General features: G+C 61.6%; 225 protein-coding genes and 1 tRNA gene (2 of these 226 only partly in view). 121 read left to right on the forward strand and 105 right to left on the reverse strand.

The window, feature by feature from the left end; translation table 11 throughout:
- Positions 1-598, forward strand: the 3' portion of a protein-coding gene (locus tag SynBMKMC1_RS13350) for an NAD(P)H-quinone oxidoreductase subunit H (protein WP_186472078.1). The gene continues 587 nt to the left of window position 1, outside the view; 598 of the gene's 1185 nt are visible here — the last part of the coding sequence; its start codon lies off the left edge, out of view; its stop codon occupies positions 596-598.
- Positions 588-1049, forward strand: a complete 462-nt coding sequence (locus tag SynBMKMC1_RS13355; protein WP_186472079.1) for a thioesterase family protein — start codon at positions 588-590, stop codon at positions 1047-1049. The genes SynBMKMC1_RS13350 and SynBMKMC1_RS13355 overlap by 11 nt, the downstream gene beginning before the upstream one ends.
- A 32-nt stretch (positions 1050-1081) precedes the next feature.
- Here the strand turns inward: SynBMKMC1_RS13355 and SynBMKMC1_RS13360 are convergent, their stop codons facing one another.
- Genes SynBMKMC1_RS13360 through menA form a run of 3 tightly spaced genes read right to left on the reverse strand, consistent with a single transcriptional unit; the run spans position 1082 to position 4312 of the window.
- Positions 1082-2320, reverse strand: a complete 1239-nt coding sequence (locus SynBMKMC1_RS13360) for an AMP-binding protein (RefSeq protein ID WP_186472080.1) — start codon at positions 2318-2320, stop codon at positions 1082-1084.
- On the reverse strand, positions 2317-3327 hold the full coding sequence (gene menC / locus SynBMKMC1_RS13365) for an o-succinylbenzoate synthase (protein WP_186472081.1): 1011 nt from the start codon (positions 3325-3327) through the stop codon (positions 2317-2319). The genes SynBMKMC1_RS13360 and menC overlap by 4 nt, the downstream gene beginning before the upstream one ends.
- 4 nt (positions 3328-3331) lie before the next feature.
- Positions 3332-4312, reverse strand: a complete 981-nt coding sequence (gene menA, locus SynBMKMC1_RS13370; protein ID WP_186472082.1) for a 2-carboxy-1,4-naphthoquinone phytyltransferase — start codon at positions 4310-4312, stop codon at positions 3332-3334.
- Between the two features lie 70 nt (positions 4313-4382).
- Here menA and SynBMKMC1_RS13375 point away from each other — a divergent pair, with 70 nt between their 5' ends.
- The gene (locus tag SynBMKMC1_RS13375; protein ID WP_186472083.1) at positions 4383-5822 is read left to right on the forward strand and encodes an isochorismate synthase MenF; all 1440 of its coding nucleotides are present in this window, start codon (positions 4383-4385) and stop codon (positions 5820-5822) included.
- Positions 5823-5826: 4 nt separating this feature from the next.
- Here the strand turns inward: SynBMKMC1_RS13375 and gshB are convergent, their stop codons facing one another.
- Entirely contained in the window at positions 5827-6753 is a 927-nt protein-coding gene (gshB, locus tag SynBMKMC1_RS13380; protein WP_186473479.1) for a glutathione synthase, read from the reverse strand.
- 23 nt (positions 6754-6776) lie between these two features.
- Positions 6777-7031, reverse strand: coding sequence for a glutaredoxin 3 (gene grxC, locus SynBMKMC1_RS13385; RefSeq protein ID WP_186472084.1), 255 nt, complete (start codon positions 7029-7031; stop codon positions 6777-6779).
- A gap of 52 nt (positions 7032-7083) precedes the next feature.
- Between grxC and SynBMKMC1_RS13390 the strand changes: the two genes are divergently transcribed.
- The 8 genes from SynBMKMC1_RS13390 to SynBMKMC1_RS13425 all read left to right on the forward strand — a co-directional run bounded on the left by SynBMKMC1_RS13390 (position 7084) and on the right by SynBMKMC1_RS13425 (position 12676).
- A complete protein-coding gene (locus tag SynBMKMC1_RS13390; RefSeq protein ID WP_186472085.1) occupies positions 7084-7878 on the forward strand; it encodes an FUSC family protein in 795 nt (264 codons plus the stop codon).
- Positions 7875-8906 carry an aromatic acid exporter family protein gene (locus SynBMKMC1_RS13395; RefSeq protein WP_186472086.1) on the forward strand — a complete coding sequence of 344 codons (1032 nt, stop codon included), beginning with the start codon at positions 7875-7877 and terminating at the stop codon, positions 8904-8906. Before SynBMKMC1_RS13390 ends, SynBMKMC1_RS13395 begins: the two co-directional genes overlap by 4 nt.
- A 33-nt stretch (positions 8907-8939) precedes the next feature.
- A protein-coding gene (gene prfB / locus SynBMKMC1_RS13400; RefSeq protein WP_186472087.1) for a peptide chain release factor 2 occupies positions 8940-10068 on the forward strand; the annotation gives its coding sequence in 2 pieces (ribosomal slippage) (positions 8940-9014 and positions 9016-10068; 1128 coding nt in all).
- Between the two features lie 2 nt (positions 10069-10070).
- A complete protein-coding gene (locus SynBMKMC1_RS13405; RefSeq protein ID WP_011934213.1) occupies positions 10071-10244 on the forward strand; it encodes a DUF3285 domain-containing protein in 174 nt (57 codons plus the stop codon).
- Positions 10241-10843, forward strand: a complete 603-nt coding sequence (ybeY, locus tag SynBMKMC1_RS13410; protein ID WP_011934214.1) for an rRNA maturation RNase YbeY — start codon at positions 10241-10243, stop codon at positions 10841-10843. The genes SynBMKMC1_RS13405 and ybeY overlap by 4 nt, the downstream gene beginning before the upstream one ends.
- A complete protein-coding gene (locus SynBMKMC1_RS13415; RefSeq protein WP_011934215.1) occupies positions 10821-11294 on the forward strand; it encodes a diacylglycerol kinase family protein in 474 nt (157 codons plus the stop codon). Before ybeY ends, SynBMKMC1_RS13415 begins: the two co-directional genes overlap by 23 nt.
- A 3-nt stretch (positions 11295-11297) precedes the next feature.
- On the forward strand, positions 11298-11906 hold the full coding sequence (locus SynBMKMC1_RS13420) for an aminodeoxychorismate/anthranilate synthase component II (RefSeq protein WP_186472088.1): 609 nt from the start codon (positions 11298-11300) through the stop codon (positions 11904-11906).
- Between the two features lie 26 nt (positions 11907-11932).
- Positions 11933-12676 carry an MBL fold metallo-hydrolase gene (locus SynBMKMC1_RS13425; protein ID WP_186472089.1) on the forward strand — a complete coding sequence of 248 codons (744 nt, stop codon included), beginning with the start codon at positions 11933-11935 and terminating at the stop codon, positions 12674-12676.
- Positions 12677-12689: 13 nt separating this feature from the next.
- Here SynBMKMC1_RS13425 and SynBMKMC1_RS13430 read toward each other — a convergent pair whose 3' ends face one another.
- On the reverse strand, positions 12690-13802 hold the full coding sequence (locus SynBMKMC1_RS13430) for a histidinol-phosphate transaminase (protein WP_186472090.1): 1113 nt from the start codon (positions 13800-13802) through the stop codon (positions 12690-12692).
- A 15-nt stretch (positions 13803-13817) separates the two neighbouring features.
- Positions 13818-15287 carry a peptide ligase PGM1-related protein gene (locus SynBMKMC1_RS13435; RefSeq protein ID WP_255486213.1) on the reverse strand — a complete coding sequence of 490 codons (1470 nt, stop codon included), beginning with the start codon at positions 15285-15287 and terminating at the stop codon, positions 13818-13820.
- 171 nt (positions 15288-15458) lie between these two features.
- Between SynBMKMC1_RS13435 and SynBMKMC1_RS13440 the strand changes: the two genes are divergently transcribed.
- On the forward strand, positions 15459-16835 hold the full coding sequence (locus SynBMKMC1_RS13440; protein WP_186472092.1) for a hypothetical protein: 1377 nt from the start codon (positions 15459-15461) through the stop codon (positions 16833-16835).
- A gap of 570 nt (positions 16836-17405) precedes the next feature.
- Entirely contained in the window at positions 17406-19085 is a 1680-nt protein-coding gene (locus SynBMKMC1_RS13445) for a protein adenylyltransferase SelO family protein (RefSeq protein ID WP_186472093.1), read from the forward strand.
- On the opposite strand, the gene SynBMKMC1_RS13450 is transcribed toward SynBMKMC1_RS13445, so the two are convergent.
- From SynBMKMC1_RS13450 to SynBMKMC1_RS13470, 5 genes are read right to left on the reverse strand one after another with little or no spacing between them, the layout of a single operon-like run.
- A complete protein-coding gene (locus tag SynBMKMC1_RS13450; RefSeq protein ID WP_186472094.1) occupies positions 19077-20075 on the reverse strand; it encodes an asparaginase in 999 nt (332 codons plus the stop codon). The genes SynBMKMC1_RS13445 and SynBMKMC1_RS13450 overlap by 9 nt on opposite strands.
- Positions 20075-21583 carry a hypothetical protein gene (locus SynBMKMC1_RS13455; protein WP_186472095.1) on the reverse strand — a complete coding sequence of 503 codons (1509 nt, stop codon included), beginning with the start codon at positions 21581-21583 and terminating at the stop codon, positions 20075-20077. The genes SynBMKMC1_RS13450 and SynBMKMC1_RS13455 overlap by 1 nt, the downstream gene beginning before the upstream one ends.
- Positions 21583-23376: an arginine--tRNA ligase gene (argS, locus tag SynBMKMC1_RS13460; protein ID WP_186472096.1), complete on the reverse strand. Its 1794-nt coding sequence runs from the start codon at positions 23374-23376 to the stop codon at positions 21583-21585. The genes SynBMKMC1_RS13455 and argS overlap by 1 nt, the downstream gene beginning before the upstream one ends.
- Before the next feature lie 30 nt (positions 23377-23406).
- Positions 23407-24282, reverse strand: coding sequence for a carboxylating nicotinate-nucleotide diphosphorylase (gene nadC / locus SynBMKMC1_RS13465; protein WP_186472097.1), 876 nt, complete (start codon positions 24280-24282; stop codon positions 23407-23409).
- Positions 24282-24833 (reverse strand): TerB family tellurite resistance protein, encoded by a 552-nt coding sequence (locus SynBMKMC1_RS13470; protein ID WP_255486214.1) that lies wholly within the window; start codon positions 24831-24833, stop codon positions 24282-24284. The genes nadC and SynBMKMC1_RS13470 overlap by 1 nt, the downstream gene beginning before the upstream one ends.
- A gap of 57 nt (positions 24834-24890) precedes the next feature.
- On the opposite strand from SynBMKMC1_RS13470, the gene SynBMKMC1_RS13475 reads away from it, so the two are divergent.
- Together SynBMKMC1_RS13475 and def are read left to right on the forward strand one after the other, a co-directional pair.
- The gene (locus SynBMKMC1_RS13475) at positions 24891-26480 is read left to right on the forward strand and encodes an NCS2 family permease (protein ID WP_186472098.1); all 1590 of its coding nucleotides are present in this window, start codon (positions 24891-24893) and stop codon (positions 26478-26480) included.
- A gap of 24 nt (positions 26481-26504) precedes the next feature.
- Complete coding sequence (gene def, locus SynBMKMC1_RS13480) at positions 26505-27038, forward strand: peptide deformylase (RefSeq protein WP_186472099.1); 534 nt, start codon at positions 26505-26507, stop codon at positions 27036-27038.
- A 4-nt stretch (positions 27039-27042) separates the two neighbouring features.
- Here def and mnmE read toward each other — a convergent pair whose 3' ends face one another.
- A complete protein-coding gene (gene mnmE / locus SynBMKMC1_RS13485; protein ID WP_186472100.1) occupies positions 27043-28425 on the reverse strand; it encodes a tRNA uridine-5-carboxymethylaminomethyl(34) synthesis GTPase MnmE in 1383 nt (460 codons plus the stop codon).
- 77 nt (positions 28426-28502) lie between these two features.
- Between mnmE and SynBMKMC1_RS13490 the strand changes: the two genes are divergently transcribed.
- Both SynBMKMC1_RS13490 and SynBMKMC1_RS13495 read left to right on the forward strand, forming a co-directional pair.
- Complete coding sequence (locus SynBMKMC1_RS13490; RefSeq protein ID WP_011934228.1) at positions 28503-28952, forward strand: DUF2062 domain-containing protein; 450 nt, start codon at positions 28503-28505, stop codon at positions 28950-28952.
- A complete protein-coding gene (locus tag SynBMKMC1_RS13495) occupies positions 28949-29407 on the forward strand; it encodes a hypothetical protein (RefSeq protein ID WP_186472101.1) in 459 nt (152 codons plus the stop codon). The genes SynBMKMC1_RS13490 and SynBMKMC1_RS13495 overlap by 4 nt, the downstream gene beginning before the upstream one ends.
- A gap of 9 nt (positions 29408-29416) precedes the next feature.
- Here SynBMKMC1_RS13495 and SynBMKMC1_RS13500 read toward each other — a convergent pair whose 3' ends face one another.
- The gene (locus SynBMKMC1_RS13500) at positions 29417-31750 is read right to left on the reverse strand and encodes a bifunctional (p)ppGpp synthetase/guanosine-3',5'-bis(diphosphate) 3'-pyrophosphohydrolase (protein ID WP_186472102.1); all 2334 of its coding nucleotides are present in this window, start codon (positions 31748-31750) and stop codon (positions 29417-29419) included.
- 58 nt (positions 31751-31808) lie between these two features.
- Between SynBMKMC1_RS13500 and SynBMKMC1_RS13505 the strand changes: the two genes are divergently transcribed.
- The 4 genes from SynBMKMC1_RS13505 (at position 31809) to SynBMKMC1_RS13520 (ending at position 37082) form a co-directional block, all read left to right on the forward strand.
- A complete protein-coding gene (locus SynBMKMC1_RS13505; protein WP_186472103.1) occupies positions 31809-33413 on the forward strand; it encodes an ABC transporter ATP-binding protein in 1605 nt (534 codons plus the stop codon).
- Between the two features lie 4 nt (positions 33414-33417).
- Positions 33418-34110, forward strand: coding sequence for a response regulator transcription factor (locus tag SynBMKMC1_RS13510; RefSeq protein WP_186472104.1), 693 nt, complete (start codon positions 33418-33420; stop codon positions 34108-34110).
- Positions 34111-34301: 191 nt separating this feature from the next.
- Positions 34302-35903: a cellulose binding domain-containing protein gene (locus tag SynBMKMC1_RS13515; RefSeq protein WP_186472105.1), complete on the forward strand. Its 1602-nt coding sequence runs from the start codon at positions 34302-34304 to the stop codon at positions 35901-35903.
- A 189-nt stretch (positions 35904-36092) separates the two neighbouring features.
- Positions 36093-37082 carry a transporter substrate-binding domain-containing protein gene (locus tag SynBMKMC1_RS13520; RefSeq protein ID WP_186472106.1) on the forward strand — a complete coding sequence of 330 codons (990 nt, stop codon included), beginning with the start codon at positions 36093-36095 and terminating at the stop codon, positions 37080-37082.
- Between the two features lie 38 nt (positions 37083-37120).
- Here the strand turns inward: SynBMKMC1_RS13520 and SynBMKMC1_RS13525 are convergent, their stop codons facing one another.
- From SynBMKMC1_RS13525 to SynBMKMC1_RS13535, 3 genes are read right to left on the reverse strand one after another with little or no spacing between them, the layout of a single operon-like run.
- Complete coding sequence (locus SynBMKMC1_RS13525; protein WP_011934235.1) at positions 37121-38122, reverse strand: RluA family pseudouridine synthase; 1002 nt, start codon at positions 38120-38122, stop codon at positions 37121-37123.
- Positions 38119-38985 (reverse strand): ribosome biogenesis GTPase YlqF, encoded by an 867-nt coding sequence (gene ylqF, locus SynBMKMC1_RS13530; protein WP_186472107.1) that lies wholly within the window; start codon positions 38983-38985, stop codon positions 38119-38121. Before ylqF ends, SynBMKMC1_RS13525 begins: the two co-directional genes overlap by 4 nt.
- Positions 38982-39365 (reverse strand): universal stress protein, encoded by a 384-nt coding sequence (locus tag SynBMKMC1_RS13535; RefSeq protein ID WP_011934237.1) that lies wholly within the window; start codon positions 39363-39365, stop codon positions 38982-38984. The genes ylqF and SynBMKMC1_RS13535 overlap by 4 nt, the downstream gene beginning before the upstream one ends.
- 100 nt (positions 39366-39465) lie before the next feature.
- On the opposite strand from SynBMKMC1_RS13535, the gene pgk reads away from it, so the two are divergent.
- Entirely contained in the window at positions 39466-40674 is a 1209-nt protein-coding gene (pgk, locus tag SynBMKMC1_RS13540) for a phosphoglycerate kinase (protein ID WP_186472108.1), read from the forward strand.
- 13 nt (positions 40675-40687) lie between these two features.
- Here pgk and SynBMKMC1_RS13545 read toward each other — a convergent pair whose 3' ends face one another.
- A complete protein-coding gene (locus SynBMKMC1_RS13545) occupies positions 40688-41137 on the reverse strand; it encodes a hypothetical protein (RefSeq protein WP_186472109.1) in 450 nt (149 codons plus the stop codon).
- 77 nt (positions 41138-41214) lie between these two features.
- On the opposite strand from SynBMKMC1_RS13545, the gene SynBMKMC1_RS13550 reads away from it, so the two are divergent.
- The gene (locus SynBMKMC1_RS13550) at positions 41215-42123 is read left to right on the forward strand and encodes an NAD(P)-dependent oxidoreductase (RefSeq protein WP_186472110.1); all 909 of its coding nucleotides are present in this window, start codon (positions 41215-41217) and stop codon (positions 42121-42123) included.
- A 2-nt stretch (positions 42124-42125) separates the two neighbouring features.
- On the opposite strand, the gene SynBMKMC1_RS13555 is transcribed toward SynBMKMC1_RS13550, so the two are convergent.
- The gene (locus SynBMKMC1_RS13555; RefSeq protein WP_255486215.1) at positions 42126-42869 is read right to left on the reverse strand and encodes a hypothetical protein; all 744 of its coding nucleotides are present in this window, start codon (positions 42867-42869) and stop codon (positions 42126-42128) included.
- A gap of 55 nt (positions 42870-42924) precedes the next feature.
- Here SynBMKMC1_RS13555 and SynBMKMC1_RS13560 point away from each other — a divergent pair, with 55 nt between their 5' ends.
- Positions 42925-44001, forward strand: coding sequence for a glycosyltransferase (locus SynBMKMC1_RS13560; protein WP_186472111.1), 1077 nt, complete (start codon positions 42925-42927; stop codon positions 43999-44001).
- 1 nt (position 44002) lies between these two features.
- Here the strand turns inward: SynBMKMC1_RS13560 and SynBMKMC1_RS13565 are convergent, their stop codons facing one another.
- Entirely contained in the window at positions 44003-45142 is a 1140-nt protein-coding gene (locus tag SynBMKMC1_RS13565) for a histidinol-phosphate transaminase (protein ID WP_255486216.1), read from the reverse strand.
- A gap of 68 nt (positions 45143-45210) precedes the next feature.
- Here SynBMKMC1_RS13565 and SynBMKMC1_RS13570 point away from each other — a divergent pair, with 68 nt between their 5' ends.
- Positions 45211-46035, forward strand: a complete 825-nt coding sequence (locus SynBMKMC1_RS13570; protein ID WP_186472112.1) for a pentapeptide repeat-containing protein — start codon at positions 45211-45213, stop codon at positions 46033-46035.
- 12 nt (positions 46036-46047) lie between these two features.
- Here SynBMKMC1_RS13570 and SynBMKMC1_RS13575 read toward each other — a convergent pair whose 3' ends face one another.
- The 6 genes from SynBMKMC1_RS13575 to SynBMKMC1_RS13600 all read right to left on the reverse strand — a co-directional run bounded on the left by SynBMKMC1_RS13575 (position 46048) and on the right by SynBMKMC1_RS13600 (position 52770).
- Positions 46048-48369 (reverse strand): type II secretion system protein GspD, encoded by a 2322-nt coding sequence (locus SynBMKMC1_RS13575; protein ID WP_186472113.1) that lies wholly within the window; start codon positions 48367-48369, stop codon positions 46048-46050.
- Between the two features lie 90 nt (positions 48370-48459).
- On the reverse strand, positions 48460-49206 hold the full coding sequence (locus tag SynBMKMC1_RS13580) for a hypothetical protein (protein WP_186472114.1): 747 nt from the start codon (positions 49204-49206) through the stop codon (positions 48460-48462).
- Entirely contained in the window at positions 49203-49895 is a 693-nt protein-coding gene (locus SynBMKMC1_RS13585) for a PilN domain-containing protein (protein WP_186472115.1), read from the reverse strand. Before SynBMKMC1_RS13585 ends, SynBMKMC1_RS13580 begins: the two co-directional genes overlap by 4 nt.
- Positions 49892-50806, reverse strand: coding sequence for a hypothetical protein (locus SynBMKMC1_RS13590; RefSeq protein ID WP_255486217.1), 915 nt, complete (start codon positions 50804-50806; stop codon positions 49892-49894). Before SynBMKMC1_RS13590 ends, SynBMKMC1_RS13585 begins: the two co-directional genes overlap by 4 nt.
- Positions 50807-50854: 48 nt before the next feature.
- Positions 50855-52033: a quinone-dependent dihydroorotate dehydrogenase gene (locus tag SynBMKMC1_RS13595; protein WP_186472117.1), complete on the reverse strand. Its 1179-nt coding sequence runs from the start codon at positions 52031-52033 to the stop codon at positions 50855-50857.
- 14 nt (positions 52034-52047) lie between these two features.
- Positions 52048-52770 (reverse strand): ribonuclease H, encoded by a 723-nt coding sequence (locus SynBMKMC1_RS13600; protein WP_186472118.1) that lies wholly within the window; start codon positions 52768-52770, stop codon positions 52048-52050.
- A gap of 60 nt (positions 52771-52830) precedes the next feature.
- Between SynBMKMC1_RS13600 and SynBMKMC1_RS13605 the strand changes: the two genes are divergently transcribed.
- Positions 52831-53535 (forward strand): DUF3747 domain-containing protein, encoded by a 705-nt coding sequence (locus SynBMKMC1_RS13605; RefSeq protein ID WP_041428978.1) that lies wholly within the window; start codon positions 52831-52833, stop codon positions 53533-53535.
- A gap of 257 nt (positions 53536-53792) precedes the next feature.
- On the opposite strand, the gene rplL is transcribed toward SynBMKMC1_RS13605, so the two are convergent.
- From rplL to gloA, 8 genes are all read right to left on the reverse strand, one after another.
- Entirely contained in the window at positions 53793-54185 is a 393-nt protein-coding gene (gene rplL / locus SynBMKMC1_RS13610; RefSeq protein WP_186472119.1) for a 50S ribosomal protein L7/L12, read from the reverse strand.
- Between the two features lie 47 nt (positions 54186-54232).
- Positions 54233-54760: a 50S ribosomal protein L10 gene (rplJ, locus tag SynBMKMC1_RS13615; RefSeq protein WP_011934259.1), complete on the reverse strand. Its 528-nt coding sequence runs from the start codon at positions 54758-54760 to the stop codon at positions 54233-54235.
- 240 nt (positions 54761-55000) lie between these two features.
- Positions 55001-55708 carry a 50S ribosomal protein L1 gene (rplA, locus tag SynBMKMC1_RS13620; RefSeq protein ID WP_186472120.1) on the reverse strand — a complete coding sequence of 236 codons (708 nt, stop codon included), beginning with the start codon at positions 55706-55708 and terminating at the stop codon, positions 55001-55003.
- 80 nt (positions 55709-55788) lie between these two features.
- Complete coding sequence (gene rplK, locus SynBMKMC1_RS13625) at positions 55789-56214, reverse strand: 50S ribosomal protein L11 (protein WP_011934261.1); 426 nt, start codon at positions 56212-56214, stop codon at positions 55789-55791.
- 110 nt (positions 56215-56324) lie between these two features.
- Positions 56325-56993, reverse strand: a complete 669-nt coding sequence (gene nusG, locus SynBMKMC1_RS13630; protein WP_011934262.1) for a transcription termination/antitermination protein NusG — start codon at positions 56991-56993, stop codon at positions 56325-56327.
- Between the two features lie 63 nt (positions 56994-57056).
- On the reverse strand, positions 57057-57305 hold the full coding sequence (gene secE, locus SynBMKMC1_RS13635) for a preprotein translocase subunit SecE (protein WP_011934263.1): 249 nt from the start codon (positions 57303-57305) through the stop codon (positions 57057-57059).
- Positions 57306-57398: 93 nt separating this feature from the next.
- The gene (locus tag SynBMKMC1_RS13640; RefSeq protein WP_186472121.1) at positions 57399-60170 is read right to left on the reverse strand and encodes an ATP-dependent Clp protease ATP-binding subunit; all 2772 of its coding nucleotides are present in this window, start codon (positions 60168-60170) and stop codon (positions 57399-57401) included.
- Between the two features lie 11 nt (positions 60171-60181).
- Positions 60182-60583, reverse strand: coding sequence for a lactoylglutathione lyase (gene gloA, locus SynBMKMC1_RS13645; protein ID WP_186472122.1), 402 nt, complete (start codon positions 60581-60583; stop codon positions 60182-60184).
- 146 nt (positions 60584-60729) lie between these two features.
- Here gloA and eno point away from each other — a divergent pair, with 146 nt between their 5' ends.
- Positions 60730-62022 carry a phosphopyruvate hydratase gene (gene eno / locus SynBMKMC1_RS13650; RefSeq protein ID WP_186472123.1) on the forward strand — a complete coding sequence of 431 codons (1293 nt, stop codon included), beginning with the start codon at positions 60730-60732 and terminating at the stop codon, positions 62020-62022.
- Between the two features lie 20 nt (positions 62023-62042).
- Here eno and SynBMKMC1_RS13655 read toward each other — a convergent pair whose 3' ends face one another.
- From SynBMKMC1_RS13655 to argJ, 4 genes are all read right to left on the reverse strand, one after another.
- Positions 62043-63704 carry an AarF/ABC1/UbiB kinase family protein gene (locus tag SynBMKMC1_RS13655; protein ID WP_186472124.1) on the reverse strand — a complete coding sequence of 554 codons (1662 nt, stop codon included), beginning with the start codon at positions 63702-63704 and terminating at the stop codon, positions 62043-62045.
- Positions 63705-63721: 17 nt separating this feature from the next.
- Complete coding sequence (locus SynBMKMC1_RS13660) at positions 63722-64036, reverse strand: hypothetical protein (RefSeq protein WP_186472125.1); 315 nt, start codon at positions 64034-64036, stop codon at positions 63722-63724.
- A gap of 57 nt (positions 64037-64093) precedes the next feature.
- Complete coding sequence (locus SynBMKMC1_RS13665; protein ID WP_186472126.1) at positions 64094-64690, reverse strand: hypothetical protein; 597 nt, start codon at positions 64688-64690, stop codon at positions 64094-64096.
- Positions 64691-64775: 85 nt separating this feature from the next.
- Entirely contained in the window at positions 64776-66068 is a 1293-nt protein-coding gene (gene argJ, locus SynBMKMC1_RS13670; protein ID WP_186472127.1) for a bifunctional glutamate N-acetyltransferase/amino-acid acetyltransferase ArgJ, read from the reverse strand.
- Between argJ and coaE the strand changes: the two genes are divergently transcribed.
- Positions 66067-66678 carry a dephospho-CoA kinase gene (gene coaE / locus SynBMKMC1_RS13675; RefSeq protein ID WP_186472128.1) on the forward strand — a complete coding sequence of 204 codons (612 nt, stop codon included), beginning with the start codon at positions 66067-66069 and terminating at the stop codon, positions 66676-66678. The genes argJ and coaE overlap by 2 nt on opposite strands.
- 7 nt (positions 66679-66685) lie before the next feature.
- Here the strand turns inward: coaE and gatB are convergent, their stop codons facing one another.
- Complete coding sequence (gatB, locus tag SynBMKMC1_RS13680) at positions 66686-68170, reverse strand: Asp-tRNA(Asn)/Glu-tRNA(Gln) amidotransferase subunit GatB (protein WP_186472129.1); 1485 nt, start codon at positions 68168-68170, stop codon at positions 66686-66688.
- Positions 68171-68238: 68 nt separating this feature from the next.
- Between gatB and SynBMKMC1_RS13685 the strand changes: the two genes are divergently transcribed.
- Positions 68239-69366, forward strand: a complete 1128-nt coding sequence (locus SynBMKMC1_RS13685) for an FAD-dependent oxidoreductase (protein ID WP_186472130.1) — start codon at positions 68239-68241, stop codon at positions 69364-69366.
- Here the strand turns inward: SynBMKMC1_RS13685 and SynBMKMC1_RS13690 are convergent.
- On the reverse strand, positions 69359-70705 hold the full coding sequence (locus tag SynBMKMC1_RS13690) for a glutamine synthetase (protein WP_186472131.1): 1347 nt from the start codon (positions 70703-70705) through the stop codon (positions 69359-69361). The genes SynBMKMC1_RS13685 and SynBMKMC1_RS13690 overlap by 8 nt on opposite strands.
- 70 nt (positions 70706-70775) lie before the next feature.
- The gene (gene ndk, locus SynBMKMC1_RS13695; RefSeq protein ID WP_186472132.1) at positions 70776-71234 is read right to left on the reverse strand and encodes a nucleoside-diphosphate kinase; all 459 of its coding nucleotides are present in this window, start codon (positions 71232-71234) and stop codon (positions 70776-70778) included.
- Positions 71235-71370: 136 nt separating this feature from the next.
- On the opposite strand from ndk, the gene speA reads away from it, so the two are divergent.
- Genes speA through SynBMKMC1_RS13710 form a run of 3 tightly spaced genes read left to right on the forward strand, consistent with a single transcriptional unit; the run spans position 71371 to position 74590 of the window.
- A complete protein-coding gene (gene speA / locus SynBMKMC1_RS13700; RefSeq protein ID WP_186472133.1) occupies positions 71371-73281 on the forward strand; it encodes a biosynthetic arginine decarboxylase in 1911 nt (636 codons plus the stop codon).
- A 3-nt stretch (positions 73282-73284) separates the two neighbouring features.
- Positions 73285-73947, forward strand: coding sequence for a Coq4 family protein (locus SynBMKMC1_RS13705; protein ID WP_186472134.1), 663 nt, complete (start codon positions 73285-73287; stop codon positions 73945-73947).
- Between the two features lie 7 nt (positions 73948-73954).
- Positions 73955-74590 (forward strand): cyclic nucleotide-binding domain-containing protein, encoded by a 636-nt coding sequence (locus tag SynBMKMC1_RS13710; protein ID WP_255486218.1) that lies wholly within the window; start codon positions 73955-73957, stop codon positions 74588-74590.
- Here SynBMKMC1_RS13710 and alaS read toward each other — a convergent pair.
- On the reverse strand, positions 74576-77254 hold the full coding sequence (alaS, locus tag SynBMKMC1_RS13715; protein WP_186472135.1) for an alanine--tRNA ligase: 2679 nt from the start codon (positions 77252-77254) through the stop codon (positions 74576-74578). The genes SynBMKMC1_RS13710 and alaS overlap by 15 nt on opposite strands.
- Positions 77255-77289: 35 nt before the next feature.
- Here alaS and SynBMKMC1_RS13720 point away from each other — a divergent pair, with 35 nt between their 5' ends.
- From SynBMKMC1_RS13720 to SynBMKMC1_RS13740, 5 genes are all read left to right on the forward strand, one after another.
- Complete coding sequence (locus SynBMKMC1_RS13720; protein ID WP_011934285.1) at positions 77290-77715, forward strand: hypothetical protein; 426 nt, start codon at positions 77290-77292, stop codon at positions 77713-77715.
- Positions 77712-80924 carry a DEAD/DEAH box helicase gene (locus SynBMKMC1_RS13725; protein WP_186472136.1) on the forward strand — a complete coding sequence of 1071 codons (3213 nt, stop codon included), beginning with the start codon at positions 77712-77714 and terminating at the stop codon, positions 80922-80924. Before SynBMKMC1_RS13720 ends, SynBMKMC1_RS13725 begins: the two co-directional genes overlap by 4 nt.
- Positions 80921-81823 carry an SWIM zinc finger family protein gene (locus tag SynBMKMC1_RS13730; protein WP_186472137.1) on the forward strand — a complete coding sequence of 301 codons (903 nt, stop codon included), beginning with the start codon at positions 80921-80923 and terminating at the stop codon, positions 81821-81823. Before SynBMKMC1_RS13725 ends, SynBMKMC1_RS13730 begins: the two co-directional genes overlap by 4 nt.
- Complete coding sequence (locus tag SynBMKMC1_RS13735; protein ID WP_186472138.1) at positions 81816-82295, forward strand: MEKHLA domain-containing protein; 480 nt, start codon at positions 81816-81818, stop codon at positions 82293-82295. Before SynBMKMC1_RS13730 ends, SynBMKMC1_RS13735 begins: the two co-directional genes overlap by 8 nt.
- Before the next feature lie 174 nt (positions 82296-82469).
- Positions 82470-82883: an Hsp20/alpha crystallin family protein gene (locus SynBMKMC1_RS13740; protein ID WP_186472139.1), complete on the forward strand. Its 414-nt coding sequence runs from the start codon at positions 82470-82472 to the stop codon at positions 82881-82883.
- Positions 82884-82972: 89 nt separating this feature from the next.
- Here the strand turns inward: SynBMKMC1_RS13740 and SynBMKMC1_RS13745 are convergent, their stop codons facing one another.
- On the reverse strand, positions 82973-84277 hold the full coding sequence (locus tag SynBMKMC1_RS13745; RefSeq protein ID WP_011934290.1) for an NRAMP family divalent metal transporter: 1305 nt from the start codon (positions 84275-84277) through the stop codon (positions 82973-82975).
- Positions 84278-84349: 72 nt separating this feature from the next.
- Here SynBMKMC1_RS13745 and SynBMKMC1_RS13750 point away from each other — a divergent pair, with 72 nt between their 5' ends.
- The 6 genes from SynBMKMC1_RS13750 (at position 84350) to SynBMKMC1_RS13775 (ending at position 90771) form a co-directional block, all read left to right on the forward strand.
- The gene (locus SynBMKMC1_RS13750) at positions 84350-86104 is read left to right on the forward strand and encodes a diflavin flavoprotein (protein WP_186472140.1); all 1755 of its coding nucleotides are present in this window, start codon (positions 84350-84352) and stop codon (positions 86102-86104) included.
- The gene (locus SynBMKMC1_RS13755; RefSeq protein ID WP_186472141.1) at positions 86104-87933 is read left to right on the forward strand and encodes a diflavin flavoprotein; all 1830 of its coding nucleotides are present in this window, start codon (positions 86104-86106) and stop codon (positions 87931-87933) included. Before SynBMKMC1_RS13750 ends, SynBMKMC1_RS13755 begins: the two co-directional genes overlap by 1 nt.
- 74 nt (positions 87934-88007) lie before the next feature.
- Positions 88008-88535 carry an NAD(P)H-dependent oxidoreductase gene (locus SynBMKMC1_RS13760; protein WP_186472142.1) on the forward strand — a complete coding sequence of 176 codons (528 nt, stop codon included), beginning with the start codon at positions 88008-88010 and terminating at the stop codon, positions 88533-88535.
- A gap of 23 nt (positions 88536-88558) precedes the next feature.
- Positions 88559-89308 carry a pirin-like bicupin family protein gene (locus tag SynBMKMC1_RS13765; protein ID WP_186472143.1) on the forward strand — a complete coding sequence of 250 codons (750 nt, stop codon included), beginning with the start codon at positions 88559-88561 and terminating at the stop codon, positions 89306-89308.
- Positions 89309-89325: 17 nt separating this feature from the next.
- On the forward strand, positions 89326-90327 hold the full coding sequence (locus SynBMKMC1_RS13770) for a DMT family transporter (RefSeq protein WP_186472144.1): 1002 nt from the start codon (positions 89326-89328) through the stop codon (positions 90325-90327).
- Positions 90328-90564: 237 nt separating this feature from the next.
- On the forward strand, positions 90565-90771 hold the full coding sequence (locus SynBMKMC1_RS13775) for a hypothetical protein (RefSeq protein ID WP_186473484.1): 207 nt from the start codon (positions 90565-90567) through the stop codon (positions 90769-90771).
- Positions 90772-90777: 6 nt separating this feature from the next.
- Here the strand turns inward: SynBMKMC1_RS13775 and SynBMKMC1_RS13780 are convergent, their stop codons facing one another.
- The 4 genes from SynBMKMC1_RS13780 to SynBMKMC1_RS13795 all read right to left on the reverse strand — a co-directional run bounded on the left by SynBMKMC1_RS13780 (position 90778) and on the right by SynBMKMC1_RS13795 (position 95860).
- On the reverse strand, positions 90778-91038 hold the full coding sequence (locus SynBMKMC1_RS13780) for a hypothetical protein (RefSeq protein WP_011934297.1): 261 nt from the start codon (positions 91036-91038) through the stop codon (positions 90778-90780).
- Between the two features lie 97 nt (positions 91039-91135).
- On the reverse strand, positions 91136-94072 hold the full coding sequence (gene gcvP / locus SynBMKMC1_RS13785; protein ID WP_186472145.1) for an aminomethyl-transferring glycine dehydrogenase: 2937 nt from the start codon (positions 94070-94072) through the stop codon (positions 91136-91138).
- 57 nt (positions 94073-94129) lie between these two features.
- Positions 94130-94519, reverse strand: a complete 390-nt coding sequence (gcvH, locus tag SynBMKMC1_RS13790; RefSeq protein WP_011934299.1) for a glycine cleavage system protein GcvH — start codon at positions 94517-94519, stop codon at positions 94130-94132.
- 21 nt (positions 94520-94540) lie between these two features.
- Positions 94541-95860, reverse strand: a complete 1320-nt coding sequence (locus SynBMKMC1_RS13795; RefSeq protein ID WP_186472146.1) for a methionine gamma-lyase family protein — start codon at positions 95858-95860, stop codon at positions 94541-94543.
- 120 nt (positions 95861-95980) lie between these two features.
- On the opposite strand from SynBMKMC1_RS13795, the gene SynBMKMC1_RS13800 reads away from it, so the two are divergent.
- The gene (locus SynBMKMC1_RS13800; RefSeq protein ID WP_186472147.1) at positions 95981-96892 is read left to right on the forward strand and encodes a fatty acid desaturase; all 912 of its coding nucleotides are present in this window, start codon (positions 95981-95983) and stop codon (positions 96890-96892) included.
- Here SynBMKMC1_RS13800 and SynBMKMC1_RS13805 read toward each other — a convergent pair.
- Positions 96880-97605: a hypothetical protein gene (locus SynBMKMC1_RS13805; protein WP_011934302.1), complete on the reverse strand. Its 726-nt coding sequence runs from the start codon at positions 97603-97605 to the stop codon at positions 96880-96882. The genes SynBMKMC1_RS13800 and SynBMKMC1_RS13805 overlap by 13 nt on opposite strands.
- A gap of 55 nt (positions 97606-97660) precedes the next feature.
- Between SynBMKMC1_RS13805 and SynBMKMC1_RS13810 the strand changes: the two genes are divergently transcribed.
- The 7 genes from SynBMKMC1_RS13810 to SynBMKMC1_RS13840 all read left to right on the forward strand — a co-directional run bounded on the left by SynBMKMC1_RS13810 (position 97661) and on the right by SynBMKMC1_RS13840 (position 104461).
- The gene (locus tag SynBMKMC1_RS13810) at positions 97661-98593 is read left to right on the forward strand and encodes a fatty acid desaturase (RefSeq protein WP_186472148.1); all 933 of its coding nucleotides are present in this window, start codon (positions 97661-97663) and stop codon (positions 98591-98593) included.
- A 41-nt stretch (positions 98594-98634) separates the two neighbouring features.
- Complete coding sequence (gene rplI, locus SynBMKMC1_RS13815) at positions 98635-99093, forward strand: 50S ribosomal protein L9 (RefSeq protein WP_011934304.1); 459 nt, start codon at positions 98635-98637, stop codon at positions 99091-99093.
- A 97-nt stretch (positions 99094-99190) separates the two neighbouring features.
- Positions 99191-100609 carry a replicative DNA helicase gene (gene dnaB, locus SynBMKMC1_RS13820; RefSeq protein ID WP_011934305.1) on the forward strand — a complete coding sequence of 473 codons (1419 nt, stop codon included), beginning with the start codon at positions 99191-99193 and terminating at the stop codon, positions 100607-100609.
- Between the two features lie 22 nt (positions 100610-100631).
- The gene (mnmG, locus tag SynBMKMC1_RS13825; protein WP_186472149.1) at positions 100632-102611 is read left to right on the forward strand and encodes a tRNA uridine-5-carboxymethylaminomethyl(34) synthesis enzyme MnmG; all 1980 of its coding nucleotides are present in this window, start codon (positions 100632-100634) and stop codon (positions 102609-102611) included.
- Positions 102612-102635: 24 nt separating this feature from the next.
- On the forward strand, positions 102636-103352 hold the full coding sequence (locus SynBMKMC1_RS13830; protein WP_186472150.1) for a hypothetical protein: 717 nt from the start codon (positions 102636-102638) through the stop codon (positions 103350-103352).
- Between the two features lie 32 nt (positions 103353-103384).
- A complete protein-coding gene (locus SynBMKMC1_RS13835) occupies positions 103385-103945 on the forward strand; it encodes a chorismate lyase (RefSeq protein WP_186472151.1) in 561 nt (186 codons plus the stop codon).
- An 87-nt stretch (positions 103946-104032) separates the two neighbouring features.
- Entirely contained in the window at positions 104033-104461 is a 429-nt protein-coding gene (locus SynBMKMC1_RS13840; RefSeq protein WP_186472152.1) for a hypothetical protein, read from the forward strand.
- Here SynBMKMC1_RS13840 and SynBMKMC1_RS13845 read toward each other — a convergent pair.
- The 3 genes from SynBMKMC1_RS13845 to SynBMKMC1_RS13855 all read right to left on the reverse strand — a co-directional run bounded on the left by SynBMKMC1_RS13845 (position 104448) and on the right by SynBMKMC1_RS13855 (position 106201).
- Positions 104448-104969: a DUF1269 domain-containing protein gene (locus tag SynBMKMC1_RS13845; RefSeq protein WP_011934310.1), complete on the reverse strand. Its 522-nt coding sequence runs from the start codon at positions 104967-104969 to the stop codon at positions 104448-104450. The genes SynBMKMC1_RS13840 and SynBMKMC1_RS13845 overlap by 14 nt on opposite strands.
- Positions 104970-105011: 42 nt before the next feature.
- Positions 105012-105542, reverse strand: a complete 531-nt coding sequence (locus SynBMKMC1_RS13850; RefSeq protein ID WP_186472153.1) for an RNA helicase — start codon at positions 105540-105542, stop codon at positions 105012-105014.
- A 110-nt stretch (positions 105543-105652) separates the two neighbouring features.
- Positions 105653-106201 carry a SprT family zinc-dependent metalloprotease gene (locus tag SynBMKMC1_RS13855; protein WP_186472154.1) on the reverse strand — a complete coding sequence of 183 codons (549 nt, stop codon included), beginning with the start codon at positions 106199-106201 and terminating at the stop codon, positions 105653-105655.
- A 91-nt stretch (positions 106202-106292) separates the two neighbouring features.
- Here SynBMKMC1_RS13855 and SynBMKMC1_RS13860 point away from each other — a divergent pair, with 91 nt between their 5' ends.
- Genes SynBMKMC1_RS13860 through SynBMKMC1_RS13875 form a run of 4 tightly spaced genes read left to right on the forward strand, consistent with a single transcriptional unit; the run spans position 106293 to position 110156 of the window.
- Positions 106293-106724 (forward strand): hypothetical protein, encoded by a 432-nt coding sequence (locus tag SynBMKMC1_RS13860; protein WP_011934313.1) that lies wholly within the window; start codon positions 106293-106295, stop codon positions 106722-106724.
- A gap of 16 nt (positions 106725-106740) precedes the next feature.
- Complete coding sequence (gene ligA / locus SynBMKMC1_RS13865) at positions 106741-108837, forward strand: NAD-dependent DNA ligase LigA (protein WP_186472155.1); 2097 nt, start codon at positions 106741-106743, stop codon at positions 108835-108837.
- Between the two features lie 18 nt (positions 108838-108855).
- The gene (locus tag SynBMKMC1_RS13870) at positions 108856-109971 is read left to right on the forward strand and encodes a DUF389 domain-containing protein (RefSeq protein ID WP_186472156.1); all 1116 of its coding nucleotides are present in this window, start codon (positions 108856-108858) and stop codon (positions 109969-109971) included.
- On the forward strand, positions 109968-110156 hold the full coding sequence (locus tag SynBMKMC1_RS13875; RefSeq protein ID WP_186472157.1) for a hypothetical protein: 189 nt from the start codon (positions 109968-109970) through the stop codon (positions 110154-110156). The genes SynBMKMC1_RS13870 and SynBMKMC1_RS13875 overlap by 4 nt, the downstream gene beginning before the upstream one ends.
- Here the strand turns inward: SynBMKMC1_RS13875 and SynBMKMC1_RS13880 are convergent.
- Complete coding sequence (locus SynBMKMC1_RS13880; RefSeq protein ID WP_186473485.1) at positions 110138-110773, reverse strand: TVP38/TMEM64 family protein; 636 nt, start codon at positions 110771-110773, stop codon at positions 110138-110140. The genes SynBMKMC1_RS13875 and SynBMKMC1_RS13880 overlap by 19 nt on opposite strands.
- Before the next feature lie 169 nt (positions 110774-110942).
- Between SynBMKMC1_RS13880 and SynBMKMC1_RS13885 the strand changes: the two genes are divergently transcribed.
- From SynBMKMC1_RS13885 to SynBMKMC1_RS13895, 3 genes are all read left to right on the forward strand, one after another.
- Entirely contained in the window at positions 110943-112184 is a 1242-nt protein-coding gene (locus tag SynBMKMC1_RS13885; protein ID WP_255486219.1) for an ABC transporter substrate-binding protein, read from the forward strand.
- Positions 112181-113533, forward strand: coding sequence for a mechanosensitive ion channel family protein (locus SynBMKMC1_RS13890; RefSeq protein ID WP_186472159.1), 1353 nt, complete (start codon positions 112181-112183; stop codon positions 113531-113533). Before SynBMKMC1_RS13885 ends, SynBMKMC1_RS13890 begins: the two co-directional genes overlap by 4 nt.
- Positions 113534-113938: 405 nt before the next feature.
- A complete protein-coding gene (locus tag SynBMKMC1_RS13895) occupies positions 113939-114676 on the forward strand; it encodes a mechanosensitive ion channel family protein (RefSeq protein WP_370593923.1) in 738 nt (245 codons plus the stop codon).
- Between the two features lie 15 nt (positions 114677-114691).
- On the opposite strand, the gene SynBMKMC1_RS13900 is transcribed toward SynBMKMC1_RS13895, so the two are convergent.
- The 4 genes from SynBMKMC1_RS13900 to SynBMKMC1_RS13915 are packed head-to-tail and all read right to left on the reverse strand — an operon-like array spanning position 114692 to position 120000.
- Positions 114692-115480: an ABC transporter permease gene (locus SynBMKMC1_RS13900; protein ID WP_186472161.1), complete on the reverse strand. Its 789-nt coding sequence runs from the start codon at positions 115478-115480 to the stop codon at positions 114692-114694.
- The gene (locus SynBMKMC1_RS13905; RefSeq protein ID WP_011934324.1) at positions 115480-116277 is read right to left on the reverse strand and encodes an ABC-2 family transporter protein; all 798 of its coding nucleotides are present in this window, start codon (positions 116275-116277) and stop codon (positions 115480-115482) included. The genes SynBMKMC1_RS13900 and SynBMKMC1_RS13905 overlap by 1 nt, the downstream gene beginning before the upstream one ends.
- Positions 116277-117251 carry an ATP-binding cassette domain-containing protein gene (locus SynBMKMC1_RS13910; protein ID WP_186472162.1) on the reverse strand — a complete coding sequence of 325 codons (975 nt, stop codon included), beginning with the start codon at positions 117249-117251 and terminating at the stop codon, positions 116277-116279. The genes SynBMKMC1_RS13905 and SynBMKMC1_RS13910 overlap by 1 nt, the downstream gene beginning before the upstream one ends.
- Before the next feature lie 4 nt (positions 117252-117255).
- Positions 117256-120000, reverse strand: a complete 2745-nt coding sequence (locus tag SynBMKMC1_RS13915) for a valine--tRNA ligase (RefSeq protein ID WP_186472163.1) — start codon at positions 119998-120000, stop codon at positions 117256-117258.
- A gap of 82 nt (positions 120001-120082) precedes the next feature.
- Here SynBMKMC1_RS13915 and SynBMKMC1_RS13920 point away from each other — a divergent pair, with 82 nt between their 5' ends.
- Both SynBMKMC1_RS13920 and SynBMKMC1_RS13925 read left to right on the forward strand, forming a co-directional pair.
- On the forward strand, positions 120083-121312 hold the full coding sequence (locus SynBMKMC1_RS13920; protein ID WP_255486220.1) for an ABC transporter substrate-binding protein: 1230 nt from the start codon (positions 120083-120085) through the stop codon (positions 121310-121312).
- The gene (locus tag SynBMKMC1_RS13925; RefSeq protein ID WP_186472164.1) at positions 121309-122583 is read left to right on the forward strand and encodes a mechanosensitive ion channel family protein; all 1275 of its coding nucleotides are present in this window, start codon (positions 121309-121311) and stop codon (positions 122581-122583) included. Before SynBMKMC1_RS13920 ends, SynBMKMC1_RS13925 begins: the two co-directional genes overlap by 4 nt.
- Here the strand turns inward: SynBMKMC1_RS13925 and SynBMKMC1_RS13930 are convergent.
- Entirely contained in the window at positions 122534-123103 is a 570-nt protein-coding gene (locus tag SynBMKMC1_RS13930) for a 2OG-Fe(II) oxygenase (RefSeq protein WP_186473487.1), read from the reverse strand. The two genes, SynBMKMC1_RS13925 and SynBMKMC1_RS13930, sit on opposite strands and share 50 nt — an antisense overlap.
- A gap of 61 nt (positions 123104-123164) precedes the next feature.
- Complete coding sequence (locus SynBMKMC1_RS13935; RefSeq protein WP_186472165.1) at positions 123165-123623, reverse strand: protein phosphatase; 459 nt, start codon at positions 123621-123623, stop codon at positions 123165-123167.
- Between the two features lie 67 nt (positions 123624-123690).
- Here SynBMKMC1_RS13935 and SynBMKMC1_RS13940 point away from each other — a divergent pair, with 67 nt between their 5' ends.
- Genes SynBMKMC1_RS13940 through SynBMKMC1_RS13950 form a run of 3 tightly spaced genes read left to right on the forward strand, consistent with a single transcriptional unit; the run spans position 123691 to position 125314 of the window.
- Positions 123691-123948: a hypothetical protein gene (locus SynBMKMC1_RS13940; protein ID WP_006042806.1), complete on the forward strand. Its 258-nt coding sequence runs from the start codon at positions 123691-123693 to the stop codon at positions 123946-123948.
- Positions 123949-123989: 41 nt separating this feature from the next.
- A complete protein-coding gene (locus SynBMKMC1_RS13945; RefSeq protein WP_186472166.1) occupies positions 123990-124910 on the forward strand; it encodes an oxidoreductase in 921 nt (306 codons plus the stop codon).
- A gap of 11 nt (positions 124911-124921) precedes the next feature.
- A complete protein-coding gene (locus tag SynBMKMC1_RS13950) occupies positions 124922-125314 on the forward strand; it encodes a transcriptional repressor (RefSeq protein ID WP_186472167.1) in 393 nt (130 codons plus the stop codon).
- Between the two features lie 234 nt (positions 125315-125548).
- Here the strand turns inward: SynBMKMC1_RS13950 and SynBMKMC1_RS13955 are convergent, their stop codons facing one another.
- Positions 125549-126385 carry a hypothetical protein gene (locus tag SynBMKMC1_RS13955; protein ID WP_186472168.1) on the reverse strand — a complete coding sequence of 279 codons (837 nt, stop codon included), beginning with the start codon at positions 126383-126385 and terminating at the stop codon, positions 125549-125551.
- Between the two features lie 524 nt (positions 126386-126909).
- Positions 126910-126981, reverse strand: a tRNA-Val gene (locus tag SynBMKMC1_RS13960).
- Positions 126982-127035: 54 nt separating this feature from the next.
- Between SynBMKMC1_RS13960 and SynBMKMC1_RS13965 the strand changes: the two genes are divergently transcribed.
- Entirely contained in the window at positions 127036-127548 is a 513-nt protein-coding gene (locus SynBMKMC1_RS13965) for a metal-binding protein (protein ID WP_186472169.1), read from the forward strand.
- A gap of 29 nt (positions 127549-127577) precedes the next feature.
- A complete protein-coding gene (gene mazG, locus SynBMKMC1_RS13970) occupies positions 127578-128423 on the forward strand; it encodes a nucleoside triphosphate pyrophosphohydrolase (protein ID WP_186472170.1) in 846 nt (281 codons plus the stop codon).
- 6 nt (positions 128424-128429) lie between these two features.
- Here the strand turns inward: mazG and SynBMKMC1_RS13975 are convergent, their stop codons facing one another.
- The 3 genes from SynBMKMC1_RS13975 to SynBMKMC1_RS13985 form a co-directional block, all read right to left on the reverse strand.
- Positions 128430-129170, reverse strand: a complete 741-nt coding sequence (locus tag SynBMKMC1_RS13975) for a dienelactone hydrolase family protein (protein WP_186472171.1) — start codon at positions 129168-129170, stop codon at positions 128430-128432.
- Positions 129171-129461: 291 nt separating this feature from the next.
- Positions 129462-129896 carry an alternative ribosome rescue aminoacyl-tRNA hydrolase ArfB gene (gene arfB / locus SynBMKMC1_RS13980; RefSeq protein WP_186472172.1) on the reverse strand — a complete coding sequence of 145 codons (435 nt, stop codon included), beginning with the start codon at positions 129894-129896 and terminating at the stop codon, positions 129462-129464.
- 16 nt (positions 129897-129912) lie between these two features.
- The gene (locus SynBMKMC1_RS13985; RefSeq protein WP_186472173.1) at positions 129913-130656 is read right to left on the reverse strand and encodes a hypothetical protein; all 744 of its coding nucleotides are present in this window, start codon (positions 130654-130656) and stop codon (positions 129913-129915) included.
- Positions 130657-130708: 52 nt separating this feature from the next.
- On the opposite strand from SynBMKMC1_RS13985, the gene speE reads away from it, so the two are divergent.
- Both speE and speB read left to right on the forward strand, forming a co-directional pair.
- Positions 130709-131572, forward strand: coding sequence for a polyamine aminopropyltransferase (gene speE, locus SynBMKMC1_RS13990; RefSeq protein ID WP_011934338.1), 864 nt, complete (start codon positions 130709-130711; stop codon positions 131570-131572).
- Complete coding sequence (speB, locus tag SynBMKMC1_RS13995; protein ID WP_186472174.1) at positions 131569-132453, forward strand: agmatinase; 885 nt, start codon at positions 131569-131571, stop codon at positions 132451-132453. Before speE ends, speB begins: the two co-directional genes overlap by 4 nt.
- Here speB and SynBMKMC1_RS14000 read toward each other — a convergent pair.
- A complete protein-coding gene (locus tag SynBMKMC1_RS14000) occupies positions 132447-132827 on the reverse strand; it encodes a cyclic nucleotide-binding domain-containing protein (RefSeq protein WP_186472175.1) in 381 nt (126 codons plus the stop codon). The two genes, speB and SynBMKMC1_RS14000, sit on opposite strands and share 7 nt — an antisense overlap.
- A 182-nt stretch (positions 132828-133009) precedes the next feature.
- Here SynBMKMC1_RS14000 and SynBMKMC1_RS14005 point away from each other — a divergent pair, with 182 nt between their 5' ends.
- From SynBMKMC1_RS14005 to SynBMKMC1_RS14040, 8 genes are all read left to right on the forward strand, one after another.
- Positions 133010-133147, forward strand: coding sequence for a hypothetical protein (locus SynBMKMC1_RS14005; protein ID WP_186472176.1), 138 nt, complete (start codon positions 133010-133012; stop codon positions 133145-133147).
- 192 nt (positions 133148-133339) lie between these two features.
- On the forward strand, positions 133340-134449 hold the full coding sequence (gene gcvT / locus SynBMKMC1_RS14010; RefSeq protein ID WP_186472177.1) for a glycine cleavage system aminomethyltransferase GcvT: 1110 nt from the start codon (positions 133340-133342) through the stop codon (positions 134447-134449).
- 48 nt (positions 134450-134497) lie between these two features.
- The gene (aspS, locus tag SynBMKMC1_RS14015; RefSeq protein WP_186472178.1) at positions 134498-136333 is read left to right on the forward strand and encodes an aspartate--tRNA ligase; all 1836 of its coding nucleotides are present in this window, start codon (positions 134498-134500) and stop codon (positions 136331-136333) included.
- 80 nt (positions 136334-136413) lie between these two features.
- Entirely contained in the window at positions 136414-137544 is a 1131-nt protein-coding gene (locus tag SynBMKMC1_RS14020; protein ID WP_186472179.1) for an RNA polymerase sigma factor, RpoD/SigA family, read from the forward strand.
- A 29-nt stretch (positions 137545-137573) separates the two neighbouring features.
- On the forward strand, positions 137574-138056 hold the full coding sequence (locus SynBMKMC1_RS14025) for a Dps family protein (RefSeq protein WP_186472180.1): 483 nt from the start codon (positions 137574-137576) through the stop codon (positions 138054-138056).
- Between the two features lie 61 nt (positions 138057-138117).
- On the forward strand, positions 138118-139749 hold the full coding sequence (locus tag SynBMKMC1_RS14030; protein ID WP_011934346.1) for a CTP synthase: 1632 nt from the start codon (positions 138118-138120) through the stop codon (positions 139747-139749).
- A complete protein-coding gene (locus SynBMKMC1_RS14035) occupies positions 139746-140372 on the forward strand; it encodes a 7-carboxy-7-deazaguanine synthase QueE (RefSeq protein WP_186472181.1) in 627 nt (208 codons plus the stop codon). Before SynBMKMC1_RS14030 ends, SynBMKMC1_RS14035 begins: the two co-directional genes overlap by 4 nt.
- A complete protein-coding gene (locus tag SynBMKMC1_RS14040) occupies positions 140369-140869 on the forward strand; it encodes a M23 family metallopeptidase (RefSeq protein WP_255486221.1) in 501 nt (166 codons plus the stop codon). The genes SynBMKMC1_RS14035 and SynBMKMC1_RS14040 overlap by 4 nt, the downstream gene beginning before the upstream one ends.
- A gap of 52 nt (positions 140870-140921) precedes the next feature.
- On the opposite strand, the gene SynBMKMC1_RS14045 is transcribed toward SynBMKMC1_RS14040, so the two are convergent.
- Complete coding sequence (locus SynBMKMC1_RS14045) at positions 140922-141401, reverse strand: ecotin family protein (protein ID WP_255486222.1); 480 nt, start codon at positions 141399-141401, stop codon at positions 140922-140924.
- Positions 141402-141497: 96 nt separating this feature from the next.
- Here SynBMKMC1_RS14045 and queC point away from each other — a divergent pair, with 96 nt between their 5' ends.
- From queC to SynBMKMC1_RS14065, 4 genes are read left to right on the forward strand one after another with little or no spacing between them, the layout of a single operon-like run.
- On the forward strand, positions 141498-142178 hold the full coding sequence (queC, locus tag SynBMKMC1_RS14050) for a 7-cyano-7-deazaguanine synthase QueC (protein ID WP_186472183.1): 681 nt from the start codon (positions 141498-141500) through the stop codon (positions 142176-142178).
- Complete coding sequence (locus SynBMKMC1_RS14055; protein WP_186472184.1) at positions 142175-143488, forward strand: anthranilate synthase component I family protein; 1314 nt, start codon at positions 142175-142177, stop codon at positions 143486-143488. Before queC ends, SynBMKMC1_RS14055 begins: the two co-directional genes overlap by 4 nt.
- Positions 143485-144348 carry an aminotransferase class IV gene (locus SynBMKMC1_RS14060; RefSeq protein ID WP_186472185.1) on the forward strand — a complete coding sequence of 288 codons (864 nt, stop codon included), beginning with the start codon at positions 143485-143487 and terminating at the stop codon, positions 144346-144348. Before SynBMKMC1_RS14055 ends, SynBMKMC1_RS14060 begins: the two co-directional genes overlap by 4 nt.
- 59 nt (positions 144349-144407) lie before the next feature.
- Positions 144408-146051 (forward strand): APC family permease, encoded by a 1644-nt coding sequence (locus SynBMKMC1_RS14065; protein WP_255486223.1) that lies wholly within the window; start codon positions 144408-144410, stop codon positions 146049-146051.
- Here SynBMKMC1_RS14065 and SynBMKMC1_RS14070 read toward each other — a convergent pair.
- Positions 146039-146860, reverse strand: a complete 822-nt coding sequence (locus SynBMKMC1_RS14070; RefSeq protein WP_186472187.1) for an HAD-IIB family hydrolase — start codon at positions 146858-146860, stop codon at positions 146039-146041. The two genes, SynBMKMC1_RS14065 and SynBMKMC1_RS14070, sit on opposite strands and share 13 nt — an antisense overlap.
- Positions 146857-148587: an alpha-amylase family glycosyl hydrolase gene (locus SynBMKMC1_RS14075; RefSeq protein ID WP_186472188.1), complete on the reverse strand. Its 1731-nt coding sequence runs from the start codon at positions 148585-148587 to the stop codon at positions 146857-146859. The genes SynBMKMC1_RS14070 and SynBMKMC1_RS14075 overlap by 4 nt, the downstream gene beginning before the upstream one ends.
- Positions 148588-148656: 69 nt before the next feature.
- Here SynBMKMC1_RS14075 and SynBMKMC1_RS14080 point away from each other — a divergent pair, with 69 nt between their 5' ends.
- Both SynBMKMC1_RS14080 and SynBMKMC1_RS14085 read left to right on the forward strand, forming a co-directional pair.
- Positions 148657-149952: a glycosyl transferase gene (locus SynBMKMC1_RS14080; RefSeq protein ID WP_186472189.1), complete on the forward strand. Its 1296-nt coding sequence runs from the start codon at positions 148657-148659 to the stop codon at positions 149950-149952.
- Between the two features lie 109 nt (positions 149953-150061).
- Positions 150062-150319 carry a DUF1830 domain-containing protein gene (locus tag SynBMKMC1_RS14085; protein WP_186472190.1) on the forward strand — a complete coding sequence of 86 codons (258 nt, stop codon included), beginning with the start codon at positions 150062-150064 and terminating at the stop codon, positions 150317-150319.
- A gap of 19 nt (positions 150320-150338) precedes the next feature.
- Here SynBMKMC1_RS14085 and urtE read toward each other — a convergent pair whose 3' ends face one another.
- From urtE to ureE, 8 genes are all read right to left on the reverse strand, one after another.
- Positions 150339-151049: an urea ABC transporter ATP-binding subunit UrtE gene (gene urtE / locus SynBMKMC1_RS14090; RefSeq protein ID WP_186472191.1), complete on the reverse strand. Its 711-nt coding sequence runs from the start codon at positions 151047-151049 to the stop codon at positions 150339-150341.
- Positions 151046-151801, reverse strand: a complete 756-nt coding sequence (urtD, locus tag SynBMKMC1_RS14095; protein WP_186472192.1) for an urea ABC transporter ATP-binding protein UrtD — start codon at positions 151799-151801, stop codon at positions 151046-151048. The genes urtE and urtD overlap by 4 nt, the downstream gene beginning before the upstream one ends.
- A complete protein-coding gene (gene urtC, locus SynBMKMC1_RS14100; RefSeq protein ID WP_186472193.1) occupies positions 151798-152925 on the reverse strand; it encodes an urea ABC transporter permease subunit UrtC in 1128 nt (375 codons plus the stop codon). The genes urtD and urtC overlap by 4 nt, the downstream gene beginning before the upstream one ends.
- Positions 152926-152929: 4 nt before the next feature.
- Complete coding sequence (locus tag SynBMKMC1_RS14105) at positions 152930-154084, reverse strand: branched-chain amino acid ABC transporter permease (RefSeq protein ID WP_186472194.1); 1155 nt, start codon at positions 154082-154084, stop codon at positions 152930-152932.
- A gap of 97 nt (positions 154085-154181) precedes the next feature.
- Positions 154182-155474, reverse strand: coding sequence for an urea ABC transporter substrate-binding protein (gene urtA / locus SynBMKMC1_RS14110; RefSeq protein ID WP_186472195.1), 1293 nt, complete (start codon positions 155472-155474; stop codon positions 154182-154184).
- 99 nt (positions 155475-155573) lie between these two features.
- Entirely contained in the window at positions 155574-156197 is a 624-nt protein-coding gene (gene ureG, locus SynBMKMC1_RS14115; RefSeq protein ID WP_186472196.1) for an urease accessory protein UreG, read from the reverse strand.
- Positions 156197-156868 carry an urease accessory protein UreF gene (locus SynBMKMC1_RS14120; RefSeq protein ID WP_186472197.1) on the reverse strand — a complete coding sequence of 224 codons (672 nt, stop codon included), beginning with the start codon at positions 156866-156868 and terminating at the stop codon, positions 156197-156199. The genes ureG and SynBMKMC1_RS14120 overlap by 1 nt, the downstream gene beginning before the upstream one ends.
- Entirely contained in the window at positions 156865-157386 is a 522-nt protein-coding gene (gene ureE / locus SynBMKMC1_RS14125) for an urease accessory protein UreE (RefSeq protein ID WP_186472198.1), read from the reverse strand. Before ureE ends, SynBMKMC1_RS14120 begins: the two co-directional genes overlap by 4 nt.
- A 112-nt stretch (positions 157387-157498) precedes the next feature.
- On the opposite strand from ureE, the gene SynBMKMC1_RS14130 reads away from it, so the two are divergent.
- The 4 genes from SynBMKMC1_RS14130 to ureC are packed head-to-tail and all read left to right on the forward strand — an operon-like array spanning position 157499 to position 160835.
- Positions 157499-158458, forward strand: a complete 960-nt coding sequence (locus tag SynBMKMC1_RS14130) for an urease accessory protein UreD (RefSeq protein WP_186472199.1) — start codon at positions 157499-157501, stop codon at positions 158456-158458.
- A gap of 18 nt (positions 158459-158476) precedes the next feature.
- A complete protein-coding gene (locus SynBMKMC1_RS14135; protein WP_186472200.1) occupies positions 158477-158779 on the forward strand; it encodes an urease subunit gamma in 303 nt (100 codons plus the stop codon).
- Positions 158780-158801: 22 nt separating this feature from the next.
- The gene (locus tag SynBMKMC1_RS14140) at positions 158802-159122 is read left to right on the forward strand and encodes an urease subunit beta (RefSeq protein WP_186472201.1); all 321 of its coding nucleotides are present in this window, start codon (positions 158802-158804) and stop codon (positions 159120-159122) included.
- Between the two features lie 3 nt (positions 159123-159125).
- Positions 159126-160835, forward strand: a complete 1710-nt coding sequence (gene ureC, locus SynBMKMC1_RS14145) for an urease subunit alpha (protein WP_186472202.1) — start codon at positions 159126-159128, stop codon at positions 160833-160835.
- A gap of 454 nt (positions 160836-161289) precedes the next feature.
- Here ureC and SynBMKMC1_RS14770 read toward each other — a convergent pair whose 3' ends face one another.
- The 8 genes from SynBMKMC1_RS14770 to SynBMKMC1_RS14775 all read right to left on the reverse strand — a co-directional run bounded on the left by SynBMKMC1_RS14770 (position 161290) and on the right by SynBMKMC1_RS14775 (position 168571).
- Entirely contained in the window at positions 161290-161415 is a 126-nt protein-coding gene (locus SynBMKMC1_RS14770; protein ID WP_255486224.1) for a hypothetical protein, read from the reverse strand.
- 77 nt (positions 161416-161492) lie between these two features.
- Positions 161493-162167 (reverse strand): DUF1028 domain-containing protein, encoded by a 675-nt coding sequence (locus SynBMKMC1_RS14150; RefSeq protein ID WP_186472203.1) that lies wholly within the window; start codon positions 162165-162167, stop codon positions 161493-161495.
- Positions 162164-163366, reverse strand: a complete 1203-nt coding sequence (locus SynBMKMC1_RS14155; protein ID WP_255486225.1) for a Zn-dependent hydrolase — start codon at positions 163364-163366, stop codon at positions 162164-162166. Before SynBMKMC1_RS14155 ends, SynBMKMC1_RS14150 begins: the two co-directional genes overlap by 4 nt.
- Before the next feature lie 182 nt (positions 163367-163548).
- Positions 163549-165573 (reverse strand): asparagine synthase (glutamine-hydrolyzing), encoded by a 2025-nt coding sequence (asnB, locus tag SynBMKMC1_RS14160; protein ID WP_186472204.1) that lies wholly within the window; start codon positions 165571-165573, stop codon positions 163549-163551.
- A 9-nt stretch (positions 165574-165582) separates the two neighbouring features.
- Positions 165583-166698: an aspartate carbamoyltransferase gene (locus SynBMKMC1_RS14165; protein WP_186472205.1), complete on the reverse strand. Its 1116-nt coding sequence runs from the start codon at positions 166696-166698 to the stop codon at positions 165583-165585.
- Between the two features lie 175 nt (positions 166699-166873).
- A complete protein-coding gene (locus SynBMKMC1_RS14170; protein ID WP_186472206.1) occupies positions 166874-167020 on the reverse strand; it encodes a hypothetical protein in 147 nt (48 codons plus the stop codon).
- 5 nt (positions 167021-167025) lie between these two features.
- Positions 167026-168456 (reverse strand): sodium:solute symporter family protein, encoded by a 1431-nt coding sequence (locus SynBMKMC1_RS14175; RefSeq protein WP_186472207.1) that lies wholly within the window; start codon positions 168454-168456, stop codon positions 167026-167028.
- Positions 168446-168571, reverse strand: a complete 126-nt coding sequence (locus SynBMKMC1_RS14775; protein WP_255486226.1) for a hypothetical protein — start codon at positions 168569-168571, stop codon at positions 168446-168448. Before SynBMKMC1_RS14775 ends, SynBMKMC1_RS14175 begins: the two co-directional genes overlap by 11 nt.
- A gap of 199 nt (positions 168572-168770) precedes the next feature.
- Here SynBMKMC1_RS14775 and SynBMKMC1_RS14180 point away from each other — a divergent pair, with 199 nt between their 5' ends.
- The 3 genes from SynBMKMC1_RS14180 to SynBMKMC1_RS14190 are packed head-to-tail and all read left to right on the forward strand — an operon-like array spanning position 168771 to position 172104.
- A complete protein-coding gene (locus SynBMKMC1_RS14180) occupies positions 168771-170243 on the forward strand; it encodes a circularly permuted type 2 ATP-grasp protein (RefSeq protein WP_186472208.1) in 1473 nt (490 codons plus the stop codon).
- A complete protein-coding gene (locus SynBMKMC1_RS14185) occupies positions 170237-171220 on the forward strand; it encodes an alpha-E domain-containing protein (RefSeq protein ID WP_186472209.1) in 984 nt (327 codons plus the stop codon). The genes SynBMKMC1_RS14180 and SynBMKMC1_RS14185 overlap by 7 nt, the downstream gene beginning before the upstream one ends.
- Positions 171205-172104 carry a transglutaminase family protein gene (locus tag SynBMKMC1_RS14190; protein WP_186472210.1) on the forward strand — a complete coding sequence of 300 codons (900 nt, stop codon included), beginning with the start codon at positions 171205-171207 and terminating at the stop codon, positions 172102-172104. Before SynBMKMC1_RS14185 ends, SynBMKMC1_RS14190 begins: the two co-directional genes overlap by 16 nt.
- On the opposite strand, the gene SynBMKMC1_RS14195 is transcribed toward SynBMKMC1_RS14190, so the two are convergent.
- The 3 genes from SynBMKMC1_RS14195 to SynBMKMC1_RS14205 form a co-directional block, all read right to left on the reverse strand.
- Complete coding sequence (locus SynBMKMC1_RS14195) at positions 172092-172583, reverse strand: redox protein (RefSeq protein WP_186472211.1); 492 nt, start codon at positions 172581-172583, stop codon at positions 172092-172094. The genes SynBMKMC1_RS14190 and SynBMKMC1_RS14195 overlap by 13 nt on opposite strands.
- Before the next feature lie 83 nt (positions 172584-172666).
- Positions 172667-173710 carry a GTP 3',8-cyclase MoaA gene (locus SynBMKMC1_RS14200; RefSeq protein WP_186472212.1) on the reverse strand — a complete coding sequence of 348 codons (1044 nt, stop codon included), beginning with the start codon at positions 173708-173710 and terminating at the stop codon, positions 172667-172669.
- On the reverse strand, positions 173707-174291 hold the full coding sequence (locus SynBMKMC1_RS14205; protein ID WP_186472213.1) for a molybdenum cofactor guanylyltransferase: 585 nt from the start codon (positions 174289-174291) through the stop codon (positions 173707-173709). The genes SynBMKMC1_RS14200 and SynBMKMC1_RS14205 overlap by 4 nt, the downstream gene beginning before the upstream one ends.
- Positions 174292-174545: 254 nt before the next feature.
- Between SynBMKMC1_RS14205 and SynBMKMC1_RS14210 the strand changes: the two genes are divergently transcribed.
- Positions 174546-176114 carry a NarK family nitrate/nitrite MFS transporter gene (locus tag SynBMKMC1_RS14210; protein WP_186472214.1) on the forward strand — a complete coding sequence of 523 codons (1569 nt, stop codon included), beginning with the start codon at positions 174546-174548 and terminating at the stop codon, positions 176112-176114.
- 80 nt (positions 176115-176194) lie between these two features.
- Positions 176195-178423, forward strand: coding sequence for a molybdopterin oxidoreductase family protein (locus tag SynBMKMC1_RS14215; RefSeq protein ID WP_186472215.1), 2229 nt, complete (start codon positions 176195-176197; stop codon positions 178421-178423).
- Here SynBMKMC1_RS14215 and SynBMKMC1_RS14220 read toward each other — a convergent pair.
- Entirely contained in the window at positions 178404-178871 is a 468-nt protein-coding gene (locus SynBMKMC1_RS14220) for a nitrate reductase associated protein (RefSeq protein WP_186472216.1), read from the reverse strand. The genes SynBMKMC1_RS14215 and SynBMKMC1_RS14220 overlap by 20 nt on opposite strands.
- Positions 178872-178978: 107 nt before the next feature.
- On the opposite strand from SynBMKMC1_RS14220, the gene SynBMKMC1_RS14225 reads away from it, so the two are divergent.
- From SynBMKMC1_RS14225 to SynBMKMC1_RS14240, 4 genes are read left to right on the forward strand one after another with little or no spacing between them, the layout of a single operon-like run.
- Positions 178979-179140, forward strand: coding sequence for a hypothetical protein (locus SynBMKMC1_RS14225; protein ID WP_186472217.1), 162 nt, complete (start codon positions 178979-178981; stop codon positions 179138-179140).
- Between the two features lie 26 nt (positions 179141-179166).
- On the forward strand, positions 179167-179391 hold the full coding sequence (locus SynBMKMC1_RS14230) for a hypothetical protein (protein ID WP_186472218.1): 225 nt from the start codon (positions 179167-179169) through the stop codon (positions 179389-179391).
- A gap of 21 nt (positions 179392-179412) precedes the next feature.
- Positions 179413-179889: a cyclic pyranopterin monophosphate synthase MoaC gene (moaC, locus tag SynBMKMC1_RS14235; RefSeq protein ID WP_011934369.1), complete on the forward strand. Its 477-nt coding sequence runs from the start codon at positions 179413-179415 to the stop codon at positions 179887-179889.
- Entirely contained in the window at positions 179870-181141 is a 1272-nt protein-coding gene (locus SynBMKMC1_RS14240) for a molybdopterin molybdotransferase MoeA (RefSeq protein ID WP_186472219.1), read from the forward strand. Before moaC ends, SynBMKMC1_RS14240 begins: the two co-directional genes overlap by 20 nt.
- Positions 181142-181154: 13 nt before the next feature.
- On the opposite strand, the gene SynBMKMC1_RS14245 is transcribed toward SynBMKMC1_RS14240, so the two are convergent.
- Together SynBMKMC1_RS14245 and SynBMKMC1_RS14250 are read right to left on the reverse strand one after the other, a co-directional pair.
- Entirely contained in the window at positions 181155-181607 is a 453-nt protein-coding gene (locus tag SynBMKMC1_RS14245) for a molybdenum cofactor biosynthesis protein MoaE (RefSeq protein ID WP_186472220.1), read from the reverse strand.
- 4 nt (positions 181608-181611) lie between these two features.
- On the reverse strand, positions 181612-181875 hold the full coding sequence (locus tag SynBMKMC1_RS14250) for a MoaD/ThiS family protein (protein ID WP_186472221.1): 264 nt from the start codon (positions 181873-181875) through the stop codon (positions 181612-181614).
- 63 nt (positions 181876-181938) lie between these two features.
- Here SynBMKMC1_RS14250 and moaB point away from each other — a divergent pair, with 63 nt between their 5' ends.
- Positions 181939-182451, forward strand: coding sequence for a molybdenum cofactor biosynthesis protein B (gene moaB, locus SynBMKMC1_RS14255; protein WP_186472222.1), 513 nt, complete (start codon positions 181939-181941; stop codon positions 182449-182451).
- A gap of 5 nt (positions 182452-182456) precedes the next feature.
- On the opposite strand, the gene cobA is transcribed toward moaB, so the two are convergent.
- Positions 182457-183245 (reverse strand): uroporphyrinogen-III C-methyltransferase, encoded by a 789-nt coding sequence (cobA, locus tag SynBMKMC1_RS14260; RefSeq protein WP_186472223.1) that lies wholly within the window; start codon positions 183243-183245, stop codon positions 182457-182459.
- Complete coding sequence (locus tag SynBMKMC1_RS14265) at positions 183242-183901, reverse strand: DNA mismatch repair protein MutS (RefSeq protein WP_186472224.1); 660 nt, start codon at positions 183899-183901, stop codon at positions 183242-183244. The genes cobA and SynBMKMC1_RS14265 overlap by 4 nt, the downstream gene beginning before the upstream one ends.
- A gap of 27 nt (positions 183902-183928) precedes the next feature.
- Between SynBMKMC1_RS14265 and SynBMKMC1_RS14270 the strand changes: the two genes are divergently transcribed.
- The 5 genes from SynBMKMC1_RS14270 (at position 183929) to SynBMKMC1_RS14290 (ending at position 187833) form a co-directional block, all read left to right on the forward strand.
- Entirely contained in the window at positions 183929-184174 is a 246-nt protein-coding gene (locus SynBMKMC1_RS14270; protein WP_255486228.1) for a hypothetical protein, read from the forward strand.
- 250 nt (positions 184175-184424) lie between these two features.
- Positions 184425-185966 (forward strand): ferredoxin--nitrite reductase, encoded by a 1542-nt coding sequence (locus SynBMKMC1_RS14275; protein WP_186472225.1) that lies wholly within the window; start codon positions 184425-184427, stop codon positions 185964-185966.
- 28 nt (positions 185967-185994) lie between these two features.
- A complete protein-coding gene (locus SynBMKMC1_RS14280; RefSeq protein WP_255486229.1) occupies positions 185995-186189 on the forward strand; it encodes a ferredoxin--nitrite reductase in 195 nt (64 codons plus the stop codon).
- A 30-nt stretch (positions 186190-186219) separates the two neighbouring features.
- Positions 186220-187101: a formate/nitrite transporter family protein gene (locus SynBMKMC1_RS14285; RefSeq protein ID WP_011934378.1), complete on the forward strand. Its 882-nt coding sequence runs from the start codon at positions 186220-186222 to the stop codon at positions 187099-187101.
- Between the two features lie 6 nt (positions 187102-187107).
- Complete coding sequence (locus SynBMKMC1_RS14290; protein WP_186472226.1) at positions 187108-187833, forward strand: HEAT repeat domain-containing protein; 726 nt, start codon at positions 187108-187110, stop codon at positions 187831-187833.
- A gap of 74 nt (positions 187834-187907) precedes the next feature.
- On the opposite strand, the gene cynS is transcribed toward SynBMKMC1_RS14290, so the two are convergent.
- On the reverse strand, positions 187908-188390 hold the full coding sequence (cynS, locus tag SynBMKMC1_RS14295) for a cyanase (protein ID WP_186472227.1): 483 nt from the start codon (positions 188388-188390) through the stop codon (positions 187908-187910).
- A gap of 150 nt (positions 188391-188540) precedes the next feature.
- Here cynS and SynBMKMC1_RS14300 point away from each other — a divergent pair, with 150 nt between their 5' ends.
- Positions 188541-188711 (forward strand): hypothetical protein, encoded by a 171-nt coding sequence (locus SynBMKMC1_RS14300; RefSeq protein WP_011934381.1) that lies wholly within the window; start codon positions 188541-188543, stop codon positions 188709-188711.
- A gap of 85 nt (positions 188712-188796) precedes the next feature.
- Complete coding sequence (locus tag SynBMKMC1_RS14305; RefSeq protein WP_186472228.1) at positions 188797-189858, forward strand: anthranilate phosphoribosyltransferase family protein; 1062 nt, start codon at positions 188797-188799, stop codon at positions 189856-189858.
- Here the strand turns inward: SynBMKMC1_RS14305 and SynBMKMC1_RS14310 are convergent.
- A complete protein-coding gene (locus SynBMKMC1_RS14310) occupies positions 189828-190286 on the reverse strand; it encodes a GNAT family N-acetyltransferase (RefSeq protein ID WP_186472229.1) in 459 nt (152 codons plus the stop codon). The genes SynBMKMC1_RS14305 and SynBMKMC1_RS14310 overlap by 31 nt on opposite strands.
- A 46-nt stretch (positions 190287-190332) precedes the next feature.
- On the opposite strand from SynBMKMC1_RS14310, the gene SynBMKMC1_RS14315 reads away from it, so the two are divergent.
- From SynBMKMC1_RS14315 to SynBMKMC1_RS14330, 4 genes are all read left to right on the forward strand, one after another.
- Positions 190333-191556: an MFS transporter gene (locus SynBMKMC1_RS14315; protein WP_186473490.1), complete on the forward strand. Its 1224-nt coding sequence runs from the start codon at positions 190333-190335 to the stop codon at positions 191554-191556.
- Positions 191557-191651: 95 nt separating this feature from the next.
- The gene (gene ppk1 / locus SynBMKMC1_RS14320) at positions 191652-193790 is read left to right on the forward strand and encodes a polyphosphate kinase 1 (protein ID WP_186472230.1); all 2139 of its coding nucleotides are present in this window, start codon (positions 191652-191654) and stop codon (positions 193788-193790) included.
- Positions 193791-193965: 175 nt separating this feature from the next.
- Positions 193966-194985 carry an RpoD/SigA family RNA polymerase sigma factor gene (locus SynBMKMC1_RS14325; RefSeq protein WP_186472231.1) on the forward strand — a complete coding sequence of 340 codons (1020 nt, stop codon included), beginning with the start codon at positions 193966-193968 and terminating at the stop codon, positions 194983-194985.
- A 4-nt stretch (positions 194986-194989) separates the two neighbouring features.
- Entirely contained in the window at positions 194990-195634 is a 645-nt protein-coding gene (locus tag SynBMKMC1_RS14330; protein WP_255486230.1) for a diacylglycerol/polyprenol kinase family protein, read from the forward strand.
- Here the strand turns inward: SynBMKMC1_RS14330 and SynBMKMC1_RS14335 are convergent.
- Together SynBMKMC1_RS14335 and SynBMKMC1_RS14340 are read right to left on the reverse strand one after the other, a co-directional pair.
- On the reverse strand, positions 195631-195951 hold the full coding sequence (locus SynBMKMC1_RS14335) for a hypothetical protein (RefSeq protein ID WP_186473492.1): 321 nt from the start codon (positions 195949-195951) through the stop codon (positions 195631-195633). The two genes, SynBMKMC1_RS14330 and SynBMKMC1_RS14335, sit on opposite strands and share 4 nt — an antisense overlap.
- Positions 195952-196071: 120 nt before the next feature.
- Positions 196072-197136, reverse strand: coding sequence for a 3-deoxy-7-phosphoheptulonate synthase (locus SynBMKMC1_RS14340; protein ID WP_186472232.1), 1065 nt, complete (start codon positions 197134-197136; stop codon positions 196072-196074).
- Positions 197137-197248: 112 nt separating this feature from the next.
- On the opposite strand from SynBMKMC1_RS14340, the gene acnB reads away from it, so the two are divergent.
- The 3 genes from acnB (at position 197249) to SynBMKMC1_RS14355 (ending at position 202988) form a co-directional block, all read left to right on the forward strand.
- Complete coding sequence (gene acnB, locus SynBMKMC1_RS14345) at positions 197249-199831, forward strand: bifunctional aconitate hydratase 2/2-methylisocitrate dehydratase (RefSeq protein ID WP_186473493.1); 2583 nt, start codon at positions 197249-197251, stop codon at positions 199829-199831.
- A gap of 17 nt (positions 199832-199848) precedes the next feature.
- Positions 199849-201339 carry a ClC family H(+)/Cl(-) exchange transporter gene (locus tag SynBMKMC1_RS14350; protein WP_186472233.1) on the forward strand — a complete coding sequence of 497 codons (1491 nt, stop codon included), beginning with the start codon at positions 199849-199851 and terminating at the stop codon, positions 201337-201339.
- Between the two features lie 83 nt (positions 201340-201422).
- The gene (locus SynBMKMC1_RS14355) at positions 201423-202988 is read left to right on the forward strand and encodes a radical SAM protein (RefSeq protein ID WP_255486231.1); all 1566 of its coding nucleotides are present in this window, start codon (positions 201423-201425) and stop codon (positions 202986-202988) included.
- Here SynBMKMC1_RS14355 and SynBMKMC1_RS14360 read toward each other — a convergent pair.
- Genes SynBMKMC1_RS14360 through SynBMKMC1_RS14370 form a run of 3 tightly spaced genes read right to left on the reverse strand, consistent with a single transcriptional unit; the run spans position 202936 to position 205414 of the window.
- Entirely contained in the window at positions 202936-204240 is a 1305-nt protein-coding gene (locus SynBMKMC1_RS14360) for an O-antigen ligase (protein WP_186472234.1), read from the reverse strand. The genes SynBMKMC1_RS14355 and SynBMKMC1_RS14360 overlap by 53 nt on opposite strands.
- On the reverse strand, positions 204237-205091 hold the full coding sequence (purU, locus tag SynBMKMC1_RS14365; protein ID WP_011934394.1) for a formyltetrahydrofolate deformylase: 855 nt from the start codon (positions 205089-205091) through the stop codon (positions 204237-204239). The genes SynBMKMC1_RS14360 and purU overlap by 4 nt, the downstream gene beginning before the upstream one ends.
- 50 nt (positions 205092-205141) lie before the next feature.
- Positions 205142-205414: a sulfiredoxin gene (locus tag SynBMKMC1_RS14370; protein ID WP_370593924.1), complete on the reverse strand. Its 273-nt coding sequence runs from the start codon at positions 205412-205414 to the stop codon at positions 205142-205144.
- A gap of 63 nt (positions 205415-205477) precedes the next feature.
- Between SynBMKMC1_RS14370 and psbQ the strand changes: the two genes are divergently transcribed.
- The 3 genes from psbQ (at position 205478) to pstS (ending at position 208119) form a co-directional block, all read left to right on the forward strand.
- The gene (psbQ, locus tag SynBMKMC1_RS14375; protein ID WP_186472235.1) at positions 205478-205936 is read left to right on the forward strand and encodes a photosystem II protein PsbQ; all 459 of its coding nucleotides are present in this window, start codon (positions 205478-205480) and stop codon (positions 205934-205936) included.
- A 29-nt stretch (positions 205937-205965) separates the two neighbouring features.
- Positions 205966-207039 (forward strand): FAD-binding oxidoreductase, encoded by a 1074-nt coding sequence (locus SynBMKMC1_RS14380; protein ID WP_255486409.1) that lies wholly within the window; start codon positions 205966-205968, stop codon positions 207037-207039.
- 75 nt (positions 207040-207114) lie between these two features.
- Positions 207115-208119 carry a phosphate ABC transporter substrate-binding protein PstS gene (pstS, locus tag SynBMKMC1_RS14385; RefSeq protein ID WP_186472236.1) on the forward strand — a complete coding sequence of 335 codons (1005 nt, stop codon included), beginning with the start codon at positions 207115-207117 and terminating at the stop codon, positions 208117-208119.
- Between the two features lie 78 nt (positions 208120-208197).
- On the opposite strand, the gene dnaK is transcribed toward pstS, so the two are convergent.
- Positions 208198-210114 carry a molecular chaperone DnaK gene (gene dnaK, locus SynBMKMC1_RS14390; RefSeq protein ID WP_011934399.1) on the reverse strand — a complete coding sequence of 639 codons (1917 nt, stop codon included), beginning with the start codon at positions 210112-210114 and terminating at the stop codon, positions 208198-208200.
- Positions 210115-210237: 123 nt separating this feature from the next.
- Here dnaK and SynBMKMC1_RS14395 point away from each other — a divergent pair, with 123 nt between their 5' ends.
- The 4 genes from SynBMKMC1_RS14395 to SynBMKMC1_RS14410 all read left to right on the forward strand — a co-directional run bounded on the left by SynBMKMC1_RS14395 (position 210238) and on the right by SynBMKMC1_RS14410 (position 212522).
- Positions 210238-211131, forward strand: a complete 894-nt coding sequence (locus SynBMKMC1_RS14395; RefSeq protein ID WP_186472237.1) for a shikimate dehydrogenase — start codon at positions 210238-210240, stop codon at positions 211129-211131.
- Between the two features lie 53 nt (positions 211132-211184).
- Complete coding sequence (locus SynBMKMC1_RS14400; protein WP_011934401.1) at positions 211185-211649, forward strand: Tic20 family protein; 465 nt, start codon at positions 211185-211187, stop codon at positions 211647-211649.
- 80 nt (positions 211650-211729) lie between these two features.
- Positions 211730-212101 (forward strand): 30S ribosomal protein S6, encoded by a 372-nt coding sequence (rpsF, locus tag SynBMKMC1_RS14405; RefSeq protein ID WP_186472238.1) that lies wholly within the window; start codon positions 211730-211732, stop codon positions 212099-212101.
- 43 nt (positions 212102-212144) lie between these two features.
- Positions 212145-212522, forward strand: a complete 378-nt coding sequence (locus SynBMKMC1_RS14410) for a hypothetical protein (protein WP_011934403.1) — start codon at positions 212145-212147, stop codon at positions 212520-212522.
- An 8-nt stretch (positions 212523-212530) separates the two neighbouring features.
- Here SynBMKMC1_RS14410 and SynBMKMC1_RS14415 read toward each other — a convergent pair whose 3' ends face one another.
- A complete protein-coding gene (locus SynBMKMC1_RS14415; protein ID WP_011934404.1) occupies positions 212531-213736 on the reverse strand; it encodes an argininosuccinate synthase in 1206 nt (401 codons plus the stop codon).
- Positions 213736-213960, reverse strand: a complete 225-nt coding sequence (locus SynBMKMC1_RS14420; protein ID WP_011934405.1) for a hypothetical protein — start codon at positions 213958-213960, stop codon at positions 213736-213738. Before SynBMKMC1_RS14420 ends, SynBMKMC1_RS14415 begins: the two co-directional genes overlap by 1 nt.
- Before the next feature lie 70 nt (positions 213961-214030).
- On the opposite strand from SynBMKMC1_RS14420, the gene SynBMKMC1_RS14425 reads away from it, so the two are divergent.
- The 4 genes from SynBMKMC1_RS14425 (at position 214031) to SynBMKMC1_RS14440 (ending at position 216846) form a co-directional block, all read left to right on the forward strand.
- Positions 214031-214282 carry a DUF3134 family protein gene (locus SynBMKMC1_RS14425; protein WP_011934406.1) on the forward strand — a complete coding sequence of 84 codons (252 nt, stop codon included), beginning with the start codon at positions 214031-214033 and terminating at the stop codon, positions 214280-214282.
- Between the two features lie 84 nt (positions 214283-214366).
- Positions 214367-215410: a phospho-N-acetylmuramoyl-pentapeptide-transferase gene (mraY, locus tag SynBMKMC1_RS14430; protein ID WP_370593959.1), complete on the forward strand. Its 1044-nt coding sequence runs from the start codon at positions 214367-214369 to the stop codon at positions 215408-215410.
- A 9-nt stretch (positions 215411-215419) separates the two neighbouring features.
- On the forward strand, positions 215420-215668 hold the full coding sequence (locus tag SynBMKMC1_RS14435; protein WP_011934408.1) for a hypothetical protein: 249 nt from the start codon (positions 215420-215422) through the stop codon (positions 215666-215668).
- Between the two features lie 11 nt (positions 215669-215679).
- On the forward strand, positions 215680-216846 hold the full coding sequence (locus SynBMKMC1_RS14440; RefSeq protein ID WP_186472239.1) for a calcium:proton antiporter: 1167 nt from the start codon (positions 215680-215682) through the stop codon (positions 216844-216846).
- A gap of 29 nt (positions 216847-216875) precedes the next feature.
- Here SynBMKMC1_RS14440 and SynBMKMC1_RS14445 read toward each other — a convergent pair whose 3' ends face one another.
- Positions 216876-217055: a hypothetical protein gene (locus tag SynBMKMC1_RS14445; protein WP_011934410.1), complete on the reverse strand. Its 180-nt coding sequence runs from the start codon at positions 217053-217055 to the stop codon at positions 216876-216878.
- Positions 217056-217099: 44 nt separating this feature from the next.
- Here SynBMKMC1_RS14445 and purT point away from each other — a divergent pair, with 44 nt between their 5' ends.
- Positions 217100-218269 (forward strand): formate-dependent phosphoribosylglycinamide formyltransferase, encoded by a 1170-nt coding sequence (gene purT / locus SynBMKMC1_RS14450; RefSeq protein ID WP_186472240.1) that lies wholly within the window; start codon positions 217100-217102, stop codon positions 218267-218269.
- Here the strand turns inward: purT and SynBMKMC1_RS14455 are convergent.
- From SynBMKMC1_RS14455 to uvrA, 3 genes are all read right to left on the reverse strand, one after another.
- Complete coding sequence (locus SynBMKMC1_RS14455; RefSeq protein ID WP_186472241.1) at positions 218254-220422, reverse strand: HAD family hydrolase; 2169 nt, start codon at positions 220420-220422, stop codon at positions 218254-218256. The genes purT and SynBMKMC1_RS14455 overlap by 16 nt on opposite strands.
- A gap of 227 nt (positions 220423-220649) precedes the next feature.
- Positions 220650-222170 (reverse strand): alpha/beta fold hydrolase, encoded by a 1521-nt coding sequence (locus tag SynBMKMC1_RS14460; protein WP_186472242.1) that lies wholly within the window; start codon positions 222168-222170, stop codon positions 220650-220652.
- A protein-coding gene (uvrA, locus tag SynBMKMC1_RS14465) for an excinuclease ABC subunit UvrA (RefSeq protein ID WP_186472243.1) crosses the window boundary here: on the reverse strand, positions 222170-223600 show its 3' portion. The gene runs 1551 nt beyond the window's last position; 1431 of the gene's 2982 nt are visible here — the last part of the coding sequence; the start codon falls outside the window, past its right edge; the stop codon is at positions 222170-222172. Before uvrA ends, SynBMKMC1_RS14460 begins: the two co-directional genes overlap by 1 nt.

A 223600-nucleotide genomic window follows, 5' to 3' on the forward strand; every position in this document is an offset into this window, starting at 1 on the left:
CAACCCGATCTTCCGCCGTCGCATCGAAGGCCTGGGCGTGATCGGGAAAGAGGAAGCCATCAACTGGAGCTTGTCTGGGCCGATGCTGCGTGCCTCAGGTGTGCCCTGGGATCTGCGCAAGGTGGATCACTACGAGTGCTACGACGACTTCGATTGGGATGTGGCCTGGGAGAAGGAAGGCGACTGCTTCGCGCGTTATCGGGTGCGCATTGAGGAGATGCGCCAGTCCCTGAAGATCCTGCGTCAAGCCTGCGACATGATCCCCGGTGGACCCACGGAAAACGTAGAAGCCCGGCGCATGGCCGAGGGCAAAGACAGCGAATTCGCAGGCTTCGATTACCAATACGTGGCCAAGAAAGTCGCCCCCACCTTCAAGATTCCGAACGGTGAGCTCTACACCCGCCTGGAATCAGGCAAAGGGGAGATCGGAATTTTCATTCAGGGAAACAACGACGTCACTCCCTGGCGTTTCAAAATCCGGGCCGCTGACAGCAACAATCTTCAGATCCTTCCCCACATCCTCAAGGGACACAAGGTGGCCGACATCATGGCGATCCTGGGATCGATCGACGTGATCATGGGATCCGTTGATCGCTGATTCCTCCAGCTGGCTCAAATTGACAAAAAAGGTGCGCTTCGGCGACACCGATGCTGCTGGTGTGATGCATTTCCATCAGCTGTTGCGCTGGTGCCATGAGGCCTGGGAGGAGAGCCTTGAGCGTTATGGCCTAGAAGCCCATGCTGTGTTTCCAGGCTGCCGCGGCCAGGAGCAATGGCCAGCGATTGCCCTACCGGTGGTGCACTGTCGTGCCGACTTTCTCAGGCCAGTGCATGGCGGCGATCAACTCAGGGTGCATCTCAGCCCGCAACGCCTGGATCCCAGCAGCTTTGAGGTGCACCACCGCTTTCTGCTGGGGCAACAGGATGTCGCCCATGGCTGGATCCGGCACGTGGCCATCAGCACGGAAACACGCCGCCGCTGTGCCTTGCCCGAGGCCATGGAACGTTGGCTGGAAGCCTCTCTGATCGGCCGGATCAGCGAGCTCTGAGGGCCCTTCCGAACAACAAGAACAACAGCTTGCTAGCGCTGCAACGCCAGCCAGTCGCGCCAACGCTGACGCTCCCACTTGCCGGCCGCAGTGGGCTCCAGATCCGGACAATGCAGCCAACGCCTCGGACGTTCCGCGGCAGGCCAGTCGCACACCAAAGCGATCAGAGACTCCAGCGGAGGCTCGCACCCGCCGCTGATCGACCAACGAAACAGGGCAACCAGCTGCTCGCCCCACTCCAGCTGCGGTTCCCCGAGCATCAAGACCGCGGCGAGCGGCAGGCCTTCATGCTCAGCCATCACCAGCAAGCGTTCCTCGAGCTGAGCGGGAAACACGGTGACCCCACCCGTGAGGATCGCGCCATCCAGGCGCCCCACCACATGCAGGTGTGGCTGACCGTCTGTTTCAACAAGCCGGGCCCGATCACCGCTCCACCACCAGCCCGCACGATCGGAGAGCGGATGCAAGCTGCCGGCAGAGTCGACCCTGGCCAGGGCCAAGCGATCACAACGCACAGCCAGGGCTCCATCCCCATTCACCTTGAGCTCAACGCCCTCAAGGGGCTGACCACAACCATCGCCGCCCTTGAGAAAATCCCGGGGCTGTTGGGCCGTGACCATCGCAGCGGTTTCGGTTGCGCCGTAACAGGGAGCCAGCTTCAAACCGATCGCGCGCGAAGCGGCAGCCAGATCCTCGGGCAAGCCTGCCCCGCCAACCCAGATCACATCCATGGCCTGCAGCCAACAACAACCGTCGGGGTGGGCCAGCAAACGGCGCAGCTGGGTGGGAACAAGCGACAGCAGCATCGGCCGCTGCCGCCAGCCAGAATTCTGCACACTCCACTCCAGCAGTCGAGCCGGATGTTTCATCAGCTCGGAGGCCAGCCAGCGATGGGCAGAGTTCCACTGGCGTGCCCGCCACCAGGGCATGAAGCCACTCACATGCTGAAACGGGAGCGGATTCCAGACCAAGGCCGTGGTGGGGTCGATGCTGATGCAGCGAAGCCACTGGGCAGTGGCCTGAGCCGAGCGCTCGAGATTGCCAACGGGATGCAGGCAGAGGGAGCGCCCGCCGGTGCTGCCTCCCGTGGACAACACCAGCCCAGGGCCTTCTGGCGACCGAGCAGCCCCCAGATGCAGGTCAGCCGGATCCGCCGAGGACTCACGGCCGAGCAGCCGCACCCACTGTCCCTGACCGAGAACCTCCTGCAGGCGGATGGCGGTGTCCTCAGGGTTCAGGGGATCGCACAGCACGGCGACAGCAGAGGTCATGGCATTGCCTCCGCCGCCTGAGCCCAGACCTGCTCAGGATCAGAGGCGAACAACGGTCCTGAAGGGGTCCACCCCGGTGCCAAGCCGGGGGCAACCGGTGTGGGGCCCTGCTGTTGCACCTGGGCCAGCAGAGCCAGCCAGCGCGCACCGATGCCGGTTTCAAACGCCGTACTCAGCATCAGCTTCGGACGTCCTCGCTGCAGATCCTGAAGCAAGGGTCTCGGATCACCCTCCAACAGCGGACGCCGAACCTGCCAACCCGGCCACTGCTCACGAAGCTCAGGGTTCTGGGCCAGAGATTCATCCAACGCCACGGGGACCCTCTCCCCTAACCGCAACAACCCCTCCAGATCATGGGCCGCCAGCGGTTGCTCCAGCCAGTCCAGACGCGGATCGCCCTCGACGGCATCGGCCCAGCGGTCAGCAGTGTCCCGGTCCCAGCCGCCATTGGCATCCAGACGCAGGCGAGCCTCGTTGGGGAGACGCTCGAGAAGCAGGCCGAAAAGCTGCCACTCCAAAGCCGGCTCAGCAGCAGCCACTTTCCACTTCAACGTGAGCGGCGCCACCCCGCACGAGTCGCCCGAAGCCTCTCCGCGCTGCGCGAGCAGGGCCTCAAGCGCTGCGGGCATGGCATGACCCGCCGGGAGCAGTTGGGCCGATTGCGGCGGAGGGCACCAACACGGACCATGGGCATCACCCACCACACCGTCGAGCTCGGCCAGGGCAGCTCCGATCGCAAAGGCCAGGGCGCCGGGAAGGGTCGGCAGCAGCGCCTCCAACTCCCCGCGGGAGCGGCACAGCTGCAGGCTCCAAGCGCTGAGCACGCGCTCACAGCAGCGTTGCTCGCCAGGCTCGAGCGGAGAGACCTCCCCCCATCCCGCCGAATCGGAACCAGGGGAAACGATCTTGAGTAACCAGCCTCGGCGCTTCTGCCAGCTCCCGCGAGAGGTCACCAGCGGCCGCGTGAGAGCGAAGGCATAGGGACGGAACACCAGCTGCAGGGTCATGCCCTCAGATCAGCTGCTGAACCACGGCCTCGAACCGGGGTCCGATCGCCAGGCCGAGACTGAGCCCCAACCCATTGAGCGCCTGGAAGCGCAGGGCCAAGAATTTGCTGCCAGAGATCCTCTCGGGATGCCGGTGGTGGTCGCGCAGCAAACGGATGAGCGCTGACGCGGCAGGCAGCCCCAGGCCTCCCAGCAAGGCGGTCAGCGGCCAGTGTCCATCAAGAATCGGCACCCATTCCAGAGCGAGGGTGCCCGCGATGAACCAGGGCACGAGCGCCGCAGCGCGGGCCGTTCCCATCCGCACCACGGGCGAGCGCTTGCCATGACGCGCATCCGTCTCCACCTGATGGAAGTGGGAGCAGAACAGCACCAGGGTGGTGGCAAGCGCAGGACCCGAACCGATCGCCAGGGCTGAGGCCCAGGGAACGCCGACCGTCACGGCGTCAGCCCGCGCCGGCGTGAGCACCATCAGCGCTGCTGCCGTGGCCAGTGGACCAAACGCCATCCAGCACAGGGGCTCGCCCAGGCCGAGATATCCCAAACGAAAGGGAGGTCCTTGATAGAGGTAACCCAGAAGGCAGCACAGCAACACCAGGGCCAGCACCCAGACGCTGCTGCGCGAGGCGATCACCGCCATCAGCAGCAACCCGGCCACCAGGGCGCCATGCGCCAGTCGGCGGACAGGGCGTCGTTGTCCCAGCAGCGCCACCACGGAATGGGGTTTGCCCTCAACATCCACCCCGGTGTCCGCATCGAACAGATCGTTGCTGAGGTTTTCCCAGAGCAGCAACAACACGGCTGCCACAAGAAAACCGATGGCCTGTCCCCAACGCACCGGAAGACCGGCGCCGATCCTCCAGCCCAGGGCCAGCAGCATCGGCATCACGGCCACGGAGTACATCGGCCACTTGATGGCCGCCTTCCAAAGACGCTGCCGTTCAGCGTCCGGGGAGTGAAGGGTTGCAACAGCCTGGCGATCTGGCATGGACTGGACCCCTGGAGTCCTCATCAAGACTCATACATTTGAGCAGCACCCTTTCCACACTGCCGCCCGGATGTCGGCCGCGTCCTTCCCAAGCTCGATGGCGATGCGCTTCGGCGATCGGCTCCAGCAGGCCCTCCAGGCCTGGGAGCAGCGCCAGGGTGAGGACTGTGTGATGAGTCTGGCCGTCCCCATCGGCGGCCTCGACCCCCTGCGGCACCTGCCAGGTCTGGAATCCTGCGACCCCTTCCGCTTTCTCTGGGACGGCGCACCGGGTCTGAGCCTGGCCGCATCCGGTCGCTGCCACCATCTGGATCTTGCCGGTCCGAAGCGATTCGAGCTGGCCCAGCGGTTCTGTGATGCCACCTTGGGCAGGGTCTTGGAAGGATCGCCGGATGCACCGGCCCAAGCCCGATCCCGCATCCTTCTGGCCTTCTCCTTTTTCGAACAGCCCAGCGAACAACAACCTCAGGGAGGCATTCCCTCCGTGCAGGCCGTGCTGCCCCGCTGGCAACTGAGTCGGCAGGGGCGCCAGGGCTGGCTGCGGATCCACGGGGTCGCCCACGAAGCCGAGGACGTTCGGCTGCTGACCGAAACGCTTTGGCTCAGGGCCGAGCAATTGCAGGCCCAGCCTCCGCAGCCAGAGCCATGGCCCGACACGGTGCACGGCAGTCTCCGCCCTGGCGACTGGGAATCGCGCTATGCGTCGGCCCTGGAACGGGGGTTGGAACTCGTGACTCACGGTGAACTGCACAAGCTCGTGCTGGCCGTGCAGCAATCCATCCAGCTGAGCGCACCCCTCAATCCCCTGCCGCTGCTGGATCGCTTGCGTCACCAGCAGGCCGGCAGCTGCCGCTTTCTCTGGCAGCGGGACGCGCAAGACTCCTTCTTTGGAGCCTCTCCGGAGCGGTTGCTCAGCCTGCGCAACGGACAGTTGCGCAGCGATGCTCTGGCCGGCACCGCCGGTCGGCACGACAGCGGGGAATCACTGCTGAAGTCCGAAAAAGACCGCAGAGAGCATGAGCTGGTGGTGCAGGCGATCACCGATCACCTCAAGAGCCTCGGGCTGACCCCCCGCAGACCAAGGCGCCCCCAACTCGCCCGGCACGGACGCTTGATGCATCTCCACACACCGATCACAGCGGCTGGGGAAGGGCAGTTACCGCTAGCCCTGGCAGGCGCCCTGCACCCCACACCGGCGGTGGCCGGTCTGCCCAGACGTCAGGCCATGGGCTGGCTGCGCAGCCTTGAACCCTTCGAGCGCGGAGGGTATGCCGCTCCCATCGGCTGGATCGACAGTGCCGGTGATGCCGAACTGCGGGTTGCCATCCGCTGCGGCCATGCCCACGGCTCTCAACTCGACCTCACCGCTGGAGCCGGACTGGTGAGGGGTTCGGTGGCGGAGCGAGAACTGCAGGAAGTTGCGCTCAAACTGACCGTGCTGGCTGACCAGCTGGACCTGCAATCTCAACAAGATTCGAGTCCGGCCGCTCCTCCCTTTTTGCACCTGTGACGAACTAGGAGCGCAGGTGTTGCAGCCGCTCGATCACCTGATCAGCGAGGGGCTGCCGCATCAGCCGTTCCACTTCTCGAATCCCGGTGGGACTGGTGACATTGATTTCACTGAGCATCCCACCGATCACATCGATGCCGACGAAGAACAACCCCTCAGCGCGCAAAGCAGGCGCCAGCGCCGTACAGATCTGGCGTTCCCGTTCGCTGAGTTCGGTGACCTCCGCTTGCCCCCCCACGGCCAGATTGCTGCGGAACTCCCCGGCAGCGGGACGACGATTGATCGCTCCCAACGGCTCCCCATCCACCAGAAGAATGCGTTTATCGCCTTCGGACACCGAGGCAAGAAAACGCTGCGCCATGACGGGGAGCCGTTCCTGCTCGGTGACCAATTCCAGCAGGGCTCCCAACCCCGGCGCTTGCGCTGACACGCGAATGACCCCAAGACCAGCCCTGCCGCCCAGAGGCTTGAGCACGATGTCACCCTGATCCTCGGCAAAGGCCTGCAGTTCTCCAACCCGACCTGAGACCAGGGTGGGGGCCATCCAGCGGCTGAACCGCAAGGCACCGAGCTTTTCATTCCAGCTGCGCAGAGAGGATGGCCTGTTCAGCACGCACACCCCCGCCCGTTCAGCCACATCCAACAAGTGGGTGGCATAGAGGTAAGCCTCATCCACGGGCGGATCCTTCCGCATCCAGATCACCTTGAAGGTGTTGAGAGGCAACCGCTCGCGCTCGCCGGCCCTCACCCAGGGATCGGGCTGGACCGGGGCTGCCATCGCCAGAGGCTCATCACCGAGAGCAATGAGATCGGCAGGCGTGCAGGCCCAAACCTCCAGGGAGGCGCGGAACGCCGCCTGCATCAGCGCCGCCGTGGAATCCTTGGCGGGGTTGATCCGCTCCAGCGGATCGAGCACGAACAGATGGCGCATAACCAGACCAGTCAATCCGTGGCTTAGGAGAGCAGGGCATCAAGTTTCCCGGCTCTTTCAAGAGCATGGAGTTCGTCGCATCCCCCGATGTGCTGATCCGCGATGAAGATCTGGGGAACACTGCGGCGGCCATTCCCCCGTGCAGCCATGGCATCGCGGGCCGGCTCATCACCATCCACGGAGTACTCGGTGTAGGTGACGCCCTTGCGATCCAACAGCTGCTTGGCGCGGATACAAAACGGGCAGGTGCGCCAGGTGTAGATCTCGACGCTCGGCATGGAGCACTCATCATGGACCCGAATCTTATGCAGGGCTGACCGCTTCGGAGCGATGGCGATCCACCCACCATCCGCCCGGCAGATCCGCAACGCCCTGCAGGTGGGGTTCGCGGGATTCCTCGCCACCGGTCTCTTCTTGCTTGCAGGGCCTGAAGCCACCCGAATCGATGCTTTTTATCTGGTGTACGGCGTGGCCCGCAGCCTCCTGCCCACCCCGGAAGCCTCGTTGAAGGCAGCACGGGCAAGGGTTGTGGGCACCCTGTTCGGCGGCCTCGTGGTGATGATGCTGATCAAAGCGTTGAGCAACTGGCTTGCCGTGGGCATCGGCTACGTGCTGGTGAAACTGCTGGGTCGGCGACTGGGGCTGGATCAAGCCACCTTGATGAATGCAGTGCTGATGGCAGTGCTTCTGGTGGCGATTCCCGATTACCGGGACCTGGGCGGCCTCTACGTGCTGTACCGCACCGGGTGGCATCTGCTTGGGTTGATGCTCGGGATGGCGGTTGAACGGCTGTTCTGGTTTACGCCCCTGTTGCAACGCCTTGAGCGCAGCGAATCGGAGCTAGTCGGCCAGCTGCACGATTTGCTGAATCAGGAGCCGGCGCAACGGGCTCCGGAATTGATCAGTGCCTATGCATCCCACTGCAGCCTGCGCAGCATCGTGCTGAAGAGTGATCAGGCCGCCATGCTCGGCACCCCCGAATCCCAGCAGCGGCAGGAATGGCTGGAACGGGCCGTGCGCCACGGCGTGGCCCGGCAGCGGGTCCCGCTGCAGCTGGCCTCGATTGATGCGGACGGCTGCCGAGACGCACTGCGCCAGCTCGCCTCGATTGGAGGGGTTGCATGACCACAACGCCGCAACTGGCGCTGGTGCTGCGCAACGGAGTGTTGCTGATGCTGTCCCTGGCAGCAGTGGACAGGCTCGGCCTTCCCGAAGGCTTGTTTTTAGCCCTCGCCATCCTCGTGGTTCTCGAGGCGGATCTCGGCGGTGGAGTGATCGCTGGCCGAGAGCGGGTGATCGGATCGTTGATGGGCTTGTTGGCCGTGGTGATCACCGCAGGGATCACCCTGATCCTGCCGCTGCCGGCCAGGGTGTTCAGCGGCCTGCTCCTGGTGCGCCTGTTTGGCTTCGCGGCGGGCTTGAGCAGTGGATTCATCGTGGGCGGCCACGTGGTGGCCGGCAGCTTGCTCCACCATCCCGACAACTGGTGGTACTACGCCTTCTGGCGCACCGCCATGACCATCCTCGGCGTTCTGATCGGCGTCTACATCTCACGGCATCTCTACAGCCAGCGGTCGGTGAGCCGTTGGCGAGAGCAATGCTGCAGCTGGACCGGGGATCTGGCCGATGCCCTCCGCCACCTCAACGACATCCCTGAGCGGGAGCGATTGTTCCTGGACCTTCGCGAGCGCCGCAATGCGCTGCGCCGCAGTCTCCCCCAGCTGATCGCCGAACAATCCGTGACCCGCAGCAGGCAGGACAGCGTGCGCTGGGCCCAGGAGGTGCTGCAGCACTGCAGCACCGTGATGAGCTGTTGCAGAGACCTCAGCGCCCTGCTTCAGCACCAACCCGTGCTCACACCGGCCCTGCGTGAATCCGTGCAGGGATTGCAGCGCCTGGGCAGCGAGCGCCTGACAACCCTGGGACAGACCATCGCCATGCAGACCAGTGCACACCACGACGCCTGGTCTCGACTGCGCCTTGCCCTCAACGATGCCGTGGAGGACCTGTTGCAGACGCCGGCCGGCACGGAGTCTGGATCCGACAACCCGGAGCACCAGCAGCGACGGTTGCTGGCCAGCCGCCTGCTGCTGCTCAGCGATGCCCTGGAGCGGATGCCTTGTCCACCACCGAATCGAGGCGTCGCTCACTGAGATAGGGTCTGAAAATCTTGCCTTAGAGCAGCTTTGCTCGATCTCACCGACTTCAAACGCGACCTCTCCGAGCTCACTGACCGCCTGGGCCATGCCCAGGACTGTCTTTGACGTTCCTGCACTGAACGCTCGGCAGCAGGACCTCGAACAACTCGCGGCGCAGCCTGACTTCTGGGACGACCAGCAGAACGCGCAGAAGCAGATGCGGCGCCTTGATGAGGTGAAGGCGATGCTGCAACAGCTCGACACCTGGCAGGGGGCGGTCTCCGATGCTCAGGCCACGCTTGAGCTTTACGACCTAGAGCCCGACGACGACATGCTGGGCGAGGCCCAGAGTGGCCTGACCCAGTTGCGCCGCGACCTGGATCGCTGGGAACTGGAACGGTTGCTCAGCGGTGAGTACGACAAAGAGGGAGCCGTGCTCTCCATTAATGCCGGTGCTGGCGGAACCGACGCTCAGGACTGGGCCCAGATGCTCCTGCGCATGTACACGCGCTGGGCTGAAGACCGTGGCATGAAAGTGACGGTGGACGAACTCAGCGAAGGAGAAGAAGCGGGAATCAAGAGCGCCACGATCGAAATTGAGGGGCGTTACGCCTACGGCTATTTGCGCAACGAAAAGGGGACCCATCGCCTGGTGCGCATCTCTCCGTTCAACGCGAATGACAAGCGCCAGACCAGCTTTGCCGGTGTGGAGGTGATGCCCAAGCTTGAGGACGATGTCGATATCGACATTCCCGACAAGGATCTGGAGGTCACAACCTCACGGTCTGGAGGTGCTGGCGGTCAGAACGTGAACAAGGTGGAAACCGCTGTGCGCATCCTGCATATCCCCACGGGCCTGGCCGTGCGTTGCACCCAGGAGCGCTCCCAACTTCAAAACAAAGAAAAAGCCATGGCCCTTCTCAAGGCCAAGCTGCTGGTGATCGCCCAGGAGCAACGTGCTGCTGAGATCGCCGATATCCGCGGCGACATCGTGGAAGCCGCCTGGGGCAACCAGATCAGAAATTACGTGTTTCACCCCTACCAGATGGTGAAGGATCTGCGCACCCAGGAGGAAACCAACGATGTGCAGGGCGTGATGGATGGCGACCTGGACCCCTTCATCCAAGCGTTGCTGCGCCAGGGTGTGGACAGTCCCGGACAGGAGGAAGACAACTGACCATGCCCGAGCAGGAAGGATCCACCACCCCACCCCCGAGTTTCGTCAAACAGGCGATGCGCAACATGGTGCGCAAAGGAAGCAAAAGCCTCTTCCACTTCGGACTCACCGCTGCCGGCTTCATCGGATTCATCCTGGTGGTGGCCTGGCTGGGACGGCCAACCCTGCCGCAATGAGTGCACGTCAGTGCGATCCGGTCGTTCTCGACCTGGCCTTCACGGGGGCTGACGACGCGCAAGTAAACAGCCTTGGGAGATCGGCCTCAACGCAGCGGCTGCAGAACCCTGAGCTCTGGCAGAGCGACCTCTGTCGTTGGCTCGAGACGCTGCGCGAGAACCGCGTCGATCCAACAGTGCCTGAACTGACGGCCTGTGAGGAGATCAGCCTCGGCCTGCAATTCACCGGAGATCAAGAGATCGCCGAGCTCAACGGCCGCTGGCGAGGTCTGCCCCAACCCACGGATGTGTTGTCTTTTGCAGCACTTGAATCGGAGATGCCGCTCCAGCAGACGACAACCCTGGAACTCGGGGACATCGTGGTGTCCGTGCCCACGGCCGCGCGCCAAGCGCTCGAGCAGGGGCACAGCCTGGAACGAGAGCTGCAATGGCTGGTCAGTCACGGGCTGTTGCATCTCCTGGGCTGGGATCACCCCGATGAACCAACGCTGAACGCGATGATCGCCTGTCAGGAGCGCCTGCTTGCCATGGCCGGTAATGTTCAATCCCACGGTGAGATCAACTGTGAAAGAGCAGATGAAATCACTGCTGAACCCTGAAGACGGAGCACCGTTGTCCGAGGAGATCAGCCAACGCAGCACCCACCAGGCCCATCGCGCTGCCCAACGAGGCGCCTGGCGCATTGCTGGCGACCTGCCGGCCAGCTTCCGCTACGCCGCCCAGGGACTGGCCTACGGATTTGTCAGTCAGAGGAATTTCCGGATCCATGTGGGCATCGGTTCGGTGGTCTTTGGCCTCGCGCTCTGGCTTCAACTGCCGGCCATTCAGCTGGCCGTCCTCGTGCTCACCGTGGCCGCTGTCTTGGTGCTTGAGCTGCTCAACACGGCGATCGAATCGGTGGTGGATCTGGCCATCGGTCGTCGCTTCCATCCTCTGGCGCGAATCGCCAAGGACTGCGCTGCGGCGGCGGTGTTGGTGGCGGCCATCAGCTCGCTGCTGATCGCCCTGTTGCTCCTGCTTCCTCCTCTGACCCTTCGCCTCAGTCTTTGAACGATGCTCCTCGTCATCGATAACTACGACAGCTTCACCTACAACCTGGTGCAGTATTTCGGTGAGTTGGCGGCCCAGCATCCTCTGGCCGCCGAACTGCGGGTGGAGCGCAACGACGCCCTCAGCGTTGCAGCGATCAGCGCACTCAAGCCCGATGCCATTCTTCTGTCCCCTGGGCCAGGAGATCCCGATCAGGCTGGCGTTTGCCTGGATGTGCTCAAGCAGCTGTCTCCGCAGATTCCAACCCTGGGGGTGTGCCTGGGCCATCAGGCCCTGGCTCAGGCCTACGGCGGCCGCATCGTCCGTGCGCCTGAACTGATGCATGGCAAAACATCCCCGGTGCAGCACCGTGGGGAAGGGGTGTTCGCAGGCTTGCCGCAACCACTCACGGCCACGCGCTACCACAGCCTGATCGCGGAACGCAGCAGCCTGCCGGCCTGCCTTGAGGTCACCGCCGAACTGGAGGACGGCACCGTGATGGGCCTGCGCCACCGCGACCACCACCATCTGCAAGGGGTTCAGTTCCACCCTGAAAGCGTGCTCACCGAAGCCGGCCACAACCTGTTGGCCAACTTCCTGCAGCAAGCGGAAAGTCGCGGGCAGCACTGCTAGCTTCCAAAGCCCTCCGGTACGCCCCCATGACCGATCTCCTGCACCAACGGAGTGCCGGCCGCATGGCCTCGGCACTGGCGGCGACGGCCCTGCTCAGCACACTCGCCATCCCTGCGGTCCGAGCCGCAGGGGTGACCATCACCAGCTACGGCCACAGTGCTCTGCTGATCAACGGAGGGGGACGCTCGGTACTGGTGAACCCGTTCAAGGCCGTTGGCTGTGCCAAAGGACTGCGCGAACCGCGCGTGAACGCCACCGTGACGCTCGCCAGCTCTGAGCTGCCTGATGAAGGGGCACGGATCGGGGGAGGGACGTATCTGGTGAAGCCCGGCTCCTATCGGGTTGGTGGGCTCAACCTTGAGGGATTTGCGGCGCCCCATGACCGTGTCGGGGGCCGACGGTTCGGCAACGCCACCATCTGGCGCTGGCAGCAGGGTGGCTTGAGCTTCGCCCATCTCGGTGGTAGCGCCGCTCCCCTGAGCGGGGAAGACAAGGTGCTTCTCGGCCGCCCCGATGTGCTGATCATCGGCGTGGGCGGCGGCGGCAAGGTGTACGACGGCAAGGAAGCCGCCGAGGTGGTGAGGCAGCTGAACCCACGGCGCGTGATTCCCGTGCAATACGTCAGCGGCGATGCACCCCAGGGTTGCGACCAAGGAGGCGTACAGCCCTTCCTCGATGCCATGGGGGGAACAGAAGTGCGACGCGTTGGCACAACGCTGTCCCTGCCTGGGACCTTGGGCGACAACACCGTGATCGATGTGATGCGCTGAGGCTGAGCCTGGATCAGGCGCAGATGCTGCTGTAAGCCCGCCAGAACCGCTGCATCTGCTCGAGGGTACCGATGCTCACCCGCAAGGCACCCTCGAGCTGGGGCTTGCCGGTCATCGAGCGCACCAGGATTCCCTGAGAGCGCAGAGCCTGCTCCACCGCATCAGCAGGCCGCTCTGGCCAAACCAACAGATAATTGCCCCCGTCGCAGTGAAAAACAACACGCGAACGCGTCAATTCCGACACGAGCCAGTCACGCGCGCGTAACACTTCCCGCACATAGTCGTCGGTGTAGGCCTGGTCCTCCAGGGCCGCAAACGCCGCCGCCACCGCCAGGCTGTTCACGTCATAGGGACCGGTGACGCGGCCAACTCTGTCCACCACGCCGGGGTGGCCAATGGCAAAGCCCAGTCGCAGCCCGGCCAGACCTGCTGTCTTGGCGAGAGACCGCAGCACCAGCACATTGGCCTGCGTCTGGAAATCGACGACGGGCAGCACGCTGTCTCCGGTGAACGCTTCATAGAGCTCATCCACCACCACCAGCGTGTCCGGGGCAGACGCTGCGAGGGCCAGCACCTGATCCGCAGCCAGGCGGGCGCCGGTGGGATTGTTGGGGTTGCAGAGCATCAGAATCCGCGGCTTGCGCGTCAGGGCCGAGCGCAGCGCATCCAGAGGAACCACGAACCCCGGCATGCCATGGGGAATCGCCTCGAGCGCCATCCCCTGCATGGCGGCGCAAGGGGCGTAGTACCCGAAGGTGGGACTCGTGGTGAGCAGGGTGTCCCCGGGAGCCCCATAGGCGTGAATCACGGCATGGATGGCCGCATCCACGCCGTTGAACACCCCCACCTGCTGCGGATCCAGGGGATGGGCAAGGCTCGCCTTCGACGCCTTCAGATTGGCGATCAACGCCTCGCGCAGTCCGTCGTATTCCGGATAAACGGCGATGAGTTCCTCAGGGAATGATCGGATCGCCTCCACCACCTTCGGGCTGGGGCCCAGCGTGTTCTCGTTGAAATCCAGGCGCAACAGACCGCGACGCCCTTCCAGGGGAGCGCTGTAGCCCTTGAGGCGTTCCACCTCGGGCCGGGAGTCAGGGGGCGGGAAGGGTGGAGTTGATCCGGTCATGGCCTCAGCAACGCGTCACATCTCCAGCAGCCGGGCCCGCGTGCGGGCATCCACCTCCCGGGCCTCCGCCAGGGTGGTGCCGATGCAGGTCATCCCCAGCTTGCCGTGTTCTGAAAGACAACCGAGAAGGTGAAACACGCTTCCGCTCTCCTTGAGGGCGTCGTAATGCAAACCGGCCTCAGCCACAGCATCGATCAGATCCATGGGCAGCAGACCCCGGAGTTGGGGGTGCATGAAGTTGTCTGTGGCCAGGTAGTGCAGCTCACTGCCCTGGGGAGACAGGAAGGCACCGGTGGTGGCATCCATGTGGCCATTGCTGAGAAAGCGCAGCACCTGATGGGGATGGGTGGTGCCGCCTTTGCGCAGGTTGATCTCAATGGCCTGGAGATCCCAGCGATCGCCGAACCGTCGGGCCAGTCCATCCACCGAGAAATGATCCAACGCCCCCAGCGCAGCCAGAGCCTCACCAACCGCCTGCCCCCAGCGCTGCAACTCGAGCCGGTAGGCCGGATCGGCCGGGAACTGACAACCGAGATACACCTGGCCGGACTCACCGCCGAGGTGCTGCTCATGGGTGGAGAGCACCTCCACGCGGCCGCCGGGATGGATCACCCCCTGCACGCTGGGGGAGGAGATCGCCTCACCACCCTCCAGCCATTCCTCCACCAGTGCCCCCTGATCCTGGAGCTGGCTGCGCCATCCAGCCGCAGGCATGGGCAGGGTCTCCAAAGCCAGCCTGAGGCGATCACGGCGTTCCTGGGGTGAACAGTCGTGAAGCTGCAGCGGCTCGAGCTCAAGCCGGGCATTCCCCTCACCACTGAAGCCCTGATTGAGCTTCACCACCGCCCGGCGCAACCCTGGCTTGCGCTCCAGCAGATCCAGGCAGGCGTCAAGCAGGCCGTCGAAGCTAAACACCAACTCCGATCCATCCGGATGGGGGAGCCCGCAGCGACGGAACAGGGTGCGACCACCAGCCTTATGGCCCCAGTTGGACAGCTGCGGATCGCACCCCATCAGGGGAAGCTGCAAGGCCTCGGATAAGCGGCATTCGAGATCACCAACGTTGTAACAGCTCAAGTAACTGCGCCCCGGCCGCAAGCTGTCGCGGATGCGCTTCAGCAGCCGCGGTCGCTCCAGCAACTTGGCAGCCAGAGGGCGGGGACTGGCGTCATCGGTGTCGAACAGCTGCAGGCGTTGACGGGCATGGGAGATCGGCACCCCTTGCAGCAACTCCAGGACAGAATCCACCACCAGATCAGGCAGCAGCTTGCTGGTGACAAACACCATGCGTGCCCGTGGCTGCCGCAAGCGGATCAGCTCGAACAACTGGCGTTCCTCATAATGATGCGCCCCCTCAACAAGCGCCATCTGCTCCTGGCTCATATTCAGAGATGGCATCACCAGCACATCCCAGGGGTCACTCCCTGGACTCACCTGAGCGATATCGGGTTGCAACTGGCGCTGTAGATCTTGGAACGAAAGCATCACAACCCGACGTTTGAATTCAGCGACACCTGAGCCAATTTGATCGATTCGGAGCCAGTCTGCAGGAGGCCGAGGCGAATGGCGGCAGGAGCATGAAAAGCTGCAAACCGTGTTTTTTCTAACAACAACTGATCGTCACGGGGTATAACGTTCGGCAGAAACATCAGCGTTATGAAGACAGCAAACCGCGCTGGCTGGAGAGCAAAGCCAGGCTTTCTTCAGCCCGGAGGCTCAAGCATCGAATCCATTCAGACGCTGATCGGAGATTTTTTGCATGATCGCGACTCTCCACACCTACTGAATGGAGTGAGTGATTCAATCGATGCCGAAGCCGTTCAGAAAGGCTGGGGCGATCAGGCGCCCTTTGAAAAAGTGATCAGAACTAATGAAGATCTTCGGTTTCTCCTCGAAAACAACGATCTTCTTCGCCATAGCCTCTGCATTCTCGAGCCAGCTGATCACGTCGGTCACAACAGCTGCGGTGAAACCGTCAGGGCTTCCCTCAACGTGGCGTGTCTCGCCCAAAGCATCGCCGATTGCGACTCGATTCTATTTCCACTCTGGGAAACCCCAGACCTCGACCGAACCCTTCTCCTGCAGACCCTGAGTCGCTGCATGGCCGTTGTTGTCGAAGGAGGCCATCCGACGGTGCGCGAAGCGGATTCATTCAAGACCTGCCAATGGAGCCTGCAGGACCTGCAACACCTTTGCGAAGAGCTCATTCTCTGCCGACAAAGCCGAACACCCCCGGTGATCTTCATCTGCCTGGGCCACCAACTGGCTGCGCAAGCCCATATCCATCTGATCCAACGCGCTACGCGAGACATTCACGCCCACTGCGAGAGAACTCTCAAGGACAACATTCATGCGCTACAGGGGCTTCTCGCCACATGCAAAACGATTGAATCCATTGGCGACGATCTCAACATTTTCAAAAATGGTAAGGATAAAATTGCCGACAACTGGAAGCACCCACAGTTCGCCGTAGGGGTAAACGAAATCCCAGAAGTCGGTCACTGCGAACTGATTCACTATGACCACAACAAGCAGCACCCAAGCCCTCACTTCAACGAGTTGCTCCTCACCCACGCCGTCTCAAGCGAGAACTACAATGGAATCATCGAGCACTCAATCAGCTATGAGAAAAACCTGAATATTGTCATGTTTCATACAGATGAGGTCAATGAAGAAGCCATCTTATTTGCCAACTGGTCTTACAATAAACTCAACCAGGCTCTCATCCCTTGCCGAAAGCTGATCGCAATTTCACCCTTAGCATGGCTACTCAAACTACCCAGCTCCGTTGAAATTCTTTGCTCAACAATGGCCCAGGGAAAACTATGCACCGAAGTTGCTGCTACATGCATCAGCTACCTGGATTTCGAAACCAAATCAATTCGACGCTCCTTTTCTTGCCAGTTTCACCCAGAACTTCTCGACGACTTGAGGGAATTCAGCAAAAGCGGGGTTCCAAACCATGCAGAACTCAAGATTGATGACGGCGTTCGCATGCTCATGCGCATTCTCTATGAAGCCATCAAAGAGTGATTAACTCGGGCATCCAAGAAGATCCCAGAAGCAAGCAGGATTCCGACGTTGCCCAGGCCAACAAAAAACCGACTCTAAAGAGCTTAAAACCTGACAACACGTTGATGCCTCAAACCAATGCGATTTCTCCAGCAGAGGCCGCGACTGCAAATGCCACTTGTCAATCGTCTTCTCCCAAGAACTCATATCCAGCCACTGTAATCAGCGGACTTTCCAGTCAAGTGGGTGGCATGACTTGAAACGCTCCGCGATACCCAACAAACTTTTTAAGGTTGAAGTATTCGCATTGAGAGTAAGTGCATGCGAGCCTAGGCAACCATCAAAGGTCCTACTACTGAATTCTCCAACAACATCATTACCAGCGCCTAAATCAGCACGACCACTACAACTCTCACCACCTGTCAAGGCAGCCATAAATCATTCCCCCTACCACCATCCATAGTGTCGTTGCTGAAAATACCGAAGGCGTCTCCCGAATCACTCAGAGCAGAGCCATTGACAACACCATTCCCCGCTCCTCATTGGAGTGCGTACAGGTATCCGTAGCATCAGCAAATCAATGCTCTCCTCATGCTCACAACCACCAACAGCTTTGAGGAGTTCAGGAGCCGCATCGACTATTCACTTCTTGAGCAACTGAACGCCGATCCCCAATCCACAACGGACGGACGCGATCACCGACCCCGGGAGGTGCACTCCGGCCACTACGTACCGGTGCAGCCGACCCCGCTCCCCGACCCCGCCTACGTCGCCCACAGTTCTGCCCTGTTCGATGAGCTTGGGCTGAATGAATCGCTGGTTCATGACGAGGCTTTTCGCAGGTTGTTTTCCGGAGACCACACAGCGGCCGCCGACCCCATGCGTCCCTGGGGCTGGGCCACTGGTTATGCCCTGTCGATCTACGGCACCGAGTACACCCAGCAGTGTCCATTCGGAACTGGCAACGGCTACGGCGACGGCCGGGCCATCTCGGTGTTTGAAGGCGTGTTCAACGACCAACGCTGGGAGATGCAACTCAAGGGCGGCGGACCGACGCCTTACTGCCGCGGTGCCGATGGCCGCGCCGTTCTGCGCTCGAGCGTGCGCGAATTCCTGGCTCAGGAGTTCATGCACGCCCTCGGTGTTCCCACCTCGCGCTCATTAACGCTGTACCTCTCCCAATCCGAGACGGTGGCGAGACCCTGGTACTCGGAGAACTCGCGCTCCTTCGATCCGGACGTGATAGTGAACAATGCCGCCGCGATCAGCACCCGCGTGGCCCCCTCCTTCCTGCGGGTTGGGCAGATCGAACTGTTCGCCCGCCGTGCCCGCAGCGAAGCCCACCCGGAAGCACGCCAGGAGCTGCAGATGATCGTGGAGCACCTGATCGAAAGAAATTACCGGCCGGAGATTGATCCGGGCCTGCCCTTCCACCAGCAGGTCATTGCCTTGGCACGCCTCTTTCGCGGACGGCTCACGTCGCTTGTCGCCCACTGGATGCGCGTGGGCTACTGCCAGGGCAACTTCAACAGCGACAACTGTGCCGCCGGCGGCTACACCCTCGACTACGGCCCCTTCGGATTCTGCGAACTGTTCGATCCCCGCTTCCAACCCTGGACCGGTGGCGGGACCCACTTCTGTTTCTTCAACCAGCCCGTGGCCGCAGAAACGAACTTCAAGATGCTCTGGTCGTCGCTGCGCACGCTGCTGGATGGCGACACCCAGGCCCAGGAGGAGCTGGACGCGCTGCACGACGGTTTTTCCAGGGCGATGCAAGCGGAGATGGAGGCGATGTGGAGCAACAAGCTGGGCCTGAGCGCCTACGACGAAGCCCTGGTGACGGAACTGTTGCAGCTGCTGGCATCAACCCGAGCGGACTACTGCCGGGCCTTCCGCATCCTGTCGACGCTTCCCAGGGACGTCTCCGAGCTGGATCCCAGCTTCTACCTGCCCCGTTCTGATGCGCTCACAGACCAATGGCAACGCTGGCTGCAGCGCTGGCGCAGCCGCCTGGAAGCCCAGGGTGACCTCCACCAGACGGCCGCGCTGATGCAGCGCGTCAATCCCGCCATCACCTGGCGCGAATGGTTGATCGCTCCGGCTTACCAGCAAGCAGAACGCGGAGACATGCGCCTCATCCATGAGCTGCAGGCGGTGTTCAAAGATCCCTACTCCCCACTCTCAGCAGACCTGGCAAGCCGCTACGACCAGCTGCGCCCCCGGGAACTCTTCAACGCTGGAGGGCTGTCGCACTACAGCTGCTCATCCTGAGAGGGTTTTGAGCCGGGCCGCCAAAGCATCGCGATCATCTCCTGCCATCAAGGCCAACAGCAACAGCACTCGCGCCTTCTGAGGACTGAGATCACCGGCGGGGAGCAAGCCAAGCTTGGCGTGGTCCTCGCAGCGGTGCACCGGCCCCGAACCGCAACGGTTCGCGCGCAGCATCAGGGGCGGTCGACCATCCCACTGCGCAAGGGCATCCCGCTCCACAACCGACAGCTGCCCAGCTCCAGTGCCTGTGAACACCAGACCCTGCACCCCAGCGGAGAGCAACGCTGGGATCAACGCCTGGGGAGGCTCCACACATCCATGCAGGATCACCACCTGGGGCCAGCCCCTCGGGAGGGACAGACCGGCAAAAAGTGCGGGCGCACTCCGTTCCACTTCAGGCAAATGAACACCGAGATCATCCACCCAGCCCAGGGGACCTCGACCCGAACTGTGAAAGGCCCCTACCCCCTGGGTGGCGCGTTTGCTGACCGCTCGGGCGCTGTGGATCTGGCCATCCATCACCACCAGCACGCCGCGGCCACGCGCCTCTGCACTGATGGCCACCTGAACAGCCTGGTAGAGGTTGAGAGGGCCATCGGCACTAAGAGCGGAGGCAGGCCGCATCGCTCCCACCAGCACCACCGGCCGGGGATCGTCGATCAGGAGCTGCAGCAGCCAGGCCGTTTCCTCCAGGGTGTTGGTGCCATGGGTGATCACCACCCCCGCCAGGCCAGGATCAGCCGCCAGGGACTGGCGGATCCGTTCCACCAGAGAGCGCCAGTGGCTGAAACCAAGGTCGGCGCTGTCCACATTGGCGATCTGCTCCACCTGGATCTCGGCGAGCGAAGCCAGCTCCGGCAGGGCGTCCAGCAGACCCTCGGCAGCAATCATTCCCGCGGCGTAGCGGTTGAGCTGCGTTGATTCAGGCGCTGTTCCGGCGATGGTGCCACCGGTGCCAAGCAGGAGGAGCCGAGGATGTTGCATGGCCATCAATCAGGGCGGGCTGGAAACGCGGGAGGGCGGCTCAGCTGGGCATCCGCGGGAGGCTCACCGTTGAGCAGCGGGGCATCCAGCAACGCACATTGGGCATAGGGAGAGCGCGGGAACCACTGGTCATTGCGCTGCACCGGCACACCGGCATCCGCACCGCTGCGGTAAGCAGCCAGGTCTGAAAAGAAAGCCTGCAGCACCAACCGTCTGGCGCCCACGGGTCTGAGCTGCGCCGACGGACCCAGCAGCAGCACGATCACCAAGACCGATCCGGCCAAGACAACGCTGCACTGGGTGACACGTCGCTCGCTGCGCTTGAGCGCTGCCGCGAGTTCTGGGATGAGGCGTTCGAGGGTGTGCGCCATGCACAGCAGCAGGAACGGCAGCAGCACCATGCCGGCGTACACATGGAACACAAACAGATTTTTCATCAGCACCACCCAGAGGACGGCGGTCCCCCCGGTACTCCAGAGCATCTGGCGACGGGAGGTCAGCGCCTGCTCAGGCAGGGCAGGGGGGATTGGGCCAGCAGCCGGGGAGAGCCGTCTGCGCCTTGCCACGAGTCGCGTCAGCACGAGCACCGCCGCGACCAGCAAGAGCGGCAGCATGAACTCCGTGCTGTAAGCGATCAGTTTGGGCAGCGCCCCCCCCAACCAGCGGGTGCGCTCCAGGGCTCGCTCGGAAAACCCATTCCCGCTGAGGCCAAGTCTGCGCAGAGCTGACTGCACCACCGTGGTGCTGGTCCAGCTCACAGCATTGAGGCGGGCTTCCCAAACGATGTTGTAAGCAGTTGCGACGCCAACGGTTGCGAAGGCGATCGGCACGCCCAGCCACAACCCCCTGCGCCGGCCGGCCAGACCCCGCTGCAACGGCAACACCAGGGAGGCGATCAGCACGACCGCAGACCGACCGCTCAGGGCGGCCAGGCACAGTGCCGCCCAGTACCAGCGCAGATCAGGCTGATCAGGAAGAACCTTGCGCACCACCACGAGCAGCAGCAGCCCGTAGGCCAGCAACGCAGGCTGGTCGAAGTGGAACATGTTGCGGTACTTCAGCACCACCGGGGCGGAGAGCGTGAACAGCAGGGAGGCCATCGCCACCGGCCGGGAGAAACGCAGGGCCCGAAGCCACCACCACAGCACCAGAGCTGTGGCGATAAACATCACATTCATCCACTGCCGAGCCGCATACAGCCAGGCCGCTCCATCGCCGGCCCAGGGCAACAGCAGCCAACGGCTCAAAACCGCGAAGACGATCGGGTAGCGATTGAAGTACTCGAGGTGCGTGGAACCATCAGAAGTCAGCCACTCACAGGAATAACCAACGCCGCCGTTGGCCAGGCTGCTGTGACGGGCAATTGCCAGGGAGTGCAGCGACACCCAGTTGAAATGGCCTTTCTGAAAGAAATCGACGATGGCAGGCTCTGACAGAACGAGCACGGCCGCGAGCACCATGGCGATGCCGATTGGCCAGTGCCGGGTCCGCAGAGCTTGCAGCCGTCGATGCATCACATGCGGTCCAGAGTGGGGATGCCCAGAAGGCCGAGGCCCGATTTGAGCGTGTCGGCGGTCAGCCGGCACAGCGCCAGGCGGGAGGGGAGGGCCTCCGCGTCAGCCTTGAGCACCGGCACCTGGTCGTAGAAGCGGTTGAACACCTGGCTGAGCTCAAACAGGTAGCTGCAGAGGCGGTTGGGCAAGAGCTCCTCCTCCACCTCGGCAATCACGGCATCGAACTTGAGCAGCTCGCGCACGAGGGCCCATTCCTGGGGTTCGCTGAATTGCAGCTGGCCCGTCAACACCTCCAGGTCACCCCCTTTGCGGGCGATGCCGGCGATGCGCACCACCGCATAGAGCAGGTAAGGGGCCGTGTTGCCCTGCAACGCCAACATCCGGTCGAAGGAGAACTGGTAGTTGGTGATCCGGTTCTGGCTGAGGTCGGCGTATTTCACCGCCGCCAAACCCACGGTGCCTGCCACATGCTGGATGAACTCCTCCGACTCACTGCGCTCTTCCTCCTTCAGACGCGAGCGCAGGTCGGCTTCGGCGCGCTCCACCGCTTCATCGAGCAGATCCCGCAACCGCACGGTGTCGCCGGCCCGGGTCTTGAGCTTCTTGCCGTCCTCCCCCTGCACAAGCCCGAAGGGCACATGCTCGAGGCGCGCACCCTCCGGGATCCAACCGGCCCGCTGCGCCACCTGGAACACGCCGGCGAAATGATTGGCCTGGCCGGCATCGGTCACATAGATCACCCGGCGTGCGTCATCCCCATCCGGCGCCGCTCCAAAGCGGTAGCGGATCGCCGCCAGGTCGGTGGTGGCGTAATTGAAGCCGCCATCGCTCTTCTGCACGATCACCGGCAGGGGCTTGCCGTCCTTGCCCTGAACGCCTTCGAGGAACACGCACTGGGCACCGTCGTCGGTGACCAGTAGCTCGGCGTCCTTCAAGCCATCGATCACCGCGGGCAGGAAAGGGTTGTAAAACGACTCACCTCGCTCATTGAGGCGAATGTCGAGCCGGTCGTAGATCTTCTGGAACTCACGCCGCGACTGGTCGCAGAGCAGTCCCCAGGCCTTGAGCGACACCGGATCGCCTCCCTGCAGTTTCACCACCTCCTCCCGAGAGGTGGTCTGGAAGGCCTCATCGTCGTCGAAGCGTTTCTTGGCCTCGCGGTAGAAGGCCACCAGATCGCCCAGATCCACTGCATCGGCGGTCTCAAGCGCTTCTGGTGCCACCTGCTTGAGATGAGTAATCAGCATGCCGAACTGGGTACCCCAGTCGCCCACATGGTTGAGGCGCAGCACAGGGTGGCCGCGGAACTCCAGCACCCGGGCCAGGGAGTCGCCGATGATCGTGGAGCGCAGATGCCCCACATGCATCTCCTTGGCAATGTTGGGGCTCGAAAAATCGACCACCACCGGAGCCGCCTGCTCCACTGCAGGCACACCGAGTCGCTGATCTCCCAGCCGTGCTGACACCTCAGCCGCCAGCCGCTCCGGGCGAATCGTGAGGTTGATGAAACCAGGACCGGCGATCTGGGGCTCCAGGCACAGGTCGGTGAAAGCAGGATCAGCCTGCAGTTGCGCAACAATCGCCGTGGCGATCTGGCGTGGCGCCTGCTTCAAGGGTTTGGCCAGGGCAAGCGCACCGTTGGCCTGGAAGTCACCGAATTCGGGTTTGCTCGCTGGCGCCAGCTGGGGGTCGAGCGGTTGCGAAGCCTGTCGGGCGGCCGCTGCCTGCTCCGGAAACGCCCGGTCCATGGCCGCACGCAGCTGAAGATCCAAACGATGGGCGATGCGCAGCATGGAAGAAGCGTTGGGCTTGGCGGGCCCTGATCATCCCGCGGCGCCGGCAAAGCGCATGCTCAGATCAAGCCAGCTGCTTCGCGTGACCGGAGCACTGGTGGAAATCAGATCAATGCCGGTGGCGGCATAGGCAGCAAGGGCATCCGGATGAATCCCTGAAGCCTCCAGCACCACAGGTGCGGCATGGTCACGGCCGCGCGCTTGATCCCGCAGTCTGGGCACCAGCACCGCCAGCTCCTGTGGGCTGAACTCATCGAGCAGCACACCATCAGCTCCTGCCTGCACCGCGGCCATCGCCTCCGCCTCGGTTTCCGCTTCAACGATCACCCGGGCCGGCCAAGGCGCAGAGGCTCTCACCGCAGTGATGGCCGCCTCCACGCCACCGGCCCAGGCCAGGTGGTTCTCCTTGAGCATGGCGGCATCATCCAAGCCAAGCCGGTGATTGATCCCGCCTCCGCAGCGGACGGCGTACTTCTCGAGCTGCCGCAGGCCAGGCGTTGTTTTGCGGGTATCCGCGAGCCGCACACCAGTTCCATCCAGCCCAGCCACCAGGGCTGCGGTGGCCGTGGCGATGCCCGACAGCCGCATGGCCAGGTTGAGGGCCGTGCGCTCAACAGCGACCAGCGCCGTGGCCGCACCCTCCACCTCCAGCACCCGCTGCCCTGAAGCAACCCGCTCTCCTTCAGCCACCAGCAGCCGGACCTGAGCCAACGGATCAAGCGCACGCACCAAGGGTTCCAGAAACACCCCACCACAGAACTGTCCGTCTGCTTTGGCGATCCAGTGAGCCGACCCATGGCAGCCCTGAAGTGCTGATGCTGTGAGATCGCCGCGGCCGAGATCCTCCTGCAACCAGGCCTCCAGCTGCCGTTGGAGCTGAGGTGTGATCGGCAAGGAAACCACCATCAGAGCCAACTGGTCCCGGAGGCTTCCAGTGCGGCCACGGAAGGCCAGGCGCCCCAGCCAAACAGAAGCTGATTGAGACGGTCGATGAGAGCGGGGGTCTCCTTCAGGGCCTGGCGAGCCGCCCATTCAGCCTCCTGAACCTGAGCATCAGGCAGGTCGAGCGCATCGAGAAGGCGCCGGTAGGCCACACGCTCAGCCGCATTGATGGCACTGTCATCCTCCTCACCCTGGCTGCTGCAAGCCATCTGGAAGGCCAGGGACACCAGGGCCATGCGCTCGTCACTGCCTTGAAGCTGCGCCACCCAGGCTTCGACGTCTGTCTCCTCCTCAGCCTGCAATGCGGCCAGCGCATCCTGCGGATCCTCCAGCGGCAGCAGGCGCGCCGAGAGCTTGCTGAGCAGCGCCCGCTCCTCCGCAGCCACATCACCATCCACACTCGCCACCCAGCACAGCACGTTCAGCTGAGCCCTCTGCGAAGGCTTGAGAGCAGCCAGTGGATCAATCACAGGAAACACCGAACGAAATCGTTTCCATTCTGAGCGCAGCGCCAAGGCAAGGCCTGATCACCTGCTGGTTCAAGCTAAGCCTTCACGCGCACAGGCCTGGTGATGGTTGGATTCCCGTCGCGCCTCTTCGGTGGCTGGCGTCCCGGCGACCTGGATGGCTTTCTCGCCCTGGGGCTCGACAACCTGATTCAGATCCTGCTGATCCTCGGGCTGTGCAGGACGGTGCTCGGTTATCCCGACAGCCTTCTGTTCGGAGTGATCCTGCCGGCAACAGGACTGAGCCTGTTGGTGGGAAATGTTGCCTACGCCAATCAGGCCCTGCAGCTGGCCCGCCGAGAGCAGCGGGACGATTGCACGGCCCTGCCTTACGGCATCAACACCATCAGCTTGCTGACCTACGTTTTTCTGGTGATGTTGCCCGTCAAGCTGGCTGCTCTCGGTGATGGTCTGAGCGAAGCCGAGGCAATCACGCGCTCCTGGAGGGCGGGAGTGATGGCCTGCCTCGGCTCGGGTTTGATCGAAGTCGCTGGGGCCCTCATGGTGAGCCGACTGCAGCGTTGGCTCCCACGGGCGGCTCTGCTCTCCACCCTCGCTGGCATCGCACTGGGCTTTCTCGTGTTGGCCTTCTTGCTGCGCACCTATTCCTTTCCATTGATTGGCCTGAGCAGCCTGGCGGTGATTCTCGTGGGCTATTTCGGCAGAGTGCGCTGGCCCTTACCCACGGGCTTGAGTGCCGTTCTGATCGGAGCCGTTCTGGCCTGGGGAAGCGGCATGATTCAGCTCGATCAAGAGGCGGTGAACAACGCCTTTGCCGAGGTGGGCCTTCATCTGCCCGCCCTTCAGCTCAGCACGCTCTGGCTGGGGCGTGCTGAGCTGATTCCCTGGCTTGGCATCATCCTGCCGATGGGCTTGTTCAATGTGATCGGCTCCCTTCAGAATCTCGAGAGTGCAGCAGCGGCAGGGGATCGCTATCCAACCAGGCCTGCCTTGCTGATCGACGGAACCGGAACCCTCGTCGCTGCCGTTTTGGGATCCTGTTTCCCCACCACGATCTACATCGGCCACCCCGCCTGGAAAGCCCTTGGTGCACGGTCGGGCTACTCGGTGCTGAATGGCCTGGTGATGGCCACAGGTTGCCTGCTGGGTCTGTTTGGCCTCATGGCGGAAGTGATCCCCATCGAAGCGGGTATGGCGATTGTTTTGTTTGTCGGTATCGCCGTCAGCGCACAGGCCTTCCAGGCCACCCCCGCACGGCACGCCCCTGCTGTGGTGTTGGGCTTGCTCCCTGGCCTGGCCGGCTGGGGAGCTCACCTTTTGAAAGCAGGATTACGCGCTGGTGGCGCAGGCACGGCTGCACTCCCGTTTGGTCCAGACCTTGTGAAGTCCCTGGAAGGGGCTGATGTCTGGGCGGATGGACTCTTCGCCCTGGAGCAGGGTCAGATCATCACGGCCATGCTCCTTGCCGCAATGCTCGTGGACGTGATCGAACAACGCTTTCTTGCAGCAGCAGCAACGGGCGCTCTTGCATCCCTTTTGGCCTGGTTCGGCGTGATCCATGCCTGGACATTCAGCATGTCCGACACCACGCTCAACCTCGGTTGGGGCACAGGACAACCCTGGGCCATCGGCTATGCAGCGGTCACCCTAGTGATGCTGATCGCCCATTGGCTCCCGCAACAGACTGAGACGTGACAACGCTTCGTCCCCAACGCTGCCATGACCATCCGCGCCGTGCTCCGGCTTGGCCACCCGGCCCTGCGCCAACGAGCCCGTGACATCGAAGACGAGGTGTTCGGAACCCAGCAGCTGCAAACGCTGATCGACGACCTCCTCGAAACGAAAGCAGCCCGTTCCGGCGCCGGGCTGGCGGCACCGCAGATCGATGAGCCCTGGAGGGTGGTGGTGGTGGGCATGGGAGCCAACCCCCGTTACCCCGAAGCACCACCAGTGCCGGAGCGGGTGCTGATCAACCCAGAGATCACACCCCTGAGCGAGGCAACCACCGCCGGCTGGGAAGGCTGCCTGAGTGTGCCCGGGCTGCGGGGGGAGGTGGAGCGCTGGCAGCGGATCCACCTGAGCTGGCGCGATCCGAACGGTGGCTGGCACCACGAAGAGCTGGAAGGTTTCCATGCCCGTGTGGTGCAACACGAATGCGACCACCTCGATGGCGTGCTGTTCCCCGATCGGTTACGCGATCCCACGGCCTTTGGCTTTGAAGCCGAACTGCAATCGGACGGACAGATCCCCTGAGCCGTCACTTGCCGATGCAGAAACGGGAGAAGATCCGATCGAGCACCGATTCGGTGAGCTCCTCCCCGGTGATTTCACCGAGGCTGTGGATCGCCTGACGCAGATCGATCGTCCAGAAGTCCCAGGGCAAGCCGTCGGCCGCCACCTGCGCACTGCGGGCCAGGGCATCGGCGGCCTGCTGCGCCAAATCACCCTGGCGCTGGTTGAGGGAGAGCAGCAGGGAGCCATCTGCGAGGGCGCCACAACGCTCCAACACGGCTTGCACCAGCTCAGCCTCCCCAGCTCCGGTGCTGGCACTGAGGCGAATGTCGGCAGCAGAGCCGCTGGTCCCCGCGCGCGCATCTGAGACCGCGAGATCCACTTTGTTGCCCACCAGCAGATGGGGCACAGCGGCGGGGATGCGCTGCCGAAGGGCTTCATCGTCAGGCGTCCAGCCCACGCTCAGATCAAAGAGAAGCAACACCAGATCGGCACTGGCCAGGGCGTCATGACTGCGGGCAATGCCGAGCTGCTCCACCGCATCGCTCGTCGCCCGGATCCCCGCGGTATCGAGAAGGGTGATCGGCACGCCCGCCAGCACGATCTCGCTCTCCAACAGATCACGAGTGGTCCCGGGCAAGTCGGTCACAATCGCCCGCTCACGCCGGCTGAGCCGATTGAGCAACGAACTCTTGCCCACATTGGGGCGTCCCACCAGAGCCACCCGCAGCCCCTGGCGCAGTGCGGCACCAACCTGTCCGTCCTTCACCAGCTGCTGCAGCTGGCAGCGCACCATCTGCAACTCCTCGAGCAGAGCCGCTCCATCCAGCGCTGGCAGGTCCTCCTCGAAATCCACCCGGGCCTCCAGCTCACTGAGCTGATCGAGCAGACGGTCACGCAGGGCGGTGATCCGTTTCTGAATTCCCCCATCCACGCCGGCCATCGCCAGCTCTGCAGCACGCTGACTGCGTGCCGCCACCAGATCACTGATGGCCTCCGCACGGGTGAGGTCCAGCCGACCATTGAGCACAGCCCGCTGGCTGAACTCACCAGGCAGCGCCCGGCGCACCCCGGGCTGATCCAGCACCCTGGCCAGCACCCGTTGCACGGCGATCACCCCGCCATGGCAGTGAATTTCCACCACGTCTTCCCCCGTGAAACTGCGCGGCGCCAGCATCAACAGCACCAGCACCTCATCAATCCGCTCGCCGCTCTCCGCCGCCAACACGTGGCCATAAAGCACGTGATGGCTCTCCCAGGACTGCTGGCCAGGGATGCGCGTGACGGACTGCACGGCAGCCTGCGCCTGGGGACCGGAGAGACGGATCACGGCGATGCCTCCCTGCCCAGGAGCCACCGCGGTGGCCACGGCAGCGATCGTCTGCGCGTCTCGATTGATCTCCTGCATCGAGCAGCTCACCAGCCCCTGCGCTCCTTCCTACGATCACACTCTCCTTCGCGGTGCAGGGGCCGCAGCCAACTCCCATGGGCCGGATGCTGATGGAGGCACGCCAACGCGTGCAAGATGCCCTGCAGTGGCTGTGGCAACAGGAGGGCACACCCGGCCAGCGCGCCCGCGGACTGGCTGCGGGGATCTTCTGCGGCTGCTTTCCGATCTTTGGCTTCCAGACTCTTCTGGGCATCGCCCTGGCCAGTGTGGTGCGCGGCAATCACCTTCTGGCCGCAGCGGGCACCTGGATCAGCAATCCTTTCACCTACGTGCCCCTTTACTGGTTCAACTTCAGAGTGGGATCGCTGGTGCTGGGTCCGGGGCGCCCCTGGCCAGGGTTCGACGCGGTGCGCCAAGAAGGCTTCAGCGATGTGGGCTGGAGCGTTCTCACCCGGCTGCTGCTGGGCTCGGCCATCACCGGTGCGGTCTGCGCCGCACTGGGGTGGTGGTTGAGCATTCGCTGGCTGCAGCGCGCAAAGCCATGACCGTGGACGCCGTGCTGCCTGCGGCCCTGATCGCCTCAACGCTGGCTCCCCAACCGCTCAGCCGACTTCCCGCCGATCTACAACCTCTGGTGCAAGCCTTGCAGAGCAAGGGATTCAGCCTGCGCATCGCCCTGCCTCCAGCACGGGGGGCTTACGGCCTGTTTGAGGCCAAAAGCAAAAGGCTGTGGATCTCACCCCTCACCATTCCCTTGGGCATTGTGCGCCAGACCCTGGTGCATGAGGCTGTGCATGCCGCCCAGAGTTGCCCCACCGGAAAGCTCACCCCGCTTGGCTGGTCAGCCCAATTGAACCCTGTGGTGGAAAGGGAAATCAGCGCCATCCTCTTGCGCAGCTACCACCACGGCAACCGTGTGCTGGAACGGGAAGCCTTCACGCTGCAGGGCCAGCGCGATGCCGTTCCAACACTGATCAAGGCACTCCACGCGCGTTGCTGAGACAACGACTCAGCTCTGACCCGTCCGGGCGATATCGAGAACATCCGCCATCGAACGGATTTGATCCATGGTGCGCTGCAGCAGATCTGCACTGGCCAGCTCCACGCGCAGGTCAATGCGGGCCGGTTGTCCGAACGCCGTTTTCACGCGGGCGTCACTGACGTTGATCGATCCATCCGAGAGGCGCATCAGGATGTCTTTGAGAATGCCCACCCGATCGATCACTTCGATGCGCAGCTGCACGGGAAAACGCTGACCGCTACCGGCGTTCGCCTGATTCCAGCGCACCGGCAAGCGCCGTTCGCTCGGGATCGACTCCACATTCGCGCACTCTTGCCTGTGAATGGTGATGCCATGGTTGCCGAGTGCCACCGTGCCCACAATGGCTTCGCCGGGAAGTGGGCTACAGCAACCGCCCAGGCGGTAATCCAGCCCCTCCATACCGAGAATCGGCACGGTGTCTCCTGGATCCTGCCGAGCTGGCGCTGATTCGGCCTGCGCCACCAGCTTGCGCGCCACATCTTCATTGCTGAGGGGCTTGACCGCCGCGTCGGATTGCAAACGGATTTCTTCCCGCAGCCGGTTGAGCACCTGATGAAGGGTGAGCGCACCGAAACCGAGAGCCGCAAGCAGATCATCGGTGCAATGCAGGTTGCAACGCTCAGACACCCGGGTCATCGCTTCGCTGTTGAGCAATGCGTCAAAACCGCTGCGCCCCAACTCGCGCTCGAGCAGTTCCTTGCCGCGTTGAATCGTTTCATCGCGATGGCTGCGTTTGTACCACTGACGGATGCGATTCCGTGCTGTTGGCGTGGCCACGAAATTGAGCCAATCGAGGCTGGGGTGAGCGGTTTTGCTCGTGAGGATGTTGATGAAGTCGCCGTTCTGCAGCGGTGTGGACAGCGGACAGAGACGATCATTGATCCTGACGCCGTGGCAATGATTACCAACCTCGGAGTGGATGCGATAGGCAAAGTCCACAGCCGTTGACCCCTTCCTCAAACCGACAACATCACCTTTGGGAGTGAACACGAACACCTCCTCATCGAAGAGATCTTCCTTAATCGACGCGAGATAATCGTTGTGATCATCAGAGCCGCCCTCCTGCTGCCAATCGACCAGCTGCCTGAGCCAGTTGAAGCGTTCGGTGTCGCCCCCCGCGGCGGGTGAACCTCCTTCCTTGTATTTCCAGTGGGCGGCAATCCCGAACTCCGACACCTGGTGCATCTCCAGGGTGCGGATCTGCACCTCGATCGGCCGATGCCGACCAATCACCGCCGTATGCAGCGATTGGTAGCCGTTGGGCTTGGGCAAGCCGATGTAGTCCTTGAACCGGCCGGGAATCGGCCGGAAGGTGTCGTGCACCACGGCCAGGGCCCGATAACAGGCTTCCACGCTTGGAGTGAGGATGCGCAGGGCCGCCACGTCGTAGATCTCGTGGAAGGCTTTCTGCTGACGTTGCATCTTGCTCCAGATGCCATAGAGATGTTTGGGGCGTCCATTCACCTCGCAGTTCTCAAGACCTGCCGCCGCCAGCCGATCACGGAGCAGCTGCACAGTGACCCCAAGACGCTCCTCCCGCTCGCTGCGTTTGGTGGCCACCTCCTGCTGCATCTCCCGGAAAGCCTCCGGCTCGAGCAGCTTGAACGAAAGGTCCTCCAGCTCCCACTTGAAGCGGCCGATCCCGAGGCGATTGGCGAGGGGTGCATAGATCTCGCGGGTTTCACGGGCGATGCGCTGACGCTTCTCCTCACGCAAGGCCCCGAGGGTGCGCATGTTGTGGAGTCGGTCCGCCAGTTTCACCAGCACAACGCGGATGTCGCTGGCCATGGCCAGAAACATCTTGCGCAGGTTCTCCGCCTGAGCTTCGGTGCGATTGGTGAAATGCAAGCCTCCAAGCTTGGTGACGCCCTCCACCAGCTCCCTCACTTCCGGGCCGAAATGACTTTCCAGTTGCTCTGGAGTCACATCAGTGTCTTCCACCACATCGTGGAGGAAGCCAGCCGCGATCACACTGGCGCTGGCGCCGATGTCGCGCAGCAGATCAGCCACCGCCACAGGGTGAACGATGTAGGGATCGCCACTGGCGCGGAACTGCCCTTCGTGAAGCTGGAACGCGAAATCAAAGGCCGCAGCCAGCAGGGCTTCGGAATCGGTGGGGCAGCTATGGCCGATTCCCGGGGGAACGTGATTGATGCATTCACGCAGCCAGTGCGGCAGCTCGATGCCGTAATCGTCGGGAGAGCGGATCTGACGGTCGCGTAACGCCACCAAACCGCAAGCGGGGTGAGCCGGTCGTGGGTCGATCGGCTGAACATCCGGTGCGGAGGTGGCGTTGAGCATCCGTCCTGGCAGATGAATCCATGGTATGTAGCCATCAGCCCCAGCGCCTCCTTCTGCCATGACCGACGCACCTGGGGCCGTTCTGGAACTCCAGCAACTGCGCCTGCGTTATCCGGGCAGTTCCGCCTGGACCCTCGACGGCTTGGATCTCCGCCTGGAAGCCGGCGAGCGTCTGGCGCTGGTGGGCCCTTCAGGCTGCGGTAAAAGCACCGTTGCCCGCGCAGCCCTCCAGCTGTTGCCCCAGGGAAGCCGCTGCGAAGGAGGTCTCTCGCTCAATGGCCGTGATCCGCGCCACCTGGCGATCCCTGATCTGCGTGCCCTTCGGGGAGACTCGGTTGGCCTGGTGTTCCAGGACCCGATGACCCGGCTCAACCCTCTGATGACAGTGGGGGGGCATCTGCTGGACACCCTGCGGGCCCACCGGCCGGACATGGATGCTCTATCGAGGCGGCAACGGGCGGAAGCGCTGCTGGAACAGGTGGGCATCGGTGCTGAACGTTTCAAGGCCTATCCCCATGAATTCAGCGGCGGCATGCGCCAGCGCCTCGCCATCGCCTTGGCCATCGTTCTGCGCCCACCCCTGGTGATCGCTGATGAACCCACCACCAGTTTGGATGTGGCGGTGGCCGGTCAGGTGATGGCTGCCCTGCGCGACCTCTGTGACGACCTCGGCAGCGCCCTGCTGTTGATCACCCACGACCTGGCCATGGCCCACCGCTGGTGTGAACGCATGGCGGTGCTGGACGGAGGCCAGGTGGCGGAAATCAATCGCAGCGATGTGGTGCTCACCTACCCAAGTTCGCGGGTGGGGCAGCGACTGCTGGCAGCGGCCCGAGCCCGGGAGGGGGGCACAACCCCGGCAGCCCCTGCAGCCACCACCGTGCTGGACGTGCAGGAGCTGCGCTGTTGGCACAACCTGGGGGGACCGCCCTGGGCCCCCAACTGGTTGAAGGCGGTTGATGGGGTCAGCTTTCAGCTGCAAGCGGGAGAAACCCTGGGCGTGGTGGGCGGATCAGGCTGCGGCAAAAGCACGCTCTGCCGCGCTCTGATGGGGTTGACACCCATTCGCGGCGGACGGGTCCAGCTGTTCGAACGCGACCTGTTGCAGTCCCGCGGACGGGAGGCGACAGCGATGCGTCGCTCGATCCAGATGGTGTTTCAGGACCCCCTGGCCTGCCTCAATCCCGCCATGACCGTGGCGGATGCCATCGCCGACCCTCTGCTGATTCATGGCTTGGCGTCCCGAGCCTCCGCGAGAGAACGAGCCCGAGAGCTTCTGGAACGGGTGGGTTTAGGACCAGCGGAACGTTTTCAGAACCGCCTGCCTCGCCAGCTGTCTGGGGGCCAGCAGCAACGGGTGGCCATTGCCAGGGCGCTCGCCCTGGACCCAAAGGTGCTGATCTGCGATGAGAGCGTCAGCATGCTGGATGCAGAAATCCAAGCCGACGTGCTGGCTCTGCTCCGTCAACTGCAGCAGGAGCTGGGACTGGCGATGATCTTTGTCACTCACGACCTCTCGGTGGCCAGCGGCTTCTGTCACCGCCTGATCGTTCTGGATCGCGGCCACATCGTCGAGAGCGGTCCAGGGGATCAGCTGCTGAGCACCCCCCAAGCGGACATCACAAAAATCCTGGTGGATGCCTGTCCGCGGCTGCCGGTCTGACGTCATGGCCGATAGCGCATCTGTAGCGAGTGATCTGGAGCGTGTGCGTTCGATCCGGGCATTGATCGCAGATCAGGATCTTTTGATCTGCCTGTACCCCCATCTATTCGCCGTGAAACAGATGGCACGCCTGGCTGGAATACACAGCCGGCGGCAACGGGTGTTTGTTGAGAGCAGATCCGACGCTCTGGGCCACCTCCACACCATGACCACGGTTCCTTGGCTTCTGGTGTCCGAGCGCTTGAGCGACAGCTCGGGACTGACGCTGCTCAGCGACTGTCGACGGCTCATCCCCAGCCATCGCAGTTTGCTGCTGCTGAACCGGCCCAGCGCTGAAACCCTGAAGATCGCCCGCCAGCTTGGTGTTGATGCTCTTCTGGATGAGCGCAGTGTGGAGAAGCGTTCAGGTGCACTGATTCAGGCTCTGGCTGCCCTTCAGGAGGGTTCGCGCTACGAAGATCCAAGGCTGCAAGCCGACAATGAAGCGCCGAATACCAGCAACAAGACTCTTTCAGGCCGGCAACTCGAGATTCTTGCTCTCGTTGCAGAAGGTCTTAGCAATCGGGTGATCGCGCAACAGCTGCAGATTTCAAGCAACACCGTGAGAGATCACCTGAGCGAGATCATGCTGCGACTGGACGTGAACAATCGCGCCAGCGCGGTGTCATCGGCCTTGCGGCGAGGGCTGTTGCCTTAAACCAAACGGCCGGTGTGCAAACCCCCCGTTTGGAGGATGGTGAATCACGGCCTTTCTGATCTGAATGGGTAAGCCGAAAGACCGTATTCAGTGCGCATCAACATTGCTTCTGGTCACACAAAGGTGGCGGCCGGTTGCATTTGCTGCATCTCTTCTCGCTGCACTGAAACGGTTGCCTCCCCGTTCAACCCATGACTCCCTCCAACACCCTGCAGATCTCCGTCAATGGAGAGCTCTGGTGGGGTGGTTTCACCGCCGAAGTCGCCGTACGCAATGCCTCGGACCAGCCGCTGGAGAGCTGGAGCACCAGTTTCGTCAGTGCCCATGACCTGGACCCTGAGGCCTGGGGAGTGGAGATCACCCGTGAACCCCTGGGAGAAGGCCTCAGCCTCTACACACTCAGAGGAACCTCCTGGGGACAGAGCATTCCCGCCGGAGGGGAGATTCGCGTGGGATTCAATGGCCGTCAGGGCGTCGATCTCGGCAGAGATGGCGCCTTGAGCGAAGCCATGCTGATGACGGAAAGACCACTGGGCGAATCGATGATGACCGACGCCGACGCCCACAACCACGCTGCTGAACACACCGCTGAACGCCCTGCTGAACACCCTGCTGAACAGGCCTCACCGTCCCATGGCCACAGCACCATGACTGGCTCTTACACCGACATCACCACCTGGGGGAGCTTCCATGGCGCCAACCACAACTCCGAGCACAACGAACTGGTGGGGGGCCGCACGGCGATCACCACTGAAGCGATGGAGGCCTACAACGGCTTACGCGCCTTTGCTGGCTTAGATGCTGTTGAGATTGAGGCCGTTGGTAAGTGGGCTTATGCCCAGGGTTTGACCAACAACACGCAGGCCTGGGGCGATGACACAAAAGGGGTTGGCCTCTGGTATGCGATGCAGGCAGCGAAGGTGGGCTGGATCGCCGATGAGACCTACAACCCGCAGATCCTGGCGGACATTCAACGCACCGCCCGCCAAGGCGACACCGATGCGGTGATGGCGATGGTTGAAACCTTCGGCCATGAGGGCTTCGCCAGCTATCTGCGCAGCAATGCGCTCGTGGACACCTTCACCAACACCCTGAAGATGGAGCCCCACTACGGCGGCTGGATGCACGGCCGCACCCATGGGTTCCTCAGCATCGAAGGCGTGGCGATCAACCACGACATCAACCACCTCACGGTGCTGGGCTGGGATCAAAACCAACCGTTCATGAATGACACCTTCGACTACCCGCAGTGGCCTGCGTTGGAGGTGAGCGATGACACCGTGAGCAACTACTTTCAGTCGATCGTGACGCTGGGAGACCCGCTCAGCAGTCAGCTGGAGAGCCTGGGGGTACCGAACGGGGCTGGGGCGAACGCGACGCCACCTGTTGCGAGCACGCCCTCTGCCTCAGCGGAGACAGGGTCCACAACCGACGATCCAATCACCGGTGAATCGCTCGCTGTGGAGATCAGCGGAGATCGCTGGTGGGGAGGCCTGACGGCCTCACTGGCGCTGACCAACGTGGGCGACCAACGCACAAACAACTGGAGACTGAACTTCATCAGCCCCCATCAATTCACTGGAGAGAGCTGGGGCACGACGATCGAGACCGAGACACTGGCCGATGGTCTGTACCGCTACCAGCTCACGGGTGCTGACTGGGGACAGTCCATCGAGGCCGGAGCAACCATCCGCGTGGGCTTCAACGCTCAATCGGTAGACGCAAGCGAGAGCGAGGGTGCCCTGACCCCTGACATGCTGCTGGCGGTGAACAGCGAGCTGGTGGTGGTCTGAGCCCAAGCGCGGAATGGGGAGGGGCAGCGGCATGGACTTGACTGATGTTCCCTGGACGAGCGCTTCATGCATCCCATGCTCAGCCGGAGTGTCCGTCTGACGATTGGGGCACTTTGCAGCGCCCTTCTGACAGCTGATTGCATTCCGATCAGCCAAGCCCAGGACCTCACGGCTGAGGCCACCGATCCGGTGGATGTGATCTGGTTCCCGAACCCTCCCTACGCACTCAACGAGAAGGGGATCCCCGCAGGCTTTGAAATCGATCTGTGGCGGATGATTGCTGAAAGCCGGCAGATCCCATACCGCATCCGCAAAGCCGACAGCTTTGAAGATCTCCTCGCCGCAATCAGCAGCAACCAGGCCGACTTAGCGATCTCAGGCGTGTTGATCAATGAAAACCGCAGCAAAGCCTTTCGGTTTTCCTTTCCCACCGCGAGCAGTGATCTCAAGATCTACACCGTTAACGACGAGGAACCAACAGCCGTCAAATTACTTCGGGTTTTGTTGTCCAGGGAAGTGCTCCTGATCTTCCTGGGCTTGCTCCTGATCGCCTGCATCTTTGCGCTGCCTGTTTGGATGATGGAGCGTCACCGGCCAGACCTGGCCGACAAACAGAAGCGCCATCAATTAGTTCTCATTCTTCAGAAAACCCTGTTGCTCTCTACAGACCACACAAAACGCACAAAAACACGCCTCATCTCCATCACATCACTGTTTGCCAGGGTTCTATTAACAGCCTATTTCGCCTCCTATATCCTCAAAGCTGCCAGCAGCGAACAACTGACCAAAAAACAAAACTTGATCGAAGAGATTAACTTTGAAACCCTTAAAGACACAACGTTCGCAGCGATTCCAGGCTATATCCAAACCTCAATCCTGAAAAGCAACGGCGCCAAAACCATCGAATGCGATGTCGCAGAAACATGCATACAGCTGCTCAAGACAGGACAGGCTGATGCCATCCTCGACGACATGCTGACCATGCAAACAACCTTGCCCCTGATGCAGGAAGCGAAGGTCTCCGCCGCTTCAGAGAAGCTCATGACGTTGTTCATGGCCTTTGCATTCTCAAAAAACTTCAGCAAAGATCAGCGCGCTCTCGCCATCAATGACGCGATCGCCAGGAGCTATTACGACGGCACTCACGCGAAACTGAGCAGGATCTGGCTGCGGCCATGAGCCACGAGTCACTCATGGCCATCCATTGACCATGGCGCTTACGGGAACGACGATCGCCGCCTCAGCACCGCCAGCAGTTTGTCCATCACTGGTGGCAGCGGCGCTTCAAACAGCATCCGTTCCCGTGTGATCGGGTGATCCAGCCCCAGCTGAAACGCATGCAGAGCCTGACCAGGAAGTTCGATCGGCAATTTGCGGCAACGGCTGTAGGTGGGGTCCCCCACCACCGGATGGTTCATATGCGCGCAATGCACGCGGATCTGATGAGTGCGGCCCGTATCGAGCTTGAAGCGCAGCAACGAGTAATCACCGAGTCGCTCCTGCAAGCTCCAGTGGGTGCAGGCGTAACGACCGTTCTCGCCACTGACCACCGCATATTTTTTGCGATCGGCGGGATGACGGCCGATCGCCCCCACGATCGTGCCGCTGTCTCCGGCCGGCACCCCATGCACCACGGCCAGGTACTCCCGTGAAGCGATGCGCTTTTGGATCTGCACCTGCAGCTTCACCAAGGCCTCCTGCGATTTGGCGATCACGATGCAGCCCGTGGTGTCTTTGTCGAGGCGGTGCACGATGCCTGGCCTGAGCTTGCCGCTGATCCCCGGCAAGTCGGGGCAGTGATGCAACAGGCCGTTCACCAGGGTGCCGTCCTTGTTGCCGGGGGCTGGGTGCACGGTGAGGCCGGCCGGCTTGTTGATCACGATCAAGTGCTCGTCTTCGAAGAGCACATCCAGATCCATGGCCTCAGGCTTCAGGTAGGGCAGGGGCTCGGGTGGAGGCATCCAAAGCTGCACTTCATCGCCCTGGCGCAGGGGGGTTTTGGCTTTGCCGGTGTTGCCGTTCACCCGCACATAGCCGGCATCGATGAATTTCTGGATGCGGGCGCGGCTCTGCTCACTGCGCTGACTCACCAACCAGCGGTCCAAGCGCATCGGCAGTGGTTTGGGGTAGATCAGCGTCACCAGCTCGCCTTCCCCTTCACCGAAACTGCTCGTGAAGGTTTCCTCCGGCAGCGGCGGCCTGCGCCAGACAGGGCTCATGCCGGCAGCTCCAGGGCAATGCTGCCCAGGGCAGATTTCCGGAAATCATCGAGCAAGCGCTGAGCCATCCGCGCGGTATCTCCTGACGTGTGGCGCTCCGCCACCGCCTCCAGCCAAAAAGCCGGATCCCGGGTGGCCCCTTCGAGGGCAACGCCGTAACGGCTCTCCAGGAGCGCCAGAACCACACCTGAGGCGTCCTGGGGCTGCAATCCCTTCAGAAGATTCAGAAAGGCCTGGGCCACGAGCTCACCGTCGTAAGCGGCCTGGCCGATGTCGTCACACAACGCCAGATGCAGCGCCGCTTGCTGGTCATCCAACCGCGGCGGCAGCACCCCGGGCGCATCGAGCAGGTCGAGGTCTTGGCCAAGACGCACCCAGCGCAGGGTGCGCGTCACTCCGGCACGCCGGGCACTGGCCACCACCTTCTGCTTCACCAAGCGGTTGATCAAAGCCGACTTGCCCACATTGGGGAACCCCAAGGTGAGGGCCCGCACCGGCCGGGGGCGCATTCCGCGGTTGCGCCGCCGCTCGTTGAGCTGATCGCCGGCGCGAATCGCCGCCTGCTGCACCTGCTTCACACCGGTGCCGGCCTTGGCATCGCACCACACGGTGCGCTGGCCGCGGGCTTTAAACCAGGCTTCCCAAGCAACCCGAGCAGCCGGCGTGACCATGTCACGCCGGTTGATCACCAGGAGATGCTGCTTACCGCTGATCCAACGATTGAGGTGGGGATGCCCCGTTGCCAGGGGAATGCGCGCATCGCGCACCTCGATCACCAGATCCACCTTGTCGAGATTGCGCTTGAGCTGCTGCTCCGCTTTGGCGATGTGGCCCGGGTACCACTGAATCGGCGGTGAACTCACGGCACCACCAACACAGGGCAGGGGGCCAACTGGATCACCCGCGACGCCGTGCTGCCGCTTTCAGATTGCAAATTCACACCCCGCGTTCCCATCACAATCACATCCACATTCAACTCGTCGGCCACATCGCAGATCACGAACGCCGGCTTGCCTTCACGCTCCACCACATCGCAGGCGACCCCCGCCTGTTCGAAACGGGTTCTGGCCTCAGCCAGCAAGGTGGCCACCGCCTGATGGTCGTGCATCTCCGGCCGCTCGGGCTGCACCACCGACAGCACCACCAATCGGCTGTTGTGACTGCGGGCCAACTCAAGGGCCTTCGCGGCGGTTTCCGCAGCCTCCCGGCTCTGATCAATCGGGAACAGAACGGTTTCAAACATCGCGACGGCCTCCTGTAGACAGCGCTCTATCAGTCCTAGCGCCGAGAGCAGGGAACTCGGGTTAACCTCCTTCCGTTTTCATACCGCACGACACAACCCCATGGCGAAGCGTTCCCTGGCCAGCCTCAACGCCGGCGACCTGAGCGGCAAACGCGTTCTCGTGCGGGTTGATTTCAATGTGCCCCTGAACGATGCCGGTGCGATCACCGACGACACCCGCATCCGCGCCGCCCTGCCCACGATCAACGACCTGATCGGCAAGGGCGCCAAGGTGATCCTGTCGGCTCACTTCGGCCGTCCCAAGGGTCAGGTGAACGACGCCATGCGACTCACCCCCGTGGCCGCCCGCCTGAGCGAACTGCTGGGCAAGCCCGTGGCCAAGACTGACAGCTGCATCGGCCCTGATGCTGAAGCCAAGGTGGGCGCCATGGCCGATGGCGATGTGGTGCTGCTCGAGAACGTGCGCTTCTTTGCCGAGGAAGAGAAGAACGAAGCCGGTTTCGCTGAAAAGCTGGCTGGTCTGGCCGAGGTGTACGTGAACGACGCCTTCGGCGCCGCCCACCGCGCCCACGCCTCCACCGAGGGCGTGACCAAGTTCCTCAAGCCCGCCGTGGCCGGCTTCCTGATGGAGAAGGAGCTCCAGTACCTCCAAGGTGCTGTGGATGAGCCCAAGCGTCCCCTCGCCGCCATCGTGGGTGGCTCCAAGGTGAGCTCCAAGATCGGCGTGCTCGAGGCCCTAATCGACAAGTGCGACAAGGTGCTGATCGGCGGCGGCATGATCTTCACCTTCTACAAAGCCCGTGGCCTCTCGGTGGGCAAGAGCCTGGTGGAAGAGGACAAGCTGGAACTGGCCAAGGAGCTGGAAGCCAAGGCCAAGGCCAAGGGCGTTGAGCTGCTGCTGCCCACCGATGTGGTGCTGGCTGACAACTTCGCCCCCGATGCCAACAGCCAGGTGGCTGATGTCACCGCCATCCCCGACGGCTGGATGGGTCTGGACATCGGTCCTGATGCGGTGAAGGTGTTCCAGGCCGCTCTGGCCGATTGTCAGACCGTGATCTGGAACGGCCCCATGGGCGTGTTCGAATTCGAGAAGTTCGCCGCTGGCACCAACGCCATCGCCACCACCCTGGCGGAACTCAGCGCCAAGGGCTGCTGCACGATCATCGGCGGCGGTGACTCCGTGGCTGCTGTGGAGAAGGCCGGTCTGGCCGAAAAGATGTCCCACATCTCCACCGGTGGCGGCGCCAGCCTCGAACTGCTGGAAGGCAAGGTGCTGCCCGGCGTGGCCGCCCTCAACGACGCTGCCTGATTCGCGCACGAGCTCATGCTGTGGCCGCCCCTGACGGGGCGGCTTTTTTGATGGGTTGCACTGTGAACTGGGGCGACCTGAGGTCCAGTTGCGGATCCAGCAGGGGAGCCAGGCCGTAGTGCGTGCGCAGGGCGTTGATGCGCTCCAGACCTTCCAGGCGCAGCGCGAATGTCGCTTGCCGTTCCTTGCGTTTACAGGCGCGATAGGCCTCAGCCGTGAACGCAGAACGGATGCAGCGCTCCGACATCTGCAGGATGAACACCCGGCGGCTGTGGCTGTCCAGCTCCCACCGTCGTCGCACCTGGGCAAGCTCCCGTTGCTGGGCTGGTTGAAGCCGTTCCCAACCCGGCGGGTGCTGGCTGAGCTCGGCCTGCACGTGACCGACCTGAAGACTCAACGCAACCAGCAGGGAGCAGGGAAGCAACAGAAGCCTGCGGTTGCTTCGAAGTGACGAAACACGCATCTGTTCAGGGTTAGGCATGGACCGCTGAAATCTGGGTTGGCCGGTTCGCCAGGATCTGACTGAGATGGGCGTGAACCATGACCGGATCTGATCTCAAAGCACCCAGTCGACTCGCGTTCGTCGGCCTCGGTGCCCTTGGCCTGCCGATAGCCGCCAACCTGCACCGTGCCGGCTATTCATTGCAGGTGCACACCCGCAGCCGCAGCGCCGAGAACGATCCGAGCCTGCATCAAGGCGACCCAGCCGCAGCGACCCTTTGCTGCGCATCACCCGCTGATGCTGTTCAGGGCTGTCAGGCGCTCGTGCTCTGCGTCAGTGATGACGCCGCCGTGGAGGCTGTGCTCTGGGGAGACAACGGGGCTGGGCCTGCACTCGCGGAAGGGAGCCTGGTGATCGACTGCTCCACCATCAGCCCATCCACATCCCAGCGCATGGCACGACGCCTGGCGCACCGTGGCGTGCGCTATCTCGACGCCCCCGTGACCGGAGGAACGGAAGGAGCCAAAGCCGGCACGCTCACCGTGCTCTGTGGCGGCAGCGACGCCGATCTGAACCACGCCATGCCAGTGCTGGAGACGATCGGCGGCTCCCTTCACCACTTCGGTCCTGTTGGCAGCGGCCAACAGGTGAAAGCGGTGAACCAGGTGCTGGTGGCCGGCAGCTATGCCGCTGTGGCCGAAGCCATCGCCCTCGGGCAGCACCTGCGGCTGCCGATGCAGCAGGTGGTGGATGCTCTCCAATACGGTGCCGCCGGATCCTGGGCCCTCGAGCACCGCTCCAGCGCCATGCTCAGCGATCACTACCCCCTCGGCTTCAAGCTGGCTCTCCATCACAAGGATTTGGGCATCGCTCTTCAAGCCGCAGCCGAGGCCGGCCTGGACCTACCGATCACCCAGGCTGTGCAAGCGCAGGAACAGACGCTGATGAACGCAGGCCTGGGTGACGCCGATGTGTCCGCCCTGCGCAGACATCTGCCCAGGGTGTGAGGTCAGGGCTTGAGCTTGCTGCGCTCGTCGACCACCTGCACCCGCTTGCTCACCGTGACGATGCCATCGGGATGCACCAGAAGAGCAGCCCAGACCTGCGATCCCGGTTGGAAGGGAGCCTGAACAGATTTGAAGAGTCCACCGCCACCGAGAGGTTCCAACTGGATGTCGGGGCTTTTCTGCTCCAGCACTTGCTGCGGCGTCACGGAGATCAACCCTCCGGCCAGCAACGCCTTGCCGAGGGGTTGATCCACCACCACATCCACGTCGTAGCGGCTGCCGGTGAGCACGGTGTCTGGGATCAGCAATGAGATCGGCAGGGGCTTGCTGGCACTGGTGAGCACGGATTGATCGCTGAGGATCTCCTGATCAGCGATCAGCCCGTTCTCCACAGACAGGGCAACCGTCTGTTGGGCCTGAAAGGAATAACTGAGCCCGTCCTGCTGGCGCGTGCCGCTCACGGCGAATTCCACGGTCTGGCGGCCATCGTTGAGGGGCTGACCGGCTCTGACGGCCCAACGGGTTTCCGGGAAGCGTTCGGTGAAGCGGCGGAAACGATCAGCGAAGGCGCTTGTTTGCTCTGGAACCATCAACGCTTCCAGTTGCTTGCTGCTGTCGTCGGCATTGAGCGCCTGCTGCAGACGGCTGCTGAGATCAGCGCCCGGTTGCGCTCGCAGCGGCAGTGCGCTGAACAGCGCCGTCCCGCACATCCATGACGCCATTGCGACACGCAGGAACGGGACCATGAAACTGCCTCTTGAATCGATTTAAGTTAAGCCCCGTTTTTAAGATCCGCCCTCCATGCCCCGGCTCCTGATCGCCGCCAGCGGCACCGGCGGACATCTCTTTCCGGCGTTATCGGTTGCGGATGCACTTCCGGCCGGGTGGAGCGCGCACTGGCTGGGCGTGCCGGACCGACTTGAAACCACATTGGTTCCTGAGCGCTACCCACTCACCACGGTGAACGCCGGTGGACTGCAGGGGCGAGGCCTCAAGAAGGTGGTGCAACTGCTCCGCCTGCTGGCGGCCAGTCGCGACGTTCGCCGGCTGATTCGACGCAACGGCATCGATGTGGTGTTCACAACGGGGGGCTACATCGCCGCCCCGGCCATCCTTGGGGCCCGCTGGAGCGGCGTTCCGGTGGTGCTGCATGAATCCAATGCCATCCCTGGCCGGGTGACCCGGCTGCTGGGACGCGCCTGCACCCAGGTGGCGATCGGTTTACCAGCCGCCGCCAGGCGCATCCCCGGCTGCAAGGCGATCGTGACGGGGACGCCGGTGCGCAACAGCTTTCTCCAGACCCAGACCCTGCCTGACTGGGTGCCGCAAGGGACCGGTCCACTCCTGGTGGTGATGGGCGGCAGCCAAGGTGCTCTTGGACTGAACCGCATGGTGCGCCCCCTGCTGCCCATGCTGCTGAGCGAAGGCTGCCGGGTGGTGCATCTCACCGGCAGCAACGATCCCGATGTGAACAGCATCGAGCATCCCGGCTTCGCCGAACGCCCCTTCAGCGATGCCATTCCAGCGCTGTTGCAGCATGCCGATCTGGCCATCAGCCGCGCCGGCGCAGGCAGCCTGAGTGAACTCGCCGTGAGCGGCACCCCCACCGTGCTGGTGCCGTTTCCCCAGGCCGCCGATCGCCATCAGGATGCGAATGCCGCCTGCGCCGCAGCGCTCGGTGCTGCAGTGATCGTGCATCAACACGGGCCCAGCGAACCGACTCTGCGCCAGACCCTCTGGCGCTTGCTTGGCCCGAGGCTGCGGAGTTGTGATTCAGCCGCTGACCCGCTGGTGTCGATGGCGCAAGCGATGGGCACCCTTGCCGAAGCAGATGCGGATCAGCAGCTGGCCGCGTTGCTGCAGGGGCTGGTGCGGTGACTCACCCCAGGGGCTGATGGCGCAGGGCCCTGCGCAGCGCCTGCAGGATGCGGCGATTGCCGCGGCGATCCTGAAGACCAATCCGCAGCCAACGCTCCCCCAGGCCCTCGAAAGAACGGCAATCGCGCAGCAACACCCCGCGCTGGGCCACCTGTTCGCGCAACACCAGCAACGACGCTTGCCCCTCCACGAGCAGATAGTTGGCGCTTGAAGGGCGTGGGTGGAGCCCAGGGAGCTGCCCCACCTGGTGCTGCAACCAGGCCCCCTCGTGGCGCACCCAATGCTGCACGCGTTGCTGCCAGCGCTCGAAGCCTTGTTGGTCGGCCAGCACAGCGGTGCCAGCGGCGAGCGCCAAACCATTCACCGGCCAGGGATCGCGCCACTGACTCCACTGCTGAAGCCGCTCAGGCGCAGCGATGGCGTAACCCAGTCGCAACCCCGCCACCGCGAACAGCTTGGTGAGGCTGCAGATCACCACCAGGTTGGGGTGATCGGCGACGAGTGGAATCAACGACTGCTGCTCACCATTCGGCACCAATGGCAGAAAGGCTTCATCGCAGATCACCAGGCGATGACGCGCCAAAAGCGGCTCCAGGGACGCGCGGCTCCAGAGCTGGCCGGTGGGGTTGTGGGGATTGGTGATCCAAACAACGGATGCATTCGCCAGCGAGTCCGGTGCAAGCGGCCAGGGCTGGGGATCGCTCTGATCAGGCCAGGCGAGCGATAGCGGCACAGATTCACTGGCGGCGTCCCAGCAGCGCAGGGCCCGGGCGTAATCAGCGAATCCCGGCTGGGGCAGAGCACTGACCCCGAGCGCGGCCGCATCACGGGCCACCCATGTGAAGAGCTCGGCAGCACCGTTGCCGGGCAACACCTGCTCGGGCGGGACGCCATGCCAGGCAGCGATCGCTTCACGAAGCGCGGCTTGGCGGCGATCGGGATAGTCACGCAGGGCACTGCTGCGCATGGCCTCAGCAAGGGCCTGTCGCAGGCGGCGGGGTGGAGAAAACGGCACCAGTGAGGCGCTGGCATCAAGAACCCGCCCGGGATTCAGGCCAAACCGCTGCGCTTCCTGGATCAGGTTGCCGCCATGGGGAGGTGGTCCGCTGCTCACACCAGACGCCAGCTGCTTTCGCTCCATCCTGCCCAGCGAGACTCGACGACGGGTGCAGACACCGATACAACCCGGTTGCTCGCTGAGCCCGCGTGATGACTCGATCCTCCTGCCAACTTCGCTGGGCACCATGGGCCCTGATGCTGGGCACCGCGCTGTTAGTGAATGCAGGAGCACACGCCAATGAGTCCCTGATCAAAGTGCTGCATGAGCGCAGTTGTGAGGGCTGCCGCCTCGCCGATGCCGATCTCGTGCACGCCGATTTGCGCGACGCCAACCTGCGCGACGCCCAATTGATGCGCGCCAACCTGGGCCAGGCCCAGCTCGACGGGGCCGACCTCAGACATGCAGATCTGAGTTTCACCAGCCTGCGCGGTGCCTCCCTGCGCGGCGCCGACCTCACCGGAAGCAAGCTGTATGGCACCGACCTGCGAGACGCGGATCTCAGTGGTGCCCGGCTCAGCCCCCAGGCCCTGGAAGAAGCGCACTGGCAGGGAGCGCAGGGGGTTGCGGCTGGGTCGCGCAGCCACGCGGCACTGCACAACGCCGGCGTTGCAGCCTTTCGAGCAGGACGCTGGCCTGAAGCCGAGCAGTTGTTCAGCGATGCGATCCGCAGCGCTCCCAATGAACCCCTCAGCTGGGTGGCCCGAGGCATCAGCCGCAGCGAACAGGCCAAAGACGATCTGGCCGCCTCCGATTTCCGCTATGCGGCATCGCTGTATCAAGCGAGAGGATCCCAGGAGTGGGCGAACCAGCTGATAGCTGCTGCCGACTCCGTGACCAAGCGGCGCTTCGAAAGTGACTCGGCAAATGAAGGGAAAGGGATGGGCAGCCAGTTCCTTCAAGGCGCCATGGCAGGGCTGCGCATGCTGGCGCCGATTGCAGCCAAAGCCCTGGTTCCACTGGGGCTGGGGTTCTAAGAACGCCCCCTTTTAGGAGCCGCTCATAATCTGCCGCGCGGCCGGGAGGCTGGGGCGGTAGCCATAGCCATAACTTCCTCCCTGAGTGTCATCGATAATGCGTGGCGTCACAAGAATGACAAGTTCATTTTTTGTGCGATCGCCACTGGAACTCCTGAAGAACTGGCCAATGAATGGGATATCCCCAAGAATCGGCCATTTCGTGACAGCTTGAACATCAGTATCAGAAATCACGCCCGTGAGAATGAGTGTCTGCCCATCCCGAACCCGAATCTTTCCCGTGTCGAGTGTTCGACTGTTGATAATGTTGATGTTTCCACATTTGCCAATCGTTTCAGGAACACCAACTGCCGCAGAAATCTCGGGAGACAGAGAAAAAGTCACGAATCCATTGTCATCAATTTTCTCAACCCTGGCCCCAAAAGTTAAACCTGCATTGCTAAAAACTGGTTGACAAAAATTATTGCCATTCTCATCCTGCTTCACCTCAAAAGAGGTCACAAGCTTCGTCCCAACAGAAACCAAGGCTTCGTTAGTGCGCTCGCGGCCAACCTTGCCATCAGCAGAAATCTTCGACGCATCGGAGCCTTGCGTGGACTCAGATCCCTCCTGAATAATCAACGTAGGACTCGCCAGAATTTTGGTTGAAGACGACTGAATCTGGGCCGCCAGAAAGTCAAAGAATTGATTGACCGGATACTGAAAACGCGTGGGCGACCTATAGGTGACTCGGCCATCCTCATCAATTTCGTCAATTCCAGGCTGCAAAGGATTATCAAATGTTCCGAAATCCGGCCTAAAAGGCCCTCGCTCTGTTACACCATCAGGCCCAATACGTGTCACTGAGCCAGGAAGGGGAAATGGCGATGTTGGACTATCAACAAATCCTTCGCCACCGTCCAAAGCGCCCGTTCCCGGAATAGGAGTTGTTCCTTGGTCAGCGTTGTATCGACCCGGCAACCCGCCCTGCTCACTACCAGGCGGCTTGTAGGCTCCGAAATTGGCCAGCAACTGGCCGTTTTCGCTGACGATGAACGCATTACCAGAGCGAAAAGCAAAGCTATTGTTGATTTGGGAATCGTTGGACAATGCAATATCCAGTATCTTGACATTTAGAGCCACCTGTCTCTGACGCAAATCGATCTGCTTCAAATAGCCTTCAGCAATGGCAACGAGCTGAGAATCACCAACCAAAGTCACCGTTGAAAGTCGTGAATCTGTTGTCACAACAAGTCCTCTCAGAGGACCAGTGGAGGCCCCAAAACTTTCACTTTCCAATATTGTCGAATTAATCTGTGATGTCTGGTTGCTGAGTTGCGATGTCCCTGCGGATGCAGGCTCTCCAGTTGTGGTTGTAATCGTATTCGTCAGATTGAATGTGGCACCAAGGTTTCCCAGGTACTCAGCCGCTGAGCTTGCACTCACTTGATTCAAGCGAATCACTTTGGACATCTGCGGCCCGAAGGTTTTGGTCGCAGCTGCCTTACCCACAAGCAAGGTGCGGCCGTCCAACTTGCCTTGCAGGCCTGAAGCCAGCAGCACACCATTCAGGGCACGGGCATAGCTTTCGTTCTGGAAGGCCATCGACACGGTGGCCACCGAGGACGGCTCCGCTGAGCCACTGGCTGCCGAATCTTCGCCAACAAACACAAACCCATACCCGCCCAAACGCGCCAAAGCCATCAGGGCATCCTTCGCAGGGGCGTTGTTCAAGGTGAGCGTCACCGGCGGGCCGCTCACATTCACGAAGCTGCGGTTCTGCAGCACCATCGTGCCCACGGCCATGTCGCCGAGCGGCGGCGCGACGGCGCGTGGACGCAGGGGAGGGGCGTAGCGCGCCTGGGGCACACTGCCCGGGGTGTTCAGATCCAGGCGGCCCGTCTGCAGGGTGGGTGCTGTGGCCAATCCGTTGAACTGAAGGATCAGATTTCTGCCATCCGCGCTCACCACCGGTTCCTGCAGGGTCTGACCCGGCACCGGCACCACCTGCAATTGGTAGGTCTGCCCCGATCCACTGATCGCCACCTTGGCCAGGCTCGCGCCGGGATCCGACAGTTGCTGGCTGCCATCGCGCACCCCCGGCTGCCCCTGGGTCTGCAAACGCCCTTCCCAGACCCCACCATTGATGCGCTGCTGCAGCACCGGCTGGGCCCCCACACCCTCTACCACTACCTCCACACCGCTTGGGCCACGGCGGATGCGCAACGCCAGGGCACCCTGCGCCTGCACCTGACGGGAGACGTTGTTCATCAGCCCGTCGAGTGCCCCCACGTCGGCAGCCGAGAGGCCAGCCATCAACACAAGGGCCGTGAACCGGGAAGGAGGGAAGCGCATACCCGGGCCGAACGGCCGCAAACCATGGGCGGATGGTATCGATCGCATCTCATCCCAACCAGCCCTCAATCACAAGAACTCACCAGGGGTTCAGGAAGGCGCTGATTGCGGCTTCGGCTCAAGCGGTTCTGCGGTTTTGTCGTAGAACGTGAGCCGCAGCTTCAGCCGTGTGCGTGGTGGTGCGGCAGGTCGTTGAGCGTTGTCATCAGACGCTTGGGACGCATCGTCAAGCGCTACGAGTTCCAGATCGCTGGGCTGAACCAGCAATTCCAACGCCTCCATCCGCCTGAGAAAAGCGAGCAAGCCGGGATAGGGGCCCTCCGCCTGGAGCAGAACCGCCGTTTTCTGGTAACCGAGCTTGGCCAAGGGGTCCTTTGGTGCTGTCTGCTTGTTGCCTTTCCCCTGGGTGTTTCTGGATTTGGATGCCTGGTTCGGTGCCTGCGACGAGGCATCCGCTGGAGCCGCAGGCACAGGCTCATACAGCGTGATCTCCACTCCGGTGGCAGCCGACTCGCGGCTGAGCTGAGCCAGAAACGTGGCGATCTCCCCCTGGCCAGCCACCAGTTCAATGAGCAGGTTCTGCTGCTGCTGCGCTTTCTGCAACTCCACCTGGGTTTTGGTGCGCTGCAGTTTCAACTGGGGCAGGGATGCCTCTTTGGCCTTCAAGTCGTCCATGCGCTGGCGTTGTTCTTCGATCACCCCCAGCCGCGGCCAAGCCAGCCCAGCCAACAGCGCCCCTGCCAGCACCACCCCAATGGCCGCAGGCGCACCCACCAGGATCCGCCCCCGGCTGAACCGGCGACGCCAGACCGATTGATCCGGACTGAGGTTGGTCACAGCGGCACCCCCTGCTGCTGGAGCAACCGGTAGCGCTCGGCCAGCCCCTCAGCCCCCAAAGCCTTTAATTGTTGGATCGACGGTCCCGCTCTGGGATCAAGCTCCCAGTCGAGACTGAAGTTCACCACCGGGCTGTCACCGTCCTCGCGGGTGAGTTTGAGCACCTTCACAGCGTCGGTCTTGGAGATGGGTAGGCGCGCCAAGGTGATCGCCAGAGCATTGATGCGCTCCAGAGGCCCCGGCGTGGTTCCCACGGCAGCTTTGCCAGACACCTTGATCCGGTCGTTTTGAACCGACACGTCCTCGAGTTGGATGCCGGCGGGAGTGACGCGCCGCAACTGCTCCAGCAAGGGCGATCCTGCGGGGACGGCCACGAGTTGCTCGGCGATCTGAAGCGTGTCCTTTTTAAAAGAGGACAACTTGCCTCTGTTCGCCTTGATCTGTCCTTCAAGCGAACGGACCTGACGTTCAAACGGCAACAACGTCTCCAGCTCTCGGCGCTGAGCAGCCTCAATCCAGCCCAGGCCAACCACAAAGGCCAAGGCAACACCCACAGCCGCCCCACCCAGCAACGCCCCCCGCAACAGCAAGGGCTCCTTGGGCATCAGCGGTGGCGCCTGCTGGGGGAGACCAAGCTCCAAGCGCCGTTCGCGCAACAGATCCGGCAATCGCTGCTGCTGTCGGCTCATCCCGGCACCTCCGCGGGCGCCATCAATGCCAGCTCCACCAGGGACATTTCGGCATCCCCAAGCAATGGCCCAAGCTTGAGCGCGTCATGGCTCTCCCCCCAGCGGCCTCGCCACGCAGCATCAGCCGTCACGTACCAGCCCGGCAGGGGCAGAGCCGCGGATCCTGGCTCGCTGTTGTGCTCCATCCAGGCCCCGACCAACCCCAGCACTTCCACGCGCAAGGCCGCCAGATCCCTGGCGTCCAGGGCAACGTCCAACTCAGGCCATCCATGCTCCAGCAGCAGGAGACGCCAGCGCCCCCCCTGCTCCAGCAGCCAGATCAGAGGCTGCTGCAGGTCCTGCTCGTGCAAGCAGACCAGTCCTCTCCAGGCAGCACAAAGCAGCCACTCAGCCCGGCGCACGCTGAAGTCGGCCGCGGCCAGGGTGTCCAGCCAGGCCTGCAGCACCATGCGCTCGGCGCCCACCACCATCACCGTCTCCGTGCTGAGGTCCGGCACCAGGTCGAGGTAGCTCTCCTGCAGCGAGAGAGACCAGCCCAGGTCTGGAGCAAGCGCCCGCAGGTCATCACCGTTGCCGAGCGTGGCCGCCGCCGCTCCCTGAAGCCGCCGCCACTGGCAGCACGGCAGGGGCAACAGCACGTCCACCGCAACCTGGGCTGCCACCAACCCCTGATCCAGCAACAGATCCGCCAGGGTGTCGCCAAGCACATCGCGCTGCAAGGGAACGCCGGCGCGGACGAGATCCTGGGGAAGCGGAACGCTGGTGAGCTGTGGCTCTCCTTGCAGGCTCCAGCTGAGTGTGAGGGCGTCGTCGGAAGGAGCCAGCACAACCAGCACGGGATCCAGCAGAGCCTGGGCCTGGCGGATCCAGCCCTCAACCGCGGGAAAGCGCTCGTTCAGTCCGGCCAGCACCACATTCCCCCCACTGGCGTCATCAACGCTCTGCCGGAAGGGTATCGGCTAGCGCCAAGGGGCGCCGCTCCCCACTGCCTCACTGATATGGCGGAATCCATGGCGATCGAGCTGCAGCTGCAGTCCCTCCAACACCCGGGGCACCAGATCGGGGCCTTCATAAATCCAACCCGTATACAGCTGAATCAGGGACGCACCAGCCGTGATCCGCTCCCAGGCCGCTTCCGGTGTGCTGATTCCGCCCACACCCACAAGGGGAAGCGCAGGTCCGGCGGTGGCGCGCAGGCGCCGCAACACTTCCAAAGCCCGGCGGCGCAGGGGATCACCACTGAGGCCACCCGCCTCTTCCGCCAGGGTGCGCCCGGTCTGGGCAATCACACGCTGCTCCAGGCCCAGACGGTCCAGGCTCGTGTTCACGGCGATCACCCCCGCAAGACCCTCCTCATAGGCAAGGCGGGCCAACCCATCGATGGCGTCATCCTCCAGATCGGGGGCGATCTTCACGAGCAGGGGCGGGCAGCCGGGCAGACGGCGCAGACGCTCCACCAGGCGCCGCAGTTGCGACGCGTCCTGCAGATCCCTCAGGCCCGGGGTGTTCGGAGAGCTGACATTGATCACGGCGTAATCCGCCTGGGGCGCCAGCAGTTCGAGCGAGGAGGCATAGTCGTCGGCCGCCTGGTCGAGGGGGGTGATTTTGGACTTCCCGAAGTTGATCCCCAGCACCGCCGGGCGCTGACCACGGGCCGGCAACGCCTGCCGCAACAGGGTGCGGCGCAACACCTCGGCACCACCGTTGTTGAATCCCATGCGATTCAAGGCGGCCCGCTCCTGGGCCAGCCGGAACAGCCGCGGCCGCGGATTGCCTGGTTGCCCATGCCAGGTGACGGTTCCCACCTCCGCAAAGCCAAACCCGAAGCGATCCCACACCCCGGCGGCGACACCGTTCTTGTCGAAGCCAGCAGCCAGGCCGACGGGATTGCTGAAGCGGCAGCCGAAGAGCACCTGTTCGAGGCGCACATCGTTGCGCTGAAGCTCCGCACCGATCCCTTCCAACACACCGGAGACTCCGGGCCATCGACGCCTGAGGCTGAGCTGAGCGAGAGCCTGCAGAGCCGCACGACTGAGCTGTTCGGCATCGACGCCTTCATCGTTGGCCAGTACGGGGCCCAGCCAGCGGCGATAGAAACCTGCGGTGGACAACACCCCAGATGATGACGACTGGGCCATCTGGTTTCCTGCTTCTATCTCGATCCTGCCTCGGCACGCCGCAGACGCCAGCGATCCCCCTCGATCGGTTCCACCATCCAGTCACGCCACCGCCATGGCTGCTGGCGTTCGAGCACGTTGGTGAGGGGTTGTTCCACCAACTGAGCAAGCTCGACGGCGGTGAGCGTGAAACCACCGCTGGCCAAGCGATCCGCCAACTCCAAGCGCGTGAGCAACGTGCGCAGCGGCTCCGGGGCTGGATCCGCGGGTTGCGTTGGCACAGCACGCAGGGGTGGTGTGCCCCCCTTGGAATAGGCCACAGCAATGGCATCCACCCGGTCGTTGTCGGGATCACCGCTGTGGCCTTTCACATAGGTGAGCGGCACATCGGGCAGGCGTGCCGCATCGAGAGCCTGCCAGAGATCCTGATTGAGCACGGGCTTACCGGCAGCCGTTTTCCAGCCTTTGCGTTTCCATCCGGCCATCCAGGAGCCAAGCCCATCGATCAGGTATTTGCTGTCGGTTCGCAGGGTGAGATCGGGATGACGGGGCAGCTCCGCCAAACGCTCCAGCAGGGCGAGGGCCGCCTGAAGCTCCATGCGGTTGTTGGTTGTGGCCGGGTCGGATCCACCGAACTCCTCCACACTGCCGTCTTCAAAACGGATCAACGCACCCCAGCCCCCCGGGCCTGGATTACCGCTGCAGGCACCATCGGTGGCCGCCGCCACAACCCGTCCTCTGCGATCGCTCTCCGCCATTTGTCAGCCCACCCTGTGTTCGGTACAACACGGTTCTTGAACACCCAGGAGGACTGGGCGATGGGCCGAACCTACTTGCGCAGGACTGCCATGGCCGCCACGGCCCTGGGGCTTGCCGGTTTGGGCGCGGCAGTTCCTGGCTTGAGCCGGGCTTTGTTCGACAGCCGGCCGCTGCAACAGGAACGCTTTGCGATCCTGGCTCAGGCGGTGGGGAACAGCCGCTGGAAACTGCTGGTGCTGGAGCAGATCAAGGCGCGTCCCCTTTGTTGGGAAGAGCGCAGGGACGGCTTGATGAAGCCATCCTTGAATGACTTCGACTTCAGCGGGATCTGCAGCCGCTATCTCGACAGCAACGGCTATTCCCTGCGGACAGGAGGCACGGATTCCGACAAACGCTTTCGCCTGAAGCTGGAACAGAACCGCGATGGACTGCTGCTGCAGGCCATGGATCCGGTGAGAGGAGACAGCACGGTTGTGGCCCGAGCCACCCAGGTGCGGCGCGACAAGGATGCTTTTGTGAAACTGACCCTGGAGCCGGGGTGGGCGCTGGAGCGTCGGGCTTACAAGGGGCGAACGCTGAGCCACGTGTATTTCGCCAATTCCAAGCCGATGCCCACACTCATGGCGTCGAGTCGGGGCAGCACCGCTCAAACCCGCAGCTTCTCAGCAAGTCTGCCCAGTGCTCCCGGATTGCCGCAGGCAGGACGCAGGGGGCAGGGAACACGCGGACCGATCCGATTGCAGGTGATTCCTTTCCGCCCCTGAGGCGAGGACAGTTGAAGGAGCGCCCTGCGCAGGCGGGACAGACCCAGGATCACTTCTTAGGTTGCTCTTGTGTGAGGAGTGCCAAGCGCCTCTTCAGGGTCGAAACAAGGACAGACTCCTGCAATGCGCTTCACTTCTGAGCTCTGCTTTTGGCAGAGCTCTTTTTTTTGCTCACAAAAAAACCGACCCTGGGGTCGGTTGATGGAATTGGAATGGGGAGAAGGGTCGCGATCCCGCAGGACACCGACCCAACACGATCACTTGAGGGTGACCTTGCCGCCCACTTCTTCGATGGCCTTCTTAAGGGCTTCGGCTTCGTCCTTGGACACGCCTTCCTTGATGGCCTTGGGTGCAGCCTCGACCATGGCCTTGGCATCACCAAGACCCAGGCCGGTGGCCTCACGCACAGCCTTGAGGACCTTGATCTTGGCTGAAGCTTCAAAGCTCTCCAGCACAACATCAAATTCGGTCTTCTCTTCAGCAGCCTCGCCACCACCAGCGCCAGCAGCGCCAGGAGCAGCCATCACCACACCAGCAGATGCGGCAGCGGACACACCGAAAGCTTCCTCGATCTGCTTGACGAGCTCGGAAGCCTCAAGCAGCGAGAGAGTTTTCAGTGATTCGAGAATTTCGTCGGTTTTTGCAGACATGGTTGGGAATCAGCAACAGATCAGAGAAACAGTCGAGTCGAAGACGGTCAGCCTTCGCCGGATTCGGCGTGCTGCTTGAGCGCCCGAGCAAGGCCGGAGGGAACCTCGTTGATGCCGACAGCCACCTTGGTGGCAACGGCATTGATGGCACCGGCGATCTGTGCCATGAGTGCTTCCTTGGAGGGAAGATCACCAATGGCCTTGATCTCGTCCTGAGACAGAAGCTTGCCTTCGAAAAGGCCGCCCTTGGTTTCAGACTTTTTGGTGTCCTTCTGGAAAGCCTGAACGGCTTTCACTGCACCGCCCACATCCCCTTTGACAAGGACGAAAGCGTTGGTGCCGGTGAGAAGGGAATCAAGGTTTGACCAAGCACTGTCACCATCAATGGCACGGCGCATCAAGGTGTTTTTGGTCACCTTGCACACACCATTGGCTGCCTGCAGACGGGTCCGCAGATCAGACATTTCCTTGATGGAGAGACCCTGATAATCCAGGACCAGTGCCATTTCGGCCTCACCGAGGAGCTGCTTGAGCTCTTCGACGATCTGTTGCTTGCTCTCCAGAGTGCGGCCCATAGGAATTGGATCGGTCGGGGGAACAAGCTGGACACGCGGCCGATCAGTGCTTCTCAAACGAGAAGACGAGGCCGCGTGTCGATCCAATCCCTAAGGGAGCAAAATCGTCGCGTTTGCCTCGGCAGGGCTTATGCAATCGGGCCGGTTCGAAGAAACTGGCTGATGCAACCTGCTGTCTCAGGCCGGGCGCGTGCCCGTGGACTGGCTTTCGCCAGCCACTCAACCTACATCACAGCGTCATTAGCCGTCTTTGTTGCTGTCCTGCAGCGCAGCGATATCAACTTCCACGGAGGGTCCCATGGTGGAGGTCACGTACAGGCTCTTCCAGTAGCGCCCCTTCGCGCCGCTGGGCTTGTTGCGGTCAATGGTCTCCTGGAGCGTCTTGAGGTTGTCCAGCAGGTTGCCTTCCGAGAAGCTGGCCTTGCCGAAACGCACGTGCACGATTCCCGTGCGGTCAGCACGGAATTCCAGTTTGCCGGCCTTGAATTCATTGATGGCTGCCGCCAGATCCGTCGTCACCGTTCCCGCCTTGGGGTTCGGCATCAAACCGCGTGGACCAAGCACCCGACCCAACTTGGCGACCTTGGGCATCATGTCGGGGGTGGCGATCAGCAGGTCGAAATCCATTTCTCCCTTGCTGATGGTTTCCACCAGATCCTCGTCACCAGCGAGTTCAGCGCCGGCTGCTTTGGCCTCAGCAACCTTTTCGCCGCGGGTGATGACCGCAATCCGCACCGTCTGACCGGTGCCATGGGGCAGGGCCACCGTGGTGCGCAGCTGCTGGTCGGTGTATTTGGGGTCAATGCCAAGACGGGCGTGGGCTTCCACGGTTTCGTCGAACTTGGCAGTGGCGTTCTCCTTGACGAGCTTGATGGCTTCAAGGGGTTCGTAGGCCCGTTCCTCGATTTTGTTGACGAGGCTGGCCAGGCGTTTGGATGTTTTGGGCATGGCAGGAATGGGGTGCAGGCGACCGCTGGGTCTCCCCCGTAAAAGAACAGTTGAAGCAGTGAAAACTGGCGCCTGACGCGTCAGTCGGTGATGGCGACGCCCATGTTGCGAGCGGTGCCTTCGATGATGCGCATGGCCGATTCAATGCTGGTGCAATTGAGATCGGGCAGCTTGGTCTTGGCGATCTCCTCAAGCTGGGAGCGCTTGATGGAGCCAACACTTCCCTTGGCGGACTCGCCGGAGCCCTTCTCGATTCCGGCGGCTTTGGTGATCAGCACAGACGCCGGAGGCGTCTTGGTGATGAAGGTGAAGCTGCGGTCTTCGAAGACCGAGATCTCCACCGGGATCACAAAACCGGCCTTGTCCTGGGTACGGGCGTTGTACTCCTTGCAGAACGCCATGATGTTGACCCCGTGCTGACCGAGAGCAGGGCCCACGGGCGGTGCGGGGTTGGCTTTGCCGGCCTGAAGGGCCAGCTTGATAACGGCTGTGACTTTCTTGGCCATCGGCGGACGGAGTTGTACATCTGCGGATCACCTGCCCCTCGAGGCAGGTGCGGCGGAGCGGAAACCACTCCTGAGGCCGCCCTCCGCAGGGAGACGGCCGCCACAACAGCTCAGTTTTGCTTGCTCACCTGGGAGAACTCGAGCTCCACAGGCGTTTCCCGGCCGAAGATTGAAAGAAGGGCCTTGAGCTTGCTGCGCTCACCCGACACTTCAATCACTTCACCCTGGAAATCCTTGAACGGCCCAGCCGTCACCAGGATCTGATCCCCTTCGGTGAGATCAACCTTGACGACAGTCTTCTTCTCAGCAGCCCGCTTGAAGATGCGATCCACCTCGGAACGGCTCAGCGGGCGCGGCTTGATGTGACCGCGGGCTTTTCCTGTCGCGCGGCGATCCTCCGCTCCCACGAAGTTGATGACGTTCGGGGTGCTGCGCACAGCCATCATCGTGTCTTCGTCGAGCACCATGCGCACGAGCACATAGCCGGGGAAGACCTTCTCCTCCGTGGACTGGCGGCTGCCGTCTTTCTTGATCTTCACAGCGGGCGTTTCCGGAATCTCGATTTCAAGAATCCTGTTGCTCACGCCCAGGGTGACCGCCCGTTGTTCCAGGGTGGCCTTCACCTTCTTCTCGCAGCTTGAAGCCACCTGCACCGCGTACCAGCGGGCAATCCCCGTTCGCACTTCAGGGACTTCGAGCGTTCCTTCCTCGCCGTCGTTCGGGGCCGGAAGATCCAGCACTTCACTGGAATCCGACTGGCTGAGATCGAGATCAGACACGGGGCAGGATGAGAAGAACAGAGCATCGATGCGACTCGACGCCGTGGGACGCGGACCAGCCGATCAACGGAACACCTGGGACGCAGCCCAGCCGTAAAAACGGCTCAGAGCAGCGATGGCAGCAGCTGACAGGCTCACCATCAGAATCACTGCGATCGATTCACTGAACAGCTGCTGCCGACTGGGCCAGACAACCAGCTTGAGCTCCTCGTAGGTCGCAGCGAAGAACCCACCTTTCTTTCCCGGCTGGTCAGAGCCGGTAGGAGCCGGTGACTTGGCTGCTGCAGTGTCCTCGGAGGTAGGCGTTGTCACGAATCGCTGGGCACGGAGTCATTGGGCCGGTGCTGACGCAGGCTCAGATGGCACGTGACAGCAAACAAAGATCCTACCGGACGCCTTCTGCGCTCAAGCCGGTTCAAACCTGAAGGGTTCAGCGGGCGAAGCGCCAGCGTGGACCCGCACGGTTTGGGCACCGTGGAAGCGATCTTCGAGCAATTCCGTCGCCAGGGGGTTTTCCAGGCGGCGGCGCAACACACGGCGCAGGGGTCTGGCGCCGTACTCAGGTTCATAGCCCAGGCTCACGAGGGCATCGATCACGGCGTCGTCAACCTCGAGGGAGAGTCCCTGCTCCCGCAGAAGCCTGGACAGATCAGCCAGTTGCAAGCGCACAATCCGGCTCAAATCCTGCTGATCGAGTGGTCGAAACCGAATCACCTCATCGATGCGGTTGAGAAATTCAGGCCGAAAATGGCTGTTGAGCGCTTCATCCACCGCCGCATCCAATGACGGGGATGCGGCTTGAGGGTCCGACTCCTGGCCTGATCGCGCTGCCTCGAGGATGGCCCGACTGGCGAGATTGCTGGTCATCACAACCACCGTGTGACGGAAATCAACGGTGCGCCCCTGGGAATCACTGAGCCGGCCGTCGTCGAGCACCTGCAGCAGCACATTGAAGACGTCTGGATGGGCCTTCTCCACCTCATCAAGCAGGAGCAGGGCATAGGGACGACGACGCACGGCCTCTGTGAGCTGACCGCCTTCCTCGTAGCCCACATAGCCCGGAGGAGCACCCAACAAGCGGGCCACGGCATTGCGCTCCATGAACTCGCTCATGTCGAGACGCACCATCGCCTCCTCTTCATCAAAGAGTTGACCCGAGAGGGCCTTGGCCAGTTCGGTCTTGCCCACACCGGTCGGCCCCAAGAAGAGGAAGGACCCCACTGGCCGGCGCGGATCCTTCATGCCGGCACGCGCCCTGCGGATCGCAGCCGCCACAGCCTGCACGGCCTCCGGTTGCCCGATCACCCGCTCTTGCAACCGTTGATCCAGCTCCAGCAGTTTCTGGCGTTCCCCTGCCAGCAGCCGCTGGACCGGGATCCCAGTCCAGCGCGCCACCACGTCGGCAATATCCGCGGCCTCCACCTGTTCGCGCAGCAGCGCGGTTCCAGCAGCTTGGGCATTACTGAGGGACTGCTCGAGAGCGTCGCGGCGCTGCTGGAGTCGATGGAGCTGGTCGTATTGCAGGCGCGCAGCCTCCTCGAGGTCTCCCTCGCGTTCCGCCTCGGCCATGGCATGGCGGAGATCTTCGTCCTCCTGCAGCAGCTGGCGCAGCTCCTCGAGCTGGGCGCGTTCAGCCTGCCAACGCTCCCGCAACCGGGACAACTGCGTGGTGGCCTCCAGTCGTTGACGCTGCAGCTGAACACGTTCCGCTTCAGGCGCCTGTTCCGCCGCAAGCACCGACAACTCCACCCGGCGCAAGGCCATCTCGGCATCTTCCACCACCTGGGGTTTGGAGGTCACATCCATCTTCAGCTGAGCGGCCGCCTCGTCGATCAGATCGATCGCCTTATCGGGCAGGCAGCGGTCGCTGATGTAGCGATCGGCGAGCCGGGCGGCGGCGGTGACCGCGGCGTCCGTGATCGTGACTCCATGGTGCAGCTCATAGCGCTCCTTCACCCCACGAAGGATCTCGATGCTGTGGTCGATGGAAGGCTCCGCGATGGGCACCTGCTGAAAACGCCTGTTCAGTGCAGGGTCTTTTTCAACAGTGCGCCGGTAATCCTCGGGTGTGGTGGCGGCGATGCAGCGCAGATCGCCCCGCGCCAGCGCAGGCTTGAGCAGGCTTCCGGCATCGGCACTGCTGCGATCACTGTTCACCACCGTGTGCAGTTCATCGATGAACAGCACCACACCCGCTTCCGGATCACTCACCTCCTGCAACACCTCGCGCAGGCGCTCCTCGAATTGTCCACGGAACTTGGCACCGGCAATCAGCGCTCCGGCATCCAGCGCCACAAGCCGCAGGCCTTGAAGCGATTCAGGCACTTCACCAGCCACCATTCGCTGGGCGAGCAGTTCAGCAATCGCCGTTTTTCCCACACCCGGAGCACCGATCAGCACTGGGTTGTTCTTGCCGCGGCGGGACAGCACTTTGATCAGGCTGCGAATCTCAACATCCCTTCCCACCACTGGATCCAGCTGACCATCAGCAGCTTCCGCCGTGAGATCCCGACCAAAGCGCTCGAGGGCTGTTGCCTCAGCAGCAGGGGCCGGCTCAGGCACAGCGTCGGTCGTTTGGGTAGGCGCCGGTGGCGCTGCTGGAGCGGGCGGCGGTGCCGGAGCAGACGGCGGGACCGGGAAGGACGGAGCCTGTGATGAAGCCCCTTGTGCGGGGACTTGGATCGCTGCGCCAGGGCCAGGGCGAGGATCCGGAGCCCGGCGCAGCTCCGCCTCCAAACGGTCCGGCGTCAGCCCGAAGCGGGAGAGCAGATCTTCGCCAATGCGCGGATCACGGCCGATCGCAATGATCAAGTGGGACAGATCGATCAGACGAGAGCCCCACAGCCCGCGCACAGCATCCGCCGACTCCAGCAAGCGTTCGAGGTCTTCCCCAATGAACAGATCCTGACCGCGGGCGGTGGGTTGCTCGGCAAGAAACGCTTCGAGCTGATCAAGGAGACGGTCGCGGGGGACTGAAAGCACAGCCACCTCCGCCTGATAACGAGGATCGGCGAACAGCACCTGGAGCAGGTGCTCCACATCGAGATCTCCATGGCGCCAACGCCTGGCCACGTCCTGGGAACTCAGCAACAGATCCCAGGCCTGATCGCTGAAACGCTCAGGTTCGGCAGTGAGGCTGGCTGGAGGCTGGAAGCTCCCTTCGTAGGCAGACGTCATCAAAGGGTGGCTCAGGCAGACAGGGAACGGGACGCCAGTTCAATCAGCTCAATCTTGTATCCATCAGGATCTTCCACGAAGGCGATCACGGTGCTTCCGTGCTTCATCGGGCCTGGTTCGCGAACAACCCGACCCCCCTGGCCAGCAATTCCTGCGCAGGTTGCCTGGATATCGTCCACGCCCAAGGCGATGTGTCCGTAGCCACTTCCGAGGTCGTACTCAGTGGTATCCCAGTTGTGGGTGAGTTCAAGAACGGTGGACTCCGCCTCATCCCCGTAACCGACAAAGGCGAGGGTGAAGCGTCCGCCTGGATAGTCCTTGCGCCGCAGCAAGCGCATGCCCAGAACGTTGGTGTAGAAGGCCAGAGACCGCTCGAGATCGCCCACCCGAAGCATGGTGTGCAGCATGCGCATCGACAGGATCAGCGGCTCCTACCCAGCATGGTGCATTCCCTTGGCTCGTGGAAGCTCTTGCATGGACGCTTGCCGTTCGTGCCGGAGGGCACAGCTGCAGTGAGCAGGGCGACCCATAGGATCCACCAGTCTTCGATTCACCCCACGTGTTCGATTCCCTCGACCTCGTCATCGACACCATCGTGGCCCGTGAGGTGCTCGACTCCCGCGGAAACCCAACCGTGGAGGCCGAAGTGCTCCTGGAGGGTGGCGCCAGCGGCCGGGCGATCGTGCCCAGCGGTGCGAGCACAGGGGCCCACGAAGCCCATGAACTGCGCGATGGCGGCGATCGCTACATGGGCAAGGGCGTCATCCAGGCTGTGAACCACATCGAAGAGCGGATCGCCCCCGCTCTCTGCGGGCTTTCAGCACTGGATCAGGCCGCCGTGGATGCCGCCATGCTGGAGCTCGACGGCAGCGACAACAAGTCGTCCCTGGGTGCCAACGCCATCCTGGCGGTGAGCATGGCCAATGCCCGGGCTGCAGCCAATGGCCTGGGATTGCCGCTGTACCGCTACCTGGGTGGCCCGATGGCCACCCTGCTGCCCGTTCCCCTGATGAATGTGATCAATGGGGGTGCTCACGCAGCCAACAGCCTGGACTTCCAGGAATTCATGCTGGTTCCCCACGGTGCCCCGAGCTTCAGGGAAGCCCTGCGCATGGGCACCGAAGTGTTCCACACCTTGAAGAAGCTGCTCAGCGCCAAGGGCATGAGCACCGCAGTGGGCGATGAAGGCGGCTTTGCCCCCGACCTGGGCAACGTGGAAGCCGGTGAAATCCTGGTGGAGGCGATTGAAAAAGCCGGGTACAAACCTGGAGAGCAAATCTCCCTGGCTCTGGATGTGGCCAGCACCGAGTTCTTCGCTGATGGCCGCTATGCCTTTGATGGCGGCAGCTACGACAGCGCTGAGATGGTCGGTCAGCTCGAAAAACTGGTCGAGACATTCCCGATCGTTTCGATCGAGGATGGCCTGGCTGAGGACGATTGGGAGGGCTGGAAGCTGCTCACCGAACGCCTGGGCAGCAAGGTTCAACTGGTGGGCGACGATCTGTTCGTGACCAACACCAAGCGACTGCAGCAGGGCATCGACAGCAGCACCGCCAATTCGATTCTGATCAAGGTGAATCAGATCGGATCACTCACCGAAACCCTGCAAGCGATCGATCTGGCCGGCCGCTCGGGTTACACGAGTGTGATCAGTCACCGCAGTGGTGAAACAGAAGACACCACTATCGCTGATCTGTCTGTTGCCACCCGCGCCGGTCAGATCAAGACAGGCTCCCTCAGCCGCAGCGAACGCGTGGCGAAGTACAACCAGTTGCTGCGCATCGAAGACGAACTGGGCAGCCAGGCCGTTTATGCCGGTGCCGTCGGTCAGGGACCACGCGGGAACGCCTGATTCCCAGACGAAGTCTGTCCTCAGCGTTGCGCTGAGGACAGACTTTCCAGCCGGGCATCCTTGCGCAACTTCACCTGGAGTTTGAGCCAGCCCATCCCAACAGGAACAGCTGCACCCAGAGGCAACAGCGCCCACAGCGGCCGAGTGCTCGCACCCATCAATGCCGCGGCCACGGCCAATCCCCCGAGCAGAACCGACTGACCGATGGAATGTTGAGCCGTCACCATGCGACGGAACTGTCTGTCGGACTCGCCCATGCGGATCTGTAATTGCAGATCGCCCTGCTCCAGGCGCTCCAGGCTTTCATCAAGGCGCCGAGGGATCCCTACAGCACGGGAACTCAGGGCCCCCACCTGACGGCCGAGCTCATTGAACAGATCATTGGAACCGGATCCACTGGATGTCATCAGAGGCAGCAGATAGGGCTTGGCAATCCCCACCAAACTAAAGCCAGGATCAAGGCTGCGGCCTACACCCTCAAAGGTGGAGAGTGCCCGCATCACGAAGATCATCTCCACCGGCAGGCGGAAGGGTTGGCCGTACACCAGTTCGTAGAGATCACCGGAGAGCTTGTCGATCACATTGGCGCTGAACGGAGGCGTGAGGGCATCACGGAGCATCAAACGCACCAGACGGCGCACCGGTCCCACATCCACATCACCGGCGATCACCCCCGCAGCCTGCATCTCCTCGACCAGGGCGGCCGCATCCCTCGATGCCGCGGCACGAACCATCGCGCCAAGCCTCCGGCGCAGACGCTCGGACAGCTGCCCCATCATTCCGAAGTCGTAGTAGATCAGTGCCCCATCGGCTGCAACGGCGAGATTGCCGGGGTGAGGATCGGCGTGAAAAAAGCCGTACCGCACCAGTTGCTGGAGATAGCTGGCGGCTCCGATCTCAGCGACCTCACCAGGGTCAATTCCCGCTTGAATCAACGCCGGGCGATCGTTGATCTTGATGCCTGGCAGGTAATCAAGGCAGAGCACCCGCCGGGTGCTCAATTCCCAGATCACGCCAGGAACGCGGATCCGGGACTCATCGAGAAACTGCTGGCGGAACCGTGCCGCATGCTGCGCTTCAAGGCGAAAATCCAGCTCCCTGAGCAGCACACGCCGGCACTCCTGGGCAATCGCCACCCAATCACGACCTCTCCCCCATTGGGGGTGACGCTGCAGAACAGCCGCCACCCGTTGCATCACCTCCAGGTCGAGGCGGAACACGGACTCCAGGCCGGGGCGCTGAATCTTGAGCACCACCTGGCGGCCGCTGCGCAAGCTGGCGCGATGCACCTGGGCCAACGAAGCCGCTCCAAGCGGCTCTACATCGAGATCGATGATCTCGGCGCAGCGGGCGCCCAGTTCCTCCTCCAGCAAGGCCTGGGCTTGATCGAATGGGAAGGCCGGCACCTTGTCTTGAAGATCAGCCAGCTCGGCCACCCAACCCGCAGGAAGCACATCCGGGCGGGCCGATAGCAACTGCCCCAGCTTGATGAAGGCAGAACCAAGCTCCAGAAGTTCGCGAGTGAGCCAACGGGCCCGCTGCTGCTGGCGCTGTTCCCTGCGCTCTGGTGTAGGCCCACCGGCGTAGGTCCAGCCCTGCCCATCCCACCAAAGGAGCACAAGCAGCACGACAACAGCTCGCCAGATGCGCAAGGCACGGAGGGCGCGACGCCAGGGCGCCATCAACGACACCAAGCGACTCAAGTGTGCTCCTCCAAGCGGTTGTCGAGGTCTGCGACCTGGGCCCTCAGGCGATCAATGCGCTCTTGCAGGGATTCATCCGACGGATCCGTTGGCGGTTGGGTGCCCTGGGATTCAGACAGATCGCTCTCTTGATGCAGCCGCTCGGCCTCAGCTCTCACCTCTTCCTGAAAGAGATCCCACTCCTGGCGAATGCGTTCGGGGGCATCCTGAACAGCAACCGCCATGCCAGCGGCAGCATCCGCTAACCCCTCTCCAACGCGGGCAACCAAGCGATTGATGGTCGCGCGCAGCAAGGCATCAGGTGGCGTCATGGCGATCTGCCGATGCGCAAACTGTGGCAGATCCCTCCCTCATCTGGTGAGGCTGATCTACGGATTGGGTGGTGCCGTAGGCGGCGTTGAAAAGGCCTGGGGATCCTCGAACGGTTGAGGATTGACCGGCGGGGCAGGACTTTCGAACAGGTCTGGATCCTGCGCATCGATCACCGGATCAGGAAGCGGTGCGATGGCCGTTTCCGCAGGCGTCTCAGGCTCCAGCTCGGCTGCAGGGAGCTCAACAGCAGGGGCAGCCACTGGCGTTGCCGTCCACGCGGGCTCCGTCAAAACGGGCTCCACCAGAGCAGCCTGCTGCTCAGCCTGACGACGTTCAGCCTCGGCAGCGATCGCCGCAGCCTGCTCCTTGGCCTGCTCGAGCTTGCGTTGTTCGGCTTCCACAGCTTCAAGCGCCGCCACATCGCCCATCAACGCTTTGTCCTCGCCGTGGCGACGTCTCAAGTCCCCAAGGGTCTCGCCGGGGAAATCCTGCGGACGGAACGCTTCCTGCTGAGGCTGCTGCCAGGCGGCTCGCATCAACACAACCCGCTGGGTGATGCCGTATCCCAACGCAAAACAAGCCCCGGCCACCAAGGGACCAACCCAGAACTTTGGGCGTTTGGGGCGTTGCTGCTCAGATGCGGAGGGGGCCATCACTGGAACTCACAGGGTCAACAACACACCTGACGGTGGGCCCCATCCTCGCCCCTGAACGCCAGGAGCGCATCCAAGGCTGCAATCAGGTGGTGTAGTCGGCGTTGATGCGCACGTATTGATCCGACAAGTCACACCCCCAGGCCCGGCCCTCTCCAGGGCCGGAACCAACGACAAGACGAATCTGCACCGAGTCGTCCAACAAGTAGCGGCCATAGGCGCGCTCACTGAGATACGCCGAAGCAGCTGAGCGATCAAACACCAGGGGTTGGCCCGCTGCCATCAGTTGGTGGGGCCCGATCCAGAGGGCAACGGCGTCAGCCTCAAAGGCCACGCCGGAACGACCGGCCGCCGCCACGATGCGGCCCCAGTTGGGGTCACGACCATGCACGGCCGTCTTCACCAGCGAGGAGCCACAGATCGTGCGCGCCATCTGCAGGGCTCCGGCCTCCGTGGAGGCTCCCTCCACCTGAACCTCGATCAGACAGGTGGCTCCTTCCCCATCGCGGGCGATCGCCCGAGCGAGATGTTGTGCCACCAGGGTGAGTCCTTCCTCCAGCTTGTCCTCACAAAACTCCGGCAGGGACTCACCGGCGCAGAAGGCCAGCACGGTGTCGTTCGTGCTGGTGTCGCCATCGACGGTGATGGCGTTGAACGAGCGTTCCACCGCCCGCTGCACCATGGCTTTCCACGTCAGAGGGGGGACGGCCACATCGCAACTGATGGTGCCGAGCATGGTGGCCATATCGGGGTGGATCATTCCTGATCCTTTGGCCATGCCACCAATGCGCACAGTGCGACCAGCGAGTTCGGCCTCAAAGGCGATCTGCTTCTCCACCAGATCCGTGGTGAGGATCGCCTGCGCTGCGGCGGATCCCCCCTCCGGGCTCAGCCCGTCCACCAGAGGATCCAGGCCTGCCAACAGCACCTCCATCGGGATCGGCACACCGATCACCCCCGTGGAACAGATCAACACCGCCTCCCCATCCACACCCAGGCGATCCGCCAGCGCCTGGGTGGCGCGCTGGCTGTCGATCAAACCGCGATCGCCTGTGCAGGCGTTGGCCTGACCGGAATTGATCAGCACCGCCCGCGCCTGAGCGCCCCCATCCTGCAGTCGTTCAGCGCAGAGATCCACACAGGCGGCACGCACTACCGACCGGGTGAATGCCCCTGCGCACACCGCACCCTCGGGGGCCAGCACCAAGGCCAGATCAGGCTTGGCAGAAGCCTTCAGGCCAGCGGTGATCCCTGAGGCCTGAAATCCTGTCGGCGCGGTCACCCCCCCCGCCACCGGCAACCAGTCGGACGAAACCCTGCGAGCGGCGTCAACCACGGCTGTACGCGAGACACTGAAAGCATCCTGCCGCCGCACCATGCCAAGCCAACGCCGGATCGGTCTCACCGGCGGCATCGCATCGGGCAAAAGCAGCGTGGGGCGCTGGTTGAGCGACCACGGACTCCCGGTTCTGGATGCCGATCGCTACGCCAGGGACGCCCTCGCCCCTGGCAGTGCAGGCTGCCAAGCCGTGCTGAAGCGGTACGGACCCGCTGTGGCTGCCCGTGGGGCACGAGCCGACGTGGTGGAGCTGAATCGATCGGCCCTGGCCGACATCGTGTTCGCCGATGCGGTGGAGCGCCAATGGCTCGAACAGCTGATCCACCCCCTCGTCCGGCAGGCCTTTGACACCGCTCTCGGCGAGCTTGAGCTCACACCAGCGGTCGTGCTGATGGTTCCTCTGCTCTATGAATCCGGCCTGGAGAGCCTGTGCACGGAAGTGTGGGTTGTGCGCTGCAGCAAGGAGCAACAACAGCAACGGCTGATTCAGCGCAACAGGCTCTCGGCTCAGCAGGCCGATCAACGCATCGAGGCGCAATGGCCGCTGGCACGCAAATGCCTGCTGGCGGATCAGATCATCGACAACAGCGGCGAACCGGGTGCGTGGACAGCAACCGTGGCCTCTCTGCTGGAACAGGGAAGCTGCTGAAGCAAGCTCAGCCTTTGAGCTTCTTGCTGAGAATCTGATTGGCGAGCTTTGGGTCGGCCTTGCCGCCGGTTTTCTTCATCAGCTGGCCAACGAAGAAGCCCTGCAGTTTGGTCTTACCGCCGCGGAACGCTTCCACCTCATCGGGATGGGCCCCCAGAAGCTCATCAACGATGGCCTCAATCGCAGCCGGGTCGCTGATCATGCCGAGGCCGCGTTCATCGACGATCGCCTTGGGTGAGCCACCCTTCTCCAGCAGTTCGGGCAGGATCTCCTTGGCGATCTTGCCGCTGATCTTGCCGCCGTCGATCAGCTGCACCATCTCAGCCAGCTGTTCAGGGCGAAAGGGAAGCTCGCTGTAGCTGAGGCGATTGCCATTCACATAAGCAGCGATGTCGCCAGTGATCCAGTTCGAAGCGAGCTTGGCGTCAGCCCCCGCTGCCACCACAGCCTCGAAATAATCCGCCATCGGCTTCTCGTCGGTGAGCACCCGGGCGTCGTACTGGGATAGCCCCAGGGTGTCGGCGTAGCGGTGGCGCTTGGCTGCCGGCAGCTCCGGCAGCTCCGCCCGCCAGGAGTCGCGCTGGTCAGCACTCACCTCGATCGGCCCGAGATCCGGATCTGGGAAATAGCGGTAATCACTGGCCCCCTCCTTGCTGCGCATGCTCTTGGTGAGCTGCTTGCTCTCATCCCAGAGCCGCGTTTCCTGAACGATGGGCTCACCGGCTTCGTAGGCCTTGATCTGCCGTTGGATCTCGTACTCACAGGCCTTCTGAATGGCCGAGAACGAGTTCATGTTCTTGATCTCCACCTTGGTGCCGAACGGCGCCTCCGGCCCTCGGCGCACGGAGATGTTCACGTCACAGCGGAGTGAACCCTCCTGCATGTTTCCGTCGCTCACACCCAGGTAGCGCATGATGCGACGGATTTCCGAGGCGTATTCCGCCGCTTCCCGGCCCGTGCGCAGATCCGGCTTGCTCACAATCTCCGCAAGGGCAACACCGGCGCGGTTGTAATCCACCAACGAATGGGTGGAGCCAGCCAAACGATCGCTGCCGGCATGCACCAACTTGCCGGCGTCCTCCTCCATGTGAAGGCGCTCGATCCCTATGGTTTTCAGATAAGTGTCTTTCCCCTTCTCGGCCACCTCCACTTCGATCCAGCCGTCCTCTGCGATCGGTTCGTCGTACTGGGAGATCTGATAGTTCTTGGGCAGGTCGGGGTAGAAATATTGTTTGCGATCGAACTTGCTGTGCTCGGCAATGTTCAGATTTAGTGCCATCGCCGCTTTGACGGCGTACTCCAGCACCTTCTGATTGAGAACGGGAAGCGTTCCCGGCAGCCCGCACACCACAGGGTCGATGTGGGTGTTGGGGTCATCCCCGAACGCCGTGGATGCAGCCGTGAAAATCTTGCTGTTGGTGCCCAGCTGAACGTGGGTCTCGAGACCGATCACCGCTTCCCAGGCCTGATCTGTTGCTGCAGGTGCCGCCATCCGCTGTGTGGAACGTTCAGAGCAGGGCAATCCTATGGAAAGACCGCGAACCGCAGCCCCCATCAGCCATGACCGCCTTGCGCCCACCCGCCACTGACGCCGCGTTGATCCTTGGCGGCGGATTGATGGGGCTGGCCATCGCCCATCAGCTGGCCCGGCGTGACCATCCTGTGTGCGTGATCAGCCGGCGGCGCGGTGAGGCCGCAGGGTTTGTGGCGGCAGGCATGCTGGCTCCCCACGCTGAAGGCCTGAGCGGCGACCAGCTGCGCTTCGGTCAACTGAGCCTGGAGCGGGTGCCGAGCTGGGTCGCCCAGATCGAGGCCGACAGCGGCCTGCCCTGCGGGCTGCGGTCCACAGGCATTGTGGTGCCCTTCAGCACCAGTGAACAGCGGGATCGCTACCCCACGGCATCCTTCGGAACAGCCCTGAACCGCCAGCAACTGGAACGGGAAGTACCGGGCATCGCCACAACCTGGCAGGCCGGTCTGTTATTCGAGCAGGACGGCCAGATCGACAACCGCCGCCAGTTGATGCGCTCCTTGGAAAGCGCCTGCGTGGAACGGGGGGTGCAATTTCTTGAAGGCGTGGAAGTGCTGGACCTGCTGCAAAGCGGCAACCAACGCATCACAGCACGCATCCGCGACGCTGAAGGAACGATTACGGAACGAAGCAGTGCTATCACCGTGCTTTGCTCCGGAGCCTGGAGCAGCCAGCTCCTGCCTCAGCTGCCGATTTTTCCCGTGAAAGGGCAGATGCTCTCCCTCCAGGCCCCCCGGGGCGCTCTCAAGCGCGTGATCTTCGGACCAGGCACTTACCTGGTGCCCAGAGAAGACGGCCTGGTGGTGGTGGGCGCCACGTCGGAGCGGGACGCGGGCTTTGCCGAGGGCCTTACCCCTCAAGGGCAAAGCACTCTCAAACAGGGCATTGCCTCGCTGCTTCCGGAAGCCTCGGGCTGGCCCCCGATGGAACGCTGGTGGGGATTCCGGCCCTGCACGCCGGACGAGGGGCCCCTGCTGGGCCGAGGCCCCCTCTCTGGCCTTTGGCTGGCCTGCGGCCATCACCGCAACGGAGTGCTGATGGCTGCAGCCACTGCCGAGGCCATTGCGGACTGCGTGAGCCAGGGCCATGCCCGCGCTGACCTCGAGCGCTTGCTGCCCTGTTTCCAATGGCAACGGTTTGACGCCGGCGTCAGCTGAGGTCTCCCACCAGCGGCCACCAACGGGTGCTGGCGATCACTTGATCCGCGGGCCAACCCGCACAACGGTCGATCTCGGCATCGATGCTGTCGAGCACGCTCCCATGCAGCAGCTCCCCCATCGCCGCCGACAGCACTGCACTGGATGCCAAGGCTGCGCGCCCTTCCGCCAAGGACTGGGGCAGACGGGCATGGGCCGCTGTGCTGCCGTCCGCGCGCGCCGGATCACCGCGCACCGGCGCCGGCAGGGGAACAACGTCGCTGAGAGCGGCCAGCGCCAACACCTGCAGAGCGCCAAGCAACAGGTAGGGATTGGCCCCCAGATCGGCAACTTTCAGCTCGAGATGGGCAGGCACTTGATCCAGCGAGGTGGGAACCAAACGCAAGGCCGCCTCGCGATTTTCAATCCCCCACACCTGATAGGGCGCCGACCAGGAGCTGGGGGCCAGACGGGCGTAGGAGGCCGAAAGCGGACAGGCGATCGGCAGCAACGCCGGCAGATGATGCAGCACACCGGCAATCAGTGCCGCACCCTCCGGCAACACACCACCTGGACCATCGCCTCCCTGCAGCACGGGCTGACCATGCCGGAGAAGACTGAAGTGCACATGACCGCCGTTGCCGACCTGCTCCGTGGTGAGCTTGGGCGTGAAGCTGCAACGCAGCCCCAGTCGCCGGCTCACGCGCTGAATCACCAGGCGAGCCAAAACCAGGCGATCGGCGGCTTCCACAGCTGACGCATGGGCCAGAGACAACTCGAACTGGGACGCGCCGTATTCGGGATGAAACTGCAACCAGTCCAGCCCGGCGGCATCCAGGGCGTCACAGATCTCAGAGGCGTAGTCGAGACCTTCCATCAAGCGATCAGCCCCATAGGGCCCGCCGGGAAATACAGGGGAACCCTGGGGTCCCCCCTCCGCTGCCAGCACCATCCACTCGAGTTCGAAGCCCGCTTCCAGCGTCAGCCCTTGCTGCTGCAAACGGTCCTGTTGAAGACGGCAGAAACTGCGCTGATCGGCCTCGTAGACCCCTCCATCGCGCCAACGCCGCTCCCCAGGGACCCAGGCCCAGCCGCGATCGGGCTCGAGCGGAACCAGCGCCTCCACCACAGCATGGAGACGCAGGTCTTCATCCGGTCGGGCGCAACGGTGCGCAGCAGCGATGCATCCATCCACCCGGAAGGCATCGGCCACCGGCGAAAATCCCACACCCCGGTTGACGGCCATGTCGAGATGGCGGCGGGACACCACCTTCACAAGAGGGGCACCCGCATGATTCACCCAGGTGATCGCCGCACGCTTCAGCCAAGGCTGGAGCCCGTGGGAACCGTGATCGCTCACAAAAACGTCTAGCCGAGTCCTCTCAATGATGCGCCGCACGAGGGCAGAGGACCCGGCCCGGGCTGATGGATCAGCCCTCAGTGCGCCATCCCTGATCAGACGGAGTCCAGTCGCTCAGCTCAGAGGCCTGGAACCAGAGACCGATCTCGAACTGGGCGGTTTCAGGCGCATCGGACCCATGAATCACGTTGCGACCGATGTTGATGGCCAGATCGCCGCGAATGGTGCCGGGTTCGGCCTCCAGAGGCTTGGTGGCGCCGATCAGCTTGCGGGCACTGGCGATCACCCCATCGCCTTCCCACACCATGGCCACCACAGGGCCAGAGGTGATGAACTCGACCAGCCCAGCAAAAAAGGGACGCTCCTTATGAACCCCATAGTGCTGCTCAGCCAGCTCACGGCTGGGGGTGAGCTGCTTGAGGCCCACGAGCTTGAAACCCTTGCGCTCAAAACGCCCGAGGATCTCGCCGATGAGACCGCGCTGAACCCCATCGGGCTTGATGGCGATGAAGGTGCGTTCCGAGGCCATGGAAAAACAAAAAACCGTCGCCATCGTCCGTGGCAGCAGGCCCGCTTGGCAAGCAAGCGGACTGCGCCGAGCTGTTGAAGCGATGAACCCTGCCTAGATTCGCGGCACAGAGCCTGGAGAGCACCGTTTGACACTGATGGCCCACACCAGCACCGCTGGCCCATGGACCGTTCAGGACGGTGCCGATCTCTACGGACTGGATCGCTGGGGGGATCCTTACTTTTCGACCAACTCCCGCGGTCATATCACCGTGCAACCCCAGGGCGAGCGGGGCGGCAGCATCGACCTGATCGAACTCGTTGATGGCCTGCAGGCCCGGGATCTCGGCCTTCCCCTCCTGATCCGCTTCGACGACATCCTTGAAGATCGCCTCGAGCGGCTGCACGCAGCCTTCGACCGTGCGATCGCGCACTACGGCTATGCGGGCCGCTACCAGGGCGTGTTCCCGGTGAAGTGCAACCAGCAGCGGCATGTGGTGGAACGGATCGTGGAGAGCGGCCAGCGCTGGCACTTCGGTCTGGAGGCAGGGAGCAAGGCGGAACTGCTCATTGCCCTCTCGCTGCTCAACGATCCCGACGCTCTGCTGATCTGCAATGGCTACAAGGATCAGCGGTACCTGGAAACGGCCATCCTTGCGCGCAAACTCGGGCGTCAGCCCGTGGTGGTGATCGAACAACCCGACGAGGTGGAGCGGATCATCCGGGCGAGCGAACACCTGGGTGCAGCGCCGATGATCGGGATCCGGGCTCGCCTCTCCACCCGAAGTACGGGCCGTTGGGGCAGCTCTGTGGGAGACCGCGCCAAATTCGGACTCTCCATCCCCGAACTGCTCGACACCACCGAGGCACTGCGCGACGCCGGGCTTCTGAAGGAGCTGCGCTTGCTGCACTTCCACATCGGCAGCCAGATCAATGACATCGCCGTGCTGAAAGATGCCCTGCAGGAGGCAGGACAGATCTACGGCGAACTGCACCGGCTGGGTGCTCCGATGGGCTTCCTCGACGTGGGTGGCGGCCTGGGGGTCGACTACGACGGCAGCCGCAGCGCCACCGCCGCCTCCACCAATTACTCGCTCCAGAACTACGCCAACGACGTAGTGGCCACCGTGAAGGAATGCTGTGAACCCAGCGGAGTTCCTGTACCCACGCTCGTGAGCGAAAGCGGTCGCGCCCTGGCCAGCCATTTCAGCGTGTTGGTGTTCGACATCCTCGGCACCGGTGCCGCGCCGGACGAGCGGCCGGAACCGATGGAGGACGATCCGCTGATCCTGCGCAACCTGCATGAAACCTTTGAGGGCATCACCACCGCGAACCTGCAGGAAGCCTGGAACGACGTTCTGAAATTCAAGGGCGATGCACTGAGCGCCTTCCGCCTGGGATACCTGAGCCTTCCGGAGCGGGCGCGGGCCGAGCAACTGGCCTGGGCCTGTGCGCGGCGCATCAGTCGCCTGTTGCCCGCAGATGACAGCAGCCCCGAAGAGCTGCGCAACCTGCGCGCCAGCCTGGCCAGCACTTACTACGGCAATTTTTCAGTGTTTCGATCGGCACCCGACACCTGGGCGATCGATCAGCTGTTTCCCGTGATGCCGATTCATCGGCTCGATGAACCGCCCAACCAACTCGGAAGCATTGCTGATCTCACCTGTGACTCCGATGGCAAGTTGGCTCGCTTCATCCAGGGCGGGCACAGCAAGCCCCTGCTGGAACTGCACAGCCCCCAGCCGAATCAGCCTTACCTCATTGGATTGTTTCTGGCCGGTGCTTACCAGGAGGTGATGGGCAATCTGCACAACTTGTTCGGAAGCACCAATGCTGTACACATCCGCCTGGCCCCAGGCGGTGGCTATCTGCTCGACCACGTGGTGCGTGGCGACACCAATTCCGATGTGCTCGAAGCGATGGAGCACGACCCTGATCTGATGCTCGAACGCCTCCGCCTGGCCAGTGAAGAGGCCATCCGCGAACAGCGGCTGTCGGTCAACGACGCCAGACTGCTGATCAGTCACGTGGCCAGCAGTCTTCAGCAGGCCACCTATCTCCAGGGCTGACCCGTGCGCATCAAACTGCAGGAACGTCTCCAAAGCCTGAAACTGCTTGCAGGACTTGCTGCCTTCCTGAAAAATCCCGGTTCGCTGGAGAGCGTTTTTGCTGTGGGTTCCAGCCTCAAGGACAGCGCACTCGGCAAGCAAATGGTGGAGCACCTGCTGGAGGACCACCAATTCCGATCACTGGTGGACGAGGGCTGGCGGCCTGCACCGATCAATCTCGAGCAGCTGCAACAGCTTCCCGAGAACAGTTTGGGTCGGGTGTATGCCGATCAACTGATCAGCCAGGGCATTACCCCCGCCAGCTTGATCGATCCCTCTCCAGTCACCAACTCCCAGGAATTCGTGGTTCACCGACTCAAGGAAACCCACGACATCGTGCATGTGCTGACTGGTTTTGGCATTGATGGCGCCAGTGAACTGGGCCTCCAGGGCTTCAACCTTGCGCAGAACCGCTCACCACTGGCCGTGATGCTGATTTTCGGCGGGATGCTCTCAGCCCTTCAGAACGACGAGCCCCTAGCGCCGATGCTACGGGCCCTAGCGCGGGGCTTTCAGATGGGCCTGGATGCAGACCTTGTGATTGCCCGGAAACTTGAAGATGGCTGGGATCGGCCGTTAGCCGACTGGCGCCTAGAGCTCAATCTTCCTGCCGAAGCCAGCACTTAATGCGGAGGTGCATGGCCTCCTTCCCAAGGGGTATCAAGAAGGAAGCCGTGATCCATTCATGTGGGGTGATGAACCGCAGCTGCACGCATTCCGCGAGCGTTTGAAACTGCTCCTGGAAGCCCATCAGCAGGAGCTCAATCCCAGGCCAGTCACTGCAAAAGAAGGCGATGTGCTGTTTCGCCAGGGGGACCCGGTGGACACCCTGATGCTGCTCACCAGTGGCAAGGTGGCTGTGGATGTGCATCAAGGCAGCGAACGCCACACCCTGGCTGTAGTGGACGCTGTGGAGTTACTAGGGGAGGTGGGCTTCTTCGCCAATGGCCAGCACTATGCCGATTTCCGCGTCGTGGATGGTGCTGCTGAGCTCTTGGCCCTGCCAGGAGAAGACCTCCTTCAAGCGATGCTGTTCGACAGCGACCTGGCCGTCGAGATGCTGGCCTTGGTGAGTGAACGCTGCCGAAGGGGCAACCGGGTGATCGGTCTGCTGCTAAGCGGCATCGAAGCGGTGCATGACGACGAAACAGAGCGCCTCGAGCAAACAACGACAGAGCTGGGAGGCATCCACTTCTGCATTGCTAAAGCCAGTCGTCAGTTGCAGCGATTGCACCAGCAGGGCACAGCCTGGAGCTCAGGCCAGCGTTGAGTGCAACGCCTCCTGTGCCGCCTCCAGCGCTCCATCCAGTGCAGCCCCATCACGGCCTCCAGCCTGCGCCAGGTTGGGCCGACCGCCGCCGCCGCCGCCACAGAGCTTGGCGATGCCACCGATGAACTTGCCGGCCTGCTGGCCTTGGGCAATCACAGCCTTGCCAAAGGCTGCGACCAGGACCACCTTGCCCTGATCGGCAGGATCCGGCAGACCACCCAGCACCACTGCAGCACCATCACCGAGCTGATCAGCAAGGCTCTGCGCAGCCCCCTGCAGCCCAGTGCCATCCACACCATCAAGCCGCTCCACCAGCAGCTGGAAGTCACCCACAGCCACCGCCTTCGTGGCCAAAGCTGCTGACTTGGCCACCGCCAGCTCAGCCTGCGCCGCGGCCAGCGCCTTGCCTGTGGCCTTGAGCTCGTCCTGCAAGGCCGTCACCCGTTCGATGATCTCGCCGGGTTGGGCCTTGAAGCGCTCACCCAGCTGCTTCACCACCGCATCACGCTCATTGAGATAGGGCAGCACCGCAGCACCAGCCACGGCCTCGATGCGGCGAATGCCGGCAGCGACACCGCTTTCACTCACGATCTTGAACAGGCCGATTTCCGCGGTGTTGGCCACATGAGTGCCGCCGCAGAGCTCCATCGACACACCCGGCACATCCACCACACGCACCACATCGGCATATTTCTCACCAAACATCGCCACCGCACCGGCGGCCTTGGCCTTCTCGATCGCCATCTCCTGAACCTCAAGCGCATGGGCATCGGCGATCCAGCCGTTGATCAAGCTCTCAATGCGCTCCAGCTCTTCGGCAGTGACAGCGCGCGGGCAGTGGAAATCGAAGCGCAGGCGATCAAAACTCACCAGAGAACCGGCCTGACCGATGCCGGGGTCCACCTCCTGTTTGAGCGCTGCCTGCAAGAGGTGCGTGGCGGTGTGGTTGGCCTGGGCCCGGCGGCGGCAGGCACGATCCACCCGGCCATGCACCACATCGCCCACCGCCAGCGCACCACGCTGCACACGCCCGCTGTGCACAAACACACTGCGATTGCGGCTCACCGACTCGACCATCACGATCAGGCCATCACCGGCCTGGCCATCCGCCACCAGGGTGCCGCGATCACCGATCTGGCCACCGCCTTCGCCATAGAACGGCGTGACATCGAGCACCACCTGAACGGCATCACCAGCAACAGCGCTCTGCGCCGGCTCACCGTTCACCACCAGGGCCTGAATGCTGCTGCTCTGTTCCAGCTGCTCATAGCCCCGGAATTCGGTGTCTTGCAGACCTGCAGCCACCTGATCGATCGCGTCTTGAAGGGTGAGATCAATGCTCACTGCGGCCGCTTTCGCACGCTGGCGCTGTTGCTCCATCGCCGTCTCAAAGCCGGCAAGGTCCACCGCCAGGCCGTGCTCTTCAGCGATTTCCTGGGTGAGCTCCAGGGGGAAACCATAGGTGTCGTAAAGCTCAAAGGCCTGCTCACCACTGATCTGCTTCGGCTTGGCAGCCAGCACATCCGCGAGCAACTTCTCGCCACGTTCCAGGGTTTCCAGGAAACGGGCTTCTTCCCGTTGCAATTCGGCCAGGATCACCTCACGACGCTCGCTCAGCTGTGGGTGGGCGGATTGCATCAGGGCGATGGAGGCCTCACCCATGGCCTGGAGAAAGGGCTTGTCGATACCCAGGAGGCGGCCATGGCGCACCACCCGGCGCAGCAGGCGGCGCAGGATGTAGCCGCGGCCCAGGTTGCTGGCGGTGACGCCATCGCTGATCAGCTGGGTGACCGCTCGGCTGTGGTCACCGATCACCTTGAGCGACGTTTTGCCCTTCTCATCGAGCTGGTGATAATCCACGCCGGCCCGCTCAGCCGCCGCCTGAATCAGCGGGAAGATCAGATCGGTTTCGTAATTGTTGGGCACCTGCTGCAGGATCTGCGCCATGCGCTCCAGACCCATACCGGTGTCGATGTTGCGGTTCGCCAGCGGCTTGAGCGTGCCCTCCGCATCGCGGTTCGACTGCATGAACACCAGGTTGTAGAACTCGATGAAGCGGTCGTCGTCTTCGAGATCGATGCCGTCATCACCCAGTTCGGGTTTGAAGTCGTAGTAGATCTCCGAACAGGGCCCACACGGTCCGGTGGGACCGGAAGCCCAGAAGTTGTCTTCCTCATCCATGCGGATGATCCGCTTGGGGTTCACCCCCACCACCTCACGCCAGATCTGCTCCGCTTCGTCGTCGTCGCGGAAGACGCTCACCACCAGATTCTTGGGGTCGAGCCCGAACACACCTGTGCTCAGTTCCCAGGCCCACTCGATCGCCTGTTGCTTGAAGTAATCACCAAACGAGAAGTTGCCCAGCATCTCGAAGAAGGTGTGGTGCCGGGCCGTGCGCCCCACGTTCTCGATGTCGTTGGTGCGAATGCACTTCTGGGAGCTGGTGGCACAGGGGGCTGGACGCTCCTGCTGGCCGAGGAAGATCGGTTTGAACGGCAGCATCCCCGCGATCGTGAGCAACACCGTGGGGTCTTCCGGCACCAACGACGCGCTGGGCATGCGCTTGTGGCCGCGCTCCTCAAAAAAGGCCAGAAAGGCGTCTCGGATCTCCGCACCCGTGCGGGGACGCGCTGCATCGGTTCGCGACGATCGTGCAACAGCCATGGCGGGTTCGGGCTCGAAAAGCGGGTCCAGCAGCCATGATCGCCTTTCAGCCGCCGATCACGTTGGCCGACAGCAGCGCGGAAAGCAGCAAGCCCCTGAGCCGTGCAGACCTGCGCTGGCGCTCAGTGTGCTGGGCCCTGCTGGCTGGACTCAGCGCAGGGCTGATCAGTCTTGCCTTCGGTGTGGAGCAAGCGGTGCGATCCACGGGCTGCGGGCTCTTCTATGGGCTGCTCGCCTTTCATCTCGAACGGGTTGATCCAGAGGATTCCCACCTGCAGGCGGGATTGGTGGGCGCGATCTGCGGAGTGCGCAGCCTCGGCATGCCCCTTGCGATTCCCTGGGGGGGTTCCGGCGCCCTGGCATCATTGGGAGTGGATCTCCTCGTGGGGTGGCTGCCACTGATCGGCAGTGCGCTTCTGCTCCACGGAACCCAACGCATGTTGTCTGCGTCGCGGCCATGAGCCTGCTGCACGCCACCTGGCTACCCGCCATCCGCACCCCCAGCAGCTCCGGTCGGGCTGCCCTGCTGGTGTGGGCTGACACCTGGCGTGTGGCCGAGCCGCTCGGCCCCGGAGCCACCCCGGCCCTTCATCCCTTCACCCTGAGTGCGGAGGATCTGCGCGCCTGGCTCACGGAGCGCGATCTGCTCCCAGACGGCATCATCGACGCCACCGCATGCCTCACCCTGCCGAGCCGCAGTGTGAAACCACGACGGCCCCGGGGCTCGGCTGCCGCCGCCACCCCCATAGAGGAGCAGCCCCCCTGGTGCGGGCTGCCGCTGCAAGCCGGCGAACCGATTCCAAAAACCACCGAGTGGTGGCCTTGGCAGGTGCAGGGGCTGGCGATCGAACCGATGGCGGCCACGGCATGGCTGGCCAAGCTTCCCCTGTCAGGCCATCACCCTGATCTGGCCGACGAACTGCGCTGGTGGAGCCACATGCAGCGATGGGCCCTCAGCTTGGTGGCTCGGGGGCGCTGGCTGCCCCAGGTGGAATTGAGCCGTGGGGAAGGGTATCCCCACCGCGCCCGCTGGGTCCCTCTGCTCAACCGGGAAGACGACCGGCGCCGGCTCGAGGACCTCGCCGCCCGTCTGCCCCTGGTGGCCACCTGTGCCTTGCCCTGGAGAGAGCCCACAGGCAAACGCAGCAATCGCATCACCAGGCTGCGGCCCGAAGCCATGCGCGCTGCCAATCCCGTGGCCTGCTGCCGTCCCCGCAGCGGCCGCTTGCGGGTGGCCACATTGCTGGAGGATCTGGTGGATGCCCAGCTGCGCAAGGGCTTCCATCCCGATGACGAGGGGCTCGACCCCCTGCTCTGCGCCTGGGAAAACGCCCTGAGTTCAGACACCGGGGTGATCGATCTGAACGATGAAGATGCCGAACGCCTGGCCACCGCCAGCCACCACTGGCGCGAGGGAGTGGCGGGCAATGTGGCGGCCGCCAGGGCCTGCCTTGAACTGGCCACCCCCAACGAGGGTGAAGAGCTCTGGGATCTGCGCTTCTACCTGCAGGCCGAAGCCGATCCAACGCTGAAAGTGCCAGCAGGAGCAGCTTGGGCGGCTGGGCCTGGAGGCCTGCAACTCGGGGAAATTCCTGTGGAGCATCCCGGTGAGGTGCTGCTCGAGGGCATGGGCCGCGCTCTCACGGTGTTCGCCCCGATCGAACGGGGCCTGGAGAGCGCCACGCCGGAAGCCATGCAGCTCACCCCGGCGGAAGCCTTCGTGCTGGTGCGCACCGCCGCTCGTCAACTGCGGGACGTGGGCGTGGGTGTGGACCTCCCCCCCAGCCTCTCGGGAGGCCTGGCCAGCCGTCTTGGCCTGGCGATCAAGGCTGAGCTACCGGAACGCTCGCGCGGGTTCACACTCGGGGAAAATCTCGATTGGAGCTGGGAGCTCATGATCGGCGGCGTCACCCTGACGCTGCGGGAGCTGGAGCGGCTGGCGGGCAAGCGCAGTCCCCTCGTGCGCCACAAGGGAGCCTGGATCGAGCTCAGGCCCAACGATCTCAAGAACGCCGAACGCTTCTGTGCCGCCAACCCAGACCTGAGCCTGGACGACGCCCTTCGCCTCACCGCCAGTGAAGGGGACACCTTGATGCGCCTGCCGGTGCATGCCTTCGACGCAGGCCCACGCCTGCAAGGGGTCTTGGAGCAATACCACCAGCAGAAAGCGCCGGATCCGCTGCCTGCACCCGAGGGCTTCTGCGGTCAGCTTCGGCCCTATCAGGAGCGCGGTTTGGGTTGGCTGGCCTTCCTGCACCGCTTCGATCAGGGAGCCTGCCTCGCCGACGACATGGGCCTGGGCAAAACAATCCAGCTGCTGGCCTTCCTCCAGCACCTGAAGATGGAAAAGGAACTGAAACGGCCGGTGCTGCTGGTGGCGCCCACCTCCGTGCTCACCAATTGGAAGCGGGAAGCCGCGGCCTTCACCCCCGAGCTCACGGTTCATGAGCACTACGGCCCCAAGCGCCCCTCCACCCCAGCAGCTCTCAAAAAAGCCCTGAAAGACGTTGACCTGGTGCTCACCAGCTACGGGCTGCTGCAGAGGGACAGTGAGCTTCTGGAGAATTTCGACTGGCTGGGCACCGTGATCGATGAAGCCCAGGCGATCAAAAACCCTTCGGCCAAGCAGAGCCAGGCCGCCCGTGACCTGGCGAGAACCCGTAAGGGATCAAGATTTCGCATCGCTCTCACCGGCACGCCGGTTGAGAACAGGGTGAGCGAGCTCTGGGCCCTGATGGATTTCCTCAATCCGAGCGTGCTCGGGGAAGAGGAGTTTTTCCGGCAGCGCTACCGCATGCCGATCGAGCGTTATGGCGATATGTCGTCGTTGCGCGATCTCAAATCGCGGGTGGGGCCGTTCATCCTGCGGCGTTTGAAAACCGACAAGGCGATCATCTCCGACCTGCCCGAAAAAGTGGAGTTGAGTGAATGGGTGGGCCTGAGCAAGGAACAGAAATCCCTGTATGCCAAAACCGTGGAAGACACCCTCGATGCCATCGCCCGCGCGCCGCGTGGCAAACGCCACGGCCAGGTGCTGGGACTGCTGACGCGCCTCAAACAGATCTGCAATCACCCGGCTCTGGCCTTGAAGGAAGAGGTGGCAAGCGACGACTTCCTGCAGCGATCGGTGAAGTTGCAGCGGCTCGAAGAAATCCTTGATGAAGTGATTGAAGCGGGGGATCGAGCCCTGCTGTTCACCCAGTTCGCGGAATGGGGGCACCTGCTGCAGGGCTACCTGCAACGCCGCTGGCGCAGCGAGGTGCCGTTCCTGAGCGGCAGCACCAGCAAGGGAGAACGTCAGGCCATGGTGGATCGCTTCCAGGAGGACCCACGTGGCCCCCAGCTCTTCTTGCTGTCCCTGAAGGCCGGCGGAGTGGGACTGAACCTCACCCGGGCCAGCCACGTGTTCCATATCGACCGCTGGTGGAATCCAGCAGTCGAGAACCAGGCCACGGACCGTGCTTATCGCATCGGCCAGACCAACCGGGTGATGGTGCACAAGTTCATCACCAGTGGTTCGGTGGAAGAGAAGATCGACCGGATGATCCGGGAGAAGTCCAGACTGGCGGAAGACATCGTGGGTTCGGGCGAGGAGTGGCTCGGTGGCCTCGACATGGGCCAACTCAAGGAGCTGGTGAGCCTGGAAACCAACGAGACACGCAACCCATGACGATCACACCCAACGGAACCGGCATCAACACCTCCCTCGGGGACGACGGCCTCGGTCAGCAGCCTTGGTGGGTGGAGCAGTGGATGGAGTTGATCAACTCCTACCGCTTTAAAAAGCGCCTGGAGCGCGCCTGGGCCTATGCCCGCGAAGGGCACGTGACCTCGATTCGCTTCGAGGGACGACGGGTGCACGCCAGGGTGCAGGGCACCGGCGAAGACCCCTACAAAGTGAAGCTCTGGCTCGACGTGCTCAGCGATGAGGACTGGGGCTATGTGCTGGAGGCTCTGACCCAGAAAGCCCGTTGGTCCGCCCAGTTGCTGGCCGGCATCATGCCGTCCGATATCGAACGTGCCTTCGCCGCCAGCGGCCGGCGGCTGTTCCCCTTCAAGCTTCAGGAGGTGCGCAGCGAGTGCAGTTGCCCCGACAAAGCCAATCCCTGCAAGCACATCAGTGCGGTGTACTTCCTGATGGGAGAGCGGTTCAGCGAGGATCCATTCGTGCTGTTCCAGTTGCGGGGACGCACGCGAGCCAAGCTTCTGGAAGACCTGGCTGACCATCGCTTGAAGGCCCTGGAAGCCAAGGCGACCAGCGCTGAGCCAGACAGCGAGGGCGCCACCAGGGATGCCGTCACGGCAACGGACGACACACCGCCGCCTCCCCATCCAGCTGTTCTCGATCCCACGCTCTGGTGGCGCTACGACGCGAGCCTCGACGGTGATCTTGTAGTGATCACACCGGCGATGGAGGGCGACACCGGCCTGGATGCGGCCGGTGATCTCCCTCTGGCCGAAGAACCGCGCTTTCCAGAGGCGCGGCCGCGCTTCCTCTCCCATCTCAGGGAACAGGGGCAAGCGCTTGCGCAACAGGCCATGGTGGAAGCCATGACGGCAGGTGCCTGAAACCGCCCCCTGGCAGACCCGGGAGATGCAGGGCCTGGTTTCGATTCTTCTGCTCTCCCATCGGCGCGCCTTCGACTGCCCTCTGCTGGCCAGCGACCGTCCAGGAACATCCCGACGCCTGACTGCGCAGGAGCTGTTCAACAGCAGCATGGCCGTGCTGGCCCACAACAACGCAGGCGACCCAGCCCTGACGTACGCCAACGCCACCGCCCTCAGGCTTTGGAAGCGGCCCTGGAGCGAGATGGTCGGCATGCCATCGCGTCTCACCGCTGCGCAGTCGGAACGAAAGGAACGGGCGGCCTCTCTCAAGCTGGCGCTCGTGCGCGACGCGATCAACACCTACAGCGGCATTCGCGTGGATCGCTGCGGGCGGCAATTCATGATTCACAACGCCCGGATCTGGACGCTCTGGGACGAGGAAGGACGGCGTTGCGGGCAGGCGGCAGCGTTCAACAGTTGGTGGTGGCTGTAATCAGCACATCCACTGTTCGGTTCACACGACATCCAAGTTGTGACGACCGAACTGAGTGGTTCAGACCGTACACAAAAGGACGGTTCTCACCCTGATCAGATTGATCAACAACACGCAGATTGTCGTTGCGGGTGATGCAAACACCCACCACATCACGTTCCTGAGGAGTTACTCATGATCACCCTTCGTCAATCACCATTCGATCTCTTTGAACGGCTGGATCAGCAGCTGTCGCAGGCTGAGCGTGTTCCAGCAGCAGAGATCCACGAAACGGCCGATCACTACACCGTGCGCCTGGAGTTGCCTGGCGTGAGCCGCGACTCGATCGACGTCAAAGCCACCGATCGCACCCTCAGCGTCAGTGCCGAACGTCGCCGTCCTGCCAGCACGAACACTGCAGATGAGAACGCAAACGACGAAACAGCCCGGCTGAGCGAGTTCCGCTACGGCACCTGGAGCCGCAGCTTCCGTTTCGGCCAGGGGTTGAACCGCGATGCTGTTCAGGCCAGTTACCGGGATGGCGTGCTGGAGATCACCGCCGCGAAGGCCCAGAGCCACACCAGCGTGACGGTGGCCGTCGACGCCTGAACGATGGACCCCTGAGCCAGAGGCCTGAGGTGAATGCCTGGAGAACGAGAGATCCAACCCCCCATCCATGGATGGGGGTTTTTTTGAGCTCAGCGCGTGAGGGACCAACCGAGAAACAGCAGGCTGAAACCAATCAGAAACACCAGGCCAAACCAACTGAGGCCGCGCATCAAGGGGCCATCGCGATGCTCACTGGCCACCAGCTCGCAGTTCATCGTGTCCATGGCCATCCAGGCGAACACCGGAGCCGCCAGGAAGCTGCCCGTCATTGCACCGAACACGAAGTCCTTCACCGTGATGCCACCGCTGTAGGCCCAGAGCAGCGCCGCCAGGGCCGCCAGCAGATGCAGACCAATCCAGAGTCCAATCCGTCGGCTCTGGGGGCCCGGAGCGGCATCGCCCCGATCCACGCCCTGCAAGAGCCCCTGAATCGCTGAAATGCTGCGGGGGTAGGCATCCAGACAGGTGAGCGTGGTGCTGAACATGGCGGCGAAGGCCGCTGGAATGATGATCCAGGCGGCCCAGGACCCCATCGCCTCGGTGTACAGACGGATGAGGTTCTGAGCAAACGCAACGCCACTGCCCTGGAAGAGGCCATCACCGCTTCCATACATGGTGTAAGCACCCAGGATCACGAAAAACACTGCCGTGAGCACCGTGATGCCGTAACCGAGATTGAAATCCGTTTCCGCTTCCTGCAGCGAAGCGGTGTGCTGGCTGTCACGAGCGCGGGAAAACATCCAGAGCGAGGGCCACACGCACATTTCCACAGGTCCTGGCATCCAGCCCATCAGAGGGATGAGAAAACCGAGGTCGGCCATCTGCCAGGGCGAGGGATCGGCCGCCAGCCAACTGGACGCCACATCTCCTGCAGGCCCTCGCAGCAACAGCGACAACGCCGCCACTCCGGTGAGCAGGGTGAGCAGAGCCACCAGCAACTTGGAGAGCCGATCGAGAGCCCTGTACTTGCCCATGAACAGAATCAACCCACAGCTCGCCAGCACGGCAATCGCCAGGGCAAAAGGGTCGAACTGGGCCAGAACCGGCACATTGGTGAGCAACAGACCAGCAACAAAACTCACCGCAGCGATCGTGAATGTGCCGGTGAACAGACTCACCAGCAGATACACCGGCAGATAAGTCCTGTTGCGCTGCTGGAATCCCTCCAGCAGCGACAGCCCGGTCACGGCAGTGAAGCGACTGCCCACTCTGAGGAAGGGGTACTTGATCAGGTTGGTGAGCAGGATCAGGCCCAAAAGAGCGAAGCCGAAACGGGCCCCTGCCGTGGTGGACGACATCAGGTGGGACCCGCCGATGCAGGCCCCCGCAAGCAGGATCCCGGGACCGATGCTGCGCCGCAATCCGGAGATCGCGGCAGCGGCGCTGGAGGTCATGACAGCAAATCGCACTGCGTGCCATCTTCCAACCCAGAGTTCTTACAGTCGAGAACCGTCGAGATTGCAGCCATGGCCGCCTCCACCCAGGCCGTCGCCGGACGTTTGAGCCTTCAGTGCCAGGCCATCGCATCCGACAGCACAGCCATCCGTTCCCTTGACTGGGATCGCAGCCGCTTCGACATCGAGTTCGGCCTCCGCAACGGCACCACCTACAACGCCTTTTTGGTGCGGGGCGAGCGAACAGCGCTGATCGACACCAGTCATGCCAAATTCCGCGACAGCTGGATTCCCCTGCTGCAGGAGCAGATCGACCCGCAGGCCATCGATCACCTGATCGTGAGCCATACGGAGCCCGACCACTCCGGCTTGATCGCTGATCTTCTCGATCTCAATCCCGAGATCGAAATTGTGGGCTCAAAGGTGGCCCTCCAGTTTCTGAAGGATCAGGTGCACCGTTCGTTCCGCTCCCGCGCCGTGAAAAGTGGCGACAGCCTGGATCTCGGAACAAACCCAGAGAGCGGAGTGGAGCATCGCTTCGAGTTTCTCAGCGCTCCCAACCTGCATTGGCCCGACACGATCTTTTCCTTCGATCACGGCAGCGGCATCCTTTACACCTGCGACGCTTTCGGATTGCACTACTGCTCGGAGGAGCTGTTCGACAGCGACCCCGGGGCCATCGCACCCGACTTTCGCTTCTACTACGAGTGCCTGATGGGTCCCAATGCCCGCAGCGTGCTCCAAGCCATGAAACGCATGGATGGGCTGCCGGCGATCAACACCATCGCGGTGGGTCACGGACCGCTTCTGCGCCAACACCTCAGCCATTGGCTCAATGACTACCGGGAATGGAGCAGCCAGCGCAGCAAGGGCGACAGCTACGCGGCCGTGCTTTATCTGAGCCAATACGGGTTCAGTGATCGCCTCAGTCAGGCCATCGCCCATGGCATCGGCAAGGCCGAGGCCCAGGTTCAGCTCGTTGACCTGCGCGCAACCGATGCCCAGGAACTGTCGGCCCTGGTGGGTGAGGCCAAGGCGGTGGTCGTTCCCACCTGGCCAGCCGAACCGGATGCGGAGCTGCAGAGCAGCATCGGCACCCTGCTGGCGGCACTGCACAGCAAACAGCTGGTGGGGGTGTACGACGCCTTTGGCGGCAATGACGAGCCCATCGATGCGGTGGCCGATCAGCTGCGGGCTCAAGGCCAAAAAACGGCCTTTGCCCCCCTGCGCATTCGCCAACTCCCCTCAGGTGCGGATTACCAACGCTGCGAAGAAGCAGGAACCGATCTCGGACAACTGCTCACCCGGGAGAAAACCATCGCGGCCATGAAAAGCCTCGACGGTGACCTGGACAAGGCCCTGGGCCGTCTCAGCGGCGGTTTGTATGTGGTGACCGCCAGTCAGGGCGAGGGTGAAAGCCTGCGGCGCAGCGCCATGGTGGCCAGCTGGGTGAGCCAGGCCAGCTTCACGCCACCGGGGATCACCGTGGCGGTGGCCAAAGACCGGGCGATCGAAGCGCTCCTGCAGGTCGGTGACCGCTTTGTGCTCAACATCCTGCGCGACGACAACCACCAGCAGCTGATGCGCCATTTCCTCAAGCGCTTCCCGCCCGGGGCCGATCGGTTTGCAGGGGTGAATGTTCTTGAGAACGAGGCCCAGGGCGGCCCGGTGCTAGGTGATGCACTGGCTTATCTGGGCTGCCGAGTTGAGCAGCGGCTCGAAGGACCCGACCACTGGATCATCTATGCCGAGGTGGAGCAAGGTAATGTGGCCGACGCGGATGCCATCACAGCGGTGCATCACCGCAAAGTGGGGAATCACTACTGATGGCGACGTCCGTGTCTCCTGCAGCGACCAGCACGGAACGGCAGATGATCACACTGCCAATTGCCGAGGGCCTGAGCTGTTTTCGCGGCCTGAGCCCCCAGCGCTCGCGATTCGAACTGGAATACGCCCTGGAACGGGGAAGCACGGCCAACAGCTTCCTCTTCGCAGCCGGCCCTGACCCGTCCGGCGTCAGGCAAGCCGCTGTTTTGGTGCACCCACCGGGAGCGGCTTACGCGTCTGTTTTTCTGCCGGTGCTTCACCAGGCCCTTCCAGACCCCGCGGCCAAGCTGGTGGTGGTGGTGGGTCATGTGAATCCCAACCGCGTGGCCCTGCTCAGGGATCTGGCTTGCGCTTATTCCGGCCTGGAACTGGTGGCCTCCAATGCTGGAGCAAAACTGCTGCGGGAGTTGTGGAGCCTGCGCCGCCCACCGGCCCCGGGCGATGACACCCCCCAGCCGCCACTGCCCGATCTCCCGGAGATCCACGTGATCCGTCAGGAGCAGACGCTCCCGGTGAGTCACGGTCATCAGCTGCAGGTGCTTCCAGCACCCACCCCTCGTTGGCCAGGTGGACTGCTGGCGTTCGAGGAGACCCTCGGATTGCTGATGAGCGACAAGCTCTTCAGCGCCCACATCTGCACATCGGCTTGGGCCGAGTCGAACCGCAGTGAGACCGAGGAGGAGCGCCGCCATTTCTACGACTGCCTGATGGCACCGATGGCCAGCCAGGTGGATGCCCTGGTGGAACGGCTGGAGGAACTGGACATCCGCACCGTGGCCCCCGGCCATGGGCCAGCGATCGACACCAGCTGGCGCAGCCTGTTCAACGACTACCGGCGCTGGGGTGAAAGCCAGCAGCAGGCGTCCCTCACGGTCGCCCTTCTGTTTGCCAGCGCTTACGGCAACACGGCAGCGATCGCCGATGCCCTCGCCCAGGGAGTCAGCCGCACAGGCGTGCGCGTCACAAGCCTGAACTGCGAATTCACGCCAGCCGATGAACTGGTGCGCACGATTCAAACGGCCGATGGCTTACTGATCGGCTCGCCCACACTGGGAGGTCATGCCCCCACGCCAATCGTGTCGGCCCTCGGCACCCTGCTGGCTGAAGGAGACCGCAGCAAGCCCGTTGGTGTCTTCGGCAGCTTCGGCTGGAGCGGCGAAGCGATCGACCTCCTGGAAACCAAGCTCAGGGACGGTGGCTTCCGTTTCGCCTTCGATCCGATCCGGATCAAATTCAGTCCTGATGCCGCCACCGTGCGCACCCTTGAGGAAACCGGAACGCGCTTCGGCCGTTCCCTGCGCCAGGAACAGCGCAAACAACAGCGGCGCGGTGGTGGTGGTCTGCGTGAGAGTCGCAGTGACCCGGCCGTGCTGGCCCTCGGACGGGTGGTGGGCTCCCTTTGCGTGCTCACAACCCGCAAGGGTTCCCTTAGTGGCGCCATGGTGGCCAGCTGGGTGAGCCAGGCCAGCTTCACACCACCGGGGATCACCGTGGCGGTGGCCAAAGACCGGGCTGTGGAGGCCTTGCTGCACAAAGGCGATCGCTTTGCCCTCAATGTGCTGGCGGAAGGCCGGGAAAGCGGGCCGATGAAGCAGTTCCTCCAACCCTTCGAGCCCGGCGCCGACCGTTTTGAAGGCCTTGACCTGCAGTTGAGTCCCTCCGAGCAGCCGCTGCTGCCCGAAGCCCTGGCCTGGATGGACGCAGAAGTGAAGCAGCGGATGGAATGCGGTGATCACTGGCTGGTGTATGCAGAAGTGCTCCATGGCGGCCTGTTCGACAGTGAGACCAACACCGCCGTGCACCATCGCCGCAGTGGCGCGAACTACTGAGCCTGGCTGGATGAATTCGGGCAAGCCCTCAAAAAACCAGACACAATGCAGTGTCTTCAACGGATCATCCGGTCATGAGCACCGCCAGCAATCCCGATGTTCTGGTGATCGCCGCCAGCAATGGTGAGAACCTGAAGTTGGCGCAGCGTTTCGTCAACGAAGCCAAAGCACAAGGCAAGTCTGCTGATCTGTTGGATCTCACCACTCTGGATCTGCCGCTGTTCACCCCACGGGTGAAGGACCAGGGAATCCCCGACGGTGTCCGCCCCCTGCATGAGCAACTGATGGGAGCCCCACGCTGGGTGATCTGTGCTCCTGAGTACAACGGGTCGATCCCCCCGGTGCTCACCAGCGCCATTGCCTGGCTGTCGGTGCAGGGGGACGATTTCCGTGCCCTGTTCAACGGTCGGCCCGTGGCGATGGCCAGCTTCTCCGGAGGCCCTGGCATCGAACTGCTGATGGTGCTGCGCACCCAGCTCACCCATCTCGGCGCCCAGGTTGTAGGCCGCACCCTGGCAGGCAACCAGAACCGTCCACCCCGGGACAGCTCCCTGCAGGATCTGCTGAACCGGCTGATGCAGATGGCACCGCTGAGCCTCTGAGCAACCGATTCCATCCCTCCCCCATGCGTGAACCGGTTTCACTTCCAGCCGATCCCATCCCCGATGTGCTGCTGCGCCGCGCCGAAGAACGCTTCCACAGCCGCAACGACTGGCTCGAGTCTTGGCACAGCTTCTCGTTTGCAGGCCACTACTCCCCTGACTGGATGGGCTATGGCCCCCTGCGCGTGATCAACGACGACACGATTGCGGCAGGTCGGGGCTTTGGCATGCACCCGCACCGCGACATGGAAATCATCACCGTGATGATCCAGGGCCAGTTGAACCATCGGGATTCCATGGGCAACAGCGGCGTGATCAACGCAGGCGATGTTCAGCGCATGAGCGCTGGCACCGGCATCGTTCACTCCGAGATCAATGAAGGCCATGAGGCTTGCCGTCTGCTGCAGATCTGGATCGAGCCCAGCGAGGATGGACTCTCACCGGCCTACGAACAGCGGACCCTCAGCATCGAAGCCAACACCTGGACGCCCCTACTGGCCCCAAACGCCCCCACGGTGATGGCCATCGAGCGTGCAGTGAGCCTTTGGCGCGCCCAGCCCAGAGCTGGTCAGACCCTGCCGTGGCCTGCCCAATCCATCGAGCGCGGCTGGATCCAGATGATTGAGGGCGAGATTGAGCTGCCGCGACCATCAGCAACAAGCATTCGCTTGCGCAAAGGTGACGGGCTGGGGTTCAAGGGATCATCGACCGATCTCAAGATCCTGCAAAGCCATCGCGACAACAGCGATGTGCTGCTATTCGCACTGCAGTGATGGCGATGAAAGGGCTGATGTCGCCTCAGCTCGAAGTGCTGGTGTCGCGCTCCATGGCATCGATGCGACCGGTGGTGATCTCCTTGTTTGTGATCAATGCCATGGCCCTGGGCCCCGGTGTGGCCCATGTGCTCGTTCCATGGAACCCCTGGAATGCCCTGCTCGCTGGGAACCTCTGTGCTGCCGCGCTCCTGCTGGTCTGGCATCAACCGCGCCTGATGCTGCAGCAAGCACGCCAAACATCCTGGCGATCCTGGCTGTTGATCCTGGTGGATGCCGCTCTGGCCTCCTCGCTCTCAACCCTGATCTTCGTGGGGCTGGAATCCACTTCAGCCAGCAATGCCATCCTCATCGGCCGCCTGGCTCCAGTGCTCTATGCCTTACTCGGCGCCGTGTTTTTCCGCTCTCGCGTGTCGGCCCAAGAATGGTTCGGCTACGGCTTCATCATCGTGGGGGTGATGGGAATCGTCTTGATCGGCAATCATGAGGTGATCCGCCGGGGTGATCTTCTAATCCTGGTCTCCACCTTTGTGTTTGCCATCTCATCCATCATCGGCAAAGCGGCTGTCAAAGATGCTGTGGACGTTGAGCTGCTGTTGTTCGCACGCAACGTTGTCTCCAGCCTGTTGTTCTTTGGTGTTGCTGGATCCCTGCTTGGCTTTCAACAGTTCGAACCGCTCAGCCATGCACTCTTCTGGCTGATCATGCTGCTCTATGCGGCGCTTCTGATCGTGGTTTCGCAATACCTCTGGTATCACTCATCACGGTCTTTAAGCACAATCAGCATGGGCCGGTGGGCTGCACCAGGGCCGCTGATCGGACTGCTGGCAGCCTTCCTGGTCACTGGAGACCGGCCGAGCGCAGCACAACTGCTGGGAGCGGCAGTGATCGTGCTCGGCGTGACGATCACCACCCTCAAAGCAACCCGGCCTGAGTCGAGCAGCCATGACGAAGCGCTTGAGAAGAAAGTGACCCTGGCGGATGCGCACCACCCGATTGGCGGATGTGCATGCTCTTGATCAAGACGCTAGGTGTAGGGACTGCATCGAGAACGTGCCCTCAAGGTTTCAGCTAACAAGAAAAGCGGTCTTCACCAGAACTTAATCAGCAAAATTGAAATTCACTGGCTTTTGAGTGAACAAACGGAGCACCGATAAACAAATTTAAACCTGATCCCGAAGAGAATCAGTAATTGACACACACCCCAGATGTTGTGCCCTGAAATGGCATCGTCACCACACATCGTCCCCTCGAGAATGGGATATCAAGAAGAGCGCCAATACGCGGTTCGTTACCGCGGCTTTGTTTTGCTGCAACAACGCAACCACAGCTGGCTGGTACGGCCAGAACGCAGCCCGATGACCCTGCTCCCTTTTCGCGCACCCACCTGCTCGCTGGAGGATGTCAAAGCACTGGTGGATTGGCGGCTTCAACAGGAAGCCAAACTGCTGTCGGTTGCCTGAGCGGGCTCAGGCAGCCTGCGGAGGTGGTGTTGGTGAACCCTGGGGCTGGAAGGGAATCACCAACGTGGCCCAACGCTCCGGACGCTCCGGACGCTGGCGACGGGCCTGACGCACGCCAAAGGGAACGCGCAACACATTGGTGCCTTCGATGGGCAGGGTATGACCGCGTCCGAGGGCGTCCTGGAGACATCCAGGAATTTCAGGAAGCTGGAGGCCCTCAGCATCTTTCGAGGCTGATGCTGAACCGTTGGGTGTGTCGCTGATCATGAATCTCCTTCGATGCGACGCGATGCTGTGCAGTGTGGTGATGAAACCATCTGCCGAGTGAAAAATCGAATGTTTAATTTTCGATTTCGATGAAAATTTATCGCACTGAAAGCGATTCAGCCACATCCACCACGCTCGGGCAGGTGCAAATCAGGTTGCGATCACCAAAGGCATTGTCGATGCGAGCCACGGCGGGCCAGAACTTGGTCTGCTGCTGGCCAGGCAATGGGAAAGCAGCTTCTTGCCGCGAGTAGGGCCTCTCCCAGTGATCGTTGGTCACGGCCGCCAGGGTGTGGGGTGAGCGTTTGAGGGGATTGTTCTCGCGATCGCTCTCGCCGCTCTCAATCCGGGCCACCTCCGCCCGGATGGCAATCATGGCGTCACAGAAACGATCGAGTTCGTCGAGGCTCTCGCTCTCAGTGGGCTCCACCATCACGGTGCCGGCCACAGGCCAGCTCACGGTGGGGGCATGGAAGCCGTAATCCATCAAACGCTTGGCGAGATCATCCACTTCCAGCCCTGCGCTGCGTTTCAGTCCGCGCAGATCAAGGATGCATTCATGGGCCACCAGACCTCCCTCACCCCGAAACAACACGGGATAGTGCGCGTCTAGGCGATGGGCCAGGTAGTTGGCTGATAACAGGGCCACCGCCGTGGCGGTGCGCAATCCTTCAGCACCCATCATGCGCAGATACATCCAGCTGATCGGCAGGATTCCGGCACTGCCCCAGGCCGCTGCTGACACTGGCGAAATCCCCTGATCCCCCCCGCACTGCATCAGCGGATGACCCGGCAGAAACGGCTGGAGATGGGCCGCGACCCCGATCGGACCAACCCCGGGGCCGCCACCACCGTGGGGAATGCAGAAGGTCTTGTGCAGATTCAGATGGCAGACATCGGCGCCAAAGGCACCGGGGCGGCACACCCCCACCTGGGCATTGAGGTTGGCGCCATCGAGATACACCTGGCCTCCGTGCTCATGCACCAGAGAGCAGATCTCTCGAATCCGGGTTTCAAACACCCCGTGGGTGGAGGGATAGGTGACCATCAGGGCCGCCAACACATCGGCGTGCTGCTTGGCTTTGGATCGCAGGTCCTCCACATCCACGTTGCCGTCGTCATCACAGGCCACAGCCACCACGCGCAGTCCAGCCATCACCGCACTGGCGGGGTTGGTGCCATGGGCACTGGTGGGAATGAGGCACACATCGCGCTGGGCCTCGCCGCGGGACCGATGCCACGCCCGGATCACCAGCAAGCCGGCGTACTCCCCCTGGGAGCCGGCATTGGGCTGCAATGACACCGCAGCAAAGCCTGTGAGAGCTGCAAGCCAATGCTCCAGATCACCGATCAGCGCCTGAAATCCCTTCTGTTGGGCCACGGGGGCAAAGGGGTGGATCGCCGCGAACTCACGCCAACTCACAGGAGCCAGCTCAGCTGCCGCATTGAGCTTCATGGTGCAGCTTCCCAACGGGATCATGCCGTGCACCAAGGAGAGATCCTTGCTGACGAGGCGCTGGATGTAGCGCATCAATTCGGTTTCGCTGCGATAGCCCTGAAACACGCTCTGTTGAAGCCAGGGGCGCGCTCGCAACGGCACCCCGGCCATCGCCGCCGTTGGATTGGCAAGCGGCGACAACGGCGGTAACTCCTTCTGGACCACCTCCGCGACGATCGCGAGCAGACTCTGAATCTCCGCTTCATCGCTGAGCTCATCCAGGCTGATCCCGAAGCCAAGGGCTTCGTCCGCCGGCACACCGTCGGGCAGCACCCTGAGATTGAACCCTTCGCGATCCGCCAGGCGATGCACTGCAGGAGCCTGAGGGCAATGCACATCAAGGCTGTCGAAGCGAGCGCCGCCTGGCACAGGGAAACCAAGCGCCGCCAGCCCCTGCTCCAGACGGGAGCGCAAGATCACAATCCGGTTGGCGATGGCCTCCAACCCCTCGGGGCCGTGATGAATGGCGTAAAACGACGCCATCACCGCGAGCAGAACCTGGGAGGTGCAGATGTTGCTGGTGGCCTTGTCCCGGCGGATGTGCTGCTCACGGGTTTGCAGGGCCAGGCGCAGGGCGGGACGCCCCTCGGCGTCCCGGGACTGACCCACCAGCCGGCCAGGCACCTGGCGGCGGTAGGCATCACGGGTGGCGAAGAACGCTGCATGGGGCCCGCCACCACCCATGGGAACCCCAAAGCGCTGGGCACTGCCCACAGCGATGTCTGCACCGAGATCTCCCACGGGCTCGAGCAGCACCTGCGCCAGCGGATCAACAGCAACGGTGACCAGGGCTCCGTGCGCGTGGGCCCGTTCCATGCAGGCGCGCGGGTCCCAAAGCCGGCCGCAGCGTCCGGGAAGCTGCAGCAAGACGCCAAAAACATCCTCACCCCAACGGAAGTCCGTCGGCTCGGCAACCTCCAGCTGAACACCGATGGGCTCACAGCGGGTGCGCAACACGGCCAGGGTCTGGGGCAGCACGGCGGCATCCACCAGGAAACGGCATGCGCCCTCGCGTTTGCACACACCAAAGCTCATCGACATGGCCTCGGCTGCGGCCGTGGCCTCATCGAGCAAGGATGCGTTCGCGATCGGCAGTCCCGTCAGCTCGCTGATCAGGGTCTGAAAATTCAGCAGTGCTTCCAGACGCCCCTGGGCAATCTCCGCCTGGTAGGGGGTGTAAGCGGTGTACCAAGACGGATTTTCCAGCACCTGGCGTTGGATCAACGCCGGCGTGGCGGTGCCGAAGTAACCCAGGCCGATCAAGGAACGGCTCAGTTGATTGCGGCTGGCCAGCGTTCGCAACTCAGCCAGAGCAGGGGCTTCATCCACTCCTGCAGGCAGATCCGCGCAGGGGGGCTGAGCGTCGAGGATGTCGCCTGGAACAACCGCTTGGAGAAAGGCGTCAAGGTCTGCATAGCCAAGGGCTTGCAGCATCCGCTCCACCGCCTGGGCGTCAGGTCCGATGTGGCGGTGAACGAATGACGAGATGGGATCAACGCTGCTGGGGGCCGACGTCCGCTGATCGAGCAGGGTCATGGGGCCAAAGCAATCCCTTGAACTGTAAGAAATCTGCCGGACAATCGATTCAGGGCGTCAGGTGGCGGCCACCTTGGCCGCGTAGGTGGCCGCATCCATGAGCTGATCCATCTGACTTGGGTCACCGGGTTGAATCACCAGCAGCCAACCCTCGCCGTGGGGGTCGTTTTGAAGTTCCTCCGGATTGGCCAGCAAGGCCTCGTTGCGCTGGAGCACCACTCCACTGAGAGGCGCGTACATCTCTTCCACGGCCTTGACCGACTCCACGGTGCCGAAGCTGCTGCCGCGGTTGAGTTCAGCGCCCACCTCCGGCAAATCCACAAACACGATGTCACCAAGCTGGTCAACGGCATAGGCACTGAGCCCGATCCGAACCGCGGCGGCGTCCTGCCAGGCGTATTCGTGGCTGTCGGCGTAACGGTATGAATCAGGGAAATCGAAGGCCATCGGGCCAGAGTTGGGCAATGTTCACCCAGTGTGGATCAGATCCAGCCGTCCTGCCGCAGCCAGTGCCTGCAGGGCATCGATCAACGCCAACTCCACATGAGCGCGGTGTGTGCCGCCCTGCACATAGAGATTGAACGGTTCCCTCAAGGGAGCGTCAGCGGAAAATTCACTGGTGCTGCCGTCGATGAAGGTGCCTCCGGCCATCACGAGGTCACTGGCATAACCAGGCATCGCCGCTGGCACGGGATCGAGATAGGAGCCCACCGGTGAACAGGCCTGAAAGGCACGGCACACCACCTTCAACGCCTCGGCATCCCCCAACTGCACCGCTTGAATCAGATCGCTGCGCGACGCCCCGGCGGCTGGCTGCACGCGATAGCCAAGATCGGCGAACACTCCGGCCACCAGATCAGCACCGATCAGGGATTCCGCGACCATCTGCGGAGCCAGGAACAGCCCCTGGAGCAGCAACCGATGCAGATCGAAGCCCGTGCCGCCCTCACGGCCAATCCCTGGAGCTGTGAGACGGCAACAGGCTTGCTCCACCAAATCGCTGCGGCCGGCGACGTAACCACCAGCAGGAGCAATGGTGCCTCCGAGGTTCTTGATCAGCGAACCGGCCACCAGATCCGCTCCCACGGCCGGCGGCTCCTGGTCTTCCACGAGCTCGCCGTAGCAGTTATCAACAAAACAGATGCAGTCGGGCTGGCGCCGGTGAATGCGCTCACAAAGCCTGCCGATGCTCTGCACGCTGAGAGAGGGGCGCCAGCTGTAGCCACAACTGCGCTGAATCAACACCAATTGACAGGGCTGATCGAGCAGCTGATCCAGTCCTTCCTCATCCACTGAACCGTCGTGACGCAGGAGACGCTCCTCGTAGGCAACGCCGAAGTCCCGAAGGGAACCCTGCCCCTCACCGCGCAGACCGATCACTTCCTCCAGGGTGTCGTAGGGGCGTCCAGTCGCCGACACCATGCGATCTCCCGGACGCAGCACTCCGAACAGAGCTGCAGCAATGGCATGAGTACCGCTGACGAATTGCAGCCGGACCGCTGCGGCTTCGGCACCCAGCACCCTGGCGAACACGCGATCGATCACCTCACGCCCCTGATCGCCATGGCCGTAACCACTGACTGAGGCGAAATGCTGAGGACCGACCCGTTCCGCCGCAAAGGCGTCCAGAACCCGTCGCAACCGGGACGCCACCGCAGCGGTTCGCTGCCGGGCGACAGGTTCCAAACGCTCGCGAACGGCTGCAACCCGTGCTCGGGCTAAAGCGTGTGCCTCTTGGGGTTCCAGGGGAGGTTTGGAGGGATGTGCTCCCGACCGTTCTGAAGCCATTGCCATCGAAAACTCGCGGTGAACCTGCTGCGTTCTCTTACATTCACACTTCCGACCGTCTGTTTCCTTTCCTTCTGTATCCGTTCGGACCGCAGCTGGATCGGATCATGGAGATTCTTCTTGGTTACCACCAGCCCAGCCGACACCGGCAGCCAACGGGAGCTGCGCATGCGCGCAGCCGTGATGGCTCCCAGAGCACCGTTGCCGCCGCGGCAGCGGCGTTTGAAAGGAGGAACCACCAGCTTCATGGTGGTGATGCACGTGCTGGCCACCGTGGCTCTGCTGCCCCGGTTTTGGAGCTGGCAAGGTCTCGCCGCCTTCGCCGTTCTGTATTGGATGACGGTGCTCGGAGTGACCCTGGGACTGCACCGGCTGGTGGCGCACCGCAGCTTCGAGGTGCCCTCATGGCTGGAGAAAATCTTGGTGGTGATGGGCACCCTGGCCTGCCAGAGCGGGCCGATCGAGTGGATTGCACTGCACCGCCATCACCATCGCTTCTCCGACCAGCCCAATGACCACCACGACGCCGGTCGCGGTCTCTGGTGGAGCCACAGCGAATGGATGCTTCACGAAATCCCGGCTTTAGAGCACAAGGAGCGTTACGCCGGTGATCTGCTCAGCAGTCCTTTCTACGTGTGGCTTGACCGTTGGTTCCTGCTGCTGCAGATCCCTCTGGGTTTAGCGCTGTACTGGTATGGCAATGCGGCCGGCGTGCACGGCGGCGGACTCGGACTCGTGCTCTGGGCCATTCCCCTGCGTCTCGTGGTCGTGTACCACGTCACCTGGCTGGTGAATTCCGCTACCCATGCGTTCGGTTACCGCAATTTCAACTGCCCGGACCTCTCCCGCAACTGCTGGTGGGTGGCGGTGCTGTCGTTCGGCGAGGGTTGGCACAACAACCACCACGCCCATCCGGCCAGTGCCCGTCATGGCCTGCGCTGGTTCGAGGTGGACATCACCTGGCTGCACATCCGGCTGCTGCAGAAACTGGGGCTGACCCGCCGGGTGCGCCAGGCCCGTTACCCCGGCTGAGTGCTCGCACGCAACTCGGCCAGGAAGGCTTCAGCGCTGAGACCCTGTCGCCCTTCCAGCTTGAGGTGCGTGGCATAAAGATCGAGGAACTCACCGTCGAGTTCCTCGGCGCTGTAGTCACGCATCCCCGCCATCACTTCGGCGAAACGCTCGCGACGCTGGGTTTTGCTCACCGGGTAAGCCTCCATCACCAGATCGCGGCACTGACGCCACGACTGACCGCGGCAGAGCCTGTCGGCGATGGCAGCACTCAGAAGCGCCGACTCCTGGGGCGCAATCCGCCAATCGAAGCCAGGGGGCAAGGACGCCAAGCCCACAAAGATCTCGAACAAAGCCCCCGCACCCAGAGGGTTGGACCGGGCATCCAGCAAGGGCACCGATCCGTCTTTCAACACCTTGAGCAGATCGGGATGCACCTCAGCCAGGTGCTCCTGGATCGGGGCCAGACCAGCGTGAAGCACGGCATTGGCCTGACCGAGAGCAAGAAACACCTCAGGCCCTGGAGACGCGAGCTTGCCGTTGCGCAAGTTGGAGATCTGGGAGTTGTGCACACGGCCCAGATCCAGCGCATCAGCCAACGCAGGCAACACCTTGTGCGACCAACCATTGCGCTCATGCCAGACATGAATGAGGTGGGCCATCGCCTGGCGACCCTCGGCCAGCTGATCGCGGTAACCCCTGGTCACATGATCAGCATCATTGGTGTTGCTCATTGCTTGATACGGATCCGTATTGCGTATAGTCTGCGGATATCAACCAGGTCAGGCCATGGTCTCCAGCGTTATCACTGCGCCATCACCCCCCAGTCGACCGGCAGCTTCGCACCGGGCCCAGGCACTTGCAACTCTGTTGCACCAGCCTCGTCGGGGCAAAATCTCCGCGGCACCCAAGCAAGGGCTTCAGTGGATCACGATCGGTTTCATGATCGTGATCCACTGCTTGGCCCTGTTGGCCTTGCTGCCGATGTTCTGGAGTTGCCAGGCCGTCACCAGCCTGCTGGTGCTCTATTGGGTCACCGCCTGCCTGGGCGTGACCATCGGCTATCACCGCCTGCTCTCGCACCGATCCTTCCAGCTCCCCCACTGGCTGGAACGCTTCTTCGCCACCTGCGGCGCCCTCAGCTGCCAGCACGGTCCGATTGATTGGGTGGGATTGCACCGCCATCACCACAAGTTTTCTGATACGGATGCGGATCACCACAACAGCCATCGCGGCTTCTGGTGGAGCCACATGGGTTGGATGTTCGAACCCGTCCCAGCCATGCAGGCCGTGCCACGCATGACCGGCGATCTGGCCCAGGATCCGTACTACCGCTGGCTGAACAACAATTTCCTGCTGCTGCAGTTGCCGTTGGCCGCACTGCTGTTCTGGATCGGCACCGCCACCGGAGCGGGAGGATGGGCCCTGGTGCTGTGGGGCATCCCCCTGCGCCTCGTGCTCGTGTATCACGTCACCTGGCTGGTGAACTCCGCCACCCACTGCTGGGGAACCGTGGCTTACGACAGCGGCGACGCCTCCCGCAACAACAAGTGGGTGGCCGCTCTCACCTTCGGCGAAGGCTGGCACAACAACCACCACGCCTATCCCCACTCCGCCCGCCACGGACTGCAGCCGGGGCAGATCGACCTCACCTGGGAACACATCCGACTGATGCGCGCCCTGGGATTGGCCACGAAAATTCGCCTGCCCGTGGCGTCGTAAAGTAACCGATCGCTCATTCGTCGTCGTCCGAAATCATCGCCATGGCCAAGCGCGTACAAGTCGTTCTGAATGAGGACGTTCTCAGCCTCGGCCGGGACGGCGACATGGTGGAAGTTGCCCCCGGGTATGCCCGCAACTTCCTTTTGCCTTACGGCAAAGCCGTCCCCGTCACCCCCGCGGTGATGAAGCAGGTGGAGCACCGCCGAGCCAAGGAGGCTGAGCGCCAGGCCGCGCTCAAGCAGGAAGCCCTGGCCTTCCGCACCGCCCTCGACACGATCGGTCGTTTCACCGTGAAGAAGCAAACCGGCGATGACGACGTGCTGTTCGGCACCGTCACCAACGGTGATGTGGCTGAAGTGATCGAGGAGGCCACCAAGAAAGAGGTGGACCGCCGCGACATCACCGTTCCCGACATCCACCGCACCGGCAACTACAAGGTCAGCGTCAAGCTGCACAGTGAAGTCACCGCTGAGATCAACCTGGAAGTGGTCAGCTACTGACCTCTGTCGCCGATGGACGGGTGAGGCCGTCACAACCCACTCTGTTGCGTGCTCACAAGTACGCCAGAGTGAACGTCGGCGTTGAAAGATCAGGCCCATGGTGAGCGTTCCCCTGACGGATGCCGGTGGCGAGTCCACCGATGGGGATCGCCGCGGTTTCGGCAAGGGGCGTCGAAGAGATGAACCCAACTTCGAAGCCCTGCCCGATTCCTTGCCGCCCCAGAACCTGGAGGCCGAGGAAGCCGTGCTGGGCGGCATCCTGCTGGACCCCGACGCCATCGGCCGGGTGGCGGATGTGTTGCAGCCGGAAGCGTTTTATCTCGGCGCGCATCGGGAGATCTTCCGCACGGCGGTGATGCTGCACAGCCAAGGCAAACCCACCGACCTCACGGCGATGACGGCCTGGCTGGCCGACACAGGAGCGCTCGAGAAAGTGGGCGGCAGCAGCCGGCTGGTGGAGCTGGTGGAGCGAGTGGCCTCCACCGCTTCGATCGAACAGGTGGCCCGCCTGGTGATGGACAAGTTCCTGCGCCGGCAGCTGATCCGCTCCGGAAACGAGGTGATCCAGCTGGGCTTTGACCAGAGCCTGCCGATGGAGCAGGTGCTCGATAAAGCCGAACAGACGATTTTTGCAATCAGTCAGGAGAAGCCCTCGAAGGGCCTCACCCCCACCGCCGAAATTCTCACCAGCACCTTCAACGAGATCGAAAGCCGCTCGCTTGGCACCTCGGTGGCGGGCATCCCGGTGAATTTCTACGACCTGGATGCCATGACCCAGGGCCTGCAACGCAGTGATCTGATCATCGTGGCCGGACGCCCAGCGATGGGCAAAACATCGATCGTGCTCAACCTGGCCAAAAACGTGGCCCAGCTCCACGACCTGCCGGTGTGCGTGTTCTCCCTGGAGATGAGCAAAGAGCAGCTCACCTACAGGCTGCTGTCGATGGAAGTGGGCATCGAAGCCGGGCGCCTGCGCACGGGCAGGCTGCAACAGGAGGAGTGGCCGCTGCTGGGCCAGGGCATCAACACCCTGGGGCAGCTGCCGATCTTTATCGACGACAAACCCAACTCCGGTGTGCTGGAGATGCGCTCGCTCTGCCGCAGGCTGATGGCGGAGCAGGGCAAGGAGCTGGGCCTGGTGGTGATCGACTACCTGCAGCTAATGGAGGGATCAAGCCCTGACAATCGCGTGCAGGAAATTTCGCGCATCACCCGTGCCCTCAAACAGATGGCCCGGGAACTGAACGTGCCAGTGATCGCCCTCTCCCAGCTCAGCCGTGGTGTGGAGTCGCGCACCAACAAACGACCGATGCTCAGCGACTTGCGCGAATCCGGCTCGATCGAGCAGGACGCCGACCTGGTGCTGATGATCTACCGCGACGAGTACTACAACCCGGAAACCCCCGACCGCGGCATCACCGAAGTGATCGTGACCAAGCACCGCAACGGCCCGGTGGGCACCGTGAAGCTGCTGTTCGAGCCTCAGTTCACGCGCTTCCGCAACCTGGCGGCGTAAGCCGATTGCCGATACTGGAGCGATGGCCAACAGCTTCTCTCCCACAGAAATTTTCGACGTGATCGTCGTGGGGGGTGGCCATGCCGGCTGTGAAGCCGCCATCACCAGTGCTCGCTTAGGGCTGAACACCGCCCTGTTCACCCTCAACCTGGATCGCATCGCCTGGCAGCCCTGCAATCCGGCCGTGGGTGGCCCCGCCAAGAGCCAGCTCGTCCATGAAGTGGATGCCCTCGGTGGGGTGATCGGCCGCCTCGCCGACGCCACCGCCATCCAGAAACGGATCCTCAACGCCAGCCGCGGCCCTGCGGTGTGGGCTCTGCGTGCGCAGACCGACAAACGTCAGTACTCCCGCCAGATGTTGCAGCTGCTGCAGCACACCCCCAACCTGGCCCTGCGCGAAGCGATGGTGACGGGGCTGGAGATCGACGGCGATCCCAGCGGTGGCGGTGAACACTGGGATCCCAGCCAAGGGCCAGCCGCCCGCATCAGCGGTGTGCGCACCTATTTCGGCAGCGTCTACGGCGCCAAGGCGGTTGTGCTCACCGCCGGCACCTTTCTTGGGGGTCGCATCTGGGTCGGCCACCAGTGGATGGCTGCAGGCCGGGCCGGCGAGCAGGCCGCCGAAGGGCTCACTGAAGCACTCCAGCAACTGGGCTTCCACACCGATCGGCTCAAAACCGGCACCCCGGCTCGGGTGGACCGGCGCAGCATCGCCCTCGATCAACTCGAGGAGCAACCAAGCGACGCCGCCGACCGCTTCTTCTCCTTTGACCCCGCCGCCTGGAGCAGCGGCGAACAGATGAGCTGCCATATCACCCGCACCACGGCAGCAACCCATCAATTGATCAAAGACAACCTGCATCTCACCGCGATCTACGGCGGCGTGATCGACAGCAAGGGACCGCGCTACTGCCCCTCGATCGAAGACAAGATCGTGCGCTTTGCCGACAAAGACAGCCACCAGATCTTCCTGGAGCCCGAAGGGCGCGACACGCCGGAGATCTACGTGCAGGGCTTCTCCACCGGCCTGCCTGAACCGATCCAGTTGCAACTGCTGCGCAGCCTGCCTGGCCTGGAACAAGCCGTGATGCTGCGGCCGGCCTACTCCGTTGATTACGACTATCTGCCCGCCACCCAACTGCTGCCGTCGCTGGAGACCAAACGCGTGCAGGGACTCTTCAGCGCCGGCCAACTGAACGGCACCACGGGCTACGAGGAAGCCGCAGCCCAGGGGCTGGTGGCTGGACTGAATGCCGCACGGCGCATCCGCGCTGAAGAGGCAGTGCACTTCCCTCGAGAAGGCAGCTACATCGGCACGATGATCGACGATCTGGTGAGCAAGGATCTGCGCGAGCCTTACCGGGTGCTCACCAGTCGCAGTGAATACAGGCTCGTGCTGCGCGGCGACAACGCCGACCGCCGCCTCACCCCCCTGGGCCGTGAGCTCGGTTTGATCGACGACCGTCGTTGGCGCTTGTTTGAGGACAAACTCCAGGCGATGGAGGCTGAAAAGCAGCGGCTGGAACAGCAGCGCCTGAAGGTGAGTGACCCTGCAGCCCCAGCTGTGGAGCAAGAAACCGGTGCGCCCATCAAAGGCTCGATCACCCTGGCCGACCTGTTGCGCCGGCCGGGCATGCATGCCGCCGACCTGGTGCGCCACGGCCTGGCCGATGCAGGCCTCCCCCTGCCCGTGCGCGAAGGCGCCGAAATCGACATCAAATACAGCGGTTACCTGGCTCGCCAACAGCAGCAGATCGACCAGGTGAAACGCCAAGGCCGGCGCAAGCTTCCTGAAACCATCGACTACGCCAGCATCAGCACCTTGTCGCGGGAAGCGCGTGAAAAGCTCACAGCAGTGCGCCCACTCACCCTGGGCCAGGCCAGCCAGATCCCTGGGGTGAGCCAAGCCGATCTCACCTCTTTGTTGATGTGGCTCGAGCTGCAGCAACGGCGCAGTCAACCCAGCACGTCACACCTCGCCCCTACTGGCCAGGCTCGATAGCGTTGATGGAGACAACAACCTGCGGTGTCTCCTCGCCTCCCCACATCCCAGGCCTACTGGAACCTGCGCGCTGAGCAGGTGATGGATCGGGTGTTCAGCGACGGGGAACGCACCCTGGAGGCCGTTCAGGTGCAAGTGCGTGACGTCAAAACGCCACCGCCAACCCCCGCCTCAACGTCAACGGCCAGCTCGAAGGCCCCTGAGCCAAGGCAGCGCGTCCCCATCAGCCTGCTGGTGCTGACCCTGATGGGAGTGCTGGGCTCCTTCAGCTTGGGTCTTCAGTGGTGGAGCGCCCAACAGGCCCTGCAGCGGGAACGCAACCTGGCCCTGATTGAAAAGCTGCGTCAGCGCACAGCAACCACCAAGCCCTCAGAGGCATCCACGGCGATTGAAAACCCCCAGGAGCCGATTCCAGCCCCGCCAGTGGTTCAGCAACTGGAGCCGGTGACCATTCCCATCCGCTCCCTACCCAGACCGGAAGACCCATTACCAACACCCGCAGAGGTGGAATCGGCTGCAGCAGCGGTGCCCGTAACCCCGGAGCCACTGCTGGTGGGTGTGGTCCACAGCGGCGGAGGCCAGGGATCGGCCATCTTTCAACTCGGTAACCAGTCCTTATCGGCAGCACCCGGGGAAAGCATCGGCAACAGTGGCTGGTCCCTGCGCAGCGTGACGGCGAACGGGGCGGTGATCGAACGGGGCGGCGCCAGCCGTTCACTCTCAGTGGGAGGTGCCTTCTGAACCCCATCGACGCCCTGACCCCCTCGCCAACTGTGCTCTGGGAGGCTCCCACCGCTGCCGTTCTGGCAGGCGAAGAACCCGGCTGGCTGCCTGGCCCCTGGCGCTTGATGCTGCTTGGAGATGGCAGCCCCACAAGGCACCTGCGCTTGCTGACAAGCCATCCGGTCGCCGTGCGCGTCAGTGCCATGGAAGCGGATACGGCACTGCACGGCGCGCCGCGGGAAGTGCGTGAACTCAGCTATCCCCTGCTGCGACGACAGGTATGGCTGGAGTGCGGCGGCATCACTCTGGCCTGGGCGGAAAGCTGGTGGAACCAAACCGAAGCGGAGCAACACCTCCAAGACCGCAACCTGCCGATCTGGATCAGCCTCACCCAGGGACGCTCAGAGCTGTTCCGGGAAGTGGATGGTCTGGCCCTGGTGACTGCCCCCTGGCTCGAACAGGGCTTTGGCGAGCCGGGACCCTTCTGGAGCCGCCATTACCGCTTCTTCCGCCAGGGGAAGGAACTCACCGTGATCCGGGAAGTGTTCAGCCCAGCTCTGGAACGCTGGCTTGGAGAAGCTCCACGCCGGCCGCTTCATGCAGCGTCATGAAGAAACCCAGCGTTTGATGGGGATTTGCACTTGACAACTTGCTTGCTGTTGTGCTGCAGCAATCATGCGCCTATCGGCAACGATTCCATGGCGACCTCCACCTGGGTGAACCTCCACGATCTCGGCCGCACGTTCGGCCTCTCCGCCCGCCATTGCGGACGCGTGCTGGAGCGGGAAGGCTGGCGGGACCGCCATGGCTGCCCCACCCCCGCAGCTCTGGAGATGGGTGCAGCCGAACAACGTGCTCCCCACCGCAAGGGCCGCTCCGCGCTTTGGAACGCTGAACTCTGCTCTGTCGTTCTCGAACGTCAGGGACATCACCCCCTCAGCCAAGACCAGCACGTGAACCAATGGACGGATCTGCTTGAAGCCATGGCGGCTGGATCATCCTCGATCACGACCAGCGCTGATCAGATGGCCGAGGAACTCCCTGCCGATCTGGTCGACGCGGTGAACCAGCAACTGAACCGGCGCGGTTGCCGCTACCAGGTGCAGCGGCCGATCAAGACAGCCTGAGAGCTTCAGCCTGCTTGCGCGCTGTCTCCAACTGCGCCTTGAGCGCCTCTTCATCGGTGTGGCTGAGGTTGGTGTGGATCAGCCGGGCATGGGGAGCGTGGCGGCGCAGGCGCTCGATCACCCGATCCGGCGTGGAGTCGCGCACCAACAGCGCCAGCGCGGCACTGCCCTGGGGCAAGGTCTCCGCCAGTTCCGCGAGAAACTTGTCGTTGATTCCGATGTCGTTGAGGGCCCCGGACGCGGCACCGGCGCCAGCCCCCACCGCAGCCCCCAGCAGGGGGTTGGCAAAGATCAAACCGATGAGCAAACCCCAGAACGTGCCGCCCATGGCACCAGCTGCGGTCATGTTGATCGCCTGGCGCAGATGCACATGACCATCGTCTCCGTGCTCGAGCACCACCGCATCCTCCAAGGTGATCAGATGCTCTTGCTGGATGGTGACCAGCTCACGCCGAACATCCTCAGCTTCCGCGACCTTCGGGAAGCCCACAACCACCAGGTTGCTCATCTCGGTTGATTCAGTTGCGCGGAGCCTAGGGGCTTTTGAGCCTCAGGCTCCGTCGCGCCGACGACTGGAACGGGGGAAGGAGCGACGAACCGACGTTCGCGGCTCTGGCATGGATGCTGACGGGGACGGCTCCGGTGCAGGAGCGGGTGGACGCTCTGAGCGTTGCCAACGGTCGACGCGGAAGTCTGCGTCGTCTGGCCAATCCTCCTGAACGGGTTCTACGCGCGGCTGAGGACGGGTTTCAGTCGGAGGCATCAACAGCGGTTGCCGCCGCGACATCGCCTCGAGGGGACGCTTGCCCGAAGGCCGGGGCCTCGTCCCTGCGGAGGACTCAGGGGTCGGCACACGATCACTCCAGTCGTCGTCTTCGTCCAGGAGCCAATCCACGCGATCACCAACCCAACGGCCAACGGCATCAAGGCGGGATCCCACCTGCGGCCGCCCGCCGCCACGCCGTCCGGGACGGGTACCGGAGACGCCATCCACCAGTTGCCGCCCCGTTTCAATCCATTGATCAAACCGCGAATCCAATGGCTCAGCACCACGCTGGCGGCGTTGTCGACGTGCATCCATGGTTCAACGTTACCGACGCCGCTGCTCCAACCAACGTTCCCGTTGCATGCCGATGAGAGCGATGGACACCCCACCGATCTCCAAGACCCAGAGAAACAGATCCATGAACGTCAGCGCTCCTCTGGGGCCGGCTCGTACACAAGCAGACAACTGGCATGCCAGCGACCCCCATGATGCTGATTGCAGCATTGGCGGCAAGCGGCCTGTTTCACGCGCCGCCGGTAGGGCGTGCACCGTCCGCAGCGTGGGCACACAGCAATCCAACGCGGTGGTTGCTGAGGCACTGGAAAACGGTGCCGCACGCTCACCGCAAAGCGATCCTGAACCGCATTGATGGCCTGCATGCGCGCCAGAAAGTTGGGGCCATGGCTTTCGTTGCTCTTCAGCACGAGATCCACCCAGGCATGAATCATCTCGTGGCAGAGGGTGCTCTCCGTGGCTTCGCGCGGCAGTGACCCCAACAGGGGCCGCGACAACACGATTTCCCTGCCAAGGGGGGGGGCCACGGACACACCACGCCGGTAAAGGCCGGCGGTGCGGCGAAGCCGACCATCGCTCCAACGAACGGCAACCAGGGGTTGGTGCCCCTGGGTGAGCGAGCCCTCGAAGTGTTCACGATTCAGCCGATGAAACAGCGGCAACAACGGCTCAAGCGGCATGGTCGGCAGGTGCCGGATGCGGGAGGTCGGTCCAGTCTGCCTCCATCCAGCGGATCGTCAGTCAGACTCACGGTCCAAATGGCATGGGCTGATGGATCTGGGTCTGGTGCGGGAAATCGGAAGCAAGGCACTGCTCGCCGGTGGTGGTGCCCTGCTCCTCTACTGGACAATCACCGCGGTGAAACTGGTGCTCAGCGCCCGCGGCATCAATCCCCTGATCAAGCAATTCTTCACCCAGGTGGCCGCTGGACGGGTGGATGCGGCCTATCTCCTCACCACCAAGACCTATCGCCAGCATGTGAATCGCCAGCAGTTCATCCGCTACCTGGCAGGCCTGAAACTCAATCGTTTCCGCAACCTCAAATCAGGTCGTCCCCGGCTTCAGGAAGGCAACATGATTCTCACGGTGAAGCTGATCGCCGAAGACAAAGAAGAAATGCCCCTCGATTTCACGTTCACCAAAGTGGACGACAACTGGAAGATCGAACGCATCGCCACCCTCAACGCCAACGCCAAGAGCTGACGGCCTCCTCGTGTCCATGTCCATCCCGCAGGGTTTGCAGGAGCACGCTGCCGAACTGAGGCAGCTCCTCAACAGAGCCGCTCACGCCTACTACGTGCTCGATGCTCCCGACCTTGAGGATTCTGTTTACGACAGGCTGTACCGAGAACTGCTCGACCTCGAAGCAGCCCATCCAGAGCTGGTTGAAGCCGACAGTCCCACCCAACGGGTCGGTGGCTCTCCGGCCGAAGGCTTCCGCAGTGTCACCCACCGCATCCCCCTGTTCAGCCTCGACAATGCCTTCAGCGCTGAAGAGCTGAGGGGCTGGTACACCCGGCTGCTCAAGGTGCTCGACCGTGAGCCCCCCTCGGGATCCCCCCTACCGGCCCTGGCGATGGTGGGAGAACTGAAAATTGACGGCAATGCCCTGGCGCTGAGCTACGACAACGGCGTGTTGGTGCGTGCGGCAACCCGGGGTGATGGCGATCAAGGGGAAGACATCACCGCCAACGTGCGCACCATTGCCTCCATTCCTCTGCGCCTGCACCTCGACCCCCCACCCGCCTGGGTGGAGGTGCGCGGCGAAGCCCTGATTCCCGACAACACCTTTGCCGCCATTAATAGTGAGCGGGCTGCACGCGACGAGCCCCTGTTCGCCAATCCCCGCAATGCCTGCGCCGGAACCCTGCGACAACTGGACCCGAAGGTGGTGGCCGCCAGGCGCCTCGACTTCTTTGCCTACACCCTTCACCTCCCCGAGGACTGGTCGGGGGAACGCCCCGCCAGCCAATGGGAGAGCCTGCGCTGGTTGGAGGATGCAGGTTTCCGCGTGAACCCCAACGCCGCCCTGCTCCCCGACGTTGACTCGGTTGAGCAGTTTTTCGGCGACTGGGACAGCCGGCGCCACGATCTCAATTACGCCACCGATGGGGTGGTGGTGAAGCTCAACGACCTGCGCCTGCAGGACGCTGCTGGCTTCACCCAGAAAGCACCGCGCTGGGCCATCGCTCTCAAATACCCCGCCGAGGAAGCGCCCAGCCGCCTGCTCAAACTCACCTGTCAGGTGGGCCGCACCGGCGTGGTCACACCCGTCGCCGAATTCGAACCGGTCTCTCTGGCGGGCACGAGCGTCAGTCGCGCCACCCTGCACAACGCCGATCGTCTGCAGGAGCTTGATCTGCACAGCGGCGACACGATCATTGTGCGCAAGGCAGGGGAGATCATCCCTGAAGTGCTGCGGGTTCTCCCCGAACTGCGTCCGGAGGGTGCCCTGCCCCTGGAGCTGCCGCAGCAGTGCCCCTCCTGCGGCTCGGATCTGGTGCGCGAAAGCGGTGAAGCCGCCACACGCTGTGTGAACAGCAGTTGTCCCGCCATCCTGAGCGGGGCCCTGCGCCACTGGGTGAGCAAGGGTGCGCTGGATGTGGATGGCCTCGGCAGCAAGCTGATTGAACAACTGGTTGAGCGAGGCCTTGTGCGCTCGATCGCCGACCTCTATCGCCTCGACACCGCCCTGCTCACAAGCCTGGAGCGCATGGGTGAAAAAAGTGCCGGCAATTTGGTGGCCGCTCTGGCCCAATCCCGCGTGCAGCCCTGGTCGCGCCAGCTCTATGGCCTGGGGATCCATCACGTTGGCGAGGTGAATGCCAAAGCCCTGGCCTCGGCCTTTGCCGACGCCCACAGCCTTGCTGACGCAGCCGTTCTCCAGCCGGAGGCGATCACCGATTTGCACGGCATCGGTCCGGAGATCGCCCAGAGCCTGCAGCAGTGGTTCAACACCTCAGCCAACCAGGATCTGCTTCAGCAGCTGCGCGCGGTGGGCCTCACGCTGGCGGCCTCGGATCAGGAGCGTCAGGCCCTGGCAGATCGCAACAACGGCAAGGGGCACCTCAACGGCCAAACCTTCGTGCTCACCGGCACCCTGCCCTCGCTCTCCCGGTCTCAGGCCCAGGCCTTGATCGAAGGAGCAGGGGGCAAGGTGAGTGGATCGGTGAGCAAGAAAACCAGTTTCGTGGTGGCTGGCGACGAAGCCGGAAGCAAACTGGACAAGGCCAACACCCTCGGCGTCAGCGTGCTCGATGAAGCAGCACTGATGCTCTTGATCCAAGACAGCGCCGACTCCATTCATCCGCTTTGAACTGAGACAACAAAACCGATGCCAAATCTGATCTCTGTCGCGGTCGAAGCACTCACAGGGGAATGGCAGATCAACCTCGAGCAGCGCGTCCCACGCAAAGAGCTCTACAAAGCACGCATTGCCTCCTCAAAACCGTCCCTGGGCTTCTTTCTGCTGCTGCTGTGTTCAGCGGTCATTGCCACTCTCGGGCTGATTTCCAACAGCACCGCCGTGGTGATCGGCGCCATGATCGTGGCCCCGTTGATGGACCCGATTCTGAGCCTGGCTTTTGCTCTGGCCATCAGCAACAACACCCTGGCGAAGCGTTCCCTGCTCACCATTTTCCTTGGTGTACTCACGGTGGTGGGGACAGCGGCATTCCTGTCGATGCTGCTCGATGTGAGCGAAGTCAATCGGGAGATGATCTCCCGGACAGCCCCGAACCTGATCGATCTCGGCATCGCCATCGCCGCGGCCGTTGCCGGATCCTTCAGCATGACGAGAGCGGGGTTGTCGAACTCGATCGCCGGTGTCGCCATCGCTGTGGCCCTCGTGCCTCCCCTCTGCGTCTGCGGCATCGGCTTGAGCCTGGGCCAGGAAGTGGTGGCCGTGTTCGGACGGGGAACAGTGGCGGGGATCACCAATCAGATCTCCGAGGGCTCATTCCTGTTGTTCCTGGCCAACCTGATCGGGATCACCGTGGCCAGCCTGTTCATTTTCTTGATCCAGCACTACGGATCGGTGGCCCAGAGCTGGCGCAATCTTCTGGTGTGGCTCGGTCTTCTGGGTTTGCTCTCGATCCCCCTCTCCTCATCCCTGCGCGACTTCAGCAACAAGCAACAACTGGATGGCCAGTTCGCCAGTTTCAAAGCCGGGCGGGTGCGTCAGTTTGAACTCACCCGGAAAAATCCCTATCTCTGGCAGAGAGTGCGCGTGCTTTACAGCAACGTCCGTGTTGTGGATAACGAAGCCACGGTTGATCTCGTGCTCAGTGCACCGAAAGGACTGGTCACCGATGGAGTGGCACAAGAGCTGAATGACCGCATTTCCAAACGTGCCCGGACTGATCTAGGCCTTGATGACATCAGGACCACCATCAGCGTGATTCCCAATCAGATCTTTAAATACAAAGAAGCCTCGGAGCCATCCGCGTGACCCAACAGGACTATCAGAGGCCCTCGGTGTTTCGTTGGATCAAAACCGACTGCGGTCGCGCCAAATATGCCGACCTGAGTGCACGAAAGGGATTGCGAGCCAGAGGCCGGTTGATCTGGTTTGTGCTGATCGCCGCAGTCCGCGACTGGCGCCTCCCGGATCCCGATCAACCCACCGGCTCCTGATCAAGCTCTGATCCCTCCTGCAAGGCCTTGCGAGCAGCGCGAGCCACCAGCCACACAACGGCAACGGTGGCCAGCACACCGACAACCCGCAACACCCAGGCCTGAGGAGTCGTCTCCCCCGCCAACACCTCCCCGAAACGAGCAGCGCTTCCAGCCAGCGCACCCAGCGCGCAAAACAAGATCGTGCCAGGGATGATGCCGATCAGGCCAAGGTTGTAGTCGCGCAGGCTCACGTCGCTAAGCCCATAGGCGAGGTTCAGCAGAGAGAACGGAAAGGCCGGAGACAGGCGGGTGAGCAGCACCAGCCGGAAGCCTTCACGGCTCACCGCCTTTTCGATTGCAAGCAGTTTTGGAAAACGCTTGAGGCGACGTTGTGCCCAGCCACGTAAGCGATAACGCCCCAGCAAGAAAGCGGCTTCCGCCCCGAGCGTGGCTCCAGCGAACACGATCAGGCTGCCCCACCAGGTGCCGTACAGCGCTCCCGCCAGCATCGAAGCCCAGAGACCAGGCAACAGCACGGTGACCCAAACCGCATACAAGGGAATAAACACCAGAGCACCTAACGGTGTCTGCAGCCACTGCAAAACGGCCTCCGTACTCAGCAGATCGCTCGCCATTCCCTCTCCCAAGCCCAACAACCGTTCCATGGGCATGGCATTCAGCGCAAGTGCCAACGACTTGGCATCACGGGATCGCTGGGGTCACTATGGATCTCGGTTACAACCGATAGCGACACTCTGCGGACGCAATACAAACCCGATGAAACGAGAGTTTGGGCAACGTTTATTGACCCTTAGGTTCAAGCTCCTTGGCTTAGCAGGAGCGATTGGCCTGCTCAGCGCATGCAGCAGCACGGACGAAGCCCGTCCCACCCTGCTCCGAGTCGTGCGCACCTTGCCCTCCCAGGAGGTGGTCACGAGCGAAGAAAGCGCACGGGACCGCGAGGTTTTGCGCAATTTTCAGACCAGTTTGCGGGCTGTCATCCCTGGGATAAGGATCCAGCCCTCCCTTTACTCGGCATCCAGTGTTCAATCGGAACTGCAACGCCAGACCAACAGTGGACTGGGGCCTGATCTGGTGGTCAGCGATGCCCAGACCATCCAGGCCCTGTTCACAGCACGCATTCTGGATTCCGTCCCGGTCACACCTGAACAACGCCAGGCCATTCCAGCGGAGCTCCTCACGCGCGTCAGCACGAGCGACGGAACCATCACGGGATTACCGGTGTCCCAGTACATCCAACTGGCCTGTTACGACAAACGCAAACTCAAAAGTCCACCCAAGACTCTGCGCGAACTGGCCCAACAGAGCAGTGAAGGCAGCATTTTCGGCCTCACGCAGAACTTCGAGAATCTCTATTGGAGTGTGGGCAGCTATGGCGCTGGAAACGCGTTGATCAGCTCCCTGCGTGGAGAAACACCGACAACAGAGGATGTGAACCAGCTGGTGCAATGGCTCACCTGGCTGCGGGCAGCAAGCTTTCAGCAGAACGTTCTGTTCATGAACGATCAGGCCACCCTCCGGCAACAACTGATCGATGGAAGTCTCCACTGGATCAGCTGCTGGAGCTCCCAGCTGCCCCAACTGCGGGAGGCCTTAAAGGACAATCTCGGCATTGGGCTGTTACCGGCAGGACCAGCCGGAAAAGCCACACCGGTAAGCCGGCTGCAAGTGTGGGGCCTCGGAAGGAATTCCAGCCGTCAACAGCGGCAGAAAAGCTTGGAACTGATGCAATTCATTGTTCTGCCCTGGGCACAGAAAACATGGGCCCTGCGGTACCGCACCTCCTACCCGGTCAACCCAGCAGCAGCACAAATCATCAATCGCGAAATTCCTGGATTCCAAGACCTTTACCTCAGCACAGACCAGGATGATGTTCGCATTGGTGATGAAATCAGGGCAGTGCTAAATCAAAACCCAAAACTCGAACGAGTGATGCAATTCACACTGAATGATGTGATTTTTGGCACAGAAACTCCAAGCCAAGCTGCCGCAACACTGAACACCAAACTGGGACCGTCGTCATGACCATCACCTCTCTCATTCTGTCGGTGTCCCCCAGCGACATTCTCATCGAAATGCTGAGCTGGCTGGCCTTTCTGCAGCGCTGGTCAGTTCTGTCCCAGTTGCTTGTACTGGCCGTTGTCGTGGTGATTGCACGCACCCGCAGCATTCTACTCGATCCCAAGCGTTACCGGTTGCAAGCACTGTTTCCAGAATCGATCCGTGTTCTGCTTGGTCCTGCACTGATCCTGATCCTTGCGGCTGTCTTTGCTGCATGCCAAGCACCCTTCGGGCTGTTGCGTTATTTCGGGCTGCTCTGGCTGGGCTGGAATCTGTTCACACCTTTGAAATCACTCGTTAAGCAGGTCAATCCGGGGTTCCCAATCGAAGAGATTGAAAGCACATTTTTCAAACCTATCTATGTAATCACGGCCACTGTTTCAATGCTCAGCCTGCTCGGCAGCCGTGAAAATCTGGCGCGGATCGGAATCGCCAACCTCTTTGAAGTCGAGATCACCTTGGGCAAGGTCTATACGGCGATCGTGGCGATTTATCTGATCGTGACGATTGCATCGCGGCCTGCAGCACTGATGGCCTGGGCCAGTGGCACGATCTTCGGGGTGCGTCAGCAGAACCGGCGTGGCATGGAATTGCTGTTCCGTTACAGCGTGATCGCCATCGGCATTATGAGCGTGGCGTACTACATCGGCATCAATGGCAATGCATTCATCGCCATCGCCGGTGGTTTATCGGTGGGCATCGGTTTTGGCATCAAAGAAATCATCTCCAATTTCATCAGCAGCATCTGGCTGTTATTTGAAGGTTCCGTGCGCCCAGGCGAAATCTTGATGATCAATGGAGATCCCTGCACCGTGCGCAAGCTCGGCCTCAGGGCAACACAGCTGAAGCGTGGCCGTGACGGCGCCGAACTGCTGATCCCGAATCAGACCTTCTTCACACAAGAAGCAGCGTCCTACACAGCTGCTGAAACGGCACGTCGCGACAGCGTTGAAGTCGGCGCTGCCTACAACCACGACCCCGATCGGGTGATTGAGCTGCTGCTCGCGATTGCAGAAGACCACCCCAAAGTGAAGCCGTACCCCCCAGCGTCGGCTTTCGTGACGGACTTTGCCGATTCGTCGATCAACTACAAAGTGCTCTTCTGGGTGGCCAACCCCCTTGATGCCTTCGCTGTGGGCAGTGATCTGCGCAGGGAGATCTGGAAACGTTTCGAGAAAGAAGGAATCACCATCCCCTTCCCCCAACGCCAGGTGTATCCCATGCAATGGCCACCGAGCCTGCAACAGAGCTACAACAGCCAGCCCACTCCTGATCAGCCAACACAACGCCAGGAGCCAAGGAACGCCAGCTAAAATCTCGGGCCTTGACTCACTAGACCCATCCAGGATCTTCAAAACTTCAGGGAGCTCACGTCAACCGCCGTCGATCGCGTGGGGTTTCTGCAAACCAACACTGGCCTTGTCGTTGGAACCCTGACGTTGATCGCGGCCTGGTTTCTGCTGAATGTCGTAAGCCGACACGGGCGCAACATCGGCAGCGTGATCACACGCAGCCTGAGGCGACCGCTACTCATCGGCCTTGGCGTGTCGCTCTATGGCACTTGGATCACCCATTGGATCGATAAGCGCATCGATGTGGTGGATCAGCTCACACTGAAGCGCCTCGCCGCCACGCTGCTGATCATCACCATCAGCTGGGCGACCCTCAATGTGGGACACGCCATTCTCCAGTCGGGGTCGATGCGGCGCTGGATCCGGATGGATGACGAGCAAGACGAGGCCATGCTCATCAATCTGCTGGGGCGCCTCTTCACGATTCTCACGTTGCTGATCACCACAGCAGCGATGATGGTGAACCTCGGCATCCCCTCAGCCGCCATCGCCACCTTGCTGGGAGGTGCTGGAATTGGCTTCACCTTTGCCACGCAGCAAATCAGCCAGAATTTTCTCTCCGGCTTCATGCTCTTCTTCAATCGCCCGTTCAAAGAAGGGGATTGGATCAACGTCGACGAGCTGCAAGGAACCGTGGAATCGATTGGCTGGTATTACACAAGAATTCGCACATTTGATCGCAGGCCCCTGAATATCCCCAACTCGATTTTTGCCACGAAACCAATTGAAAACCCCGGCCAGATGTACAACCGGCGCATTCTGGCCAACATCTCCCTACGCTATGAAGATATCAGTAAAATCGCTGGAATCACTGACAAAGTCAGGGAGCATCTGAAGCAACACCCCCACATCGACCAGAAACAGATCATTCTCGTGAATTTCAACCAGTGGGATGCTTCATCCATCAACATGATGGTGTATTGCTTTACCAAAACAACAGTCTGGGCGGAATGGCTCAACATTCAACAGGCGATCTTCCTTGATATCGCTGGCATCGTGCAGGGAAGTGGCGCTGATTTCGCCTTCAATTGCATGACTCTCTATCCAGCATCGTCCAGCAATCCAAACCAAGTGACTCAATTGTTGTCGCCAGATGCCTCGTGAATCAGGCCGGGAGGGTCAACTCGACGCTGAGGTGTAAAAGCGCAGAGCAAACAACCAGAAGGCCCTCGCCGCGGCAAAGAACAGCAGCGCCAGCACCATGCCAGCGACGAGCATCGGTGCGGCAGCTTCACCGAGCAGCACCTGGGCGGGAACCGTGGTGAGAAACGCCACCGGCAGCACCAGGGTGAACAGCAGGCGCAGGGCCGGCGGATAGGCATTGAGGGGGTAGCGCCCGGAAACCAGCAGGGCCCGCAACACCTCGGTGGCATTCCAGGTTTTGACAAACCAGATGCTGGTGGCCGCGATCAGAAACCAAAGCGAATAAAGAATCAAGCCACCGGCCAGCAGCATCACAACCACGATGAGCAAGGAGGCCGGCGTGAGCACCACACCGGCCTGATGGCTGCCCCAGGCCAAAAGCCCAAGCCCCAGACCAATCTCCGGCAGCCCCGCCGGCGACAGCGTGCGCAGCGACAGCCAGAACTGACTGTCGATCGGCTTGAGCAGCACAAAATCGAGGGTGCCCTCGCGCACATGGGTGACGATCGCTCCCAGGTTCGGGCGCAACCAGGTGGTGGCCATGCCGTCGAACACCGTGTAAAGCCCCTGCACCATCAAGGCCTGGGCCCAGCTCCAGCCCCCCAGGGTCTGATCCGGGCCATAGAAGAGCGAGAGCAGAAACAAGCTGCCGCTGAGGCTCATCGCCACCGCCAGCAGCTCGATCAGCACGTTGGCCTGGTATTCCAGCTGCGTGGCCAGGGTCGTCCCCCAGAAGCGCCGCAGGGTTCGCCAGTAGCGCCCCATCAGGCCCCCATGGCGCTGTAATGGCGCACCCCGGCCCGCCAGAGCAGCAGCACCACCGGTAACAACAACGCGATCCAGGCCAGTTGCGCCCCAAAACCCGCCAGCAGATCCACCGGCTGACCCGCCAACACCCGCGCCGGGAAATCGATCAAATAGGGGAACGGGGTCCACTGGGCCCAGGCCCGCACCGCCGGCGGGAAGGCCGTGAGCGGCGCCAACAAGCCGGAAAGAAACAGAAAGGGGATGAACTGCAGCCGCTCCAGGGCACTGGCCTTCTCACTCCAGAAGCACAGAGCTGCAATCAGGCTCTGGAACAGAAAGGCGATCGCAAAAGCCATCCAGATAGCCAGCCAGGCCAGCAGGAAGCCCCCCAACGACGGCAACCAGAAGGCTTGCGGCTGCACTGCAAAGAACACGGCAGCGATCAGAGCGGCAAAAGGCAAACGGGTGAGCTGTTCCCCGAGGTGCGCCGCCACATAGCGCCAGAGCGGGTGCAGCGGTTGCAACAGGTAGGGCGAAAGCCGACCGCTCAGAGCATCCTCCTCAAAGTCGTACACCACCCAAACCACCGAAAACTGGCGCACCAGAAAGGCACTGAGGAAATAGCGATCGAGGGCCACGCCATCGAGACCCAGCCCTGAACGCGCGTCGCTACCGCTCCAGACGCTGAGCATGATGAATGGCAAGACTCCGGAGAGCGCCCAGAGGGCGATCTCGGCGCGGTACTCGAGCATGTGGGCGTATTGGCAACCCAGCAGCACGCGGATGATCCGCCGATTCAGCCCGAAGATCCGCATCAGACGCGCCCCTGCCGGAACAACCCACCGATGAGCTCCTCAATCGGTGGGTCGGTGACATCCAAATCGCGCACCGCAAAGCGCTCGAGCAGCTGGGCCACCACTGCGGTGAGCTCATCCCTTGCAACCAGCAGCCGCACATCACAGCCATCGATCAGCTCCAGCCGCCCCAAACCCGCGAACACCGCGGGATCAACAGGAGATTCCAACTCCAGCCGCACCTCCCGTTCCGGCGCCAGCTGCTCAGCCAGGGAGTTCAGCGGCCCATCGTGAAACAGGCGTCCCTGGTGGATCAGCAGCACCCGGGGGCACAGGGCCGTGATGTCGGCCATGTAATGGCTGGTGAGCAGCACAGTGGCCCCCGTGCGGCGGTTGTAGTCCGCCAGGAATGTGCGCACCCTGGCCTGGGCATTCACATCCAGCCCCAGCGTGGGTTCATCGAGAAACAGCACCTCCGGCTCGTGCAGCAGCGCCGCCAGGAGTTCGGCCTTCATCCGCTGACCGAGGGAGAGCTTGCGCACTGGCCGGGTGAGCTCCTCCCCCAGCTCGAGCAGATCAGCCAGCTCGCTGATCCGCCGCCGGGCCACGCCATCGGGGATGCCGTACACCGCCGCATTCACCCGCAACGAATCCATCGGCGGCAGGTCCCAGAGCAGCTGCTGCTTCTGGCCCATCACCAGGGTGATCCGGCGCAGGAACTCCGCCTGACGGCGCTGCGGACTGAAGCCCGCCACCTGCACCTCCCCAGCGCTGGGGTGGATCAAGCCGCAGAGCATCTTCAAGGTGGTGGTTTTGCCAGCGCCGTTGGCGCCAAGAAAGCCCACCATCTCGCCGGGCTCGATCCGGAAGGACACGTTTTGCACCGCCGTCACGTCCCGGGTGCGGCGTTGAACGAAATGGCGCAGGGTTCCAACCAAGCCGGGCTGCTTCTCGGCAACCCGGTAGGTCTTGCTCAGCCCCTCAACTTGAATCACGTCATCAGCTCAGGTCGGCCAGGCGCTTGCGGGCCAGATCGGCCTGGGCCTGTTTCTCATCGAGGTTGGCCTGGCATTCCGCCACCACCTCCGGCGGAGCCTTGTCGGCGAAGTTGGGATTGCCCAGCCGGCCCGCCAGGCCCTTGATCTCCTTCTCGGCCTTGGCGATGTCTTTCTCGAGGCGGCCCTTGAGCGCATCGAGATCCACCAGGCCTTCGATCGGCAGCAGCACCTGGAGCTCACCGCTCACCCCCGCCAGGGCCTTGGCCACCGGAGCTGCATCGGCCTCCGCCGGCGCCATCACCGCCACCGACTCCGCCCGCGTCAGGGCCGTGATGTCGGCCGTGCCCTTGCTCAGCACAGCCGCCAGCTCAGCGCGGCCGGTGACGAAGCGCACCGGCACCGATTGCGAGGGCTTAAGCCCCGCCACCGCCCGCAGGTTGCGCACCACACGGATGGCAGCGATCAGCTCAGCGAAGGAAGCTTCCAAGGCATCATCCAGAGCGCTCTCATCCAGCACCGGCCAGGGCTGCAGGGCCAGGAAGGTGGTTTCCGGCTCGCCCGTCACGCTGTGCCAGAGCTCCTCGGTGAGGTGGGGCATCAGCGGATGCAGCATCAGGTGCATCTGGCTGATCACCTTGGCCAGCACCTGCTTGGCCGCCCGCTGATCAGCCAGGGCCTCAGCTGAGGGATTCTCACCGGGGTTGAGCCGGCGCTTGCTCAGCTCCAGATACCAGTCGCAAACGTCGTTCCAGGCGAACTCGTAAAGCCCCTTGGCCGCTTCACCGAGGCCATAAGTGCTGTAGCGCTCGGCGGTTTCGCGGTTCACCCGGGCCAGGCGGGAGAGAATCCAGCGGTCCGCCAGCTGCAGGGCCTCGGGGTCGGGGTCCCCCAGCTGGGCCGGCGTTGCGCCGCCCAGGTTCATCAGGGCGAAGCGGGTGGCGTTCCAGAGCTTGTTGGCGAAGTTGCGCGAAGCCTCCACCGTGGCGGAGGTATCGGTCTTGCGGTCGTAGTCCAGGCGGATGTCCTGCCCCGCACCGGCCACCTCCCGCACCAGGGCGAAGCGCAGGGCATCGGTGCCGTAGCGGTCGATCAGCAGCAGCGGATCGATGCCGTTGCCGGCGCTCTTGCTCATCTTGCGGTTCTGCTCGTCCCGCACCAGGCCGTGGATGTACACGTCCTGGAAGGGCATCTCACCGGTGAAGGCGCCGGCCATCATCGTCATCCGCGCCACCCAGAAAAAGATGATGTCGAAGCCGGTCACCAGGGTGCTGGTGGGGTACCAGCGCTGCAGGTCGGCGCTGTCGGCATCGGGCCAACCCAGGGTGGAGAAGGGCCAGAGGCCACTGGAGAACCAGGTGTCGAGCACGTCTTCGTCCTGCTCGATCTCCGCCGCGGCGCCGTACTCCGCCTTGGCCTTCTCCAGGGCTTCGGCTTCGTTGCGGGCCACCACATACGGCGTGGTGTCGGTGTAATTGCCGCCGGTTTCGCTGATCACGAACCAAGCGGGGATGCGGTGGCCCCACCAGAGCTGGCGGCTGATGCACCAGTCGCGGATGTCGGTGAGCCAGTCGCGATACACCTTCTCCCAGCGCTCGGGGATGAAGCGGGGGTCCTGCTTCTCGAGGGCCTCACGGCAGCGCGCTGCCAGGGGCTCGGTTTTGACAAACCACTGGGTGGAGAGCAGGGGCTCCACCGGCACCTTGCCGCGATCGGAATAGGGAACGCTGTGGCGGTAGTCCTCCACCTTCACCAGCAGCCCCAGCTCCTCCAGGCCAGCCACCACGGCCTTGCGGGCCTCGAAGCGATCCAGCCCTTCGAACTGGCCGGCCTCCTTGTTCATCGTGCCGTTCTTGCGCATCACCGTGATCTGGGGCAGACCGTGGCGCTGACCGATGGCGAAATCGTTGGGGTCGTGGGCCGGCGTCACCTTGACGCAGCCGGTGCCGAAATCCTTCTCCACATGGTCGTCGGCCACGATCGGGATTTCACGACCCACGAACGGCAGGGTGAGGGTCTGGCCCACCAGATGGGCGTAGCGCTCGTCGGTGGGGTTCACCGCCACCGCCGTGTCGCCCAGCATCGTTTCGGGCCGGGTGGTGGCCACCTCCAGATGACCCTCCCCGCTGGTGAGGGGGTAGCGGAAATGCCAGAGGTGGCCATCCACCTCCTTCATCTCCACCTCCAGATCGCTCACCGCCGACCCTGAAGCGGGGCACCAGTTCACCAGGTATTCACCGCGGACAATCAGCCCCTGCTCGTGCAGGCGCACGAAGGCCTCCTTCACGGCCTCACTCAAGCCCTCATCCAGAGTGAAACGCTGGCGCTGCCAATCCACGGAATAGCCCAAGCGTCGCAACTGGCCCACGATGCGGCCGCCGCTCTTGGCTTTCCACTGCCAGGCCCGCTCCAAAAAGGCCTCACGGCCGAGGTCGTGACGGGTCTTGCCCTCCTCCTTGAGCTGCTTCTCAAGAATCGTCTGCACCGCGATCGAGGCGTGGTCGGTGCCGGGCAGGCAGAGCACGTTTTTGCCCGCCAGGCGCTGATAGCGCACGATCGTGTCGATCAGGGCCGTGTTGAAGGCATGGCCCATGTGCAGGCTGCCGGTCACGTTCGGCGGCGGGATCACCACCGAGAAGGGTTCACCGGGGGCCTTCGGGTCGGGATGAAACGCTCCCTGGTCTTCCCAGGCCTGTTGCCAGCGCGCTTCCGTACCAACCGGGTCGTAGGTCTTGGCCAGTTCGGGCACGGAAGCGCTGCGATGCGTGGGCCATGCTCGCAAAGCAGAGAACGGCCAGCACAAAATGGCGCCAGCATCTCGACCCTCGATCGTGAATCTGCGGACCGCAGCAGGACTGCTTCTTGTTGCCCTGGCCCTGAGCAGTTGCAGCGCGTTATCAACGTCAACGCCTGTAATGCTGTACGTGGCGATGGTGGTCGGCAAAGACGACCGCATCAGCAGTGACACGCAGAAAGACGCGAGACAGCGGGTCGATCTGATCGTCTCCAATTTTCAGAAGCTGTACCCAAATGTTCAGGTGCAGTTGGCTCTTTACCGGCGCTCGATGCTGATGGCTGAGCTGCGCAGTCGCAGTGAGGCAGATCTTGGACCGGATCTAGTCCTGACTGATGCACAGCAGGCGAAAGCACTCCTTCGCGAGGGGCTCACGGATCCCTTGCCACAAACCGAGCGCAGCAGGGAACAAACCAACCCCGGCATTCTGAAACACGTGCGGCTCAAAGACGGACGACTCGCTGGACAGCCGTTAGTGGTGTACCCCCAGATCGCCTGCTTCAACACCGAGGCCCTCGAATCGCCACCGCAGACTTTGAACGAACTGCTTCAGGTTGGTGCTGCAGGCGCTCGCGTGGGCCTTTCCGTTGCCATGAATGACGTGTTGTGGACGGCAGGGAGTCTCAATGCACTACCAGCACTGGCTACAGCCTCCCGGAACCAGGACTTGTCAACGGGAGAACGCGATCGCATTACTGGTTGGCTGACCTGGCTTCAACAAGCGAGCGATCAACGCAATCTCACCTTTTTTGAAAACCAAGGTCAGCTGACCACACTCCTTGGCAATCGAGAATTGGATTGGATCAGCTGCACCTCAGACATGATCCTTCGTCTGAAAGACCGGCTCGGCGACGACCTCGGCATTGCACCTTTGCCCAGTGGACCCGACGGATCGGCGGCACCCATGAATCTGCTCCGTGTTCTGGCCTTAGGCAAAGACTCGAGTGCGCATCAACGCTCAATGGCGATCGCCCTGAGTGATTACGTCACCAATCCACTTTTACAGAGAAATCTTTCGCTGTTGTCAACGTCATTTGTTCCCGTGAATCCTGACGTAATAATTGCCGCGAAAAGTTCAAAAAACCTGGCCGCTTTGGAGTTGGCCCTGAAAGATTCAGATATCCATGGAGACAACCTAGCCGCCATCAAGGGAGACGGACCAACCACCAAAACGATGACAAATCTTTTGATTCCGCTCGTATTTGGCGTCAGCCAACCTCAAACCACAGCAGATGAACTCATTTCAAGACTGAGCCAGGGGTCATGAATCAACTGTTCTGGGAAATCATTGGCTGGTTGGGTTATCTGCAGCGCGCCTCGATCATGTTTCAACTGCTGCTGATTATTGCGCTGGTGATGGCCTGGCGCATTCTGCGACAACACCCCAGGCTGGAGATGATTCCCAAACCTCTGGGCCTCCTGATCGCCCCAGGGGGGCTGGTTCTTCTAAATGCATTGGCGAAAAGCCTTGGATGGGATGCTGGGTTGCTTGGCTACCTCGGATTGAGCTGGCTGGGATGGAACTTTCTGAGCTTGCTGGATAGTCTGCTCCAGCAACTGATGCCTGCACCGAGGGTGCATGAGCTTCAGAGTCGACTGGTCAGGCCTCTGTACTTGATCACAGTGGTGCTGATGTTCATCAATCGGCTCGACAACATCAACGACTTGTCGGTGATTGAACTCGGCCAAGTGTTCGGCGTTTCAGTCACCTTGGGCAAATTGTTCACCTCGCTCGTGGTGAGCTATTTGCTGCTCGTGGGTACAGGCCCCCCGGCCGCTGGCGTGTCCTGGTTGCTGCAAAAACTGCTCGGCTATTCCGAGGGAAGCAGGAAGGCTGTGGAGCTGATCATCCGTTACGTGGTCGTCGGCATCGGAGTCACGGCCGTGAGCTTTCACATCGGCCTGAATGGCACCGCTCTGGTGGCCATCGCCGGTGGACTCTCCGTCGGCCTGGGCTTTGGGATCAAGGAGGTCTTTTCCAACTTCATCAGCGGCATCTGGCTCCTGTTTGAAGGATCCGTCCGTCCGGGCGAAGTGCTGATGGTCGACAACGACCCCTGCGAGGTGCGCAAGCTTGGCCTCAGAGCCACCCTGCTTTGGCGCGATCGCGACAACGCGGAGCTGCTGATTCCCAATCAGATGTTCTTCACGGCTCAGGCCACCAGTTACACCGCCACTGACCGCCTGCGCCGCAGCGAGATCCGCATCGGTGCCGCCTACCGGCACGATCCACGCCAGGTGTTGCAGCTGCTCGAGGAGACCGCCCTCAACGTTCCCCGGGTGTTGAAGACTCCCGCCCCCAGAGCCCTGCAGGTGAAGTATGGAGACTCAGCCATCGAGTACTCCTTGCGTTACTGGATCGCCGATCCCATGAGCAACATCGGCATCGTGAGCGAAGTGAATCAAGCGATCTGGACGGCCTTCAAACGCGAAGGAATCGAAATTCCCTTCCCGCAGCAGGTGAACACGATTCGAGACCAACCCTCGCTTATGAGCGGGAGAGACGCGCCAGAAAAGCCTGATAAGACCCGGCGTTGATCCAGCCCGTGGCGATGGTTTTGCTGGCAGTGGTGTTCACCCGTCCCCGGTGAATGTGGGATGGCCCAGCAGGGAAAATCACGAGTTTGCCCCGCTTCGCTGCTTCGTGGTGCCCCTGCCAGTGGAACTCGGTGCCGGCTTCATCCACGTCGTTGCAATAGAGGATCCAGGCGAGCAGCCGATGCACCGGCTCCGTTGCTTCGTCACTGATCGTCCAGTCGCAGTGCCACTGCTTAAACCCCTCCCCCGGGGCGTAGCGCTGCAGGTTGAAGATCGGCATCACAAACAGCTCTTGATCCGGGCACACCGCACGAAACAAGGGGCGCTCCTTGAGGTATTGCTCCAAAGCTGCCGTCACCCCGCGCACGATCACCTCGGAGAGGGCAAAGGCATCGGGATCGCTGCGATCAATCGCCACCAGGCTGATGTCGGTGGACACCTTGGCTGGCTCGTCGCTACCGCCAGGCCCAAAGGCCACGCCAGGCCGTTGCAAGTCTGGGCGGCGATCAAAGAACGCCATCACACCATCGGCAACGGCCTCATAACCAGCATTGCGGTATGACGCAATCAAGGAGACCTGCTCAATCACGGCAAACCTCCCAGGGAATCGCCACCACCGCCTCGAGCCGCTGCCAACGCCCTTGGTCCTGCACCACCCTGGGAGTCAGAGACACCCTCTCAAGGGCCCGCATGAGCCGATCAGGAGCCAAGACCGCGGGATTTCCTGGATCCTGGGACAGGAGCAACACCTGCTGCTCAGCCGGATCCGCCAGAACCTGAAGCTCAAGATCAGCCAGCTCCCGTTCAAAAAACGTGCGCCGCAACCGCGATGTGATTCGTTCACCCAGAGCAGCGGCGAAATGCTCGAGGCTTTCGCTGTCACCGGAGAGGCCGCAGTTCAGGGCCAGCCAAATCATCAGCTTGGCCCAGCTGTCCACCGTCCAGAGCGGCTGAAAACTCTCGCGGTTGTGTCGAACCAGCTCACCCAGGGCGAAATCCACCAGGGTGCCCTGAAGCTGATCGGAATCCGGTAACCCCATCCTGATGTTCAGCTGAAGACATCTTCCTCCTCGGAGGTCAGACTGGTGCAGCGCGCTGAGCCTGACGATGACCCTGGATCTCAACGACCCCGAACTCGAATTCTCGGATCTGGTGTACGCCTATCAGAGCTGGGTGATGGCGGTGATCAACGACGAGAAACTCGACAGCGAGGACACCCTGCTCACCGATGAGATCACCGAAGACGCGCTGAATGCGATGCGCTTTCTTCCCGGTGAAGTGACCAGTGCCATCGAAACCTCTCTGGCAAGGGTTTACGACGTGGATGCCGATGAACTGGCAGGGCTGCTGTTCCCCGAGGACTGATCCGACCAGCGAGACTGCCCCTGTGCTGACATTCCCGCACCATGGGTTGGACCACCGAAGACATGCCTGATCAGCGAGGTCGGGTCGCCCTGGTCACCGGGGCGAACAGCGGCCTTGGGCTGGAAACCACACGGGCACTGATCAGCCGTGGCTGCACCGTTCTGATGGCCTGCCGCAGCGCACGCAAGGGCGAAGCAGCCCGGAGCCAACTGCTGGGATCCGGTGCTGCCGGGCTGGATCTTCTGGAGCTGGATCTCTCGGATCTGAACAGCGTGTCGCGCTGTGCGCGGGAAGTGGCGGAGCGCTACGAACGGCTGGATCTTCTGATCAACAACGCCGGGCTGATGGCGCCTCCACGCATGCGCAGCCGCCAGGGCTATGAGCTGCAGTTCGCAGTGAATCACCTGGGTCACTTCGCCTTAACCAAGGCTCTGCTGCCCTTGATGGGCGACCGTCCGCAAGCGCGGGTTGTCACCGTGACCTCCGGCGCTCAGTATTTCGGGGTGATGGCCTGGGATGACCTCCAGGGAGAGCAGCGCTACGACCGCTGGAAGGCCTATTCCCAAAGCAAGCTCGCCAATGTGATGTTTGCCTTGGAACTGAATCAGCGCCTGCAGGCCTCCGGAAGTGCGGTGCGATCCCTCGCGGCCCACCCCGGACTGGCACGCACCAACCTGCAACCGGTGTCGGTGGCTGCCACGGGAGCCTGGCAGGAAGCCCTGGCCTATCGGCTGATGGATCCTCTCTTCCAGAGCGCTGCCCAAGGAGCCCTGCCCCAGCTTTATGCCGCCACGGCAAGCGATGCCCAGGGCGGTGAGCACTACGGCCCAAGCCAGTTGGGCGGAATGCGCGGTGCTCCCAAACAACAGCCGGTGGCCCGTGCCGCCAAGGATCAAAGCCAGCGGCAACGCCTCTGGACAGTGAGCGAATCACTGACTGAACACCACAGCGCTGCCGTGTGAGACCAACGACGATGGAAAGGGGAAATGCTGGCCGCGATCGCCAGCTGACACTGCTGGAGGAACTGCAACGGTCGGCACAGGAAATGACCGGCCAGCAGCTTCATCGCTGCCTCCAGGACAAACCTGGGGCCATGGGACTGGCCACGGTGTACAGAAATCTGCGCCAGCTGCAGCGCCAAGGAAAAGTGCGCTGTCGTCATCTGCCCACAGGTGAGGCCCTCTACGCCCCGGTGGAGCGAGATCACCATCACCTCACCTGTGTGGACTGCGGCAAGACCGAACGTCTTGAGCACTGCCCGATCCACGGCCTGGATGTGAAGGCTCCGGAAGCGGACGATTTCGATGTGATCTTCCACACCTTGGAATTTTTCGGGCTCTGTCACAGCTGCCGAGAGCGGCGCTGAGGAACTTGCAAAACACTGCAATGAGGTCATCACGGGGCAACCCGTCGCTGGGAGGAGTAACGAAGCTCTCGGCTACGGAATTCATGGCTCAAAGCGGGCGTACAGGGTGTGTTCGTGCATGGGCTTGGTGCAACTGCTCAAAGCATTCCCCGCTGGAGCACTCAGCAGCTCATTGAGGGCGGCACTGCTGTCAAAACGCATCAGAGCCCTGTTAAGCCGTTACGTCGAGGATTACTACTCGAGAAAAGCGACAGTGCGCTCGAGAACGTCGATAGAGACATTCTCAGCCGAATCGGGATCACCCAATCCAAAAGGATTGTCGATATCGCTGATCAAACGAAGAATGAGCAGCACAACAAAGGAAATAACAGCCAAGAAAAACAATGAATCAAACCAGTGGTTGGCACGCGCGAGCAGCAAACCTCCGAATAAAAGAGTTGAAGAGAAATTAGCGAGCCAATAGACAAGCGGCACAAAGCCTGTATCACGGATGACCTTCACGCGATAGATCATCTCCAGAATCACTGACATGCTCTGCATCAAGCGCCCCCGCAACGTCGACACATCGCCGCTGTACTGAACAGCGGCTTGAACCACATCGGCATGAGTGGAGCGGTAAGCCGCCAAAACTTTCTCAGTTTCACAGTTACCGCAAAGCCATACCACAAGCAACTTCCCCAAAACAGTTACAGACTCTTGGGCCTGCTCCACCTGCGCCGAGGGTTGAAACACAGGTATTGCCCCAATCTCCAGGCTCAAGGTCTCCAGCTCAGCAGCAAAGCGCCCTGGAATCTTTTCTGCCTCTTTAAAGTCCGTCAGCACTCCACTCAGCAGGAAACCCAAAAGGAAAACCGTGGAGGCAACAGCTGCCGAGAACAGCTGATTAACCACAAGCAATTCATATCCAGCCAGATGCATTAATACTTTTACTCCGCACAACAAGGCGACTTGCGCGAGAACCAATGAAATCGAGCGCCAGCGTCGGAGACGCAACATCCTACCTCGTCGCATTACCATTGCAGCATATAAATGAACTCTAGACCAGGAAAAGACATTCTTCAACTCAGACATTCCGCGTTGCGTGATTTAGCGCTCAACCTTTGAGTTTCGATTTCGAGACTCTCACTCTGCAAAACTCGCCCAAATACGCTTCTCCTTCCCCCAACTGGGAGGTCACTCGGCAACCCCCATCTGCCAGCCCATCAGGCGGTCACGCTCCTCAAGCAAAAATCCCGTCATTGCTGACGGCGGAGAATATTTTGCCGAGAGATCGATAGCGACAACAACGCCCCCTGCTTTTCCCTTGCGGGTCTTGCATAGCTTTCAGCCCAACTTTGATGTCTTCAAACTTCTCGACAAAGGGTTATCTATCAGGGCATCTTTTGCGACTGGGGTATGGGTTGTTCGCCCCCTGTGCAGTAATCCCAGTCACCCACACTCCAACCTTCATATCCCTGAGCCCAACTCACACCCCACCTCCTTCTGCAAAGTCGTCGCTTTGGTGTTTTTGGGTTTGGATCATGTCTCGATAACAAACAAGAAAACGGCCTCTTAGCGGAAGCAGAGAGACCAGTCCTGGCATGGGTTTTGGGAGATGGGCGATACTGGGATCGAACCAGTGACAATCTCCTTGTAAGGGAGGTGCTCTACCGCTGAGCTAATCGCCCGAAGTTGAGATTCTGCCTGATCGCGGCAGGCTGGGTCATGGATGAAACACTGCGATGGCTTTGGGCCGGGACCATGACCGCGCCACGCTGATCGGCTGTGTCCCCGCTGGCCTGCTCGCGGGGTTCTGGTTGGGCTGGAGTCTGGGCGTGCTCACCGCCGCGGCCTTCGCCTGGGGAGGGCTCTGGCTCTCTCCCGATCTCGACACCCGCTCCAGGGCCCTGAAGCGGTGGGGCCCCCTGGGCTGGATCTGGCGTCCTTACCGGATGCTGATCCCCCATCGATCGCTGTTCTCCCATGGCCCTTTAATCGGCACCGGGCTGCGGCTGGGCTGGATTCTGACCGTTGTGATCGTGGCTTGGTTCGGACTGGCAGCCCTCCCTGGCTGGTCTTCCCCCACACCCGGCGAAGCACTTCCGCTGGTTCTTGCATGGCTGCAGAAGCATCCCGGCCCCTTGCTGGCCGTTCTGCTGGGGCTGGAAACGAGTGTTTGGCTGCATCTGATCCTCGACGGTGATCCTCTGCCCGCTGAATGGCCCCGACGCTGGCGGCACAGACGGCGCCGGTGAGAGGGTGGCGCCAGACGCCGACAGACTCCATGGCCCAGCACGCCACGGTTCCTGGTGATCAGGATCCCCTACGCCACCTCGAAAGCGTGGTGGCACGCCTGCGGGATCCAGTGAACGGGTGCCCCTGGGACCTGGAGCAGACCCATGCCTCCCTGGTGCCCTACGTCCTGGAGGAAGCCCATGAGGTGGCTGACGCCATCCGCCATGGCGACGACCGGCATCTGAAAGAAGAACTGGGCGATCTGCTGCTGCAGGTGGTGCTGCACGCCCGCATCGGCGAAGAAAACAACCGCTTTGATCTCGATGCCATCGCCACGGCCATCAGCGACAAACTGATCCGCCGCCATCCCCACGTGTTCGGCGAGGCCCGAGCGGAAAGCACTGAGGCCGTGCGCTTGAGCTGGGAGGCCATCAAGGCCGCCGAACGGGCGGAACAATCGGGAGGGGGGCAATCCTCCAGCCCGCTGAGCGATCAACTGGCCGGCAAGGTGCGAGGGCAACCGGCCCTGGCCGCTGCCATGACCATCTCGCGCATGGCCGCCAAAGCCGGTTTCGAGTGGGATGCCATCGACGGCGTGTGGGGGAAGGTGCAGGAGGAGCTCGACGAGCTCAAGGAGGCCATCGCCTCGGGGGACCGCCGCCATGCTCAAGATGAGCTTGGCGATGTGCTGTTCACTCTGGTGAATGTGGCCCGCTGGTGCGGCCTTGATCCTGAGGAGGGGCTAGCCGCAACCAATCAGCGCTTCCTGGAACGTTTCTCCCGGGTTGAGAGCGCCCTGAATGGAGATCTGCAAGGACGGAGCATCCAGGAGCTCGAGGCGCTGTGGCAGCAAGCGAAGGCTGCGATCCGCGCTGAAAACACCCAGTCGTCTTGATCACCTTCAACCCAGCTCCGTTTGGAGAAAGGCGATCACGTCCCCCCAGGCATGGTCTGAACACTGGGGATCCCAACGTTCACCGTCATCACGCATGAAGGTGTGATTCGCCTCATAGAGACGGGTTGTCTGCCGCAAGCCAGGCACTGCAGCGAACGCAGCGAGGATCGCCTCGCGGGCCGGCTCCGGCACATGGGGGTCAAGGCTGCCGAAGATCGTGAGCAAGGCCCCCTGGATCTCGGCAGCACGCTGGAGGGAATCGGCTCGGTCTGAGCCCAGTACCCCATCCTGGAGCCCCGTGGGATAGATGCAGGCCGTCGCCCGCACTTGAGGCCGCAGGGCGGCTCGAAAGGCCAGGTGTCCACCGATGCAGAAGCCCACAGCTCCCAGGCGGGCAGCATCCACAGCGGCCTGATCTGTCAGCCAATCGAGAACAGCAGAGGCATCCGCATCAAACGCAGAAGTGGGCGTGTTTCTGGCGTTGTCATTCCCCCGCAGCCGACCGGTGGCATCGGGCTTGATGACCGCACCGATCGGTTCACGGCGATGGAAGATCTCAGGAGCGGCCACCACGTAGCCATACCCCGCGAGGCGATCCGCCAAGCGCGTGATCGGATCACCAAGCTGATAGATATCCGAGTAGAACAGCACCCCAGGCCAGCGACCTACAGACTTCGGCTGTGCGACATAGAGGCGCATCAAGCTCCCATCCACGGTCAGTCCGATGGTGTCGCGACGGATCTGCACACTGCGGCTGGCCAGTGACTGGACCGTAGGCAGGGTTGATGCTGGATGGCATCAGAAATGCGTGTTGGCGGATCTTGCTTGGGAACCCCAGAGCGCACGCTTGACCTCATCGGCCTCCCTGATCAGCAACTGGGCATGGGCCCGCGTGGAGCAGCACCTCGCCCTCTCCTCGATTTCAAGCAGAGCAAGAAGATCAGCCAACGGTCGCTTGTTGCCAGTACTCGGCATAACTCAATCACTCCTGCTGAAACCTTAACCTGGCCATAACCAGCAATCCATCCGTGGATTCACTCAGTCGTCCGCCGATGGACGCGCTTGTCGGCGGCGCTTGAGCTCGCTGCGCCGGCCCTTGGCATCGAGCCGGCGTTTCACAGCTGCACGCCCAGGGCGCGTGGCACGGCGTTGGGGCGGGGGAGGCTTCAGGCCCTCGCGCAACCAATCCGCCAGACGCGCCATCGCCCGCTGACGGTTTTGCCACTGCGATCGCTCCTCCGCCACCACAACCCTGAGGCAACCATCCTGCAGACGAGACGCCAGCTGCTCCCTCAAACGCGCCCGACGAAACGGACCCAGCGCCCGGGAGCCGTCCACATCAAACAGCAACTCAACCCTGGAGTCGGTGGTGTTCACCCCCTGCCCTCCAGGACCCGATGCGCGGGAGAAGCGCCACTGCAGTTCGGCAGCAGGAATCACCAGGCGCTCATTGATCCGCAGCTCCTGAACCAAAGCAACTGACCTCCCCTTACAGGCCCAGATTGTTTCTGAGCAGATCGAGCTTGGGATCAGCACCGCCGTTGCGCAGATGCTCGGGAAGCCTGAAATCAATGGCATCCCACACGGGGATTTGCAGATAGTCCGCAAGCGCACTGGCATCCCTGCGAATCGCTGAGAGGGCACCGTGATCGGTCACATTGCTGCGACTGCCATCCCGAAACACGAGATTCAACTCATAACTGTGATAGTTGGAATCGTTGCCCCGCACCGTTTCCCGCAGCAACTGCAACGCGTGCACCTCGCTGATCGAGTAGTTCTTCGCTCGCACCCTGCACTGGCCCGACGTCCGATCAAAACTGGCCTCGTGAGCCCGCGCTCGTTTGAGCATCAGGACACCACCACCAGCAACCGCCAGCGCCACCAAGATCCCCGGTGAGATCGCCATGGCAGTCTCAGCGCTCATGACCAGCATCGACACTGCAACACCCACTCCGCCAACGAGAAACACCAGGCAGAACGCCACCATGGCGGGGGTGGTCCGAAAGGTGACGGAGGAACTCGTTAGCCCGCTTTTCAACTGCAAGCGATGGGTGCAAAAGTTGTTTCCGCCATGCACAACAGGCGTCCAGTTCGTGCGCAACGCCACTGGATCGTCAAAGCGAAGTGGGTCCAGACACTCCCGGCTGTCCTTGAAAATCGATAAAAACCGCTGGACAACACCCACAACACGGCCAAAGACATGGCCGTCAGTCTGCAGCGGCGACTTAGGCACGGGAAACCCGTCGTGCCCTTAGCTGGAAGCAGGAAACCCTGGGCGCCAGATCATGAGCGAAGCCCCCTCAACAGCAAGCGGCTGGATCGACGAACACCACAACGGGGTGCGCTACGGACTCCAAGGCGACGTGATTGCTGACGAACAAAGCGCCATTCAGCGCATCACGGTGATCCATAGCCATCGCTACGGGAACGGCCTCCTGCTCGATGGCTGCTGGATGACAGCCGAACATCAGGAGCGCCACTATCACGAGCCCCTGGTCCATCCCGCCCTCTGTGCGGCCCGCTCCATTGATCGGGTCCTCGTCATTGGCGGCGGCGATGGCGGAACGGCCCGTGAATGCCTGCGTCATCACGCGGTGAAGCACGTCGATCTTGTTGAAATTGATGGTCGCGTTGTGGAGCTCAGCCAGAAACACCTGGCGGCCATCGGCGGGGGATGCTGGAGCGACCCGCGTTTTCAGCTCACCGTGGGAGATGGAATCGCCTGGGTGGGTGAGGCTTCAGACGCCAGCTACGACGTGGTGCTGGTGGATGGTTCCGATCCGGCGGGGCCGGCGGAGGGGCTGTTCAACCGCAGCTTCTTCCAGCACTGCCGCCGCATTCTCAAACCCGGCGGAGTGTTCGCAACCCAAAGCGAATCACCCGAAGCGTTCCGCGCGGTCCACATCGACACCGTGCGCATGCTGCGTGAGGTGTTCGGTCATGCCGACCCTCTCTATGGTTGGGTCCCCATGTACCCCAGCGGCTGGTGGAGCTGGACCTTCGCGGCCAGCGACGGTCCTCGCTACCGCAGCCCCGATCCCGAACGCGCCGCAGCGATCGGCCCAGGCTGTGACATCTGGAGTCCACGCTGGCAGGCGGGAGCCTTTGAAGCCATCCCCGCCAGTATCGAAAGGGAGCTCAGCGCATGACAACCAACGGATTGGACAGCGTTGGGGCTGAGGAGATGTTTGACCAAGACGGAGCGATCTTCATGGGCGCTCGCCGTGATCCATCCGACTGTCAGGTCGGTGTGTTCGGCGTGCCCTACGACGGCACCACATCATTCCGCCCTGGAACCCGGTTCGGCCCTGCCGCGATCCGAGAGGTCAGTTCCGGCCTGGAGACGTACTGCCCGCAGCTCGATCGAGACCTCGACACCCTGGCCTACGCCGATCTCGGCGCGCTCAACATCGCCTATGGAGCACCCGAGCCCGTCGTGCAGGCCGTTGAACAGGCAACGGCCAGGATTCTTGCCCTGGGCCTTAAACCGCTGATGCTCGGTGGGGAACACTCCATCACCTCCGGCGCCGTCGCGGCTGTGGCCAGGGAGCATCCTGATTTGGTGCTGGTGCAACTGGATGCCCATGCCGATCTCAGGCAGACCTGGCTGGGCGCAAGCCACAGCCATGCCTGCGCCATGCGCCGCTGCCTGGAGGTGCTGCCCAGTGAAGACCTGCTGCAAATCGCCATCCGCAGCGGAACGGCAGATGAATTTTCAGAACTGCATCGCAGCAGCCGCTTGGTTCCTCTGCATCAGCTGCATCAGAGGCTCAGCGCTCTGCGCGGACGGCCGATCTATCTCACTGTGGATCTCGACTGGTTCGACCCTGCCGTGATGCCAGGCACGGGGACACCTGAACCCGGGGGGTTCACCTGGCCTGACTTCGCTGCGCTGGTCGATGCGCTGCAACACCACAATCTTGTGGCCGCAGACGTTGTTGAACTCGCGCCTCAGCTCGATCCCAGCGGGATCAGCAGTGTGCTGGCAGCCAAGGTCACCCGGAGTTTGCTGCTCTTGATGGCTCAATAAAAGTGAGCTGCATCCAGGCGCTGCTCCCTGAGCCTGGCGTGCTGCCGGCCCAACAGGGTGAGCACCAGGGTTGGGTGTTGATGGATCAGCTCCATGAAGCTGTTGCGATCAAGCGAGAAGGCATGAACCGGCGTGATCGCCGTCGCTGTTCGGCTGTGACGCTGCCTCTCAGCGAGGAGATCCTCAAAGAAAAACACCTCACCATCGCCGTAGCGCAAACGATCGCGCCCGCCGCTCGTGAGTTCGACGAGACCGCGTTCAATCGCGTAGATCGAGCTGGCGAGGGTGCCGCGACTGAAGAGCAAACTTCCCGTTGGCAGGATCAGTTCATCGTGATTGCGATGCTCAGCAATCAGCTGCACAGCAGTCGGCATTGACGTCGTTGCTGGCAACGGAAATTACACAAGATCATTCTTCATTTTGTGGTTAGCGATCCTCGATGAATGTCTCTGGCGTGACAATTATTCTTTTCTTAAAGCAAACCCGAAGAATTCAACGAAAAGGCTTCTCCCTCAACGGAAGTGCCAAGGTCAAGCTGGCGATCACCCCTGGGACGATGGGCGTCTCCTGGCTTCAACTCAGGCAGCGATGGCTGTTGCGCCGTCCAGTGATGGCACCAAACCAGGCGCGCCAGCTCAGCATGCACAGGCAGATGGCGCAAGCGGCACCACCCCCCTTGATGCGCCATCGCTGAAGCGCAGTGCGCGCAAGACTGGCAGGACTGTGATTTCAGAATCACACCACCGGGAAGGAGAGCTAAAGATACGGACGCTTGTGAAAGCGGTCCAGCAAACGAAGACAATCTGCGGCTTTGCTTCCACTTCCGACGCAATTCCGTAGGCCTCCATAGGATTCGGCCCAACCTTTCCCCAGAGGCTCAACCGGCATGGATCTGCACCGCACACCGCTCCATGACCTCTGCGTGACCACTGGCGGCCGCATGGTGCCCTTCGCCGGCTGGGAGATGCCCGTGCAATTTTCGGGACTGGTCGCTGAGCACACAGCCGTGAGGCAGAGGGTGGGACTCTTCGACATCTCCCACATGGGCGTGCTGCGCATTGAGGGCAGCAACCCCAAGGACGCCCTGCAAACCCTCGTACCGACAGACCTGCACCGCATCGGCCCGGGGCAGGCCTGTTATTCCGTGCTGCTCAACGAGTCCGGAGGGATCCGCGACGACCTGATCGTCTACGACCTGGGGCAAACGAACAGCGACCAGGGAGAAGCCAGTTTGATCGTGGTGATCAATGCCGCTTGCGCGGCAGCCGATACCGCCTGGATCAGCGAACAGCTCACGCCTCAGGGCCTACAGGTCACCGATGAGAAGGGCGATGGCGTTTTGCTGGCCCTGCAAGGCCCTGAAGCCTTGGCACGGATGGAGCAGCTGAGCGGTGTCGACCTGCACGCGCTGCCCCGCTTCGCCCATCGCATGCTGGATCTCACGGGGTTGTCCCGTCCTGTGTTCTGTGCACGAACCGGATACACCGGGGAGGACGGCGTGGAGCTGCTGCTCGCACGTGAGGACGGGCGCAACCTCTGGAACCGACTGGTGGCTGACGGGGTGACCCCCTGCGGCCTCGGTGCACGGGACACCCTTCGCCTCGAGGCCGCCATGCATCTCTACGGCCAAGACATGGACGCTGACACCACGCCATTTGAGGCCGGCCTGGGCTGGCTCGTGCACCTGGAAATGCCATCAACCTTTACCGGCCGTGCGGCACTCGAGCGCGCTGCAGACAGCGGTCCATCACGGCGACTGGTCGGTCTGAAGCTGAAAGGACGCGCCATTGCTCGCCATGGTTATCCGGTGATCCATAACGGTGAGCAGGCGGGGGCGATCACCAGCGGCAGCTGGTCGCCCACTCTCCAGGAAGCGATTGCCCTCGCCTATGTACCCACCGCCCTCGCCAAGGTGGGGCAAGAGCTCGGCGTTGAGATCCGCGGGCAGGTTCAGGCCGCCACGGTCGTTAGGCGCCCGTTTTACCGCCATCCCTGAAGAAACCTGGGCTGTGGGAAAATCTCCTGTCACGAGTTGAGAGATCCCATGCGCAGCAACGGTTGCGGCGACCTGCGCAAAGAGCACATCGACAACACCGTGCAACTGTGCGGCTGGGTGGACCGGCGCCGTGACCATGGCGGGGTGATCTTCATCGACCTGCGCGATCGCACCGGCACCGTGCAGATCACGGTGGATCCCGATCTGGGAGCTGAGGCTTTCGCCGTCGCCGAACACCTGCGCAGCGAAACCGTGCTGCAGATCAGCGGCAAGGTGCGGGCTCGCCCCGCTGAATCACTCAACGAGAAATTGGCCACGGGCGCGGTGGAAGTGCTGGCCAGCGGCATCACTGTGCTCAACAGCGTGAAGGGCAACCTGCCCTTCCCCGTGTCGGTGCACGACGAGGAGAACACCCGCGAGGAGCTGCGGCTGCGCCATCGCTATCTGGATCTGCGCCGCAAGCGCATGAACGACAACCTGCGCCTGCGGGCCCAGACGATTCAGGCCGCCCGTCGCTTCCTTGAAGACGAAGGCTTTATCGAGGTGGAGACTCCGGTTCTCACCCGCTCCACCCCCGAAGGCGCCCGCGACTATGTGCTGCCCAGCCGCGTCTGCGGTGGTGAATGGTTTGCCCTGCCCCAGTCGCCGCAGCTGTTCAAGCAACTGCTGATGGTGGGCGGCATTGAGCGTTACTACCAGGTGGCCCGTTGTTTCCGCGACGAAGACCTGCGCGCCGACCGCCAGCCGGAATTCACCCAGCTGGACATCGAGATGAGCTTCATGGGTCAGGAAGAGATCCTTGAGCTGAATGAATCCCTGATCTGTTCGATCTGGAAAGCGGTGAAAGGCATCGACCTGCCCAGGCCCTTCCCGCGCATGACCTGGCATGACGCCATGGAGCGCTATGGCACCGACCGGCCCGACACCCGCTACGGCATGGAGCTCACCAACGTGAGCGACATCGTCAAGGACATGGGCTTCAAGGTGTTCAGTGGCGCCGTGAAGTCCGGCGGCGCGGTGAAGTGCATCGCGGTGCCCGGCGGCAACAATGCGGTGAGCAACGTGCGGATCAAGCCCGGCGGCGATGTGTTCAGCGAGGCCCAGAAAGCTGGTGCCGGTGGCCTGGCCTTCATCCGCGTGCGCGACGGCGGTGAAATCGACACGATCGGCGCCATCAAGGACAACCTCAGCGATGAGCAGAAGCAGGAGCTGCTCAGCCGCACCGGCGCAGAACCCGGCACTTTGCTGCTGTTCGGTGCCGGCGACACCGCCACGGTGAACAAGGCCCTCGACCGGGTGCGCCAGTACCTGGCCAAGGAGCTGGGCATGGTCAAAGCCGACCGCGACAACGACCAGTGGAACTTCCTCTGGGTGGTGGACTTCCCGATGTTCGAGTTCAACAGCGACGAGAACCGTTACGAGGCCCTGCACCACCCCTTCTGCGCCCCCAATGCCGAGGATCTCGGCAGTGATGCCTCCCAGTGGGCCGAAGCCCTGCCCGGAGCCCGGGCCCGGGCCTACGACCTGGTGCTCAATGGCCTTGAGCTCGGCGGAGGCTCCCTGCGCATCCATGACTCCGCCCTGCAGCGCCAGGTGTTGCAGACGGTTGGATTGCCCCTCGAGGAGGCGCAGGAGCAGTTCGGCTTCCTGATGGATGCCCTCGATGTGGGCGCACCGCCCCACGGCGGCCTGGCCTTCGGTGTGGACCGGATGGTGATGCTGCTCGCGGGTGAGGAATCGATCCGCGACACCATCGCCTTCCCCAAGACCCAACAAGCTCGCTGCCTGATGACCAGTGCCCCAGGCGGGGTCGCCGACAAGCAGCTGGAGGAGCTGCATGTGGCCAGCACCTGGGTGGATCCAACCGAAGAAGACTCCAACTAGAACCCGAACAGAATCCGGCGGTTCGGGGCACTTGCCAGCAAAACAACTGAACCTGACTGCATACCGTCAGTACCGGTTCATTGTCTGAGAAGGCTCGAACGACGGGGAAAGCCCCGATCCGCTGGAGCGGCGGCAATGACTTGCTGCGCCTTTACCTCCAGGACATCGGCCGCGTCGACCTGCTCACCAGCGAAGAGGAAGTGACGCTCTCCCGCCAGGTGCAGCAGCGGGAGCGTTTGCTTGTGCAGGAGCGTGACCTCAGCACTCGCATCGCTGCAATCCGGGTACTGCTGGATCTCGAGGAACTGCAACAACGTGAAGCCAATCACATCAGCCACTGGCCAACCCGGCAGGAATGGGCCCGAGCTGCCGAGATGACCCTGAATGAACTCAACCGAGTGCTGAACGAGGGGTACACCCGCTGGGCGGAAGAGAGTGGTTTGGAGGCGAAGGAACTGCAACGCCGCCTGCGCGAAGGTCGCCGGGCCCGAGACCGGATGATCCAAGCCAATCTGCGCCTGGTGGTGGCCGTTGCCAAGAAATACCAACAGCGCGGAATGGAACTCCTGGATCTGGTGCAGGAGGGCACCCTCGGACTGGAGAGAGCCGTGGAGAAGTTTGATCCCACCCGCGGCTTTCGCTTCAGCACCTATGCCTACTGGTGGATTCGCCAGGGCATCACCCGGGCCATCGCCACCCAAAGCCGCACGATCCGGCTGCCGGTGCACATCACCGAAAAGCTCAACCGGATCAAGCGTGTCCAGCAGGAGATCGCCAGTGAGCAGGGGCGTCTTGCCTCCGTGAGCGACCTGGCCAAAGAGCTGGGGGTCAGTGAAGACACCGTGCGTCAGACCCTGGCCAGAGTGCCCCGTTCGGTGTCGCTGGAGACCCGCGTGGGCAAAGACCAGGACACCCAGCTCGGAGACTTACTCGAAGATGGGCATGCGACACCAGAGCAGACCCTCACCCGAGACGCGCTCCACGACGACCTCGAACATCTGCTGGATGAGTTGAACCCGCGGGAAGCCGAGGTGATCCGCAGTCGCTTCGGACTGGAAGACGACACACCGCGCACCCTGGCCGAAATCGGCGAGGCCATGGCTCTCTCCCGCGAACGCGTGCGTCAGATCGAAACGCGCGCCCTGCTCAAACTGAGGCAACCCCAGCGCCGCTCCAAGGTGCGCGACTACATCCAGGGGCTGGATTCCTGAGCTAGAAACCCCTTATCCCTGTTACCGCCATGGCCAGCACGCCTTCCATCAACATCGGGATCTCCGAAGCCCAACGCAGCGAGATCGCCGAAGGGCTCAGCCGTTTGCTTGCCGACACCTACGTGCTCTACGGCAAAACCCACGGTTTCCATTGGAACGTGACCGGCCCCATGTTCAACACCCTGCACCTGATGTTCATGGAGCAGTACACCGAACTCTGGAATGCTCTCGATGTGATCGCCGAGCGCATCCGGGCGCTGGGCGTGGTCGCACCCCACGGCGGCTCCACCCTGGCCGGCCTGGCTTCGATCAAGGAAGCCGAACAGAAACCGGCAGCGCTCGACATGGTGAGCGAGTTAGTGGCCGGCCACGAAGCCGTGGCCCGCACAGCCCGCAGCGTGTTCCCGCTTGTGGAAGCTGCCAGTGATGAACCCACAGCCGATTTGCTCACCCAGCGCCTGCAGATCCACGAGAAAACCGCCTGGATGCTGCGCAGCCTGCTGGAGGGTTGAGCCGGAGGGGGGTCCTCAGCCCTTCGGGTGCTCGGTACATTGAAGAGTCACCCGGGGGGTCATGGCCAAGTTCGTCTTCGTCACCGGTGGAGTGGTGTCCAGCATCGGTAAGGGCATCGTGGCAGCCAGCCTGGGGCGCTTGCTGAAATCACGCGGCTACAGCGTATCGATCCTGAAGCTGGATCCTTACCTGAATGTGGATCCGGGCACCATGAGCCCGTATCAGCACGGTGAGGTGTTTGTCACCGAGGATGGCGCTGAGACCGATCTCGATCTCGGCCACTACGAACGCTTCACCGACACGGCGATGTCACGCCTGAACAGCGTGACCACAGGCTCGATCTATCAGTCGGTGATCAACAAGGAGCGCCGGGGCGATTACAACGGCGGCACCGTGCAGGTGATCCCGCACATCACAGGCGAGATCCGCGAACGCATTCACCGCGTGGCCTCCAACAGCAACGCCGATGTGGTGATCACAGAAATCGGCGGCACGGTGGGTGACATCGAATCCCTGCCCTTCCTCGAGGCCATTCGCGAATTCAGAGGCGATGTGGGTCGCCACGATCTGGCCTACATCCATGTGACCTTGCTGCCCTACATCGGCACCTCAGGCGAACTGAAAACCAAACCCACCCAGCACTCGGTGAAAGAGCTGCGCTCGATCGGCATCCAGCCGGATGTGCTGGTGTGCCGCAGCGACCGAGAGATCAACGCAGAACTCAAACGCAAAATCGGCGGATTCTGTGGTGTGCACGAACGGGCGGTGATCCCCTCTCTTGATGCCGACAGCATTTACGCCGTCCCCCAGACCCTCGAAGAACAGGGGCTGTGCCGGGAAGTGCTGGATGTGCTCAATCTCACCGACCACGACAGTGACATGCGTGCCTGGCAGCAGCTGGTGCACAAGATGCGCAACCCCGGCCCGGCGGTGAAGGTGGCCCTGGTGGGCAAATACGTGCAGCTCAATGACGCCTATCTCTCGGTGGTGGAAGCCCTGCGCCACGCTTGCCTCGCCCAGGATGCATCCCTCGATCTGCACTGGGTGTGCGCCGAAGAGATCGAAAACCGCGGCGCTGATGCCCTGCTGCATGGCATGGATGCTGTGGTGGTGCCAGGCGGCTTCGGCAACCGTGGCGTGGATGGCAAGGTGGCGGCAATCCGCTGGGCCAGGGAACAACGCATTCCCTTCCTGGGGTTGTGCCTGGGCATGCAATGCGCGGTGATCGAATGGGCCCGCAACCTGGCTGGCTTAACCGATGCCACCAGCGCTGAACTGGAGCCGGGCACCAGCCATCCGGTGATTCACCTCCTGCCGGAACAGCAGGACGTGGTGGACCTGGGCGGCACCATGCGCCTCGGGGTGTACCCCTGCCGCATCGCCGAAGGCTCGATGGCTGATCGGCTCTATGGCGATGAGGTGGTGTACGAACGCCACCGCCATCGCTACGAGTTCAACAACGCCTACCGCAATCTCTTTCTTGAGTCGGGCTATCGGATCAGCGGCAGCTCCCCCGACGGTCGCCTGGTGGAACTGATCGAACTGCCGGAGCATCCGTTCTTCACGGCTTGCCAGTACCACCCGGAATTCCTCTCGCGGCCAGGCCAGCCCCATCCTCTGTTTCGCGGCCTGATCGAAGCCGCCCAACAACGACTGCCCAACAGTCCCAGCGAAATCAAGGCCACGGCGTGAGTCAGGACCCGCAGGCCTCCGCCTCTCTCCCAGTGGTGGAGACCTTCCACTCCCTTCAAGGAGAGGGTCTCCATGCTGGCCGCAGTGCCTTCTTCATCCGCCTGGCGGGATGCAGCGTGGGCTGCAGCTGGTGCGACACCAAACACTCCTGGCCCGCTGAGTCCCATCCAGCGCGCACCCTGCACAGCATCGCCACTGAGGCAGCAGCAGCAGCCAGCGACGGCGCAGCCTTTGTGGTGATCACCGGCGGCGAACCGCTGCACCACAACCTCGACGCCCTCGCGCAAACCCTGCGCCAAACCTGCGGGCTGCCTTTGCATCTGGAAACCAGCGGGGTCGACCCGCTCAGTGGCAATCCCGACTGGATCACCCTTTCGCCAAAACGGCACGCACCTCCCCGGGCCGAGCTGCTCAGCCGCTGCCATGAACTGAAAGTGGTGGTGCATGAACCTGCCGACCTGCTGTTCGCTGAGGTGCTGTCCGCGCAGGCGCCGCAAGCCGCCTGGCTGCTGCAACCCGGATGGGAGAGCGTTGAAGGACAACAGCTGGCGCTTGATGCAGCACGCCGCGATGGCCGTTGGCGGCTCAGCCTGCAAAGTCACAAGTGGCTGGGGGTGCGTTGAGCCGATACAACCGGCAGGTCATCAACTCCAGATGCCCCGATGCGCGTGGCCCTGCTCATGGCCCTGATGCTGGCCAGCGGCCGGGGGAGTCGCTGCAGCTCCGATACCCCCTCGCGCAGCGCGCTGACGAAGTGCAGCCCTATGGCTGGCGTTACTCAGAGCAGCGCCAGCGTTGGCGCATGCACGTTGGGCACGATCTGATCGCTCCGGCTGCCACACCCGTGCTCGCCATGCTCTCCGGCCGGGTGCATCTGGCCCAGACGATCAGTGGCTATGGCCTCACGGTTCTGATCGAGCACGGCCGGGGCTGGCAGACGGTGTACGCCCACCTGCAAACAGCAAGTGTGCAACCCGGTCAGCTCGTGCGGGCCGGCGAACGCATCGGCCGCGTTGGCCGCAGCGGATCAGCCAGCACCGACCATCTGCACGTGGAACTGCGACGCCTGCAGGTACGGCAGGCCTACGCCCTGGATCTAGCCCCGCTGTTGCCCCACTGAAGATGTCCTCGCTCTCGAAAGACTCTTACCTCACCCAATGACACCGTCAGCATCAACGTTGCACAGCCTTCTGCTGGCGGGTTTCCGCCTTCCAAAGGCGCCAACGCAATTCGGCACCCTTTGGCAGATCCACCACGATCGGCCATGAGGGGTTGTAAGGCACCAGATAGGGCTGAAGGCCGAGGGAGAGGAACGAGCGTTTCTCGGGCGCACCCGGTGGGCAGGCTTTTTTGGTGCTGATCACGCGCAACGGTCCCTTCACTTCAAACAGGGCCTTGCCCGATGCCTGGGGCAGCATGCGCATGGTCATCCCAGGACCGGACAAGCGCTGAAGGTTGCAATCCAAGGTCACCTCCTCGCCCACGATCAACTGAATGCGCCAGTCGAGGGGATGGGCTGAAACCAACGGATCGCTGGTCTTGGGCAGCAGTCCGGATGGCTGGATCACCCAGCGCTGCAGGCCCGGTGCCGGTGCGGGATAGCCGCTCAGATCCAAGCGCGGGATGGCTGCCACCGGCGTCAGAGCACTCATCAGGATCACGGAGGCACCGCCACAAGCCCCGGAGATCGTCGTCAGAGACTGTGAGAACGCCATCGTCGACACCAGAACGGCAACAGAATGCCCAGCATGACCGATTCAACCGCGATTGCCCTGCTCTCCGGAGGGCTCGACTCCGCCACTGCCGCTGCGCTGGCGCAGGAAGCCGGCTGTCGCGTGATCGGCCTGTCGTTCGATTACGGCCAGCGCCACCGCCGCGAACTGCAGGCGGCAGCAGCCATTGCTGAAGCCCTCAACCTGGCGGAGCACCACACGATCAGCGTGAACCTGGGGAGCTGGGGAGGGTCCTCGCTCACCGACAGCGCGCAAGCCCTTCCGGTTGATGGCGTGCAGGACGGGGTGATTCCCAGCACCTATGTGCCCGGCCGCAACACGGTGTTCATCAGCATCGGGCTGAGCCTGGCCGAAGCCCGCGGCGCCGATCGCCTGGTGCTGGGCGTCAATGCCGTGGACTACTCGGGGTACCCCGACTGCCGGCCGGACTACCTGGATGCCTTTCAGACCTTGGCGGATCTGAGCAGCAAAGTGGGCCGCGAAGGACGGGGCCCACGGCTGTGGGCACCACTGGTGGAGTGGAGCAAGCAAAAAATTGTGGAGGAAGCACTACGCCTGGGGGTCCCGATCGAACGCACCTGGAGCTGTTACAGCGGCGGTGATCACCCCTGCGGCGTGTGCGACAGCTGCCGGATCCGCGATGCCGCGCTGCAGGCTGCCGGTCGCCCTGATCTCTGCAGCAGCGCCAGCCGATGACACTGCTGCACAAGCGCTTGCCCTGGCATGAACCGGCTGACGTTGCAGCTGTTCTGGCCTGCCTCTACGGCGAGGAGGGCCTGATCTGGCTGGACGGCGATGGCGGCGAACTTGGCGGGCGCATCACCCTGGCGGCGGATCCACTGGAGCAGCACTGCTGCCGCGGCCTGCCTGGCGATGCTGAGGCCACCAACCCCTTTTCTGCCCTGCGGGAGCTGAGCCCAGGGCACTGGACGGGCTGGCTGAGTTACGACGCCGCCGCCTGGACCGAGCCTGGCAACCCCTGGAGCCGGGACCCGATGGCCAGCCTCTGGATCGCCCGCCACGATCCCGTTCTGCGCTTCGACCTGCAGGCCAGAGCGCTGCACCTGGAAGGCATCGACCCCTCCCGCCATGCGGCGATGGCGCACCTGCTGGAAACCCAGCCCATCAAGGCCACACCATCCGACGCCAGTGCGAAGCAGCCCCTGGGTTGCCGCTGGCATCACCACAGCGACCGCGACGCCTTCATGACCGGGGTTCTGCGCATCCGTGAGCTGATCGCCAGCGGGGATCTCTTCCAGGCCAACCTCACCGCCTGTGCGAGTGCAACGCTCCCGGAACCCATGGGCAACCTGGCGCTCTACCAACGCTTGCGCGATCGATGCCCCGCCCCGTTCAGCGGTGTGCTGATCGGCAGTGGCGCCGCCGCCGGCGAGGCCGTGCTGTCCACCTCACCGGAGCGGTTTCTGGAAGTGATGCCGGATGGAGCCGTGCAAACCCGACCGATCAAGGGCACCCGTCCACGCCATCCCGATCCACACATCGACGATGACCTGGCGGCCGAGCTGGTGTGCAGCGCCAAAGACCGCGCTGAGAACGTGATGATCGTGGATCTGCTGCGCAACGATCTCGGCCGGGTGTGCGTGCCGGGATCCGTGCAAGTGCCCGATCTGGTGCGCCTGGAGAGTTATGCACGGGTGCATCACCTCACCTCAGTGGTGACCGGGCAGTTGCGCGCTGGCAGCACCTGGGTGGATCTGCTGGAAGCCAGCTGGCCGGGGGGCTCGATCACAGGCGCTCCCAAGCTGCGCGCCTGCCAGCGCCTGCAGGAGTTGGAGCCTCTGGGCCGTGGCCCCTACTGCGGCTCGATCCTGCACATCGACTGGGATGGCCGCTTCGACAGCAACATCCTGATCCGCACCCTGCTGCGCAAAGACGCTGACCTGCGCTTGCATGCCGGCTGCGGCATCGTGGCCGACTCCGATCCTGAGGCGGAAGCCGAGGAACTCGACTGGAAACTGCTGCCCCTGCTGGAGGCGCTGGCGTGAGCAGCACGCTGGCCTGGATCAATGGCACATGGGGAGATCCCTCAGAGCTCAAGCTGCCCTTGAGCGACCGCGGCTTGCAGCTGGCTGACGGCGTGTTCGAAACGGTGTTGATTCGCGGAGGTGAACCCCAACTGCTGCAGGCGCACCATGCCCGCTGGCGGGATGGTGCGACAACCCTGGGCATGGCACCACCACCGAGCCTGGAGGTGCTCGACCCTCTGCTACGCGAAGCGATCCAGCGCGGTGGGCTCAATGATCACAGCGCAACCGCCCGCAGTCGCAACACGACCGAACGCCATGGAGCCCTGCGCTTGAACTGGAGCCGCGATGGTGCTGCAGGCCGAGGCATTCAAGTGCCCGCGGGTGAACCGGATCCTGCCCTGCATCGCTTCTGGCTCACCCTCAGTGCGCATCAGCCCAGCTTCGCGGCCGTGCGCACCTGGATCAGTCGCCATGAACGGCGCAACGCCACCAGCCGCCTGAGCCATTGCAAAACCTTCGCCTACGGCCAAGCGATTCAGGCCCGCCGCGAAGCAATCGAGCACGGCGCCGATGAAGGCCTGTTGCTTAGCACCACCGGCGAACTGTGCTGCGGGAGCACCGCCAATCTGCTGGTGCAGCGCCAAGGCCAATGGCTCACACCACCCCTAAGCAGTGGTTGCTTACCAGGGGTGATGCGTGCACAACTGCTCGAACTCGGGCTTGCCCAGGAAGCAACGATCCATGCCCAACCGGAACCTGGTGACTGCTGGCTGCTGATCAACAGCCTCGATTGCCGCGTGGTCAGCGCTGTGGATCGCCATGCATTAACAACCACAACGCAGGCCGAAGAGCTGTGGGGCGCGCTCTTGAAGAGCTAAACGGTACGCAATCGCGTTAACTGCGTTACGCAAATAACACGAGAACGTGCTTTGGCCCCATGTGTGCGCCGCGCCGTGGCCTCTGCCAACCTTTTGCCAACGCAGACTCCCGCGACACATCACCCTTGGCAGCCACTCTCAAACGCGACCTGGGCGTCAACTCCTTGATCCTCACGGTGGTGACCGGCACCATCGGCTCAGGCTGGCTGTTCGCTCCCTATTTCTGTGCCCGCATCGCCGGCCCAGCAAGCCTGCTGGCCTGGGTGATCGGTGGAGTGATGGCCTTTCTCCTGGCGCTGGTGTTCGCGGAGCTGGGCGCTCTGGTGAACAGCTCCGGAGCCCTCGCCCAGCTGCCCCTGCTCAGCCACGGGCGCCTGTCGGGATTCATTGGCGGTTGGAGCGCTTGGATCTCCTACGTGTCGCTGCCCTCGATTGAAGTGCTGGCCCTGCTCCAGTACCTCTCAAGCGTGCTGCCCTGGCTCACCCGCGATGTGGGCAGCTCCCAAGCCCTCACGGGTGTCGGCCAGCTTGTGGCGGTAGCCCTGCTGGTGCTGTTCACCTGGATCAACCTTGCAGGCATCAGCCAACTGGCGCGCTGGATCGATGGCCTCACCCTCTGGAAGCTGGTGGTTCCCCTGCTGGTCTCCATCAGCCTGATGCTGATTGCAGGCCACTGGGGCAATCTGCAACTCCCAGTCCCAGAGCAGCAAAACACGCTGGTGGATGCCATCGGCAGCGGCGGCGTGTTGTTCAGCCTGCTGGGTTTCCGCACGGCGATGGACCTCGCCGGCGAAGTGCGCAATCCCCAGCGCAATGTGCCCCTGGCCATGGGAGTGGGCCTGGGCCTGTGCTTGCTGATTTATCTCGTCCTGCAGCTCGGCTTTCTCGTCAGCGTCCCACCGGAGGCCTTGCAGCAGGGTTGGAGCCGTCTCAGCCTTAGTGCCCATGGTGGGCCGCTCGTGGCGCTGGCCACGGGTCTGGGCCTGGGCTGGGTGGCCACCCTCCTGCTCATCGATGCCGTGGCCTCCCCCGGTGCCACTGGCATGGCCTACCTGGGAATTTCCGCACGGGTGAGCTGGATGATGGGAGAGTGCCGACTGCTCCCAGGTGCGCTCGGGCGGTTGAACCGTCGGGGGGTCCCCCACTGGTCGCTGATCAGCAGCCTGGTGATCAGCACCATCCTTCTCTGGGTGGCGCCGAGCTGGCAGGAGGTGGTCAGCTTCCTCACCTCCACCTTGATCATTGCCCTGGCCATGGGCCCGGTGAGCCTGCTCGCCCTGCGCCGCCAACTGCCCAACGCCCCAAGACGCTTTCAGATTCCCTGCCCCTGGCTGCTCAGCGGCATGGCCTTCGTGATGGCCACCTGGGCGACGAGCTGGAGCGGGCGGGAGGCTTTGGAGGGAGCCGTGCTGGTGATTGCGGTTCCCAGCCTGATCTACGCCCTCAGCAACGCCTGGAAAGGCCAGCCGATTGAGCTGACAAGCGGTCTGTGGTGGGCGCTGTATCTCGGCCTGTTGATTCTCGATATGAAGCTGTTCAGCACGGGCCAGCCCCTGGAATTACCCATGGGCTGGCACCTCGCCGTGCTGGCTGGGCTGGCTTTAGCGGTGATGCCTCTGGCGGTGAACAGTGCGCTGAAGGATGCCTCACCCCATGCGCTCACACCGCTGACGGAACCGACAGGCAGCCCTCAATCCACCTGATCCAGGTCATCGAGAAGTCCTGGGAGCCACTGCTCAACGGCTGCAGACCACCCATGGGCATGGGGAGCTGGTGCCAACTGGAAACGACCCTCCGCCAGGCCGGACTGGAGGGCGGGATGCGGTCCGTCCACCCCTGGCACCACGATCGAGCGGTCGCCGGCATGCAGCAAAGGAAGGTCATTGGGCGAATCTCCCAAAGCCAGAACAGCCACTTCAGACGCTCCCTGGCGCTGCTTCAGCACCGCAAGTGCTCGGCCTTTGCTGACGTCGGCTCCCAGCAGATGCCCCAGGCGATTTCCCTGCACAACCGCAAGTTGCCGGGCCTGCGCCAGCTGTTGCAGACGCCTGCGTGACTCGCCATCCGGTGGAGGCACAAACGGCACGCTGCAGGCCCGGCGCTGGGCCTGTCGCAATGCGTCACCGCCCAAACCAAGCAAGCGATCGGCCTCCTGATCACTGAGATCATCCAGCGCCTGCAGCGGTTGCCCCAGGTCGTGCGCCAAGCCGTCGAGCTGTGGGCGCAGCTCCTGCCATGACGGACCGAGCGTCTGCTGCCAGGGACTCCCGTCGGCGTTCTCGCCATGAATGGCTCCCCCGTTCTCGACGATGAATGGATCCCGCAGTCCGGTTTGTTCACGGAAACGACGGACTTCTTCCGCTGTTTTGCTCGTACACGGAATGATGGGAATCCCCCGACGCTGCAGCAGACGAATCGTGCCCAGTGCCGGTGCGCAGTCGTAGCGATGGTCCATCAAGGTGCCATCGAGGTCGGTGACCACCCACCACTGACGCCTCAGGGTTGTCTTCATGACCTCACCAGCCAGAGCACCTCATAAGGGTTCAACAGATGGCGTTTGCAGGGCTCCAGGGTGCGGCCACTGAGGCAATCGACCCAAAGCGATGCATCCTCCTCGTCGAGCAGTCCGGAGGGATCCAGGGTGAGACGGGTCGATGTGACGTTATGAACCGCCAGAAGGTCATGACCCGCATGGGATCGACGCAATACAACGCGATCCACCCGGTCTGGGGTTAACACCTGAAGCTGGCCATCAGGATGCAGCGCCGGCAGCGTTGCCCGCACCGAGAGCGCCTGCTTCAGCGCAAGCAAAACGACTGCGGCATCGCTGTCTGGATCCTGCAGACGCCGTTCCAGCGTCCTTTGCTTGAACTGGGGTCGGTTGAGATCGCGCCGGTGCCCCGTGCGCCTGAAGCGACCGAGGTCATTGGCAGTGGCGAGCAAAGCCGGCAGATAGAACGCCGGCACCCCAGGCAGGGCGAGCACCATCAACTGGGTGAGCAGAAAGCGTTCCCTCTGCCAGTAGCTGGGGTCAACGCCCCCATCGGCCATGGCGCTCCACCAACTGATGTTGATCTCATAGGGGACTTCGTTGCCATCGGCCAACCGGCGATGACTCACCAGACCCCCGCGCTGCTCACACGCGATCAACAACTCCCTCAGCCGTGACGGCGGCATCAAACCCTCCAGCGGTCTCAGCCCAACACCGTCATGACAGGCGGTGAAATTGAGCAACGACGTCGACTCCGGCAGCGACGGCCAGCGCGATAGCCAACGATTGAGCAAATCAGCGGAGCCGCTGACAGCCGACTCAAGCAGCAGCGGTGGCAGGGGAAAGTTGTACGCCAAATGGGCCTCTCGACCCGTGCGCAAATAGGACAGATTCTCCTTTTCAGGGACATTCGTCTCCGTGACCACCACTCCATCGGCGCGGGCGATCGTCAACAACTGGCGCAAGATTTCCACCAACTGATGGGCTTGCGGCTGATGAATGCAGGTGGTGTTGGGTTCCTTCCAGACGAACCCCACCGCATCCAGACGGATCCAGCCCACCCCATGGGCCACCATGCGGGCGAGCAGCCGGGTGAAGCCGAGCAGCACCTCGGGGTGGCGCCAATCCACATCCACCTGGTCGGGCCCAAACGTGGTCCAAACCTCACGCATGCTGATGGGACCCTGAAGCTTGGTGAACAAGGCGGAACTGCGGGGACGCACCACGTTGTCCCAACAGGGATCAGGACCCGCTTCCAACACGCAGAACCGACCCGGCTCTTGATCACGCAAGAACTGGCGCACCCAGGGATGGGAGGCCGACACATGGTTCAAGACCAGATCAGCCATCAACCTGCGCCCCTGGGCAAGATCAGCTAGATCGCACCAATCACCATGGCGTTCCTCCAGACGTTCGTGACTGGCCACCGCGAATCCGCCATCGCTCGAGGCCACTAGGAACGGCAACACATGGAGAACCGCCGCGAACTCTGAGAGATGGCTGTTCAAAAAGGTGCGAAGGCTCACCAAGGCCGGCTGATCGCCCTCAACGACTGTGTCGGCGTAGGTAATTAGCACCACATCCTCGACACTCCAGGGATTGCCTTTGGTGCGGATTTCAGCATTCCCCGATGCGGAGCCGAGAATCTGCAGCAATTGCGACGACAACGCCTCGAGATCCCCGGAAGGATGACCTGAGTAAAGGCTCCTCAGCAGATTTCCCAGCGCTCGCTCGCTTTGAAACTGCACTCCGTTTCACCTGAACCTCACTCAGGTATGGAGCAGCCGCCTTCTTTCCGTTGTTGCATCGAACACCGCATGGATTTTCAGCAGAGCCTGATCGCCACGGTTCACGACTACAGCCTGGGCAATCTCAACGCCATTGCCTTCAACCAGGAGCTCAAGCAGAGACCAACCGCTCTGCTCATCCCCTGCCTGATGGAGGAATTCAGCAGACCTGCTCTGCGCCTGATCCGCGACACGATCTCCTCACTCACGGGTCTGTCCAACCTGGTCATCGCCCTGTCTGCGGACAGTGCAGCCGATGTCAAAGCTGCTGAGGCATTCTTCGCGGACATGCCCTTCCCCGTGCATGTGCACTGGACCAACGGTCCGGCCGTGAACGACATCCTCGCGTCGATGGAGCAGCACGGACTCGACCTCACTGGTCCACCCGGCAAGGGCTGGGCGGTTTGGCAAGGCCTGGGCGTTGCCTGTCAGCACGCGGAAGTGATCGGCCTATTCGACGCCGACATCCGCACCTTCGGTTCCGGCTATCCGGAACGGATGCTCCGACCCCTGCTCGACCCATCCCACGGGATGGCTTACGTCAAAGCGTTCTACAGCAGGCTCTCTTTGGAAACCCAAGCCCTCCAGGGCCGGGCCACCCGCTTATTTGTTGGGCCTCTGCTGACGAGCCTTGAGCAGATTTTCGGTCCACTGCCCTATCTGCGTTATCTGCAGACGTTTCGCTACCCATTGGCAGGGGAATTCGCCTTTACGAGGGATTTGGCGATGAATCTGCGCATCCCATCGGACTGGGGCTTGGAAATGGGCCTGCTCTCGGAGGTGTATCGGCATGTTGCACCCAGCCGCATCGCCCAGGTGGACCTTGGCCTGTTCGATCACAAGCACAAGAGCTTGGGCCAGCGGCCCAATGAGGGACTGCAGCGCATGGCCAGCGAAATCTTCTGCACGGTGTTGCGCAGCCTGATGGAGCACGAGGGATGCGTGGTGTCCATGGATCAACTGCCGACCTTGGAGGTGCTGTACCGACGGGTTGGCGAAGACAGGGTGCGTCAGTTCGGACTCGACTCAGCGATCAATCGGTTGCCCTACGACCGGCATGGCGAAGAGCTGGCGGTGCATCGCTTCTCCGAACTTCTGAGACCTGGCCTCACCTCATTGATGGCATCACCGATCGCCCATCAACTGCCGAGCTGGTCGAGGCTTCATAGCTGCAACCCATCGTTTGCCTCCGAGCTCGCCTTAGCAGGACGCGCCGACCGAAGTCCCACCCTGCGCAGTACGGGAGCAAGGCGGCCACGACGACCCAACTGCCCCACCACGCCATCCCCCTCTGAACGCCGCTCAGCCTCGAGCACTGCGGCCTAAACAGATCTGCAGCAGATAAAGAAAACCTTAAGCAGCTGGCATTCGGTGACCAAACCAACACTTTTCCTGGCTCAAAAACACGATGCTTGCCCTCAATCTCTTGATAACCATGATCGAATGCATCTACAACAATGACACTGACCAAATGGTCATTCTCAAGTGCATTGGCGAGAATCAGTTCTATCGAGAAAAGGTTGTAATGCCAAAGGAGTTGTACTGGTTTGAGGCACCGCTCAACAGCAGACTGGAGATCTGGCAGATGTCGACGCAAGGACAAATGCTTCACATTCGCGCCGATGTATCTGATTACGCATTAAACAAAAAATCAGCCGATGAGTCACCCATCACATCTCTCTGGGCATGCTGAACGATCGAATGAGAGCAGATTACACACTGAGAAATTGATCGACAACCGACTGACTTAATTCACTCGTTAGACCACTGGCCACAATCCCCCCACGCTGCATTGCGTAGTAGCGATCGGCTTGCCGAACAAAATGAAGGTGCTGCTCCACCAGCAGAACACCAATGCCGGTCTCGGCAATGATGCGACGTACAGCAGCTTCAATATCCTGCACGATGTTGGGCTGAATGCCCTCAGTAGGTTCATCGAGCAGCAGCAATTTGGGCTTGCCAAGCAGTGCCCGGGCAATAGCCAACTGCTGCTGCTGGCCACCGCTGAGGTCACCACCCTTGCGAGGCAGAAACTCCCTCAAGATGGGGAAGAGCTCAAACACAAACGGATCGATGCGCCGGTGGCGTCCGAGCCCACCTGGGAGCGCTTCCATTCCCAGCATCAGGTTGTCCTCAACGGTCAGCTGTGGAATGATTTCTCGCCCCTGGGGCACATAGCCGACCCCAGCCCTTGCCCTTTGATAAGGAGCCTGACGGTCGAGCCCATCACCGTTGAAGACAATCTCTCCGCGACGCGGTCGCAACAGACCGATCAACGACTTGAGCAGCGTGGTCTTACCCACACCGTTACGGCCGATCAGACAAACCATCTCACCAGATTTCACGGTGAGGTCCACGTCCCGAAGGATATGGCTCTCGCCGTAATAGGTATTCAATCCGCGGATTTCCAGAAGTTCCGTCATCCGTTCTGCTCCTCCGTGGTTCCGAGATACACCTCAATCACACGCGGATCAACCTGCACCTGATCCATCGTTCCCTCACAAAGCACATGACCCTGGTGCAACACCGTCACTTGGCTCTCCAAGCGTCGGATGAACTCCATGTCGTGCTCAATCACCAGCACGGTGTGATCTCCCGCCAACGACTTGAGCAAATCAGCGGTGAGATCCGTCTCCTCATCGGTGAGTCCTGCCACCGGCTCATCAACGAGAAGAAGGTCAGGATCCTGACCCACCAACATCGCAATCTCCAGCCACTGTTTCTGACCATGGGAAAGAGCTCCCGCCATCCAGTGAGCCCGGTTTTGCAAATTCACGATGTCTATCAAATGATGCACCTGATCGCGCTGTGTGGCATTCAAGCCACCAAATAACAGAGACCAAGGCTGTTTCGGCTGACTGACAGCCAGCGCCAAGTTCTCTTCCACACTCAACTTCTCGAACACACGCGGACTCTGAAATTTGCGACCGATGCCGAGCCGGGCGATGCGGTGCTCCTGAGTACCCAGAAGTGAGCGACCCTGGAACACCACCTCGCCGTCGGTAGGGGACGTCTTTCCGGTGATCACATCCAAAAAGGTGGTTTTGCCAGCCCCATTGGGACCAATCACCGCCCTCAGTTCACCAGGCTGGAGACTGAGATTGAGATCGCGTAGGGCTAAAAAGCCGTCAAAGCTGACTGTGATCTTGCGTAACTCCAAAAGGGGAGCACTCATGGCTGCACCTCCTCTTGACCGTCGATTTCCAATTGGGGGTAGGTGGAAATTCGACGACCCAAACCCAGGCGAGATAGCAGGTTGCGAGGGCCGTCCGTGCGGAACCAGCCGATGACGCCTTCCGGCAGTGCCGTGACCACCAAAATGAATAGTCCACCCTGAATAAACAGCCAGCTCTGAGGCATCGCCTCGCTCACCAGACTCTTGGCATACATGATCGAGACGGCGCCGAGAATGGCACCGACCAGCGTGCCGCGACCTCCTACTGCGACCCAGATCACCATTTCGATCGAAAAGGGCACCGCCATGTACTGGGGCGAAACGATCCCCGACTGCACCGTGAAGAGGGCACCGCCGATACCCGCAAGACCCCCGGCAATCGCAAACACAATCGTCTTGAACAGGGTGGGGTTGTAGCCGGTGAAGCGAAGCCGCGGCTCGTCATCACGGATCGCGATCAACACATCGCCGAAACGACCACGTACCAACCAGCGCACAAACAGCCAGGCCAAGATCACGATCACAGCAGTGATCCAAAAGAACCAGCGCTGCATCTCTGGAGATCCAACCATCTGGCCGAACAGCTTGGTCACATCGGTTTTAAGACCGTTGGTTCCGTTAATCAGCTTCTGCTGGCCATTGAAAAAATTGAAAAACACCAGCAAAGCCGCTTGGGTGAGGATCGAGAAGTAGACACCCTTGATGCGGTTGCGGAAGACCATGTTGCCGAGCAGCGCAGCCAACAACGCCGGCACCAGCCAGATGGCAATCACCGTGAACAGAGGATTGTGGAAGGGTTCCCAGAAAAAGGGCAGCCGATCCACGCCGTAAAGACTGAAGAACTCGGGGATGCCGTTGGGATGGCTGGCAGAGCTATTGAGCTGGAGATACATCGCCGCCCCATAGCCACCAAGAGCGAAAAAGATGCCCTGACCGAGGCTGAGCAATCCGGTAAAACCCCAGATCAAATCAATACCGAGGGCCACGATCGCCAGGGAAAGGAAACGACCTAACAGGTTGAGCCGAAACACAGGAAGCACCGCTGGTGCGGCCACCACCACGGCCACGATCAGCACCCAGACGAGAACGAGGGGCCAGCGACGGCCTTGAAAGGCTTGGATCATGACGTCAGGCCTCCACCATGCGTCCCTTCTGCGGGAACAGACCCGCTGGACGGAACTGCAAGAAGACCACAATCAGAGCGAAGACCATCACCTGGGCCATGCTTGTGGTGGCGAAGAATTTCACCACTCCCTCCAGGGGAGCGGGCATACCAGGCCAGATCGAAAGCAACCGCCCTGCACCAATGAGATCGGTCAGCAAGCCGATGACGAATGAGGCGATCACCGTGCCAAGCAGATTGCCTACACCGCCAAGCACCACGACCATGAAGCAGCCCACGATGTAGGAGGTCCCCACATTCGGGCCGACTGAACCGAGTAATGACACCGCCACACCAGCAACGCCAGCCAACCCCGAACCGATTCCGAAGGTGAGCACGTCGACGGTGTCGGTGGGAATACCAAGGCAATCACTCATCTCTCGGTTCTGAGTCACGGCACGAATGCGCATGCCCCAGACGCTGCGGTTGAGGAACCAGGTCACGCCGACCACGGCCACCACCGTGATCACGATGATCACCAGACGAGGCACGGGGAAGGTCAGATCGGCGAACTCCAGCCCGCCGCGCATCCATTTGGGTGCCGTTACATCCACATTGCGGGAAGTGGCACGCGCGATCCGACTGACCTGAGAAGCCAATCCATTGGCAAACACCACGCCAACAAGAGCCGAAACACCCCAGCTGCCAGCGCGCATCCAACGAGCTCGGGAGCCTTGCAACAGAGCCTTGGGAAGCAACAAGGGCAACGAAAAACCAAGCACAAGAGCAAGCACCGCACCAGCTGCCTGAGCCAGTGGCACACTGCGCACGAACTGCTGCAAGATCAAGCTGACGCCCCAGGTGGCCAACAGTGTTTCGAGGGGATTGCCGTAGAGGCGGCGAATCACGGTGCGTTCCAAAAGGATGCCCACCACGCCACTTGTGATGAAGGCCAGCGGAATCGCCACCAGAACGTAGGTGTCATAAATGGGCTGAAATACAGGCAGCTTGAAGATCAGCTGAACCACATAAGTGGTGTAAGCCCCAAGCATGATCAGCTCGCCATGCGCGAGATTGATCACACCCATCAGACCAAAAACGATCGCCAATCCGAGGGCAGCCACCAGGAGCACAGAGCCGATGGCCACACCGTTGAACAGGCTCTCAAATAGCAGTTGCACGAAAATTGATAACTAAGCGATTAGAGCAACAGATAAGGAGGAATCCCAGCAGGGACTCCTCCAGTAAGCATTCAGCCTTTAGGAACTCAATGAGCCATCAGAGCTTGTATTTTTCACCTTTGCTGGGATCGGTCCAGTCGCAAGCAAATCCTTTGGAAGTGGGCTCGAACTGGTTCCAAGTTTGAGGGTCGATCGGAGAATCCGATTCCTCGATGATTTTGAACTGACCATCCGAAGTGATCTCGCCGATGCGCACAATCTGGGAGATGTGGTGGTTCGGGCGAACTTCGATCGGTCCCTGGGGAGCATCGAACTTGATTCCGACCAGAGCCTCACGGACTTTGTCGTCGTCAAAGGTTCCGGCCTTCTCGACAGCTTTCTTCCATAGATAAACCATGTTGTAAGCGGACTCCTGCGGGTCAGCCACCACACGATCGTCACCGTACTTGGCCTTGAAGTCAGCAGCGAACTTCTTGGAAGCAGGAGTATCGATGGACATCATGTAGTTCCAAGCACCGTAATGGCCCTCCAGGAACTCAGGTCCAATCGTGCTGATCTCTTCCTCCGCGATGGAGTAGCTCATCACGTAGTAGCCATTGGCAGGGGTGATGCCAGCGTCCTGGATCTGCTTGAAGAAGGCGACGTTCTGGTCACCGTTGAGGGTGTTGATGATCACACCACCATCAGGCAGGGCCTCCTTGATCTTGGCGATGATCGGAGCCACCTCGGTGTTGCCCAGGGGCAGGTAGTCCTCACCGACCATTTCGCCGCCGAGCGACTTAAGTTGCTCTTTGGTGATGGTGTTAGAAGTACGGGGGAAGACGTAATCCGAACCCACAAGGAAGAAGGGCTTACCAGCGGCGGGCGAGTTCTTGTACATAAAGAACGTCGCAGGCTCCGACTGCTGGTTCGGAGTTGCACCGGTATAAAAAATATTTTTGGAACACTCCTGGCCCTCATACTGAATTGGGTAGTAAAGGAAGGCGTCCTTCGATTCGTAAACGGGAAGCATGGCCTTCCGGCTGGCCGAAGTCCAACCGCCGAAAACCACAGGCACCTTGTCCTGGTCGATCAGTTTTTTGGACTTTTCGGCAAAGGTGGGCCAATCAGAAGCACCGTCTTCAACGATGTACTCGATTTTGTACTTTTTACCATCGACCTCAACGCCACCTGCAGCGTTGATCTCATCAATGGCCATTTTCTCGGTATCCACAAGGGTGGACTCGGAAATAGCCATCGTGCCCGTGAGGGAATGTAGAATTCCAACCTTCACGGTGTCGTCGTACTCGACGCTGGAGGCTTGATCACCACCACCACAAGCCGTGACTGTCAAGCCAAGAGAGGCCGCCGCCAGGCTGATCAAAATGCGTTTTGACAACGGTTGAGACATGGTGAATTAAGAGTGCTGACTGGTGCGTTAGCGCAACGACACTCCCAGCGAGGCGAACCTTGACCGGTAGCACTGGCTACCAGACAGACCAATCAGCCCTCAAGACGAGGAAATCGACTCAACATTTGGTAGTTGTCGCAACACAAACGCCACCACCGAATCCAGCCCCTCACCGCTGTGCAGATTGGTAAAGCACCAGGGGCGATCGCCGCGCATGCGCAGGGTGTCGCGCTCCATCACGGCCAGGTCAGCTCCCACCAGAGGCGCCAGGTCAATCTTGTTGATCACCAGCAAATCCGACCGCGTGATCCCGGGGCCGCCCTTGCGCGGGATCTTGTCGCCTGCGGCCACGTCAATCACATAAAGACAGAGATCAACCAGCTCCGGACTGAAGCTGGCCGCCAGATTGTCGCCGCCGCTCTCAACCAACACCAGATCCAGACCTGGGAACTGAGCTTCCAACTCAGCCACCGCCGCCCTGTTGATGGAACAGTCCTCTCGTATGGCCGTGTGCGGACAGCCACCGGTCTCTACGCCGCGGATCCTTGACGGCTCCAAAGCTCCAGAGTGCGTCAAGAATTGAGCATCTTCCTGGGTGTAGATGTCATTGGTGACCACCGCCAACTGCAGTTGATCCCGCAGTCGCCGGCAAAGCGCCTCCACAAGAGCGGTTTTGCCGGACCCCACCGGCCCAGCCACACCCAGACGTAACTTGCTCCCCATCAGCTTCGGAATAAACGGGAATACAACTCAGCATGGGACAGCTGCGCCAGCGATGCCCCCACACCCGCTGACCATAAGGTTCGTGGATCAGCAGCGAGGAGCTCTTGGGCCTCAGCTGCGATCCGTGGCAACAGACGGTGCTGAAGCACCTGAGCCCTGGTCGGACCCAAAGGCAACAAGCGCACGGCCGCACTGAGCTGATTGGCGACCCAGCTGTAGAGGTAGCCCTCCACCGTGTCAGCCTCCAACACCCCCAACGACAGTGCCGCCCAAGCCCATGCCGCCGGCCAGGCCAGGGGGAGTGGTTCTGTCAGTGGATGGCCCATGTCAGCCAACAGCTGCAGTAGAGACCCCCCCATCTGACGTTGTTGAGCTCGCACTTCCGCAGCTTCACGTGTGGCCAGCAGCCAACCATCCAGATCCAGCAAACGAAGTCGGGCCGACTGATCAGCGCCGTTCACCCATCGGTCCAGGTCAGCCATCAGGGTGGCGAGGGCGGCAGCCTCCAACCGCAGGGATCCTCGCTCCAGCTCGGCGCTCAACCATTGCTCGAGACCAGCCTCACTCTTCAGCGCTCCGGCCTGGATCAAGACTTCCAACCCCTCCGAGTAACTGAACGCTCCCACCGGCAAAGCCGGGCTCACCAACTGGAGCAACGCCAGGGAGGTCATGGCGTTTCATGGCTGTGGGCATGGCTGTGGCTGTGGGCATGGCTGTGACCACCCCCATAAGCGCCTCCCTCCGGAACAAACGGACGCTCACAGGCACTCACATGCAAGCCACGGCTGCGCAACATCGCCTCCAGCACTGAATCCGCCAGCAACAACAAGTCCCCGTCGTGAAACTCGAGGGCCACATGGCGGTTGCCAAGGTGATACGCCGCCTGCAGGAGCTCCAAGACTGAATCCGCCTGCACCCGCAATAACGGCTCCGGCGCCGCAATCACCACCACCTCCCAGCTCCGGGATTGATCGAACAAGCGATCACCGGGCTGAAGGGCGCCCTCCCGCGGCAACTGAAGCAAAAGAGAACGTCCACAATGGCTACGGCGGCGACCACGGAGCACCGTGCGATCTTCGGCCGTGAGCGGCAATTGCAGGCGGCGGTCGGGCGGAAGATCTCCAACTGCCTCACCCACTTGGCGATGCTCCAACACGATCGGTTTGTGATCGCTCGCGTTGTCACTCATCGCGTTGTCGTCCAAGGCTTCTCCGCGTTCACCCTGAGCCTGCCCAGCCGTCTGCGTTGATTTGGTGTTGATTGCTACAGGTCATCGCAGCTCAAGCGCCGAGCGTGGGGGGATGCAACGCCTCGATCCCTGGCATGGCCGCTGCGAGCTGCGGTTTGAACACCGGCAGACCGAACGCGGCGACGCAGGCACAGTTCACCAAGGGGGCTGCAGCGCCCCGTTCAAGCTTCTGCGGGCTGAACAGGGCAAAGACGGCCGCTGTGAGCTGCCAATCCTGCATACAGCTGGAGGACTGGTGGGTGGCGACCAACTCAGCATTGCCCTGGACCTGAAAACAAACAGTCGCGGCCTGATCACCAGCGTCGCCGCGCAGAAGGTCTACGGGTCCATCGGTCGCAGCCGCCTCTACCCCGAAGGCCAATGGGCCCGTCAACAGGTGCACTGCAAACTGGCGAAGAGCAGCGATCTGGAATGGCTACCCCAGGAGCTGGTGCTTTATGCAAATGCCCTCTATGAGCAGCATCTGACGGTGCAACTACCAGCTGACGCCTCCTTTCTCAGTGCAGAAATCGTGCGGCTGGGCCGCACCGCCGCTGGAGAAACCCTGCAGCAGGGTCGCTGGCGCTCAGCCCTGAGCATCTGCCGACGCAGTGATAAACCTCATCAAGCCGATCGCTGGGAAATCGTGGACCGGTTGGACTTGGGGGGCGACGCCCTCAACGACCAGCACGGACTGAACAAACAGCCAGTGTTCGGATCGCTGGTGTGGGCTGCACCGATGCCCTTGAGCGGCGATGCTCTGACGCAACTGCTGGAGCTGGTCCGCAGCGATCGCGCAGGCCTTGAAGGCACGCTGCGCTGCAGCAGCTTGGATCAGGGCCTGGTGGCCCGTTATGCCGGTCCGTCCAGCCGCGATGCCCGCTTCTGGTTCAGCCGCATCTGGGCTCGCACCCGCGCCCTGCGCGCCTTGAGCAGTCCACAGATCCCAAGGGTCTGGCCTTTGCAGGAACAGCCTTTGCCGACGTCATCGTTCATAGCGAACACTGCTTGGCCCGCGGTAGGGACACACTGAGAACGACCGAGCCAGTCCATGCATCTCAGTCCCCAGGAAAAAGACAAGCTCCTGATTGTTACCGCGGCATTACTGGCCGAACGGCGACTCAAGCGTGGCCTCAGGCTCAACCACCCCGAAGCGGTGGCTTGGCTGAGCTTCCTTGTGCTGGAGGGTGCCCGCGACGGAAAGAACGTTGCAGAGCTGATGCAGGAGGGCACGACCTGGCTGAGCCGCGAGCAAGTCATGGACGGCATTCCCGAACTGGTTCACGAGGTGCAGATCGAAGCGGTGTTTCCCGATGGCACCAAGCTCGTGACCCTGCACGACCCAATTCGCTGACCCACCACCCTGCATCCTTGCCATGGCCCCGCTGATTCCCGGTGAACTGTTGCCCGAACCCGGCGACATCGAACTTAACGCTGGCCGCCCCGTCACCACGGTGAGCGTCTCCAATAGCGGCGACCGCCCCGTGCAAGTGGGGTCCCACTTCCACTTTGCAGAAGCCAACGCTGCCCTGCGGTTCGACCGCACCGGCGCGCGCGGTCAGCGGCTCGATATCCCCGCCGGCACCGCCATCCGCTTCGAACCGGGTGACAGCCGCGACGTGAACCTGATTCCCTTCGCCGGCAATCGTCGGGTGATCGGTTTCAACGGCCAGATCAACGGACCCCTCGACGCCTGACCCATGCCCTACCGCATCTCCCGCCAGGCCTACGCCGAGACCTACGGACCCACCACCGGCGACCGGGTTCGCCTGGCCGACACCGAGCTGATCCTCGAAGTCGAAAAGGACTACACCGTCTACGGCGATGAGGTGAAGTTCGGCGGCGGCAAGGTGATCCGCGATGGCATGGGCCAGTCCCAGACCCCTCGAGCCGAGGGCGCCGTCGACACGGTGATCACCAATGCCCTGATCCTCGACTGGTGGGGCATCGTCAAAGCCGATGTGGGCCTGAAAGACGGCCGGATCGTGGGCATCGGCAAAGCCGGCAACCCCGACACCCAGGAAGGGGTGACGATCGTGGTGGGTCCAGGCACCGAAGCCATCGCCGGGGAAGGTCACATCCTCACGGCCGGTGGCATCGACACCCACATCCACTTCATCTGCCCCCAGCAGATCGAAACGGCCCTGGCCAGTGGCGTCACCACCCTGATGGGAGGCGGCACCGGACCAGCCACCGGCACCAACGCCACCACCTGCACCCCCGGCGCCTTCCACATCGGTCGGATGCTCCAGGCCGCTGAAGGCCTGCCGGTGAATCTGGGCTTCTTTGGCAAGGGCAATGCCAGCACCCCGGAAGCCCTGGAAGAACAGGTGCGCGCAGGAGCCTGCGGCCTAAAGCTGCATGAAGACTGGGGCACCACGCCGGCCACGATCGATGCCTGCCTGTCGGTGGCTGACCGCATGGATGTGCAGGTGTGCATCCACACCGACACCCTCAACGAAGCCGGCTTCGTGGAAGACACGATCGCCGCCATCAAGGGACGCACCATCCACACCTTCCACACCGAAGGTGCCGGTGGGGGTCACGCCCCGGACATCATCAAGATCTGCGGCGAAGCCAACGTGCTGCCGAGCAGCACCAACCCCACCCGGCCATACACCCGCAACACGCTCGAGGAACACCTCGACATGCTGATGGTGTGCCACCACCTGGATCCCAAAATCCCGGAAGACGTGGCCTTCGCCGAATCACGGATCCGACGCGAAACGATCGCCGCCGAAGACATCCTGCACGACCTGGGCGCCTTCTCGATCATCGCCAGCGACTCCCAGGCCATGGGCCGCGTGGGCGAGGTGATCACCCGCACCTTTCAGACCGCCCACAAAATGAAGGTGCAACGCGGTGCATTGCCGGAAGACTCCGCTCGCAACGACAACCATCGCCTCAAGCGCTACATCGCCAAGGTGACGATCAACCCGGCGTTGGCCCACGGCATCAGCACGGAGGTGGGCTCGATCGAAACCGGCAAGCTCGCCGATCTCGTGCTGTGGAAGCCAGGCTTCTTCGGCATTCGCCCGGAACTGGTGGTGAAGAGCGGTTCGATCGTCTGGGCCCAGATGGGCGACGCCAACGCCTCAATTCCCACCCCCGGCCCCGTCCACGGCCGGCCAATGTTCGGAGCGTTCGGTAAGGCCCTGGCCCCCAGCTGCCTCACCTTTGTAAGCGAAGCAGCCATGGACGCCGACATCCAGAGCCAACTGGGGCTAGAGCGGACCTGCATGGCGGTGAAGGACACCCGCAGCGTGGGCAAAAGCGCCCTCAAGCTGAATGCAGCGCTGCCCAAGGTGAGCGTGGACCCGCAGACCTATGAGGTGTTCGCCGACGGTGAACTGCTCACCTGCGAACCCGCCGAGGTGCTGCCCCTCGCCCAGCGTTACCTGCTGCTTTGAGCTCCACCCTGCTGGTCATCCAGCACGTTGACCACGAAGGGCCTGAAATGGCCAACACTTCTTTCACATCGCCCGGCAACTGTCAACAACGGTCGCTGAAACTCATTCCAATTGAAAAGGAACCATCAACAACTGAAGCTATGAATTTGCATCAATACAAATGGCCGGGAACAAAGGCTTAGGCGCAAACACATCTTGCAATTTTAGCCATAAGCGTCCCTTTCTCTTCATGCGAGGCGCAGTACAAGCCAGACCATGGGACGTTGAACTAAGTTTGCTTCGGATAACAATTATGATCACGAAAATACAGTTCATCTTACTGATTGCAAGATTGACCTCACCCGCTAAGTGATTTGCAACTCGGTAACAAATAAAACAACTTGGCGATTAAATCTAGGGCGTAATGGAAAGATGTTGCACACACAACATGGATCTAATCGCACAAACACTGGAGTCAAACTTCGTTCAACTCCAGCCTGCCAGCATCCATGGCGTTTTCTGGCTTCAGTGCCATTTCCCAAAAAAAGAGTGGGACATCTTGATTGCTGGCCAAGCTGCCTTCGCAACCGAATGCATGCATCAGCTTGCACACGATGCGAGAGTTGCTGGAGTCACTCTGGAATGGACCACATCCATTCATTCACGCTGAGTGCCTGATTAAGCAACCAGACGATTTAGTTGCGGCAAATCGGCAAACGAATCCCGCCATTGCTGGGCCCAGAGTTCCTGGCTCCGCTCATACACATTCATCAGTTCGATAACTGCTGAATCACGAAAATCAACCCTTAGATCCAACAGTGGGAATGCTGCTTCTCCACTGATTTGCAGTGCTGCTGAAGTCGAAAATGGGGAGCGGCCGTCCCCTCCAGCAGCTTCACCTGCCATCAGGGCCGCCATCAGGCGGCGGCCCAGCTTCCAACATGGATCGCTCGCCAGAAAAGCCTGTTCCATGGCAATGAGAACCGCCTCACCCACGAGATAGTTGCCAGCCACGGAGAGGTTCATTTGGTGGCGATGACCTGCCCAAGGTTCACAGCTGACCCCTGTCCAGCAAGCGGTACGACCTTGCGCATCGATCAGATGGAACTGGCGGCGTACGCGGAGTGGGTCTTCAGCGAGCAGGCTGGCCAGCACCACATCCGCGTCAGCACTCTGTTCGAGCCGTTCCAGGCCGCAGATCCCTAGATAGGGATTGGTGTGGGCTTGTGTCGCAACAGCACCAACACCAGAGCGGATATGGGGAACCGTGGAGCCCACTGCGAGATGACAGGTGGCAACGGCAACACCGAAACGACCATTGCTGGGATCACGGGCAACGATCGAGAACGTCATGAGAGCACACGATCCAATCGTTCAAGGGTGTGCAAAAGAAGAGCGGTTCCTGCAAGACACTGTCTATCGCTTGTGAATTCAGCTGCTGAATGGCTCAAACCTTCGCGGCTGGGCACAAAGATCATTCCCATGGGCCAACGCCGCCCGATCTCTTGGGCGTCATGGCTGGCACGACTCGGCAAACGACTCATGCTCAACCCCAAATCTTCAGCCACCGATTCAATCGTGGCCATCACCAGCGCGTCAGCGGGAGTGGGCGCCACCTGAAACTGTGGCTCCAACCGGATTGCACAACCGGTTTGCAAGCCAATGGATTCCAGCTCACCCTGCAAGCAGGACACCAATTGCTCCAGAACAGCGGGATCCAAATCACGAATATCCACCGTCATCGACACGGAGCCTGGAACAACGTTGGCGGCATTGGGCCAAACCTCCAGACGCCCCACCGTTGCCACCGGATCACCGGGGTGACACCGCGCCATCTCTTCCACCGCCAGCACAATCCGGGAGGCAGCGGCGAGAGCATCGTGACGGAGCTCCATCGGCGTTGTACCGGCATGGTTGGCCTGACCCTTCACATGAATGCTGAAACGTCTCTGTCCGACGATGCCCTCAACAATGCCAATGGCATCGCACCGCTGCTCGAGCACAGCACCTTGCTCAACATGCAGTTCAAGAAAAGCTGCAACAGCTGAATCAGATCGCGCCGCTGAAGGCAGGGATGGCCAGTGACCACCGATTCGCTCCAGGTTGATGTCAATCGGATCCCCATTGCTGGTGGCGTAAGCCGATGGGTCCATCGATGCCGTGCCAGCCATGCCCTTACAGCCGACCATCGTTGACTCTTCATCAGCGAAAGCCACAACCTCGAGGGGGTGTCGTAGACGCTGCCCCGCATCGCTCAGGGCACGAACGCATTCCAGGCCCGCCAAGACGCCAAGGACACCATCAAAACGACCACCTGTTGGGACGGTATCCAAGTGCGACCCCGTCATCAGCACCGGCAACGCAGGGTCTTTCCCCTCGAGCCGGCCAATCAAATTGCCAGCGGCATCCACACGCAGCTGCATGCCGGCTTCTTGCATCCAGCACGCGAGCTGGTCCCGGCCTTGAACGTCGGCAGCACTAAAGCCGCGGCGGCAAACACTTCCATCGGCTTGGAGGCCAATGGCCGCCATGGTCTCGAGCGAATCGATCAATCTGTCGCGCCGAGGCTGAACATCTAACCGCTCCGGATCGGCTCCAGGAGGAGCGATTTGTGAGCGATGGATCAACAACTCGGGCAAGGATCGTGACCTTCAGTTCAAACCAATGTCCACTTTCGCTTTGGAACCCAATTGAGCTTGTCGTCAATGCGACGTTTTAACCCTCACCAAAGAATTCAAACGGGCATCAACACCCGCCAACCAAGGAGCTCAGCCTGCTCGCGAGCCTGAGCTGGCACATCGGCCGCCACAAACATCCGATGCAGCATCTGAACACCCAAGAGGTGGTTGATCACAGCGTCCATCTGAACCCTCTCGGCGTCGGTGGTGGCGGGGTCGTCGTGGCGCGCAAACAAGGCACGTACCCCCTCTTTGCTCAACAACCCAGCCGCATCAATCGCTTTATCACTCAGGTAGTCATCGGCCAATTGCTTCATCTGCGCCCACTTCTCAGGCTCGGTGTGGGCCGGGGGCGCCATGAAGGCAAATTTCTCACGCTTGTAGAGCACCTCCGGCAGCAAGCCAGCCATCGCCTCCCGAAGCACGTATTTCTCGGTTTTGCCCTTGATCCGCAGCTCCGGAGGAACCTGCACCGCTGCGGCCGCGAGGTGGTGATCAAGGAAAGCCGGCCGAGCCTCCATGGAATTGGCCATGTCGACGCGATCACCTCCCCAGGTGAGGATCTGGCCTTCCAACATTGTTTTGATCCAGACGTACTGAGCTTTGTCGAGGGCATGGCGGCCCTCGAGTTGCTGGGGATTCAACTGCTCAGCAATAGCCTTACCCGGCGAATACTCCGCTAACGCCTGACGGTGCTCGTCAGCCAGCAGATCCGGGACCAGCGGCGCGCAGGCCAGCCAGGGCTGAAGGCAGCTGGGGGTGAAGCCCACCACGGCATCAAGGTCGGGATCATCCACCTGATCAGCCGCCAGCATTGCTCCCTGCACCAGAGAATTGTTGGCCTGAAGCAGTGATTCCCAATCCTGGCGATCGCTCTGCGGCAGGTCCTCCAAACCATGGAGGAACATGTCGCGCCGGAACGCGGGATAGCCACCGAACAGCTCGTCTGACCCTTCCCCGGTCATCACGACCTTGTAATCAACGTTGTTGACATGGCGACTCATTAAATATTTGGCCACAGCCAAGGTGTTGTAGATCGTGCGTTCGGTGTGCCAGAGCGTTTGTTCCATGTGGCCGTACAACTCACGACCCGACAGACGCATCACGTCCTGCTCGGCACCGGTGGCCTCTGCCATCTCGGCAGCAATGGGTGTTTCGTCGTAGCGCGCATCATCGAATCCGATCGTGAAGGCCTTGACGGGACCCTGACTCACCGCCGACGCCAGGCCGAGGATCGAACAACTGTCAATGCCGCCGGAGAGATAACAACCAACCGGCACATCCGCCACCATCCGCATCTCCACGGCTTCCAACAGAGCAGCCCGCACATTGGCGATGTGATCAGCCTCGGTAAGGGTGCTGTCCCGCTGATCCAAACGGGGAAAATCGACATCCCAATAGGTTGACTCCGACATTTCCAGCCGGTCACCCCTGCGCTGCACCTTCAGCACATGCCCGGGCTGAACCTGGTGCACCCCGGCAAAGGCGGTCGTTCCCGGGACCATGGTCTGCATCAATTGATGAAAGAGACCCTCCGAGGTGAAGCGTCGCTCCACGGCCGGGTGAGCAAACAGCACCTTCAACTCGGAGCCGAACACCAATCCCTCCGGCGTCATCGTCCAGTACTGGGGCTTGATGCCGAAGCGATCCCTCACGAGATAAAGACAGTCATCCACCGCATCAAACAAAGCGAAGGCGAATTCCCCCCTCAGCAAGGGCAACGTGGACTCGAGACCTTGGCGTTGATAGAGACGCAGCAGGATCTCAGAATCACTCTTGGTGCAGAAACGCACCCCCTGTGCCGTGAGGTCAGCCCGAATGCGCTGAAAGTCGTAGAACTCACCGTTGTGCGCCATCAGCACCTGACGGTCGTCGCTGAGGAACGGCTGCCTTGCCCGCGATTCGTTCAGATCAATGATCGACAACCGGGCATGGCAGAAGCCGACCCCGGCAGCGTCGATGCATTCCACACCGAAACCATCCGGTCCGCGATGGGACTGAATGGCCGCCATGTTGACCAACAACTGACGATCCAATGTCTGACGACGGTCCGCCAGAAATACACCTCCGATTCCGCACATCAGTTCGCCTCAGATCACATCCATCACCCGCTCGGCACGGTTCACCATGCAGGTGAGCAATGCCATGCGCAGAAACACCGCCCCACGCGCCTGGCTGAAATACCAGTTGTGCGGCGTGTCATCCAAACAGGTGCTCAACTCGGGACCCCGGGCCAGAGGGTGCAGGACGATCGCCTCAGGCTTGAACGGCAGATCCCGGGTGAGACAAAATCCACCACCATGCACCTCATAGCTGTCGCCAACCCAGGCGATCGCGTTGATATAAACAACGTCCAGCTCGGGAATCTCAGCCGCCAGATCTGAACTGCAGCGGATGGTCACACCGCTCGCTTCCAGCTCTTCCAGTTGACCCGGATCAAACAGGGGCGATTCTGACTCAACCCCGGCCGCATGAATCACCACCACCTCCTCAAGGATCTGGGGAAATTTGCTGAGGATCCGCAGCAATGAACGCACAGTGCGCATCCGTGACGGCAAACCGATCACCCCGATGCGGATCCGATCCTCGGGCGACACCTCTGATAAAGCCAGGCTGGGACGCCACTTGAAAATCGTGTAGAGATCCGCCATCGCCTGCGTCGGATGCTCATCAATGCCATTGCCGGCATTGATGATCGGAATCCGGAGAGTCGCAGTCATGGCATAAACAGCATCCGGATTGCTGTCGCGCAGCACCACACAGTCGCCGTAGTTGTTGAACATGTGCGCCACATCCTCCAGCGACTCCCCCTTGGCGATTCCGGTGGTGCTGCGGTCGGTGATGTTGATCGAATCACCGCCAAGGCGATGCCAGGCGCTATCGAAAGAAAGGCGTGTGCGCGTGCTGGGCTCGTAGAACGCGTTGATCAGGATCTTGCCGGTGAGCGGCGTGTTGTGACGGCAGTAACGGTCAGGGTTGCTCTCAAATTTCGCGGCCAATCGAAACAGCTGAAGCAGAGTTTCGGGTCGGAAGGCCTGCATCGACACAACATGCTGGTCGATCAGATCCAACAAGGGCTCGCCATCTTCAGCGATGGCAGCCAGAAGCTCCTGAGGCTGGTCATGACCGAACACATCGGGACCCATCGGCCGAAAGCGGAGAGGCGCCGATACCTCCTCAATCACTGCTGTGCCGGGATCTGCCATAAGCAAGTGCATCAACACCCGACGAGAAAATCGCGTGCTTGTGCTGTGAATCACATCTTCTCTCGATAACAAGAGTTGAGTGCGGACGTCTAGCTCGAAAGACGTTCTTTAGAAAAAGGGTTAAAAAATAGTTCGCATTAATACAAAACACCTCAAATATGTTCGAAACGAACACTTACCAGACACGTCCGCCTCTCCACTCAATCAACCAAATCAATAACAGCGCGAGCACAGAACAGACGAGCGCCACCTGACTTCCCACCAGGACCAGAGAGAACCAGTGTTGGTCCACCAGAACCGTGATCAGCAACGCGTTGGCCATGGCGTTCACCCCTCCTCTTGCAAACGTTTGAAATCAAACTGTTCTGGCTGCCAGCGACTGCCCACTGCCATCACGACGGCCGAAACGGCTGCGGAGAACACCGCCGCGCAATAGGGAGCAATCAGAACGTAGGCCGTCAGACCCACAGCAGTGCCGGCAAGCATGGCGACAATCGCAGCCCAACGATTGGCGGAGGACCAATAGAGACCGCAAGCCACAGGCCAGACCGTGGAAGCCACCAACGCACCGGTGAAGAACAACACCGTCGCCAGCGAGTCCAGCCGCGGCCAAGACAGGGCCAAGGTGACCACAGCCAGGCCAACCACCATCTGCCGTGCCGCCTGCTTGAGCAGAGCATCGCTCGCCTGGGGACGCAGCAGACGGAAATAAACGTCTTCAGCCAGCAGATCCGCGGTGGAGGCCAACAGGGAGTCCAAGGTGGACGTCAGTGAGGCAAAGACCACCACAAACACCAGTGCAGCCCCACCCGCGCCGAGCAGATCCGCTGCCATCACCGGGAACACCATGTTCACCTGCTCTAGCGGCAGCTCGCGCGCCAACGCCACCAAACCGATCGATCCCGTCACCAGCGGGACACTCATCCAGGCCAATCCCCCCAAAACAAAAGAGGTCATCACCACACTGCGCCGGCTGGCGAACACGCGTGACCACCAAATGTTGTTGTGAAAGACCTCACCCATCGAGAACAGGGCTGAATTCCAGGCGATCAACAGACCGGCGGGGAGTAAGAGATCAAGACGGTCGGGATGCTCAGCGATTAAGAGGGCATGCACCTCCGGCATCGGGAACTGACGAAACGCCAGCACCGCCACCACCGCCAGCAGCACCATGATCAGGAGCGATTGGATGAAATCGGTTCCAATCACCGCCCGCATGCCGCCGAACAGCGTGTAAACCGTTGCGACACCGATCACCACCACCATGCCCACGTGATAATCAAAACCGGAGAGCGCCTGAAGCAACAGGCCGGCCCCCATGGCCTGGGTCATCAGAAAACCCAGCGTGTAAATGGCGGTGATCACCATGAACACCCACCAGGCCAAACGTCCGTATCGCAGCCGAATGAAATCACCACTGGTGCGGCCATTCGGCATCAGCTGCTTGATGCGTGAAGCCAGCGGCGCGAACAGGATCAACCCCAGACCGGCCAGGGCATAACTGAACATGCCCCAAAGACCGGTTCTGTAGCCGAATTCCGGGGCCAACAGTGTGGTGTTGCCCGTCACCCAAGACGCCATCAAGGTGGCTGTGCTCAAGGCCAACCCGATGTTGCGGCCCGCCAGCATGTAGTCGTCGGCATCTCCTTTCCCGCGGCGGCCCCAGGCGATCCCTAGCGCAATCCACAACACGGAGAACAGCACCACAAGCGCCCATGCAATCCCTGGTGCAAGAAAAGGGGCAGCGTCAGCGGACATCCGACGCTCCCCGACCACGCCAGTGCAGATGGCCCTGAATGATCATCGCCACCGTGGCCAGGGTTACCGCAGCACCAAGGGCAAAGATCAGTCCAGCCCAGAGATTGTCATCCAAAGCGAATGTCCTCTTCAGCAGATCTAAGACAAGCAAATCGCGGTGTTCGCATGCTTTCACCGACTGAGAACAAAGTGGCAAGGGCTACCTGAATCACAGGCCGCCAGTGGCTTGATGCCTCCAATCTCGAAATGTGTAGCAATCACAACCCGCAGGGGCCTTCTCGAGTTTTTGGATGCTTTTGGTCATGATTCAGGCGATGTTCACCGAGTACCGACCAACCCAGGGGTACGACGAATATTTCTGCCGTAAACAGTACGCTCCCCGTGCTGATCTAGAGCCACTGCTGTCCTCCCTCGGCGCCATGGGGTTAGCGGAACTGAATCGCAGTCATGCATCAGCGAGCAACCTGTTGCGACGCCTTGGAGCCACCTTCCGACTCAACGGATCAGGGCTTCATGGCGGAGAACGCATCCTTCCCTTTGATCCACTACCAAGACTCATTCACCGTCAGGAATGGTCCGTTCTGGAGCGCGGATTGGTGCAACGCCTGGAGGCCATTGATCAGTTTCTGGCGGACGTTTATGGACCCCAACGGATCCTCAATGATGGTGTGATTCCCCGCGAGGACGTGGAGAGCTCCCAGGGCTGGCGGCCCCAGATGCAGGACATCGCCGTGCCGCTTAACCGCTGGTGCCACATCTCCGGCCTGGATCTGATCCGCGATGGCGACGGCACCTGGAGAGTCTTGGAGGACAACCTGCGCTGCCCCTCCGGTGTGGCCTATTTCCTTGAGAACCGCCGGGTGATGAAGCGCTTGTTCCCGAGCCTGTTTGCGGGCCGGACAGTGCAGCCGATCGACGATTACCCCTCCCATCTTTTGCGCACGCTGCAGGATCTAGCTCCTTGGAGTGATGCTCCACGAGTAGTGCTGCTGACCCCCGGCGTGTTCAACAGCGCCTATTTCGAGCACAGCTATCTGGCCCAGCAAATGGGCATTGCCCTGGTGGAAGGCCGCGATCTGATCTGTGAGGACGGACGCGTCTGGATGCGCAGCACTGCCGGCAGGGAACCTGTGGATGTGATCTACCGACGCATCGATGACGATTTCCTCGATCCGAACGTCTTCCGGCGTGATTCGATGCTCGGTGTCCCCGGCCTCATCGATGCCATGCGCTCCGGTCGGGTGGCCATCGCCAACGCCCCTGGGAGCGGTGTCGCCGACGACAAGCTGATCTATGCCTACGTGCCGGCCATGATCCGTTACTACCTCAACGAAGAACCGATCATCGACAACGTCCCCACCTATCTCTGCTCAAGGGACGACGACCTCCGTTTTGTGCTCGAGCATCTCAACGAACTGGTGGTGAAGTCTGTTGCCGAAGCAGGCGGCTATGGAATGTTGATCGGGCCCCACGCCAGCTCTGAGGAGATTGAGAGCTTCGCGGCGAAGATCAAAGCTCACCCGCGCAATTTCATCGCCCAGCCCACGCTGCAGTTATCCACAGTTCCATCCCTCAGCGAAGGGGAGCTGTACCCCTGCCATGTGGATCTGCGCCCCTACGTGCTCCGGGGTAAAAGCGACTGGGTCAGCCCCGGCGGCTTGACTCGTGTAGCCCTGAAACGCGGTTCCTTGGTGGTCAACTCCTCCCAGGGGGGCGGCTGCAAGGACACCTGGGTGGTCAGCGACAACACAGTCACCGCCGAATGTCCGGAGCCGGTGCCGTGCTGAGCCGTGTGGCCGATTCGCTGTACTGGATCAACCGGTATATCGAGCGGGCCGAAAACATCTCCCGATTTCTGGAAGTGAGCGAAGCCATGGCTCTGGACTGCCCCCCGGGCAGCGCTGAGCCTTGGCTTCCCCTCGTGGATGCCAATGGAGACCGCCAACGCTTCGACGAAACCTATCCACTGGGAAGTCCAAACGATGTTGTTGGCTTTCTGCTGCTGGACCGCGACAACCCCAACAGCATCGTGAGCTGCATCGCCAAGGCCCGTGAAAACGCTCGCCAAATCCGCGATGTAATCACCACAGAAATGTGGGAGCAGCTCAATGACCTCTATTGGAATGTTCAAGACGGTGAAGCGCTCTGGCAGGAACCGGATCAGGAGCAGCTACGCAGCATTCGTCGCGGTTGCCAGCTCTTCTATGGCATCACGGACGTGACCCTCAGCCGTGATCAAGCCTGGCTGTTTAGCCAGCTGGGGCGGCTGATCGAACGGGCGGACAAAACCTCCCGCATTCTCGATGTGAAGTACTTCCTGCTGTTGCCAACGCCAACGGAGGTGGGCGGGGTTCTCGATGAACTGCAGTGGATCTCACTGCTGCGCACAGCTGGGGCTTATCAGATGTACAGACAGAGCGTTCAGCAGGCGATCACACCCGCATCGGTGGCACGATTCTTGCTGCTGGATCCAATTTTTCCCCGCTCGGTCCGCTTCTGTCTGCAGGAGATCAACACCACACTGGAGCGCATCCGGCCAGGTCCCCATGCAGGCCCCCCGGATGATCTTGAGTGCCTACGCGGCCAGTTGTTGGCTCAGTGGAGCTATACCCGCATCGATGCAGTGATTGACCGGGGACTGCATGAGGCCGTGGATCAACTTCAGAGCGACCTCAACAAGCTGCATGAACTCATCCACCGTCGCTACTTCACGACCACCGACTTCGGCTCCATCCCCACAGACCCGTCATGCGCGCTGAGCTGATCCACCGTCTCAACTATCAATACGAGGCTCCGGTTCAACTGGGGGAACACCGCCTCTGTCTGCGGCCCAGGGCCCAGGGCCATCAACGACTGATTCAGCATTCCCTGCAGATCTCACCGGTTCCTGTTCACAGCCATGAGCTGTTGGCAGCCAGTGGTGATGCAATCGAGCGTGTGCGCTTCCAAGGGGCGACCGCTTCACTTCAGATCGAAGCCAGGAGCCTGGTGGAAACCCGGCAAGCCACTCCCCTGCTCGATTGCTTCAACGGCCTTGAGCCTCCGCTTCCCTATCCCAGAGGCCAGTTGAACCACGACCTGTTGGGTGCCCTGGAAGGTTGGCTACCCAACGGACAGCATGATCCTTCTGCGGTGGAACTGGCTCAGGACGCCTTGATGGGAGGCAACCAACAGGCACTGCCCTTTCTTCAGCAACTGATGGAGATGATTCAGGACCGGGTGAAGTACACCCAACGGCATGTGGGCCCGGCCTGGCCGGCGGGCCGCACCCTGCGCGAGCGGGTTGGGTCCTGCCGCGATCTGGCGATGTTGATGATGGAGTGCTGCCGCAGTGTTGGCCTTCCAGCTCGGTTTGTCAGCGGTTACCACCTGGCCGAGCCTGCCCCTGAGCGGTACGACCTGCACGCCTGGACCGAGATCTATCTGCCCGGTGCCGGCTGGCGTGGATTCGATCCCAGCGCTGGTGGAGAAATCAACTCCCGCTACATCGTGCTGGCGAGTTCATCGAAGCCCGATCTCACCGCAGCCGTTCAGGGCACATTCCATGGCCCGATGGCCACCGCAAGCGAACTCAGTTGGACCATCGAAGCCGTTGTGGAGTCCGAGTCGTTGTCGGCACCCATCACACCCCTGATTCAGGCTGCCTGAACCAGGGGTTCCACCCCGTGAAAACGTGGCGGTGGAGCCTGGATCGACGTGACAGCCATCAGAGCTGGAATGCGTGCACTGTTGTACACGCGGAACTCCTGAAGCAACGACACCCCTTTCTCCCGAACCGCTTGGTTGAGGACCACGGACCCATCAGGGTCCGACACCGAACGATGGAAGGTACCGGGCGGAATGCGCAGGATGTCGCCGCCGCTCTGCAGACGCACGATGTGAAACGGCTTCGTCCAAGCCAGATTCACCAGATAAAAAGTGCGGCCACCACTGGCCGCTAAAAGATTGTCTTCCTGATGAGGATGCAAATAGAACTGCCAGGCACCGCTGTCTGGATCATCGGGCGGACTGATCGCAGGCCCGCTGTGAATCACCAGATCACGGGCATTGGACGTTTCCACCGTCACGTCAAAGAAACGCACCGCTGGTGTGTCGCGGAAGCGCTCATAGGACAGCAATTCAAACATCCTCGATGCGTGCGTTGACGGCAAACAACTACGACTGTGTTGTACTGGCCTCCGCCAAGGAAAACGGTGGCATCGGCGACGCTTCAGCCACCCAAATAGGCCATCTCCGCATGAGGGGCCGAAGCGGTGAACCCCTGACGCTCCTCGCTGTAGCGATCACGGCGTCGACGCCAGAGCCCGCGCAAAACAGCCTCCAAGGTCTTCTCGTTATGAAGGAAGGGACGAAGATCCGTGCCCTCAGAGGCAAACAGGCAGGTGAAGGCCTGACCATCGGCAGTGACACGCAGACGATTGCAATCCCCGCAGAAGGGCTCCGTGATCGAAGCAATCGTCCCGATCAACCCACGTCCATCCTCATAGCTCCAGCGGCGAGATGTTGCCCCCGATTCCCGCGGCAATGGCCGCAACGGCCAGCGCGCGTCGATGCGCTGGACCATCTCCGCCGCTGAGATCACCTGATCCGGCGCCCAGCCATTGCGATTCCCCACATCCATATATTCGATCAAACGCAGCTCCACACCTCGTTCGCGCGCCAACGTCGCCAGTGGCAGCAATTGAGAGTCATTCAGTCCTCGTCGCATCACGGCATTGAGCTTGAGCCCTCCGCTTGCAGGCTCGAAGCCAGCGCGGCGCGCGGCGCTGAGGCCTCCAAGAACCTGCTCAACCAAGCGCTCGCCGACGCGTTGGCCTCCACGCAGGCCCGCCATCGTGGCCACAACGCCCCCTTCCAAAGCATCCAGGCTCACGGTGATGCGATCCAAACCGGCGGCCCGCAAGGCCAGGGCCTTCTCCGGCGTCAGCAGCACCCCATTGGTCGTCAACGCCACCTCCTTCAACCGAGCGAGGGGATCGGCAGCATTCGAACGGCCAGCCGCCAACGCTTCAAGCAGCGGCAACAGGCGATCACTGAGAAGCGGTTCACCTCCAGTCAGCCTCAGGGTATGGACCCCTAAACCGCAGGCAACCCTGACCAAGCGAACCTGCTGATCCAGACGCATCAGTCCTGGCAGCTCCTCCGAATCCGGGCAGCAATAAGGGCAGGCCAGATTGCAGCGGGCCGTCAGCGACAACCGCAGAACCCCGAAGGGGCGGAACCATTGATCAACTGGAGGTGGCGCAGGGCTCATCGCATCAACGCTGCCAGATCGTCTGGCCTGTTCACATTGATCAGATCCCGTTCAGGGCAGAGAAACGTGCTGTACGGAATCCGCTCCAACCAACCGAACCATCGGCCACGTCCCTGTGCCAGCTCCTGGTCGAGCGCACATCTGTTGTGCGCTCCACAGGGATACACGCCAAACAACGGCTGCAAGCGATCGTCACCCTCTGCGACCAGGGCCTGACTTTCGGCCTGGCGCCAATGGCGCAGAAGCGACTGCAGCGTGCTGCGGCGTAAACCAGGCATGTCCACCGGAAGCGTGAGCCAGGCTTCATCCTCCCGTTCAGACAACACACAACTGAACGCCTGCAAAGGTCCTGCCGGTGCCCAAGGCTCTGCCTGAACGGTCACACCAGATTGGCCGGCAAGACAGTCTCGATGGCTGGCATGGCCACTGAGCACCCACACCTCAAGGCCCACGGAACGCAGAAGCTTGACTGATGCGACCAACCAGGGATCGCCATTGGAGTGGCGAAGCAGGGCTTTATCGGATCCCATTCTCTGACTGGCACCTCCTGCGAAGAGCACAGCGCGAAGTGAACGAGACATCGACAAATCGTTGATTGATTACCTATCACCTCTCTGCGCAAGCACTTCTGTAACAACGACTACTCCTGGGCCAATTGGACCCGCCTGTGATACTGGCGAGCGACTGCGAGACCCTGGATTTGGTAACGAATGCGACCCGAAACCGGCTTAGCAAATGGTGCAATACACCAGTGGTCTGCATGAGCGCCGCTTTTTAAATCCTGAGCGCATTCTTTTCGAAGCCGGGGTTTGACACTTCATCCCAACCAAACCCCATGCTTGGCGAACTTTGGTCATTTCAGGGGAGATACAGAACACTGCATCTCACCTGGTTTGCCTTCTTTTTAACTTTTGTTGTCTGGTTCAATCTGGCTCCTCTTGCCACCACCGTGAAAGCCGATCTCGGACTCACAGTTGGTCAGATTAGAACCGTGGCCATCTGCAATGTGGCACTCACCATTCCTGCACGTGTGCTGATCGGCATGCTGCTCGACAAATTCGGTCCAAGGCTCACCTATTCCACCCTTCTGGTGTTTTCGGTGATCCCTTGCCTGATGTTTGCATCCGCTCAGGATTTCAATCAGCTGGTGGTTGCTCGCCTGCTGCTATCGATCGTTGGTGCAGGATTTGTAATCGGCATCCGTATGGTTGCTGAATGGTTTCCCCCGAAAGAAATTGGCCTCGCAGAAGGCATTTATGGAGGTTGGGGCAACTTTGGATCCGCATTCTCCGCACTTACCCTGGTTGGTCTTGCCGGTTGGCTCTCCTTCTCCGGCGGCTTCACATTGCCAACTGGCGATGTTCTGAATTGGCGCGGTGCCATCGCCCTGACAGGGATTATTTCAGCCGTCTATGGCGTAATCTATTACTTCAATGTGAGCGACACGCCGCCCGGGAAGGTTTATCAACGCCCTGAGAAAACGGCTGGTCTTGAAGTCACCAGCATGCGTGATTTCTGGGGACTTCTGGGTATGAATGTGCCTTTCGCGGCCATTCTCTGCGTGTTGTGCTGGAGACTTCAGAAGGTGGGTTTTCTGAACGCATCCACCTATCCCCTCGCCCTCCTCGCTGTTTTGGTTTGGTTTGTCTTTCAAACCTGGGGAATCATTCGCACCAACAGAGAGCTGATTATGGGGACCAAGGTGTACCCCAAAGAGGACCGTTATGAGTTCAAACAGGTCGCCATCCTTGAGCTGACCTACATCGTTAACTTTGGTTCAGAGCTGGCCGTGGTTTCCATGCTGCCAACGTTCTTCGAAACCACCTTTGATTTGCCGAAAGCAACAGCCGGAATCCTTGCGTCCTGCTTTGCATTTGTAAACCTGGTGGCCCGTCCGGCCGGAGGTTTGATTTCCGACAAACTCGGCAGCCGTAAAAACACCATGGGGTTCCTCACCGCAGGTCTGGGTGTCGGCTATCTGATCATGAGCTTGATCAAGCCCGGAACCTTTACCGGTACCACCGGCATCGTGATCGCCGTCTTGATCACCATGCTCGCGTCCTTCTTCGTCCAATCGGGTGAAGGCGCCACCTTTGCGCTGGTGCCTCTGGTCAAGCGTCGCGTGACCGGACAGGTGGCAGGCCTGGTGGGTGCCTATGGAAACGTGGGCGCAGTGACCTACCTCACCATCTTCAGCCTGCTGCCGCTTTGGATGGGAGGTGCTGGTGAACCGAGCGCGGAAACGATTGCAGCGTCGAACAGTGCCTTCTTTCAGATCCTGGGCATTGCTGGATTGATCGTTGCCTTCTTCTGCTTCTTCTTCCTGAAGGAACCCAAGGGCTCCTTCGCTGAGTTGCACGAGGGTGAAACCGCCGCTGAGGGCACTCCCTCAATGGCTCGCTAACACCGCAAATCCATCTCCGGATGGTGACCACCCCCGATGCCTTTGGCATTGGGGGTTTCTCAATTCATTGGAGTGCTGCCATGCCGCCCACCACTGCGTCTGTGCAAAGTCAATGTCCTTACTGCGGCGTTGGCTGCGGCCTGGACCTGTTGCCTCCAGGCGAAGCTGGAAAAGCGGTGAAGCGCGACGCCGAAGGCAATCCGATGTGGAGTGCCCGCGGTCATCGCGAGCACCCATCCAGCCACGGACAGGTGTGCATCAAAGGTGCCACTGTTGGGGAGACTCTGGGACAGGGACGCCTCAGCCAGCCCCTGTACCGAGCAACGCTGGCTGATCCGTTTGAAGCCATTAGCTGGAACAGCGCGTTTGACCTGCTCACCGAGCGCATTCAATCCACTCTGGCCAGCAAAGGAGCTGATGCCATTGCCATGTATGGCTCTGGGCAGTTTCACACCGAGGATTACTACATCGCTCAGAAGCTGCTGAAGGGAGCTCTTGGCACCAATAATTTCGATGCCAATTCGCGGCTGTGCATGAGCTCAGCCGTCGCCGGCTACACCCGCAGCCTCGGCTCCGACGGCCCACCCTGCTGTTACGAGGATCTCGATCACTGCTCGGTGGTCATCTTGATCGGCACCAACACCGCCGAATGCCATCCGGTGCTCTTTCAACGACTGTTGAAACGCAAAAAGCGTGATCCCAACGGACTCACCATCGTGGTGGTCGATCCCCGCAGAACGGACACAGCCAAGATCGCCGATTACCACCTCGCGCTTGCCCCTGGCACCGACCTCGCACTGCTGCATGGCCTGGCGCGCCTGATCATTCAGGACAACGGCTTCGACAGTGACTTCATCGATACCGCCACCGAGGGCTTCGCAGGGTTCACCCAAACGATCAAGACCTGGACACCGGGAAAAACCAGCAAGTTCTGCGGCATCGCCGAGAAAGACCTGCGCGCCGTGGCCAGGCTTTGGAGCCGCAAAGACAGGATTTTGAGCCTTTGGTCGATGGGCGTGAACCAACGGCGCGAAGGAACTGCCGTGGTGGGGGGGCTGATCAATCTGCACCTACTCACCGGAGAAATCGGCAAGGCCGGCGCCGGCCCCTTTTCACTCACAGGTCAACCGAATGCCATGGGTGGGCGCGAAGCCGGAGGACTCGCCCATCTGCTTCCTGGCTACCGGTTGGTCACCAATGCGGACCACCGCCATGCGGTTGAGAAAGCCTGGGGGTTTGCCCCTGGATCAATCGCTGCCCACCCAGGACTGGATGCATGGAAGCAAGTGGAAGCGATGGAACGGGGTGAACTCGATCTCTGGTGGGTGGCTGCAACGAACCCCCTGGTGAGCATGCCGGATCTCGAACGCGTCAAAGCCGCGATGCAACGCTGCAAGCTCGTGGTGGTGAGCGAAGCCTATGCCGATACCGAAACGTCGCATTACGCCCATCTGCTTCTGCCGGCAGCGCAGTGGAGTGAAAAAAACGGGGCCATGACCAACTCAGAACGGCGGGTCACCTTCTGCCCGGCATTCAGGCCCCGCCATGGCGATAGCCGGCCGGACTGGGACGTGTTTGCAGAACTGGGACGACGCCTCGGGTTTGTTGATCAGTTTTCCTACAACTCAGCTGCAGAGGTGTACGAGGAGTTCACCGCGATCACGGCAGCCCGCGTCTGCGACATGTCAGGCCTCAGTCACGCTCTGCTCCAGGAACATGGCCCGCAGCAATGGCCCTATCCCAAAGGCGAAGGCCCAACCACAACCTCCAAACGTCTCTACGAAGACAAACGATTCCCAACACCCAGTGGTCGGGCCAAATTTCAACAGGACAAACCCCTGGGTCTGGCGGAACCCCCCTGCGAGATGTACCCGCTGGTGCTCACAGTGGGTCGCTATCTCGGTCAGTGGCACACGATGACGCGCACAGGCAAAGTCCCACGCCTGAACGCCATGCATCCCGAGCCCAGCCTTGAAATGCATCCCAACGATGCCAAACGCTTTGGTCTGGACGACAAGGGCTTGGCAGCGATTACATCCCGTCGAGGCACATTGACCGCGCGGGTGTGCATATCCGAGCGCATCCGCATCGGATCGGTGTTCCTACCGATGCATTGGGGCTTCACCCAGGCCGAAGCCTGCGAGGCCAATGCCCTCATGCACGATCAGGCCTGTCCGATCTCCAAACAACCCGAACTGAAAGCCTCAGCAGTGGTGGTGGCTCCGGCAGTGTCGGTTGTGAAATCGTCGGAACAAGACACCGGCATTCTGGACAACCTGCGGCGCCTGCTCACCCCAGCACTTCGCTGAATGCGGCGTCCAAGTTGTGGTGATCATGGCCTGGGCGCGCCAACTTGCAGAGCGCAAAACGGTCCAATTCGCAGAGATTTCTCCAGCGATGCAGTGAAAGGTCAATCTGCCGCGTCCGCGCAGCCTCCAGGAGAACCTCAGGCACAGCTTCGGATTGCTGCCAGGGTTCCTGCGTGCAAGGCGGGAGATCCTTCACCACGCCATCAGCCATGGCAGCCGTGCAGATGCGCAGGTGATCGCGCATGCGCGTCAGTTCTTCAGCCCCATCGCCCCAATCCACCAACATCTGGCGTTGCTCCTGAGACATCGCAAGCCAATGGCTGAGCTTGAGCTTGACGCCGGCCAGATCAAGTTTGCGGCGGACACACAGGGGAATGCAGCGCCAGGAGCCGATGAAATCCTGTTCAAAGGCATAACAATGCCGCGACTGATCAAGTTGCCGGCGCATTGGTATCGAGAACGACCGTTTTTTCTTCTCTAGCTCAAAACAGTGACATCCACGACGAACCGTTGGCTCCGAACCATCGAAAGTCAGTTCAAAGATCAATCACTCGGATGCGTTTCGCCCTCTCCCTTGGACTGATGTTCGGCTCTGCCCACGGTTGGCTCGCATCCGAAGGGCTGGCCTCCGGCCTGTTTGTGATCAATCAGGAGCCTGAAACAACTGTGAAAACTTTCAGCACGTTCGGTAACGGTTTAGACAGCACGTATCCATGATGGACTAAGTCCCCTCAACTCGAAGGATGACCTTCAGCGCCTCCTCCAGCCAAGTCACGCGCAGCCCGATCACCATCGCTGCTGGATTCATCGGAGCCTTCATCCTTGCCTCCCTTGCTGTTCAGCTGGTTCGCAGCCAAACCTCAGCATCCAGCCCTTCCGTGAACGCCGGCCAAGCAAGCAATGTCGAGCCTGTGATCGCGTCGCAGGCCGCCATGTGGTCCGTTCTGGGCACGAGCGAGGCCAACTGATCCCAGCCGATTTCAGCCTGCATGTCTGAGCAACTCACGCACCTCACCAGCAACGGTGAGGTGCACATGGTGGATGTCGGCGCGAAAGCCGTCACCAAGCGCACGGCAACAGCCTCAGGTGAGTTGTTGATGCAGGCCGCAACGTTGGACTTGGTGTTGAGCGGAAGCAGTCCCAAAGGGGATGTTTTTGCCGTTGCCCGCATCGCTGGGATTCAGGGAGCCAAGAAAACAGCTGAGTTGATTCCTCTCTGTCATCCGCTTCCGCTGAGTGGACTGACGGTGGAGATCAAACCTGAGCAGGCGTTACCGGGTCTGCGTGTCGAGGCCACCTGCAGCACCACCGGGCAGACCGGTGTGGAAATGGAGGCCATCACAGCCGTGTCAACCGCTCTGATCACCCTGTACGACATGTTGAAGTCGGTGGATCCAGGCATGTCGATCCGGCAGATTCAACTGCTCGAAAAAGACGGGGGTCGCCATGGCCACTGGAAACGCTGAGCCCTATGGCCGTGAGGGCCTTGCGCTCGACGAAGCACGTCAACGAATCCTGGATGCGATCAAGGCCAGACCAACCCGGTTGGCCACGGTCACGCCAGAGCTGATGCCGCTTCGAGACGCTCTGGGCCGCGTGATTGCCGACGCCGTCAAGGCCCCGGCCGATGTGCCTGGGTTTCGCGCGTCGATCATGGACGGGTACGCCTTGGGCCAAGACTGCCAACCCAACTCAGGAGACAGTTGGACGCTTGTCGGGCGCTCAGCGCCTGCTGATCCCTACCAACAAACGCTGCATCGCGGCGAAGCGATCCGGATCCTCACGGGGGCGCCGCTTCCGCAAGGAGCTGCCTGGGTTCTGCCCCAGGAATTGGTTACCAATCAGAACGGCACCATCCGCCTGGTCAAGGACACATTCTCCAACCCGTGGATCAGACCCGCCGACGAGGAATGCAGCCAGGGTTCCTTGCTCCTCGCCTCTGGCGATCGCCTCGGTGTGGCCGACATTGGACGTGCATCGAGTTGTGGCATCTCCCATGTGAAGGTGCAGCGAAGGCCTCGAATCGGCCTTCTGGTCACAGGCAATGAGCTGGTTTCACCCGGGGAAGAACGCAGCAACGGCGCCATCTGGGAGAGCAACAGCACGCTGATCCGAGGCATGCTTGAACGTCTTGGCTACCCAGCCGTGGACTGCCGGCTGGTCGCCGATGAATGCCAACTGCTCAAACAAGCCATCCTGGATCTGGCCGCGAGCTGCGACGTGATCGTGAGCACCGGTGGCGTGTCGGCAGGCGATAGCGACTGGATCCGACCGCTGATGCAGGACCTGGGCCAGGTGGAGTTCTGGAAACTCTTTCTGAAGCCAGGGCGCCCGTTCGCCTTCGGCTGGATCAGCGATGCGGTGCCTTTTTTCGGGTTGCCGGGCAACCCTGTCGCAGCAACCGTTACCGCTCTTCAGCTGCTCTGGCCAGCCCTGCAAATCCTTGAAGGTCAACCGAGTCCTGAACTGCTACCCAGAGTGCACGTGCGCTTGGCAACGCCCTACCGGCGCAAACCCGGACGACCGGAACTGGCACGGGCATCACTGGACTGCAGCCCAGACGGACAACTGCTCGCGCGCATCGATGGGTCCCAAGCCTCTTCGCGCATCGGATCGCTTCAGAACGCAGATTTGCTTGTGGAAATTCCCTCGGACTCCGGCCCTTTAGACATCGGTCAACACGTCTGGGCCCAACTGCTACGACGACGCATTCTTTGACACGTCAACGAAGTCAGAGCGGAGTATTGGCGGCAAGCCACGTGCCAACCCCACCACTCCACTCCCGTTTCCAAAACGGTGCTTCGTGTTTCAACGACTCGAGCAAGTCAGAGCAGCAGCGTTGCACCGGTCCGCGGCGATCGCCACTGACAGCCACCAACACGATCAGCTCGCCTGGGGACAGTCGGCCGACACGATGCAACACCAGGGCGGACTGGACGCCGTGATCGCGCAATTGTTGTTGGGTGAAGCTCAGCAACAGGCGCTCACACAAGCCTGGGTAGTGGCTGAGTTCCAGGGCTTCGAGTGGAGAACCATCCATGGTTTCAGGCCGCACATGCCCCATGAACACAGCCGTGGCCGCAGCGGCTGAACCTGCACGTTGAAGCCAACGATCCAGCTGATCTGTGGCAGAAAAGGGTTGGGAATGAATCGCAACCTGCACGGCATCGTGTGCATTCGTCATCCCTTCAACCTCCCGTGAAAGGAGGAAGAAACGCCAGCTCGTCTCCATCGTTCAATGGATGATCCGCAGCGACAAAACTTTGATTGACGGCGACACGGACCCCACTGGGCCAGGCACCGAGATCAAGCAACTGCCAGATGGCCTGCGGCGTGCACAGCGTGTGCGCTGAAAGGGTGAAGGGCCGGCTCGACCAACCGGCGCGATCACGCAGAGACGCGAAGAGAAGCACCTGCACCGTGCACGCTGCGCTCAATCGCGTCTCACCCATGACCACAACTGTTCACCGTCAAGGTTCTAGCGTTAATCGCGTTTCATACCCCGCAGGATCCGCGTGCTGTCCATCGCCCTGTTGACGATCTCAGACAGCCGCACGCTCGCATCGGATCCAAGCGGAGATCGACTGCAAGAACGGCTGGTCAACGCAGGCCATCAACTGGGTTGCCGAGACGTTTGTGCCGACGACCGTTATCGAGTCAGAGCAACGGTGAGCCAGTGGATCGCCGATCCGACCGTGGATGTGGTGATCACCTCCGGTGGCACAGGACTCACGGGACGGGATGGGAGCCCGGAAGCGATCAGCCCACTTCTCGACAAACACATGGAAGGCTTTGGCGAACTCTTCCGTGTGCTCTCGTTTGAATCCATTGGAACCAGCACACTCCAGAGCCGCTGCCTGGCTGGCGTCGCCAACGGAACCTTTGTGTTCGTGTTGCCCGGATCCCTCGATGCTGTCACCACAGCCTGGGACCGATTGATCGCAGCGCAGCTCGATGGACAGACCCGACCCTGCAACCTGGCGCAAATTCGGGAACGTCTCAAAGAATCTGCCGACCATCCAGCCTGATCCTCTTAAAAGGGAATGGGCATGGTGACGGCCGCCGGCTCAGGTGCACAGGCGCTGATCTGCTCCTTCACCACATCACCAACCACCACGATGGACGGGGAGGCGAACTGTTCCTGACGCGCCCGTTCAGCGATGGTCGAGAGCACGGCCTGCAAACAACGCTGCCCGGCCACGGTTCCCTGCTGGATCACGGCCACGGGGGTCTCGGGGCTGAGGCCTCCAGCCATCAGCTCATCAGCGATGCGCGGCAGGTTGTGAAGCCCCATGTAGATCACCAGGCCATCGCTTGCAGACGCCAGGGAACGCCAGTTCACCGATGGTCGGCGCTTATCGATCTCCTCGTGGCCTGTCACGAACGTGACCGAAGACCCGGCGCGCCGATGGGTGACGGGGATTCCCGCATAGGCCGGTGCTGCAATCCCAGCAGTCACCCCCGGCACCACTTCCACCCGCACGCCGTGTTTCACGAGATGCGCTGCTTCCTCACCCCCCCGACCAAAGAGGAACGGATCACCACCTTTGAGGCGGACAACACAGGCGTGACGTGCCGACAGCTCCACAAGCACAGCGTTCGTGCTCGGCTGCGGGACGGAATGGTGCCCCCTGCGCTTCCCCACGAAGTGACGTTCACAGTGCTCCGGCACAAGATCCAGAACCTCCCGCGGCACGAGCGAGTCGTACACAAGCGCATCACAGGATTGGAGCAGACGATGCGCCTTCACGGTGAGCAGCTCGGGGTCTCCCGGACCAGCACCGACGAGATAAACGATTCCAGAACTGTTAGCAGTAGTCACGGCAAGGAAACCAGCAAATCGATCAGGCCCTGACGGATCAGGGGATGGTCCAGCAGAGGGGGCCATTCTCCAGCCTCCCCGAGGGACTCAGTCATCCGGTTTGGAGCCAACGCCAAGGTGAGTGGCTGGGCTTCTGGGTGGAGGCGTTGGTACTCAGGCCATTGATCAAACGGCACAAGCGGGCGCCCCATACGCACGGAGAGCTGGGCCAAGAAGCGATCAGCCAAGCCTGGACGGAGAGGGTGATGAATCAACACGCCCGTTGCTGATGCATGCATCTGCAGCGCCTGAGCCACCAGGCTCCACCAGCTGGTCCACGCTCCTAGAAATGGCAGCAGCGTCACGGACTGGCCTTCCCCGACGAGACGACGACGGATCATCGGAACATCAACCCGGGCATGGGCGCCGGGCCAGAGCAGCATCGGCACCAGCCATAGAGGCCGATCAGATCGAGACGGGGATGAAGTCCCGGTGAGGACTTCAAGCTCCACAGGAGCCCGGCGAGCTGACTGCACAGACTGGCAAAGCCGTCGCAGGGCCTCTGGAACTTCGCCTCCAGCACGACCGTGCACCACCAGACGGATTGCACGCTGAGGCAGCAAAGCACTGTTTGGTAGCAATGGCCACGCCCTGGAGGCAGGAGCGGCTGTTCTCATCGGTGCATGTTGACCAAGTTCAGCTCCATGACCCGCCGACGTACCTCCAACCGTTCCGCTATGGACCGAACCGCATTGGACCGAGCCGCAATGGAGGCGCGTTCCGAACGGAGGCGCACAGATCAACGTTATCGCCCGGAGAGCCGCCAACGCCTGAACGGAGACCGGTTTCAAAGCGAACTGGATCGGGACTTCGCCGCCATGAAACGGGTCTGGCAGATGTTGAGGCACGGAGCTGTGCGCATGCTTGGCGAAGTTGGACGCCAATACTGAAAACGCGGAATGGTGCCTTCTACGGCTGCACCTGCTTCGAAGCTGTATCTGAAGTCACATTTTGGTCTCACCAAGCCCAAAGCCAGCAGGGCCTGAAAAATGTTCCAACTGCTACCGACAGCAATACAACGAAAGGGAAAACTGTGATTGGCGTCGCTTTCGTTCCGACACGCCAGCGGACCAGGGGTCCGTCAACGATTGATTCACGCACTGCTTGAAGTGATCAGTCTGTCCTTTCTTCTTCAAGACCATGACGATCAGCTCTCCCTCCAGGCCCTATCTGGACGGCAAGAAGCTCAACAAGATCGAGCAGAACAAGGCCGCTAAAGATGGTCTTCTGGTTGGAGCTGAAATTGAGAAATTCGCCGAAATCGGTTGGGAGCAAGTCGATGAGACAGACCTGCAACTGCGTTTGAAGTGGTACGGAATGTTCTGGCGACCCAAAACCCCAGGACAGTTTATGTTGCGCCTGAGAGTTCCGAACGGTGTTCTTTCGGCACAACAACTGCGCGTCGTCGCATCAATTGTTGAACGCTACGGTGAGAGCGGCAGTTGCGATATCACCACACGTCAGAATCTGCAGTTGCGCGGCGTTCTGCTCAACGACCTGCCTGAAATCCTGAAGCGCCTTAAGGAAGCAGGGCTCAGCTCAATCCAATCCGGTTTCGACAACCCTCGGAATGTCACCGGTAACCCTCTGGCCGGAATTGATCCCCACGAAATTGTTGATACCCGCCCGTACACCACGGAACTCCAGAACTTTCTAACCAATAACTGTCAAGGCAATCCCGACTATTCCAACCTGCCGCGCAAATGGAATACAGCCGTCGCAGGCGCTAAAGATAATTTCCTCCTTCACAACGACATCGTCTTCCACCCTGTTGAGCACAACGGCGAAATGGGCTTTGGTGTATGGATTGGCGGGATCCTCTCCTCGCAGATGAATGCTTATGCCATTCCCCTGAATGCTTGGGTGAAGCCAAATGAGATCTGCCGCATCACCGATGCTGTGATCTCACTCTGGAGAGACAACGGGGAACGGGACAAGCGCCCTAAAGGTCGCTTCCGGTTGTATCTCGACTCCGTTGGCATCGATGCATTCCGTTCAGACGTTGAACAGATCTTCGGTCCCTTAACTCCAGACCCCGGCTCCGTGTTTGCGACCGAACCCCGATCTCATTACGGACTTCATCCCCAGAAACAGGAGGGGTTGTCGTTTGCGGGCCTGCATGTTCCGGTGGGGCGCCTTACGGCACAAGACCTTCAGGACCTGGCGACTGCAAGTTTGCAATACGGCAGTGGAGAAGTACGACTCACTGAAGATCAGAATGTGATCGTTGTAGGCCTGCCGGCAGAAGCCATCGAGGCTTTCAAGGCCGATCCTCTCGTTCAGCAATTCCCCTTAGAGCCAGGCACCCTTGCAGCAGGTACGGTGTCGTGCACAGGTAATACCTACTGCAGCTTCGGCCTTACCAACACCAAAGACCAGGCCTTAACAATCGCCCAAGAGCTCGACCAGGAGCTCAACCTCCCAGAGGAGGTGAAGATCCATTGGACTGGATGTCCCAATACCTGTGGCCAGGCCTTTATGGGCGCCATTGGCCTCACCGGCACCAAGGCCAAAAACAGCGAAGGGGTGATGGGTGAGGGCTACATGCTCACCACGGGAGGCTCCCAAGGAGAAAACCCCACGGTGGGTGAGGTGAAACAGAAGGCGATCCCAGCGGATCAAATCAAAACCGTCTTGAAGGATCTGCTGGTGGAGCAATTCGGCGCCACCGCCAAAACCTGACGCGCATGGCGATCGAAACGGCAGGGCCGTGACGCTTCTTTTTGAAGTCACGGCCGTCACGCCAAATCACGGATCGCCTTTTCGCACCATGGCACAACCCACCGACTTTTTCTCCAAGTTCGTCAACTGGCTGAGCGCCCAAGGAACCGCACCAAAAACCATCACAAACAACGATGGCGGCAAAGACTTCTTCTCAAAGCTGATGAACCGGATCTCCAGCTGACTTCACTCACCCAACCCCTGAAATGCACTGATGGATTACGTCCTCCCCAATGAACTGGTCGACGGCATGATTGCCGCCGGCGGCAAAAAAGCAAACGTCAGCGTTAAGGATTTACTTCTGCGCGGCTTCTATTCAGGTGCCATTCTCGGTCTGGCCGTGATTCTGGCCCTCACCGTTGGCATTCAAAGCAAACTGCCCTTTTTAGGTTCGGTTCTGTTCCCATTCGGTTTTGCCAGCATTGTGCTGTTTGGCATGGAGCTTGTGACGGGTAATTTTGCCCTCCTGCCCATGGCAACCTGGGCTGGTCGCAGCTCCTGGGGAGCCACATTCCGCAACTGGAGCTGGGTGTGGATTGGCAACTTCATCGGCACGCTGGTGGTGGCGGTGATCATGGCCATCAGCCTCACCAGTGGAGGCACCGTGGATCCAGCAGCCGATGGTGGCGTCTGGCAGAAGGTTGCCCAGAAAATCATGACGTTGAACATCGCCAACGTTGAAAAGAAGTACGAAGCTCTGGGTTCACTTGGATTCGGGCTGGCCATCTTGCGAGGCCTAGTTGCCAACTGGCTCGTGTGTCTGGGCGTCACCATGGCTCTGGTGAGCAAGAGCGTTCCTGGAAAACTTCTGGCCTGCTGGTTGCCCATCACTGCATTCCAAACGATGGGAATGGAACACATTGTGGTGAATCAATTTCTCCACACCGCAGGACCAATCCTGGGATCAGGCGTGCCGTTCTGGAAATGTATTTTCTGGAATTTCCTTCCGGTCACCATCGGCAACATTATCGGTGGCATGGTATTCATCGGCATGCTCTTTTACAGCACCCACCGCACCACCATGGACAACGTGCTGCCCAAGGAGCACGATGAGAAACTGGAGCGTGAACTTGCAGCTGAATTGGGAGCACGCTGACAACCAATGAGTGTTGACGAAGCCATCCTCTGGGAACGGCTGGCGCGATCACGCAGAGCTCCACTGGAGCCTTCCTGGCTGGAGGAGTCTTACTCCTCCAGCCTTTCTGCTGATCTGCGTCAAGCCCTCTGCGAAAAACTGGGATCTCTGGCCGCCCATGGCTGGCCGATCATTCAGCGCCTAATCCAGCAACACGGAGAGCAGAAAGAGCTCATGCTGGCAGCAGGGTTATGCCATCAACGTGAAGCGCGCGACTGGCTCCTGCAGCGGCTGGATGAACCCAGTCAACTTGACGATGACCATCTTTGCGTCCTCCAGGCCTTGTCCTGCTGGGGCGCTGACGTTCCTGAATCAGTGTTGCTCACATGCCTGCGACACCCTGGGCTTCAACACCGCCTGACTGGCTTGCAACTGATCAGCTTCCGGGCTCATTCACTCACGGATCAACAGCTTCTCGCTCTCTGCAGCGATCTGCTCGATGATTGTCGCGATCCGCTTGTGATCTCCACCATTCGGGTGCTTCAACGCAGGGATGGCGAAGCGATCAGTGATCGCCTGGCTGCACTGTGCCAGAACAACTCCGAGGTGATTGCCGGCGCGGCCTTCCGAGCTCTGGGATGTATCGCCACCCCCACCAGTCAACGCTTGCTCGTTGAGCTGAGTGAATCACTGGATGATCCAGGCCGGCGCGAGCTCGCACAACGGCAATTGAGCCAACAATTCCGCAACTAAACAATAAAAAGCCCGGCAATGCCGGGCTTCATCCTCTCGCTGTCCTTTAAAAGCTCACACGTTTCAAGACCCATTCACCATTTTTTGTAGGGAAGGAATTTGCCGCACATGGTGATCTTCACGCGATCGCCTTTGGGATCCTCAACCTTATCCACCTCAAGGGTGAAATCAATCGCACTCATGATGCCATCGCCGAATTGTTCCTGGATGACATCCTTCAGCGGCATTCCATACACCTGCATGATTTCGTAGAAGCGATAAATCAGAGGATCAGTCGGAATCACCGGCTCAAGACTGCCTTTCGTGGGGAATTCCTGGATTGCTGCTGAGATCGCGGGGTCCAAGGAGAGCAATGACGCCAGCTTTTCAGCTTCCTCCGATGATGCGGTGGCCTGCCCATAAAACAAGGAGGCGACCCAGACTTCATCGAGCCCCAGTGCAGATCCGAGATCCGCAAAACTCATGCCTTTGGCCTTCTTGGCTGCCATCAATGTGGCTGTCACAGTGCTCTGCGAAGGAGCTGAGAGCGATGCGTTCGTGAGTGTGGAGGAAGTCATGCCGAAGAGGTCATGTGCATGAATTATGCTCACGCAGGCACATCCTTCAGAATGCATCAATGACGACCTAAATGACAATCCAGTTTTGATGCATCGAACACAACACGGCCCATGCACAGCTGCTCTATTGGAACCAGTTGATTCGAAGTCATGAGTGCTCTTTTCCGTTCCTTCAGCTCCCTGCTGTTCAGCCAGCAACTTGAATCCAGCGGAGCGTCCAATCTGGTGCTTGAACGCCTGTATTACGCCGACGGCCGCCAAAATCCTGATCACCCACTCCACGGCAGCTTCACAGGCTTGACCTATCTCGACTCCCCGTGACTCTGCGCCTCGGGCTGTTGGTATCAACGACTACCTCTAGTCCCCCCTGCGCTGCAGAACACTGCATCCATTGGCCTGAACGCGCGTGACAAGTCCTGTCCTCAACGGTCGTGAACGGTTCAAACAGCACCTTCGCAAGGTGGGCAGCGGCGAACACACCAGCAAGGGCATGAGCCGCGAGGAAGCAGCGGATGCCCTTGAGCTCATGCTTCATCAGGACGCAACACCAGCTCAGATTGGTGCCTTTTTGATTGCGCACCGGATCCGACGTCCTGAGCCTCAGGAACTCACGGGGATGCTGGATACCTACCGGAAAATGGGTCCGGTTCTGCACAGTGCGCCCGGACAACGTCCGCCGCTGTGCTTCGGCATGCCCTACGACGGACGCACGCGAACAGCACCGATCTACCCCCTCACCACCCTGGTGCTGCTGGCCTGCAACCAGCCGGTGGTGCTTCAGGGTGGCGAGCGCATGCCGATCAAATACGGCATCACGGCAATTGAATTGTTCCGTAGCCTCGGGCTCGATCTGCGAGGACTGCCCCTTGAAACCGTTCAGGACGGCTTTCACAACCAGGGGTTTGCCCTGATTCATCAGCCCGATCATTTCGCCCTTGCCGAGAGCCTGATCACTTACAGGGATGAACTGGGCAAACGTCCGCCTGTGGCCAGTCTCGAACTGCTCTGGACCGCCCATCGAGGGGACCATCGTTTGATTAGCGGATTCGTCCACCCCCCCACCGAAAGCCGGGCCTGGGAAGCACTGAAACTCGCCGGTGAAACCGATCTCTACACCGTGAAAGGGTTGGAAGGTGGCACCGATCTGCCCATTGGTCGAGCCTGCATCACCGCCCGTGTTCAGGGCGAGCAAACAGAACGACTGATCCTGCATCCAAGGGATCACGGCTGTCATGCCACCGATGTGGAGTGGACTGACCTCACCACCTGGCAGGCCCAAGCCATGGATGCCTTGCAGAACCGCGGACCGCTGCGGGATTCCCTGCGCTGGAACGCCGGTGTTTATCTCTGGTTTGCGGGTCTCAGCGAGAGCCTGGAAACGGCTTTGGAGCAAGCCACCTCTGTGATGAACCAGGGCCTAGCCCTTCAGCAGCTTGATCAGTTGTGCAGCTGCCTGTCCATTCGGTGATGCTCAAAGGGCACACCTGCAACCGTGAAAACCTCGCTGCCATGAAACCGCCAGCTGCAGCGCTCCAACAAGGGGCGACTCAAAAGACTCGCCTCAGCGTGAATGTGCACGAGCCCTTCGGCACGGGCATCGCACTCAATGCGTTTCACCAGTGCCGTGCCATGACCCTGGCGTGATTCCTGTCCACGGCAATACAACAACGCCAACCGATCCTGCGGCTGACGCAACGCAAACGCAGCACCATCGCCGCTGATCCAACCGTCACCGTCTCGAAACAAAGGATCCAGCACTCCAGGAAGCCAGGCCAGGGACACCCAGGCATGAATCTGTGCCTCGGAGTACAAACCTCGCGCCTGACTTTCGATGGCATCGGCGTAGATCGCGCGGAGCAAGTCGGCATCCGTTGATTGAATCCGTCGCAACGCCATCAGCGTGGCCTGTGGGAACGTGAGTCTCCAGCTTCGAGCAGCCAGATTGCAGCGTCCTCGGATCCCCACCCTGCTGAGTGCGTTCCTCACACTCCTGAACGACAGGTTGAGCGAAAGCATCGTGTTTCCGCTGCTGCCCTTCCTGCTGGCGAGCTTCAACGCCGACGGACGCACCCTTGGACTGCTGGCAGGAAGCTATGCCCTCGCCCAGTTCGCCGCGACGCCATTGATCGGAGCCCTCAGTGATCGCTACGGCCGTCGGCCCGTGATCGCCACTTGTGTCGGTGGATCCGTGCTGGGCCTGGGTCTGTTCGCTCTCACCGTGAGCCTCGACTGGCCAGCCGGTGCCTCCTTGCCCCTCATGCTGCTGTTTCTGGCGCGCTTGATCGATGGGGTGAGCGGTGGAACCGCCGCCACCGCCAGTGCGGTCTTGGCCGACATCACACCTCCAGAGAAGCGAGCCAAAACCTTCGGGCTCATCGGCGTGGCCTTTGGACTCGGCTTCATCGTGGGGCCCTTCCTCGGCGGGCTGCTTGCACGCATCAACGTGACCGTGCCGGTGTGGGCTGCCACTGGATTTGCAGTGGTGAATCTGCTGGTGGTTCTGGGGCTCCTCCCGGAAACACATCCAGCCGATGAACGCAGGGCCATGCCACGCAAACGGGATCTCAATCCATTCGCTCAAGTCATCAAAGTGACGGCCAATCCCGCCGTCGGACGGCTCTGTTTGAGTTTTTTCCTGTTCTTCCTTGCGTTCAACGGCTTCACCGCCATCTTGGTGCTCTATTTCAAACAACGGTTCAACTGGGGCCCTGAACTGGCCAGTACGGCCTTTCTGATCGTGGGCATCGTGGCCACCGTGGTGCAGGGTGGATTGATCGGCCCGCTGGTGAAACGTCTGGGCGAGTGGCGCCTGACACTGATCGGGCTCAGCCTGGTGATCACGGGTTGCCTGCTGATTCCATCAACATCGGCGCAACAGGCCCAGCAAGGAGTCTTCAGTGCCGTGGCGATTTTGGCGACGGGCACCGGGTTGGTGACACCAAGCCTGCGCAGCCTGGTGTCGAGGCGTCTGAACTCAGAAGGTCAGGGCGCAGCCCTCGGCAGCCTGCAGGCCCTGCAGAGTTTCGGCAGTTTTCTCGGACCTCCCCTCGCGGGACTCAGCTATGACCTGCTGGGACAGACCAGTCCGTTCCTGGTGAGTGCCGGCTTGCTGATCGCCGTGACCCTGCTGGTGGGCGGAACGCCACGGCTGCAGCGAAGTGACTGAACACAAGCCACAACCCTCAGCGCGCTTTCCAGAACACAGTCCTGCCAATTCACGATTGCTACGTTGCGCGGGCCGGCTCCTCACCTGGTCACGCCATGAGTGACAAAGTTCTTGCTCCTGATCTCTACATCAACCGGGAGCTCAGCTGGATCGCTTTCAACGAAAGGGTTCTTGTTCAAGCCCTAGACGAGCGCACTCCGCTGCTGGAGCAGGCAAAGTTCAGCGCCATTTTCAGCAACAACCTCGATGAATTCTTCATGGTGAGGGTGGCCTCCCTGAAGGCCCAGGTTGAAGCCGGCATCGAAAAGCTCAGCGAGGACGGACGCACACCGATCGAACAGCTGCACGCGATTCGCGAGCACCTCACCCCACTGCTGCACAAGCAACAGGAGCATTACCGCTCCCGCCTGAAGAGCCAACTTCAAGGCCACGGCGCCCATCTGCTGGATTACGAACAGCTCAACGAGCGCCAGCGACTTTGGGTTGATAACTACTTCCAGACAGCGATCTTTCCTGTTCTCACCCCCCTGGCTGTTGATCCAGCTCACCCCTTCCCGTTCGTGAGCAATCTGAGCCTGAATGTGGCAGCTCTGATCCACGACCCCCAGAGCGGCCAACGCCAACTCGCCCGCGTGAAGGTTCCCCAGAAGATCCTGCCCCGCTTCGTCACCATTCCCACCGATCTTGCCGGCGGAGACTGTGAACCGATTCACACCGCTGTTCCTCTGGAGCAGGTGGTGGCGTTCAACCTGAACCTGCTCTTCCCTGGCATGTCCATCGAAGGGCACTATTTCTTCCGAGTCACCCGCGATGCGGACCTGGAATTGAGGGATCTCGAGGCCGATGACCTCATGATCGCCATCGAGCAGGGCTTGCGCAAACGCCGGATGGGCGGTGAAGTCGTGCGCCTGGAGGTTGCCGATGAAATGCCCCAGGACGTGGTGGAGATGCTGATGGAGGGCATGTCGGTCGAAGAGGAGGATCTCTACAGAGTCGATGGTCCCCTCGGACTGGACGACCTCTTCGGCCTGATGGGAATTCCCCTTCCGCAACTCAAGGATGAGAGCCATTCAGGACTGACTCCCGCCATCCTCGGGCGTGCGCAGCGCAGCATGTTGGAGGACGGTTCCCTCAAAGAAGAGGAGTTCGAAAGCATCTTCTCGGTGGTGCGGCGCCGCGACGTTCTGCTGCACCATCCCTACGATCTCTTCTCCACATCCGTGGAGGAATTCATCAACCAGGCCGCCGATGATCCCCTGGTGATGGGCATCAAGATGACCCTCTATCGCACCTCGAAAGATTCACCGATCATCGCCGCCTTAATCCGTGCCGCTGAGAATGGCAAACAGGTGATGGCCCTGGTGGAACTCAAGGCCCGCTTCGATGAAGACAACAACATTCAATGGGCCAAGCACCTGGAGCGTTCCGGCGTGCATGTTGTCTATGGCGTTCTCGGTCTGAAGACCCACACCAAAATTGTTCTGGTGGTGCGCAAGGAGAAAGAGCGACTGCGTAGCTACGTGCACATCGGCACCGGTAACTACAACTCCAAAACCTCACGGCTTTATACCGACCTTGGCCTACTTTCAGCGCGGCCTGAACTGGGCCAAGACCTCGTGGAGCTGTTCAATTACCTCACGGGTTTCTCCAAACAACAGGGGTTCCGCAAGCTTCTGGTGGCGCCCGTGTCCCTGCGCAAGGGAATGGAAAATCTGATCCGACGGGAAATCGAGCATGCCCAGCAGGGCCGGGGAGGCCACATCCGAGCCAAGATGAACTCCCTCGTCGACCCTGGAATCATTGCCCTGCTGTATGAAGCCTCGCAGGCTGGAGTCACGATCGAACTGATCATCCGAGGAATGTGCTGCCTTTACCCAGGCCGCAAAGGGCTCAGTGAGTCGATTCGAGTGGTGAGCATCATCGGGCGGTTCCTCGAGCACTCGCGCATCTTCTGGTTCGGCAATGGCGGCAACCCTGAGGTTTACATCGGCAGTGCGGACTGGATGCCCCGCAACCTTGACCGACGCGTGGAAGCGGTGACTCCGGTGGAAGAGACAACGCTGCGCGAACAGCTCGAACGACTGCTGCAGGTTTACCTGGATGACAACCGCGGCGCCTTTGACATGCAGAGCACTGGCGATTTCACACAGCGTCATCCCGATGGCACGGAACGAAACTCTCAGCTGCAACTCATTGACACCTGGAAAAAAGGTGTTCCCGCTCACAATGAGTGAGCAAAATTCAGTGCAATCGGCAACAAAAAGCCGGTTAAAACTTCACTTTTAGTGATTCCTCATCCAATCCATCAGGATTCATTAACAGCTACGGAAAGACTTTCGATTTGTCGAGGTCACTCCCCTTGAACGAGTGCTAAATTGCGCGCAAATCTAATCTCAGGAGGCCAGGGTGATGGGGATCCCTCTGGAGTCCAAGGCTGAGGCCTCCAAAGCTTCGGCTGTGGAGCCTGTATTGCCGGCAACAAGTTCGCGCAGTTCTGGATCGCGTTCGCGGTCTGCATCAAGTCGAGCGAGTCGCCAAACCGGTCGACTTTCCACCGACTCCATCGGCTATTACCTCAGCAGCATTGGCCGCGTGCCCCTGCTGACAGCCGCAGAAGAAATTGAGCTTGCCCACCATGTGCAGGCCATGAAAGAGCTGTTGGACGTTCCAGAAGGCGAACGCACACCACGGCAGCGTCATCGCATCCGCATGGGCAAACGGGCCCGCGATCGGATGATGGCGGCCAACCTCCGCCTGGTGGTGAGCGTTGCCAAGAAATATCAGAACCAGGGACTGGAATTGCTGGATCTCGTCCAGGAAGGAGCCATCGGCCTGGAGAGAGCGGTCGACAAATTTGACCCTGCCATGGGCTACAAATTTTCGACGTATGCCTATTGGTGGATTCGTCAGGGAATGACCCGGGCCATCGACAACAGTGCCCGCACCATTCGCCTGCCGATTCACATCAGCGAGAAGCTCTCGAAGATGCGTCGCATCACCAGGGAGCTGTCCCATCGCTTCGGTCGTCAACCCAATCGCCTCGAGCTCGCCAACGCGATGGGGATCGAGCCTCGCGATCTCGAAGAACTGATCTCACAGAGCGCTCCCTGCGCATCCCTCGATGCCCACGCCCGAGGCGAAGAAGATCGCAGCACACTCGGTGAATTGATTCCAGACCCCAACGGTGATGAGCCGATGGAGGGCATGGATCGCAGCATTCAGAAAGAACATCTCGGAGGTTGGCTGTCCCAGCTCAACGATCGGGAACAGAAGATTCTTCGCCTGCGCTTCGGACTGGATGGTGCCGAACCGCTCACCCTGGCTGAAATTGGTCGTCAGATCAATGTTTCCCGCGAACGCGTCAGGCAACTGGAAGCGAAAGCGATTCTGAAGTTGCGCTCCATGACCGATCAGCAACAGGCTGCCTGATCCCTTGGTGCTGTCGCTGCTGGTGGTTGGAGCTTGGATGGCTCTGGTTCTCTCAGCAGCGGTGCTGTGCAGGCGGATCCTGCCGGAGCAGAAGGAACTCAGCCGCAAAATTGTTCATATCGGAACCGGACCCGTGGTGCCACTGGCCTGGTGGTTGCAACTTCCGGGATGGGTGGCTGTACCAGCCGCACTGTCTGTCACCCTCATCACCGCCATCAATCATCGCTGGCGATTACTCCCAGCTGTTGAGGATATCGACCGGCACAGCTACGGAACGGTGGCGTATGGGCTTGCCATCACGCTTCTTCTCACTCTGTTCTGGCCTGAGCAAGCCATCGCCGCCTCTGCCGGGGTGCTGGTGATGGCTCTGGGGGACGGATTAGCCGGCTTGATTGGACGAGGAATCCCCTCACCCACCTGGAGCTTTTGGCAACAACGCAAATCGGTCGCTGGAACACTCACCATGGCTCTGGTTACAGCTGCTGTACTGACCACGCTTGTGTTGATCAGTCACAGCTCACTGCAGCCGATCCGCATCCTGCTCGTGTGTGCTCTCGCCGTTGGCCTTGAACAACTGAGTCGATGGGGCATCGACAACCTCAGCGTGCCGATCGCTGTGGGCTTGAGTTGGTCGTGGATGATCTCTTAAACACGCAACAACCGTTCCCAATGCAGGCACCAGTCATGGCTTCTGCCGAGGGCGGCAACAAGGCACTGATCACGCGGCAAAGAACGCAGCCTGATCTGCCAGGTCTGAATCTCACCGGCTTGATCAACCCAAAAGTGCATCACCTGCTGATGCAAGGCATCGAGATCCCATCGCTGCTGATCGGCAACGCCGCCAGACCAATCGAGCAGAGCATCGAGCTGAAGCGGACGAAACCCCTGAATCCAGAGCCCGGTGTCCCGCTCCAGTTCGTACAGGCGCATCAAATCTCCAAAACCAAGGATGCGAATCCCAAACATACCGAACAGCTTCAGGGTGAAGTTGCCCAAAATTAGTTTAATTGAGCCTATGAAAAGTTCACGATGAACTGAACATCAATAAGCTCAATTTCAAGTTCAAAGTTGTCAAAGAATTGGCACTCATGCAGGGCGAGTGCCAACCTTTTTCAGCGAATCAGCCAAACCTTCCAGCAGCTCGGCCGTCGTCTCAAGACTGATGCAAGCGTCGGTGACGCTTTGGCCGTAGGTCAGCGCTGATTGATCCGCACTGATCTTTTGATTGCCCTCAACAAGATGGCTTTCCAGCATCACACCCATCACATGCGCTGAACCCTGCTCCACTTGGGCGGCGACAGCCTTCAACACCTCCCCTTGACGGCGGAAGTCTTTGTTGGAATTGCCATGGCTGCAATCCACCATCAAGCGATCGGGCAGTCCCGCTGCTTTCAATTCTTCAGCGGCCTCCTGAATCGCCTCGAGGTGGTAATTCGTTCCTCGATTGCCCCCACGCAACACGAGATGACCATCCGGATTACCGGTGGTGCTCACGATCGAGGCATGCCCCTCGCGATTGATCCCCAGAAAGTGATGGGGTTTGGACGCAGCCTGCATGGCATTGATGGCAATGGTGGCACTGCCATCGGTGCTGTTTTTGTAGCCAATCGGCATCGACAAGCCTGACGCCATTTCGCGGTGCGTCTGGCTTTCGGTGGTGCGGGCGCCGATCGCGGTCCAGCTGATCAGATCGGCGATGTACTGGGGAACCACGGGATCCAGCAGTTCCGTGGCACAAGGCATTCCATCCCTCGCCAAATCGAGAAGTAACGAACGCGCCATGCGCAACCCCGTGTTGATGTCGTAAGAGCCGTCAAGATTCGGATCATTGATCAGACCCTTCCAACCCACCGTGGTGCGCGGCTTCTCGAAGTAAACGCGCATCACAACCTCGAGCTCCGAGGCATGCCGTTCACGCAGGGGAGCCAGTCGGCTGGCGTACTCCCTCGCTGCATCCACATCATGGACGGAGCAGGGACCAACGATCACCAGCAGCCGCCGATCCAGGCCTCTCATGATGGCCTGAATCCGACTGCGCGACGTCGCCACAGTCTCCGTTGCCCGGGCATCAATGGGCAGGTCCCCATGCAGCAATGCAGGAGGAACCAGGGGCCTGGTCTCCACCACATGCAGATCGTGTGTGGTGGTCATCGCCAAAAAACTACCTGGTGGCAGGTTACGCAAACCCAGGAATCCCGCCGGCTTCCGGAACGGAACGGTGACGCTGGAGAATGGCCTGCAAGTCCGTTCCCGTGCTGATTCGATGCTGAGCGCTTACCGAGAGAACGCTGCCGAACGTTTGGCCCTGGGAATTCCGCCGCTTGCGCTGAACGCCACCCAGACCAAGGCACTCACGGAACTGTTGGAGACTCCGCCATCGGGTGAGGAGCAGGAGCTCCTTCACCTGCTGAGTGAACGCATTCCCCCGGGCGTCGACGAAGCGGCTTACGTGAAGGCCACATGGCTCAGCGCCATCGCCCAGGGGCAAACCAGCAGTCCTCTGGTATCACCGCTAGAGGCCACCCGCCTGTTGGCAACGATGGTGGGCGGTTACAACGTGGCAGCTCTGATCGAGCTGCTCCAGCACAACGACGTAGAGCTGGCTGGCTGCGCCGCTGAAGGACTAAGCCGGACCCTGCTGGTGTACGACGCTTTCAACGAAGTGATGGAGCTGGCCAACAGCAACCGCTTTGCCAAGCAAGTGGTGGACAGCTGGGCGGCTGCCGAATGGTTCACTTCGAAGCCGGCGCTGGCCGACACGATCACGGTGACCGTGTTCAAGGTGGAAGGGGAAACCAACACCGACGACCTCTCACCCGCTACCCACGCCACCACCCGGCCAGACATCCCTCTGCACGCGTTGGCGATGCTGGAGACCCGCGATCCGGATGGCCTGAAAACGATCGCAGCCCTCAAAGAGAAAGGCCACCCCGTGGCCTACGTGGGCGATGTGGTGGGCACCGGCAGCTCCAGGAAAAGCGCCATCAACTCCGTGCTGTGGCACACCGGCGATGACATTCCCCATGTCCCCAACAAGCGGGGCGGTGGCGTGATCCTGGGCGGCAAGATCGCACCAATCTTTTTCAACACCGCGGAAGACTCCGGCGCCCTGCCGATCGAATGCGATGTCACCGTGCTCAACACCGGTGATGTGATCACCATCCGGCCCCATGCCGGCACGATCGAACGGGACGGTGAGGTGGTGAGCCGGTTCGCGCTCAAGCCCAGCACCATCAGTGATGAGGTACGGGCCGGTGGCCGCATCCCCCTGATGATCGGCCGGGCCCTCACCGACAAAGTGCGCGCCAAACTCGGCCTCGCACCCTCTGAACTGTTCATCCGCCCCTCGGCACCGGCCGACACCGGCAAGGGCTTCACCCTCGCCCAGAAGATGGTGGGCAAGGCCTGCGGCCTGCCCGGTGTGCGCCCGGGCACCAGCTGCGAGCCGCTGATGACCACCGTTGGCTCCCAGGACACCACCGGACCCATGACCCGGGATGAGATGAAGGAGCTGGCCTGCCTCGGCTTCTCCTCCGACCTGGTGATGCAGAGCTTCTGCCACACCGCCGCTTACCCCAAACCGGTGGACCTGGAGACCCAGAAAGAGCTGCCTGATTTCTTCGCCCAACGCGGCGGTGTAGCCCTCCGCCCCGGTGACGGCATCATCCACAGCTGGCTCAATCGCATGCTGTTGCCCGACACCGTGGGCACCGGCGGTGACAGTCATACCCGCTTCCCTCTGGGCATTTCCTTCCCCGCCGGCTCAGGCCTGGTGGCGTTCGCCGCGGCCATCGGCGCCATGCCCCTGGACATGCCGGAATCGGTGCTGGTGCGCTTCAGCGGCTCCCTGCAACCGGGTGTGACCCTGCGCGATGTGGTGAATGCGATTCCCTGGGTCGCGATTCAACGCGGGCTGCTCACCGTGGAGAAGGCCAACAAGAAGAATCTGTTCAACGGCCGGATCATGGAGATCGAAGGTCTTCCCGACCTCAAGCTCGAGCAGGCCTTCGAACTCACCGACGCCAGCGCCGAGCGCTCCTGCGCCGGCTGCACGATCAAGCTCTCGGAAGCAACCGTGAGCGAGTATCTGCGCAGCAACGTGGCGTTGCTCAAGAACATGATCGCCCGCGGCTACAGCGATGCCAGCACCCTGGCCCGGCGCATCAAGGAGATGGAGGCCTGGCTTGCCAATCCACAGCTCCTCAGCGCGGATGGCGATGCGGAGTACGCCGAGGTGCTGGAGATCAACCTCGACGAGCTCACCGAACCGGTGGTGGCCTGCCCCAACGATCCCGACAACGTGAAGCTCTTGAGCGAGGTATCCGGCGATCCAGTGCAGGAGGTGTTCATCGGCTCCTGCATGACCAACATCGGTCACTACCGCGCCGCAGCCAAGGTGCTGGAAGGCGCCGGCCAAAATCAGGCCCGCCTCTGGGTGTGTCCCCCCACCCGCATGGACGAGGACACCCTCAAAGCCGAGGGTTACTACGCCACCTTCGAGGCTGCTGGCTCGCGGATGGAGATGCCGGGTTGCTCCCTCTGCATGGGCAACCAAGCACGGGTGGAGGACAACACCACCGTGTTCTCCACCAGCACCCGCAACTTCAACAACCGTCTCGGCAAAGGCGCTCAGGTGTATCTGGGCAGCGCCGAACTAGCGGCGGTGTGTGCCCAACTGGGCCGGATCCCCACCCCCCAGGAGTACCGCAGCATCGTGGCTGAAAAGATCGATCCGCTCTCCGATGAGCTCTACCGTTACCTCAACTTCGACCAGATCGCCGGATTCGAGGATCAGGGCCGAACCATCAGCGCGGACGATGAAGCTGAAGTGCTGGCTGGGTCCTGACCCGGATCAGCGCTGCCATGTCCGTTCTGAGTGAACTGAAACAACGACGCCACCAACTCGGCTCCAGCCGCAGCATCCGCCGCCTGCTGGAACGGCGCTGGTGGGTGGTGGTCCTCGCCCTGATGTTCACCGGGCTCGGGGCCGCCCTGACAGGGGTGCTGTTCAAGGCAGGCATCAAGACTCTGGGGACATGGCGCCTCGAACTCCTGGCCGATCTGCCCGCCTGGGCGGTGCTGCCAGGGCTCGGGGCCCTGGGTGGATTGGTTTCAGGCCTCCTCGTCACCTGCCTGGCGCCTGCCGCTGGCGGATCAGGAATCACCCACATCATGGGCTTCCTCAAGCACCGGGCCGTTCCCATGGGGCTGCAGGTGGGCCTGGTGAAACTGGTGGCAGGAATCGTGGCTATCGGCAGCGGCTTTCCCCTTGGCCCCGAGGGACCCTCCGTGCAGATGGGGGGTTCCGTTGCCTGGCAGATGGCGCGCTGGCTGAAAGCTCCTGTGGCCTTCCGGCGGGTGATCGTGGCCGCCGGCGGCGGTGCCGGAATCGCCGCCGTGTTCAGTGCACCGATCGGTGGGTTTGTGTACGCCGTTGAGGAGCTGCTGCACTCCGCCAGGCCCGTGGTGTTGCTGCTGGTGATCGTGACCACCTTCTGGGCCGATGCCTGGGCCGATGTGCTCGGGCTGGCCGGGCTCAGTCCCAGTGGAGGCGGTCTCGATGCAACCCAGGGGTTCCAGCTGGAACGGGAATACACGCCGATGGTGAGTTTTCTGCCGATCGATCTGGGCTACCTGATCGGGCTCGGCGTGGTGGTGGGCCTGCTAGCGGAGCTCTACTGCCGCTATGTGCTGGCCATGCAGCGCAAGGGGGATGCCTGGTTTGGCGATCGGCTGGTGTTGCGCATGGTGCTCAGCGGTGCGGTGCTCGGCAGCGTTTATGCCTTCCTTCCTGAAGAGTTCCACAACCTGGAGGGACTGCAACATCTAATCGCCGACGGCAAGGCCGACATCCCGATGGCGCTCGGAACCTTCACCGTGCTCTTTTTCAGCACCGGTCTGGCCGCAGCGTCGGGTGCTCCTGGAGGCCTGTTTTTCCCGATGCTCACCCTTGGCGGAGCGATCGGACTGGCCTGCGGCTATTGGGTTGAAGCGCTCACGGGGCATGTTCCCAGCACCTACGTGTTCGCGGGCATGGGGGCCTTCGTGGCCAGCTGTTCGCGCACTCCGATCACGGCCATGTTTCTGGCCTTCGCACTCACAAAGGACCTGCTCATCCTCAAACCAATCTTGGTGGCTTGTCTGGCCAGTTTTCTGGTGGCCAGGGTGTTTGATGAACGCTCGATTTACGAGCGCCAGTTGGGCATGGAACTGAAGGACGAAGATCACCGGGAAGCGCGCCGTCAGCGTCACGGCGGCATCCATCACGCCTGGGGCGGCTCGATCCGCCGGCGGGCCTTCACACCGCCACCGCCACCAGAGAAGAACAATCCCAACCTCGGCCAAGACCCCTGAATCAGGAAACGCTGCTGTTCGATCCGGCCGTTCCGGAACCCGATGCCCTGCGCACGGTCCTGGCATTCCCCAGCACCTACACGGTGGGAATCACCAGCCTTGGCTACCAGATCGTCTGGGCCACGTTGGCCTCACGGTCTGATCTGGATGTGCGCAGGCTGTTCACCGATCAGGGTGATCCCCCGCACCGCCACTGCGATCTGTTCGGTCTGTCCCTGAGCTGGGAACTGGATGGTCCTGTGTTGCTGGATCTGCTCGAAGACCAGCGCATCCCGATCTGGAGCGAACAGCGAACGGACGCTGACCCGATCGTGTTCGGAGGGGGGCCTGTGTTGACCGCGAACCCTGAACCCCTGGCGCCGTTTTTCGATGTGATCCTGCTGGGGGATGGGGAGGATCTTCTTCCGGCCTTCATCGACGCCCTGCAGGCGGTGCGCAACGCGCCAAGGGCTGTGCGTCTGCGGCACCTGGCCAAGGTTCCCGGCATCTATGTGCCGGCGCTCTACGCCCCTGACTTCGATGCCGAGGGATCGCTGCAGTCGATCAAGCCGATCGAAGCCGATCTTCCCGCCACCGTGACCAAGCAGACCTGGCGCGGCAACACCCTCAGCCACTCCACGGTGATCACTCCCGATGCCGCATGGCCTGACATCCACATGGTGGAAGTGGTGCGCAGCTGCCCTGAACTCTGTCGCTTCTGCCTGGCCAGCTATCTCACCCTTCCCTTCCGAACTCCATCCCTGGATGACGGGCTGATTCCTGCGGTGGAACGGGGCCTCAAGGCGACCCGTCGTTTGGGACTGCTGGGTGCATCCGTCACCCAGCATCCACAGTTCACTGATCTGCTCACCTGGCTCGGCAGCGATCGCTTCGATGACGTTCGCGTGAGCGTGAGCTCCGTGCGAGCGGCCACCGTGACCCCCGCCCTGGCCGCCAGCCTCGCCAGTCGGGGCAGCAAATCGCTGACCATCGCCATCGAAAGCGGCAGTGAACGGATGCGCCGCGTCGTAAACAAAAAGTTGAGCAGCGAAGAGATCAACGCCGCTGCACGCCATGCCAAGCAGGGTGGTCTCAGTGCCCTGAAGCTCTACGGAATGGTGGGACTCCCCAGCGAAGAGGAGGAGGACGTGGAAGCAACCGCCGATCTGCTGCTGCAACTCAAGAAAGCCACACCAGGGCTGCGTTTCACCCTCGGGGTGAGCACGTTCGTTCCCAAGGCTCACACCCCGTTCCAATGGCAAGGGGTGCGGCCGGAAGCCGACAAACGCTTGAAACGCCTCGGCAAACGGCTGAAACCGAAAGGCATCGACTTGCGGCCCGAGAGTTATGGCTGGAGCGTGATCCAGGCGCTGCTGTCACGAAGTGATCGTCGACTGGCGCCTGTGATCGTGGCCGTCCGCGGAACGCAGGAGAGTCTTGGCGGCTGGAAGAAGGCCTACCGAGCGGCTCGGGCTGGGGAGCTGCCCGCGGCCAGCAGCGCCGGTGTGGCCTTACCTCTGCCGCCAGCCTGGGAGCAGGTGGTTCACGAAACCTGGCCGGACGACACGGTGCTGCCCTGGGAGCATCTGCAGGGACCCCTACCCCAGGACACCCTGCTCAAGCACCAGCAACAGGCGCTGCGTGCTGAGCCGGCTGAACCCGTGGACTGAACGATGCCCGCAAACCCGCAAGCAGAATCCAGCCGGCGATGTTCAGACGGCTGTCGAAGAACGGCAGATCTGTGGCATGCAGAACCGTGAGCACCAGGGCAGCGGTCCACCAAGCTCGATCAAACAAAGCCAGAGGACCACGGCGCAGGCTCACCACCAGCAACAGCAGCACCAAAGCCACCACCAAAACGGCCGCAGGTAGGCCATGGCTGATGGCCAGTTCCAAAGGGAGATTGTGGGCATGGCCGTGCCACTTGCCCGCTCTCAGGGGATAGATCACGGAAAAGGCCGCGGCACCCCAGCCAAACCAGGGGCGTTCCGCAATCAACTGCAGGGCGAGTCCCCACTGGCTGAGCCGTGTGGACGCCAGGGCCCGCTGGCTGGCGTACTGCGTATCGCTGAGACGGGCCCAGATCCCCTCGGGAACGAACGTGCGCGCCGGATCCTGGAGCAGGGGGGGCACACCGGGAACAACGGCCACCAGCACAGGCAACAGAGCCAACCCCAGCAGGGGCAGGAGCCAGGGCCAGCTCGGGGGACCGAGCACCAGGGGAACAGCAAGCACAAGCGCTCCCCAGCCATTGCGCGACTCGGTCAGCACCAGCGACAGCACCACAGCCGCAGCCATGGTCAGCACCACCCCCCGGCGCGTGCGGTTGAGACCAGGCTGCACCAACGCCGCCAGCATCAGCGGCCAGACCATGGCCAACCAGGCCGAAGCGATGTTGGCGTAGTCAAACAGTCCCGACAAACGTCCTTCAGGACGGCCGCCGGCGGACATGAACCAGATGATCAGGCCCCCGAACATCTGCCAGGGACCCTGCCAACCCAGCCAGAGCTGGCCCAAACCGGTCACGACCACCGGAACAGTGCCGGCCACAAGCCAGAGGCTGCTGCGCCGACGCGACGAGGCCAGAGCCACATAGGGCTGAAATCCCCAGAAGCCCCAGAAAAAGGGAATCCAGTTGGCCAAGCCAGCCCAGGCCAACGGCCCGGAATACGACTGCACACAACCAACCACCATGAACACTGCAGCCAGCAGCAGAGGGGCATTCCAGGGATCACGCCAAAACGGACGCTCCCGACCCACACTTCCCAGGATCAGAGCGGGAAACAAAAGAAGACCAGCCAGCAGGGCACTGGAGGGCAGAAAGAACAATCCGAGCTGGAAGCAGCGCCATCCCCAGGTGGATGCGCACGGACCACCCTCTCCATCCAGCCAGGCCGCGACCATGGGCAGGAAACGGGTCATGCGAACACAGCCGTGCGTCCGCGATACACCATCACCTGACGACGGAGGTGGAGACGCAAGGCACGGGCCAGGGCCAGCCTTTCCGTGTCACGCCCTTTTCGAATCAGATCCTCCACCTCATCGCGGTGACTCACTGTGGCGATTGTTTGCTCAATGATCGGGCCGTCATCCAGTTCCTCGGTGACATAGTGCGCTGTGGCACCGATCAGCTTCACTCCGCGCTCCCAGGCCCGGTGATAAGGCTGCGCACCCTTGAAAGCCGGCAAGAACGAATGGTGAATGTTGATCACCTCGGAAAAACGCTCCAGAAAACCCCCACTCAACACCTGCATGTACTTGGCGAGCACAGCCAGATCAACCTGGTGTTCGTCCAACAACTCGAGGATGGTGGCCTCCGCTTCAGCCTTCTTTCCTGTGGTCACGGGAACGCAAACGAACGGCACTCCGAAATCAGCGCAATAGGGTTCCAAATCGGGATGGTTGCTGATCACCAAAGGAACCTGCATGGGCAGCTCTCCGCTGCGGGCTCGCCAAAGCAGATCGAGCAAGCAATGGCTCTGCTTGCTCACCAAGATGGCAACCCGGGGATGGTCATCGGAAAAATGCACCTGGGCATCACCACCAAGACGCTCCGCCAGAGCCTTCACCGCCACTGGGATGGCCTCCCTGGGTAAACCGAAACCCTGCAGATCCCACTCGATCCGGCTGAGAAACAATCCAGCTCCCGCATCGGTGTGGTGGTCGGCGTGGCGAATGTTGCCGCCGTTCGCGGCCACCCAGCCAGCGATATCGCTCACGAGTGCCGGGCGATCAGGACAGATCAGCTGCAGGATGACCGAGGCGGATGACACACAAACGACCAAGACACACCCTGATTCTGCGCCCGAAAGCGCTCTGCAACTCAGCGCAGGTGCAGGTTGAGATCCCGGGGTGTGGCCTGGCGGATCCTGGCCCGGATCGTGGGGAGACCGAGGCGTTCATGGGCAGCGACCCGGTGACAGCCGTTGAACCCCCAGAGCTGACCCTTCACCTCGAGGAGATCGATCGGTTCGCGCAAACCCTCCTGGGCAATCGAGGTCATCAGCGCTTCCACCTTGGCTTCATCCAAGAAACGCTGAAGCGGGCGTCGCACGGAGGCGAGAGGGACCGATGCAACCCTCATAAGCGAACTCATAACGACTACGAACTATTTCACTGTAAAGCGCAGTTAAAGTCTCAGCACTTAATTGTTCTCGCCATGCTGAGCGCCCTGCGTCGCCTTGCTGCGTTCTGCCTCTGTCTTGCTCTCTGCTTCGGCCTGGCCGCTTGCGATGGCGGCGCCAACGCCAAGCCTGCCACCATCAGTCCCGACGACATGGCTGTGATCCGTCGCCAGGTTGAAGGATTCACTGCAGCCAAAGAGCGCCTCCCAGAATTGGCCCAACTCGTGAATCAGCGGGACTGGACGTTCACCCGCAACTTGATCCACGGCCCCATGCAGGAAGTGGGGCGCGAAATGCTGTACATCAACCAGCGCCTGCTTCCCCAGGATCGCGACCAGGCCAATGCCCTGGCCGCTGACCTGAAAGAAGCCATGGCCGATCTCGATGAAGCGGCCCGCCTCCAAGACGGTGCCCGTCTCCAGAAGGCCTATGTGGCTGTGGCCACTGGCTTCTCCAACTATTCCGAAGTGATCCCTGCTCAGGCGCTGAGCTGACTGCCTCCATCGCTGTCGTCGGTGCCGGCATCGTCGGCACCGCCACGTCCTGGCATCTCAGCCTCCAAGGACATGCTGTAGTGCTCCTGGATCCCTGCCTGGCTTCAGAGGTGCCGGAAGCATCGAGCCAGCGTGGCTTGAACGGAAGCACAGCATCTCTGGGCGTTCTGATGGGCCATTGCTTTCGTCGCTCCAGCGGCCGGGGCTGGCGCCTGCGCCAGCGCAGCATGGCCCTCTGGCCAAACTGGGTCTCGCAGCTAGACCATCCGAGCTCACCGCTCAGCCTGCAGACCCCCCTGGTTCAGCTGGCCGCCAGCGCGGAAGAAGCCGAGCGCATGCGACAGCTCGCCCAGGCCAGACGTGAGCGAGGACTGCAGTTTCTCGAGGAGCCAGCGTTGCCATCAGCGCCGACGCCATGGCCGCGAACGGGCCATGGGGCGTTGCTCTCTGAACAGGATGGACGGGTGGACCCTCTGGGGCTGCTGCGCGCCCTGCGCCGGGCTTTCAAGGCACAGGGCGGAACGTTGCGTTCAACCTCGGCAAGGCGTTTAGAGCGTTCCAGTGCTGGCAGCAATGGTCGCTGGAGAGTGGTCACCTCCGCTGGGGATTCGCTGCGCGTGGATGCCGTGGTGATCTGCTCAGCCCTGGGCAGTGAGGCATTGCTGGAGCCCCTGGGACACCCAAGGCCGATGGAGGCCGTGCTGGGGCAAGTGCTGGAGCTGAAACGCCAGGACTCTCAAGCCAGCTGGGAGCACTGGCCCGCCGTCCTCACCTGTGGCGGCATCAATCTGATCCCCCACGGCGAGCGGCAGCTGTGGCTGGGAGCCACCGTGGAACCCGGTAGCGAAGCCAATCCCTCCCTGCTGCCTGCCATGCAGACGCTGAACAACCTGGCTCCCCAGTGGTTGCACGACACGGAGCGCGTTGGCCAGTGGCATGGTTTGCGCGCACGCCCGCAGGGCCGGCCGGCTCCGCTGTTGGAACAACTGGAGCCCGGCTTGATTCTGGCTTCAGGTCACTACCGCAATGGGGTGCTGCTGGCTCCAGCCAGCGCCGAATGGGTGAGCCAGCAGATTGATGGATCAATCCTTACCGCCCCTTAATTCGAAGCTGAAACGGTGTGCATAGGGTCCAGCCGGAGCTCGACCTCCAGACCAGTCGTTTTCGTCATCGAAATCATGCGTCGTTCGTTTCAAGCCAGAGCGCTCACTGCCATTGCAGGACTCACCGCTGGCGTCAGCCTCGCCGCCTGCTCCTCCGGCGGTGGCGGCGGAGACCAACTCAAGGGCAACCTGTCTGGGGCTGGCGCCTCGTTCCCTGCAGCCATCTACACCCGTTGGTTCCAGGAACTGGCTCCCCAGGGCATCCAAGTGAACTATCAATCGGTTGGCTCCGGAGCCGGCGTGCGCCAGTTCCAAGCCGGAACCGTCGACTTCGGAGCCTCAGACGCACCGATGAAGGCAGACGACATCGCCAAGGTGACCCGCGGCGTGCTGCAGATCCCGATGACCGCCGGTGCCATCGCCGTGGCTTACAACCTCCCGGGTTGCGATCTGAAGCTCACCCAGCAGCAACTGGCTGACATCTTCCTTGGCAAGATCAAGAACTACAGCGACGTGGGCTGTGACGACAAAGCGATCACCGTGGTCCGTCGCTCCGATGGCTCCGGAACCACGTACAACTTCACCAAGCACCTCTCAGCCATCAGTGATGCCTGGAAAAACGGTCCAGGAACCGGCAAGTCCGTGGCCTGGCCCACAGGCGTTGGTGCCAAAGGCAACGAGGGTGTCGCCGCTCAGCTGAATCAGATCGACGGTGGTTTGGGTTACGTGGAGGTGGCTTACGTGAAAGGGAAGCTGCAGGCCGCTGCCTTGGCCAATGCATCCGGTGAACAGGTGAAGCCCACCAACGAAAGCGAGAGCACCGCTCTGGCCTCCATCGATCTGGGTCCCGATCTGATCGGAGGCAATCCCAATCCTCCCAAGGGCTATCCGATCGTGACCTTCACCTGGATCCTGGCCTACAAGGAAGGCAACGCCGACAAGACCGAGCTGCTGAAGAAGACCTTCGAGTTCATGCTGTCGGAGAAGTCCCAGAGTCAGGCACCCGACCTGGGCTACGTCTCCCTGCCGGCCGAGGTTGTGGAGAAGTCCAAGGCTGCCGTGGCCCAGATCAGCGAGTGATCGCCCAGCGCCGAAGCGCACAAACCAACAAAAAAGGGGGCCTTGCGGCCCCCTTTCTTTGTGATCAATGCGAAGGACTCACTTGGTTTCAGTGAATTCGGCATCGATGACGTCGTCACCGGCATCGGATGATCCTCCCGCTGCACCAGCTCCGGCTCCAGCGTCTGCACCGGGCGCAGCACCGGCTGCGGCACCTTCTTGCTGGTAAACGGAGGCACCCACGGTGTAGAGCTCCTGCTGCAGTTCCTCCAGCAGGGTCTTCATGGCGTCGTAGTCCTCCTTCTCGGTGGCCTCCTTGAGCTTGGTGCGCTTCTCCTCCACCTTGGCCTTGGCCGCATCGTCGACTTTGTCGCCGAGCTCGCCCATCTGCTTCTCTGCCTGATACACCAGGGTTTCAGCCTGGTTCTTGAGGTCGATCCGCTCGCGCTTCTCCTTGTCAGCGCTGGCGTTGGCTTCAGCATCCTTCACCATCTTGTCCACCTCGGAATCGCTCAGGGTGGACGCACCGGTGATGGAGATGGACTGCTCCTTGCCGCTGCCCTTGTCCTTGGCCGTGACGCTGAGAATGCCGTTGGCATCGATGTCGAAGGTCACTTCGATCTGGGGCACGCCGCGGGGAGCCGCAGGAATGCCGTCGAGACGGAAGGTTCCCAGACTCTTGTTGTCGGACGCCATCTCGCGCTCACCCTGGAGCACGTGAATCTCCACATTGGTCTGACCGTCCACGGCCGTGGAGTAGGTCTCCGATTTCTTGGTGGGGACCGTGGTGTTACGGGTGATCATCTTGGTCATCACCCCACCGAGGGTTTCCACACCCAGGGACAGAGGCGTGACATCCAGCAGCAGGATGTCCTTCACCTCACCTGCGAGCACGCCGCCCTGAATGGCAGCTCCCACGGCCACCACCTCATCGGGGTTCACCGTCTGATTGGGATCCTTGCTGGTAACGCGCTTGACCAGCTCCAGCACGGCAGGGATGCGGGTGGAACCACCCACCATCACGATCTCATCGAGCTCGCCGGAGGACAGCTTGGCGTCCTTGAGAGCCTGCTCCACAGGAATGCGACAGCGGTCGATCAGGTTGGAGGCGAGCTCTTCGAACTTGCCGCGGGTGAGTGTGAGGTCGAGATGCTTCGGGCCTTCAGGCGTTGCCGTGATGAACGGCAGGTTGATCTCGCTCTGGGTGGCACTGGAGAGCTCGATCTTGGCCTTTTCAGCCGCTTCGGTGAGGCGCTGAAGAGCCTGCTTGTCCTGACGCAGATCAATGCCCTCGTTGGCCTTGAAGCTGTCGGCCAGGTGATCAACGATCACCTTGTCGAAGTCATCACCACCGAGGTGGGTGTCGCCGGAGGTGGACAGCACCTCGAAGACCCCGTCACCCACCTCGAGCACGGACACGTCGAAGGTGCCGCCGCCCAGGTCAAACACCAGGATGCGCTCGTTGCTCTTCTTGTCGAGGCCGTAGGCCAGCGCAGCCGCGGTGGGCTCGTTGATGATGCGCAGCACCTCGAGACCGGCGATCTTGCCGGCATCCTTGGTGGCCTGACGCTGGGAGTCGTTGAAGTAAGCAGGAACGGTGATCACCGCCTGGGTGACGGTTTCTCCCAGATATTTGCCGGCATCCTCCGCCAGCTTGCGCAGCACCTGGGCGCTCACCTCTTCAGGGGCGAATTGCTTGTCGAGAACGGGGCACTTCACCTTCACGTTCGAGCCGGCCTTCTCAACGCCGTAGCTCACTTCCTTGGACTCCTCATTCACCTCATCGACCCGCCGGCCGATGAAACGCTTCACGGAATAAAAGGTGTTGTCGGGGTTCATCACCGCCTGGCGCTTGGCGATCTGACCCACCAGCTGATCCTGGTTCTTGGTGTAGGCCACCACCGAGGGCGTGGTGCGGAAGCCTTCGGCGTTGGCGATCACGGTGGGCTTGCCGCCCTCCATCACCGACACACAGCTATTGGTGGTTCCGAGATCGATGCCGACAACTTTTCCCATTCGGTGCCTCCAGACTCCGCGAAATGACTGATTAGATCTTTCGCATCTTCGTCAGAGGAAACGCCTGCAGGCGAGGTGTGGTTCCCGAACAGGCAGGCTGGTGAGCAGACACAGAACGGCACGATGATCAGCGGAACCACCGGTCTGATCGGCCTGTTGGGGCAACCGGTGCGTCACTCGCTCTCACCGGCGATGCACAATGCCGCCCTCGACGCCATGGGGCTTGATTGGCGCTACATGGCACTGCCCTGTGCGCAGTCGGATCTGGGGTCTGTGCTCAGCGGCCTCAGAGCCGTGAACTGCCGCGGCCTGAACGTCACCATCCCGCACAAGCAGGCCGTGGCCTCCCACTGCACGGAGCTGAGTGCTCTGGCCTCGCGTCTCCAAGCCGTGAACACCCTCATCCCTGCCGACAACGGCGGCTGGTACGGCCACAACACCGACGCTGAGGGATTTCTGGCTCCTCTGCAGGACACGTCAGAGGCGTGGCGCGGCGGCACGGCGGTTGTGCTGGGATGCGGTGGCAGTGCCCGTGCTGTTGTGGCAGGGCTTCAGCAACTGCCCCTGAACGCCATCCATATCGCCGGACGACGGGACACTGCACTGGCAGCCTTCTTGAGTGATCTGCGCCAACCCGCCGAGGAGGAGACAGTCCCCCTGGTTGGCATCCCCCTTGAGGAAAGCCGGATCCGGGAGCTTCTCACCCAGGCCTGCCTTGTGGTGAACACCACTCCCGTGGGGATGGAGGGGCACCAGGACGGAAGCACCATGCCCCTGAGTCAGGACATCTGGAACGATCTCGAGGCGAAGACAACGCTCTATGACCTCATCTACACGCCAAGACCGACGCCCTGGCTGACGCTGGGGGCAGAACGGGGTTGCCGCACCATCGATGGCCTGGAAATGCTGGTCCAACAGGGCGCAGCATCCCTGCGCCGCTGGAGCGGTTGCTCCACGGTGCCGGTGGACGTGATGCGCCAGGCGGCTCTCAACTGCCTCGCCTCAACGCGGCGCTGAGCCTCTGCATCCCCAGACGCCGGGCCTACGCTCAACGCGTTCAAGCCGCGGTCATGTCCATCCCTTCCTGGCAACGGTTCCTGGGTCTTCTGGCCTATCTCCTTCCCTGGAGTGACGCGATTCCCTTCGGAGGTCACCTGATGGGGCAGTTTCCTTGGCTGCAGTGGCTGACCCTGCCCGCGTTGCCGATCGCCCTTCTGGAGCAGGGAATCCCCTTCGGCAACCTGCTGATCTTCTTCCTGCTGTTCCTAGCCGTGGTGCGCAACCCGGCTGTGCCCTATTTCATCCGCTTCAACACCCTGCAGGCGTTGCTGGTGGACATCATCGTTGTGCTGCTCGGGTATGCCTTCATGATTCTCCTGCAGCCTTTGGGCAGCGGTTTGATGTTGAGAACCCTCTCCAGCACGGTGGTGATTGCTGTTCTGGCCGTTGTGATCTTTGCGCTCGTGGAGTGCATCCGCGGCCGAGAGCCCGATCTGCCGGGCCTGAGCCAGGCCGTCCGCATGCAGCTCTACTGAAGCTGTCAACCCCAAGGGGATAGGCTGTTGGATCCGTCGCTCACCCGGGTGAGCCATCAGTCCCTGTCGGAGCTGTCTCCATGACCCAGCAGCCTTATTACGAGACCATGTACATCCTCCGGCCGGACATTCCGGAAGAGGAGGTTGAATCCCATCTGACCAAGTACCGCGACATCCTGGTGGAAGCGGGCGCTGATGTGCTCGACAACCAGATGCGTGGCAAGCGTCGCCTGGCCTATCCGATCGCCAAGCACAAGGAAGGCATCTACGTGCAGCTCAGCCACAACGGTGATGGCCAGCAGGTGGCCGTCCTCGAGAAGGTGATGCGTCTCAGCGAGGATGTGATTCGTTATCTGACGGTGAAGCAGGAAGGACCTCTGCCCGCACCGCGCGTGGTTCCCGGCTCCGAGCCCGCCGCTCCCCAACCGGAAACCACTGAAACCTCTGCCTGAACCAGGGATTGTGGAAGTCGTGACCGGGCGATAGCGTCCGGTCATGCACCCCCAGGACCCCTCCCACCAGGCTCCGGTACCCCTTTGGCATCCCCAGCCTGAGGCTGGCGAAGCCAACACCGCCGACGATGCAGCGATCCGTGCTTTGAAGCAACGCATCGCTGATCTCGAGCAGACCGTGCATGACTACGAAGTGCTGCTCGAAGAGCTGCCGGACCTGTTCGAGCGCAAATTCCAGCAGCGGCTTGAACCACTGCTGGAACGTTATCGACTGCTTGCCAGAGCCCAGCAACTGCTCGAAAGCCCTGCTCCTGGATTGATTGCGGAGCCAAACACCAACGAACAACGCTCTCGCTTGTTCCGCTGGCGCTCAGAACCGCGTCGCGGCGAACGGCCAGCGGATTTGGATGCTGCGGCCTGAACCAGGCTTCAACGGCGACGGGCGGCTGACCAGAGACGAATGGGCAGACCCCAGACATAAATGAAGCCTTCAGCGGCCCGGTGATCAAACTGATCTTCGCTGCCGTAGGAGGCCATTTCAGGCACGTAAAGGCTGCTGTCGCTGGACCCCCGTCCAGTGACGATGGCATTGCCCTTGTGCAGGCGCAGCCGCACCACGCCGTTCACTTCGCTCTGGGTGCGGTCCATGAAGCCATCGAGGGCCTCCTTGAGCGGACCAAACCACAGTCCTTGATACACCAAATCAGCCCACTGCATCTCCAGCTGCCGCTTGGTGCGGAGCACATCGGCGGCAAGGGTGAGACTCTCCAGTTCCTGGTGGGCCTGGATCAAGAGAAGCAAACCCGGCGTTTCGTAGATCTCCCGGCTCTTGATGCCCACCACCCGGTTCTCGATCATGTCGAGTCGACCGATGCCATGGGATCCAGCCAAACGGTTGGCTTCTCGGATCAAGGCAACAGGATCGAGTCGCTGGCCGTTGATGCTCACAGGGTTGCCAGCCTCGAAGGCGATCTCGATCTCTTCAGCCTCCGAGGGCGCCGCATCGATGGACACCGTCATGGCGAACACTTCTTCAGGGGGAGCCTGCATCGGATCCTCCAGAGGGCCGGCTTCAACGCTGCGACCAAGCAGATTGAGATCGATGGAATAAGGAGATTTCTTGCTCACCGGTGCTGGCAAACCGCAGCGTTCGCCGTAGGCAATCGTTTCCTCCCTGCTCATTCCCCACTCCCTGGCTGGCGTGAGCACCTTGAGATCGGGAGCCAAGGCGGCAATCGCCACATCAAAACGCACCTGGTCGTTGCCCTTGCCCGTGCATCCATGGGCCACAGCATCCGCGCCAACCTCCCGCGCCACTTCCACAAGCCGCCGGGCAATCAACGGACGGGCCAGGGCCGTGGACAAGGGGTAACGACCCTCGTAAAGGGCATTGGCACGGATGGCAGGAAAGGCGAACTCTTCGATGAACGGCTGTATGAGATCACCCACCAGAGACTGACTGGCGCCAGCCTCCAGAGCCTTGCGCCGAATCGGCTCCAGCTCGTCGCCCTGGCCGAGGTCAGCGGCAAACGTGATCACCTCCTCGACTCCCCACTCCTGCTTGAGATACGGAATGCAAACACTCGTATCCACGCCACCGGAATAAGCGAGCACAACCTTCTTGGCGCGTCCCATCAAGCGGACTCCTGATCTGTATCGGACTGCTCCGATTCTCCACTCCCGCGGGACGACCACAGCAACCAGAGGGTGATCAACAGGGCAGGGGCCAGCACCAGCGCCAGCGCCGCACCCGATCGGACCTGCAGAGGCTCAGGGTGGCGTGCACCCCACAGGCGCAATGCTGCACTGAAAAGCAGTGCTCCTCCCCAGAGAAATCCAAGCCAACCCGCTTTGTTCAAGGAACTGTCACGGACTGTCTTCTATGATGACGGATTGGCTCCAGAGATCTTGTCCTCAGCCCTCACGGACATGAGCGCCCTTGACGGCGTCAATCCAGCTCTCACCCGCTACGGCCGAAAGGACCCCGCTCCGGTGCTTCCCCTGCGGGAAGAGCCTGATCTGTTGAGCTGGCTCGAAACCAGTGGGCGACTGGTGGAAGATGAGGAATCCAGCTCACCGGAAGTGAGCACCGTGGAAGAGGAAGAACTGTCCGCTCTCATGGGTGAGAAAGAGGACTACAACGCTGCGGATGAGCAGAACGAGGAAAACTGGGAAGACTGATTTAACGTCCAGCCGATTTGCGGTTGGGTTTTGAGCGACGCTTCAGACCAGACATCCCGTCTTGATGGCCGGTGGCCTGCTGCCATTCTGATCGGCGCCGTCATCAGCGCGGCCTTCGTCGCCGACCGCTTGATCCCCAACAGCCTGTTGAGCCTGCCGCTAATGGCGGCAATCCTGGTATCAACACTGATCACCTGGTGGGGAGTCCCCCGGTTGCGCGCCCTGAAGATGGGGCAAGTGATCCGCACAGAAGGTCCCCAGGGCCACCTCAGCAAATCCGGAACGCCCACGATGGGCGGTCTGCTGGTGGTGCCCGTTGGTGTGATCATCGGGGGGCTCGTGAGCAGCGAAGGGCGCAGCGCGCAGCAGCTTCTGGCCATTGCACTGGTGACCCTGGCGTACATGGTCATCGGTGGTGTGGATGACTGGAGCAGCCTCACCAAACGCACCAACACCGGCCTCACGCCTCGGGGCAAACTGCTGCTGCAAGCCACAGCAGCCGTGCTGTTCCTGGGCTGGGCCGGTTGGCAAGGCTGGATTGCGGGCACGGTGAGCCTGCCCTTCAATCTCGACCTTCCCCTCCACTGGCTGATCTGGCCCCTGGCGCTGTTTGTTTTTCTCGCCGAGAGCAACGCCACCAACCTCACCGATGGCCTCGATGGTCTGGCCTCCGGCTGCGGAGCACTGGTGTTCACCGGTCTGGCCCTGCAACTGATGCTTCGCGGCAATGCCGGCGATCCGGCGCTGGCGGGATTTTGCATGGCCATGGCTGGATGCTGGCTGGGATTTCTGATCCACAACCGCAATCCCGCCAAGGTGTTCATGGGAGATACAGGCTCTCTGGCAATGGGAGCAGCGCTCAGTGCCGTGGCCCTGCTCTCCGACAGTCTCTGGCCCCTGCTTCTCATGGGCGGGGTCTTTCTCGCCGAGTCCGTTTCAGTGATCGTGCAGGTGTGGGTGTTTAAAGCCACCAAAGGGGCCGATGGTCAGGGGCGCCGCGTCTTCCGGATGGCACCGCTGCATCACCATTTCGAGCTCGGTGGAACGCCGGAGCAGGTGGTGGTGCCCTTGTTCTGGCTGGTTACGGCAGGTCTGGTCATGCTGGGGCTTGGGCTTCACCCCCGCTGATCCAACCCCATGAGTTATTTCACCTGGAAGGATGCCGGCCTGACCTCCGACTGCGCCAGTCTCGAGGCGATGGCCTCCCGCTTTGAGGAAGCGGCCCGGCTGATGCGCCGGATGGCTGACCAAGGCTTTGTTTTGGAGCGAAACAACGGAGCGCAACGCATCAACCACACCGATGCCGCGGTGTTCAACGCCTGGGGATTCGTGGATGAAGAACCGGCTGTGCGGCAGCTCACGCTGATGCAGGACCTGGACTCCTGAGCAACCCGCTGATGCATCGCACCCTGCGCAACTCCGTCAGCCTGCTGAGAAGCAATTACGCCACCACCTGGTCGCTGCTTCTGCTTCCAGCCGTGGCAGCGGCGGTGATCCAACCGGGATCGCCCGAAAGCACCCTGGGGCTGCTTCTGCGCTTTCTGGCCTTCGGAGTCGCTTTGGTTCCCCTGGCCAGGGTGATCTCCATCCTCGTGGATCAACTGAGCGAACACCTCGGCGATCGCTACAGCGGCGTGGTGAGTGTGGGGCTGGGGAACCTGGTGGAACTGGTGGTGAGCATCACAGCCCTCGCCAGCGGTCTGTACCGGCTTGTGGTGATCTCCGTGGCCGGTGCGGTGATCACGAACTGCCTCCTGGTGCTGGGCATCAGCACCTTCGTGGCAGGACGCCGGGAGCAACATGTTCAGATCGACGCCCGCAGCACCAACCTGCAGGCTCGCCAATTGATGCTGAGCCTTCTGTTTCTGGCAGTACCCACCATCTTCAGCCTGGGCCGAGGCCTGAATCCGATGGAAGGCACCGATCAGCTGGACAACGTTGCGGTGTACTCGCTTGTGGTGGCGGTGATGATCCTTCTTTATTACGTGCTGTCCTTCGTGCTGCAGCTGGGAACCCACCGGTCCTTTTTCAGCCGCTCCCAGGATCAGCAACGTCTGGCAGCGGTGCAAAACGCTGTTTTGCCAAGCGTTGCTGAAGGCCATCCACGCCAGGGCATCGCAGCCATCCTGATCGCCATGGTGGTGGTGAGCAGCGCCGTGGTGCTGGTCTCCGACCCTCTCGTGGAGACCCTGGAAGTTCTGCTCAAAAACAGTCCCCTGGGTGAACTCTTCATTGGATTGATCCTGCTGCCGCTGTTCGGCTCCACGGCAGAAGGGGTGATCTCCATCGGAGCCTCCGCAAAAGGGCGTATGGATCTGGCGATCACCAGCACCCTCGAATCCAGCGGCCAGCTGATGATGTTCGTGTTGCCGATGTTGGTGCTGTTGGGCTGGCCCATGGGTCGGTATCTGCTTCTGAGCGTGCCACTGATCGCCCTCGGGTGCACTGGATTTGCTGTTGTTGCCGTGCACTGGATCACGGAAAACAATCAACTGGATTGGTACGAGGGAATTCAATTGATCACGCTTTACGGCGTGATCGTGCTTGGCACTCTTCTTCTCTGAGGAATTTGCAGGCTCCCCCCAGCCCTCAATCAAGACCTCGTTCTGAGGGCTCCCACCAGCCAAACCACCACAAACGCCAGAAGGGACACACCCAGATAAATCAGCGCCCACTTCTGAACCGTGGCGATCTCCCAACCAAACAGAAGACCATCCGCCGCATCGCCAGCTGTTGTGAAGCCAATCGTGGTGACGTTCAAGAGATTGGCCATCAGGCACAAGGAGAGGATGGGTCCATGCTGCCGGGAAACCCTCCATGACGACGTTGCCAGCCAAAGTTCTGCTGCTGGGGAGCGGTGAACTGGGCAAAGAGGTGGCCATTGCCGCCCAGCGCCTGGGATGCCATGTGATCGCCTGCGATCGTTACGCCGACGCGCCGGCCATGCAGGTGGCCGATGAAGCGGAAGTACTGGCGATGACCGACCGAGAAGCGCTGTTGGAGGTGGTGCGCCGGCACAAACCCACGGTTGTGATTCCAGAGATCGAAGCGCTGGCCGTGAATGCCCTCGCTGAACTGGAGGATGAAGGTCTCACCGTGATTCCGACGGCGCGTGCAACGGCCGTCACCATGAATCGCGATCGCATCCGTGATCTCGCCGCGGGTGAACTGGCTTTGCGCACTGCGCGCTTCGCCTATGCCGCCAGTGCTGAAGAACTGCACGCCGAGGCTCCGGCCCTGGGCTGGCCCGTGGTGGTGAAACCGGTAATGAGCTCCTCCGGCAAAGGCCAGAGCGTTGTGGATGGACCGGAGGGACTGAATGAGGCCTGGGAGGCGGCCATGGCCAATGCAAGGGGAACCTCCACCCACGTGATTGTGGAGGAATTCCTGCGCTTCGATCTGGAGATCACCCTGCTCACCATCCGCCAGCGGGATGGCTCCACGCTTTTCTGCCCGCCCATCGGCCATGAACAGGCCCGTGGCGATTACCAATGCAGTTGGCAACCAGCTGCTCTCAGCGACAAACAGCTGAGTGAGGCCCAAGCCATGGCGCGCACCGTGACCGACAACCTTGGAGGCGCCGGACTGTTCGGTGTGGAATTCTTTCTCTGTGGAGACGAGGTGATCTTCTCCGAGCTGTCACCCCGCCCCCATGACACAGGCCTGGTGACCTTGATCAGCCAGAACCTCAACGAATTTGAACTGCACCTGCGCGCGGTGCTGGGGCTGCCGATCCCTGCAATCCGCTGCGCCGATGCCGCGGCCAGCCGCGTCATCCTCGCGGACAAGCACGGCAGCCGGGTGACCTACAGCGGCATGGAAGAGGCACTCCAAGAAAGCGAAACCAGTGTGTTTCTTTTCGGCAAACGCGACGCCCGACTGGGACGGCGGATGGGAGTGGCGTTAGCCCGCGGGGAGCATCAGGCCGAGGCCCGTGCCAAGGCCGACCGCAGCGCAGCGGCCGTACACCTTCACATCGAAGACTGATCCACTCGCGCGCGTGCACTCAGAAAGCGATAGTGCTGCAGTCCTTCCAGAACGCCAGACAGACGCGCGCGATCGGCGAAGTACACCCTCTGCAACTGGCGGCAGCCATCGAGGCAGGGGTCATGGTCCGAGGGAATCACCGCTGCCGGAAGGCCTTGAACCAACTCAAGGTCTCCCTGCTGACTGGCGACAACCAGAAAACGATCCAGTGGAAGCGCCCAGCGCAGAGAGAGAAAACGCATGGCTTCGCTGCGGGAGGCCCGCAGCGGCAGCACATCCAGGTACCAATGGCAGCGAAGGTTGGGACGGGCCGCTTGATGCTGCTGCCGGAGACGCTGACGGATCAGAGGCAGCACGGCAGGTCCTGGCTGCCTGAGCAGGTAACTGACCTTGAAAGGGCCTTGATTGTCCGCGGCTTGCAGGGTGATGTGATCGCCTAAATCAGCCAGTGCCCTCTCCACACCCTCGCGCTGCCAGTCCACACCGATCTCAGCGGCCCAAAGACGGTCAGATTGATCCTCCTGGCCATAGTGAATCTCTGTTCCGGCCTGGGTGATCCAGACGGACGGCTCCGGTAGCTGCAGTTCGGTAAAGCGCTGCCTGGCAGCTGCCAGAGACCGACCCGTGATGATGCCGAGTCCAGGCCCCATGGACCGACCTGGCGACGCACTGAGCTGATGACGCAGCGCCTGCAATGCCTCAGCGTCGGGTTGTTCGAGGCTGGTGTCGAGATCGAGCAGGAGCAGGCGATCACCCAAAGGATTGGCTTGGGCAACGGGTCGCTCAAGCAGTTTCACCGCTGCAGCGGAGGTGCTGAGACGTCCTTGCATCAACGCCAGATAACTGCAGACATGGGCGTCCCAGCTGTAGTGACGACTGACCGCCTCCACCCCGTTGTCACTCCAGCGCCGCCAACGCCCGCAATCCGATCCAGCGCGTTCAAGGCCATCCTGCAGAGACTCGCGGTCGGTGACATCCACCAGCAAGCCGTTGTCGCAGCGGCGATGGATATCGCGGGGGCCTCCGTCGTCTGTGGCCACCATGGGCAGTCCGGAGGCAGCCGCCTCCAGCAGGGTCAAACCGAACGGCTCCGTGAGGGCGGGATTGACGAATAGTCCTCCGCGCTCCGCAGCCCAGCGATAAATCGCCGGGACCTGATCCCGACGATGGTGCTTGGGATAAGCAACTGATCCGTAGAGGTCGTAGCGGTCGACCAGATCGAAGATCTGCTGAAACACCTCCCGGTGCTGCCGATCCATCTGGCGAGAGTCATCGCGATTCCCCAGCACCAGAACGAGATTGTGACGCTCGCGCAGAACCGAGGATCGTCCAAACGCTTCCACGAGTGCGGGAATGTTCTTGCGCCGATCAGCCCGGCAGATAGCCAGGAGCGGGGGTCGCTGGGGCTCACGCAGAAACGACTGCATCATTGCCGAAACATCCGCTGATTCCTGCGGCGTGCTGCGGGGATGGAACCGTCGTGCATCAACACCAGGGGGGACGACATCAGCACGATCGGAATGAAACCGCCCGTAGCGGGAGTACTGGTGATCACGCTCCTGCCGGGTGCTGGTGATCACGAGATCCGCATGGGCGAGAGCCAGTTCTTCCGCATCAATGCGACGACTGATCGAGTAGGTCTGCTCGATCTGCTCACGATCACCACCTGCCGCCAATAATCGGCGCAACTTTTCCCGTCCAAGGGAATGCCCCGTGAAGACGAGCGGCAGTCCCAGACGGCGACTCACCAGGGCGCCCACGTAACCGGCATCGGCGTAATGCGCATGAATCCAATCCGGCCGGCGATCACGCGCTTGCAGCTGAACCACCAGCTGATCCGCCAGCTCATCGAGATGGGGCCAAAGCTGTTCCTTACGCAGATACCGCTTTGGACCAAAACTGAGACGACGAATGCTCGCCCCGGGGGCAATGGATTCCTCAACTCGGGCGTAATCCGCTGAGACGCGACGGTCCTGAATCAGCCGGGTCACCACTTCGACGTGATCAACCTCAGCGCGAGCGGCAAGACTTCGGACCAGTTCAAGAACATAAAGGGTCTGACCGCCGGTATCAGCATCCCGTCCCAACTCCAGATCGTGGGAACGGAACAAACCATGAAGATGAAGATGAAGCAGATTCAGTCCCACGTTCATCCTCCGCAGCAGTCAGGAAAAGTCCTGATGGATTCATCAATGGATAAAGGGTCCAACCAGTAACAAAGATGAAAACAATCTGAGAAAGTGCAGCAAACGATCTCCTCGATCAGGCCATACGCCTTTGCTGAAACGGGTTTCCTGGGAATGAGCCTGAGATGCGATTGACTTCAGATATCGACATACCAACAGCACACTTCACAACACTTGTGTTGCCGAGGTTGTGATCAGAGCTGACCACTCACATCCACAAGCCGCCGATCGGGGTGGCCCCAACGACCGGCATCAAAGGTGAACGATGACGTCACAGTCATCTGCTGATTGATCCAAGCCAGCACAACTGGCCCGATCACAGCCTTCGGAGCCTGACCGCGAACAGCGCGCAGATTGAAATGGGTGCCACCATCCACCAACACCAAACGATGTCCGAGTCGGGCAGCCTGGGTATCGCGCATGGGTGACACGGCTTCCGGACCTGACGGAACAATCCAGTCGCGGGTTCCGCTGATCAACAAAACCTTCGGGCGAGAAGATCGCTGTCCGTTCACCGAGTCCAGGGACTGAACGGGATCAAACAAAAGCCGCATCGGTGGACTCACCGCCACAACCGTTTTCACCCGGGAATCGGCAACGCCTGCTTTGTTGATGCCTGAAAGCCAACTGCACTGCAACACCCAACTGATGTTGCGCTCAGGATCCCGGGGATCACGGCAGCGCGCTTTCAACTTCTGGTCCGTTGGGATGCCACCGGCCAACTGAAGCGCCGTCGTGGCTCCCCACGAGTGGCCAACCACTGCCACTTCCTTGGTGTTGAGGTCACGACCAGCGAGAACCCGACCTTGTTCCACAGCCGTCAGCAGCGCTGACACATCCAGAGGACGCAATCGCAGCTCTTCCGGACCCGGTGGCGGCCGATCACCGGCCAACATCGCCCGTTGCTGTTCAAAATTGCTGCCTGGATGATCCGGCAGCAGAACCACATAACCCTTGGCAGCGAGAACCTCAGCCCAAGCTTCGAACGACTCCGGGTCATCCCAGAGACCATGGGAGATGACCACCAGCCGTTGGTTGCCCGCACCCTGTGGCTTCAGCACCAGAACGCGCAGAGGCTCGTCACGGTGCTGCACCGACACGCGAATGACCTCTCGCGTCCATGACGGATCTTGCAAGGATTCGAACAACTCAGACGACACCGGAGCAGCGGAGCCGGCCTTCACAAGCTCCAGGCCATCGCTTTGATTGGCCACCAAGCGATTGACCGCTTCTGCAAGCTTGGAGAGATCGATCGACGCTTCTTCGCCAGGGAGTTGATGGAGAAAGCCGAGGAGATTGTTCTGATCGTTGTCGTAAGCGCGCCTCAATGCCTTCGTGAGCATTGATCCACTGCTGTCGAAAGGCACCCCCTCGAGATTGACGATGAAGGCAGCAGCGTTCAGTGCCTGCTCCAACAGAGGCTGGCCGGTGGAGCCCTCCAAAAGCCCTCGCAGCTCCGCCGGGAGTGGGCTCAGAAACACTGTCTTGAGCAAAGCGAGCAGTCGACCCTCGGACGCGCGGTCGAGGTCGACAAGATCCGGGCTGGATTGAATGACCTCCTCAACCGATCGACCCTCTCCAAGATTGATGGTGAAATCGACGCCCAGATAGGGCATCCGCAACACAAGCCGCTCCAGTGCGGACGCGGGCAATCCGCTCAGCACAACTGCGGCGGAGGCTGCGATCGCCGTAAAGACAGAACGGATGGGGCGCATCAGGCCGCAAGGGGAACGTCGACTTCAGGGGGATGTTGCTCCAGAACCTTGGCCAGATAACGACCCGTGTGACTGGTGGGATGCTGGGCCACCTCTTCAGGCGTGCCGCAGGCCACGATCTGCCCACCTTTGTCACCCCCTTCCGGGCCGAGATCGATCAACCAGTCGGAACAACGGATCACATCGAGGTTGTGTTCAATGCAGATGATCGAATTGCCCTTATCCACCAGACGCTGCATCACATCCATCAGCTTGTGCACGTCGTAGAAGCTGAGGCCGGTGGTGGGCTCGTCAATCAAATAGAGCGTCTTGCCCGTGGCCCGTTTGGACAGCTCGGTTGCCAACTTCACCCGCTGGGCTTCACCCCCAGACAACGTGGGCGCAGGCTGGCCCAGCTTCACGTAACCGAGACCGACATCCACAAGCGTGCGCAGGCGATCCGCTGCCTGGGGAATGGCGGAAAACACATCCGCTGCCTGTTCCACCGTCATCTGCAGAACGTCAGCAATCGTGAAACCTTTGTAGGTGACCTGAAGGGTCTCACGGTTGAAGCGCGCTCCCTTGCAGACATCGCACTGCACATACACATCCGGGAGGAAATTCATCTCGATGACATTCACCCCCTGACCTCGGCAGGCCTCACAACGCCCTCCCTTCACGTTGAAGCTGAATTGACCAACCTGATAGCCGCGGGCCTTGGCCTCAACCGTGGCGGCAAACACCTGGCGGATCGGATCAAAGGCTCCGGTGTAGGTGGCTGGATTGGAGCGGGGAGTCCGGCCGATCGGTGACTGATCGATCACGATCACTTTGTCGATGGATTTAATGCCCCTGAGTTCACCAAGGCCATTGGGAAACGGCACCTTGTGGCCCAGACCATGCTCGAGGGCGGGATGCAGCAGTTCGTTCACCAAGGTGCTTTTGCCGCTGCCGCTCACCCCGGTGACCGACACCAGACGGCCCAGCGGAAATTCAACACTCAGATCGGTGAGATTGTTGCGTGCACAGTTGAGCAGCTTGAGGCTGCGCGTCCCAGCCGAACGCCGCTCTGAGGGCGTTGGAATACTGCGACGGCCGCTGAGATAGGCACCAGTCAGCGACTCTTCAGCGGTCAAAAGATCCTCAAGAGATCCTTCCGCCACGATGTGCCCGCCATGAACCCCCGCACCAGGGCCGATGTCCACCAGGTGATCGGCGGCGCGGATGGTGTCTTCGTCGTGTTCGACGACCACCAGGGTGTTGCCGAGATCACGCAGGCGCTCAAGCGTGGCCAGCAAGCGGTCGTTGTCGCGCTGGTGGAGGCCAATGCTCGGCTCGTCGAGCACATACAGAACACCAGTCAGGCCAGCGCCGATCTGGGTGGCGAGACGGATGCGCTGGGCTTCACCACCGGAGAGGGTCATCGCAGGCCGATCGAGGCTGAGGTAATC

Origin of the sequence: Synechococcus sp. BMK-MC-1, assembly GCF_014279955.1 — a bacterium.
Lineage (GTDB): Bacteria > Cyanobacteriota > Cyanobacteriia > PCC-6307 > Cyanobiaceae > Synechococcus_C.

Bases quoted from the DNA above. Each gene is read 5' to 3' on its own strand.
- SynBMKMC1_RS14350 (WP_186472233.1), top strand. From the start codon at position 199,849: ATGTCCGTTCTGAGTGAACTGAAACAACGACGCCACCAACTCGGCTCC.
- SynBMKMC1_RS13570 (WP_186472112.1), top strand. From the start codon at position 45,211: ATGACTCGATCCTCCTGCCAACTTCGCTGGGCACCATGGGCCCTGATG.
- SynBMKMC1_RS13935 (WP_186472165.1), bottom strand. From the start codon at position 123,623: ATGGGGTTACCGGATTCCGATCAGCTTCAGGGCACCCTGGTGGATTTC.
- ndk (WP_186472132.1), bottom strand. From the start codon at position 71,234: ATGGCCTCGGAACGCACCTTCATCGCCATCAAGCCCGATGGGGTTCAG.
- SynBMKMC1_RS13440 (WP_186472092.1), top strand. From the start codon at position 15,459: ATGAAGACAGCAAACCGCGCTGGCTGGAGAGCAAAGCCAGGCTTTCTT.
- SynBMKMC1_RS13595 (WP_186472117.1), bottom strand. From the start codon at position 52,033: ATGGCCCAGTCGTCATCATCTGGGGTGTTGTCCACCGCAGGTTTCTAT.
- SynBMKMC1_RS13685 (WP_186472130.1), top strand. From the start codon at position 68,239: ATGACCGCCTTGCGCCCACCCGCCACTGACGCCGCGTTGATCCTTGGC.
- SynBMKMC1_RS14215 (WP_186472215.1), top strand. From the start codon at position 176,195: ATGCCGCCCACCACTGCGTCTGTGCAAAGTCAATGTCCTTACTGCGGC.
- SynBMKMC1_RS13555 (WP_255486215.1), bottom strand. From the start codon at position 42,869: ATGGTCCCGTTCCTGCGTGTCGCAATGGCGTCATGGATGTGCGGGACG.
- SynBMKMC1_RS13780 (WP_011934297.1), bottom strand. From the start codon at position 91,038: ATGATCAGCGACACACCCAACGGTTCAGCATCAGCCTCGAAAGATGCT.
- rplJ (WP_011934259.1), bottom strand. From the start codon at position 54,760: ATGGGCCGCACTCTGGAGAGCAAGCAACAGATCGTCGAAGAGCTCAAG.
- SynBMKMC1_RS13565 (WP_255486216.1), bottom strand. From the start codon at position 45,142: ATGGAGCGAAAGCAGCTGGCGTCTGGTGTGAGCAGCGGACCACCTCCC.
- SynBMKMC1_RS13640 (WP_186472121.1), bottom strand. From the start codon at position 60,170: ATGACGTCTGCCTACGAAGGGAGCTTCCAGCCTCCAGCCAGCCTCACT.
- dnaK (WP_011934399.1), bottom strand. From the start codon at position 210,114: ATGGGAAAAGTTGTCGGCATCGATCTCGGAACCACCAATAGCTGTGTG.
- SynBMKMC1_RS13605 (WP_041428978.1), top strand. From the start codon at position 52,831: ATGGGCCGAACCTACTTGCGCAGGACTGCCATGGCCGCCACGGCCCTG.
- ureE (WP_186472198.1), bottom strand. From the start codon at position 157,386: ATGAGTGACAACGCGAGCGATCACAAACCGATCGTGTTGGAGCATCGC.
- SynBMKMC1_RS14080 (WP_186472189.1), top strand. From the start codon at position 148,657: ATGGATTTTCAGCAGAGCCTGATCGCCACGGTTCACGACTACAGCCTG.
- SynBMKMC1_RS14230 (WP_186472218.1), top strand. From the start codon at position 179,167: ATGACCTTCAGCGCCTCCTCCAGCCAAGTCACGCGCAGCCCGATCACC.
- SynBMKMC1_RS14150 (WP_186472203.1), bottom strand. From the start codon at position 162,167: ATGACGTTCTCGATCGTTGCCCGTGATCCCAGCAATGGTCGTTTCGGT.
- SynBMKMC1_RS14410 (WP_011934403.1), top strand. From the start codon at position 212,145: ATGCACCCCCAGGACCCCTCCCACCAGGCTCCGGTACCCCTTTGGCAT.
- SynBMKMC1_RS14440 (WP_186472239.1), top strand. From the start codon at position 215,680: ATGCATCGCACCCTGCGCAACTCCGTCAGCCTGCTGAGAAGCAATTAC.
- SynBMKMC1_RS13415 (WP_011934215.1), top strand. From the start codon at position 10,821: ATGAAATCACTGCTGAACCCTGAAGACGGAGCACCGTTGTCCGAGGAG.
- SynBMKMC1_RS14130 (WP_186472199.1), top strand. From the start codon at position 157,499: ATGCAACGCCTCGATCCCTGGCATGGCCGCTGCGAGCTGCGGTTTGAA.
- SynBMKMC1_RS13535 (WP_011934237.1), bottom strand. From the start codon at position 39,365: ATGTTTGAAACCGTTCTGTTCCCGATTGATCAGAGCCGGGAGGCTGCG.
- SynBMKMC1_RS13660 (WP_186472125.1), bottom strand. From the start codon at position 64,036: ATGACGCCACCTGATGCCTTGCTGCGCGCGACCATCAATCGCTTGGTT.
- SynBMKMC1_RS13495 (WP_186472101.1), top strand. From the start codon at position 28,949: ATGACCGTGGACGCCGTGCTGCCTGCGGCCCTGATCGCCTCAACGCTG.
- rplI (WP_011934304.1), top strand. From the start codon at position 98,635: ATGGCCAAGCGCGTACAAGTCGTTCTGAATGAGGACGTTCTCAGCCTC.
- SynBMKMC1_RS14460 (WP_186472242.1), bottom strand. From the start codon at position 222,170: ATGCGCCCCATCCGTTCTGTCTTTACGGCGATCGCAGCCTCCGCCGCA.
- SynBMKMC1_RS13940 (WP_006042806.1), top strand. From the start codon at position 123,691: ATGACCCTGGATCTCAACGACCCCGAACTCGAATTCTCGGATCTGGTG.
- acnB (WP_186473493.1), top strand. From the start codon at position 197,249: ATGCTGAGCGCTTACCGAGAGAACGCTGCCGAACGTTTGGCCCTGGGA.
- gcvP (WP_186472145.1), bottom strand. From the start codon at position 94,072: ATGACCCTGCTCGATCAGCGGACGTCGGCCCCCAGCAGCGTTGATCCC.
- psbQ (WP_186472235.1), top strand. From the start codon at position 205,478: ATGCTGAGCGCCCTGCGTCGCCTTGCTGCGTTCTGCCTCTGTCTTGCT.
- SynBMKMC1_RS13840 (WP_186472152.1), top strand. From the start codon at position 104,033: ATGGCGACCTCCACCTGGGTGAACCTCCACGATCTCGGCCGCACGTTC.
- SynBMKMC1_RS13870 (WP_186472156.1), top strand. From the start codon at position 108,856: ATGCCAAATCTGATCTCTGTCGCGGTCGAAGCACTCACAGGGGAATGG.
- rplA (WP_186472120.1), bottom strand. From the start codon at position 55,708: ATGCCCAAAACATCCAAACGCCTGGCCAGCCTCGTCAACAAAATCGAG.
- rpsF (WP_186472238.1), top strand. From the start codon at position 211,730: ATGACCCAGCAGCCTTATTACGAGACCATGTACATCCTCCGGCCGGAC.
- urtE (WP_186472191.1), bottom strand. From the start codon at position 151,049: ATGACGGAACTTCTGGAAATCCGCGGATTGAATACCTATTACGGCGAG.
- ligA (WP_186472155.1), top strand. From the start codon at position 106,741: ATGTCCATCCCGCAGGGTTTGCAGGAGCACGCTGCCGAACTGAGGCAG.
- SynBMKMC1_RS14220 (WP_186472216.1), bottom strand. From the start codon at position 178,871: ATGCGCCGGCAACTTGATCAGTCGCGGCATTGTTATGCCTTTGAACAG.
- SynBMKMC1_RS13745 (WP_011934290.1), bottom strand. From the start codon at position 84,277: ATGACCTCCAGCGCCGCTGCCGCGATCTCCGGATTGCGGCGCAGCATC.
- SynBMKMC1_RS14070 (WP_186472187.1), bottom strand. From the start codon at position 146,860: ATGAAGACAACCCTGAGGCGTCAGTGGTGGGTGGTCACCGACCTCGAT.
- SynBMKMC1_RS13925 (WP_186472164.1), top strand. From the start codon at position 121,309: ATGAATCAACTGTTCTGGGAAATCATTGGCTGGTTGGGTTATCTGCAG.
- SynBMKMC1_RS13860 (WP_011934313.1), top strand. From the start codon at position 106,293: ATGGATCTGGGTCTGGTGCGGGAAATCGGAAGCAAGGCACTGCTCGCC.
- SynBMKMC1_RS14030 (WP_011934346.1), top strand. From the start codon at position 138,118: ATGGCCAAGTTCGTCTTCGTCACCGGTGGAGTGGTGTCCAGCATCGGT.
- rplK (WP_011934261.1), bottom strand. From the start codon at position 56,214: ATGGCCAAGAAAGTCACAGCCGTTATCAAGCTGGCCCTTCAGGCCGGC.
- SynBMKMC1_RS14025 (WP_186472180.1), top strand. From the start codon at position 137,574: ATGGCCAGCACGCCTTCCATCAACATCGGGATCTCCGAAGCCCAACGC.
- SynBMKMC1_RS13505 (WP_186472103.1), top strand. From the start codon at position 31,809: ATGACCGACGCACCTGGGGCCGTTCTGGAACTCCAGCAACTGCGCCTG.
- menC (WP_186472081.1), bottom strand. From the start codon at position 3,327: ATGACCCTGCAGCTGGTGTTCCGTCCCTATGCCTTCGCTCTCACGCGG.
- SynBMKMC1_RS13545 (WP_186472109.1), bottom strand. From the start codon at position 41,137: ATGCGTGTTTCGTCACTTCGAAGCAACCGCAGGCTTCTGTTGCTTCCC.
- urtD (WP_186472192.1), bottom strand. From the start codon at position 151,801: ATGAGTGCTCCCCTTTTGGAGTTACGCAAGATCACAGTCAGCTTTGAC.
- SynBMKMC1_RS13730 (WP_186472137.1), top strand. From the start codon at position 80,921: ATGACGATCACACCCAACGGAACCGGCATCAACACCTCCCTCGGGGAC.
- SynBMKMC1_RS13665 (WP_186472126.1), bottom strand. From the start codon at position 64,690: ATGGCCCCCTCCGCATCTGAGCAGCAACGCCCCAAACGCCCAAAGTTC.
- SynBMKMC1_RS13425 (WP_186472089.1), top strand. From the start codon at position 11,933: ATGACCGATCTCCTGCACCAACGGAGTGCCGGCCGCATGGCCTCGGCA.
- SynBMKMC1_RS13445 (WP_186472093.1), top strand. From the start codon at position 17,406: ATGCTCACAACCACCAACAGCTTTGAGGAGTTCAGGAGCCGCATCGAC.
- SynBMKMC1_RS13805 (WP_011934302.1), bottom strand. From the start codon at position 97,605: ATGAGCAACACCAATGATGCTGATCATGTGACCAGGGGTTACCGCGAT.
- gshB (WP_186473479.1), bottom strand. From the start codon at position 6,753: ATGCGCCATCTGTTCGTGCTCGATCCGCTGGAGCGGATCAACCCCGCC.
- SynBMKMC1_RS13420 (WP_186472088.1), top strand. From the start codon at position 11,298: ATGCTCCTCGTCATCGATAACTACGACAGCTTCACCTACAACCTGGTG.
- SynBMKMC1_RS13375 (WP_186472083.1), top strand. From the start codon at position 4,383: ATGTCGGCCGCGTCCTTCCCAAGCTCGATGGCGATGCGCTTCGGCGAT.
- SynBMKMC1_RS14335 (WP_186473492.1), bottom strand. From the start codon at position 195,951: ATGTTTGGGATTCGCATCCTTGGTTTTGGAGATTTGATGCGCCTGTAC.
- SynBMKMC1_RS14210 (WP_186472214.1), top strand. From the start codon at position 174,546: ATGCTTGGCGAACTTTGGTCATTTCAGGGGAGATACAGAACACTGCAT.
- SynBMKMC1_RS13435 (WP_255486213.1), bottom strand. From the start codon at position 15,287: ATGCTTTCGTTCCAAGATCTACAGCGCCAGTTGCAACCCGATATCGCT.
- SynBMKMC1_RS13725 (WP_186472136.1), top strand. From the start codon at position 77,712: ATGAGCCTGCTGCACGCCACCTGGCTACCCGCCATCCGCACCCCCAGC.
- grxC (WP_186472084.1), bottom strand. From the start codon at position 7,031: ATGCCGAGCGTCGAGATCTACACCTGGCGCACCTGCCCGTTTTGTATC.
- SynBMKMC1_RS14005 (WP_186472176.1), top strand. From the start codon at position 133,010: ATGGGCGTCTCCTGGCTTCAACTCAGGCAGCGATGGCTGTTGCGCCGT.
- menA (WP_186472082.1), bottom strand. From the start codon at position 4,312: ATGCCAGATCGCCAGGCTGTTGCAACCCTTCACTCCCCGGACGCTGAA.
- SynBMKMC1_RS13760 (WP_186472142.1), top strand. From the start codon at position 88,008: ATGAGCACCGCCAGCAATCCCGATGTTCTGGTGATCGCCGCCAGCAAT.
- speB (WP_186472174.1), top strand. From the start codon at position 131,569: ATGACAACCAACGGATTGGACAGCGTTGGGGCTGAGGAGATGTTTGAC.
- asnB (WP_186472204.1), bottom strand. From the start codon at position 165,573: ATGTGCGGAATCGGAGGTGTATTTCTGGCGGACCGTCGTCAGACATTG.
- SynBMKMC1_RS14395 (WP_186472237.1), top strand. From the start codon at position 210,238: ATGATCAGCGGAACCACCGGTCTGATCGGCCTGTTGGGGCAACCGGTG.
- dnaB (WP_011934305.1), top strand. From the start codon at position 99,191: ATGGTGAGCGTTCCCCTGACGGATGCCGGTGGCGAGTCCACCGATGGG.
- coaE (WP_186472128.1), top strand. From the start codon at position 66,067: ATGCCAAGCCAACGCCGGATCGGTCTCACCGGCGGCATCGCATCGGGC.
- SynBMKMC1_RS13450 (WP_186472094.1), bottom strand. From the start codon at position 20,075: ATGGCCATGCAACATCCTCGGCTCCTCCTGCTTGGCACCGGTGGCACC.
- SynBMKMC1_RS14325 (WP_186472231.1), top strand. From the start codon at position 193,966: ATGGGGATCCCTCTGGAGTCCAAGGCTGAGGCCTCCAAAGCTTCGGCT.
- gcvT (WP_186472177.1), top strand. From the start codon at position 133,340: ATGGATCTGCACCGCACACCGCTCCATGACCTCTGCGTGACCACTGGC.
- SynBMKMC1_RS13895 (WP_370593923.1), top strand. From the start codon at position 113,939: ATGGATGACGAGCAAGACGAGGCCATGCTCATCAATCTGCTGGGGCGC.
- moaC (WP_011934369.1), top strand. From the start codon at position 179,413: ATGTCTGAGCAACTCACGCACCTCACCAGCAACGGTGAGGTGCACATG.
- SynBMKMC1_RS13850 (WP_186472153.1), bottom strand. From the start codon at position 105,542: ATGGATGCACGTCGACAACGCCGCCAGCGTGGTGCTGAGCCATTGGAT.
- SynBMKMC1_RS14770 (WP_255486224.1), bottom strand. From the start codon at position 161,415: ATGCATGCATTCGGTTGCGAAGGCAGCTTGGCCAGCAATCAAGATGTC.
- SynBMKMC1_RS13390 (WP_186472085.1), top strand. From the start codon at position 7,084: ATGGCGATCCACCCACCATCCGCCCGGCAGATCCGCAACGCCCTGCAG.
- urtA (WP_186472195.1), bottom strand. From the start codon at position 155,474: ATGTCTCAACCGTTGTCAAAACGCATTTTGATCAGCCTGGCGGCGGCC.
- mnmG (WP_186472149.1), top strand. From the start codon at position 100,632: ATGGCCAACAGCTTCTCTCCCACAGAAATTTTCGACGTGATCGTCGTG.
- SynBMKMC1_RS14360 (WP_186472234.1), bottom strand. From the start codon at position 204,240: ATGACCCGTTTCCTGCCCATGGTCGCGGCCTGGCTGGATGGAGAGGGT.
- SynBMKMC1_RS13765 (WP_186472143.1), top strand. From the start codon at position 88,559: ATGCGTGAACCGGTTTCACTTCCAGCCGATCCCATCCCCGATGTGCTG.
- nadC (WP_186472097.1), bottom strand. From the start codon at position 24,282: ATGGTGGTTTCCTTGCCGATCACACCTCAGCTCCAACGGCAGCTGGAG.
- SynBMKMC1_RS14140 (WP_186472201.1), top strand. From the start codon at position 158,802: ATGGCCCCGCTGATTCCCGGTGAACTGTTGCCCGAACCCGGCGACATC.
- SynBMKMC1_RS13585 (WP_186472115.1), bottom strand. From the start codon at position 49,895: ATGAGCCGACAGCAGCAGCGATTGCCGGATCTGTTGCGCGAACGGCGC.
- SynBMKMC1_RS13855 (WP_186472154.1), bottom strand. From the start codon at position 106,201: ATGCCGCTTGAGCCGTTGTTGCCGCTGTTTCATCGGCTGAATCGTGAA.
- SynBMKMC1_RS13810 (WP_186472148.1), top strand. From the start codon at position 97,661: ATGGTCTCCAGCGTTATCACTGCGCCATCACCCCCCAGTCGACCGGCA.
- SynBMKMC1_RS13575 (WP_186472113.1), bottom strand. From the start codon at position 48,369: ATGCGCTTCCCTCCTTCCCGGTTCACGGCCCTTGTGTTGATGGCTGGC.
- SynBMKMC1_RS14190 (WP_186472210.1), top strand. From the start codon at position 171,205: ATGCGCGCTGAGCTGATCCACCGTCTCAACTATCAATACGAGGCTCCG.
- SynBMKMC1_RS13775 (WP_186473484.1), top strand. From the start codon at position 90,565: ATGGGATATCAAGAAGAGCGCCAATACGCGGTTCGTTACCGCGGCTTT.
- urtC (WP_186472193.1), bottom strand. From the start codon at position 152,925: ATGATCCAAGCCTTTCAAGGCCGTCGCTGGCCCCTCGTTCTCGTCTGG.
- SynBMKMC1_RS14200 (WP_186472212.1), bottom strand. From the start codon at position 173,710: ATGAGCCCTGCGCCACCTCCAGTTGATCAATGGTTCCGCCCCTTCGGG.
- SynBMKMC1_RS14000 (WP_186472175.1), bottom strand. From the start codon at position 132,827: ATGCCGACTGCTGTGCAGCTGATTGCTGAGCATCGCAATCACGATGAA.
- SynBMKMC1_RS14135 (WP_186472200.1), top strand. From the start codon at position 158,477: ATGCATCTCAGTCCCCAGGAAAAAGACAAGCTCCTGATTGTTACCGCG.
- mazG (WP_186472170.1), top strand. From the start codon at position 127,578: ATGGCCCAGCACGCCACGGTTCCTGGTGATCAGGATCCCCTACGCCAC.
- SynBMKMC1_RS14180 (WP_186472208.1), top strand. From the start codon at position 168,771: ATGTTCACCGAGTACCGACCAACCCAGGGGTACGACGAATATTTCTGC.
- ureG (WP_186472196.1), bottom strand. From the start codon at position 156,197: ATGGGGAGCAAGTTACGTCTGGGTGTGGCTGGGCCGGTGGGGTCCGGC.
- argJ (WP_186472127.1), bottom strand. From the start codon at position 66,068: ATGGTGCGGCGGCAGGATGCTTTCAGTGTCTCGCGTACAGCCGTGGTT.
- SynBMKMC1_RS13360 (WP_186472080.1), bottom strand. From the start codon at position 2,320: ATGACCTCTGCTGTCGCCGTGCTGTGCGATCCCCTGAACCCTGAGGAC.
- SynBMKMC1_RS13455 (WP_186472095.1), bottom strand. From the start codon at position 21,583: ATGCATCGACGGCTGCAAGCTCTGCGGACCCGGCACTGGCCAATCGGC.
- SynBMKMC1_RS13500 (WP_186472102.1), bottom strand. From the start codon at position 31,750: ATGCTCAACGCCACCTCCGCACCGGATGTTCAGCCGATCGACCCACGA.
- SynBMKMC1_RS13930 (WP_186473487.1), bottom strand. From the start codon at position 123,103: ATGGCGTTCTTTGATCGCCGCCCAGACTTGCAACGGCCTGGCGTGGCC.
- SynBMKMC1_RS14055 (WP_186472184.1), top strand. From the start codon at position 142,175: ATGACACTGCTGCACAAGCGCTTGCCCTGGCATGAACCGGCTGACGTT.
- SynBMKMC1_RS13510 (WP_186472104.1), top strand. From the start codon at position 33,418: ATGGCCGATAGCGCATCTGTAGCGAGTGATCTGGAGCGTGTGCGTTCG.
- ppk1 (WP_186472230.1), top strand. From the start codon at position 191,652: ATGAGTGACAAAGTTCTTGCTCCTGATCTCTACATCAACCGGGAGCTC.
- SynBMKMC1_RS14165 (WP_186472205.1), bottom strand. From the start codon at position 166,698: ATGGCAGATCCCGGCACAGCAGTGATTGAGGAGGTATCGGCGCCTCTC.
- SynBMKMC1_RS13770 (WP_186472144.1), top strand. From the start codon at position 89,326: ATGTCGCCTCAGCTCGAAGTGCTGGTGTCGCGCTCCATGGCATCGATG.
- SynBMKMC1_RS13720 (WP_011934285.1), top strand. From the start codon at position 77,290: ATGATCGCCTTTCAGCCGCCGATCACGTTGGCCGACAGCAGCGCGGAA.
- speE (WP_011934338.1), top strand. From the start codon at position 130,709: ATGAGCGAAGCCCCCTCAACAGCAAGCGGCTGGATCGACGAACACCAC.
- SynBMKMC1_RS13845 (WP_011934310.1), bottom strand. From the start codon at position 104,969: ATGAGCAACCTGGTGGTTGTGGGCTTCCCGAAGGTCGCGGAAGCTGAG.
- def (WP_186472099.1), top strand. From the start codon at position 26,505: ATGACCATCCGCGCCGTGCTCCGGCTTGGCCACCCGGCCCTGCGCCAA.
- SynBMKMC1_RS14370 (WP_370593924.1), bottom strand. From the start codon at position 205,414: ATGAGTTCGCTTATGAGGGTTGCATCGGTCCCTCTCGCCTCCGTGCGA.
- gloA (WP_186472122.1), bottom strand. From the start codon at position 60,583: ATGCGCATGCTGCACACCATGCTTCGGGTGGGCGATCTCGAGCGGTCT.
- SynBMKMC1_RS14170 (WP_186472206.1), bottom strand. From the start codon at position 167,020: ATGGCCAACGCGTTGCTGATCACGGTTCTGGTGGACCAACACTGGTTC.
- SynBMKMC1_RS13740 (WP_186472139.1), top strand. From the start codon at position 82,470: ATGATCACCCTTCGTCAATCACCATTCGATCTCTTTGAACGGCTGGAT.
- SynBMKMC1_RS13550 (WP_186472110.1), top strand. From the start codon at position 41,215: ATGACCGGATCTGATCTCAAAGCACCCAGTCGACTCGCGTTCGTCGGC.
- SynBMKMC1_RS14240 (WP_186472219.1), top strand. From the start codon at position 179,870: ATGGCCACTGGAAACGCTGAGCCCTATGGCCGTGAGGGCCTTGCGCTC.
- mnmE (WP_186472100.1), bottom strand. From the start codon at position 28,425: ATGCAGGAGATCAATCGAGACGCGCAGACGATCGCTGCCGTGGCCACC.
- SynBMKMC1_RS14120 (WP_186472197.1), bottom strand. From the start codon at position 156,868: ATGACCTCCCTGGCGTTGCTCCAGTTGGTGAGCCCGGCTTTGCCGGTG.
- pstS (WP_186472236.1), top strand. From the start codon at position 207,115: ATGCGTCGTTCGTTTCAAGCCAGAGCGCTCACTGCCATTGCAGGACTC.
- SynBMKMC1_RS14245 (WP_186472220.1), bottom strand. From the start codon at position 181,607: ATGACGAATGCACACGATGCCGTGCAGGTTGCGATTCATTCCCAACCC.
- SynBMKMC1_RS14045 (WP_255486222.1), bottom strand. From the start codon at position 141,401: ATGAGTGCTCTGACGCCGGTGGCAGCCATCCCGCGCTTGGATCTGAGC.
- aspS (WP_186472178.1), top strand. From the start codon at position 134,498: ATGCGCAGCAACGGTTGCGGCGACCTGCGCAAAGAGCACATCGACAAC.
- SynBMKMC1_RS13795 (WP_186472146.1), bottom strand. From the start codon at position 95,860: ATGGCTTCAGAACGGTCGGGAGCACATCCCTCCAAACCTCCCCTGGAA.
- queC (WP_186472183.1), top strand. From the start codon at position 141,498: ATGACCGATTCAACCGCGATTGCCCTGCTCTCCGGAGGGCTCGACTCC.
- SynBMKMC1_RS14310 (WP_186472229.1), bottom strand. From the start codon at position 190,286: ATGGCGTTGCGACGGATTCAATCAACGGATGCCGACTTGCTCCGCGCG.
- cynS (WP_186472227.1), bottom strand. From the start codon at position 188,390: ATGACTTCCTCCACACTCACGAACGCATCGCTCTCAGCTCCTTCGCAG.
- SynBMKMC1_RS14300 (WP_011934381.1), top strand. From the start codon at position 188,541: ATGAGTGCTCTTTTCCGTTCCTTCAGCTCCCTGCTGTTCAGCCAGCAA.
- SynBMKMC1_RS14270 (WP_255486228.1), top strand. From the start codon at position 183,929: ATGACCCGCCGACGTACCTCCAACCGTTCCGCTATGGACCGAACCGCA.
- argS (WP_186472096.1), bottom strand. From the start codon at position 23,376: ATGCTGCGCATCGCCCATCGTTTGGATCTTCAGCTGCGTGCGGCCATG.
- SynBMKMC1_RS13965 (WP_186472169.1), top strand. From the start codon at position 127,036: ATGGCTTTGGGCCGGGACCATGACCGCGCCACGCTGATCGGCTGTGTC.
- ybeY (WP_011934214.1), top strand. From the start codon at position 10,241: ATGAGTGCACGTCAGTGCGATCCGGTCGTTCTCGACCTGGCCTTCACG.
- rplL (WP_186472119.1), bottom strand. From the start codon at position 54,185: ATGTCTGCAAAAACCGACGAAATTCTCGAATCACTGAAAACTCTCTCG.
- SynBMKMC1_RS14175 (WP_186472207.1), bottom strand. From the start codon at position 168,456: ATGTCCGCTGACGCTGCCCCTTTTCTTGCACCAGGGATTGCATGGGCG.
- speA (WP_186472133.1), top strand. From the start codon at position 71,371: ATGGCCCACACCAGCACCGCTGGCCCATGGACCGTTCAGGACGGTGCC.
- SynBMKMC1_RS13750 (WP_186472140.1), top strand. From the start codon at position 84,350: ATGGCCGCCTCCACCCAGGCCGTCGCCGGACGTTTGAGCCTTCAGTGC.
- SynBMKMC1_RS14340 (WP_186472232.1), bottom strand. From the start codon at position 197,136: ATGACCACCACACACGATCTGCATGTGGTGGAGACCAGGCCCCTGGTT.
- SynBMKMC1_RS14455 (WP_186472241.1), bottom strand. From the start codon at position 220,422: ATGAACGTGGGACTGAATCTGCTTCATCTTCATCTTCATGGTTTGTTC.
- gcvH (WP_011934299.1), bottom strand. From the start codon at position 94,519: ATGGCCTTCGATTTCCCTGATTCATACCGTTACGCCGACAGCCACGAA.
- SynBMKMC1_RS14275 (WP_186472225.1), top strand. From the start codon at position 184,425: ATGACGATCAGCTCTCCCTCCAGGCCCTATCTGGACGGCAAGAAGCTC.
- SynBMKMC1_RS13490 (WP_011934228.1), top strand. From the start codon at position 28,503: ATGGGCCGGATGCTGATGGAGGCACGCCAACGCGTGCAAGATGCCCTG.
- SynBMKMC1_RS13475 (WP_186472098.1), top strand. From the start codon at position 24,891: ATGGTTGGATTCCCGTCGCGCCTCTTCGGTGGCTGGCGTCCCGGCGAC.
- SynBMKMC1_RS14425 (WP_011934406.1), top strand. From the start codon at position 214,031: ATGAGCGCCCTTGACGGCGTCAATCCAGCTCTCACCCGCTACGGCCGA.
- SynBMKMC1_RS14285 (WP_011934378.1), top strand. From the start codon at position 186,220: ATGGATTACGTCCTCCCCAATGAACTGGTCGACGGCATGATTGCCGCC.
- SynBMKMC1_RS13655 (WP_186472124.1), bottom strand. From the start codon at position 63,704: ATGGCGCCCTGGCGTCGCGCCCTCCGTGCCTTGCGCATCTGGCGAGCT.
- SynBMKMC1_RS13600 (WP_186472118.1), bottom strand. From the start codon at position 52,770: ATGGCGGAGAGCGATCGCAGAGGACGGGTTGTGGCGGCGGCCACCGAT.
- SynBMKMC1_RS13395 (WP_186472086.1), top strand. From the start codon at position 7,875: ATGACCACAACGCCGCAACTGGCGCTGGTGCTGCGCAACGGAGTGTTG.
- SynBMKMC1_RS14415 (WP_011934404.1), bottom strand. From the start codon at position 213,736: ATGGGACGCGCCAAGAAGGTTGTGCTCGCTTATTCCGGTGGCGTGGAT.
- ureC (WP_186472202.1), top strand. From the start codon at position 159,126: ATGCCCTACCGCATCTCCCGCCAGGCCTACGCCGAGACCTACGGACCC.
- SynBMKMC1_RS13905 (WP_011934324.1), bottom strand. From the start codon at position 116,277: ATGCGGATCTTCGGGCTGAATCGGCGGATCATCCGCGTGCTGCTGGGT.
- SynBMKMC1_RS13880 (WP_186473485.1), bottom strand. From the start codon at position 110,773: ATGGCGAGCGATCTGCTGAGTACGGAGGCCGTTTTGCAGTGGCTGCAG.
- SynBMKMC1_RS14250 (WP_186472221.1), bottom strand. From the start codon at position 181,875: ATGGGTGAGACGCGATTGAGCGCAGCGTGCACGGTGCAGGTGCTTCTC.
- SynBMKMC1_RS14225 (WP_186472217.1), top strand. From the start codon at position 178,979: ATGCGTTTCGCCCTCTCCCTTGGACTGATGTTCGGCTCTGCCCACGGT.
- SynBMKMC1_RS13950 (WP_186472167.1), top strand. From the start codon at position 124,922: ATGGAAAGGGGAAATGCTGGCCGCGATCGCCAGCTGACACTGCTGGAG.
- SynBMKMC1_RS14400 (WP_011934401.1), top strand. From the start codon at position 211,185: ATGTCCATCCCTTCCTGGCAACGGTTCCTGGGTCTTCTGGCCTATCTC.
- SynBMKMC1_RS13560 (WP_186472111.1), top strand. From the start codon at position 42,925: ATGCCCCGGCTCCTGATCGCCGCCAGCGGCACCGGCGGACATCTCTTT.
- SynBMKMC1_RS14290 (WP_186472226.1), top strand. From the start codon at position 187,108: ATGAGTGTTGACGAAGCCATCCTCTGGGAACGGCTGGCGCGATCACGC.
- purT (WP_186472240.1), top strand. From the start codon at position 217,100: ATGACGACGTTGCCAGCCAAAGTTCTGCTGCTGGGGAGCGGTGAACTG.
- gatB (WP_186472129.1), bottom strand. From the start codon at position 68,170: ATGGCGGCACCTGCAGCAACAGATCAGGCCTGGGAAGCGGTGATCGGT.
- SynBMKMC1_RS13945 (WP_186472166.1), top strand. From the start codon at position 123,990: ATGGGTTGGACCACCGAAGACATGCCTGATCAGCGAGGTCGGGTCGCC.
- SynBMKMC1_RS13955 (WP_186472168.1), bottom strand. From the start codon at position 126,385: ATGTCTGAGTTGAAGAATGTCTTTTCCTGGTCTAGAGTTCATTTATAT.
- SynBMKMC1_RS14065 (WP_255486223.1), top strand. From the start codon at position 144,408: ATGTGTGCGCCGCGCCGTGGCCTCTGCCAACCTTTTGCCAACGCAGAC.
- SynBMKMC1_RS14265 (WP_186472224.1), bottom strand. From the start codon at position 183,901: ATGAGAACAGCCGCTCCTGCCTCCAGGGCGTGGCCATTGCTACCAAAC.
- SynBMKMC1_RS13405 (WP_011934213.1), top strand. From the start codon at position 10,071: ATGCCCGAGCAGGAAGGATCCACCACCCCACCCCCGAGTTTCGTCAAA.
- SynBMKMC1_RS13890 (WP_186472159.1), top strand. From the start codon at position 112,181: ATGACCATCACCTCTCTCATTCTGTCGGTGTCCCCCAGCGACATTCTC.
- SynBMKMC1_RS13430 (WP_186472090.1), bottom strand. From the start codon at position 13,802: ATGACCGGATCAACTCCACCCTTCCCGCCCCCTGACTCCCGGCCCGAG.
- pgk (WP_186472108.1), top strand. From the start codon at position 39,466: ATGGCGAAGCGTTCCCTGGCCAGCCTCAACGCCGGCGACCTGAGCGGC.
- SynBMKMC1_RS14085 (WP_186472190.1), top strand. From the start codon at position 150,062: ATGATCGAATGCATCTACAACAATGACACTGACCAAATGGTCATTCTC.
- SynBMKMC1_RS13515 (WP_186472105.1), top strand. From the start codon at position 34,302: ATGACTCCCTCCAACACCCTGCAGATCTCCGTCAATGGAGAGCTCTGG.
- alaS (WP_186472135.1), bottom strand. From the start codon at position 77,254: ATGGCTGTTGCACGATCGTCGCGAACCGATGCAGCGCGTCCCCGCACG.
- SynBMKMC1_RS14445 (WP_011934410.1), bottom strand. From the start codon at position 217,055: ATGGCCAATCTCTTGAACGTCACCACGATTGGCTTCACAACAGCTGGC.
- SynBMKMC1_RS14195 (WP_186472211.1), bottom strand. From the start codon at position 172,583: ATGTTTGAATTGCTGTCCTATGAGCGCTTCCGCGACACACCAGCGGTG.
- SynBMKMC1_RS13755 (WP_186472141.1), top strand. From the start codon at position 86,104: ATGGCGACGTCCGTGTCTCCTGCAGCGACCAGCACGGAACGGCAGATG.
- SynBMKMC1_RS13900 (WP_186472161.1), bottom strand. From the start codon at position 115,480: ATGGGGCGCTACTGGCGAACCCTGCGGCGCTTCTGGGGGACGACCCTG.
- SynBMKMC1_RS14205 (WP_186472213.1), bottom strand. From the start codon at position 174,291: ATGTCTCGTTCACTTCGCGCTGTGCTCTTCGCAGGAGGTGCCAGTCAG.
- SynBMKMC1_RS14435 (WP_011934408.1), top strand. From the start codon at position 215,420: ATGAGTTATTTCACCTGGAAGGATGCCGGCCTGACCTCCGACTGCGCC.
- SynBMKMC1_RS13525 (WP_011934235.1), bottom strand. From the start codon at position 38,122: ATGAGCCCTGTCTGGCGCAGGCCGCCGCTGCCGGAGGAAACCTTCACG.